Below are 211,696 nucleotides of genomic sequence, written 5' to 3'. Positions count from 1 at the left end.
TGAGCCTAAGGGCGGATACAGCATCCAGTTACCCGGTCTTGATATGCCTACCAAGAATTTTGACAGCGGTTAATGTTGTTCGCAACACCATCAACCGCATGAGAGGAATAATACAAGGTCGGATTAGGTCCCGGCGGGGCCGTAATCCGACAACATTGTTGGCGCCGGCATTTGTCGGATTACGCGGGGCGTCGCCCCGCTAATCCGACCTACGTGATTCAAACGAAAATTCAGACGAAAATTCAGACGAAAAAAAACCCGAGAGTCGAAACTCTCGGGTTTTTTCTACAAATTTGGTCGGAGTACAAGGATTCGAACCTTGGACCCCCTGGTCCCAAACCAGGTGCGCTACCGGGCTGCGCCACACTCCGAAGACCAAGATAATACAGACCGAATTCAGTTCGGTCAAGGGTCAGCCCGAACTTCCCGTAAATAATTTATGCCCCATGGCCTAAGCTACGATTTTCTTGCCAATAAAGTATGCGACACTGTGGCTCGGTTTTCTCTCACAGGATGCGAAAACATGACTGCACTACCGTTATCAACTTCATTGAACTACCGTGGTCCCAGGCGCCGGCGCAATGGCGTCGTGCTGGGCGTTGGCGTATCGCTGCTGCTGCACGCCGCATTGCTGTACGGCTGGCGCCACACGCGCCCGCCTGCGCTGCCCGACACCGGCCCGCGCGTGGAATCGCTGACAGTCTGGATCAGGCCGCCAGCGGTCAAGCCGCCACCGCCCGTGGCCAGCGTGCAGCCACGGCGTGTACCGAAGCCGGTACAGCCACCGCGCCTGGCACGCACACCAGTGGCACAGGCGCCGGCCAGCGCCAGCGTCGCCGACACGGCGCTACCAGCAATCACTGTGCCGGCAGCACCAGCGGCCAGCAATCCCGACGCTGGTCCGGTGCCCAAATTCGATATGGAGGCAGCGCGCAGCACGGCGCGCAAGATGGCCGGCGAACGCGATCCGGCCAAGGTCGGCACGGCAGTAGGGCAGATTCCCGACAAGCCGCTGCAAACCGAAACCGAGCTGGCGCGCAATATCGCTCAGGGCAAACGCGGCGACTGCCGCACTGCCTACGCCGGCGCCGGGCTGCTGGCGCCAGTCCTGATGCTGTTGGACAAGAAGGATAGTGGCTGTAAATGGTAAGGTTTGACTTTACCCATATTGGGTTCTATCCTACCCAATATGGGTAACTACGCAAATTCCTTGTTTTCCAAGACACAGCAACGGGTGCTGGCTTTGCTGTTTGGGCAATCGCAACGCTCTTTTTATGCCAGCGAAATCATTGCTTTCGCCGCTACGGGCTCTGGTTCCGTCCAGCGCGAACTGGCCAAACTGGTCAATGCCACGCTCATTACAGTAAAAAAAATCGGCAACCAAAAGCACTATCAGGCCAATCACAATGCACCGATTTTCGAGGAGCTGCGCAGCATCGTATTGAAAACGTTTGGTGTCGGTGATGCCTTGCGCACGGCGCTGCTGCCGCATTGGCACCATATTGAACTGGCTTTTATATATGGATCAATCGCCAGAGGCAGCGAACAGGCGCACAGTGATATAGACTTGATGATCATCGGTGACAAGCTATCGAACGCACAATTGCTGTCAGACCTGATGCCTGCGCAACAGCAACTAGGCCGCAGCATCAACCCGACGCTCTACACACGCGAAGAATTTATCGCACGTGTAGATGAACGCAAATCGTTTGTCATGCGCGTGATCGAACAGCCCAAGATCTTTATCAAAGGATCGGAGATAAGCTTGCAAAATCTGGCCAGCCAGACCCCGCCCAAATAGTTCTTACTCCTGCCCCTTCAACTGCAACGCCCGCTCATACAGCGCGTTTTTCTTGCGCCCGGTAATTTGCGCTGCCAGGCTGGCGGCCTGCTTGACGCTGCATTCGGCCAGCAGGATGTTGAGGATGCGCTCGGCTTCGACGTCCTGCGCATCCTGTTCGGCCGGGGCGCCTTCGAGCAGGATCACGAATTCGCCTTTTTCACGGTGTGCATCGGCGCGTATCCACGCTTCGGCCTCGGACAGGGGGCAGCGGTGGATTTCTTCGAACAATTTGGTCAGTTCGCGCGCAAACACCACCTGGCGGGACGGCTCGAAGACGGCAGCCAGCGCCGTGGCGCAGTCGAGGATGCGGTGCGGCGCTTCATAAAACACCATGGTGGCGGTAATACCGCTCAAGCTTTGCAGCATGGTTTCACGCTGTTTGGCCTTGGCTGGCAGGAAGCCGACAAAGTAGAACTGGTCATTGAGCAAGCCGCTGGCCGAGATGGCGGTAATGGCAGCCGACGCTCCGGGCAAGGGCAGCACGCGCAGGCCGGCGTCACGCACGGCGTCGACGATGCGTGCACCGGGATCGGAGACGGCGGGCGTACCTGCATCGGACACCAGCGCGATGCGCTCACCAGCTTGCAGGCGGGCAATCAGCGACTGCGCTACTTCACGCTCATTATGTTGATGGGCAGCAATCAATGGCTTGTTCAGGCCGAAGCGCGTCAGCAGGTGCGCGGTATTGCGCGTATCTTCACAGGCAACAGCGTCCACAATACCGAGCAAGTGCAGGGCGCGCAGGCTGATATCGGTCACATTGCCGATCGGCGTGGCCACTACATACAATGTTGCGATAGGATAGACCTGGTGCGCCGCCTCTGTCATGATAGGCAGATTGGCAATAAAACTGTTTTCTTGTACGGTCATGGAGGTTCAATGCTTGCTAATAGTGTGAAGTTACTGCTTGTTTGTGCCGCGACTGGCATGCTGAGCGCTTGCAGCACGCCTTGCGACGCGCCCGGGCAATTGTGCGCGCCTATCGAATCAAAAACAAGGGTCATGCCGCCGCCCGTGCCGGCGCCCAAGCCGGCCGCGCCTGCGCCGACCGCACCCGAACCGGTAACGTTTGCCGTGGCCGTGCCCGATATTACCTCGTATGACGACGGCGGCGCCCCCAAAGTAGCGCCGAGCGCCGGCAAGCCGGCTACCGGTACCGCGCAGGACATGCCGGCCGCCACCGCGCCGGCGCCGTCGGACGGCAAACAGCATCATATCGGCCTGCTGCTGCCGCTGCGCTCGAGCACGCTGGGACCGGCGGCCGAACTGCTGCGCGCCGGCTTTATGGCCGCCTATGAACGCGACCGCAGCGGCTTTGAAGTGACCGTGATCGATACCGGCGACGGCAATGCCGATGTGCTCAATAAATTTGCCCAGGCCCAGCAGGAGCAGGATATCGTGGTCGGTCCGCTGACGCGCTCTGGCGTGACGGCGGTGGCCAACAGCGACCTGGTGCGTAAGCCGACCATCGCCCTCAATCATCCCGATAGCCGCGAGACTGCGCGCTTGCCGGAAAAAATGCTGGTGATGGGCCTGTCGATCGAAGCCGAAGCGCGCCAGGTTGCCGCCTGGGCCGCCAGCGAACAGCCGCGCGCCAGCGCCCTGATCCTGTCGGCCGGCGCACCATCGCAGCGCCGCATCAGCAGCGCCTTCCGCCAGGAATGGCTGCGCCAGGGCGGCACGGTCGACCAGATGGACCTGACCGCCACCAATGGCTACCTGAGCGACGCCGAGCTGGTCCAGGTACGCGCACGCCTGAACAATACGCCGCCCGGCCTGGTGTTTGCCGCCCTCGATGCCGACCAGGCGCGCCAGCTGCGCGTGGCGATCGGCCCCGACCTGCCGCTGTACGGCACGTCCTCGATCAACCCGGGCATGGGCCGCGGCGCCAGCGGCCCCGAACTCGATGGCGCGCGCCTGCTCGACCTGCCATGGCAAGTGCAGCGCGACCATCCGCAGGTCATGATTTATCCACAGCCGCCGCAGCCCATGGATGGCCGCCTGACCGCCGACATGGAACGCCTGTATGCGCTCGGTATCGACGCTTTCCGCGTAGCGCGCGAAGTGGCGTTGAAACCGCAGTCGCCGTTTGTGCTCGATGGCGTGACGGGCCGCCTGTCGGTCAGCTACGACAATGGCCAGGCTCGCTTCGAGCGTACCGAACAGGCGGCCAGCTACCAGCAGGGCGTGGTGGGCGCCTGGCCGCCGGCGCCACTGCCTGCGCCGGCAATCGCGCCGCCCCAATAAGACCATGCGCCATGCCCGCCCCACGCGACAAGCTGCCGACTGACAAGCAGATCCGGGGCAGGCTGGCCGAAGATACGGCGCTGGCCTATTTGCAGCAGCACGGCCTGCAGCTGGTGCAACGCAATTTTTTGTGCAAGGGCGGCGAACTCGACCTGATCATGCGCGATGGCAGCGGCCTGGTCTTCGTGGAAGTGCGCCAGCGTAGCAGCGCCAGCTTTGGCGGGGCGCTGGCCAGCATCACGCCGGCCAAGCAGCGGCGCATGGTGCTGGCGGCGCAGATGTTTCTGCAGCGCCAGCAGAAGCTGCCAGCCTGCCGTTTTGACGCCGTGGCCATCGAGGGTACGCGCATCGACTGGCTGAAAAACATCCTCGATATGTAAGCATTTTTTACGGCGCTTGTCCGCCCGGCCGCGCGCCTGCACTATAATCGGCAGACTATGAATAATCAACGCATCCTCTCGCACTTCCACGAAAGTGCCGAACTCAAGATCCAGGCCGCTACGGTACTGGCACAACCGATTGCACAGGCGATCGAGCTGATGTTTGCTGCATTGTCCAATGGCAATAAGATTCTGGCCTGCGGCAATGGCGGCTCGGCCGCCGACTGCCAGCACTTTGCTGCCGAGCTGGTCGGCCGCTTCGAGCGCGAGCGTTTCCCGCTGCCGGCGCTGGCGTTGACCACCGATACGTCGATTCTGACGGCAGTGGCCAACGACTACAGCTACCGCGATATTTTCTCGAAGCAGGTGCAGGCGTTCGGCCAGGCCGGCGATATCCTGCTGGCCATTTCCACTTCGGGCAACTCGGCCAACGTGATGACGGCGGTGGAAGCGGCGCTTGAGCGCGAAATGCGCGTGGTGGCCCTGACCGGCAAGGACGGCGGCGCCATCGGCAAGATGCTGACCGACGCCGACGTGCATATCTGCGTGCCGGCCTCGCGCACGGCGCGCATCCAGGAAGTGCATCTGACGACCATACATTGTATTTGCGACGGCATCGACGTCGCGCTATTCGGAGGAGACGTGAATGACTAAATTCGGTACTGGCCCAGGCTGGAAACGCGTACAACGCCCGCTGGCCACTGCACTGCTGTGCGGCGCCATGCTCACTTCGCTGACCGGCTGCATCGAGCTGATGGTCGGTGGCGCGGTGATGGGCGGCGTCGCCGCGGCAGACCGCCGCACCCTGGGCGCCCAGACCGAAGACAAGACCATCGCTGTCAAGGGCGAGGCCAAGCTGCCTGGCCTGGTCGGCGATGCAGGCCATGTCAATGTCAACAGTTTCAACCGCAACGTGCTGCTGACGGGCGAAGTGCGCGACGAAGCGATGCGCCAGTCGGTCGAGCGCGAAATACGCGCTATTCCCGGCGTGGAAGGCGTGACCAATGAAATGGTGATTGCCGGCCCGGCCAGCTATACCTCGCGCTCGAACGACGCGCTGATCACCACCAAGGTCAAGGCCAGCCTGGTCGACATGAAGACCATCTCGGCCGCTTCGTTCAAGGTGGTGACCGAAAACGGCACCGTCTACCTGATGGGCCGCGTGACCCAGCGCGAAGGCACGGTTGCCGCCGATGTGGCGCGCAGCGTGAGCGGCGTGCAGAAAGTGGTCAAGCTGTTCGACTACATCACCGAAGCCGAACTGAAGCAACTGCAGCCGGACCCGGCGCCGGCGCGCAGCAGCAATCCCTGATAGGCCATCGGGCCTACAGCAACCATCAGGCGATGCGGCTATAATGGCCGCATCGCCTTGCTTTGGGCTTTGCTTCGGATGTGATCTCATGACAACTTCGCCCTCCGCCACCAAGTCCTGGCTCAAGCCAGCCGTGATCGCCATCGTGGCGGCCGGCATTGCGGCAGGCGCCTATCTGTCGCTGAACAACAAGCAAAGCGCACCCGATGTGACCTTCCACAGCATCGACGGCGAAAAGATTTCCTCAAGCAGCCTGCGCGGCAAAGTGGTGATGGTCAATTTCTGGGCCACCTCTTGCACGACCTGCGTGGCCGAAATGCCGGAGATGGTCGACACCTACAACAAGTACAAGGCCAAGGGGCTCGAATTCGTGGCCGTGGCCATGCAGTACGACCCGGCCAACTATGTGCTGAACTTTGCCCAGACGCGCCAGCTGCCGTTCAAGGTGGCGCTCGACGTTAACGGCGAGGCCGCCAAGGCCTATGGCGACGTGGCCATGACGCCCACCACCTTCGTGCTCGACAAACAGGGCAAAATCCTCAAGCGCTATGTCGGCAAGCCGGAGTTTGCCGAACTGCACAAGCTGCTCGACAACGCCATCGCCGGCTAAATCGCTTGCAACAGAATACTGTTGCAAACCATTGCATTCTTGCTATAACCTGCACATTCGTGACGTTTGTTACTTTGTGAAGGCCAGCCGTGTCCCCTGATGCTCAAACGCTCGACCCGCAACAGCTGAAAACCTGGTTGCTTGCTGCCGGCAAGCGTGATGCTGTTGCATTTCGCCAACTCTATAACGCTACTTCCTCGAAACTGTTTGGCTTCGCGCTGCGTATATTGCACAAGCAGGAGCTCGCTGAAGAGGCCCTGCAAGAGGGTTTCGTCGCCATCTGGAACAATGCCGCCACGTATCAAAGTCATCTGGCGGCGCCCATGACCTGGATGGCCACCATCGTGCGCAACAAGGCGTTCGATGTGCTGCGGCGTAGCGACGACACGGTGGAAATCGATGCTGAACAGTTTGATGGCGAAGTCATGAACGCACTGAAAGATCCGCAGGCCACGCCGATCGAAGCGCTGCAGATGAGCGGCGACGCCAAGGCGCTGGCCTATTGCATGTCGGCCCTGGAAGGCTTGCACCGCCAGGTGATTGCACTGGCGTATTACCATGACCTGTCGCACAGCGAAGTGGCGCAGCAGATGGCGCTGCCTATCGGCACCGTGAAAACCTGGATACGGCGCAGCCTGGAACGCCTGCGCACCTGCCTGGCCAAACGGGAGGCGCCATGAATATCCGCGGCAACGATGTACTGCGCCAGAAGCTGGCGTCCGAATACGTGCTCGGTACGCTCAAGGGTGGCGCACGCAGGCGCTTCGAAGGCTGGCTGCACAACGACGCTGACCTGCGCCATATCACGGCCGAGTGGCGCCAGCGCCTGGAACCGATGGCTGAATTTGCCAAACCGGTCACGCCGCCGCGGCGCGTATGGCAGCAGATCGAACAGCGCCTGCATTTGTCACCGCAGGGTGGCTGGTCGCTGTGGCGCGATTCACTGTCGTTCTGGCGTTCGCTGGGCATGGCTTCCAGCGCCATCGCCGCACTGCTGGTGGTGGTGATGGCCATGCGTTTGTTCGACGCGCCGCAGATTGCCTATGTTGCCAGCCTGACGGACGAAAAATCGCAGGCTGTCATGCTGGCCACGGCCGACAGCCGCCACGGCGCGCTGGAAGTACGTATGGTCGGCAACGCACCAGTACCAAGCGACCGCGACCTGGAACTGTGGGCCGTGCCGAAAAGCGGCAACCCGCGCTCGCTGGGCCTGCTGGCCGACAAGGGCAGCGTGAAACTGGCGCTGAACGAGCGCGCACTGGGCAGCGACGTGGCGCTGCTGGCCGTGACGCTTGAACCGAAGGGCGGCTCGCCTGATCCGAACGGACCGACCGGGCCGGTGCTGTACAAGGGTAGTTGGGTGAGGCTGTAGGTCGGATTAGGCCCCTGCGGGGCCGTAATCCGACATCACCGCAGGCGCCAACAATGTCGTCGGATTACGGCCCAAAGGGCCTACGCGGCGCGGCCTAATCCGACCTACTTCGGATACAAAATCATCTGCGTGCAGCGAAACAGCGCAATTGTCTTGCCGGTTTCCTTGCTTTTCACCACCGCGTCCCAGACCTGCGTATTGCGCCCCTTGTGCTCGACGCGGGCGGTGCAGGTAATGGTGCCGTCGCGCGCCGTGCCCAGGTGATTCGATTTAAGCTCGATGGTGGTGAAGTTGCTGGCCCCTTCCGGCAGGTTGGCGATGCAGCCGTAGCCGGAAGCGGTATCAGCCAGCGTCACCACGCTGCCGGCATGCAGATAGCCGTTGGGCGCCAGCAGATGCGACAGCACCGGCAGCTCGGCTGTCAGCTGGCCGTCGCCGATATCGGTGACAACAATGCCCAGGTGGCCGGGCAGGCGGCCGACGCCGCGCTGGTTGAATAATTCCAGGGTAATCTCGGGTTTGCTCATGGTCTCGCTTGATCCTTGTTATTAATACGACAGAACACGACAGCACGATCATAGCAACTTTTACGGTCACCCCCGGCCAGGCTATAAAGCAAATCAATTGCAACTGGCTGACAGCACCACCATTTTCTTGTTACTATTCGCCCATGTCATCACGCCAGCACATCAACCAGCCAGCACGTCACCAGGTTCACACCCTGGCGCGTTCGCCATGGCAGTTGTGCGTCGCGCTGTTCAGCGCGCTGGCGCTGGTGTTGCTGCTGTCGACTGCCGCGTCGCATCTGCACAAGACCAGTCTCGATGCGGAAGAGTGCGCGCTGTGCATGACCGCCATCGACAAGGTGGCCGACCTGGCCGTACCACCGGTGCTGGTGGAACCGCCCGCGCTATTGCTGCCATACCGCCTGCTGACGGCTGCGCCACCAGCACTGGCGCCCGTATTTGCCATCCTGCTGCCGCCCGTACGTGGCCCGCCGCCAACCTCGCTGTAGTTCCCACGCTGTTTTTCTTTTTTTCAGGCATTGCCACACTGCGCCAAGGCGCGTGGCTGCCTGGCGTTGACTATTTTCGAGGTTTTCATGCAACACACTCCACGCCTGAGCGCGCTGTCGCTCGCCATTGCCAGCCTGTTTGCTGTCCCAGCCTTTGCCGCTGACGCTACCCCTGACACGACCGCCCCTGACGCTGCACCAGCCGACATGCAAAAAGTCGAGGTCACCTCGGCCCACCTGCGCAGCGCCCGCATCGAACTGTCGCCCAAGGTCGGCACCACCATCTACAGCATCGACAGCCATATGGTCGACATGCTGGGCCAGGGCGACAATACGCCGTTCAATGAAGTGCTGCTGCGCCTGCCTGGCGTATCGCAGGACTCGAAAGGCTCGGGCGCGCTGCATGTCCGCGACGACCATGCCAACGTGCAGTACCGCATCAATGGTGTGCAGCTGCCGGAAAGCATCAGCGGCTTCGGCCAGTCGATCGACACGCGCCTGATCGACAAGACCGACTTCATTACCGGCGCCTTGCCGGCCCAGTTCGGCCTGCGCACGGCGGGCATTGTCGATATTGAAACCAAGGAAGGCGGCATGACCCCGGGTGGGCGCATCGGCATCATGGTCGGCAGCCACGACCATGTCGAACCGAGTGCCGAATTTTTTGGCAGTGTCGGCAAATTCAATTATTACCTGTCCGGCAGCTACCTGGGCAATGCGCTGGGCGTGGAAAACCCACAGCCGACCCGCAACGCGCTGCACGACAAGACGCGCCAGAACAAGTCGTTCGGCAATCTGTCGTATTTCCTCGACGACAATACCCGACTGGGCGCCATGTTCGGCACCTACAACGGCCGCTTCCAGATTCCCAACAACCCTGACCAGGCGCCAGCGTTCAGCCTGGCTGGCCGCAGCGATGCCGCCGCCGGCACCTCAACGCTGCCATCGTCGCAGCTCGATGAAAACCAGCGCGAAGTGAACCGCTTCCTGGTGCTGTCGCTGCAAAAGAGCATGGGCGACCTGAACTACCAGGTGTCGGCCTTCCACCAGTATTCGCAGCTGCATTTCACGCCCGACCCGGTTGGCGACCTGATCTATAACGGCGTGGCCTCCGATTCGCGCCGTTCCAACAGCGCCTCGGGCGCCCAGTTCGACATCAGCTACAAGCTGCACCAGGACCATACGCTGCGCGCCGGCCTGGCCTATACGCGCCAGAAAACCACCAGCGACAATACGGTCGGCGTGTTCCCGACCGATGACAATGGCCAGCAAAGTTCGACCACGCCGATTTCGGTGCAGGACAACAGCGGCAAGACCGGCACCCTGGCCAGCTTCTACCTGCAGGACGAATGGCATATCAGCAAGCCGCTGACGCTGAACTACGGCGCACGTTTCGACAAGGTCAACGCCTATACCAGCGAGCAACAGTGGAGCCCGCGCGTCAACCTGGCCTACCAACTGGCGCCAGGCACCGCCGTGCACGCCGGCTATTCGCGCTACTTCACGCCGCCGCCGCAGGAACTGGCTGCGCAAAAAAGCATCGACCTGTATGCCAACACCACCAATGCACCGGAAATCGCCACCTCGGACAACGTCAAGGCCGAGCGCACGCATTACTACGATATCGGCATCAGCCACCAGCTGACATCCAAGCTGACCGTCACGGCCGATGCCTACTACAAGAAAATCAGCAACCTGTTGGATGAAGGCCAGTTCGGCCAGGCGCTGATCCTGAGCCCGTTCAACTACGCACAGGGCTATGCCAAGGGCCTGGAACTGTCGGCCATCTACAGTGAAAAAGACTGGGGCCTGTTCATGAACGCCAGCACCCAGAAGGCGCAGGGCCGCAATATCGTGTCCGGCCAGTCGCTGTTCGGTGCCGATGAGCTGAACTATATCCGCAACAACTATGTCTACCTCGATCACGACCAGACGATGACACTGTCCGGTGGCGGCCACTATCACTTTGGCGATTCACAAGTGAGCGCTGACTTCCTGTATGGCAGCGGTCTGCGCATGACACCCGATGGCGGCGCACCGAACTCGGGCCATCTGCCGCGCTACTTCACGGTCAATACGGCCGTGACGCATACGTGGAAAAACACGCCGGTCGGCAAGGTGGAAGGACGCCTGGCGCTGATCAATCTGTTCGACAAGTCCTACCTGCTGCGCGACGGTTCCGGTGTCGGCGTGGGCGCGCCGCAGTACGGCGCCCGCCGCAGCATTTATGCAGGGCTGTCGACGAGTTTTTAAGCACGTAACGCGTCCGTGGTGGTGTCGGATTACGCGCTCTGCGCTAATCCGACCTACGCGTTTTTTACCCTGACGTAGGTCGGATTAGCCGCGCAGCGGCGTAATCCGACAACAACGTTGGCTTAAGCCCACACGATGGGCGCCTGGCCATTGGCCTGCAGATAGGCATTGGCCTGGCTGAACGGTTTGCTGTCAAAGAAACCGCGGTGCGCCGATAGCGGGGACGGATGCGGCGCTGTCAGAATCAGATGCTTGCCCGCATCGATCAGCGCGCGCTTGGCAATCGCATACGATCCCCACAGGATGAAGACCACGCCTTCACGCTCGGCCGACAGGCGGGCAATGGCGCTGTCGGTCAGCTTTTCCCAGCCTTTGCCGGCATGCGAGCCGGCCTCGCCCGAGCGCACCGTCAGCACGCTGTTAAGCAAAAACACGCCCTGTTCGGCCCAGTCGGTCAGGTCGGTATGAGTGCGCTGCACGCCCACGTCGCTGGCCAGCTCCTTGATAATATTGCGCAGGCTAGGCTGCGGCCGGGTGCCATCGGGTATCGAGAAGCACAGTCCCATGGCCGCGCCCGGCGTGTGATACGGATCCTGACCCAGGATCACCACCTTGACCTGGTCGAACGGCGTCAGGTCAAACGCGCGAAAAATGTTTTTACCGGCAGGAAAACACGGTCCGGCCGCATATTCCTCCTTCACAAACGCTGCCAGGCTGTCCCACCACGGCTGCTCGAACTGCTGCTGCAACTGCTGTTTCCACGATGCTTCAATGCGCACATCCATGCCCACTCCTTCCGTTGATCCGATTGTGCGAGTATAAACATTGCGCCTTGCTGGCGGTTCACGTTTCACACAGGCAAAAAAAACCGCCCGGCAATGCGGGCGGTGATGATGAAGCAGCTTGCGAGGCTCTTAGGCGTTCAGCGCCGATTCCACGCCAGCCAGATGCGCCTGCTCGTCTGCATGGTAGGAACTGCGCACCATGGCGCCCACGGCAGCGTGGGTAAAGCCCATCTTGTAGGCTTCGGCTTCGAACATCTTGAACACGTCCGGGTGCACGTAGCGGCGTACCGGCAGATGGCTGTCTGATGGCGCCAGGTACTGGCCGATGGTCAGCATGTCGATATCGTGCTCGCGCATGTCGCGCATGACCTGCAGGATTTCCTCGTCGGTCTCGCCGAGGCCGACCATGATGCCGGACTTGGTCTTGACGTCAGGGTACATGGCCTTGAAGTCTTTCAGCAGTTTCAACGAATGCATGTAGTCCGAACCCGGGCGCGCTTCCTTGTACAGGCGCGGCGCCGTTTCCAGGTTGTGGTTCATGACGTCCGGCAGGCCGTCCTTGAACAGCAGCAGGGCTTTTTCCAGGCGGCCACGGAAGTCCGGCACCAGCACTTCGATGCGGGTGTTCGGCGACAGCGCGCGCGTCTGCTGGATGCACTCGACAAAATGGCCGGCGCCGCCGTCGCGCAGGTCGTCGCGGTCGACCGAGGTGATCACCACGTAGTTCAGGCGCAGCTTGGCGATGGTTTTCGACAGGTTGGCCGGCTCTTCCTTGTCCAGCGGGTCAGGACGGCCATGGCCGACGTCGCAGAACGGGCAGCGGCGCGTGCACTTGTCGCCCATGATCATGAAAGTGGCGGTACCTTTGCCGAAGCATTCGCCGATATTCGGGCAGCTTGCTTCTTCGCACACGGTGACCAGCTTGTTTTCGCGCAGCGTATCCTTGATTTCATAGAAACGGGTCGAGGCCGAAGCGGCCTTGACGCGGATCCAGTCCGGCTTTTTCAGGCGCTCGACTTGCTCGATTGGAATAATCTTGATCGGAATACGCGAAGTCTTGCTGGCGCCTTTTTGCTTTTCGCTCGGGTTGTACACGGGCGTGGCGGCGGCTGCGGGGGCGGTACTGGAAACGGTTTCAGAAGTCATGGCTGCTGGCCCTTGACGGGCATGTTGGTTTGTTTGCTCAGGCAGCTGCTGCCTGAGATGCGCCTGCGGCGCTCTGCTGTACATCGAGTAATACGGTCAGTTCACGGGCCAGCGCACGCTGCACGTCGAGCAGCGGCACGTCCACGCCCTGGCTGCGCATGTCCACCGTTTTCAGGCCGGAATAGCCGCAGGGGTTAATCCAGGAAAACGGCGACAGGTCCATCGCCACATTGAGCGACAGGCCGTGGTAGGTGCAGCCGTTGCCGCGCACCTTGAGGCCCAGCGCGGCGATCTTGGCGCCTTTGTCGGGTCCGCCGGCCAGGTAAATACCAGGCGCGCCCTCGATGCGCTCACCCGCGAGATTATACGCCGCCAGCACATTGATGATGGCCTGCTCGATTTTATGCACGAACTGGCGCGCATAGAGCTTGCCGCCAGGCTTGTTGCGGCGCAGATCCATCAGCAGGTAAATCACCACCTGGCCAGGGCCGTGAAACGTGACTTCGCCGCCACGGTCGGTCTGCACCACGGGGATCGCCTGTTCTTCGATCAGGCTGCCGGCCAGCAGATGGCCGCGGTCGGCGGCCAGGCCCAGCGTAAACACGGGCGGATGCTCGACGATCCACAATTCATCGCGCGTTTCAGTGCTGCGCGCATCGGTAAAGGCGCGCATGGCGGCAAAGGTCGGCTCGTAGTCGACGCGACCGAGCTCGCGGATCAGTGCCGCTTCAGTGACGTTGGTGGTCATGACAGATTCGGTGGTGGTGCGGTGTACCCATGATTATAAGCCAGGCCGGCTTTTCAGTCAGCCTGGCCAGGCAGCACCGCCCGCATTACATGACGATCTTGACCATCGGATGGGCCGACAGCGCCGTATAGAGGGCGTCGAGCTGTTCACGGCTGACGGCGCGCACGGTCACGGTCAGGCCGGTGTAGTTGCCTTTGCCGGAAGGACGCGCTTCCAGGCGGCCAGCGTGGAAGGTCGGGTCATGGCTGATGATCAGCTCGGTAATGGTCGGTGCGAAATCGACATGGGTCGGTCCCATCACCTTGATGGGAAAGTCGCTGGGATACTCGATCAGCGATTCGCTGGGGGGAATGTTTTGCATGGTAAATCCAATCGATGCGGAAAGTGCGGTGAACGTTGCTTTAGGCAAGCTATATGCCGACATTGTAGCCAAAATCAAGCGCAAGGCCCGACAGGGCCTGACTTTCACCGGTGAAAATGCACGCGCCCAAAAAAAAGCCAGCCCAAGGGCTGGCTAAAACTATTTCAAATCGGAAAAAAGGAAATAGCGGTAAAGCACGGTCTGGTCTCGACGCGCCCGCCGCGCCAGCTTGCTAGCTGGTCGGGGCGGCAGTTGCGCCGCTGCGTTTTGCAGTAAGGCCAGATTAGCGAAAACCGCTTGCCGTTGCCAGCGACATGTGACGGATGGCAGAAATATCGGCCTGAATGGCCGGAACAAAGGGGCAGAATGCACGCCAGGAATGCGCAACACTCAAGGCTCCACTTGCCGCATCCGGTTATTTTGCGGGCGCTGCTGTTCGCGGTTTTCCCTCGCTTCGCGCTGTTCCCGCACGCGCTCGGGACGCGGGTCGGGCCTTTCAGCTCTTGGCGCTGGCCTTGGCTCGGTCCTCACTTCAGGTCGCGGCTCGGAGCGCGGGTCAGGCCGTTCGGCACGCGGTTCGCGGCGCTCGGGCCGTATCTGCTCCGATGGCGCAAACACGGGCCGTCCTTCGCGGCCTTCGCGCTCCGACCGCCAGGGCCGCACTTGATCCTGTACCGGCGGCAAAGCCGGTACGACCGGCATGGCTGGTGCGGGCGGTGCTGCCGGCGTGGGTGGTGCGGCCGGCATGACCGGCGCGGCGGGCGCCGTCACGATGGGCGGGCGCGCCTGCGGCGGACGCGGCGCCGCCGGATTGAACACCGGCGCCTGGCCGCCCGGTGGATTGCGCCAGCCAGGGCGGTCGTCTTCGCGCACGGTGCGCATATTGTGCACGTTGTTCACGTCAGGCGAATCGGTCTGCAGGCGGCCCGGACGATTGATCCATGCCGGGCGCGGCGCCGTGTCGCGGCGCTCGCCTTGCGGACGCTGCCACTGCGGCTGGCCTGGCGGCGGCGCCGTGGTGAGCGGCATATTGGTCAGTTGCGGCGCCGGCAGTGTCACGCGGCTGCCACGCGGCACATCGACCATGCGGCGCGGGCCGAACGGCTGGCCCGGCAGCATGGTCAGGCCTTCACGGCGCTCGCGCTCGCCAGGCAGCTGGCGGCGTCCTTCGGCTATACGGTTGACGCGCCAGGCATAATCGGGCCTGACGCGGTAGCCGGGCACATAATGGTCGCGCGGCGACAGCGGGAACCAGCCCACGCCTGGGCCGGCGTGCTGGCCGGGGCGCGCCGGATGGTTGCCGCCGACCCAGCCCACCAGCGCCGGCGCCCAGGCGCCGCGCACCCGTTCGCGCCCGGGCGCCCAGCCCCAGCGCTTGCCGACCAGCACCCAGCGGCCGTAATGCGACGGCGCATAACCCCACGGCGCATTGTCGATCCAGGTCCAGCCCCACGGCGCAATCCAGCTCCAGCGGCCGTCGCTGTACGGCGCCCAGCCGGCCGGCACCGTACGCGGCAGCCACAGCGGCCCATAATCGGTATTGTCCTGCCAGGCGCCATAGCGGTCCAGTTCTTCGTAACCGGTCATGTCCTGCGTCACATAGCGCAAGGCGGGCGCGGCCGAGGGCAGGCTTTCCGGCCAGTCATCGAACGCAATACGCTGCAGCGGCCCCGTGTTCAGGCCGTCATTGCTCAATTCAACCCGTTTGCCCGCCTGCACGGTAATGCTGGCCATGCTGCCATCGACGTCGGCCTGGCCATCGAGCACGCTGATGATACTGACGCCAGCCGGACGCCCGGCGTCAACGCGCACCCAGCCCGGCTCGCGCAGGCTGACCCGCGCCTGGGCCGTGGTCAGCTCGAAACCGCGCAGCGCCTCAGCGTCGCGCACCCGCACGCTGACGCTGCCATAGCTCAGGTGCAGCCTGAAGCTGTCGTCGTCCAGCTGGCTCACTTCCAGTTCCGAATCGGCATCCAGGCGTACGGCGACAGTGCCAACGCGCAACTCGGCCAGGCCGTTGCGCTCGGTAGTAATGCGGTTGTCGGAGGTAATCGGCCAGTTCAGCAGGGCCGTTTGCGCCTCGCCGTCGCCGGCGCGCAGCAGCACCGGCCCGGCCAGCGTGGAAATGCGGCCGACGCGCTCGGGCGCCTCGACATCATCATCAGCAACAGCGATTGAAAAGGCCGAGGTCAGCACCACGGCGCACAGGGTATGCAGGAAATTCGGACGCATGGCAGCGCTCCAGGCAGGACAGCAAAAGAAGGGATAGCCTATTACAGCGCGCCTGCCGCACGGCGACAAGCGCGCTTACAAATGATTGCACCTCGAACAGTACGATATAACCGTACGATACTTCAGCCGGCGTGCGCACCGCGCTTGACGAAGAACAGCGCCGCGCCAACCGCCATCAGCAGGCCACCAAAGAAGCGGTTCTGCTTTTTGACGGCGCGCGCATCGCGGAAAAACCGCTGCATCGACGAGGCCAGAAAGGCATAGCTGTGCATGACGATCAGATCGATGGTGCACATGGTCACGGCCAGGATCAGCAGTTGCGGCAGCACGGGAGCGCCAGCGCTGATAAATTGCGGCAATACCGCCACCATGAAAATAATGCCCTTGGGATTGGTGACATTGGTCAGAAAACCGGTCAGCACGCGCCTGCGCATCGATGGCAGCACGCTGGCCGCATGCAGGTCGTCCGCCACCGCCACCCTGGCGCGCCACTGCGACAGGCCCAGGTAGATCAGGTACAGCGCGCCGACCGTCTTGACGATATTGAACGCCACTTCGGAGGCCAGCAGCAGCGAGCCGACGCCGGCGCCGGCAATGAACAGCACCACCAGCAGCCCCAGCTGCAAGCCCAGGATGGTGGCGCTGGTCTTTTTCACACCATACGACAGGCCGTGCGACATCGACAGCACGGCGCCGGAACCGGGCGAAACAGCAATAATCGAGGCGGCAATCACAAACGTGATCCAGGTGGCAAAACTCATCTTGCATCCAGAGATAGGGGAAACGGCCATTTTACCGCGCTGCGTGCGGCGCTGCCGGACGCGCTGGGGTAAGATCATGCTCATTCCACCTTGCTACCCTGCCAATAACAACATCATGAAAAATACACCAGTTTTTTGCTCATCCTTGCCTGCAGCAGGAGGACGCTGATATGGCCGGCTCCAGCCTGTTTGCCCTGCTCGACGATATTGCCAGCATCCTCGACGACGTTTCGCTGATGACCAAGGTGGCGGCCAAGAAAACGGCCGGCGTACTCGGTGACGACCTGGCTCTGAACGCCCAGCAGGTGTCGGGCGTGCGCGCCGAACGCGAACTGCCGGTGGTGTGGGCGGTGGCCGTCGGTTCGCTGAAGAACAAAGCCATCCTGGTGCCGGCCGCGCTGGCCATCAGCGCCTTTGCGCCGTGGGCCATTACGCCGCTGCTGATGGTGGGCGGCGCCTATCTGTGCTTTGAAGGTTTCGAGAAGATCGCCCATCCGTTTTTGCACCCCGATGACAGCCACAAGGCCGAGCTGGCTGAAGCGCTGCGCAATCCGCAGGTCGATCTGATGGCGCTGGAAAAAGACAAGATCAAGGGTGCCATCCGCACCGACTTTATCCTGTCGGCCGAGATTATCGTGATTGCCCTGGGTACGGTCGCCACCGCCACCTTTGCCGAGCAGGTAGCGGTAGTGGCCGGCATTGCCGTCATCATGACCGTCGGCGTATATGGCCTGGTAGCGGGCATCGTCAAGCTCGACGATGCCGGCTTCTACCTGGCGGCGCGCCGTGGCACGGGCAAGCTGATGGACGGCGTGCGCGCGCTGGGCCGCATGCTGGTATCGGCCGCACCAAAGCTGATGAAGTTCCTGTCGATCGTCGGCACGCTGGCCATGTTCATGGTCGGCGGCGGCATCCTGACGCACGGCTGGCCGTGGGCCAGCGAGCTGCTGCACCAGGTCGAGCATGCGGTGGCTGGCGTGGCCGGCATCGGCCCGGTGCTGGCGGCGGTGCTGCCCAGCGTGATCAACGCCGTGGTCGGCGTGATTGCCGGCGCCGTGGTGCTGGCCGTGGTCAAGGGTGCGCAGGCTTTGTTGCGCCTGGTCAAACCCGGCAAGTAGGCTGTGCTGCGCCGATAAGGCGGTGTGGCAAAACGTGCGCGACCTGGCCTGCGTCGGCCTTGATGCATCAGAAAACACGCCAGGCAGTCCGGCCAAGTCCTAAGCGACAGCGGGAACCAAAGTCCCGCCAGCCCATCTATTAGACAGATGGCAACGCAGATGGACAACGGCGGGAGAACGCAATGGGCGATTTGCAACAACGTCTACAGATGGCCCTGGACGCCGCGCACATGGCAATCTGGGATTCGCGCCTCGTCAACGGCCAGGCCATCGAGGGCACGGTGTACTGGTCAGCCGGCGGCGCCGCACTGCTGGGCTTGCCAGCACGCGCGCTGAGCCAGTCCTTCCGCGACTTTCTCGGCCATGTGCACGACGAGGACCGTGCGACGCTGCTGGCCATCATGCAGGCCGGCATCGACCAGCGCACCGGCTACGAACTGCAATACCGCGTGCTCTGGCCCGATGGCGACACTCACTGGCTCGACGCCAGGGCGCAGGTATTGAGCGACCGGCAGGGGCGGCCAATGCGCACGCTGGGCATGATCCGCGACATCACCGAACAGCGCCAGCAGATGATCGCCATTGCCGAACGCCAAGAGTTGGCCGAAGTAACGCTCAACTCGATCGGCGACGGCGTGATGACCACCGACCCGCAGGGCAAGACCCGCTACCTGAACCGGATGGCCGAACAGCTGACCGGCTGGAGCAATGCGCTGGCGCACGGCCGCGATATCCGGGAAACCTTGCAACTGGTCGATGAAAGCAGCGGCCAGCCGCTCGAACATGTGGCCGTCAAATGCCTGCAGCAGCGCCAGGCCATCGGGCTGTCGAGCCATGCGCAGTTGCTCACGCGCGACGGGCACAGCATCGCCATTGCCGACTCGGCCGCACCGATCTGGTCGCGCGACGGCGTTATTCTCGGTGCGGTGGTGGTGTTTCGCGACGTCAGCCACGAACGCAAGCTGAGCCAGCAACTGTCGTGGCAGGCCACCCACGATACGCTCACCGGACTGGTCAACCGGCGCGAATTCGAGCACCTGGTGGCCAGCGCCCTGCACACCGCCAAGGAAGAAGGCCATACCCATGCGCTGCTGTACCTGGACCTCGACCAGTTCAAGGTCATCAACGATACCTGCGGCCATGGCGCCGGTGACGTGCTGCTGCAGTTGCTGGCCAAGCTGCTGCAGGCGCAGATGCGCGACAGCGACATCCTGGCGCGCCTGGGCGGCGATGAACTGGGCGTGCTGCTGCCGCATTGCCCGCTCGACCATGCGCGCCTGGTCGGCGAACAGCTGCGCCAGTCGATCCGCGACTTCCGTTTTGCCTGGGATACCCGTACTTTCGAGCTGGGGGTGAGCATCGGCATGGTGGAAATCACCCAGGACAGCAAATCGACCAGCGAACTGCTGGTCGCGGCCGACCAGGCCTGCTACCTGGCCAAGGAGCAAGGGCGCAACCGCATCCATGTGTATCAGGAGTCGGACGTCATGCTGGCCCAGCGGCATGGCGAAATGCTGTGGATATCGCGCCTGAACGAAGCGTTCGAGCGCGACTACTTTCGCCTGTACGCAATGCCCATCGTGCATCTGCATGCAGGCCAGGAAAGCCATAACGAAGTGCTGATCCGCATCCGCAACAGCCATGGCGAACTGATACTGCCCGGCGCCTTTATCCCGGCAGCCGAGCGCTACGACATGATGGGCTCGATCGACCGCTGGGTTATCCGCGCCGTCTGCCACCACATCATGAGCGTGCGCGACAGCCTGCCGCCACTCGACGCGCTGGCTGAAAGCTGCCGCCGCACACCGGCGCTGTACTCGATCAACCTGTCGGGTATGTCGCTGGCCGACACCAGCTTGCAACACTATATTACCGGCCAGTTCGTGCAATTCGAGATTGCGCCCGAACAGATCTGCTTTGAAATCACGGAAACGGCGGTGATTGCCAACCTGCCCAAGGCGCAAGTGTTCATGCACCAGCTCAAGACGCTGGGCTGCCGCTTTTCGCTCGATGACTTCGGCAGCGGCTTTTCTTCTTTCGGCTACCTGAAGGCCCTGCCGGTCGACTACCTGAAAATCGACGGCCTGTTCGTACGCGACATCGCCAGCAACGCCATCAACCGCGCCATGGTCAAGGCCATCAATGAAGTGGGCCATGTGATGGGCATCAAGACGGTGGCCGAATACGTGGAAAACAGCGCCACCCTGGCCGTGATACGCGAACTGGGCGTCGATTACGCCCAGGGCCATGCAGTGGGTAACGTGCGCCCTTTGACTGCCGGCCTGGACTGACGGCGCAAATACCTGAGCCAAGTTTGATGATTTTGATCTACATCAATAAATTTGCCGTGGTGAATCCTTACACTGACCCACGTTCTTGCAATCATGCAAGTTGTACTTAATAAAAGCGTCTGACAGCGGTCCGGCGCACTGTCCGGGAAACCCCATGCGCCAGAATCTGCCAGTTACCAATCGCGAAATCCTTGTTCTGGACGACCAGGCCATCGTGTCGAAGACGGACATGAACGGCAATATCGTTTATGTGAATCCCTACTTCAGCCAGGTTTCCGGTTTCAGCGAAGCCGAACTGCTGGGCGCGCCGCAAAATATCGTGCGCCATCCGGACATGCCGGCCGAGGCCTTTGCCGACCTGTGGTCGTCGGTACAGGCCGGCACGCCCTGGACCGGGCTGGTGAAAAACCGCTGCAAGAGCGGCGACTTTTACTGGGTGCGCGCCAACGTCACGCCGATCCGCGAAGCGGGCAAGACGGTCGGTTATATGTCGGTGCGCGTCAAGCCCGACCGCGACCAGGTCAAGGCTGCCGAAGAAGCTTATGCCGCCATCCGCAATCAGGAAGGCGGCAATATCCGTATCAAGAACGGCCAGATCATCCGCCCGGGCATCGCGCATGTGCTGCACAAACTGACGCATATGTCGCTCGGTCTGCGCATCTGGGCGGCTACCTCGATCGTCAACTGCCTGCAGGTGCTGGTGTGCGCCATCAGCCTGTTTGCCAACGGCGGCCAGGTCACCAACTACGCCATCTTCGGCGCCACCCTGTTCGGCCTGCTGATCAATGTATTCCTGTGGTACACGCTGCGCATGTCGGTGCTGCAGCCGCTGGGCAAAGCGCTCAACGGCGCGCGCGCGATTGCCGCCGGCGACCTGTCGGGCAGCTTTGAAACCGACAGCACCGACGAGATGGGCCAGTTGCTGCGCGCACTGCAGCAGATGAACAGCAACCTGATCGCCACCATCCGCGATGTGCGCATCAACGTGGAAACCATGGCGGTGGCCACCAAGCAGATCGCCGTCGGCAATATGGACCTGTCGGGCCGTACCGAATCGCAGGCCGCCAGCCTGGAAGAAACCGCCTCGAGCATCGAAGAATTTTCATCGACCGTGAAACAGAATGCCGACAACTCGGTGCAGGCCAACGAGCTGGCGCTGGCGGCCTCGAAAGTGGCGGTGCAGGGCGGCGAAATCGTGGCCGATGTGATCACCACCATGGACGACATCAATACCTCGTCGAAGAAAATCGTCGACATTATCGGCCTGATCGAAGGGATTGCCTTCCAGACCAATATCCTGGCCCTGAACGCGGCGGTGGAAGCGGCGCGCGCTGGCGAACAGGGCAAGGGCTTTGCGGTAGTGGCAGGCGAAGTGCGCAACCTGGCACAGCGCTCCTCGCTGGCCGCCAAGGACATCAAGCAGCTGATTGAAATTTCGGTCGGCAAGGTGGGGGCGGGCATGGTGCAGGTTAATCGCGCCGGCACCACCATGGAACAGGTCGTCAGTTCGGTACAGCAGGTAACAGCCATCATGCAGGAAATCTCGATTGCCTCGCGCGAGCAAAGCATCGGTGTCGACCAGGTCAACCAGGCGATTGCCCATATGGACCAGGTCACGCAGCAAAACGCGGCGCTGGTCGAAGAAGCGGCAGCTGCGGCCACCCGCCTGTCGGAAGAGGCGGCCAGCCTGTCGCAAGCGGTCAGCCTGTTTAACTTCGGCAAGATGCCCACGCCGCGCCGCGTGGCGCATGCCAATAACCGGGGCGGCGCCGCCAATACCGGCAAGCCGGCCGGCCTGAAACGCCTGGCCGCCTGATCATTCAAGCGTCATCACGAACCACCACGAACCAAGAAACAAGACACATCATGCCTACACTACTGAGCAACGCTTCCGCCGAACTGGATGCGGTGGTTGAATTCGATCCCGCCATTATCGGCAAGATGAGCCAGTCCGGCCCCCGCTACACCTCGTATCCGACCGCCGACCGCTTCAACGGCGAATTTGGCTACGGTAATTTCCTCGAAGCGCTGGCTGCACTGCGCATGCGCGGCGGGCGACGTCCGCTGTCGCTGTACGTGCACGTGCCGTTCTGCGACACGCTGTGCTACTACTGCGCCTGCAACAAGATCATCACAAAAGACCGCAGCAAGGCTGCCACCTACCTCAGCTACCTGAAACAGGAAATTGCCATGCAGGGCAAGCTGTTTGCCGGCATGAACCAGGTTGAACAGCTGCACTTCGGCGGCGGCACGCCCACCTATTTCAGTGAAAAGCAGATGGACGAGCTGATGAGCCATCTGCGCCTGCACTTCGATTTTGCGTCCGACGCCGATGGCGAATATTCGATCGAGATCGATCCGCGCACGGTCTCGCGCGAGCGCGTGTTTTCGCTGCGCAAGCAGGGCTTCAACCGCATCAGCCTGGGCGTGCAGGACTTCGACGAAAACGTGCAGAAAGCCGTCAATCGCATTCAGCCCGAAGCCGAAACGCTGGCCGTGATGCAGGCGGCGCGCGACGCCGGTTTTCGCTCGATCAGCATCGACCTGATCTACGGCCTGCCCAAGCAGAGCCTGGACACCATGACCGAGACGCTGCGCAAGGTGATTTCGGCCAGCCCCGACCGCATCGCGCTGTACCACTACGCGCATATGCCACACCTGTTCAAGCCGCAGCGCCGCATCCTCGATGAAGACATGCCCGACAGCAATACCAAGCTGGCCATGCTGGGCCTGTGCATCGCACGCCTGACGGCGGCCGGCTATGTCTATATCGGCATGGACCACTTTGCCAAGCCGACCGACGACCTGGCGGTGGCGCAGCGCCAGGGCCGCTTGCACCGCAATTTCCAAGGCTATTCGACGCGCGCCGAGGCCGACCTGATCGCCTGCGGCGTGTCGGCCATCAGCTCGGTTGGCGCGGTCTACAGCCAGAATGAGAAGACGCTTGACGCCTACTATGAAAAGCTCGACGGCGGCGTGCTGCCGATCGCGCGCGGCCTCAAGCTCGATACCGACGATTTGCTGCGCCGTATCATTATCCAGATGCTGATGTGCAATTTCGAACTGTCGATCGCCACCATCGAGCAGGCCCATCCGGTCAAGTTCCGCAGCTACTTCGCCACCGAGCTGGACAAACTACGCGAATTTGCGCGCGACGGCCTCTTGGTGATCGAAGAAGACTGGCTGACCGTCACGCCCAAGGGACGCTTGCTGATCCGCAATATCTGCATGGTGTTCGACCGCCACCTGACGCTGGCGCGCGCCAGCGCCGCTCCCGACGCCCCGCAACCGCTGCGCTACTCGAAAACCGTATAAGCGGCGCCATGGACGTGTCCAGTCTCTTGCCGCTGCTGCTGGTCGGCCTGGCCGGCAGCGTGCACTGCATCGGCATGTGCGGCGGCATCGTCGGCGCGCTGTCGATCGGCAGCGGTGCCGCCAGGCCGACAGGCCCGGTGATTGCAATTGCCGTGGTGCGGCCGCAGGGCAACCTGCTGCGCGTGCTGGCCTATAACGGCGGGCGCATCGGCAGCTATATGCTCGCTGGCGGCGTCGCCGGTGGCCTGGCCGGCGCCGGCATGCTGCGCCTGGCCAGCCTGCAGGTGGCCGGCTACTGGCTGGCCAACCTGATGCTGGTGGCACTGGGCCTGTATCTGATGGACGCCTGGCGCGGCCTGGCGCGCCTGGAAGCGGCCGGCAACGGCCTGTGGCGCCACCTGCGACCGCTGTTGAAACCGCTGCTGCCGATGGATACGCCGTTGAAAGCGCTGGCCGTCGGCGGCCTGTGGGGCTGGGTGCCGTGTGGCATGGTCTACAGCGCCTTGCTGACCGCCATGATGCAGGGCTCGGCCATCGGCGGCGCGGCCGCCATGGCCGCCTTTGGCCTGGGCACGCTGCCGACCCTGCTCGGCATGGGCCTGTTGGGCGCGCGCCTGCGCCAGCAATTGCAGCGTCGGCCCGTGCGCATTGCCGGCGGCCTGCTGGTGCTCGGCTTTGGCCTGCTGGGGCTGCTGCGCGCCGCCAACGGCGTCTCGCTGGGCTGGCTCGACGCCCTGTGCGTCACGCCCCATCCTTGAAAAGAATTCCATGAACGCTGTACTTTCACCCGAGCTTGATACCGCCTGCTTTCACTGCGGCCTGCCGGTGCCGTCCGATTCAAACTGGCTTGTGACCATCGACGACGTCGCGCGCGCCATGTGCTGCCCTGGCTGCGAGGCGGTGGCGCAAACCATCGTTGAAATCGGCCAGAGCGCCTACTACCGCGAACGCGACGCCTATGCCGCCAATGCCGCCGACGCCAGCCTGGTGCCGCCCGAACTGCGCCTGTACAGCAATGACGATGCACAGTTCGCGCGCGACGCCAGCAGCTGCGAAGCCACGCTGTCGGTCGAGGGCATACGCTGCGCCGCCTGCGTCTGGCTGATCGAGCGCCAGCTGGGCCGCCTGCCCGGCGTGCAGGTGGCCAGCCTGAACGTGGCCACCGAACGGCTGTACGTGCGCTGGAACCGCGCCCAGTGCGAGCCCGGCGATATCCTGCAGGCGGTGCGCCAGGTCGGCTATACGGCTTACCCCTACGATGCGGTGCGCCACGGCGAACGCCTGCAACAAGCCAGCAAGACGCTGGGCCGCCAGCTGTTCGTGGCCGGCCTGTCGATGATGCAGGTGATGATGTATGTGGCGCCGTCTTACCTGGCGGCCGAGGACGGCACGCTGGACAACAATATGGCCAGCCTGATGCGCTGGGCCAGCCTGCTGCTGACCTTGCCTGCCATCTGCTATTCGGCGCTGCCGTTCTTCCAGGGCGCCTGGTCCAGCCTGCGCGCACGCACGCTTGGCATGGATGTGCCTGTCACGCTGGGCATCCTGGCCGCTTTCTTTGGCAGCCTGGTCGCCACCTTCACCGGCCGCGGCGAGGTGTACTTCGACTCGGCCACCATGTTCATTTTCCTGCTGCTGTGCAGCCGCTATTTCGAGCTGCAGGCGCGCCGCAAGGCGGCCTCGGCGCTGGAGCGGCTGCAGCATGCCTTGCCGGCTTCGGCCACGCTGATGGCCGGCTTCCCCGACAACCGCGCCACCATGCTGGTGCCGGCCGGCGCGCTGGCCATCGACGACCATATCCTGGTCAAGCCGGGCGAGGCAATCGCCGCCGACAGCGTGATCGTCGAGGGCGAGAGCGCGCTCGACCTGTCGCTGCTGACCGGCGAAAGCGCGGCGCAGCGGCGCCGTGTGGGCGAGCGCGTGCCCGGCGGCGCCATCAACGCCAGCGCCGCATTGATCCTGCGCGTGCTCAAACCTGCGCGCGACAGCACCCTGTCGGACCTGCTGAAGCTGATCGAGCGCGCCGGCAGCGGCAAGCCGCAGATCGCGCAGTGGGCCGACAAGGTGGCCGCCTGGTTCGTGCTGGGCCTGCTGCTGTTTGCCGTCGCCGTATTTGCCTTCTGGAGCTGGCATGACCCGGCGCAGGCCTGGCCGGTGGCCATTGCCGTGCTGGTGGTATCGTGCCCGTGCGCGCTGTCGCTGGCCACGCCGACCGCACTGGCCGCCGCCACCGACAGCCTGCTGCGGCGCGGCGTGCTGATCGTGCAGCCGCATGTACTGGAAACGCTGCACCGCGCCACCCACATCGTGTTCGACAAGACCGGCACGCTGACGCTGGGCCGCCCGGTGCTGCAGCAGACCGACATGCTAGGCAGCCTCGATGAAAAAGCTTGCCTGCGCCTGGCTGCTGCCCTGGAAGCAAACAGCGCCCATCCGCTGGCGCACGCCATGCTGGAAGCGGCTGGCAACGCCGCTACCGCCCATGCGCAGCAGGTACAGGAAGTGCAGGGCCAGGGCCTGGAAGGGGTGGTGGACGGCGTGCGCTACCGGCTCGGCAATGCCGCCTTCGTGGCCGCGCTGGCCGGCGCACCGCTGGGCGATACAGCCGTCGGCATGCAGGGCATGACGCCGCTGTACCTGGGCATGCAAGGGCGCTGGCTGACGCGCTTTCTGCTCAGCGACGCCTTGCGCCCGGAAGCGCGCGCCGTCATCGATTATTTCCACCAGCGCGGCAAGCAGGTGGTGCTGCTGAGCGGCGACCAGGAAGCGCTGACGCAAAGCGTGGCGCAGCAACTGGGCATCGCTACCGCCTGCGGCGAATGCCTGCCCGATGAAAAGCTCGACTTCGTGCAGCAATTGCAGGCCACCGGTGCGGTGGTGGCGATGGTCGGCGACGGCATCAATGACGCCGCCGTGCTGAGCGCGGCCGATGTCTCGTTTGCCATGGGTTCGGGCGCCGCGCTGGCGCAGGCGCATGCCGACACGGTGCTGCTGTCGTCGCAGTTGCAGTCGGTGCGCGATACCGCCAGCACGGCCGCGCGCAGCATGCGCATCATCCGTGAAAACCTGGGCTGGGCCACGCTGTACAATCTGACCGCCATCCCGGCCGCCGCGCTGGGTTTTCTCAATCCCTGGCTGTCCGGCGTAGGCATGGCGGCCAGTTCGGCGGTGGTCATTGCCAACGCCTTGCGCCTGCGGAGAAACTGATGGAATCGCTGTACCTGTTGATACCCCTGAGCGTGGTGGTGGTGTTTGGCGCCCTGTGGCTGTTCTTCAATGCCTCCGACGGCGGCCAGTTCGACGACCTGGTCGGCCCCGGCCTGCGCGTGCTGCAGGATGACGACACCACGCCGGAAAAACCGGCTGGCACCGAACCCGAATAAGATAACAAACCAGCCTGCGCATCGGGGCGCAGGCATGACTCCCATCACACACCTTTTCCCACGCAATCAACCGCATTGCGGCAGGCTTCCTGCACGCTTTTTTTTGCCTGGATCATCAATTATTTTGATGCCAGTTCGCTACCCCTATTTCATCTGGTTAATTTTGATCCACATCAAAGTTTTTTAGCGATCAAACACTTACGCTCTGGCCACCATCATAAATAGTAATTCCAGGGAGAGTCTTTGTGGATCAATCGCTGAACTATAACTACAAGATCGTGAAGCAATTCGCGGTCGCCACTGTAGTATGGGGCGTCATCGGCATGCTGGTAGGCGTGATTATCGCCGCCCAGCTGGCCTGGCCTGCCCTCAATCTAGACATACCATGGCTGACCTATGGCCGCCTGCGGCCATTGCACACCAATGCCGTCATTTTTGCCTTCGGCATCTGCGGCCTGTTCGCCACTTCGTACTACGTGGTGCAACGCACCTGCCAGGTACGCCTGTTTTCCGACAAGCTGGCCGCCTTCACCTTCTGGGGCTGGCAGGCAGTCATCCTGTGCGCCGTCGTTTCGCTGCCCATGGGTTTCACCCGCGGCAAGGAATACGCCGAACTGGAGTGGCCGATCAGCATTCTGATCGCCGTGGTCTGGATTTCCTACGCGATCGTGTTCTTCGGCACCATCGTCAAGCGCAAGGTCAAGCACATCTATGTGGCCAACTGGTTCTTCGGCGGCTATATCCTGGCCGTGACGATCCTGCACGTGGTGCAAGGCGCCGTGATGCCGGCCTCGTTTACCAAATCGTACTCGGCCTACACCGGCGTGCAGGACGCCATGATTCAATGGTGGTACGGCCATAACGCGGTGGGCTTCATCCTGACTGCCGGCTACCTGGGCATGGTCTACTACTTCATTCCGAAACAGGCCGAGCGCCCTGTGTACTCGTATCGTTTGTCGATCGTCCACTTCTGGGCGCTGATCTTCACCTACATGTGGGCCGGCCCGCATCACCTGCACTACACGGCACTGCCTGACTGGACCCAATCGATCGGCATGGTGTTTTCCTTGGTGCTGCTGGCGCCGAGCTGGGGCGGCATGATCAACGGCATCATGACTCTGTCGGGCGCCTGGCACAAGCTGCGCACCGACCCGATCCTGAAGTTCATGATCGTCTCGCTGTCGTTCTACGGCATCGCCACCTTCGAAGGCCCGATGATGTCGATCAAGACCATCAACTCGCTGTCGCACTACACCGACTGGACCGTGGCGCACGTGCATGCCGGTGCACTGGGCTGGGTGGGCTTCATCACCATGGGTTCGATCTACTACATCCTGCCGCGCATTGCCGGCCAGACCAAGATGTACAGCACGCGCCTGGTCGACGTGCACTTCTGGGTCGCCACCATCGGCGTGGTGCTGTATATCGCCGCAATGTGGATCGCCGGTGTGATGCAGGGCCTGATGTGGCGCGCAGTCAATCCGGACGGCACGCTGACCTATACCTTCGTTGAAGGCGTGAAGGCAACCTATCCGTACTACGTGGTGCGCGTGGGCGGCGGCCTGCTGTATCTGGCCGGCATGTGCGTGATGGCCTACAACACCTACATGACCGTGCGCGGCACCAAAGTGCCCGTGGCACGCATCCCGGAACTGAACGCGGCGCACGCCTGACAGGAGCAAAAGCAAAATGAAATTTTCACATGCATGGATTGAAAGAAACCCCTGGCTGCTGATCGGCCTGATCACGCTGGTGGTCAGCGTCGGCGGCGCCGTCGAGATCATTCCGCTGTTCTTCCAGAAGAGCACCACGGAGCCGATCGCCGGCCTCAAGCCCTACTCGGCGCTGCGCCTGGCCGGCCGCGACATTTATGTGCGCGAAGGCTGCTACAACTGCCACTCGCAGATGATCCGTCCGCTGCGCGCCGAGACCGAACGCTATGGCCACTATTCGGTGGCCGGCGAGTTCGTCTACGACCGTCCGTTCCAGTGGGGTTCCAAGCGTACCGGTCCCGACCTGGCACGCGTGGGCGCCCGCTACAGCGATGAATGGCATCGCACGCACTTGAACAACCCGCGCGACGTGGTGCCGGAATCGAACATGCCGGCCTACCCCTGGTTGGCCAAGACCAAACTGGTACCGGAAGAGATCGTGCCGAAAATGCGCGCCCTGAAACGCCTTGGCGACCCGTACAGCGAAGAAGAGATCGCCGCCGGCCCGGCCGAGCTGCAGGACAAGACGGAAGAAGACGCCCTGGTTGCCTATCTGCAAGGCCTGGGCACATTAATCAAAACGAGGAATTAGCATGGCAATCGACAATCTGTTCGACAGCGCCAGCAGCGTCATGACGGTGGTTTCCTTTACGACGTTCCTGGGCATCCTGTGGTGGACTTTCAGCCGCAGCAACAAGGACTTCGACGCAGCGGCGCACCTGCCGTTCGACGACGAAGCGCTTGACACTCCGGCCGCGCCGGCACCAGTAAAAGAGGAGCGCGCTCATGTCTGACTTCACCAGCGGTTTCTGGAATATCTATATCGTCGTGCTGTCGCTGCTGGGCATTATCGGCTGCGGCGTGCTGCTCTATTCGCAGTCGAAGGTGAAGGTCGAGCCGGGCGCACCGGCTGACGGCACCACCGGCCACGTCTGGGACGAAGACCTGACGGAGCTCAACACACCGATGCCGCGCTGGTGGATGTGGCTGTTCTACATCACCATCGTGTTTGCACTGGCCTACCTGTTCCTGTATCCGGGCCTGGGCACCTACCAGGGCAAGCTGGGCTGGAAATCGACCGGCCAGTACGAGGAAGAACTGAAGAAAGCGGAAGCCGATTACGGTCCGCTGTTCAACAAGTATCTGAGCCAGGACATCAAGACGGTCGCTGCCGATCCACAGGCCAACGCCATCGGCCAGCGCCTGTTCCTGACCTACTGCGCGCAGTGCCATGGTTCCGACGCCCGCGGCAACAAGGGCTTCCCGAACCTGACCGACAAGGACTGGCTGTATGGCGGCGATCCCGACATCATCAAGACCACCATCATGCACGGTCGCAACGGCATCATGCCGCCGATGGGTGCCGCAGTCGGTTCGGAAAAGGATATCGAGAACGTGGCGCACTACGTGCTGAGCCTGTCGGGTTCGACTTCCGATCCGGTCAAGTCGGTACTGGGCAAAGCCAAGTTCGGTGCCTGCATGGCCTGTCACGGCGCCGATGCCAAAGGCAACCAGCAGCTGGGCGCACCTAACCTGACCGACAAGATATGGCTGTACGGCGGCAGCGCCGATACCATCATGGAAACCATCCGCAAGGGCCGCAACAACACCATGCCCGCGTTCGGTGATTTCCTGGGCGAGTCGAAAGTGCATGTGCTGTCGGCCTATATCTGGAGCCTGTCCAATCCACAACCGCAGGCGCCAGTGAAGTAATGTCGGAACCTCAAGTCATCAAGATGTATGCGGCCCGCGAGCAAATCTACCCTCGCGAGGCCAAAGGACGCTATGCAACATGGCGCTGGGTGTGCGTATGGCTGACCCAGCTGGCGTTCTACGGCTTGCCCTGGCTCAACTGGAACGGTAGGCAAGCCCTGCTGTTCGATTTGACCACGCGCAAGTTCTACATTTTCGGCGTGGTACTGTGGCCGCAAGATTTCATCTATCTGGCGGCCCTGCTGATCATTGCGGCCTATCTGCTGTTCCTTGTCACTGCCATTGCCGGACGGGTGTGGTGCGGGTTCTCCTGTCCGCAAACGGTGTATACCGAGATTTTCCTGTGGGTCGAACGCAAGATCGAGGGCCCGCGCAGTGCCCGCATTGCGCTGGACCGCCAGGGACCGTCGGTACGCAAGGCAGCCAAGAAAACCGCAAAACATCTGGCTTGGGGTGCAATTGCACTGTGGACCGGTTTTACCTTCGTTGGCTATTTCACGCCCATCCACGAGCTGGCGCGTGAAGTGCAGACGTTCAACTTCGGCCCATGGGAATGGTTCTGGGTGCTGTTCTATGCGCTGGCCACCTACGGCAACGCGGGCTGGCTGCGCGAACAGGTGTGCAAATACATGTGCCCGTACGCGCGCTTCCAGAGCGCCATGTTCGACCAGGACACGCTGATCATCACCTACGACGCCAAGCGCGGCGAGCCACGCGGCGTGGCCAACAAGAAGGCGGCGCAACCGGCCAAGCCGCTGGGCGACTGCATCGACTGCACCATGTGCGTACAGGTCTGTCCGACCGGCATCGATATCCGCAACGGCCTGCAGTATGAATGCATCGGCTGCGCGGCCTGCGTCGATGCCTGCAACAGCGTGATGGACAAGATCGAACGCCCGCGCGGACTGATACGCTACAGTACCGACCATGCGATGGAAAACAACTTCGACTCGAAGCAGATCCGCCAGCGCGCCATGCGCCCGCGCGTGCTGATCTATAGTTCCATCCTGGCGCTGATCATTATCGGTGTCTGTACCTCGCTGTTCCTGCGCACGCCGCTGAAGATGGATGTGATCCGCGACCGTGGCTCGATGGGCCGCGAAGTGGAAGACGGCATGATAGAAAACGTCTACCGCCTGCAGATCATGAACACCTCCGAACAGCAGCAACACTTCAAGATCAGCGCGAGCGGCTTGTCCGGCCTTGAACTGATTTCGCGCGACGAAGTGACCTTGCAGCCGACCGAAACGCTGGGCTGGCCGATCCGCCTGCGCGTGCCGCACGGTGTGGGCGAGAAAGGCTCGAACAAGATTCATATCGAGCTGCAGTCGGTCGAGGACCCGTCGCTGCATGTGCGCGAGAGCGCGGTGTTTATCGTACCGAGATAAAAGGAGAAAACAATGTCCGATACAGTCAAACTGCAGCCCCCCGTCGACCCCTGGTACAAGCATCGCTGGCCGTGGCTGCTGATGATCGGCCCGGGCCTGTCGGTGGTGGTAGGCAGCTTCATGGGCTATATCGCCTTTACCCAGCCTGACGCGGTGGTGGTGGGCGATTACTACAAGAAGGGCAAGGCCATCAACCAGGACCTGCGCCGCGATACCGTGGCCAGCGATATGGGCATGGACACCAGTCTTGCTTATGACGTGGCGCAAGGGCGCCTGACCGGCTCGGTGCACAGCTTCAACAAGCCGTACACGGCGCCGCTGCAGCTGCACCTGGCGCACGCCACGCTGCCGGAAAAGGACATCAAGCTGCTGGTCAAACCCGATGCCGATGGCAATTTCTCGGTATCGCTGCCGATGCTCGAGCGCAGCCGCTGGCAGGTGCTGGTGGAAAACGACAAGCGTGAATGGCGTTTGTCGGGCATCTGGACCTGGCCGGTGCAGCGCAGCCTGGCGCTGCATGCCGACGAGGAGTTATAAGACCACGACGCCCGCTTTATTTGCAGGTATCGGTACCGGCCGTAATGGCCTTCAGTTTGGCTGGTTGCAAAATCTCGATCTCGCGGTTCGAGACGCGCAGCCAGCCTTCTTTTTTGAACTTCGACAACAGGCGGCTGACGCTTTCGATCGTCAGTCCCAGGTAATTGCCGATTTCCTCGCGCGACATGCGCAGCTGGAAGTTGTTGCCCGAGTAGCCGCGCGCCTCGTAGCGCGACGCCAGGTTGACGATAAAGGCGGCAAAGCGCTGCGTGGCCTGCATATTGCCGAGCAACAGCATGACGCTTTGCTCACGCGTGATTTCCTGGCTCATCATGCGGTGGAAATGGCGCAGCAGGGTCGGCATATTACCGAGCAGCTGCTCCAGGCTGGCAAACGGAATCTCGCACACTTCGCTGTCTTCCAGCGCCACCGCATTGCAATGGTGGCGGTCGGCGCTGATGGCGTCCATGCCCAGCAGCTCGCCGGCCATCTGGAAACCCGTCACCTGTTCTTCGCCGCCCGGATTGATCTGGTAGGTCTTGAAGTGGCCCAGGCGTATCGCATACAGGTTCTGGAACGAGTCGCCGATACGAAACAGCGACGCCCCGCGCGCGACCTTGCGGCGGCGGCCGATAATCTGGTCGAGCCTGTCCATATCGCCCACATCGAGTCCCATGGGCAGGCACAGCTGGTGCATGCTGCAGGTCGAACAGCGCGCGCGCAGCGCCTCCACGTTCAGGGTGGGCGGGGTTGGGGACAGTAACTCTGGTGTCATGGCAGTACCTTTAAGAAAATACAACAATGAGTTTACTGCAAAGTACGCTTGCTTGTGCCTATTTGATCTCAATTCCTGGCAATAAAGCTGTATTTCATTTATTTCTATGGCAACATCACCACTGGCGCGACACGCCAGGCGCCTGAACTTGCCAAGCTGCTGCAATGATAGGAAAATTCCTGGCAGCATTATCTGCAGCCGTGCCGCTCGCTTTTGAAAAGGAAAATATGAAGCCTCTCGGCATTAAAGTCAAAGTCGCGCTGGCTACCAGTCTGATCTCGATTGCCATGATTGCGCTGGTCACCACGATCCAGGTGCAGCGCATGCGCGACGATTTTACGCAGGTGCTGCTGAGCCAGCAAACGGCGATGATCGAACGTACGGCTGACGAGCTTGACGACAAACTGGGCATGCTGCTCGACATTATCAGCGAGACGGCGCGGCGCCAGCCGCTGGCGCTGATGGATAATCCGGCCCAGCTGCGCGAGTACTACACCCAGCGCGCCATGCTGTCGCTGTTTGACGATGTCATCGTGCTCGATGCGCAAGGCAAGGTGGTAGCCGATGTGCCCGAGGTCAAGGCGCGCAACGGTGTCGACGTGGCCGACCGGGCTTATTTCCAGACCATCATGCGCACCCGCAAGGCCATGATTACCGAACCCATCCTGGGCAAGACCAGCCACCAGCCGATCGTGCAGATGATCGCGCCCGTGCTCGATCAAGATGGTGAAGTGGCCGGCGTGGTGATCGGCGTCCTGCGCCTGTACAAGGACAATATGCTGGGCAAGCTGCGCACCGCCAAAGTGGGCAAGAACGGCTTTTACTTTATCCTCACGCGCGAAACCGAACCGCGCTACGTGCTGCACCCCGATGCCAGCCGCCTGCTCAAGCCACGTATACCCACTGCCAATATCACCACCACCCAGCTGCTCAAGGAAGACGGCGAGGGCAGCATGGTCAGCACCAACAGCCAGGGCGTTACCGGCGTCAACAGCTTCAGGCGATTGAAATCGGTCAACTGGCTGCTGGCTGCTTCCTTGCCCGTCACAGACGCTTTCGAACCGTTCAACGGCGTGCTGTACCGCCTGATACTGTGGAGTGTACTGGCCTCGCTGCTGGCGGCCGCCGTACTGGGCTGGGTCACCGTGCGGCTGCTCTCGCCGCTGGTGCGCCTGCGCGACACCCTGCTGGCCATGCGCGCCAGCGGCAGCCGCTTTACGCCGGTGCCGGTACTGCAACGCGACGAAGTAGGCCAGCTGACCGAAGCCTTCAACGGCCTGATGAGCGAGCGCGACCGCCTGCAGCAGGAAGTCGAAACACGCGCCGACGAACTGGAACTCGAACGCGACCGCGCCGAAGCAGCCAACCGCGCCAAAAGCGATTTCGTGGCCAATATGAGCCATGAGATCCGTACACCGCTGAACGCCGTGCTGGGCATGGTGTATTTGCTGGGCAATACCAGGCTCGACACCGAACAGCGCAAATACCTGACCATGGTGCGCGTGGCCGGCCAGTCGCTGCTGGGCATCCTTAACGATGTACTCGACTTTTCCAAGATCGAGGCGCGCCGCATGGACCTGTCGCCGATTGAATTCGACCTCGACGAGGTGATGAATACACTGGCCACCACCATGACCATGAACGCCGGTGAAAAGGAACTGGAACTGGCCATTGCGGTCGAACCGAATGTACCGCGTCGCCTGCTTGGCGACGCCCAGCGCCTGCAGCAGATCCTGGTCAACCTGGCCGGCAACGCCATCAAATTTACCGAAAGCGGCGAAGTGGTGGTGGCTGTCAGCGTGGAAGACAGCGACCAGCAGCGCACCTGGCTGCGCTTCGAAGTGCGCGACACCGGCATCGGCATGACGCTGCAGCAGCAGGAACAGTTGTTTACTGCCTTCTCGCAGGGCGACCAGAGCATTACACGCCGCTTTGGCGGCACTGGCCTGGGGCTGGCTATCAGCAAGCACCTGATCCGCATGATGGGCGGCGAAATCGCCGTGGCCAGCAGCGAAGGCAAGGGCAGCCGCTTCTGGTTTGCGGTGCCGTTCGAGGTGCTGGCACAGCCGGCGGAAGAGCGGCGCAAGCCGGCGCTGGGCCAGTTGCGCCTGCTGGTGGCCGATGACAACCGCACCACGCGCGAACTGATCGTCAAGCTGATCGAGGCATGGGGCTGGAGCGCCGATGAAGTCGATTCCGGCTTTGCCGCGATTGAACTGTACCGCGAACGGCTGGCAGGACAACAGCCGTATGACGTGGTGCTGGCCGACTGGCATATGCCGGTGATGGACGGCCTGGCCACGGCCAAGGCGATCCGCCAGGCCGCCAGCGGCCAGCGCCAGCCCATCGTGGTGATGGTCAACGCGTTTGCACGCAACCACCTGGAAGAAATCTCGAGCGCTGCCGAAGCCGATGTGGTGCTGATGAAGCCGATTACCGGTTCGAGCCTGTTCGATGCGCTACACCAGGCGCTGATCGCCAAGCACGATGGCGACGGCCAGGTGCAGCACAAGCCGGCCGGCACCGAACTGGCCGGCGTGCATTTCCTGCTGGTCGAAGACAACCACCTGAACCAGGCGGTAGCGCGCGGCATCCTCGAGCACATGGGCGCCACGCTTGACGTGGTCGGCGACGGCCTGCAGGCGGTCGAACGGCTGCGCATGGAATCCTTGCGTTATGACATCGTGCTGATGGACATGCAGATGCCCATCATGGACGGCTTCAGCGCCACCCATCTGATCCGCACCGAACTGCGCCTGACCCTGCCGGTGATCGCCATGACGGCCGGCGTGCTGGCCTCCGAGCGCGAGCGCTGCATGACGGCAGGCATTACCGACTTTATCGCCAAGCCGGTGGTGGTGGAAGAGATGATGGAAGTGATCGTGCGCCACCTGCCCAGGCGCCCGCAGGCGCTGCCGGCCAAGCCTGCCGCAGTCGTCGATGAAGAGGTGTTTTCCATGGCGCCGCTGATGCGCGTGATGGGCAAGGACGCCAAGGGCAGGGGCGTACTGCGGCGCATGGTGGAAGACGCGCTGAACAAGGATATGACGCCGATGCGCGACGCTGAAACGGCGCTGCAGGCCGGGCGCCACAGCGATGTCGGGCGCATCCTGCACAGCCTGCGCGGCTCGGTCGGCACCCTGGGCACCAAGCGCCTGATCCGCACCGCCTTTGCCACCGAAGAAGCGATCGACGCCGGCCGCCTGGAAGAAGTGCCGGCGCTGCTGGCCGCCACCGAACACGAACTGCAGCAGGCGCTGGCCGCAGCGCGCGAGTGGCTGGCGCACCTCGAAGACTAGGCGGCGGGCACGCCCAGGATCACGCTCGATGCCTTGAAGATGGCCGTCACGCTGCGGCCCACTTCGATGCCCAGGTCGCTGCTGCTCTGGTTGGTGATAATGGCGGCAATCGTGCCGCCGGCTGGCAGGTCGAGCACCACTTCGGTATTGACGGCGCCGGTCTGCACGCGGGTGACCGCGCCGCTCAGCTGGTTGCGCGCCGAGAAGCGCGCGCCCTCGGTGTCGGTGACCAGGATGATCGACGACGCCTTGATCAGCGCAAACGCTTCAACGCCGGGCCCCAGGCCCAAGCTGGCGCTGCTGCCTTGCGTGACGACTGCCACGATCTGCTGGCCACCCGGCAGGGTCAGGGTGACTTCATCATTGACGGCGCCAGTGGTCAGTTGCGTGACCTTGCCCAGGAATTGATTGCGTGCGGTGGTTTTCATGGCCATTCTCCTGATCAGTAAAAGGTCGTCTGCAATGCCCTCGGCCTGGCTTTCGAGCTGCTGCAAATAACGCGCATGCTCGCGTTCGATAACCTGAAAATTGTCGACCAGTTGCCGCCCGCGCGGCGTCAGGCGCGTGCCGCCGCCGCCCTTGCCGCCGGTCAGGCGCTCGACCAGCGGCTCGCCAGCCAGATTGTTCATCGCGTCGATCGCATCCCAGGCCGCCTTGTAGCTCATCTTGACCAGCTTGGCCGCCTGCGTGATCGAGCCGCATTCACCGATGGCGCCCAGCAGCTGCACGCGGCTGGCGCCGCCCAGGTTCTCGCCGCCGACCGTCATCCATACCGAACCTTGCAGGCCGATTCCTGTCTTATCCAATTTGTTCTTCCCATGGTGTTTGTCCGCTGTCGATCTGTCCGTCGCGCAGCGTCAGTACATGTTCGCCCAGCAGGCGCACGTCTTCCGGGTCATGCGTGATCAGGATCATCGGCACGCCCAGGCGCTCTTGCCACTGGCTCAGTTCCTTGCGCATTTTGACACGCAATGCGGGATCGAGCGCGGCAAACGGCTCGTCGAGCAACAGGGCGGCCGGGTCCGACACCAGTGCCCTTGCCAGCGCCACACGCTGGCGCTGGCCTCCGGACAACTCGTCGGGATACTGGTGCGCCAGCTCCTGCAGATGAAACGCCGCCAGCCAGTGCTCGACCTTGTCATGGCGCGCCCGCGCACGCGGATTGAACCAGCCGCGCGCCAGGCCGAAGCCCACGTTCTGGCGCACCGTCAGGTGTGGAAACAGCGCGTAGTCCTGGAACAGGTAGGCGACGTTGCGCTGCTGCGGCGCCAGGTTGATGCCGGCGGCAGAATCAAACAGCGTGCGTCCGTTCAGGCGGATATGGCCGGCCTCGGGCGTAAACAGGCCGGCAATCGCTTTCAGAGTCATGCTCTTGCCGGCGCCCGAAGGGCCGAACACGGCAATGCGCTGGCTGTTCGACACGCATTGCACGCGTAGCGTGAAACTGCGTTTGCCGGAACGCAAGGTGGCGCGGATATCGAGGTCGAGTTGCATGGGCGTCATTTGTGTACGATGCGCCCGGGCGCCAGTCGGCCGGCCGCCAGCAGCACCACGATGCACACGATGGAGGTAATCAATACCAGCATATTGGCCGACTCATCCTGGCCCGCCTGCACCGCTTCATACACGGCCACCGACAGCGTCTGCGTCTTGCCCGGAATGCTGCCGGCCACCATCAGCGTTGCGCCAAACTCGCCCAGTGCGCGCACAAAACCAAGCAGCACGCCGGCCAGGATGCCGCGCCAGGCCAGGGGCAATGTGACGCGAAAAAAAATCGCCATTTCCGACACACCCAGCACGCGTGCGGCCTGTTCCAACTGGCCATCGACGGCTTCAAAGGCAGCGCGCGCCGGCTTGAACACCAGCGGAAAGGCCACCACAGTCGAGGCGATCACTGCGCCCTGCCAGGTAAAGATCAGGTTGATGCCGAAGTGTTCCTGCAGCCAGATGCCGAGCGGGCCGCGCCGGCCCAGCAGCACCAGCAGATAGTAGCCGAGCACGGTGGGCGGCATCACCATTGGCAGCGTCAGCAAAGCATCCAGCAGGTTACGTCCGGGAAAGCGCGCGCGCGCCAGCAGATAGCCGGTGCCGATGCCCAGCAGCAAATTGAGCGCCGTGGCCCAGGCCGCTACTTTGAGCGACAGGGCCAGCGCGGTCCACGCGACATCCATGCCCGCTTACGGCTTCTTGAAGCCGTATTTGGCCAGAATGGCCTGCGCCGGCACCGTTTGCAGATAGCTGATGAAGCGCTTGGCTTCAGCCGTATTGCTGTTGCCCTTGATGGCGGCGATCGGATAGAGCACCGGCGACGCCAAGGGCACCTCGTAGACCACCTTGACCTTGTCCTTCATGATGGCCGCGTCGGTGCCATACACGAAGCCGGCGTCGACTTCACCGCGCGCCACGTAGTCGAGCGACTGGCGCACGTTTTGCGTGCTGATCGCCTTGGGCTGCACGCTGTCCCACAGGTTCACTTTCTTCAGCGCGCCTTCCGAATAGCGGCCGACCGGTACGCTGGCCGGATTGGCAATCGCCACCCGCGTCACACTCTTGCCGGCCAGGTCATTGAGGTTTTTGATACCGAGCTTGCTGTCGGCCGGCACGATCAGCACCAGGCTGTTGCTCACAAAATCAAGACGGTCGGCCGGCAATATCAACCCCTGTTTCTGCGCCTGGTCCATGGTTTCCTGGTCGGCCGAGGCAAACACGTCGACCGGTGCACCCTTGACGATCTGCTGCAGCAACACGCCGGACGCAGCAAAGTTCAGCGAAACCTTGCTGCCGGGATACTGCGCTTCATAGCTTTGCGCGGCATCCCTGAAAGCATTGGTCAGGCTGGCTGCGGCCGAGACCACCACTTCGCCAGCGCTGGCGGAGGTGGCAAGCAGGGCGGCACTGAGGAAAGCGGCAAGAGGGGCGAAACGCATGATCGGTCCTTGGTGTGATGGCAGACAGGAGCGTAATATACACTTATATATAGCGTCCTGCCATGCAGCTGGTCAAGCAATACAACAATGGCTTGCACTTCCCTGATATACTGTATATAAATACAGTATCGAGGTGGCCCATGGAATTGACGGACAAACTGGAAATCCTGGCCGACGCAGCCAAGTACGACGCATCATGCGCCAGCAGCGGTGCGCCCAAGCGCAATTCCATCGGCAAGGAGGGCTTTGGCGCCAGCAGCGGCATGGGCATCTGTCACAGCTATACGCCGGACGGGCGCTGCGTCTCGCTGCTCAAGATACTGCTGACCAATTACTGCCTGTACGACTGCCAGTACTGCGTCAACCGCCGCACCTCCAATGTACCGCGGGCGCGCTTTACGGTGGCCGAAGTGGTGAAATTGACCGCCGACTTTTACCTGCGCAACTATATCGACGGCCTGTTTTTAAGCTCCGGCATTATCCAGTCGGCCGACTACACCATGGAGCAGCTGGTGCAGGTGGCGCGCGAGCTGCGCGAAGTGCACCAGTTCCGCGGCTATATCCACCTGAAAACCATCCCCGACGCCGACCCAGCCTTGATTGCGGCCGCCGGGCGCTATGCCGACCGCTTGAGCGTCAATATCGAACTGCCGACGCAGGACAGCGTACAGAAGCTGGCACCGGAAAAAAGCGTGCACACCATCAAGCTGGCGATGGGCTCGATCCGCCGCAAGCTCGATGAAAAGGCCGAGGAACCCAAGTCGCCGCGCTTTGCGCCGGCCGGCCAGAGCACGCAGATGATCGTTGGCGCCGACGCCAGCGACGACCAGCAAATTCTCAATACGGCCGAAACCCTGTACGGCAGCTACAAGCTCAAGCGCGTGTACTACTCGGCCTTCAGTCCGATTCCCCACAGCCCGAAAAGCGTGCCGCTGGCGCCGCCGCCGATGCTGCGCGAACACCGTTTGTACCAGGCTGACTTTCTGCTGCGTAGCTACGGTTTTCAGGCCAGCGAACTGCTGCCGGCCAGCGGCGGCAACCTGGCGCTCGATATCGACCCCAAGCTGGCCTGGGCGCTGGCCCACCGCGAACATTTTCCGCTCGACCTGAACCTGGCGCCGCCGCACATGATCGCGCGCGTGCCCGGCATCGGCCTGCGCAATGCGCAGCGCATTGTTGAATTGCGCCGCTTGCGCCAGGTGCGCTATGCCGACCTGTCACGCCTGCGCTGCAGCATGAAAAAAATCTCGCCCTTTATCATCACCGCCGACTACTTTCCCGCGCGCGACACTACGCCGTCCGAGCAATTGCGGCGCAGCATGGCCGAGGCGCCGCAGCAGATGAATCTGTGGCCGGAACTGCAGGCCGCATGAGTGGCTTTGACGGTCGCGTAGTACGGCTGGTGCCGTCGTTTGCCGACTGGCGCATGGCCGCGCGCGCCCTGCTGGCGCGCCAGGTGCCGCCCGAACAGATCGAATGGCAGACGCAAGCCGGCGAGGGCGACCTGTTTTCCGGCGCGCCAACCGAAGCGAACAACGACAGCTGCGCGCCGCCGCTGCACCTGCCGCGCCAGCTGGTCGAACTGCTCGAAGGCGCAGCCTGCTTCAGCGTGGCCGACCGCTGGGCCTTTTTGTACAAGGTGCTGTGGCGCTGGCAGCGTGGCGAGCACGATGTGGTGTCGCCAGCCGACGCCGATGGTGCGCGCCTGCATGGCATGGCCAAGGCGGTTCGCCGCGAAGAGCACGACATGCATGCCTATGTGCGTTTTCGCGAACGTCCGCCAGAGGCCGGCGCACCGCGCTTCGTGGCCTGGTTCGAGCCCACACACGAGGTACTGCCGCAGGTGGCGCGCCATTTTGCGCGGCGCATGGGTTCCATCAGCTGGCTGATCGCCACGCCCGATGCTTCCATGCTGTGGGACGGCCACACGCTGCATGCCGGACCGGCCCTGATGCGCGGCGCGGCAGATATCGACGACGCCGGCGAAGCGCTGTGGCTGACCTATTACCGCAGCATCTTCAATCCGGCGCGGCTGAACGCCGAGCTGTTGCGCAGCCATATTCCGTCGCGTTTCTGGAAAAACCTGCCCGAGGGCGCCATCGTGCCGGCCATGGTCAGCAGCGCCGCCAATGGCGAGCGGCGCACCGGCCAGAGCGCCACGGTCGGCCAGCGCCAGGGCGCCGCCATGATCCCGATTAGCCCCGAACGCGCCCAGCCCGCCCGCGCCAAAGCCAGCACGCTCGACCAGTGCCGCCGCTGCGACCTGTGGCAAAGCGCGACCCAGGCCGTGCCCGGCACCGGCCCACGCGATGCGCGCATCATGCTGGTGGGGGAACAGCCGGGCGACCAGGAAGACCTGGCCGGCCAGCCGTTTGTGGGGCCGGCCGGCGCGGTGCTTGAACGTGCCATGCAGGAGGCAGGCCTGGCGCGCGACAGCGTCTATCTGACTAACGCCGTCAAGCACTTCAAATGGGAACCGCGCGGCAAGCGCCGCCTGCACAAGACCCCGGCCCAGCGCGAAATTGCCGCCTGCCACGACTGGCTGGAAGAGGAACTGCACAGCGTCAAGCCGCAAGTGATCGTGGCACTGGGCAGCACCGCCTTGAAATCGATCCTGCAGGACGGCAGCGCCGCCATGACACCATTGATCGGCACGCCGCTGCAGCATGACGGCCGCTGGATCGTTACGGTCTACCACCCGTCCTATGTGCTGCGCGCACCCGAAGAAGAGAACCGGCGCCAGGCATACCGCGTGATCGTGGAAGGTTTGCAGCTGGCACGCAAGCTGCTGGCCGAAGGCACAGGCAAACAAACTCAGCAAACTCAGGGTCAGTTCCGCCAAACCGACACGAGCTGAACTGTCAGAGAAAAGTCGCCTCGAACCACCACTGTTTGGTGGCGATGCAAGGCTGAGGCCGTGTCCAGATGGCGGAACTGACCCCGAGTTGGATCAGGAGATGCGGGCTGGAGCTTCGGCAGCGTCGGTGCGGCGCGCGTAGCGCTGGGCGATCACCGCACAGATCATCAGCTGGATCTGGTGGAACAGCATCAGCGGCAGGATCACCATGCCCAGCGAACGGGTGGAAAACAGCACCTTGGCCATCGGCACGCCGCTGGCCAGGCTTTTCTTGGAGCCGCAGAAAACAATGGTGATTTCATCTTCCTTGGAAAAGCCCAGGCGGCGGCTGGCCCAGGTGCTGATCACCAACACCAGCGCCAGCAGCAATATATTGACCAGCGCCAGCGCAATCAGCGTTTCCACCGACAGCGTATGCCACAAGCCTTCGCCCACCGCTTCGCTGAACGCCGTATAGACCACCAGCAGGATCGAGCCCTGGTCGACATATTTCAGCACGGCTTTATGGCGGTCGACCCAGCGGCCAATCCAGCGGCGCAGGAACTGGCCGGCCAGGAACGGCAGCAGCAGCTGCATCACGATCGACAGCACGGCGTCGAGCGACGACTTGCTTTCCGCTCCCTTGGCCACCAGCAGGCCGACCAGGATGGGGGCAATAAAGATGCCGATAAAGTTCGAGGCCGAGGCGCTGCAGATGGCGGCAGGCACGTTGCCACGCGCCATGGCGGTCATGGCGATCGACGACTGCACGGTCGATGGCAGCGCGCACAGAAACAGGATGCCCATGTACAGCTCAGGGGTCAGGAACGTCAGCGCCAACGGGCGCATGGCCAGGCCGATCAGCGGAAACAGCACAAACGTGCTGGCCAGTACCAGCAGATGCAAGCGCCAGTGCAGCACGCCGGCCATCACGGCTTCTTTCGACAGCTTGGCGCCATGCAGGAAGAACAGCGCGCCGATCGCCACGGTGGTGATATTGCCGAATACCACGGCGGTCTGCCCGGTACAGGGCAGGAAACTGGCCAGCGCTACGGTGACCAGCAGGGCAAGGGTGAAATTGTCGGGTTTGATTTTGCTCAATAAAGAGGCGGAGGCAGTAGAAGACATGCGGTTACCTGGTAGCGGCGCAGCCTTGCAACAACATGCTGTGCCGGGATGACGGATGCGCCGGAAACGACGCCTGGGTCAGGTATTTTACCGTCAATGCCGGCAGGCTTGCCGGAGCCATGTCTGGATAGAAACAAACGCGCAAAAAAATGCCCTGTCCGCAGACAGGGCAACCCGGAGTAAAAATCAGCGCGAGCGATTAGCCGGCGGCTTTGACTTTCAGCTCATTCTTGATTTCCTTCACGCCGCTCACGGAGGCAACGATCTGGACAATGCGGTCGCCCGCTTCAGCGCTCGGTACGTCGCCCGACAGGACCACGACGCCTTGCTTGGTTGCTACGTTCACCGGTACGGTGGACGCTTGGGCATCGGCGCCCAGGGCCGCTTTGGCCGAGGAGGTGATGGTGTCGTCGGTGACTGCGGCGCCAGCGTTGGCGGCCAGGACGGTGTCAGCAGGAGCTTGTGCTTTCGGTGCGGAGTCAGCGGCATGCGAAGCGGTAATCGATGCACCCGACAGTACAACAGCAGCAACCAGGGTATTGAACAGTTTCGATGTTTGCATGGTAGTTCCTCTCAATAAGTTTAAAAGCTTCTTACTTGGTTAAAGCAACACTTTGGAGCGTCACATCTACCCATACAGCAAACACCGTGCCAGCTTTTATAATCCCTTTAAAATCAATAGCTTAAATAAAAACCGGGTTTTTCTAGCCTGGCATGGCCCGAAAAACCCGGCTTTTTGTCGCCAGATGGCGACAGCTTGTAAGCACAATATCAACGATTTTAATTAAGTCATTGAATTTAAACGATTTATTATTGTCGCTATTCGGCGACAGGGTCGCCATCGGCCCTGAAAAGCGCTGGTGTGAGCTCGTATTTCTGCAGCAAACGGTAGAACTCGGTACGGTTGCGGTCGGCCAGACGCGCCGCATCAGCCACGTTGCCATCGGTCAGGCGCAGCAGCTGGACCAGATAGTCGCGCTCGAAACGCTGCTTGGCTTCGTTGTAGCTGAGTGCTTCAAGCGACGGCACGCGCAGCGCACGCTGCACCAGGCTCAGCGGCACCAGCGGCGCGGTAGCCAGGGCGCACACCTGTTCAACCACATTGACCAGCTGGCGCACATTGCCGGGCCACGGCGCACCCACCAGCGCACTCAAGGCATCGGGGGCAAAGCCGTTGAGTTTTTTCTGATACTTGTCGGCCAGCTTGTGCAGGAAATGATTGGCCAGCAGGGCAATATCCTCGCGCCGTTCAGCCAGCGGCGGCAGCACCAGCGTCACCACGTTCAAACGGTAATACAGATCCTCACGAAATTGCCCCTCGGCCATGGCCACGTCCAGGTCGCGGTGGGTGGCCGACAGCAAGCGCACATCGACCGGTCGCGTTTCGTTGGCGCCGACCGGGCGCACGGCGCGTTCCTGCAGCACGCGCAGCAGCTTGACCTGCAGCGGCAGCGGCATGTCGCCAATCTCGTCGAGAAACAGCGTGCCGCCGTCTGCTGCCTGGAACAGGCCTTCGCGATTGGCCACCGCGCCGGTAAACGAGCCCTTTACATGGCCGAACAATTCCGATTCCAGTAACTGCTCGGGAATGGCGCCGCAGTTGACGGCAATAAATGGCGCCTTGGCGCGGCGGCTGGCGTTATGCACGGCGCGCGCCAGCAGCTCCTTGCCGGTGCCGCTGGGGCCGCGGATCAATATGCTGGCGTCGGAGCCGGCCACCAGTTTGGCTTCGGCCAGCAACTCGCTCATCTGCGTGCTGCGGCTGATCATTTCGGCGCGCCAACTATCGTCGCTCGACGCCTGCGACGGCAGCACGGTCGACAGCTTGACGGCCGACGCCACTTTTTCCATCAGCAGCTTGCCGTCGAACGGCTTGGTCAGATAGGCGAACGCGCCGCGCGCGGTGGCGTCCACCGCGTCGGGGATGGTGCCATGCGCGGTCAGCAGGATCACGGGCAGGGCGGCATGCTGACGGCGGATATCGTCAAACAGCGCCAGCCCGTCGCGTCCCGGCAATTGCACATCGGTAATGACCAGCGCCGGCAACTCGACCGCCAGACGCGCCAGCGCCGCTTCCGCGCTGCCCACTGCGATTACGCGGTAATTGCCTGCTTGCAGGCGGATGGTCAGCAGGCGCAGCAAATCGGGGTCGTCGTCGACCAGCAAAATAGTAGCCAGTTCAGCGTCACTCATTTCTGTCCTCCCGAGGCGGCGCCCGGCCGTACCGACAAGCTACGCTCGATGTTTTTCAGTCCCTCAAGTTTTTCATTGAGCAAATCATTGCGGCGCTGCGCCTCGCGCAACTGGCTGTTGAGCTTGTCGATGGTGTCGTTCTGGCGCTGCAGTTCGCCATACTGGCCGCTCAAGACCTGCGCCAGTGGCGCGAGCAGTTGCGCTTCCTTGCTACTGGCCTGGGCCACGGTATCGAGCAGCGCCTGCGCGCGCGCCAGGTCGCCCGAGGCGCGCACGCTCGCCTGCAGCATGGCGCGGCGGATGGTGTTGTGCGGAGCATGGTCGAGTTTGGCTACGTCGAGCTGGGCCTTGGTCAGTTCGGACGGTGTCATCAGGCGCAGGCTGTTCTGGTAGGCCAGCAGTTCAGCCACCTGCGGGTCGGCCACCACCACCACGCGCGGCGGCGCCTGCACCACCACCGGCTTTGTTACAACTTGCTGGGTGGCGCAGCCGCTTAGCAGCAGCAGGCCGGCGGCCAGGCTGGCCGCAGAAATTCTTGTCATCATAAGGGCAGTTCGATCTGAAAGTGAGCGCCGGCCGGGCGCGGTACAAGAGCGACGCGGCCATTGTGGGCGGCAATATATTCGTGGACGATGGACAGGCCGATGCCATTGCCATTGCGCGCGCCAGTTGCCTGGCGCACACCCTGGTAAAACGGTTCAAAGATGCGTGCAGCGTCTTCCGGCGCCACACCCAGCCCCTGGTCGATGCAATCGATGCGGGCCCGGCGGCCAGCACGCGACAAGGCAAACCTGATCGTGCCGCCCTCGGGGCTGAAGCGCACCGCATTCGACAGCAGGTTGGCCAGCACCGTGGCCAGCTTGTCGCGGTCGGCCTGCACCACCAGCGCATCATCGTCCGCCTCGACCTCGACCACCAGGCGGCGCGCCTGCCATTGCAGGCGCTGCTCGTCGACCACTGCGTGCAGCAGCGCCAGCAGGTCGACCTGGCTACAGGCCAGGCGCTGGGCGTCAAAGGCGGCGGTATTGTAGCGCAGCAAGTCTTCGATCTGGGTTTGCAGCGAGGCCGTATTGTGCTGCAGGATGCCGGTAATTTCGCGCTGGCCACTCGTCAGCTTGCCCGCCACCTCGTCTTCCAGCAGCGCCACGCCTTCACGCAGCGCCGCCAGCGGGGTTTTCAGCTCATGCGAGATATGGCGCAGGAAACGTTCCTTGTCGGCATCAAGCTCAGCCAGGCGCTGGCGCAGCCAGTCCAGCTGCTGGCCCAGCCGGCGCGTATCGGCCGGGCCGCCCACCACGATGGTCTGGTCATAGCGTTTGTCGCCGAGCCGTTCGATGGCGCGCTCGATGCGGCGCAGCGGGCGCGACAGCAAGAAACCGAAACAGATGGCCAGCACGGCCGCCAGCAGCACCGCGCCGATCACCAGCATGCCCAGCAGCTGGCGCTGGCGTTCAAGCTCATCGAGCAGCGCATCGTTGCGGCTGCCGATCTCGGTCTTGCTTTCACGCGCCAGCGTGTCATTGATCTGCGCCATGCGGGCAAAGGCGCGGTAGACCACGGCCTGGCCGTCGCGCTTGCGCTTCTTGCCAGCCTGCAGCACTTGCCAGGCAGTATCGGCCTGCGCCGTCCATTCATCGGCCAGCTGCGGCGCAAAGTGCGGCGTGGCACGGTTCAGCAGTTGCAAGGCGGCAGCAGCTTCCTCGCGCGCGCTGGCATAGCGCTCGCGAAACAGCGGGTCATCGAGCACCAGGAACTGGCGCGCGCTGCGCTCCATGGCCAGCGTGCGTTCGGACAGGCGCTGCGACTGCTCGGTCAGGGTGATGGCTTGCGCCGCCGTTTCACGGCCAAGCTGGGCCAGATGCTCGAGCGTCAGCAGCGCCTGCACGGAAGTGGCGGCCATAATGCCGGCGGTAAGGATAAAAGCAGCAAATAACAGTTGGCGAAAGGAAAGTCTGGACACAGCTGGGCCTAAGCGGAGGCGGGAAAAAGGTGCATGGTACGCCAAGGGCGCAATCGAACGCGCCAGCCTTGGGGCAGGCCCATCGGCGCGCCGCGAATAGTCCTAGTACAATAGGAAAATTCATGAAAAAAACGTCACAGAGGCATCCGAACAGCGCATCAGCTCTGGCATTGCGCGCGTTTGCCCCCATCTGAATGACAGCAATGCTTTTCAACCATCCACCGCAAAGATCCCATACCGCATGAGCACATTTGAAAAAGTTAGCAGCAACTTCATTCCAGTCTTGCAGGCCACTATCGAACAATACGTCGAGCCCGCAACGGGCATGCGCCATATCCATATGCATACCGAACAGGCTGAGATGGTGTTCCTGGTGGCCTTTCCAACGGTGCCTGAGGTAAGCGACGGTCGCGCGCATATCCTCGAGCATCTGGCCCTGTGCGGCTCGGAACGCTATCCGGTGCGCGACCCGTTCTTCTCGATGCTGCGCCGTTCGACGGCCACCTTCATGAATGCGATGACCTATCCGGATCGCACCGTGTACCCGTTCGCCAGCACCGACCGCAAGGATTTTTTCAATCTGCTCGACGTGTATCTCGATGCGGCGTTCTTCCCCAATCTCGACTACCTGAACTTCCGCCAGGAGGGCTGGCGCCACGCATTTGAAGGCGACAAGCTGGTCTACCAGGGCATCGTCTTTAATGAAATGAAGGGCGCCTTCAACAGCCCGATGCGCGCGCTCGACAGCGGCATTGCCGGCACCTTGCTCAAAGACACCACCTATGAAGTCGAGTCCGGCGGCGACCCATTGGTGATCCCGGAACTGACGCACGAGATGCTCAAGGAGTTCCACGCCAGTCACTACCATCCTTCGCAAGCGGTCATCATGACTGCCGGCAATATCGAAGCGTCGGCGGTGCAGGAACAGGTAGCCCAGCGCGTGCTGTCCAAACTCAGTGGCTTTTCGCCGCGCCGCCTGCCGCAATTGGCGCCGGCCTGGACCGCGCCCAAGGAAACCGTGGTCAAGATTCCATCGCAGGAAGCGCGCGACGATGAATTCGGCCTGCAGTTTGCCTGGCTGCTGGGCGAATCGTCCGATCCAATGGCGTTTTACCACGCCCATCTGCTGTCGGCCGGCCTGTTGGGTGAATCGTCGGCGCCGGTGATGCGCGCGATGGAATCGGCCGGTTATGGCCGTCCGTCCGACATGAACGGTCGCGACGCCGGCATCCGCCAGATGGTGTTCCATATCGGCATGGAAGGCCTGACCGAAGCGCAGATCAGCGATGCGCACCAGCGCATCTGGAACGCACTGGAACAGACGGCAGAAGAGGGCATTCCGGCCGCCGTGCTGCACGCCACCTTGCGCGACATCAAATACAGCCAGCGCGAAATCAGCAGCGGGCGCATGCCATATGGCCTGGGCCGCCTGCTGCATGCGCTGCCGCTGGCCATGTATGACGGCAACGTCATGGATGCTTTCGACAATGCCGCGATCCTGGAAACGCTGGAAAAACAGATTGAAGACCCGGAGTTTTTCAAGCAGCTGGTGCGCGACCTGATCGCCAACCCGACCCGCCTGACCACCCGCGTGGTGCCCGATAGCGCCTTCTTTACCGACCGCGCCGCACAGGAAGACGCGACTCTCGCGGCACTGCAGGCCAGCTTGACGGACGAGCAGCGCGCCCATATCGTGGCCGAGTCCGAAGCACTGGAAGCACACCAGCAACTGCCGTCGAACTCGGAAGTACTGCCGCGCATCCGTCCTGGCGACGTCAGTGCGCAGCCGCGCCCGGCGCTGCCGATACCCGAGCCGGTCAATGGCGCGATTGCCTTCTCGATTGCCTCGAACGGCATCAGCTACGCCAATGTGCTGTACGACGTGTCGCACCTGCCGGAAGCGTCGTGGCCATGGCTGCGCCTGTACACCGACCTGGCGCCGGAACTGGGCGTGGGCGAGATGTCGTTTGACGACGCCAGCGCCTGGCGCCAGAGCATGGTACCGTCGTTCCATATCGGCGTGGAAGCCATTCCGCGCGCCAACAAGGCCATGCGTGTAGAACTGTCGTTCTCGGCCAGCGGCCTGCGCGAAGAACATGCGGCGATTGCCTCGGTACTGTCGGCCTGGATCGCCAGCCCGCGCTTTGACGAAGAAGAGCGCCTGGCCTTTTTGATCGAAAGCCTGGTGCAGGACAAGCTGACCAGCCTGGCCGAGTCGGGCGGTCGCTACGCCATGCTGGCGGCCTGCGCGCCGCTGTCGGCGCAGCGCCGTTTTGACGACATTATCGGCGGGCCGACGGCGCTGGCGTTTTACCGCCGCCTGCAGCAGCTGAGCAAGACCTCGGCAGGCCTGCAGGAAATCGCACGTGAGCTCAATGCCCTGCATGCACAAATCATTGCCCAGCCAGCCACCGTGCTGTGCGCCGGCCTGGAGCAGGATGGCCTGGAACTGGCCTCGCTGCTGAAACTGCCTGCCGGCACCAATATGACGCCGGCAGCAGAGTCTGCAGTGAACGTGCCCGCAAGCATGCCGCTGGCCAATGCCGCACTGCACGCCACCAGCCAGATCAACCATTGCTACCTGGCCTGGCCGGTGCCAGGCGTACACAGCCCGGATGCGGCGGCGCTGGCGGTGGCAGCCGAGCTGATGACCAACCAGGTGCTGCATACGGCCCTGCGTGAAAAGGGCGGCGCCTATGGCGGCAACGCCAGCTATGCGGCCAGCGCCGGTACCTTTACGCTGAGCTCGTACCGCGATCCGCGCCTGGCCGGCACCTATGCCGACTTTGACGCCACGCTGACGCAGATCCTCGATGGCGATTTTTCGCAGGAACAGGTGGAAGAGGCGATCATCTGCGTGATCAAGGGTCTCGACAAGCCGCACTCACCGTATGCGGAAGCGCTGACAGCGTGGAATATGCAGCAGCGTGGCACCACCGAAGCGGTGCGCCAGCAGTTCCGCACCGGCGTGCTCAACTGCACGCTGGCGCAGATCAAGGCCGTCACGCGTACCTGGCTGAAAGACGGCCAGGCCAGCCGCGCCGCCTTTGCCGGCAACACCACGCAGGACCTGGCCGGCCTGCAGGTGGTCGACCTGCTGGCGCTGGCCAGCTAAAACGGTTCAGGCAGGCGGCGCAGTGCTCTAAGCCCCTGCCTGCCCCTGCGGCAGCATATACACCAGTTCCCACTGGTGGCCATCGAGGTCCTGGAAGCTGTGTGCGTACATGAAGCCCATGTCGGTGGCCTCGCGGTAGACGCTGCCGCCGGCCGCCACCGCCTTGGCCACCAGCTGGTCGACTTCGGCACGGCTTTCGGTCGACAGGCACAGCAGCACTTCGGTCTGGGTGCGCGTGTCGCACAGCTGCTTGGGCGTGAACTGGCGAAACTTGTCTTCGGTCAGCAGCATGACGTAGATCGTCTCGCTGACGATCATGCAGGTCGCCGTTTCATCGGTAAAGTTGGCGTTGAAACTGAAGCCGAGCTGGGTAAAGAACGCCACCGAACGGTCCAGGTCGCGCACTGGCAGATTGACAAAAATGTTGCGGGCCATCGTGTCTCCTTTGCTGGTACAAGATTCGTCGAGCTCAAAACAGATTGCTGGCAATGCTGCCGCAGCGCTATGTTGCCACTAGCTGCGCGCTTTTTTCGGCATCGGACCGCAGCGGTGAAACCCGCTTTCCGGTTTGCCGGTCTTGCGGTCGATCATACGAAAACTGGCCTTGCCGCGCAGCTGCAAAATCTGCAGCCGCGATTCGCGCACCGGCTTGTCGTTCATGTCGTAACTGGTCGAGATACTGCGCAAAGTATAGGTCTGGCCATCGGTCGAGACCGACTTGATGCTGGTCTGGACATCATGGTCGTGCGGCCCGATCAGATTCTTGCCATCGAAATACAGCGTGCCGGCATTGGGCACGTCGGCGCAGCGCTTGCCGGCGCCGTCGAGGATATACGTGCCCGCCTGCAGCGGCACGCGGTGATGCGACGGTGCGGCAAGTGCTGTGGCGCCGGCAGCCAGGCCCAGCGTCAGTAAAATAATAGAACGAAAATGCATGGTAACTCCTGAAGCAGCCGCGCAACTGCGCGGGCAAAAAAAAAGTATAGCAGCGCCCATGCCGCCGCGGCGCTTGCTTGCTTGCGCTTTCTTTTTTACGTTCTGTTACGCATGGCGCCCGACGCTCTTGGGCGCATAGCCGAAATAGCGCACGAAAGCAGCGCTGAAATTGGGCGGATGGCGATAACCGACCTGCCAGCCGGCCTGCGCCACCTGGCAGCCCGATTCAAGCAGTGCATGCGCGCGCTGCATGCGTAGCGCCAGCAGCGTGCGCCAGGGGCTGTCGTGATAGCGGTAGCGCCACAGCTGCTTGAACTTGAACAGGCTCAGGCCCACTTGCAGGCATAGATACTCAAGCGTCAGTTCCTGCGCCAGCTGGTCCTGCATCAAGCCATGCGCGCGCTCGATGGCGGCAATCTGCACCGCGCTCGCGCGCGCCGGCTTTGCCTCCTCTTGAGGCAAGGGCAGCAGTCGCAGCTGCTCGCCCAGCACGCTGAGCGCGCCGATATGCACGGCCAGCGGATCGCTGGCGCGCAGCAGTGCTGCCGCCTGGGCCGCCACCGCCGGCGTGGTGGCTGCATGCATCAGCGGTGTCACGCCCTCGGGCGGCAGGCGCGCCGCCAGTGCGGGGGCGTAGCGCGCCAGCATGGCTTCGCCTACCCACACCCGTAATTGCTCAATATGCTTGCCACCGTCCAGACGCCGCTCGCCGCTGCCATGGCGCAAGACCGACACGGTCGTATGGCCAGCTTCAAAACGCAGCCGCGTGCCGTCGTTCATGTCATAGCCGGAAGCGCCTTGCAGACCGATGGTAATGATCAGTGCAGCACCTTCATCGCTGCGCGTGGCCTGCTGTACCACTGGCCGTGGCAGGTGATAATCGGAATGCGCCAGCACCAGGCCATGGTCGATCTGGCGCTGCCGGAAATGGCAGTTGTCGGGCAAGCCATCGAGCTGGCGTGGCGTCCAGCCGGATGCGGCAGGTAGCATGAACATCGAATCTCCCAGGCGCAACGGCGTGCATATGAAAATCGCCGCCGCGCATACAAATGCAAATGATAATTATTCTCATTGTTGCATACAATGGGCTGACTGTTCAACGCCAAGCGGAGCCCACCATGTCGATTTCCTCATTTACCCAACAACACGCACTGCAACCGTACTGGGACCTGGCTTATGCGCCAGTACAGGCCGATGCGATTGCGGCAGCACTGGAGCTGGGTCTGTTCGACGCGCTTGCCGACGCGCACAGCGCGGCCGAACTGGCGGCGCAATTGTCACTGCATGCGCCGCATACGGCGCTGCTGCTCGAACTGCTGTGGAGCATGCAACTGCTCGAGCGCGACCTGGGGCAGGAAGCGTCGCCACGTTACCGCTGCAGCGCTACCACGCTGCAATACTATTGCCGCTCCTCGCCTGCCTTTTGCGGCGACGCCTGGCTATACCGGCTGCATGCCATGCGCCACTTGGCACCACTGGCAAGTGAAGGAGGCTGACGGCAGGTTCAGCAGTAGGTTTAACAGTATCAGGCCAGCGATTTTCCATTGACGCCGGTACAAGTACTGGTAGCGTACAAGCCTGATCAGGCTTGCGCCAGCGCCGCAGCGAGCGCATCGAATACCAGCCGCAGCCGGGGCGCCAGCGGGCCGCGCTGCGGCCGGTAAATGTAGATATCCCATGGCACCGGATCATGCTCGTGCAGCAGCGCCACCAGGCGCCCGGTCGCCAGATGCTGATCGACCAGATAACTCGACAGCTGGCCAAAAGCCAGGCCGGCCAGCACGGCCGACAGCTCGGCTTGCGCATCATTGCAGATAAAACGGTTGCCACGCGGGTAGACTTCCTGCCCATCACCAAACAGCCAGGGCCAGGCGCGCCCCGTGCTGCGATCATGCATGGCGGTGGTCGGTAAACGGTCGAGGTCGGCAATCGCCTGCGGCGCACCATGGCGCGCGATGCAATCGGGCGTGCCCACCACCTGCAGATGCATTTTCGCCACGCGACGCACCACGAAGCGGTTATCGCGCAAGATGCCTATGCGCACGCCGATATCGATTTTTTCGCTGACCACGTCCACCAGCTCATCGCCAAGGCGCACATCGAAATCGATCTTCGGATAACGCTGCGCCAGGGCGGTCAGCGCCGGCATGACGATTGCATGCGCCAGCGCCGTGGGCGCCGCCACGCGCACCAGCCCGCCCGGCTCCTCGCCGCTGCCGGCGTCGCCATGCTCGAACAACTGGTCTACCTGCTGCACCGCCAGCTGCGCGCGCATGGCCAGCTGGGCGCCATAGGCGCTTAGTTGCACCTGGCGTGTATTGCGGTGAAACAGCACTTCTCCCTGCAGGCGTTCAAGCTCCTGCACCGCGCGCGTGACGGCCTGCGGTGAAATGGCCAGCCGGATGGCCGCCTCCTTGAAGCTGCCCAGTTCGGCAGCGGCGCAAAAGATACGCAGCATTTCAAGCCGGTTCAGCATGCGGCCGGCCCGTCCTGATCCTGATGATGCAAGGCGTCGATAATCAGTTCGGCCAGGCGTTCAACCGGCGGCGACGCCGTGGGCACTGCACGCAGCAATTCGAGCGACAGCGACGGCAAGGGCGGCAAGCCGGCCTCGCCTGCGGCCAGCGCATGCACGCCGGACGGCAGGCCATGGCCTGTGCGCACCGTGATGCCCAGACCGGCAGCGGCTGCCGCCCACAGTCCTGCCAGGCTGGGACTGGTAAAAGCCGTGCGCCAGGCGATGCCTTCACGCTCGAGCGCCTCGGTGGCACTGCGCTGGAACAGGCATTCGCGGTCGAAGGCAATCAGCGGCAGCGGCTCGCCTGAGCCTGGCTGCCAGGCCAGCTGTGGCGAGGCGATCCAGCGCATCGGCACGCTGGCAATCACCTGCCGCTGGGCCGCCGGCCAGCCCGGCGCCGGCAGGGCAGGGCAGCCCCACAGCAGCGCCAGGTCGAGCTGGCTTGACGCAAGATGCTGCAGCAAGGCCGTATTGCGCGACACATGCGCTTCAATGCGCACCTTCGGATGGGCGCGGCTGTAACGTCCCAGCACCTGCGGCAGCAGCGCTTCGCCAAAGTCCTCCTGCAAACCCAGTCTGACCCAGCCTTCGAGCGCCGGGCCGCGCAAGGCCAGTGCGGCCTCGTCATTGAGTTCGAGCAGGCGACGCGCGTAAGCGAGCAGCACTTCGCCCGCCTGCGTGAGCGCCAAACCGCGGCCTTCCTTGCGAAACAGGCTCTGGCCGGCCTGTTCCTCGAGCTTTTTCAGCTGCGCACTGACGGCCGACGTGGAGCGGCCCAGCCTGTCGGCCGCGCGCGCGAAACTGCCCAGCTCGACGCCGGCAACAAAGCTGCGCAAAAAGGCCAGATCGAAATGCAATGGTGTCATGGGAATAAACGTCCGCTTTTATCGAACGATGGCTGCAAAATTTTCTGATATTCAACATCATCATACTGCGCAACACTGGCGGGGTCAATCACGCTACGGTCTCCATCATGCCTGCATCCTGTTCCGCCACGTCCGCCACTGTTGCCGTCTTGCCTTCCAGCCACCGCTGGAAAGTGCTGGGCGTCGGCGTGGCCGCCAATGTCAGTTTTTCCGCCGCAGCCAATGGCCTGCCCACTACCGCCATCTGGCTGCGCAGCAGTTATCACCTGGGCAGCACGCAGCTGGGCGTGGCGCTGGGCGCGATGGGGCTGGGCATCGCCTGTTCCGAGCTACCTTGGGGCATGGCGACCGACCGCTTTGGCGATCGGCCCGTGTTGCTGACGGGGCTGCTTAGCAGCATGCTGGCGCTGCTGGCCATGATGCTGTGGCTGACGCCAGGGGGCAGCATCCCTTCCTTGCCCATGCTGGCAAGCGGGCTGACGCTGACCGGCCTGCTGATCGGCAGCGTCAATGGCGCCAGCGGACGCGCCGTGATGCGCTGGTTTGGCGCCGGCGAACGCGGCTTTGCCATGAGCATCCGCCAGACCGCCGTGCCGCTGGGCGGCGCCATCGGGGCGCTGCTGCTGCCGCCGCTGGCATCGCGCCTGGGCTTTGGCGCCGTATTCGGCGCACTGGCCGCCTGCTGCGCGCTGTCGGCGTTTTTCACCTGGCGCTGGATGCATGAGCCTGTTTCTGCCGGCGAGGCCGCCACGGCCCCGCAAAACGCGTCCACGGGGCCAGATACCACTCAGGCTGCTTCGCCGTTTGCCAATCGCCGGCTATGGCGCATCGTGGCGGCCATCGGCCTGTTGTGCGTGCCGCAGTTTGCCATCCTCACCTACGCTACCGTGTTTCTGCATGACCATGGCCACCTGGGACTGGCCAGCATTACTGGCGTGATGGTGGCGCTGCAGGCCGGCGCGATGATCACGCGCATCTGGAGCGGCAGATACACCGACCGCCATGCCAACCGCCCGGCCTATCTGCGCGCCTCGACGCTGATTGCGCTGGCGCTGTTTTTGCTGCTGGCCATCGTGACCTTCTGCGGCGCGCCGGACTGGCTGCTGATGAGTGCCGTGGTGCTGGCCGGCATCGGCGTGTCGGCCTGGCATGGCGTGGCCTATACGGAACTGGCAGTGCAGGCCGGCAGCAGCAGTGCCGGTACGGCGCTGGGCATGGCCAATACGGCGGTGTTTATCGGCTTCTTCTGCACGCCGGTACTGATTGCCCAATTGCTCGATGTGGGCGTCTGGTGGTGGGTATGGGCTGCGGCCGGCCTGGTGGCGCTGGCGACCCGGCCATTGTTTCCTGCGCCTCAGGACAGTGGCGAAATCCGGTAGACACAGCGCATGGCATTGCTCAGCACATGCTGCTCGCGCACGATGCGTGCGGCTGGGCCGACCACTTCCTGGAACAGCTGCAATTCGGAGCGGCAAAATCCCTGGCAGGTGCGCGCTGCCGCGCAGATCGGGCAATGGTCTTCGATCAGCAGCCAGTCTGCGCCGTCGGCCTCGACCCTGGCCATATAGCCTTCTTCATCGCGCACGCAAGCCAGCTGTGCCAGGCGCGTGGGTAAATCGGGTGCATTACAGGCCAGCGCATAAGCGGCCCGGCTTTCCTGTTCGCGCTGGCCGATCAGCTTGTCCAGTCCTGCCTCGCCAAACAGCTCGCGCACCGAACCGATCAGCTTGACGGTCAGCTGCGCATGCGTGTCGGGAAAGCGCGCATGGCCCGCCGCCGTCAGCACCCAGTTCTGGCGCGGCCGGCCGGCACCTGCCTGCGCTTCCTGCCTTCCTTCGATCAGGCCGGCCGTGACCAGCTTCTGTACCTGCTGGCGCGCCGCCTCGCTCGTCATTGCCAGCGTCCTGGCCAGCGTCGCAGTCGATACAGGCCCTTTGGTCTTGATGAAGTAGAGGATGCGCTCGTTGGTATGCGGTGCATCTTGATTATCCAAACGTTTACTTGTGTAATTCATTTTACTCAACTATGATGGCCACGTTATACAACTATTTGCTTGCATAATAGGCCGATCTCCCGATGCTGTCGAGGTTTTCGTGCCTGCCTGTACGCAAAGTCTTTGACAGGAATCATCATGCCGCTACCGCATACCATCTGGCTGTTTCAACTGATTCTGGCAATCGGACTGGCCGTCTGGCTGAGCCTGGCCACCCTCAACAATCTCCAGGGTTTTCACGGCTCGGTCTGGGCGATCGGCAATACCATGCGCATGGATTCTTTGCGCCAGGATCCGACCACCACGACGCCGCTGCTGCGCCGCGCGATCACGTCCCTTGCCGTGCACCGGCTGGCACTGCTGCTGGTGCTGGCCTTGCAGGCAGCCAGCGCGGCCTGTGCCTGGACTGGCGCTGTCATGCTGCTCGGCGGCAGTGCGGCGCAGGCGCAATCGTGGCTGAACCTGGGCTTGTGCGCGATGGCCGCCTTCCTGCTGCTGATGCATCTGGGCGGCTTGTGGTTCGCCTACTGGATCGCGCAGGAAGGGCTGCAAGGTACACACCTGGCCATGCTGTTGTGGTGCATGGCGCTGTTTTTCCTGTTCAACCTCCGCTGGGCTGCCTAGCCTCTCGTACTCAAGGAGTTCCTCATGAATCGCAAAATTGCCGGCGCCTGTGCGCTGGCCATGGCGCTCGCCGTTACCGGTGCAGTGCTGGCCACGCGCGCCCAGTCAAAAGCTGCCGCTTCCCCATCGCCTGCACCGGCAACCAAGGTGGCACTGGCGCCCGTGCTGCAAGGCGAGCAGCAACGCTACTTCAGTGCCGTGGGCGAGCTGGAGGCGGCGCGCCAGGTTCAGGTCGCTGCCGAAGCACCGGGTCGCGTGACGCGCATCGCCTTTTCTTCAGGCCAGCAGGTCGCTGCCGGTGCGCTCCTGGTGCAGCTCAACGACGCGCCTGAACAGGCCAGCCTGCTGCGCCTGCGCGCCCAGCTGAACAACGCCCAAAGCCGCCATGCGCGCACCGTGCAACTGGTGGCCGACAATGCGGCCACGCGCGAACAACTCGACAGCGCCGTGGCGCAACGCGATGCCGCGCTGGCCGAAGTACGCCAGACCGAAGCACAGATTGCGCAAAAAGCCATCCGTGCACCATTTGCCGGACAGCTGGGCATCCGCCGCGTGCATGCCGGTCAATACCTGCAGACCGCCGACGCGGTGGCCAGCCTGATCGACACCAGTGCGCTGCTGGTGAACTTCGCGCTCGATGAACACAGCAGCGCCAGCCTGGTGCCAGGCCAGGCGGTGCAGGTCCAGGTCGACGCCTTCCCGGGCCAGGTATTCGAAGCGAGCATCAATGCCATCGATCCGCTGGTGGCGCGTTCACGCATGGTGCAAGTGCAGGCAACGCTGCGCATGCAAAAAGCGCAGCAGGCACGCCTGATGCCGGGCATGTATGCCAGCGTGAAGGTGGCGCGTCCGCCGGGCCAGCAACTGACGGTACCGGAAACGGCCATCACCTACAGCGCTTATGGCGATACGGTATTCGTGGCGCAACAGACCGGCCCGGGCCTGACCGCCAGGCGCGTGGCGGTCGAACTGGGAGAACGGCTCGACGGCCGCGTGGCCATCGTCAAAGGACTCACGGCGGGCCAGCGCGTAGTAGTGTCGGGCCAGCTGAAGCTGGCCGATGGCATGGCGCTGCAAGCCGTACCGGATACCCTGAGCCAGGAGCGCTGGCCATGAAGCTGACCGACCTGTTCGTGCGCCGCCCGGTGCTGGCGCTGGTGCTCAGCACCCTGATCCTGATGCTCGGACTGCTGGCCATCAAGCAGCTGCCGATCCGCCAGTACCCGCAGCTTGAATCGTCGACCATTACCGTCACCACGTCCTATCCGGGCGCCTCGGCCGACCTGATGCAGGGCTTTGTCACGCAGCCGATCGCCCAGGCTGTGTCTTCGGTGGAGGGCATCGATTACCTGAGCTCGTCCTCGGTACAGGGCCGCAGCCTGGTCACCGTCAGGATGGCGCTCAACCGCGATTCCACGCAGGCGCTGACGGAAGTGATGGCCAAGGTCAGCCAGGTGCGCTACAAGCTGCCCCAGGGCGCCTTCGACCCGGTCATCGAGCGCTCGGCCGGCGAGTCGACAGCGGTCGCTTATGTCGGCTTTGCCAGCGACAGCGTCTCGGCGCCAGCGATGACCGACTACCTGGCGCGCGTGGTGCAGCCCATGTTTGCCACCATCGACGGCGTGGCCAAGGTCGAGCAATATGGCGGCCAGCAACTGGCGATGCGCCTGTGGATCGATCCGGCCAGGCTTGCTGCACGCGGCCTGACCGCTGCCGACGTGGCTGACAGCGTACGGCGCAACAACTACCAGGCGGCGCCAGGCAAGGTCAAAGGCCAGTTCGTCGTCTCCAACCTCAGCGTCAATACCGACCTGACCAGCGTGGCGCAGTTTCGCGAGATGGTCATCAGCCGCGCCGGCACAGCCGGCCAGCACGCTGGCGAACTGGTACGGCTGAAAGACGTCGGCACGGTGGAGCTGGGCGCCGCCGCGCAGGAAAGCAGCGGCATCATGGACGGCGTACCGGCCGTGTACCTGGGCCTGCTGCCCACGCCCGGCGGCAATCCGCTGGTAATCGTCGACGGCATCAGGCGGCTGCTGCCCGAGATCGCAAAAACCCTGCCGCCAGGTGTCAGAGTCGAGCTGGCGTTCGAGACGGCGCGCTTTATCGAGGCGTCGATCGACGAAGTGGCAAAGACCCTGCTTGAAGCGCTGGTGATCGTGGTGCTGGTGATTTACCTGTGCATGGGATCGCTGCGTTCGGTGCTGATCCCGGTGGTGACCATCCCGCTGTCGATGCTGGGCGCAGCGGCGCTGATGCTGGCTTTCGGCTTCAGCATCAACCTGCTGACCCTGCTGGCCATGGTGCTGGCGGTCGGCCTGGTGGTCGATGACGCCATCGTGGTGGTGGAAAACGTGCATCGCCATATCGAGCAGGGCAAGTCGCCGGTCGCAGCTGCGCTGGTTGGCGCGCGCGAAGTGGCCGGCCCCGTCATTGCCATGACCATGACGCTCGCTGCCGTCTATGCGCCGATCGGCATGATGGGCGGCCTGACCGGTGCGCTGTTCAAGGAGTTTGCACTGACACTGGCTGGCGCCGTGGTGGTCTCGGGCGTGGTGGCGCTCACGCTCTCGCCGGTGATGAGTTCCTTCCTGCTGCAACCGAAGCAGGGCGAAGGGCGCATGGCGCGTGCAGCCGAACATTTCTTCGGTGCACTGGCGGCCCGCTATACGCGCCTGCTCGACCTGTCGCTGCGCCACCGCGCCATCGGCACCGGCTTTGCCGTGCTGGTGATGGCCAGCCTGCCATGGCTGTATCTGCTGCCGCAGCGCGAACTGGCGCCGCCCGAAGACCAGGCCAGCGTGCTGACAGCCATCAAGGCGCCGCAGCAGGCCAGCCTGGACTATGTCGAACGGTTTTCCTACAAGCTCGATGCGCTGTACCAGCGCGTGCCCGAAACGGCTTCGCGCTGGATCATCAACGGCAGCGACAACTCCAGCGTCGGCGGCATCAACCTGACGCCCTGGGGCGAGCGCCAGCGCAACGCCGCGGTGATCCAGGCCGAGCTGCAGCAGGCGGCAGGCGATGTCGAAGGCACCAGCATCTTTGCCTTCCAGCTGGCGCCGCTGCCAGGCTCGAGCGGCGGCCTGCCGGTCCAGATGGTGCTGCGCAGCGCGCACGACCATGCCAGCGTGTACCGCAGCATGGAAGAGATCAAGCAGCGCGCGCGCGACAGCGGCCTGTTTGCCGTCGTCGACAGCGACCTCGATTACAACAACCCGGTGGTCAAGGTGCAGGTCGACCGCTCGAAGGCCAACAGCCTGGGCATCGGCATGCAGGATATCGGCGAGTCGCTGGCAGTCCTGGTGGGCGAGAACTACCTGAACCGCTTTGCCCTCGATGGCCGCGCCTACGACGTGATCGCGCAAAGCCCGCGCGAGCAAAGGCTGACGGCGCAGGCGCTGACGCAGCAGTATGTGCGCACCAGCGACGCCAGCCTGCTGCCGCTGTCGGCCGTGGTCTCGCTGCACGAACAGATCGAGCCGAACATGCTGACCCAGTTCAACCAGCAGAACGCCGCCACCTTCCAGGGCGTGCCGGCGCCAGGCGTCACGCTGGGCGACGCGGTGGCGTTCCTGGAAGGCGCGGCTGCGACGCTGCCACCCGGCTACAGCATCGACTGGCAATCGGATGCGCGCCAGTTTGCCAGCGAAGGCAACGCGCTGCTACTGGCCTTCCTGGCAGCGGTGGTGGTGATCTACCTGGTGCTGGCAGCGCAGTACGAAAGCCTGAGCGATCCCCTGATCATCCTCATCACGGTACCACTGTCGATCTGCGGCGCGCTCATTCCGCTGGCACTCGGCTTTGCCACCATCAATATCTACACGCAGATCGGCCTGGTAACCCTGATCGGCCTGATCAGCAAACACGGCATCCTGATGGTGGAGTTCGCCAACGAACTGCAGGTGCATGAGGGACTGGCCCGGCTTGACGCCATCCGCAAGGCCGCACAGATCCGTCTGCGCCCCATCCTGATGACCACGGCCGCCATGGTGGTGGGCCTGGTGCCGCTGCTGTTTGCCTCGGGCGCCGGCGCCAACAGCCGCTTCGGGCTGGGCGTGGTAATCGTCTCGGGCATGCTGGTCGGCACCTTGTTCACGCTGTTCGTGCTGCCCACCATCTACACCCTGCTGGCGCGCCGCCACGCCGGCGACCATGCCACGCCACGCGCACGCGACCTGTCGCAGGCGCTGGCCGATACTCCGTAAAGGACTCCCATGCACAAACCCTTGTCCATCCTGGCCGCGGCGCTGCTGGCCGGCTGCAGCATCACGCCGGCGCACGTCACGCCGCAAGTACCGGCCATTACCCTGGCCAGCGCCCAGCAAAGCGCATTTGCCACCAGCCCCGCTGCGGCTAGCCAGGCCCCGTGGTGGGAATTTTTCGACGATGCGCGCCTGGCGCAGCTGATCCACAGCGCGCTGGCGCACAATCTCGACATCGCCCAGGCCCAGGCCAGTTTGCAGGCGGCGCGCGCGGTGCTTGACGAGCGGCAGCTCGACCAGTTGCCTGGCGTGACCGGGCAGGCCGGCTGGCAGCGCACACTGCAACAGGATACGCCGGCCACGCGCAGCGCCAGCACCAGCAGCCGCATCGGTTTCGATGCGCAGTGGGAGCTCGATCTGTTCGGCCGCCTGGCCCACCTGAGCCGCGCGGCAGCCGCACGCAGTGTGGCGGTGCAGGCGGACCTGCACCAGCTGCAGCTGACGATCGCCGCCGAGGTTGTGCGCGCACCTACTTCGAGGCTCTGGGCACGCAGCAGGCGCTGGCACTGACGCAGGCGGACATCGACAGCTGGCGCGCCACGCTGGCGCTGGTCGACGCGCGCCTGCGCTCCGGCAGCGGCCTGCCCGAGGAACGCCACAACGTCCAGGCCAACCTGGCGCGCAGCGAAGCAGCGCTGCCCCCGCTGCAGGCGGCGCTGGCGCAGGCCCGCTACCGGCTCGACGTGCTGTGCGCGCAGCCGCCTGGCACCATGGCGCTGGCCAGCCTGGCGCCGCAACCGGCGCCGCTGGCCGGACGTCTGCCGCTGGGCGATGTCGGCCAGCTGATCCTGCAGCGGCCCGACGTGGTGCGCGCCGAACGCCTGCTGGCAGCCTCCGGGGAGGAAGTGGGTGCGGCCAGGGCTGAGCTGTATCCACGCCTGAGCCTGGGCGGCTTCGTGGGCTTTTTTGCGCTGCGCGGCAGCAGCGTGTTCGATGGCGGAGCACGCGCATTCGAGCTGGCGCCCGGTATCAGCCATCCGGCCTTCCGGCTCGGCAGCGCCAGGGCGCGTGTGCGCGGCAGCGTCGCGCTGGCGCAGGGCGCGCTGGCCGGCTACGAACAGGCGATCCTGCTGGCCCGCGAGGAGGTGGAAAACGCTGTCACGCAACTGGTGGAAAACCAGCGCCGGCTGGCGGTGCTGATGCAGTCGGCGCAGCATGGCAGCGCCGCGCTCGATATCGCCCGCACGCGCTACCAGCGCGGCGCCGGCAGCTACCAGGCTGTGCTGGAAAACCAGCGCGCGCTGCTCGAGATACGGCACGCTGCACTACAGGCTGAAACAGCGTCCTATGTAAACGCCATCACCCTGTACAAGGCGCTGGGCTGGGGCCATGCCATCTAGTGTTTTCGCGCTGACTGTACAGGCAGGCCGGTTCGGTGCACACTGGCCAGCCACCCATGTTGAAAGGCGCGCAATGTTCGCACAAGGCAGCTGGCTCAATCCACCGCAAGACCATGTCATCGGTGAGACGCAACTGCGCATGGTGACCGACGCCGGCACCGACTTCTGGCGCAAGACGGCGTATGGCTTTATCCGCGATAACGGCCATTTTTTCGCCTTTCACAGCGCTGGTGACTTCACCGCCCAGCTGCATGTGGCAGCCGAGTTTTCAGCGCTGTACGACCAGGCCGGCCTGATGGTGCGCATCGACGAGCAGAACTGGCTCAAATGCGGTGTCGAGTTTTCCGATGGCCAGTATTTGCTGAGCACGGTGCTGACGGTCGGCCAGTCCGACTGGGCCGTCAGCACGGCGCCACCGATGCCCGATGGTTTCTGGCTGCGCGTGACGGTGGCGGCAGGCGTCATTCGCGTCCAGTATTCGGTCGACGGCCGGCACTGGCCGCTGCTGCGCCTGGCGCCATTTCCGCAAGCGGAAAACTACCTGGTCGGCCCCATGAGCTGCACGCCCGAGCGGGCCGGGCTGGCCGTGACCTTCAGCCAGTTTGCGCTGACGGCGCCGCTGCAAAAAGACCTGCACGATTTGAGCTGAAAAGTCTGAGCTGAAAAGGTAGTGAGGACAGTGCCGTAGCGGCCGGCGCCTTTTGGCATTGCTACTCGTGCTGGTTGATCGAGCGATGGATATCTTTCGATTCATTGCGCCCGGGCCGGTCATCGGCCAGCTTGCCCGCTTCGCTTTGCGGCTGGTTGCCCGAGCCCTTGACGTTGGCATGGCTGTCCGGCTGGCCCAGCGTGTGCATGTTTTCCTGCTCCACCGGATCGGGCCCCCCCTGCGGCGTGATGACGTCGTTGGCCCAGTGGCCGCTGTTGACATTGCCGCTGGCCAGCTTGCCACCGCCCTGGTTGGCGTACGGGTCGCCGGCAGCCTTGTCGGCATCGGTCTTGTCGATCCGCGTATTGCGGCCCTGCTCGGTAGGATGCTCGGGAATATGCGGTTCGGTATCAGTGATCTGCTTTTGCATGCTGTGCTCCGTCGATGATGATGTCGAATATCGATATTAGGAGCTTGTCACCGCCAGCGAGATAGGCGGCTGCCGTCTTGTGATGTAGGAAAATGCCTTACTGAGTGACTCTCTGACGGACAAAGAGGACCGCGCTGAGCTATATCCACCCAACTTGCATGCGCCGGAAAAAGTGCGGATTTTTATTAATTTCTTGCGCGATTTTTTCGATGCGTCTGTGTGATGTTTCACGTTAAAAGCAGCTGAAAAAGCCGAAAATACAGAAACAATTTCTCAGGGCAAACGAACGGCGCTCATGCGTTTCTCGTCCTAGACTATTGCCATGTCCACAGCTTATCGCTGGCCTGCAGCAGCACGCAGACGGCCGGGCTGTGGTGTGAAGCGACTGATGTTTTACCTCAATCACCCCTTTGACCGGAGACCATCATGACACAGACTTTGGCAGCAGTATTCGACCGCCGCGACGTGGCCGAACAGGCGCGGCAAAAACTCATCACTGCAGGCTTTGGCAGCGAGCGTATCCGTCTTAACGATACCGCCAGCGACTACAGCGGCCGGCCGGCCACCCCGACCGGCACCATCAGCGCGGCCGAGGCGGCGCGCGATGATGAAGGCTTTGTCGCCAGTATCAAGCATTTCTTTGCCGACCTGTTCGGCAGCCACGATGACCGCTATGTGTACGCCGAAGCCGTTTCGCGCGGCCACGTGGTGCTGACGCTCGAAGGCGCCAGCGATGCGGAAATCGACCGCGCCAGCGATATCGTGGAAGACTTCGGTCCTCTCAATATCGAAGAGCACAGCGAACAGTGGCGTGCCGGCGGCTGGAGCCGCGATGACGGTAACTTCACCACCGCCACCAATCAAAGCGGCGTGGCCAGTGTCGGCAACCTGAGCGGCGCCAGCCTGCAGGCAATGACCCCGCCAACGGGCATGGGCGGTGAACTGGGCATCGGCGGCGCTACCGGCAACCTCGCTGGCAACCTCGGCGGCAGCTCGCAGGATCTGTCGACGGCCTCGCAGCAGTTCGCCACCGAAGAAGCCATCCCTGGCGGCTTTGCCGGCGTAGGCGATACCGGCCGCTCGGCCAGCATTGCCCGCAATGTGCGCAGCTATCCGCGTACCGACAGCCTGCAGAACCTCGCTTCGGACGACGACCAGTACTATCGCAGCCACTGGGACCGTACCTATCTGTCGACCGGCGCGCGCTATGAAGACTACGATCCGGCCTACCGCTATGGCCGCTCGATGGCCGACAGCGACACCTATCGCGGCCGACCATGGGATGAGGTGGAACCTGACCTGCGCAGCAACTGGGAACATACGTATCCACAGTCAACCTGGGAAAACTTCAAGGCTGCCGTACGTCACGGCTGGGATCGCCTGACCTCGTAAGCCTTTATACTGACGCTGTGACGCTGGCGCCGCCTGGCGTCAGCGTTGTTCCTGCGTCAGTTTCAGGAAGTGATTGAGGATATGAAAATGATCCTCGAAGAACTGCTCTTCCATCCCCGCCAATGCGGCCAGCGGCAACCACTGCGCCAGCGCCGCATCATCGGCCGCTGCCACTTCCGGCAGCTGGCTGGTTTTCAGATCGAAATGATGGGCGTGCGTAATGGTGCGTCCGCGCTGGCTGCGGTCGGGATGGTCGAACACGGCCACGCCCACCAGCGCCTCGGCCAGTGTGGGTGCCAGCACGCCCAGCTGCGTTTCTTCAGCCAGTTCGCGGATGGCACCCTGCAGCAACCGTTCGCGCGGCTCCAGAAAGCCGCCCGGCAGCGCCCATAGCCCTTTGCCCGGATAGCCGCCACGGCGCACCAGCAGCACATGGCCGCCGGTCTGCACCAGCGCGTCGACGGTGCAGAAAATCGGTGCATAGGGCGCCGCGCGCCAGCGCGCCTTGTACGCTTCGATGGCGCGGTGTTCCTGCACCAGCGGCCCATACCACGGCAGCAGCGTCCAGGCCTTCAGATACTGGCTGACCGCCAGCGGCAGCAGCTGCGCCACCGCACTGAGCGATACATCGATCTGTTCGGCTTCAAACAGCACATTGCGTATGGCGGTCGCGCCGATGGGCGCGGCATCGTCGATCTGCTGGTTCAGCAGCTGCCACTGCGGGAAGTGATGCAGATAGTAGCTGGTGGCGTCCTTGAAGCAGGCCACCAGCGCATGGCGCTGCGCGCGCGGCACGGCGCCAGCCACGGCGGCACGTACGGCGTCGGCCCACAGGCCATCGTCATAGTAATCGCGCACCGGCACGTAATGCACGCGCTCGCGCTGCGCTTCGGGCAGCGTGGCCGCGATCATGGCGGCGCGCTCCTGCCACGTGAACGGGTTTTTCGGACTGCGCGCATGGAACGCCGAGCCGAGCACTACCACCACCTGCGCGCCGGCGGCCAGCGCCGCCTGCAGCAGGCCGGCATGGCCATTGTGAAACGGCTGGAAGCGTCCGATCAGGATCGCCACATCATGTTGAAACGCTGCTTTCATGCACAAGCTCCGGTCGGGTAACGGGCGGCGATCGGCAATTGCCGGCCACTGCCAAAAGCGCGTGCGCGCACGCGGATAATCGGTGCGGCCTGGCGCCGCTTGTATTCATTGCGCGCCACCATGCCCAGGATACGCGTGATCAGGCGGCAACCGTCATCGGTCTCGCGCAGCCTGGCCACGAAAGCCTGCGCCTGCGCGCTTTCCTCGGCCGGCAGGCGCACGCCTTCGATATGCCATTTGAGGATTTCATCGAGCACGGGGTAGGGCGGCAGGCTGTCGGTATCGCGCTGGCCTGGCGCCAGTTCGGCCGACGGCGGCTTTTCCAGCACGGCCACCGGAATGATCTCGCGCCCGGCACTGTCGTTCAGATGGCGCGACAGCGCAAATACCTCAGTCTTGTACAGGTCGCCGATCAGGCCCAGGCCGCCATTGGTGTCGCCATACAGCGTGCAGTAACCGACCGAGATTTCACTCTTGTTGCCGGTCGTGAGCAGCAGGGCGCCAAAGGCGTTCGAATACTCCATCAGAATGGTGCCGCGCACGCGCGCCTGCAGGTTTTCCAGCGGCAGGCCTTGCAGCACGCCGTCAAATGCGTGCGCATAGCCGGTTTCATACTGCGCCACGATGTCGCGAATCGGATGGGTATGGAGCACGATGCCCAAGTTGTTGCACAAGGCCATCGAGTCGGTCACCGAGCCAGCACTGGAAAACACCGACGGCATGGTGATGGCCACCACATTGGCCGCTCCCAGCGCTTCGACCGCCAGCGCCAGGGTCAGCGCCGAATCGATGCCGCCCGAGCAGCCCACCACGACCTTGGCAAAGCCGCAGCGGCGCGCATAGTCGCGCAGGCCCAGCACGATCTGGCGGCGCGCAAATTCGACGGCCGCGATACCCTGTGGCTCGGGCACGGGAAACGGCGCGCCATCGATCTGCACGAACTGGCCTTGGTTGAAATGCAGCAGTTGCACGTCTTCGGTAAAGCGCTCCGCCTCGAACTGCAGCTGGCCGCTGGACGACATGGCAAACGAGGCGCCGTCGAACACCAGCTGGTCATGACCGCCGATCTGGTTGACGAACAGCAGCGGCAGCTGCTGGCGCGCGCAGGCGGCGCCAAACACGGCATGGCGCCGCGCGCGCTTGCCGATATCTGACGGGCTGGCGTTGATGCTGACGATCAGGTCGGGCCGCGCCGCACCGAGCGCATCGAACGGGTTGATGGCGTAATCGCGGCCATCGTCATTCCAGCCGTCTTCGCAAATCATGAAGCCGACCTTGTGCTCGCCCACCTGCAGCGTGCAGGCGCCAGCCGGGCCCGGTTCAAAATGCCGGCCTTCGTCAAAGATGCCGTAGGTGGGCAGCAGCTGCTTGTAGTATTCGGCCACGATCTGGCCATTGCAAATTGCCAGCAGGCTGTTGTGGAGTGGCTTGCCCGGGCCGCGATTGCGGCGCGCCGTGCCCAGTACGGTCACCAGCTGCGGCCAGCGGGTGGACGCCTGCAGCATGTCTTCCAGGCCGCGTTCGAGCTGCTGCAAAAATTCGCTGTCTTCAAACAGGTCGCCAGGATAATAGGCACATAGCGACAGTTCGGAAAAGACCAGCAGTTGCGCGCCCTGTTCGCTGGCGCGCTGCATTTGCGCCTGCATGGCGCGGGCATTGCCGTCGATATCGCCGACGGTGAAATCAAGCTGGGCAAGAGCCAGTGCAAGCATGTGATGTCCCATAAATGGTTGCATTGAAAAATGCTATCGTGCCTGAAAACCGCCAATCCGTACTGATGCAATCGTGCAGGCTACGTCAAAGTGCGCTGCCACGCGCGCAATCGCTTGCAGGCGTTGGCATAGGGCGACGACGTATTGAACTGGATCATGCGGCCCATGGTGTACTGCCGATACCAGTTCGTGCCATACAGTTCGGCATCGTCATGCTCGTTGACCAGCGCCAGAAGCCCATCCTTGGCGCGCGCCAGGCGCTCGCGCAAGGCATCAAAGCCTGTGGCGGCATGGTCAGCATAGAACTGCTGCGCCAGTTTGCCCAGAGCGTTCCACGTGAAACCTTCGGCCGGAAAAGCAATCTCATCGATGGATTTGCCGGCGCGCAGCTGGGCATGCCAATCCAGCACCAGCTCATTCCAGCCCACCAGATAGGCAAGCAGATCGCATACGCTCATGCGCGTGCCAGCCACTTGCCCCTCCAGCACGGCCTCGCGCGCCAGGGCTGGCGGCACCTGCGCCAGCGCCTGATCCAGTTTCGCATAGTTGCTGGTGATAGCGTCGATCAGCTCCTGCTTGCTTGTTGGCACCGCCATCGATTCTCCTTGCTGTGAAACTTATGACGTCACGCTCTGTCAGGCGCCGCTCAGCGGCGGCGTTGGTGCAGGTGCAGCAGACGCCGTCATGGCCGGAGCCACCGGCCCCGCCACCGCCGGCACCTCGACAGCGCCCGGCATCGGCATCGGGCTCAGCACCATGGTACTGGGCTTGGAGATCGAAATATCGGCTTCCTTGAGGCGCTTGAGCAGCTCGAACAGCAGCGCGCTGCGAATGCCGCCGGTCAACCGTGGCGACGAGGCAAAGCCGGTGGCGTTAAACATCAGGTTGCCGTTGTCGATCGAATCGAGCTGCACATTGGGCGCTGGCGTCTCGAGCACATCGTGATTGTCGATAAAGGTCTGCAGGATCAGCGCGCGCGCCTGCTCGGCATCGGTGCCCAGCGGCAACGGCAGCTTGACCTGCACCAGGCCCAGCGGGCTGGCCAGGGTGACGTTGCGCACGGTCTTGGTAATGAATTCCGAGTTCGGCACGATCACGGTGGAACGGTCGCCCATCTGGATTTCGGTAGCGCGCACGTTGATGCGGCGAATATCGCCTTCCACCCCGCCCAGCGAGACCCAGTCGCCGACCTTGACCGGGCGCTCGGCCAGCAAAATCAGGCCCGACACAAAGTTCTGCACCACCGCCTGCAAACCGAAACCGATACCGACCGACAGCGCCGAGGCCACCCATGCAATGCGTTCCAGCCCGATGCCGGCAGCCGACAGCGCCAGCGCCACGGCCGTCACGCCACCGATATAGCCAAACAGGGTCAGGAACGACACCTGCATGCCCGAATCCAGGCTGGTAGTCGGCAGATAGCTGTTCTGCAGCCAGCGCTTGAAGACGCCCACGCCGATATAGCCGACCAGCAGCACCAGCAAAGCCTGGAACACCGCGCCAGGGCGGATCGCCACTTCACCGATGGCCAGCCCGTCCTGCAATTTGCCAAGGCGCTGGAACAGCTCAGCCGGACCTTCGCCAAACGGCGCCAGCAACAGCATCAGCATCAGCATGACGATCAGCGCGCGGCCCAGGCCCGACAGCAGCACCGCTGCCTGGTCGCGCGCCTTGGGCGTGGCCAGCACCGGATTGGCGGCGTCCGGCGGCGGTGGCGTCGAGGCCAGCAGCATGCACACATCGTCGACCAGCACCGTCAGCAGATAGGTGGCGCACAGCACCACCACGATCCAGGTAATTTGCTTGGTGACGAAACTGCCGAATGCCACATAGCCGATCAGCAGGCTGACCAGGCTGGTGGCCAATGCCAGCCACAGCAGCACCACCACGCAGCGCAGCCACAGCGGCGTTACCGGCGAGTTCGGTTCGGCCGCGCGCACCAGGCGCCAGCAGCGCTCGGCGCGCAGCAAGCCGTAGGCCACCGTGATGCTGAGCACCAGCGCGACGATGCAGTTGACCGCCACCGCTGTCGACAAACCGGTATTGATCACCACCGACACCCGCTCGGCCGCCCACACCAGCACCATCACCAGCGCAAATACGGTCGGGTAACGCCCCATGCGCGTAGCCAGTGCATCGGACAACGGCAGCAAACGCCACGAGGCGCGGTTGGGCGACAGCAGCGCGTGGCCCAGGCCTGCAGTAAAACCGGCAAAGCAGATCACGCCAACCAGGCTGCTCAGGAACAGATTGGTCTTGTCGGACAGGCCGCCACTCCAGCGCAGGCCGAACGCCAGCAGTTCGGCCACCAGGCCCGGCGTGGCCAGCGCCAGCACCAGCACGGCCAGCGCATGCAGCGAGCGGCGCAGGCGGCCATGCGGCACGCGCGTCGAAGTCAGCAGCAGCAGGCGGCGCGAGATCCACAGGCTGGCCAGCAGCACCGCCACGATGCCAGCAAAAATTGCCGCCCATACCGTTACCGGCGTGCTGCGCGCAGCGTCAACCAGTTCCTGGCCGAGGTTTTGCAGGCGCAGCACCGTCTGCGGCCATTCGGCATGCAGCTGCTTCCAGAAGCCACCGGCCAGAATCGAGGAAGTGCGCTGGCCCAGCCGTGCCTGCAACTGCGCACGACGCACCGAAGTGACCTGCTCGGAAGCCTGGGTCGCTTCGACCGACAGCAACCGCGCCAGCTTGACCTGCGAATCGAGCGCGCTGCTGTTGCGGTTCAGTGTGCTGCGCTGCGCTGCCACATCGGGTGCGTCCTTGGTGCCGGCCGCCGGCGTGCCGAGTTCGGCCAGGCGCGCCTGCACGCCGGCCAGCACGGGCTCAATCGAGGCGGCCACCTTGTCGGCCTCGGCACTGGCCGCCAGCGCGTCCGATTTCATCTGCGACAGCGAGGCGTCGGGCACGTCTTCGTCGCCATCGAGCGTTTTCTGAATCGACGTGATCTGCTTGCGCAGGGTGTCGAGGCGCTGCTCGGCGGTCGCGGCATCGTCGCCATCGGACTGGGCATGCGCCGGGCTGCCGATCAGGCAGAAGGAAAACAACAGCGCCCACAGCAAGGGCAAGAGTCGGAAATTACGATAAGCAATCATGCGAACCTGATCAGTAAAGTGGAATAGCGTCGAGATGCCTGATCAGCGCAATGCCATCACGCCGGGTCTCGACCATGGACATGCCAATATAGCGGAAAAGCCTGCAGAAACACGCTCATTTGCGCCGTATGCCAGCGCCTGCCCAAATTTTATGCAAGCAACAAGGTTGCTATTCCACCTACTCACATTTCCATATGGAAATGCTTTCTGAACAAGTCTAGGATGGAGTTCCGCTCGGCCGTACGCGTTTACCTGCTTCGCCGCTTATTCCCTCATCACAGCGAGCTCTCCATGAAGTTTCTCTCCCATCTCAACATCGGCAAACGCCTGGCATTGGGCTTCGGCCTGATCGCCATCATGCTGATCGTCATCTCCCTGCTCGGCATCAGCATGCTGGGCAAAATCAACGGCGGTACCGACCGCATCGTCAAGGACAGCATGCCCAAGATTGCCATCGCCAATGCCCTGTCCGACAACGTCAATCGCATGGCCATCGCCTTGCGCAATAGCATGCTCAGCGACGACAGCGCGGATCAGCAAAAACAGCAAGCCATCGTGCTGGCGGCGCGCAAAGAGGCCAACGACAATCTGGAGCGCCTGCGCACCGTGGTGCAGTCGGAAAGGGAGCGCGAAATGCTCACGCAATTGCAGGCGACCAACAGCCGTTATGCGCAAGGCTGCGATACCTTGCTTGCACTGATACGCAGCGGCACGCGCGAAGAACGCCGCACCTATCTGTACGGCCAACTGCGCCCGGTACTGGCCGTCTATGAAAAGCAGCTGGCAGACCAGGTCGCGTTTCAAAACAGCCTGGCCGAGGCCGATGGCGCCAACGCCAACCAGACTTTCCACGACACCCGCAACTGGCTGTTCGCCCTGGCCGCCGCCGCGCTGGTGCTGGCGGGTGTGCTGGCGGCAATCATTACGCAATCGGTAACGCGGCCGGTGGCCAGCGCGCTCAAGGTGGCCAATACGGTAGCCGCAGGCGACCTGAGCAGCACTATTGAAATCAGCTCGCACGACGAAATGGGACAACTGCTGCAGGCGCTCAAGCGCATGAACGACAGCCTGGCTGCCACCGTCGGCACGGTGCGCAGCGGCACCGAAACCATCGCCACGGCGTCGACCCAGGTGGCGGCCGGTAACCTCGACCTGTCTGCACGCACCGAGCAACAGGCCAGCTCGCTGGAAGAAACCGCGTCCTCCATGGAAGAGCTGACCTCGACCGTGCGTCAGAATGCCGACAACGCACGCCAGGCCCATGTGCTGGCCGACACGGCCTCCGGCGTGGCCCGCCGCGGCGGCGACGTCATCGCCCAGGTGGTGCAGACCATGCAGCAGATCGATGCATCGTCGAGCAAGATTGCCGACATTATCGGCGTCATCGACGGCATCGCTTTCCAGACCAATATCCTGGCGCTGAACGCGGCGGTGGAAGCGGCGCGCGCCGGTGAGCAGGGGCGCGGCTTTGCCGTGGTCGCCACCGAAGTGCGCAGCCTGGCGCAACGCTCGGCCGCTGCCGCGCGCGAGATCAAGACCCTGATCGCTGATTCGACCAGCACGGTCGCCAGCGGCAGCGCGCTGGTGCAACAGGCCGGCGCCACCATGGATGAACTGGTGGGCAGCGTACGCCGCGTTACCGATATCATGGAAGAGATCACTGCGGCCAGCGCGGAACAAAGTGCCGGCATCGAACAAATCAACCACGCCATCAGCGAAATGGACCATGTCACCCAGCAAAACGCGGCGCTGGTGGAACAATCGGCAGCGGCCGCTGCCGCCATGCAGGAGCAGGCCGCCACGCTGGCGCAGGTGGTCAGCGTCTTCAGGCTGGACAACAATGGCCGGCAGGAACCGCGCGGGCAAGTAGCAAGACTGGCGTGGGACGCCGCCTGACAGCACTGATGTTGCCATTGCATACTTTTACGCGATTGCAACTTTGTTTGATTCAGGACAATGACAAGAATCCATGTGTATTGCACTATCGCTATCCCTTGCTGGTACGGTGAGCAGGGGATTTCCTCACGTTGCGGCCAGTTTGCCGGCAGGTGCAGCGCAGGCTCTTCCATTCTCGCTATCGGACTCAGTCATGAAGTTTATTTCCAATATCAATATCGGCAAGCGCCTCGCGCTGGGCTTTGGCGCCATCAGCGCCATGCTGATCGTCATTTCCTTCCTGAGCTTGAGCATGCTGGGCAAGATCAATCAGGGCACCGACCATATCGTCAAGGACAGCATGCCCAAGATCGCCATCGCCAATGCGCTGGCGGACCATGTCAACGAAGTGGCTATTTCACTGCGCAACAATATGCTGACCACCGATCCGCTGGACCGGCAAAAGCAGCGCGCCGCCGTGCTGTCGGCGCGTGCAGCCGCTGCTGCCGACATCGACCGGCTGGAAAATCTGGCCCGCCTGGCCGGCGAACGCGAGCTGGTGGCGCAGCTGCGCGCCGCCCACCTGCGCTATGCGCAAGGCCAGGACAAACTGCTCGAGCTGGTCAGCAACAGCACGCTGGAGGAAAGCCGCACCTATATGTACAACGAAGTGCGCGCCATGCTCGACGACTACAAGCGCCTGATCACCCAGGAAAACACCCTGCAGAACCAGGAAGCCAACGCCAACGCAGCCAGCGCCCATGACAGCTATCTGGCCACGCGCACGCTGCTGATCGGCCTGTCGCTGCTGGCGCTGCTGGCCGCGGCGCTGCTGTCCTGGCTGATTACCCATTCCGTTACGCGTCCTCTGCGCCAGGCCTTGAAAGTGGCCCATACGGTGGCCGACGGCGACCTCACCAGCACCATCATGGTCGAGTCGAACGATGAAATGGGCGAGCTGCTGCAGGCGCTGAAAGTCATGAACGACAGCCTGGCGCGCACGGTCGGCACGGTACGTGCCGGTACCGATACCATCGCGGCCGCTTCTGCGCAGGTAGCGGCCGGCAGCCTGGACTTGTCCTCGCGCACCGAGCACGAAGCCAGTTCGCTGGAAGAAACCGCCTCGACGATGGAAGAGCTGACCTCGACCGTCAAGCAGAACGCCGACAATGCGCGCCAGGCCCATGTGCTGGCCGACACCGCGTCCGGCGCAGCCCAGCGCGGCGGTGAAGTGATCGCCCAGGTGGTGGCCACCATGGACCAGATCAGTCAGTCATCGAGCAAGATCACCGATATTATCGGCGTCATCGACGGCATTGCCTTCCAGACCAATATCCTGGCCCTCAATGCGGCGGTGGAAGCGGCGCGCGCCGGCGAGCAGGGCCGTGGCTTTGCGGTGGTCGCCACCGAAGTGCGCAACCTGGCGCAGCGCTCGGCCGCCGCCGCCAAGGAGATCAAGAGCCTGATCGACGCCTCGACCGACTCGGTGGCCAGCGGCAGCGCGCTGGTGCACCAGGCCGGCGCCAGCATGACCGGCCTGGTCGACAGCGTACGCCGCGTCACCGATATCATGGGCGAAATCACCTCGGCCAGCAACGAACAGACGTCCGGCATCGAACAAATCAACCGCGCCATCAGCGAGATGGATAGCGACACCCAGGAAAACGCCGCACTGGTCGAGGAATCGGCCGCTGCTGCCGCCGCCCTGCGCGAACAGGCCGCCAGCCTGGCGCAAGTGGTGAGCGTTTTCAAGCTGGGTGACCAGCCCGCCATCACCATCGAGAAAACCATGATCAGCGTACCGACCTTCGGCAGCAGGGTCGTCCCGGTTGCAGCCGCCAAGCCGGCGGCCAGGCCGGCCGCGCGCACCGAGGCTGAACTGTCGGAGTGGGAAGAGTTTTAAGCCTGCAGGCTGGCCTGAAGCCGATTACACTGGCAGCTTTGCAGCCAGCCTTGTCTCCGCCATGCCAGCCAGATCCCATACCCTGCGCCTGATCCTGGGCGACCAGCTCAATTTGCAGCACCGCTGGTTTCGCGAAGTCGACCCGCACACCACTTACCTGATGATGGAAGTGCGCCAGGAAACCGACTACGTGCTGCATCACGCGCAGAAAATCCTCGCCATCTTTGCCGCCATGCGCGAGCTGGCGCGCCAGCTGCATGCGCTTGGCCACCGCATCCACTACATCACCATCGACGAGCCGGAAGCGCGCCGGCCGCTGCTCGACAATATCGACACACTGATCGCTCACTACGGCGCCACCGCCTTTGAATACCAGGCGCCTGACGAATGGCGCCTCGACGAGCAGTTGTACCGGCATGGCCGCCAGTCGAAAGTAGCGTGGCTGATGGTCGACAGCGAGCATTTCTATACCACCCGCAACGAGGCAGCCGATATTTTCAGGAACCGCAAGCAGTGGCTGATGGAGTTCTTCTACCGCCAGATGCGCGTCACCCACCAGGTGCTGATGGTCGACGCCAAAAAGCCGGTCGGAGAACAGTGGAATTTCGACCACGACAACCGCAAGCCATGGCGCGGCACGCCGCCCGAACCGCCTGATGCGCGCACGCTGCATGATCACAGCGCGCTGTGGCAAACCATCGTTGAGGCTGGCGTAAAGAGCTTTGGCGAGCCGCAGGCCAGCGAGTTCCCGTGGCCGCTGCATCGCGCCGAAGCACTGCAGCAGCTCGACGCCTTTATTACCGGTGCGCTGCCGCATTTCGGCGACTTCCAGGACGCCATGAGCAGTAAGGCCTGGCGTTTGTTCCATTCGCTACTGTCGTTTGCGCTGAACGTGAAAATGCTCAATCCGCGCGAAGTGGTGGCCCGGGCCGAGGCGGCCTATCACGCCGGCCAGGCGCCGCTGGCGGCGGTGGAAGGCTTTATCCGGCAGATCCTCGGCTGGCGCGAATATGTGCGCGGCGTGTACTGGGCGCAGATGCCGGGCTACGCCGAAAAAAACTATTTCCACCACCAGCGCGACCTGCCGCGCTGGTTCTGGGATGGCAAAACGAAGATGCATTGCGTGTCACAGGCCATTACCCAGTCGCTACAGCAGGCGCACGCCCACCATATCCAGCGCCTGATGGTGATCGGTAACTTCGCGCTGCTGGCCGGCCTCGATCCGGCCCAGGTACACCGCTGGTACTTGGGCATCTATATCGATGCCTTCGAGTGGGTCGAGCTGCCCAATACGCTCGGCATGAGCCAGTTCGCCGACGGCGGCATGCTGGCCACCAAGCCTTACGTATCGAGCGCCGCCTATATCGACCGCATGAGCGACTACTGCAAGGGCTGCCACTACGATAAAAAAGCGCGCACCGGCGAGCTGGCCTGTCCCTTCAACGCGCTGTACTGGGATTTTTTCGACCGCAATACCGACCTCCTGGCGCGCAACCCGCGCATCGGCATGGCTTACCGGCAGCTGGGAAAAATGGATGCAGCGGCGATTGCCGGCTTCAGGCAGCACGCTGGCAGGCTGCTGGAAAAGCTCGATGACCTGTAAGGGGTGAACATAAAACTCGATTTAACAGCATTAAATTCAATTTTATGTTCACGGCTTATCAGCCCATCAGCCGCCCCAGCAGGCCGGTAGCTGCCACGCCGATAAATACCGTCGGCAGCAGCGACAGGCGCGTGGCGGCCAGTACGGTAATGGCCAGCGCCAGCAGCTTGGCCGGCTGGTCCGAGACAAAGGCCGGTGCGATTACGGAGATCAGCACGCAGCCCGGCACGTTCTCCATCACCGCCAGCATGCGCGGACTCAGGGTGCGGTTGCGCAGCAGCAGAAAGCCCATGATGCGCGTCAGATAGGTGGCCGTGGCCATCAGCACGATCACCAGCAAGGTTGTTAGATCATGCATGGCCATCCTCCAGCAGCACGGCGGCAACTAGGCCGGCTACGGCGCCCAGCGCCACATGCCAGGCGCCTGGCAGCAGCAGATAGGCGCCGGCCGAAACGACCAGGCTGACCAGCCAGGGCCGGCTGGCGCGCACGCCCTTCCACATGCCGCGCAGCAGCACCAGAAACACCGCCGTAAACGCCATCTCGAAGCCGAACTGCTCCAGGTCGCCCATGCGCGGGCCGATCGCCGCGCCCAGCGCCGTAAACGCCACCCAGCTTGCATACAGGCCGCCAGCCACGCCCAGGTAGTACGGCATGCTCAGGCGCGTCGCGCCGCGCGCCCTGGCGTCGGCTAGCGCCAGCGCCCAGGTTTCATCGCACATCAGGAACAGCGCCGGCAGCGCCTGGCGCCGCTTCAGATGGCGCATATAAGGCACCAGCGCGGCACCCATCAGGATATGGCGGCAATTGACCAGCAAAGTCATGCCGACGATCAGCAGCAGATGCGGTGGCGACGTCCATAGCCGCACGGCGGCAAACTCGGAGCCGCCGGCAAAATTGAGACCGGTCATCAGGGCCAGTTCGGCCACCGACAGGCCTTTTTGCGCAGCCTGCGCGCCCAGCACCAGCGCAAACGGCACAAAGCCCAGCATGACCGGCAGCGATGCCGTCAAGCCGCGCAGCGCTTCGCGCGCCTTGCCGGTTTGCGGCATGCCGTCGGCGGCCGGGTCAAGAACAGGTACAGCGGGGGAGGGAGAAGTATGCATGACGATCCTTTCCCCTCCATTTTCGGCCAGATCGGCTGGAATCGGATTGCGTTGTTGCCACGATTACGCAGCCAATTGGCAGTAGAATCTATTTTTAGCCGTGATACTGGAATTGATCGCCATGAAGCTCGACGCCATCGACCGCCGCATCCTCGGCGCGCTGCAGCGCGACGGCCGCCTGCAAAATATCGAACTGGCCAGGGAAGTGGGCCTGTCGCCTTCGCCCTGCCTGCGCCGCGTGCGCCTGCTGGAAGAAGCTGGCGTGATCGAACGCTATATGGCGGTAGTCAATCCGGCCAAGGTCGGCCGCGGTTTTACCGTCTTTGCGCGCGTCTGGCTGACCGGCCAGGACACCAAAACGGTACGCCATTTCACGACCGCCATCAGCCAGTTGCCCGAGGTGGTGGAATGCCACCTGATGGCCGGCGACTGCGACTTCCTGCTGCGCGTGGTGGCCGCGGATCTCGATGGCTACTACCAGTTCCAGATCCGCTACCTGACCACCATCAAGGGCGTGCAAAGCGTGAAGACCGATATCCCGATGCAAAATATCAAGCAGACCGCAGCCATACCGGTGTAGGCGCTAGTCGGCGCCGGTCACCAGCACGATCTTGCCGACATTCAGACCGTCTTCCATGCGTTTTTGCGCAGCGCCCGCTTCGGCCAGCGGATAGACGCTGTCGATCACAGGGCTCAGGCCGTCCTGCACAAAGTGCGCCAGCCAGCGTTCCCTGAAGCGGCGCGACATGGCGTGCTTGACTTCCTGGGTGCGCGATTTCATCACCGTGCCGACAATCTGCAGATGGCGATACAGCACGCGGTCGAGCGGAATTTTGGCGTTTTCCACGCCGCCCATGATGCCGATCTGCACCAGCCGGCCGCCGAAGTTGAGCGAGTTGACGTTGCGCTCGAAATAGGGCGCACCGATGAAGTCGAGGATCACGTCCACGCCACGGTTATCGGTGCGCTGGGCCACCACTTCGGCAAAGTCCTGTGTCTCGTAATCGATGGCATGGTCGGCGCCCAGCTTGTGCACGATAGCGTGGGCGCTGGCCTTGGCAGTGGTCAGCACAGTAGCGCCCGAGGCATGCGCCAGCTGCACGGCAGCGCCGCCTACGCCACCGGCGCCGGCATGGATCAGCACCGTTTCGCCCGGCTGCAATTTACCGAGGTGTATCAGCGCTTCATGTGCGGTGACGAAAACTTCGGTAATAGCAGCTGCCTGGATATAGTCGAGGCCTGCCGGTATCGGCATGGCCATGCGGTAGTCGATGCGCGAGACTTCGGCGTAAGCGCCGCCGCCAACGATGCCCATCACGCGGTCGCCCACGGCATAACCTTCGACCTGCTCGCCGACGGCAATCACGTCGCCGGCAATTTCCAGTCCCATGATGGTGGAGTCGCCGAAATCGGGCCAGCCGTAGCCGCCGCGGCGGTGCGTCAGGTCGGCGCGATTGACGCCAGCGGCGCGGGTGCGCACCATCAGGTCGTGCGGCCGCAATACGGGTTCAGGGACTTCGCCGATTTTCAGAACGTCGGTCGAACCGAATTGGTCAAAGGTGATAGCTTTCATGTTTGCTCCTGGTTGTATCTGGGGGCCATGCTGCCGTTCAGGCGGCGTCCTGGCTGAAGGTGGCGTTGGCGCAGGCCGAGGCGCTGATCGCCGCCGGAAAGCCGGCATAGAACGCCAGGTGCGTAATGGCGGCAGCGAGTTCGGTCTTGCTCAAGCCGTTCTGCATCCCGCGCAGCAGGTGCGCCGGCAGTTCGTCGGTATGCCCGAGGGCGATCAGGCTGGCGATGGTAATCAGGCTGCGGTCACGCGGCGACAGGTCAGGGTCGCTCCACACCGACGAATACAGCGGATGCTCGACCAGTTCGGACAACCTGGGCGTAAAGGCGCGGGCGGCCGCGCGTGGACTGGTGAAATCAGTTTTGCTCATGGTGTGCTCCTTGCAGTTCAAGCCTGGCTGATGAATTTGTTGGTCAGGTAGTAGCCGATGCCTTCGGTGCCCCCTTCGGCCCCGTGACCGCTTTCCTTCATGCCGCCAAACGGCAGTTCGGTAGCGATGATGCGGTACTGGTTGATGCCGATCATGCCGGCCTCCAGACCATCACCGACGTCGATGGCGGTGCGCGCATCGCGGGTAAAGGCATACGCCGACAGCGCGTAGGGCAGGCGGTTGGCCTCTGCCAGACCGTCCTGCAGATTGTCGAACGGGCGCAGTACGGCGATCGGGCCGAACGGCTCTTCATGCATGATGCGCGCCGTCATCGGCACCTCGGCCAGCACGGTCGGCTCGAAAAAATAGCCGGGACCGTCGATGCGTTTGCCGCCGGTCAGCACGGTGGCGCCCTGTTCGACCGCGTCGGCCACCAGCGCTTCCATCTTGGCCAGCTGGCGTGGATTGGCCAGCGGGCCGACCTGGGTGCCGGCAGCCAGGCCGTCGCCGATCACCAGCTTGCGCGTGGCGGCAACAAAGCGTTCGACGAAACGGTCGTAGGCGCCGCGCTGGATCAGGAAACGCGTCGATGAAATGCAGACCTGGCCGGTGCCGCGAAAGCGGTTGGCAGCGCCGTCATCGGCGGCAGCGTCGATATCGGCGTCCTCGAACACCAGCACTGGGCCATGGCCGCCCAGTTCCAGCGTGATCGGCTTGACGCCGGCGGCGGCGCGTTCGGACAGCAAACGGCCCACCGGCACCGAGCCGGTGAAGGTCACCTTGCGGATAATGGGCGAAGCGATCAGCTGCGCCGACACCATATCGGGCACGCCGAAAACGATCTGCAGCACGCCCTTGGGCAGGCCGGCGTCATCGAGGCAGCGCGCCAGCGCCAGCGCCGTCGACGGGCTTTCCTCGCCCGGCTTGAGGATCACGCTGCAGCCGGCCGCCAGCGCCGCCGACAGCTTGCGCGCCGGGGTAATGGCCGGGAAATTCCACGGCGTGAAAGCGGCCACCGGACCGATCGCCTGGCGCTTGACCAGTTGCTGCACGCCAGGACGATTGGCCGGCACCACGCGCCCGTCGATGCGGCGCGCCTCTTCGGCAAACCATTCGAAGTAGTCGGCCGCGCGCAGCACTTCATCGCGGCTTTCGGCCAGCGGCTTGCCTTCTTCAAGCGTCATCTGGGTGGCAATATGTTCGCTGCGTTCGCGCATCAGTCCCGCCGCTGCACGCAGGATGCGTGCACGCTCGGCCGGCACGGTGCGGCGCCAGACCTGGAACGCATCAAAGCTGGCCTGCAGGGCCAGGTGGAGGTCGGCGGCAGTGGCCAGCGGCAGGCGGCCCAGCGCCGCGCCGGTGGCAGGATTGACGACGGCGGCGGTATCGCGGCCGGCCGCTGCCAGCCAGGCGCCATTGATGAACAGGTAAAGCGGATCGTAGGTGGTCGTTTGCATGATGGTCTTCCCAGGTGAAGTTCAGTGGTGGCCCGGGCCTGGAATCTGCCAGGCCCGCCATGGGAAGAAGATTAAAACCGTACGGGCCTGTTGATAAGACCCTGTTTTTCCACAATGGCTATGCACAAAACGCACAGATGGCGCAGTGCGCTGCCAGCGGCAACAGGCCTACGGATGGCGTTTTTGATTCATGTGATAATCGCCAGGAATCTCCAAGCCATTGCAGACGCATCCATGCTGACTGACCGTTTTGCCGAATACCTGGGCATCTTTGCCGACGTCGCCCGCGAGGGCAGTTTTTCCGGCGCTGCGCGCCGCCGCGGCATCACGCCGTCGTCGGTGGCGCGCCAGATCGACGCACTCGAAGCCCATCTCGACAGCGCGCTGTTCCTGCGCTCGACACGCATGCTGACGCTGACCGAATCGGGCCAGGCCCTGCTGGTGCGTGCGCGCCGCGTGCTCGATGAACTCGACGACGCGCAGCAGGAAATCGCCTCCATGAAAGGCGAAGTGCAGGGCGTGCTGCGCATCGCCTGCTTCCCGACTTTTGGCCGGCGCTACGTGATCCCGGTCGTGGCCAGCATGGCCGTGCGGTACCCGGCGCTGCGGGTCGAACTGGACCTGACGGAACGGCTGGCCGACCCGGTAGCTGAACGGCTCGACGCCGTGATCCGCATCGGCAGCCTGGCCGACAGCACCCTGATCGCCACGCGCATCGCCACGCAAACGCGCACGCTGTGCGCCAGCCCCGCCTACCTGGCCCGCAGCGGCGCAGCGCTAACCACGGTGGAACAATTGCAGCAGCACTGCCTGATCGACAAACTGCACGGCAACGACCTGCTGGGCTGGCGCGATCTGCTCTGTCAACCGCTGGGCAATGGCCAGCCGGTATTTCGCTGCGACGATTTCGAGGCGATGTTCCAGGCCGTCTGCGCCGGCATGGGCATCGGCTGGCTGCCCGACTGGGTGGTGGGACCGGCCATCAAGAGCGGCCAGCTGCTGCAACTGATGCCGGCGCTATCCGCCGCACCCTGCATGCGCACCGATATCCACGTACTACGCGCACTGGCGCAGCCGTCCGCCAAGCTGCGTACTTTTATCGATGAACTGAAAAGCCATATCGGCATGCCGGAACGCTGGTTGTTGCCATGATCGGCTGATGCGCGCTAGAGCCAGATCCTATAGATCCAGTAGCTCTCGTCGCCGGAGGCGAGCAGCCGCAGGAATCTGCCGGGGCTGTGGCCGGTAATGCTGCGCACGTCGCGGCTCAGGTGGGGCTGAGGATGCGCAAACGCGAGGCGTAGGGCGGCGGTGCGCCGGCTCAGGCGCCGATGCGTTCAAGCCGGTATTGCATTTCACTGGCAATGCCGACATTTTCAGACGCCGCAAATTTCCGGATCAGCGCGATGGCCTCCGGTGTGCCTATGCTCGCCAGCGCGTGACTGAACCACTTGGCGATGACCTCGTCTTCCGAACACGTGTACTGCAAATAATCGAAGCCGCCTTCAAGCACGGCCTCAATGACAGGCACGCTGGACGCACTTTTCAGCTGCTGGATTTCCATCGTTACCTGCTGATGCAGTTCATGGCCGGGCATGGCAAGCAGGCCATTGAGCATCGCTGCCTTGAGGTCGACATCGTCGATGCCACAGGCGAGATCGACCACCGCCTCTTTGGCATCCCAGTCCGCAGCGGCAATAGCGGCCGCCATCTGCTCGAGGATGTGGTTGTTGATTGTTGGTGGCATAAATCCTGACAGTTAAGGCTCAAACGTAAAAATGGCGCTGCCGTTATCGCGCAGCGCCATGGTGCATGACTTAAAAGTTTCAAGTCACAAGCATCAAATCCTTACTCCACCGTCACCGACTTGGCCAGATTGCGTGGTTTGTCCACATCCGTACCACGCGCCAATGCCGTGTGATACGCCAGCAGTTGCAGCGCGCACACATGCAGGATCGGGGACAGCACGCCGTAGTGTTCCGGCAGGCGGATCACGTGCAGGCCTTCACCCGAACTGATGTGCGAGTCGACGTCGGCAAACACATACAGCTGGCCGCCGCGGGCGCGTACTTCCTGCATGTTCGACTTGAGCTTTTCGATCAGCGCATCGTTAGGCGCAATGGTGACCACCGGCATTTCGTTGGTGACCAGCGCCAGCGGACCGTGCTTCAGTTCGCCTGCCGGGTAGGCTTCGGCATGGATATACGAAATTTCCTTGAGCTTCAACGCGCCTTCCAAGGCGATCGGGTAGTGCATGCCGCGGCCCAGGAAGAGGGCGTTTTCCTTGCGGGCAAATTCTTCCGACCAGGCGATGATTTGCGGTTCCAGCGCCAGCACCGAGGCAATCGCTACTGGCAGGTGGCGCATGGCTTTCAGGTGGCCGGCTTCGTCTTCTTCGCTCAGGTGGCCATTCACTTGCGCCAGGCACAAGGTCAGCAGGAACAGTCCAGCCAACTGGGTGGTGAACGCCTTGGTCGAGGCGACGCCCACTTCCACGCCGGCGCGCGTGATATAGGCCAGCTTGCACTCGCGTACCATGGCGCTGGTCGGAACGTTGCAGATGGTCAGGGTGTGTTCCATGCCCAGGCTGCGTGCATGTTTCAGGGCTGCCAGGGTATCGGCCGTCTCGCCGCTTTGCGAGATGGTCACCACCAGCGTGTTCGGGTTGGGCACGCTGTCGCGGTAGCGATATTCGCTGGCCACTTCCACGCTGACAGGAATCTTGGCAATCGACTCGATCCAGTACTTGGCCGTCATGCCGGCGTAGGAGCTGGTGCCGCAGGCCAGGATCAGCACGCGGTCGACCTGCTTGAAGATATTGTAGGCATTGTCGCCGAACAGTTCCGGCGTAATGCTGACGACGCCTTCGAGCGTGTCGCCAATCGCGCGTGGCTGCTCGAAAATTTCTTTCTGCATATAGTGACGGTATGGGCCCAGTTCGGCCGCGCCAGTGTGCGCGTGCACGGTTTTCACTTCGCGCTCGACCGGTTTGCCTTCCACGTCAACGATCCACACGCGCGACAATTGCAGATCGACCACATCGCCTTCTTCCAGATAGATGATCTGGTCGGTAATGCCGGCCAGCGCCATGGCATCGGAAGCAACAAAGTTCTCGCCCTGACCGACGCCGACGATCAGTGGCGAACCTTGGCGGGCAGCCACTACGCGATGTGGCTCTTCCCGCGAAAAAACGGCAATCGCGTAGGCACCATCAAGGCGTTTGACGGCTCGCTGCACGGTTTCAAACAGGTCGCCGTTGTACAGATGCTCAACCAGATGGGCGATCACTTCGGTGTCGGTCTGGCTCTGGAAGACATAGCCGAGGGCCGTCAGTTCGGCGCGCAGCTCGTCGTGGTTTTCAATAATGCCGTTATGCACCAGCGCCACGCGGGCGTTTTCTTCGGTTGGCGAGAAGTGCGGGTGGGCATTGAAGGTCACCGGTGCGCCATGGGTGGCCCAGCGGGTATGGGCAATGCCGGTAAAGCCGGAAAGACCTTCTTCGGCGATCTGCTTTTCCAGTTCGGCCACGCGCGAGGTGGAACGCGAGCGCTGTGGACGGCCGTCAGCGTAGACAGCCACGCCGCACGAATCGTAGCCACGGTATTCAAGACGCTTCAGGCCTTCGACCAGGATAGGGGTGATATTACGTTGCGCTACTGCGCCGACGATGCCGCACATGGAAACCTCTGTTTAAAATTTAATCAATGCCGGCATGCTAAAGCAAACTGATTGAAATATGCTTTCTGAATCCATCTATTTTTGATTGAAAATTTCATGCATAATTCCTATTGAAATATTCTTTCATATAACTTGGATTTTTTTCTCAATGAGCGACACGCCTGTTACATTTGATGAGATTGATCGCCGTATCCTCAATGCCCTGCAAACAGATGCATCGCAAAACAACAGCGAGCTGGCGCAAAACGTCCATGTTTCGGCTCCGACGTGCCTGCGGCGCGTCAAACACTTGACGCAAAGTGGCGTGATTGAACGGCAGGTAGCAATCGTGGCCCCACATCTGGTCGGTGCACGCCTGACGGCGATTGTGGAAATAACGCTCGATGTGCAGGCAGCCGAACGCATGGCCGAGTTCGAGCAGGTGGTGGCCAGCGAGGCCGCCGTGCTGCAATGCTACCGCGTCTCGCCCGGGCCGGACTTTGTATTGATCGTGCAGGTGGCCGATATGCCGGCCTACCATGCGCTGGCGCATCGGCTGTTTACCAGCCTTGCCAATGTTCGCAATGTAAAAAGTTACTTTTCCACTTTCCGTAGCAAATTTGAAACGCGTATCGCCGTGTAAACGCTGGGCCTGACAAGTTATCCCGACTTACTATTCTGCTTATCCACATGGTTATCCACATTTTCATGACAATGGTTGGGCAGCATGGCCGGCAAGCTCAGCAATGCCACAACTGACAAAGACTGCTGACAAGTCAATACAGCGATACTTGTCCCAGCTTATTCACCGCTTTTCCACCAGCTGTCCACTGCTTATACCTGACTTGCCAAACACTTGCCTACAAGCTTGTACACAGAACTATCCACAGCAAGCATCTCAAAATTGAGATAAAAAAATCATTTGAATCAAAGGCTTGCAAGTTATTCTGTGATTGTCCCACGATTACTCACAGACTTGACCACAATTTGCAGCCGTCTTGCCAGGGCTTGCTTGAATCAGCCTCCGGTGCATCATCTGTTGAAAACTGGTTCAATACCAGAATGAACAAACGTACCCAGCTTTCCTCACAGGTTTTACTGTGCTTATACCTGGCTTATACCGCACTTATTCAGTACTTTTAAGCCAGCTTGCCCACATCCTTATCCACACCAGGCGTCAATCTCAGCAAGGAAATGTGAAGGCAAGCTAACTTATTCCGACTTTTCAAGCTGCTACCCACAGGCTTATCCACAGCCCGGGCAAAAAAAATACCGCCGGCCCGGGCAGGCTGGCGGTATCGCTTTCAGACAGGCTCTGAAAGTTATTTGGGCTTCTTGGCAGGGCGGATCCAGCCCTCGACTGTCATTTGCCTGGTGCGCGAAATGGTCAGCTTGCCTGGCGGCGCGTCTTTCGACAGCGTGGTGCCGGCGCCCAGGGTGGCGCCCTTGCCGACCGTGACGGGCGCGATCAACTGGCTGTCGCTGCCGATAAAGACATCATCCTCGATCACGGTGCGCGACTTGTTCACACCGTCGTAATTGCAGGTAATCATGCCGGCGCCGATATTGACGCGCGAACCAATGGTGGCGTCGCCGATGTAGGCCAGGTGATTGGCCTTGCTGTTAGCAGCGATCTGGCTGTTCTTGATCTCAACAAAGTTACCGATATGCACGCCTTCATCGAGCACAGTCCCGGGGCGCAGACGCGCGTAAGGACCGATCACCGACGCGGCACCCACCACCGCGTCTTCGATATGGCAGAACGGTTTGATGTATGCACCAGCGGCAACCTTGGCGTTGACCAGTACATTGTTGGCGCCGATGCGCACGCCATCGGCAAGTTCCACCACGCCTTCGAAGACGCAGCCGACATCAATGGTGACATCGCGGCCGCAAATGAGTTCGCCGCGCACATCGAGGCGGGCCGGATCGAGCAGCGTCACGCCACGCTCGAGCAAGGCCTGGGCAATATTGTTCTGGTGAATGCGTTCCAGCTGAGCCAATTGCACCTTGCTGTTGACGCCAGCGACTTCCCACTCGGCGCCAGGCTGGGCCGAAGTGACGGTCACGCCATCGCGCACGGCCTGGGCCACGATATCGGTCAGATAGTATTCACCCTGCGCATTATTGTTCGACAGGGACGACAGCCATTGTTTCAGATGCGCGGTCGGTGCGACCATGATGCCGCTGTTGATTTCACGGATGGCGCGCTCGGCTGGTGTGGCATCCTTTTCTTCGACGATACGCACGATGGCGCCGTTCTCGCGCACGATGCGGCCAAGACCAAACGGATCGTTCTGTTCCACCGTCAGGATGGCCAGCTTGTCATTGCCGGCAGCCTCGACCAGGCTGCGCAGGGAGCTAGCGGCCGTCAGCGGCACATCGCCATACAGGATCAGGGTCGGCACGCTGTCGTCGAGCTGCGGCAGCGCCTGCTGCACGGCGTGACCGGTGCCCAGCTGCTGCGCTTGCTCAGCAGCGGCGATCGGTAATTCCAGGCTGGCGTTATAGCCGTCGAGCAACTTGAGCACGGCTGCGCCCCCATGTCCGTAAATCACGCATAATTTAGACGGCGACAAGGTGCGCGCCGTGTCGATCACATGCGACAGCAGCGGCTTGCCCGCCAGCGGATGCAAGACCTTGGGCAGGGCCGACTGCATGCGTTTGCCCATACCGGCGGCAAGAATGACAACGTTCATGGTTCTGGTTACTTTATAAGTTAAGAGTTGAAAATATGGAAAATTTTAACACGCACGCCGCTTTTTTACGCCGGTTTACCGCCACCCTCTTGACCCTGATGCTGGTCTTGGCGGCAGGCTGCAGCAGCCTGCGCCTGGCCTATAACAATGGCGACACGGTGTTGTACTGGTGGCTCAATGCCTATGTCGACCTTGATCGCGACCAGAAAGGCTGGGTACGCGAAGATATCGACCAGCTGTTCGACTGGCACCGCAAGACGCAGCTGCGCGACTATGTGGAAATTCTGCGCAAGGGACAGCGCCAGTTGCAGGGCAACGTGACGAAAGAGGATCTGCTGGCCGACTATGACGAAGTCAAACACCGCACGCAGACCTTGCTGCTGAAGGCGGCGCCGGAACTGGCCGACCTGGCCCGCTCACTCAAGCCGGAACAGATTGCGCAGATGGAAAAAAAGTTCAAGTCCAATAACGACGATTACCGCAAGAAATACCTGTCGGGCGACCAGGAAAAGCGCCAGCAGTTGCGCTATAAAAAATCGATGGAGCAGTTCGAACTGTGGTTCGGCAGCTTCAGCAGCGAGCAGGAAGCGGCGATCCGCAAGGCTTCCGATGCGCGTCCGCTCGACAACGAAATCTGGCTCGACGAGCGCCAGCGGCGCCAGCGCAATGTGCTCAACCTGGTACAAAAAGTGCAGCGCGAAAAACTCGACAAGGACGCCACCGTGGCACTGATCAACGCCCTGATCAAGGACAGCTTTGCGCGTCTCGACCAGTCCGAGCGCAAGGCCTTCTTCGATTCCTTTGAGGAAAGCACGGCCAATCTGGTGCTGACCGTCATCAAGCTTGCCACGCCGACGCAAAAAGCACACGCCGTCAAGCGCATGCAGGGCTGGATCGACGACTTCAATTCGCTGGCCGCACAGCCCCAGTAAGCAGGGGCTGGCGGCAGTCACTGGCGGGCCATATGCTATAGTGGCCGCCAGTAAAATCGAAGAACTGCCATGCAAAAGAACACCAAGAAACCCGCCAAAGTCCCGGTTCATCACGCGCCGCCACCGAACCAGGTGCGCATTATCGGCGGGCAATGGAAGCGTTCCGTACTACCCGTGCTGCAGGCGCTGGGCCTGCGTCCGACGCCGGACCGTGTGCGTGAAACCGTGTTTAACTGGATCAACCATCTGCGCGACGGCGACTGGTCCAAGGCCCAGGTGCTGGATCTGTTTGCCGGCAGCGGCGCACTCGGTTTCGAGGCCGCCAGCCGCGGCGCGGCGTCCGTCACCATGGTCGACACGCATACGCCGGTAGTGCGCCAGCTGGAAGCAAACAAGGCCAAGCTGCACGCCGACAATATCCACCTGCTGCGCGGCGATGCCATGCTGGTGGCGCAAAGCCTGGCGGCGCGCGGCCAGCGTTTCGACCTGATCTTTCTCGACCCACCGTATCAGCAGGATTTTCTGGCAAAAACCTTGCCGCTGTGCGCCAGGCTGCTCGCCGAAGGCGGCATCATCTACGCCGAATCGGGTCTGTCGCTGGTGTTCGATGAGCACAGCGAACAGGACAAGCCGGAATGGATGGCGCCATGGGAAGTGATTCGCGCCGACAAGGCAGGCACGGTCTACTATCATTTGCTAACGTACAACAAAGTGCCGGCAACTGCGTGAATCTGCTTATAATTTAGGCATAAATGCCCCCAAGCCCCGGGTGAAGCACCATTTTCAGGCATAATGCCCGTCTATATTGGTGCATAGTCAGGAGCCGCAATGGTTGTAGCTGTTTATCCGGGGACGTTCGATCCGCTCACGCGCGGTCATGAAGATCTGGTGCGTCGCGCATCGGGCCTGTTTGACAAGCTGATCGTGGGCGTGGCCGACAGCAAGAACAAGAAGCCCTTTTTCTCGCTCGATGAACGCCTGGAAATCGCCAATGAAGTGCTGGGCCATTATCCGAATGTACAGGTGGAAAGCTTTTCCGGCCTGCTCAAGGATTTCGTGCGCACGCACGATGCACGCGTGATCGTGCGCGGCCTGCGCGCCGTGTCCGACTTTGAATATGAATTCCAGATGGCCGGCATGAACCGTTATTTGCTGCCTGATGTGGAAACCATGTTCCTGACGCCGTCAGATCAGTATCAGTTTATTTCGGGCACCATCGTGCGTGAAATCGCGGCGCTGGGCGGCGACGTATCCAAGTTTGTTTTTCCGTCGGTTAACCGCTGGCTGCAGAAAAAGATTGCCGCCAACGCGCTGGCCGAACAAAGTTAAAAGAACCGAGTTAGAGCACATCATGGCATTACTGATTACCGAAGAATGCATCAACTGCGACATCTGCGAGCCCGAGTGTCCCAACGATGCCATCTATATGGGTGCGGAAATCTACGAGATCGACCCGAACAAATGCACCGAATGCGTGGGCCACTTCGACGAGCCGCAATGCCAGCAGGTGTGTCCGGTCAGCTGCATTCCGCTCAATTTCGCCTGTGTTGAAACACCGGCCCAGCTGATGGCCAAGTTTGAAAAACTGCAGGCCGAAAAAGCCTGAGCACTGCTTACCCTCCGCCATCTTGTGCAGCGCGGCGATCTTTTGCCAACTGTTCTACACTGTAAAAAACTGTTCTATCGCGCATGGTTTATTTACGGAGGCAAAAGATGCACAGCATGGTGTCCCGGTATTGCCGCTTTCTCGCCGCACTCAGCCTTGGAGCGGCCCTGAGTACGCCCGCCTGGGCGCTCGACGTTGGCGGCATCAAGCTCGATGAGACAGTACAACTGGCCAGCCAGGAATTAAAGCTCAACGGCGCCGGCGTGCGCTACAAGTTCGTCTTCAAGGTCTACGCCATCGGGCTGTATTTGCCGGAAAAGAAAAACCAGCTCGACGCGGTACTGGCGCTGCCGGGTCCGCGCCGGCTGGAAATCGTCATGCTGCGCGACGTCTCATCCGAGGATCTGGGCAAATCGTTTATGGAAGGCCTGAACCGTAGTTCCGAGCCGGCCGACCGCACGCGCCTGCTGAGCCAGACCATGCAATTTGGCAGCATGTTTGCGATGGTGCCAAGCTTGCATACCGGCGATATCCTGACGGTGGACTGGCTGCCCGGCGAAGGCACTTTGTGCAAGCTGAATGGCAAACAGCTGGGCGAGCGGGTGCCGGACCTGGCTTTTTATAACGCCCTGCTGAAAATCTGGATCGGCGCGCATCCGGCCGACACGCAGTTGCGCGCCCACTTGCTGGGCGAAGTGACGTAATGGCGACGTAAAAAAAGCCGGTGCAGGCACCGGCTCGTCTGGCAATCTGATCGTTTATGCCTGCTGGCGTAGCTTGAGCGCCTGCTCTTCGCGCAGCTGCTGGCGTGCCAGGCGCTGCTCACGGCTCAGTTTTGGACGCACCACCAGCACCATCGCGCGTGCGATACCGACCAGCAAGGGCTTGAACAACAGGGCAAATGCGCTCACTGCCACCAGGATCAGGGAAACTTGCACCACTGCCAACAGCGAAATGTCGAAAGTCGGTACGGATACTGCGTAGAGGGCGCTGGCGAAGGTAGACATGATTTTCTGTGCATTATAGAATTTGACGCTACTATAGTGCGGTGCAACATATAAATCTAATTTCAGTTTCTGATACCGACTATACGAATTGTGAATGGAAAGTGTAATATTCTTTAACGAGTGAAAAGATTTCAGCTCAAGCCGGTTTACACTCAACAACAATTTATTTCATTTCAACTTCTAATCCCGGACTTTCCATGAGTTTTCTGACGCTCGATCTGAACCTGCTGCGTGTTTTTGACGCCGTCATGACGGAACAAAACCTGACGCGCGCGGCCGGCCATCTGGCGATGACCCAGCCGGCTGTGTCCAACGCCATCAAGCGGCTGCGCGAAAGCCTGGGTGACGAGTTGTTGATCCGCACGGCCTATGGCGTCAAACCCACGCCGCGCGCCGAAGCGCTGTGGCCGTCTGTACGTTCGGCGCTGGCCAGCCTGGAAGCGGCGGTCACGCCAGAAACTTTCGATGTCTCGAAAACCCACGCCACCTTCCGCATGGCCATGGCCGACGCCACGGCCGCGTTCTGGCTGCCATCGCTGATGCGTTCGATCGAACGCGAAGCGCCTGGCGTGAATGTGCGCATGATGCCGCTGACGACGCGCGAGCCGCGGCCGATGCTGCTGCGCGGCGACATCGACCTGGCCGTCGGCTTCTTTCCTGGCGTGGCGGCGCAGCTGTCGAGCGAAACCGGTTCGCCGATCCGCCATGAACGTCTCTATTCGGGTAAATATGTGTGCGTGATGCGCCGCGGCCACCCGCTGGCCAAGGTGGAACTGACGCTCGACAACTATTGCGCCGCCAACCATCTGCTGGTGAGCTTTTCCGGCCGCGCCCACGGTCTGATCGACGAAGCGTTGTCGCAGATGGGCCGTGAGCGGCGTATTTTGCTGACAGTCAACCAGTTCTTTACGGCCGGTCGCGTGGTGGCCAATTCGGACCTGATCACGGTGCTGCCGCGCCACCTGATCGCCTCGACCGGCATGACCGAATCCTTGCTGTACAAGGACCTGCCATTGACCCTGCCGGCCGTGCATCTGGACATGCTGTGGCACGAACGCGACGCCCGCAGCCCTGCCCACAAATGGCTGCGCAGCCACCTGGAAAGCATGAATACGCCAACATTGCGCACCGCCACCGCTGCCGGCGGCGGGGTGACGGCCAAGCCGTACGCTGATTGAGCCGATACGGTACATACGTCGGATTGGGCCCTGCGGGCTGTAATCCGACGACATTGTTGGCGCCTGCGGTGTTGTCGGATTACGCGGGGCCTTGCCCCGCTAATCCGACGTACGGGCCTGCTACAACAACCAGATAATGCGTAGGTCGGATTAGGCCGCAGGCCGTAATCCGACATCACCACGGTCACTGCCAACAATGTTGTCGGATTACGGCCCCCACGGGGCCTAATCCGACCTACCCGACCCACCGTCCGACAGCAATGCGGCAATTCATCAGGCGTTGCTGCTGCGATACCCCACCCTAAAACCACCCCAGTGCTTGCCATCGACATAGATCGGCGCCGACAGGTCATGCATGACTTCGCCCGTATCGCGCTTGTAGGTCTGTAGCAGGAATGGCCGCGTATTGCTGCCGCAGCGCGTGCCGGTGCGGTCGCTGAAGATGCGCTTGGTGCGGTTATGAATAATGTCGTGATCGTAATTGCCCGTCAGCGGTTGCGAAAACTTCTTGTTATGGGTTGGAAAATAGCCATTGTTGTCGACTGCACCGGCATAAGCAAGCTGGGGCAGGGCGGCCAGCAGCGCTTCCTGTAGCTCCGGCAAGACTTTGTCGGTAAAACCATCGAACTGGGTATGGTGCTTGGGCGGATTGGTATTGGGAATCGGCCGGTACTGGCGATCAAACAGCGCCTGGCGCGTAATGCGTCCGCTGGCAATGGCCTGCTCGAACAGCTTGCCCACCTCGCGTGCGGCGCGCTGGGCCGCCTCGCGGATCTGGTCATGCGGCGTGGCCACGCTTGATTCTCCAAGTGCGCTGGCAATCAGTTCGGCCCGTTCGGCCAGCGCCATCGCCGACTGCGTAGCGCGTGGCAACTCGGTATTGGTCGACAGCATGCTGTTGCGAATTTGCATGATCGCATCGGCAATCACCTGCGTGGTGTCGACATGCTCGCGCGAGGCGCGCGCAATCTGGCCGATTTCATCTTGCGACTCGCCCGACGACTGCTCGATATGGCTGAGTGAGCCATGCACGCTTTCCACATTGCGCGCCGCTTCGGTCACGCTGGAAGCGAGCGATTGCATGCCGCGCGCCGCTTTTTCCGATTGCTCATTGATGTCGCGCACCATCCGGCTGATTTCATCGCTGGCTTCCTTGGTGCGCTGCGCCAGTTGCCGCACTTCGCCGGCCACCACCGCAAAGCCGCGGCCGTGTTCGCCGGCGCGTGCCGCCTCGATGGCGGCGTTCAGCGCCAGCAGGTTGGTGCGTGCGGAAATATCGGAAATGGCTTCCGTAAAGCCGGTGATGCGGCGCGACTTGTCTTGCAGGCTCAGCATGGAAGTCGACGCCAGCTGCGCGTCTTCACGCGCGCTGCGGATGCGCTGCAGGCCCTGGTCGACCTCGGCCCGCGCGGCCACGCTTTCCTCGCGCACGCCAGCGGCCACGCGGGCGGCGCGCTCGGCATTGGCGGCGATCTTTTCCGTGGTCAGCGCATTCTGGCCGGAGCTGTCGGCAATATCGCTGGCCGTCTGCACGTCCTGCTCGACCTTTTTCTTGACCGAGTCGACGAAATACGAGGTCTCGGCCGCGCCGATCATGATGTCGTCGATTGCCTTGCCGACCGTGTCGGCAAACTGATGCTGGCCGTCACCGCCTTGCTTGCGACTGGCGGCAGCCATGCTCACCGCGCCCAGCAACGCAGCGAGCACGGCAATCAAATATGGAGATAGGCTGCCGCTGCCGGCCCATTGCAACACAAACACCAGGCCACAGGCAGCCAGCATGGCCACCGCGGTCAAACCAAGGAAACGCACCAGCTGATGCTGCAACTGCTTCATTTGTCCCCCGCTGCGACAGTCCGTGCATCAGTCCGGGGTGGACCGCAATGCCGTAGCCGATGCAACGGGCCTGCACAATTGCAGGCGCAACGCACCCTGACCGACGTCTGCGCGGCGTGTCAGGCAGCTACCGGAAGGCAGAATAGTAGTTCTACCCTACAACATTTGATCGCTGAGCTCAATCGGAATGTAGCGGCCGCTACCCGATTACTTGATCGGCAGCTTGGTGGTGTTTTTGACTTCTTCCATGACGGCATAGGTGTGGGTTTCGCGCACGCCTTTTTGCAGCAGGGTTTTGCCCAGGAACTCGCGGTAAGCCGCCATGTCTTTCACGCGCGCCTTGACCAGATAATCAAAGCCGCCAGCCACCATATGACATTCCAGTACCTCTGGAATGATTTGTACGCTATGCTTGAAGGCGTCGAATACTTCCGGTGTCGTACGGTCGAGCACCACTTCGATAAATACCAGCAATGAAACGTCGAGCAATTGCGGATTCAACTGGGCTGTATAGCCCATGATATAACCTGACTCATGCAGCTTGCGCACCCGCTCCAGGCAGGCAGCTGGCGACAGATTGACGCGCGCGGCCAGTTCCACATTGCTGATGCGTCCATCGCTTTGCAACTCCATCAAGATTTTCTTACTGATCTTATCCAGCATCCGAAGCACTCCCCTAATAAATATTATTTGGTTAAATTGTCTCACCAAAAACTATCTATTGCTAGTCCTTAGTATTACCAGAATTAATCCGCAAGAATCCACTTTACAATCGAATCATCTTATCGTTCGGCTTTCTATATTTTTTTGCACCGTAAAGGGGCAAAAAATACCGGAAGTTTCGTCATTTTCTCCTTGTAAAGAGTCTCTATGCATCCTGCTGGCCCATCGGCTTTTACCCCGGTTCCCTTCGCTGCGCTCCAGGCGGAAATCCTGCCCGAAGCATCGCCTCAACGCGCCGCCATCACCGCTGCCTATAGGCGCGACGAGGTTTCTGCCGTGCAGTGGTTGTTGCAGCAGATCCGACCCGGCAGCACCGAAACCACGGCCGAAGGCCAGGCACTGGCGCACCGTCTGGTGGCAGCCGTGCGCCAGAAACGCACACGCGCCTCCGGTGTCGATGCCTTGATGCATGAATTCTCACTGTCGTCGGAAGAGGGTGTTGCGCTGATGTGTCTGGCTGAAGCGCTGTTGCGTATACCAGACAGTCAGACCGCCGATCGGCTGATTGCCGACAAAATCAGCAAGGGCGACTGGCGCAAGCATCTTGGCGAATCGCCGTCGATGTTTGTCAACGCCGCCACCTGGGGCCTCTTGATTACCGGCAAGCTGGTGTCGACCAGCAGCGAATCGGGCCTGGGCTCGGCCATGACGCGTTTGATCGCCAAGGGCGGCGAACCGTTGATCCGCAAAGGCGTCGACCTGGCCATGCGTATGCTGGGCAACCAGTTCGTGACCGGCCAGACCATCGATGAAGCGCTGAAAAACAGCCGCGACAATGAAACACGCGGCTACCGCTATTCCTACGACATGCTGGGCGAGGCGGCGCTGACGCAAGCCGATGCCGCCAATTACTACGCCTCGTATGAAACGGCGATCCACGCCATCGGCAAGGCCTCGAACGGGCGCGGCATCAAGAACGGCCCGGGCATTTCGGTCAAGCTGTCGGCGCTGCATGCGCGCTACAGCCGCGCCCAACGCGCCCGCGTGCTGGCCGAACTGCTGCCGCGCGTCAAGGCGCTGCTGCTGCTGGCAAAAAAATACAACATCGGCTTCAATATCGATGCCGAGGAAACCGATCGCCTGGAATTGTCGCTGGACCTGATGGAAGTGTTGGCGTTCGATCCGGAGCTCGAAGGCTACGACGGCATCGGCTACGTGGTGCAGGCCTACCAGAAGCGCTGTCCGTTTGTGATCGATTACCTGATCGACCTGGCGCGCCGCAGCAACCGCAAGTTCATGGTGCGCCTGGTCAAGGGCGCGTACTGGGATGCGGAAATCAAGCGCGCCCAGGTCGATGGCCAGTCCGGCTATCCGGTCTATACGCGCAAGGTCTACACCGATGTGTCCTATCTGGCCTGCGCGCAAAAGCTGCTGGCCGCCAGCAGCCTGATCTATCCACAGTTCGCCACCCACAATGCGCAGACGCTGGCCACCATTTATACCTGGGCCAAGCGCGACGGCGTTGACGATTATGAATTCCAGTGCCTGCATGGCATGGGTGAAACCCTGTACGACCAGGTGGTGGGCGACGACAATCTGGGCAAGGCCTGCCGCATCTATGCGCCGGTCGGCTCGCATGAAACGCTGCTGGCCTACCTGGTGCGCCGACTGCTGGAAAACGGCGCCAACTCGTCGTTCGTCAACCAGATCGTCGATGAAAACGTCGCCATCGACAGCCTGATCCGCGATCCGCTGGAACAGGCGCGCCTGCAGGGCGGCCAGCCGCATCCGGCGATTGCCTTGCCAGCAGCGATGTTTGGCCAGGAACGCCGGAACTCGCAAGGCATCGACCTGTCCAATGACGATACGCTGCGCGCACTGGCGGCCGGCCTGGCGCACGAGCATGCATGGCATGCCGTGCCGCTGATCGACGGCGCCGTCAGCCTCAATGCACCAACGCAAGTAGTCAGCAATCCCGCGCACCATGAGGACTGCGTGGGCAAAGTGACCGAAGCGCTGGCGGCCGACGTGGAAACCGCACTGGCCAGCGCCAGCGCGTTTGCCATGGACTGGCAAACCACCGAGCCGTCGCTGCGCGCACAAGCACTGCTGCGCGCGGCCGACCTGTTTGAAACCCATCATGTCGAACTGATGGCGCTGGCTGTGCGCGAAGCAGGCAAGTCACTGCCGAACGCGATTGCCGAGATCCGCGAGGCGGTCGACTTCCTGCGCTACTACGCAGCCCAGGTCGAGCATGCGCCCAATACGCTGGCGCTGGGTCCCGTGACCTGCATCAGCCCGTGGAACTTCCCGCTGGCCATCTTTACCGGCCAGCTGGCCGCGGCGCTGGCCGCCGGCAACGTGGTGCTGGCCAAGCCGGCCGAGCAGACGCCGCTGATCGCCTGGCGCGCCGTGCAGCTGCTGCACGAAGCAGGCGTGCCGCGCGGTGCGCTGCAGTTCCTGCCAGGCAGCGGTGAAGTGGTGGGCGCCGCGCTGTGCAACGATGCGCGTGTCAAGGGCGTGATCTTTACCGGCTCGACGCAGGTGGCGCAGCTGATCAACCGCACGCTGGCGGCGCGCGCCGTGGCCGAATCGGTGGACATTCCCCTGATTGCTGAGACGGGCGGCCAGAATGCTCTGATCGTTGACTCGTCGGCACTGCCCGAGCAGGTGGTGCAGGATGTGATGTCGTCGGCTTTTGACAGCGCCGGCCAGCGCTGCTCGGCGCTGCGCGTTCTGTTCCTGCAGCAAGAAATTGCCGACAAGACCATCAAGATGCTCAAGGGCGCGATGCAGGAACTGCGCGTAGGCAACCCTGACCGCCTGGCCACTGATATCGGTCCCGTGATCGACGCCGAAGCGCAAGGCAATCTGTTGGCGCATATCAACAAAATGAAAACCGAAGCCGTCAGCACCTATACGCTGGACCTGCCGCCGGTGCAGGGCACGTTTGTGGCGCCCACGGTGCTGGAAATCAAGTCGCTTGACCAGCTGACGCAGGAAGTGTTCGGCCCGGTACTGCACGTGATCCGCTACAAGCGCGCCGAACTGCCGCAACTGGTGCAGTCGATCAATGCCAGCGGTTACGGCCTGACGCTGGGCATCCATACGCGCATCGATGAAACCATCGACTTCATTACCCAGCGCGCACATGTGGGCAATATCTATGTGAACCGCAATATCGTCGGCGCCGTGGTGGGTGTGCAACCGTTTGGCGGCGAGGGCAAGTCCGGCACCGGCCCGAAAGCGGGCGGTCCGCTGTACCTGAAACGCCTGCAGAAAAATGCGCCGGCCGGTGCGCAGCACCAGCGCCAGGCGGCGCCAGCGCTCGATGCGCTGATTGTCTGGGCCAAGATGCACGGCCATGACAAGCTCGTTGCGCTGGCGCAGGACTACACGCGCACGACCTTGCTGGGCAGCACCACCGTCCTGCCAGGCCCGACCGGCGAGCGCAATACGCTCAGCTTTGCCGCACGCGGCATGGTGCTGTGCGCAGCGCTCGACAGCGCCGTGCTGATGAATCAGCTCGCTGCCGTGCTGGCGACCGGCAACCAGGCGCTGGTGCTGGCGCAATCGACCGAGCTGATACCGGCCGACCTGCCGCCGGCATTGAAAGACCGTATCCAGGTCATCAGCCAGATCGAAGCGTGCGATCAACCGTTCCAGATCGCCATGATCGAGCCGGTGCTCGACAGCCAGTTGAAACCGCTGCTGGCCTCGCGTGACGGCGCCCTGGTAGGCACCATCGAGACCACGCGCGATACGGTCATCCCGCTGTGGCGCCTGGTGGCCGAACGCGCGCTGTGCGTCAACACCACTGCGGCCGGCGGCAACGCCAGCCTGATGATGCTGAGCGTGTAAGTCGAGCTTATGCAGTCACTGAAAGGCAGAACCGCTGGTTCTGCCTTTTTTACGCCTGCGCCAGGCGCAGGCACAAGTTGTGAACTACATGAAACGCATAACGCGAAGCGACTGTCTGCACAAAATGCATGAAGTCGACGGCCGCTTCCTCATTGGCGTTATCGGAAATGGTGCGCATCACGGTAAACGGCACACCGAGCTCGAAGCACACCTGGGCCACGGCGGCGCCTTCCATTTCCACCGCCAGCAGGTCGGGCAGATCCTGTTTCAGCTGCCGCAGATGCGCAGCGCTGCCGATAAACTGGTCGCCACTGGCGATCAGGCCGCGGTGCACCTGGCTATGCTGCAAAGAAAACGTCTTGATTTCCAGTGCATTGAAGACGTCATGGGCGCCTACACGCAAAAAATCGCCAGCAGCCTGCGCCAGGTGCTCGCACAGACATGCGTCGCTGGCAAAGCGCTGCAGGCCCGTTAACGGCACCTCGAAGCGGGGAAACAGCGGTCGTGCATCGAGGTCGTGTTGCAGCAGCGCTTCAGCGACCACGATATCGCCCACTTTGACGGTTTTATCCCCGCTGCCGGCCACGCCGGTAAACACGATGTGGGTAACTCCATACTTTTCCACAAGGATGGAAGCCGTCATGGCTGCTGCAACCTTGCCTATACGCGACAGAACGCACACAGCGTCGATATTCCATAGCAACCCTAGGGTGAACTCGCGCATGGCGTAGTTGTGCCTCTGAGGGCCGCTCATCGCGTCTACCAGCCCCTGCTGTTCTTCCTTTAACGCACTGATGATGCCTAAACGCATTTTTTTAGTTGATTTCATGCTTGAGCTGGTCATGCCTTGTTCTGGTAAACAAAACGGACTGTATACAGGCGTTTACGCTGTTTTTCCACGGTCCGCGTGTGTTTCTGTGTTTTAAATAAAGATGTATACATAAAAATAGTAATGATAGTAAACCACCATTTTTCTGTGGATAACTACGTATACCGTCGAAAAATCAGTAACTTGGCGACCAAAAAAGTCGCTGCATAAGCATTGTATGTATACCGGATGGCTTTGGGATAAAAATTGGGTTGTGGACAAAAGACGAGTTTTCCCACATCCCATCCTGTGGATATACAGGCGTTTATCCACAGCGTCAGCCAAAAACGGGCTTTGCTGGTGGTTTACTGTTAACCCAAACGCAAGTGCTGGGGTCGGACGGGGTCGCCGAGACCCTGAGGGTCCGACCCCGGGTTTTCGCCGTTGGGGTGAAATGACTCGTTGGTGACCTGCCAGCTTGTCGACATCAAAGTCCTGCTTTTCAACAAACCGACCCCGGTTTCAAAATTTCACCGTGGGCAGTTGCTTTGCCCATTCCTGCCAAACGCTGTTGCAATAGCACTTCGCATCGGTGTTAACGTTTTTTTTCCTGGCTCAGCCCATCTCCGCCTTCGGCGCTGTCGGTTTACAAAAGAACTATAGATAAAAATAGTAGTAATAGTAAACGCCGAAACTTCTGTGGATAAGTCGCTTTTTTTCAACAGGATCAATTGTTTACGCGCAAAAAAAATCTTGCATAAGCGTTGTATCAGCGTAGGAGCAAAATTGTATAAAATTGCGCGCTCTGCGTAACTTCCTGTTTACGCACAAGTCATCCTGTGGATATCAAAGCGGTTATCCACACGGCACCCGGATCGCTTCCGATTTTTTATATCTTGCACAACTAGAGGCTGGCAAAACAGTCTGCAGTCCGACACCTGGCCTGCCAGCGCAGCGTTAACGTTTTTTTTGCGGTTCTGCTTTTTGCTGGCCGACTGCTGCCAGGCATCCTGGAAAAATGTGCGTGCCACGGTTACGTTAACAAGTATGTATACAAACAATAGTAATAGTAGTTAACGGCGAACTGGCTTGTGGATAACTGTAGATTTATCCTTGTAAACAATCGCTTGCCTGAAGTACAAACGCTGAGTAAATGCTGTATGAAAAAAGGATGGTTTCTGGACAAAAAACCGCAGCCAGAAAAAATTTCGTTTACACACATAGTGTGCCTGTGGATATCCAAGTGCTTATCCACAGACCTGCGAGGCAAAAAACCGTCTATTTTTGCTTACAAACAAGATGCAAATTGTTAATTAGTGTCGCAGTGCTACCTTACTGGTGGTAATCTGGTTGCGACTCAATAGTCATGCATGAACACAGACTCTGGTGGGGCAGCGGTGGAAAAACACGCCGCGCACCGCGCGAACGGCACGAAACGCACACCTCAAGGAGCTTCATGGAATCGGCAGGCGAATACGACTACATCATTATTGGTGGCGGTACGGCCGGTTGCGTGCTGGCCAACCGCCTCACGCGCGATCAATCGGTGCAGGTACTGCTGATCGAAGCGGGCGGCAAAGACGATTACGTGTGGATACATATCCCCGTCGGCTATCTGCATTGCATCGGCAATCCGCGTACCGATTGGCTCTATTCCACCGAAGCGGACGCCGGCCTCGGCGGGCGCAGCCTGATTTATCCACGCGGCAAAGTGCTGGGTGGAAGCTCTTCCATCAACGGTATGATCTATATGCGCGGCCAGGCCGGCGACTATGACCATTGGGCCGATCTGTGCGATGACGCGTCCTGGCGCTGGGACAAGGTGCTGCCGCTGTTCAAGCAGAGCGAAGATTATTACGGCGGCGCGTCGGAAAACCATGGCGTGGGCGGCGAATGGCGGGTGGAGAAACAGCGCCTGTCGTGGGACATTCTCAATGCTTTTCGCGATGCCGCGCAGCAGGTCGGCATTCCCAAGACCAGCGATTTCAATGGCGGCGACAACAGCGGCAGCGCCTATTTCGACGTCAACCAGCGCCGCGGCATACGCTGGAATACCTCCAAAGCGTTTTTGAAACCGGCTGCCAGGCGCCCGAATCTGACCATCATGACCGGCTGCCACGTGGAACGGCTGTTGTTCGAGCAGACCGATGCCGGCCCGCGCTGCAGCGGCGCTGTCTTTACCGGCGGCGGCACGCAGTGGCAGGCTGCCAGCCGGCGTGAAACACTGGTGACGGCTGGCGCCATCGGTTCGCCGCAGTTGCTGCAATTGTCGGGTATCGGTCCGGCAGCGCTGTTGCGCGAACACGGGATTGAACCGGTGGTCGATCTGCCTGGCGTGGGCGGCAATCTGCAGGATCATCTCCAGCTGCGCATGGTGTTCAAGGTACAGGGCGTCAAGACGCTCAATGTGATGGCCAGCAAGTGGCTGGGCAAGATGCAGATCGGTTTGCAGTATGCGCTGTTCCAGAGCGGGCCGATGTCGATGGCGCCATCGCAGCTGGGCGTGTTTGCCAAGTCCGACCCGCAACAGGCCACGCCCAATCTGCAATACCATGTGCAGCCGCTGTCGCTCGACAAATTCGGCACGCCGCTGCATGCTTTTCCCGCATTTACTGCCAGTGTCTGCAATTTGCGGCCAACCTCGCGCGGCCATGTGCATATAGCTTCCGGCGACAGCTACCAGGCACCGCACATCGTGCCCAATTACCTGAGCACGGAGGAAGACCGCAAGGTAGCGGCCGACGCCCTGCGCCTGACGCGCACTATCGCTGCAGCGCCCGCCTTGGGCAAATTTGCACCGGAGGAATACAAGCCGGGCGTGCAGTATCAAAGCGAAGCCGAACTGGCGCAGGCCGCCAGCGAAATCGGCACCACCATTTTTCATCCGGTCGGCACCTGCCGCATGGGCATGGCCAGCGATCCGCTGACGGTGGTCGACAGCGAACTGCGCGTCATGGGTGTGCAGGGACTGCGCGTGGTTGATGCGTCCATCATGCCGTATATCACCTCGGGCAATACCAATTCGCCAACCGTCATGATCGCCGAAAAAGCTGCGCAAATGATCGTAGCGGCTTGGGCTGCACAGCCTTGAAAAGAGGGCAAAGTCCCCGTAGTTATACTGTATTGTGCGCCAAAATCAAGTTGTGTAAGATTGAAAAAAAGACTAAGTAGTACAAAAAGTACAACTAGGAGACACGATGTCAAACGTAATCTTGGAAACAAGAAATTTGACCAAGGAATTCAAGGGTTTCACGGCCGTCAGCGACGTGAACCTGAAGGTAGAGCGCGGCCATATCCACGCCTTGATCGGTCCTAATGGCGCCGGCAAGACCACGTGTTTCAACTTGCTGACCAAGTTCCTGGTTCCCACTTCCGGACAGATCCTGTTCAACGGAAAAGATATCACCAGCGCCAGGCCGGCCCAGATCGCCCGCATGGGCGTGATCCGCTCGTTTCAGATATCGGCCGTTTTTCCCCATCTTTCAGTGCTGCAAAATGTGCGCATCGGGCTGCAGCGCCAGCTCGGCACCTCGTTTCATTTCTGGCAGAGCGAACGGGCGTTGAATCAGTTGAATGATCGCGCCATGGCGTTGCTGGCCGAAGTCGACCTGACCGAATTTGCCGACACCATTACGGTCGATATGCCCTATGGCCGCAAGCGCGCGCTCGAGATTGCCACCACGCTGGCGATGGAGCCGGAAATGATGCTGCTCGATGAGCCAACGCAAGGCATGGGCCATGAAGACGTGCACCGGGTGACCGAACTGATCAAGAAGGTATCGGCCGGCCGTACCATCCTGATGGTGGAACACAATATGAATGTGGTGTCCGGTATCTGCGACAAGATTTCCGTATTGCAGCGTGGCGCCATGCTGGCCGAAGGCACGTATGCGGAAGTGTCGCGCAATGCACAAGTGATGGAAGCCTATATGGGCACCACCAGCGCCGAACTGGAAGGAGCACATTGATGAGTGTGGTCAACACCGGCACCGGCCGCCCCAGCGCACTGGAAATTTCTCAGCTGCATACCTGGTACGGCGAATCGCATATTTTGCATGACGTCAATCTGAAAGTGGAGCAGGGCGAGGTCGTCACTTTGCTGGGCCGCAATGGCGCCGGCCGCACCACCACGCTGCGCGCCATCATGGGCCTGACCGGCGCGCGCACCGGCTCGATCAAGGTCAATGGCGTCGAAGCGGTCGGCTTGCCGACGCACCGCATTGCCCACCTAGGCATCGGTTACTGCCCGGAAGAACGCGGCATCTTTTCTTCGCTGTCGACCGAGGAAAACCTGCTGCTACCGCCCAAACTGGCTGGCGAGAAAGGCATGTCGATCGAGGAAATCTACGCCATGTTTCCCAACCTGCAGGAGCGCCGTCACAGCCAGGGTACACGCTTGTCCGGAGGCGAGCAGCAGATGCTGGCCGTGGCGCGCATCCTGCGTACCGGCGCGCGCCTGCTGCTGCTCGATGAAATTTCGGAAGGCCTGGCGCCGGTGATCGTGCAGGGCCTGGCGCGCATGATTACCACCCTGAAAGCCAAGGGCTACACCATCGTTATGGTGGAGCAGAATTTCCGGTTTGCCGCACCGCTGGCCGACCGGTTTTATGTGATGGAGCATGGTCAGATCGTCGAGACTTTTGCTGCATCCGAACTCGACGCCAAGATGCCGGTGCTGACCGAGCTGCTCGGCGTGTAAATCGCGCAATCGCCTGGTCACAAAACATAGCCACAATTATTTCCACAACGGAGACACTATGAAACGTAACGCTATTGCCATTGCCACCGCTGCCATTTGCGCACTGGGTTTTTCTGCCGCCGCCCAAGCCCAGGTATCGGGCGACACCATCAAGATCGGCTTTATTTCCGATATGTCCGGCGTGTATTCCGACGTTGACGGCCTCGGCGGCGCCGAGGCGATCAAGATGGCGATTGCCGACGCTGGCGTGGTATTGGCCGGCAAGAAGGTGGAATTCATTTCCGCCGATCACCAGAACAAGGCTGATATCGCCGCTTCCAAGGCGCGCGAGTGGTTCGACCAGCAGGGCGTGGACATGCTGATCGGCGGCACCAATTCGGGCGCCAGCCTGGCCATGGCCAAGGTGGCGGCGGAAAAGAAAAAAGTCTTCTTTGCCATCGGCGCCGGTTCGTCGCGCCTGACCAATGAGGAGTGCACGCCGTACACCGTGCATTACGCCTATGACACAGTAGCGCTGGCACGCGGCACCGGCGGCACCATCGTCAAGCAGGGTGGCAAGAACTGGTATTTCATGACGGCCGACTATGCGTTTGGCCATTCGCTGGAAAAAGATACCGCTGACGTTGTCAAAGCGGCCGGTGGCAAGGTGCTGGGCAGCGTCAAGCATCCGCTGGGCGCCTCCGACTTTTCCTCGTTCCTGCTGCAGGCGCAGGCCGCCAAGCCGCAGATCCTCGGCCTGGCCAATGCCGGCGGCGACGCCATCAACAGTATCAAGGCCGCCAATGAGTTCGGCGTGTCGAAGACCGTCAAGCTGGCTGGCCTGTTAATCTTCATTAACGATATCCATTCGCTGGGCCTGAACCTGACACAGGGCATGTACCTGACCGATGGCTGGTACTGGGACCTGAACCAGGAAACGCGCGACTGGTCGAAACGCTACTTTGCCAAGATGAAAAAAGAGCCGTCGATGCTGCAGGCCGCCGACTATTCGGCCGCCGCCAACTACCTGAAAGCGATCAAGGCGCTGGGCACCGACGACTCCGACAAGGTCATGGCCTACCTGAAGAAAACCAAAATCAACGACATGTTCACCAAGAACGGCGAAGTGCGTCCCGATGGCCGCATGGTGCATGACATGTATCTGATGGAAGTAAAAAAACCGGCGGAGTCGAAATACCCTTGGGACTACTACAAGGTGGTGGCGACCGTGCCAGGCAAGGACGCTTATCTGACCAAGGCCGAATCGAAGTGCTCGCTGTGGAAGTAAGCTAGCTTTGCTGCCCGCCCCGCGCGGGCAGTTTTTTCTGCCGCATTTCACGCCTCGCGCCGCCTCCATGGCGGCGTGTTTCCCTGATACCACATCGTCTGCTGGCGATGCTTTTTATACTGTGATGCCATGGAAATTTTCGGCGTTCCTTTACCAGCCATGATGAGCCAGCTGCTGCTGGGCCTTGTCAATGGCTCGTTCTATGCCATGTTGTCCCTCGGTCTGGCGGTCATCTTTGGCCTGCTCAATGTGATCAATTTTTCGCACGGCGCCATGTACATGATGGGCGCCTTCCTGGCCTGGATGGGCCTGAGCTATTTCGATATCAATTACTGGGCCATGCTGGTGATTGCGCCGATTATCGTCGGCGCCTTCGGCATCCTGATTGAAAAAACCATGCTGCGCTGGCTCTACAAGCTTGACCATCTGTATGGCCTGCTGCTGACCTTCGGCATTACGCTGATCGTCGAAGGCGTGTTCCGCTCGTTCTATGGCGTCTCCGGCCAGCCGTATGCGGTACCCGAACTGCTGGCCGGCGCGACCGACCTGGGCTTCATGATCCTGCCGAACTACCGCGCCTGGGTGGTGGTGGCGTCGCTGGCGGTTTGCCTAGCGACCTGGTTCGTGATCGAGAAAACCAAGCTGGGCGCCTACCTGCGCGCCGGCACGGAAAACCCGAAACTGGTGGAAGCGTTCGGCATCAACGTGCCGCTGATGGTCACGCTGACGTTTGGTTTCGGCGTGGCGCTGGCTGGCTTTGCCGGCGTGCTCGCGGCACCGATTATCCAGGTGTCGCCACTGATGGGCTCGAACCTGATTATCGTGGTGTTTGCGGTGGTGGTGATCGGCGGCATGGGTTCCATCATGGGCTCCATCCTGACTGGCCTGGCACTGGGCGTGATCGAAGGCCTGACCCGCGTGTTCTACCCGGAGGGCTCGGCCACCGTGGTGTTCGTGGTGATGGTGATCGTGCTGCTGCTGCGTCCGGCCGGCCTGTTTGGCAAAGAGAAATAATCCTCATCAGTCATGTATTGGAGCTACCACGATGAATAAAAAAGTTGGCTACGCGATCGCTTTGGCGCTCGCCCTGGCCGCACCGTTTTACGGTTACCCGGTCTTCCTGATGAAGCTGCTGTGCTTTGCGCTGTTTGCCTGTGCCTTCAATTTGCTGATCGGCTATACCGGTTTGCTGTCGTTCGGCCATGCGGCGTTCTTTGGCGGCGCCGGCTATGTGACCGGTTATGCGCTGCGCACCTGGGGCTGGCCGACCGAACTGGGCCTGCTGGCCGGTGTCGCCACCGGCGCTTTTCTGGGACTGGTAATGGGTGGCCTGGCGATCCGCCGCCAGGGCATCTACTTCACCATGATCACGCTGGCGTTGGCGCAGATGGTGTATTTCCTGGCCTTGCGCCTGCCATTTACCGGTGGTGAAGATGGCTTGCAGGGTGTTCCACGTGGAACCTTGTTGGGCACTATCGACTTGGGCAACGACACGGTGCTGTACTACCTGGTGCTGGCCATTTTTATTGCCGGCTTTGCGCTGATCGTGCGTACCATCCATTCGCCATTTGGCCAGGTGCTGAAAGCCATCAAGGAAAACGAGCCGCGCGCCATCTCGCTGGGCTACGACGTCAACAAGTACAAGCTGATGGCCATTGTGCTGTCCGCTTCGCTGGCGGCGCTGGCCGGCGCCACCAAGACACTGGTGCTGGGTTTTGAAACCCTGACCGATGTGTACTGGGGCATGTCGGGCCTGGTGGTGCTGATGACGCTGGTTGGCGGCATGGGCACGCTGGCCGGCCCGATTATCGGCGCGGTGCTGATTATTGCGCTGGAAAACAAGCTGGGTGATGTCGGCCTGTTCCTGGCCAGCCATACCGGTGTCGAGTGGTTTGGCACGCTGGGTGAATCGGTGGGCATTGTGACCGGCATTATCTTTGTGATCTGCGTGCTGATGTTCCGGCGCGGCATTGTGGGCGAGGCCATCGCCCGCTTCGGCAACAGGGCGGCCAAGCCCACCGCCTGATGCAGCAACCAGCGCCGGACGAATCGTCCGGCGTTTTTTATTGGGCGTCCGCTTTACAACATCCGTCAGGAGGAGACCATGAGAAAACACATAATGCGTAGCGGTGCCGGTTTGAGTACCTTGCTGGCATTGGCCGGCTGCGGCAGCGACCATACGGCGGAAGACCTCAATGCCGTACCAGCCTACCTGGGCGCAATCACGCGCACCGACTACGACGGCAGGAGCAATGACCTGCTGACGGCGGGCCTGGGCAAGACGGGGCTGGCTGCGGCAGCGCCCGCTTATGCCGATCCCGGTAATCCCACGCTGGCCGAATTGCGCCGCAACGCCATCCACGCCAATTACCGCGCCGTGCTCGATATTGCTGCCAACAGCGGTTATGGCACTTTTTATGGCCCGAACGTTGATGCGGCTGGCAACGCCGGCACTGGCGAAGGCCTGGTGGCCGGCAGCGAATATAGTGCCTATGCCGACGATGGCAGCGGCAGGCAGAACGTCACGCTGATGGTGCAGGTGCCAGCAAGTTTCAATCCCGAGCGCGCCTGTATCGTGACGGGCACCTCGAGCGGCTCGCGCGGCATCTATGGCGCCATCGGCAGCGCTGGCGAGTGGGGTCTGAAAAACGGTTGCGCCGTGGCGTACGCCGACAAGGGTTCCGGCACCGGCCTGTATACGTTTGATGACGACGGCGTCAACCTGCAAAACGGCGTGCGCGCCGGACGCGTGGCCGCCGGCAGGAATGCCAGCTTTGCACCCGACCTGTCGGACGCGCAGCGCCAGGCGTATGCCAGCGCTTATCCGAACCGGCTGGCGTTCAAGCATGCCCACTCGCAGCAGAATCCCGAGAGGGAATGGGGCAAGGTAACTTTGCAGGCGGTCGAATTTGCCTACTATGTGCTCAACGAGCGCTACGGGACAACAGCGCGTGATGGCCAGTCGCACCTGGTGCGATTGACGCCAAAGAACACCATCACGATTGCGTCGAGCATTTCCAACGGCGCCGGCGCCGCCTTGCTGGCGGCTCAGCTCGATACCAAGGGCCTGATCAGCGGCGTGGCGGCCAGCGAACCGCAAATCCAGCCGTCGCCGTCGACGGCCTACAGTGTGCGCCAGGGTGGGGCTGTGGTAACTGGGGCAGGGCGTTCGCTGTTCGACTACAGCACCTATGCGGCGCTGTACCAGCCCTGCCTGGCCTCAAGTGCCGGCAATGCTGGTCGCTGCACGGCGCTGGTGGCCAAGGGCCTGCTGAACGGCAGTGATCTGGCGACGCAGCAGCAGGATGCGCTCAAGCGCTTGCAGGCGTATGGCTGGCTGCCAGCATCCGATGCGCTACAAGTTTCGCATGCGGGCACCAATATCCTGGTGGCAGTGACGTATGCCTATGCCTACGGCAAATTTTCCGTCAGCGACCGCGTCTGTGGTTTCAGCTTTGCTCAGACCGACGCCAACGGCAGTCCGGTCGCCATAAGTGCGCTGCAAAAGGCGGCCAGTTTTGCGGCGCAAAACGGCATCGTCGGCAATGTGGTGTATGAGGACGCGGTCGGCGGCGCCAAAGTCTACACCGCTGGCGTATCGCCTTCCAGCAATCTGGCTGACCAGTCGCTTGACGGTTTCCTGTGCCTGCGCAGCCTGGCCACCGGCGTCGATCCGGTAACCGGCGCCGCTTTGCAGGGGACGCTGGCGGCGCAAAGCCAGCGCGTGCGCGCCGGCGTGGCCGAGGTTCAGGCCAGCGGCAATCTGCGCGGCAAGCCGGCCATTATCGTGCAGGGTCGCAGCGATACGTTGATCCCGGTCAATCACGCCTCGCGCGCCTATCTGGGCTTGAATGCGGTGGTGGAGGGCGTTGGCAGCAAGCTGCGCTATATCGAAGTGACCAATGCCAACCACTTTGATTCGTTTGCCAGCGCCTTGCCCACGCAGGTGGTGCCGCTGCATGTCTATCTGTTCCGTGCACTCGACGCCATGTATGCACACCTGCGCACGGGCCAGGCCTTGCCGGCATCGCAGGTGGTGCGCACACAGGTACGCAGCAGCGCATCGGTACCGATCAGCAACGCCAACTTGCCGGCGATTGCAGCGACACCGATAGCTGGCAATCTCATCAGCCTCACGGGGGCAACCGTCAACGTTCCCGATTGAAACGGCAGGGCATAAAAAATGGCCACGTTTCACGTGGCCATTTTTTACGCCCAAGCGTGCTCGGGTATCTGCCCCAGTCCCTGGAATACCGGTTTGCTGAACCAGTAGCCCTGCATCAGCGAAATGCCGCAGCTGGCCAGGAAATCGCGTTCGCCGGCAGTTTCGATGCCTTCGGCCAGCACACGGATATTGAGTTCCGCGCACATGGCCGTAATGGCGCGCACGATGGCCTGGCGCGGGGCATGGGTGTCGATCTGGCGCACCAGGTCCATATCGATCTTGATAATGTCCGGCTGGTATTCGGACAGCAGATTCAAGCCGGCATAACCGGCGCCAAAATCGTCGATGGCGGTCTGGAAGCCGAAGCGCCGGTATTCGCGGAAGATATTGACCAGGTGTGGCCGGTCCATCACGCGCTCGCCTTCCGTCACTTCAAAGATGATTTTCTCGGTGGGAAAACCATATTGGCGTGCAGCTTCGAAGGTGCTGCGGATGCATACTTCAGGCCGGTAGACGGCATTGGGCAGGAAGTTGATCGACAGATAGCCCTGCATGCCCAGCCTGGCCGCACCGGCAACGGCCTTGACGCGACAGGCCTGGTCAAAGCGGTAGCGGTTGGCATCCGTCACCTGTGCCAGCACGCTGGCGGCACTTTCTCCATTCGGGCCGCGCACCAGCGCTTCATGGCCGTAGATACTGCGCATGGCCAGGTCGACGATGGGTTGGTAGGCATACTCGAACTCGAACGCCAGCGGCGCACTGTCGTGGCAGCCGGCGCAGCCCGAGTATGGAAATACCGTGGCGTCGGGGTGGATGGGAATCATGGACTCTGTCATGCAGTCAGTTTAACAGGCAGTGAACACCATTCGGTTAGCCGGTTCACAAAGCAGCCAGATAAATCGCAAAGGCGTCCTCGCGCGCAACAGGTCGCGGGTTATTGCCAAGCAAGCGCGTCTGCAGCATGGCGGCTTTGGCCAGTGCATCGAGGTCGGCAGCGACAATCCCGACCTCACCCAGTGTGCGTGCAATGCCGGTTGCATCGGCAAGTTCTTCCAGCGTGGCTACCAGTGCCTGCGCGCGGGCTTCGTTGCTGCCGGTGGCCAGCGGCGCGACTACGCTGGCCAGTTGTGCATATTGTTCGGTAGCGTGGCGCAGGTTAAAGCGCAGCACATGCGGCAGCACCAGTGCGTTCGATAAACCATGTGGCACGTGGAACTGGCCGCCGATCGGATAGGCCAGCGCATGCACAGCTGCCACCGGTGCATTGGAAAACGCCTGGCCCGCCAGCGTTGCACCAAGCAGCATGGCCTGGCGTGCTGCCATGTTCTGACCATCGCGGCAGGCGGGCAGCAGGTTCTCAGATAGTAGTGACAGCGCTTGCAAGGCCAGCATATCGGACAGCGGATTTTTCAGATGGCGACTGGTATAGGCTTCAATAGCATGCACCATCGCATCGATGCCGGTGGCGGCCGTCACGGCGGCGGGCAAGCCCAGCGTCAGGCTGGCGTCGAGGATGACCAGGTCGGCATACAGTTGGGGCGCCACCACGCCCATCTTGCTGGTGGCGCCGGTGGTGACTATGGAAATGTTAGTGACTTCCGATCCGGTACCCGCTGTAGTCGGTAGCTGTACCAGCGGCATACGGGAACCCTGCACATTACCGATACCGTACATGGTTGACAGTGTTTGGGTACCTGGCGCCAGCACGGCAATCAGTTTGGCGACATCCATCGAGCTGCCACCACCCAGGCCAATCACCAGTTCCACGTGAAACAATCTGGCCGTTTCCACGGCGGACAGCACGACGGCCTCAGGCGGGTCTGCCTGTACATCCGAATAGATCTGCACTTCGAGTCCTGCATCGCGCAGGCTTTGCATGGGTTGCTCCACCAGTCCGGTGCGCAGGAAGCCCGCATCGGTTACCAGCAGCACCCGTCGGACGCTGGGGAAGTGTTGCGCGATCAGCTCGCCCAGTCGGTTGGCCGCACCGACTTCGTTAATCAGGATAGGAACAGTACGGAACTGGAAATTGGACATCATCGCTCCTGCAAATGGACAACCTAGCTTACTCCCGTTTCCACGCTATCGCATGGTTCCACGTGAAACCATCCATGATAAAGATAACGATAGCGTCGACAGATAAACTGCTGTTTCACGTGGAGCGTTGATCCAGCCAATACATGGCTGAGTAAAAATTAAGCAAATAATTGGCTGCCCAAGGTTACGACGGCAAAAAGACTCTATAATCGAACCCTATCCCCGCATTTTTCACCCGCATTGTTACTGTGCACTTTTGATGGCGCACTTTTACTGCGCACTTTACTGATTACTTATGTTATTTCCTTCTGAATTCGACGTTATCGTTGTCGGTGGTGGTCACGCCGGTACCGAGGCGGCCCTCGCGTCAGCCCGCATGGGACAAAAGACGCTGTTACTTACCCATAATATCGAGACCCTGGGCCAGATGTCGTGCAACCCGTCCATCGGTGGTATCGGCAAAGGCCATCTGGTCAAGGAAGTCGACGCCATGGGCGGCGCCATGGCGATTGCTACCGATGAATCGGGCATTCAGTTTCGTATCCTCAACTCTTCCAAAGGCCCTGCCGTGCGCGCCACGCGCGCCCAGGCCGACCGCATCCTGTACAAGGCCGCCATCCGCGAGCGCCTGGAAAACCAGCCCAACCTGTGGCTGTTCCAGCAGGCTGTTGACGACCTGATGGTTGAGGGCGACCGCGTGGTCGGCGCCGTGACGCAGATCGGCCTGAAGTTCCTGGCGCGCGCCGTGGTGCTGACGGCCGGGACCTTCCTCGATGGCAAGATCCACGTGGGCCTCAATAACTACGCTGCCGGCCGTGCCGGTGATCCACCAGCGATCTCGTTGTCGAGCCGCCTGAAGGAACTCAAGCTGCCGCAAGGGCGCCTGAAAACCGGTACGCCGCCACGCATTGATGGCCGCAGCATCGATTTTTCGGTGATGCAGGAGCAGCCCGGTGACCTCGATCCGGTGCCGGTGTTTTCCGTCATGGGCAATACCGCGATGCATCCGCGCCAGGTACCTTGCTGGGTCACGCATACCAACAGCCAGACGCACGACATCATTCGCGCCGGCCTCGACCGCAGCCCGATGTATACAGGCGTCATCGAAGGTGTCGGCCCACGCTATTGCCCGTCGATCGAAGACAAAATCCATCGCTTTTCAAGCAAGGAATCGCACCAGATTTTCCTCGAGCCCGAAGGCTTGAGCACGCACGAGTTCTACCCGAACGGCATCTCCACCAGCTTGCCGTTTGACGTGCAAATTGCGCTGGTACAGTCGATGAAGGGCATGGAAAACGCGCATATCTTGCGCCCGGGCTATGCCATCGAATACGATTATTTCGATCCGCGCGGCCTGAAGGCGTCGCTGGAAACCAAGGCGATCTCGGGTCTGTTCTTTGCCGGCCAGCTCAACGGCACCACCGGCTACGAGGAAGCGGCAGCGCAGGGCATGTTGGCCGGCATCAATGCGGCGTTGCTGACGCAAGGCAAGGACTCGTGGACGCCTGCCCGCTCCGAAGCCTATCTGGGCGTGCTGGTCGATGACCTGATCACGCAAGGCGTGCAGGAACCATACCGCATGTTTACCAGCCGCGCCGAATACCGCTTGAGCCTGCGTGAAGACAATGCCGACATGCGCCTGACCGAAATCGGTCGCGCCCTGGGCTGCGTGGGCGATGCACAGTGGGAAGCGTTCGAGCGCAAGCGCGAAGCCGTGGCGGTGGAGCTGGAGCGCCTGCGTTCCACGTGGGTCAATCCGCGCATCCTGGCCGCGGCCGAGTCCGAGCGCATCGTGGGCCAGGCGATCGAGCGCGAATACTCGCTGGCCGACCTGCTGCGCCGTCCGAACGTGGCGTACGACACCCTGATGAGCATGACGGGTATGGAAGGCCAGTCGCTGGCCGGCCCTGGCGTGGATGACGCCGCCGTGCGCGAACAGGTGGAAATCCAGCTCAAGTATGCCGGCTATATCGAGCGCCAGAGCAAGGAAATCGAGCGTCACGAGCACTATGAAAACCTGGCCTTGCCGGAAGGGTTCAACTATCTCGATATCAGTGCGCTGTCGGTGGAAGTACGCCAGAAACTCGACAAGCAGCGCCCTGAAACGCTGGGCCAGGCTTCGCGCATTTCCGGCGTCACGCCGGCAGCCATTTCGCTGCTGCTGGTCCACCTGAAAAAGCGTGGTTTCGGCGCCGCACAAACACAAATCAAGGATGAGGTTGTTGAATGAAGCAGTTTGACCGGGCCGCACTGGCCCCGATTTTGAATGACGGCATCAAGGAACTGGGCCTGGCATTGACGCCGGAACAGGTGGAAAAGCTGCTCGACTACCTGGCCCTGCTGGCCAAGTGGAACAGTGTTTATAACCTGACCTCGGTCCGTGATCCGCTGCAGATGCTGACCCTGCATGTGCTCGATTCGCTGGCTGCCGTGCCGGCGTTTGCCGATGCCAAGCATGTACTGGACGTAGGCGCCGGCGGCGGCTTGCCTGGCATGGTCTTGGCCATTACCCGGCCCGACGTCAAGGTATCGATGATCGACACGGTCCACAAGAAAACCGCGTTTCTGACGCAAGTGAAGGCTGAACTGGGGTTGGCTAACGTTACGGTGTACACCAAGCGCGTCGAGCAGCTGGAAGTGAAGCAAAAGTTCGATGTGATCACCTCGCGCGCTTTTGCCGACCTGTCCGACTTCGTCAACTGGTCGGGCCATGTGCTGGAAGAGGGCGGCCAATTCATTGCCCTGAAAGGGGTGGCGCCGCCAGACGAGCGCGAGCGACTGCCAGCAGAGTGGAAAGTCACAGAGCTACGCCAGATCACGGTGCCAGGGCTGAATGCAGAGCGTCATCTGGTCTTTATTGCAAGAGTTTGAAATAACTATATAAATCATATAAATCGTTTATACGGTATAAACCATATAAATAGTATTAACCGTATAAATAGTATAAATGATTTATTCAGTATAAATAGTATACATCGTTTCGGTGGAGATGCCGGGCGAATCGAATTTGTTGGTGTTTATTAAAAAATAGAAGATACATGGCCAAAATTTTTTGTGTAGCAAATCAAAAGGGTGGTGTTGGTAAAACCACAACGAGCGTCAATCTGTCGGCCGGACTGGCCAAACTGAACCAGCGCGTGCTGCTGGTTGACCTCGACCCGCAGGGTAATGCCACCATGGGCGCCGGCATCAACAAGGCTGGTCTGGAAGCATCGACCTATGAAGTGATGTTGGGCGAGTCCGATGTCAAGACGGCACGCCAGCGTTCGGAAGCAGGGCGCTTCGATGTGCTGCCGTCGAACCGCGAACTGGCCGGCGCCGAAGTGGAGATGGTCGAACTCGATAACCGCGAGCGTCGCCTGAAGGATGCGCTGGCCGAAGTCGACGCCGACTACGACTTCATCCTGATCGACTGTCCGCCGGCATTGTCGATGCTGACCCTGAACGGCCTGTGCGCTGCGCATGGCGTGATCATTCCGATGCAGTGCGAGTACTATGCGCTCGAAGGCTTGTCCGACCTGGTCAACACTATCAAGAAGGTGCATGCCAACCTGAATCAGGAATTGAAGATCATCGGTCTGCTGCGCGTGATGTTCGATCCGCGCATGACATTATCACAACAAGTGTCGGCCCAGCTGGAACAGCACTTCGGCGACAAGGTCTTCAAGACCATCATCCCGCGCAACGTGCGCCTGGCCGAAGCGCCATCGTATGGCGTGCCCGGCGTGACGTTCGATCCGAGCTCGAAAGGCGCGCAGGCGTATATCGCGTTTGGCGCAGAGATGGTTGAACGTATCAAACATATGTAAAGAGATAGCATGGCAACCAAAAAATTAAAAGGCCTTGGCCGTGGGCTCGACGCCCTCTTGGGCGGCGGCGACATGGCTGCGCCCGAACAGAACCAACCGAGCAACTTGCCGGTATCACAAATGCAAGCCGGCAAATACCAGCCGCGCACGCGTATGGACGAAGGCGCGCTGAACGAACTGGCCGCCTCGATCAAGGCGCAGGGCTTGATGCAGCCGATCCTGGTGCGCCCGATCGGCCAGGACACCCTGAGCGGTGTTATTAAATATGAAATCATCGCTGGCGAGCGCCGTTTCCGCGCTTCGCAGATTGCCGGCCTGACCGAAGTACCGGTACTGGTACGCGATGTTGATGATCTGGCTGCCGCCGCCATGGCGCTGATTGAAAATATCCAGCGCGAAGACCTGAACCCGCTGGAAGAGGCGCAAGGCATCCACCGCTTGATTTCCGACTTCAGTTTCACGCATGAGCAAGCGGCCACTGCGCTGGGACGCTCGCGCAGTGCTGTGTCGAACCTGTTGCGGCTGATGAACCTGGCGATGCCAGTGCAAACCATGCTGATGGCCGGCGATATCGACATGGGCCATGCACGCGCCCTGCTGGCAGTCGATGCTGCCACCCAAATCACGCTGGCCAACCAGGTGGTGGCCAAACGCCTGTCGGTGCGGGAAACGGAAAAACTGGTGAACCGGACGCAGGAAGAAGCGTCTAATCCCGTCGAACCGCGTGTAAAAGAAAAGTCGGGCGATATCGCGCGCCTGGAAGAAGAGCTGTCTGACACCCTGGCAACGCCGGTGGTCTTCAAGATGGGCAGCAAGGGGCGCGGTCAGCTGGTGATCGATTTTGCCGATCTTGACGTACTGGATGGCGTGCTCAGTCGCTTACGTGCTTAAATACATGCTTAAGCACGTGCTTGAATAGCCAGTTGATAACATGAGGCAAAGCCGCTGGACAAGCGGCTTTGCCATATGTTGGTGCAAAGCGCAGTGAAGTGTCGGTAAAGCGTCTGTTTCATGCAGCAAACGCGCTGCAGCGGTGCGTGAGCGTTTGACTCTGTATATCAAAGCCAACTATAATCCCGTGTCTTTGCGTGTGTAGCTTTTTCCTGGGAACTGGTAATTGAGTGATTCTAAGCAAAACATTGCCAAACCAGTCTACAAAGTAGTTGCCTTGCAGCTAGCAATTGCCATCAGTTTTGCCACTGTTACCCTGTTTTTCGGCGGCAGTGTCAAAGGCTGGTCCGCAGCATGCGGCGGCGGCATCGCCGTCATCGGCAGCCTGGTCTACGCCATGCTGGTCGTCAGCGGGTCAAGCGACGCCAAAAAGGCATTTCGCGCGCACGTTCGCGCGGAGATGGTGAAAATATTTATCACAGCGGTGCTGTTTATATTGGCACTGGTGTTGTTTCAGTCGGCCGCCTGGTTATGGCTGATCTTGGGTTTCGCGGTGGCAACCTTAGCATACTGGTTTTCATTGCTCGCTGTTTAATCATTGGTTTTGGGGCCAGTTTTGCCTTGAAACGACAAATCTAAATTCATTATGACCACAGAACACGCTATTGAAGCGGGCCATGCTGCCCCGGCTAACGCCACAGAATACATCAGCCACCATCTGGCCCACCTGAAAAGCGCCGACGGCGCCTTCAACCTCGACACTTTCTGGGTGTCGGCGATTCTGGGCTTTGTTTTCCTGGCCGTTTTCTATATGGCGTCGCGCCGCGCAACCGCTGGTGTTCCTGGCAAGCTGCAAAACTTCGTTGAAATGATCATGGAAATGGTCAATGAGACCATTCATGGCGCTTTTCACGCCAAAAGCAAGATCATCGCGCCACTGGCCATCACGATTTTCGTGTGGGTCTGGTTGTTGAACGCAATGGACTTCCTGCCGGTTGACCTGTTGCCAAAAGTATTGAGCTGGTTCGGTGTACACAAGCTGCGCGTGGTGCCAACGGCCGACGTGAACCACACTTTTGCAATGTCGTTCTCGGTAGTTCTGTGCATTATCGCGTTTTCGGTCAAGGCCAAGGGCCTGGGCGGCTGGATCAAGGAGCTGTTCACGGCACCGTTCCATGCAAGCGGCATCATCGGTACGATCCTGTTGGCACCAGTTAATTTCTTGCTGCAAATGGTTGAGTTGGTTGCAAAACTGATCTCCCTGTCGCTGCGACTGTTCGGCAATATGTATGCCGGCGAGCTGATTTTCATCTTGATCGCGTTGTTGCCTTGGTGGGCACAGTGGGCGTTGGGTGGTCCATGGGCAATTTTCCATATCTTGATTGTAACTTTGCAAGCTTTTGTGTTTATGGCGTTGACGGTTGTGTATCTGAGCCTTGCGGTTGAGAAGCATTAATCAGCAACTTTATATTTTGTTTTTTTAGTACCTTTCGTTTTTAAATTTAGGAGAATTTTATGCAAGCTCTGATCGCACAAGTACAAAGCATGACCGTTCTGGCAGCAGCAATCATCATCGGCCTGGCCGCAATCGGTACCGCTTTGGGCTTCGCTATCTTGGGTGGCAAGTTCCTGGAAGCTTCGGCACGTCAACCAGAACTGATGCCACAACTGCAAACCAAACTGTTCGTTATCGCTGGTCTGCTCGATGCTATCTCGATGATCGGTGTTGGTATCGCTCTGCTGTACACGTTCGCTAACCCGTTCCTGTCGGCTCTGACCGCTGTTGCTCAGTAATTCGCTCCAACCCTAGGAGAAACTTTTAGTCAGGAGCAAAGGTATGGACATCAATATGTCGCTCATCGGCCAGATGATCACCTTCGCGGTGTTGGTCTGGTTCTCGATGAAGTTCGTATTTCCAGCGCTGAACACGGCGCTGGATGAGCGTGCCAAACGAATCGCGGATGGATTGGCTGCGGCCGATCAAGGTCAGGCTTCGATGGCAGTCGCTGAAAAGCGTGCGCAAGAGGCATTGAACGGTGCACGTGAAGAAGCTTCGCAACGCGTTGCGGACGCTGAAAAGCGCGCGCAGCTGGTTGCTGAAGAGATCAAGCAAAATGCACAAGCTGAAGCTGCGCGTATCATTGCGCAAGCCCAGTCGGACGCCGAGCAGCAACTGTCGAAAGCACGCGAACAATTGCGCGCTCAGGTGGCTGACCTGGCGATCAAGGGTGCTGAGCAGATCTTGAAGCGCGAAGTAAATCAAGCGGCTCACGCCGAAATGTTGCAGCGTCTTGCTGTCGAGCTGTAATCATGGCAGAACTCGCAACCGTCGCCCGTCCCTACGCGGAAGCTTTGTTCCGCGTAGCCCAAGCAGGTAAGGAGTCCAGCAGCCTCGCGGCATGGTCCGAACTGGTGTCCGAATTGGCCCAGATCGGTAGCCATCCCGAGGTGCAAGCGTACGCGCGCAATCCGAAAGTTTCGGAAAGCGACGTTACCACCACTATCCTGTCGTTGTTGAAATCGCCGCTCAATGAAGAAGTGAAAAACTTCGTCACGATGTTGATCGAAAATGGCCGCATCAGCCTGCTGCCGGAAATCGGCGCGCAATTCCATGCACTGAAAAACAGTGTGGAAGGTGCGGCTGACGCCGAGATCACGAGCGCTTTCGATCTGAGCGAAGGCCAAACGGCCGAGCTGGTCGCAACGCTGGAAAAGAAATTCAGTCGTAAGCTCAACCCTGCCGTCACAGTGGATCCATCGCTGCTCGGCGGCGTGCGCGTGGTTGTTGGCGACCAGGTGCTCGATACTTCGGTGCGCGCCAAATTGCAGCAACTGCACGCTGCACTGGTGTCGTAAAACGCCTCGTGAAACGTGTCGCAAGACGCGCGCTTCGGCAGGCCAGCTTAGACAGACCCTTACCCCTCGCGCAAGCTGAGAGAAACAATTTTAGGAGTTAGTATGCAACTCAACCCATCTGAAATCAGCGAGTTGATCAAGAGCCGGATCCAAGGTCTTGACGGCGGCGCTGAAGTGCGTAACCAAGGCACGGTTATTTCCGTGGCCGACGGTATCTGCCGCATCCACGGTCTGTCGGACGTAATGCAAGGCGAGATGCTGGAATTCCCGGGCAACACCTTTGGCCTGGCCATGAATCTGGAGCGCGACTCCGTTGGTGCCGTGATTCTGGGTGCTTACGAGCACATCTCCGAAGGCGACACGGTCAAGTGCACCGGCCGCATTCTGGAAGTACCAGTTGGTCCTGCCCTGCTGGGCCGCGTCGTCAACGCACTGGGCCAGCCAATCGACGGCAAAGGCGCCATCGAAACGACGATGACGGCCGCGATTGAAAAAATCGCACCGGGCGTGATCGCCCGTGAGTCCGTTTCGCAACCAATGCAAACCGGCCTGAAGTCGATCGATGCGATGGTTCCAGTTGGCCGCGGCCAGCGCGAACTGATCATTGGTGACCGTCAAACCGGTAAATCGGCTGTGGCGATTGATGCGATCATCAATCAAAAAGGCCAGGGCATGAAATGTATCTACGTCGCGATTGGCCAAAAAGCCTCGTCGATCAAGAACATCGTGCGCTCGCTGGAACAACACGGCGCGATGGAATACACCATCGTTGTTGCTGCTTCCGCTTCGGAATCGGCCGCCATGCAATACATCTCGCCGTACTCGGGTTGCGCCATGGGCGAATACTTCCGTGACCGCGGTGAAGATGCACTGATCGTGTATGACGATCTGTCGAAACAAGCTGTTGCTTACCGTCAAATCTCGCTGCTGCTGCGCCGTCCACCAGGTCGCGAAGCGTACCCAGGTGACGTGTTCTACCTGCACAGCCGCCTGCTCGAACGCGCAGCACGCGTGAATGCTGACTACGTGTCGGCCTTCACCAATGGCGAAGTCACCGGCAAAACTGGTTCGCTGACGGCACTGCCGATCATTGAAACCCAGGCTGGCGACGTTTCGGCATTCGTTCCAACCAACGTGATTTCGATTACCGACGGTCAGATCTTCCTGGAAACCTCGCTGTTCAACGCCGGTATCCGTCCTGCAATTAACGCCGGTATTTCCGTATCGCGCGTCGGTGGCGCCGCCCAGACCAAGGTCATCAAAAACCTGTCCGGCGGTATCCGTACCGACCTGGCGCAATACCGTGAGCTGGCTGCATTTGCACAGTTCGCATCGGACCTGGACGAATCGACCCGCAAGCAGCTCGACCGTGGTGCACGCGTAACGGAATTGCTCAAGCAAGCCCAATACTCGCCACTGTCGATCTCGCTGATGGCCGTATCGCTGTTCTCGGTGAACAAGGGCTTCATGGACGACGTGCCAGTCAAGCAAGTGCTGTCGTTTGAAGCTGGCGTTCATGCTTACATGAAGACCAAGCAAGCTGCTCTGCTGGCCAAGATCGAAGAAACCAAGCAACTCGACAAAGACAGCGAAGCAACTCTGTCGGCGGCCATTGCTGATTTCAAGAAATCCGGCGCATATTAAGCGGCCAGGCGGCGCCCACCTTTGAGTGAGGCGCCGCCCTACGCGCAGAAGGAGTAAGGACTCATGGCATCAAGCAAAGAGATACGAGGCAAGATCAAGAGCGTAGAGAATACGAAGAAGATCACCAAGGCGATGGAAATGGTTGCCGCATCGAAAATGCGCAAAGCGCAGGATCGTATGCGCGCCGCCCGTCCCTACAGTGACAAGATTCGTAATATCGCCGCCAATCTGGCGAACGCCAATCCGGAATACACGCACCCGTTCCTGGCAGCTGCCCAGGGTACGGAAGCAAAAGCTGTGGGTTTCATCGTTGTCACGACCGACAAGGGTCTGTGCGGCGGCATGAACACCAACATCTTGCGCCAGGTGACGTCCAAGTCGCGCGAGCTCGAAGCCGCCGGCAACAAGATTGAAGCGGTCGCCATCGGTAACAAGGGTCTGGGTTTTCTGAATCGCATCGGCGTCAAGATCGTCGCCTCTGCCATTCAAACCGGTGATACGCCCCATCTGGACAAATTGATCGGACCTGTCAAGGTCATGCTCGAAGAGTTCCAGGCGGGCAAGCTCGATGCAGTGTACCTGTGCTACACCAAGTTCATCAACACGATGAAGCAGGAACCAGTGGTCGAACAGCTGCTGCCATTGACGGCCGACAAAATGGTCGCCGACAAGAGCGCACACTCGTGGGATTACATCTACGAGCCGGATGCACAAAGCATCATCGACGAATTGCTGGAGCGCTATGTAGAAGCGCTGGTGTACCAGGCAGTCGCAGAAAATCTGGCGTCCGAGCAATCGGCACGGATGGTTGCGATGAAAGCTGCAAGCGACAACGCGGGTAGTGTGATCGGCGAACTGAAGCTGGTCTACAACAAAACCCGTCAAGCCGCGATTACCAAAGAACTCTCCGAAATCGTTGCCGGTGCGGCTGCGGTTTAAACGAATTTAACTATATTGAAGGAACGAACATGGCTGATGGCAAAATCGTTCAGTGTATCGGCGCTGTGGTGGACGTTGAGTTTCCACGCAACGCGATGCCCAAGGTATTCGATGCCTTGAAAATGGAAGGCTCCGAGCTGACCCTGGAAGTACAACAACAGCTGGGTGACGGCATTGTCCGTACCATTGCTCTGGGTTCGTCCGACGGCCTGCGCCGCGGCATGATGATCCAGAACACCGGCAAACCTATCATGGTGCCAGTCGGTAAAGCAACCCTGGGTCGCATCATGGATGTGCTGGGTAACCCGATCGACGAATGCGGTCCTGTATCGCACGAACAGATCGCTTCGATCCACCGCACCGCTCCTGCGTACGACGAACTGTCGCCATCGCAAGAACTGCTGGAAACCGGCATCAAGGTGATCGACCTGGTTTGCCCGTTTGCAAAAGGCGGTAAAGTTGGTCTGTTCGGCGGCGCTGGCGTAGGCAAGACCGTGAACATGATGGAACTGATTAACAACATCGCCAAGGCACACAGCGGCGTGTCCGTGTTTGCCGGCGTGGGTGAGCGTACTCGTGAGGGTAACGACTTCTACCACGAGATGGCTGACGCCAAAGTGGTTGACCTGGAAAATCCAGAGAACTCCAAAGTGGCGATGGTTTACGGTCAGATGAATGAACCGCCAGGTAACCGTCTGCGCGTTGCGCTGACCGGCCTGACGATCGCTGAATCGTTCCGTGACGAAGGTAAAGACGTTCTGTTCTTCGTCGACAACATCTACCGCTTTACGCTGGCCGGTACCGAAGTGTCGGCACTGCTGGGTCGTATGCCGTCGGCTGTGGGTTACCAACCAACCCTGGCTGAAGAAATGGGCCGTCTGCAAGAGCGTATCACGTCGACCAAAACCGGCTCGATTACCTCGATCCAGGCCGTCTACGTTCCAGCCGATGATTACACCGATCCGTCGCCTGCTACCACCTTTGCTCACTTGGATTCGACCGTTGCACTGTCGCGTGACATCGCTTCGCTGGGTATCTACCCTGCAGTGGACCCACTGGACTCGACCTCGCGCCAGCTGGACCCGCTGATCGTTGGTCAAGAGCACTATGACACCGCGCGCGCCGTGCAAACGACGCTGCAGCGCTACAAGGAATTGCGTGACATTATCGCGATTCTGGGCATGGACGAGCTGGCACCGGAAGACAAACTGCTGGTTGCCCGTGCACGTAAGATGCAGCGTTTCCTGTCGCAGCCTTTCCACGTTGCTGAAGTGTTTACCGGTTCGCCAGGTAAATACGTTTCGCTCAAAGACACGATCAAGGGCTTCAAAATGATCGCTTCGGGCGAACTCGATCACCTGCCGGAACAAGCGTTCTACATGGTCGGCACGATCGACGAAGCAATCGAAAAAGCCAAGAAACTTAACTAATATTAAGTTTGGGCCTAACCCCGCCTCCGGGCGGGGTTCTTCAACCCGATAGGACACACATGGCACACACAATTCACGTTGACGTGGTTTCCGCTGAAGAACTGATTTTTTCAGGTGAAGCAGAATTCGTCGCGTTGCCGGGTGAACAGGGCGAGCTGGGTATCTACCCACGCCATACGCCTTTGATTACCCGCATCCGTCCGGGCGCGGTCCGCATCAAGGTAGTCGGCCAGGCTGAAGAAGAGTTCGTCTTCGTTGCCGGCGGTCTGCTCGAAGTGCAACCGGATACCGTGACCGTCCTGGCCGATACCGCGATCCGCGGTCACGACCTCGACGAAGCGAAAGCGCTGGAAGCGAAGAAGCTGGCAGAAGAAAATATCCACAACAAGGATTCGGGCATCGACTACGCGCAAGCGCAAGCCGAGCTGGCCAGCGCGATTGCGCAACTGGCCGCGATCCAGAAGCTGCGCAAGCATTAATTTGCAGTGCAGTTTAAAAAAGCAGCCTTCGGGCTGCTTTTTTTTTGCTGGTGGCGGTGTCTGGTGGCGGTGTGGTGGTGTCGGGTTACGCCGTTCCGGCTAACCCGACCTACGATGCTGTTTAATGTCGGTGGTATTGATTATGTATCATGCGTAGTCGCGTAGGTCGGATTAGGCGGGGCCGCCGAGGCCGCAGGCCGTAATCCGACAACATCGTTGGCGCGGCTGATAAGCTACCGGCACATCCCATATGCCTTGCGCTCGTCAAAGTAGCGATACGTAAACGTGCGCACCGGATAGCGCTTGCCGGCCACCAGCATGTCGGGCATCGACAGGTCAAAGCGTGGTGGCAGCTGGCGCGGCAGCTGCAGGCGCAAACGCCATTGGGTTTCGGTGCTGTTGCCAACGGCCGAGAACATGATCGGCAGCTGCTCGATCACGTCGACGATTTCCGCCTTCTGGTTCATGCCGCGCTGGTAGATGGTGGTCACTTTGGCGGCGGCAAACGGCTCCTTCTTTGGTTCTTCCAGCAGGAACGACAAGCGCGTAAAGCTGGCCTGGGTGCCGATCGGCAGCGTAAAGATCAGCGCCAGTTCGGTGCCGCCATCTTTCAGTGTGGTGGGCGGCGTGGCATAGATGCTGATACCGCGCGGCAGCTCGAAGCGCGAGCCGTCGATCCACGTTTTGCACTCGGGCGTGGCGTCATACAGGCTGGGCGCCGTATAGTCGCTGCAGGCGGTGGCCAGCAACAGCATAGGCAGCAGGGGCAGGGCAAATAGAGTACGGCGCATGGCGGCTGACGGTAGACGGTGAGGCGACAGTGTAAGCGATCGGGCGCCAGTCAGCCAGCGGGCGCGCGCCGCACGTTTTGCACGGCGCAGCCGGTAGCCTGCAGCGCATCGATAATGATGTCGAGCGCGCGCTGCGGCTGGGCCGCGCCGCACATGAAGATATCGATGGCGGCAAAGCCGTGCTCGGGCCAGGTATGCAGCGAAATATGCGACTCGGCCAGCAGCAGCACGCCGGTCACGCCCATGCCAGGGCCAAAGCTGTGAAAGTGGCCATGCAGTACCTGCGCACCGGCCGCCTGCGCCGCCTCGCGCAGCAGCTGTTCGATCTGGCTGCAGTCGACCAGGCGCGCAGGCGCCACGCCCGACAGGTCGGCCAGCAGATGGGTGCCCAAAGGCAGATGCGGCGTGGCGGTCATGCTTATTTGTGGCTGCCGCCGCTCGAGCCGCCGCCATAGCTGCCGCCGCCACTGCCGGTGCGCGAACTCCAGCTGGAGCCGCCGCTGCTGCCGCTGCCGGCCACCTTGAACATGCGCACCCAGTTGGCGGCCGTAACGGAAAACGTCACCATCAGCGCGTAGATCACATATTTACTCATGGCTTTTCATTTTTATCGAGGAACAGGGCCGGCAGGAACAGCGCCAGGCAGCCGATCAGGCTCCACAGCATGGTGCTGGAAAACGACACGAACAGCGGAATGGCGTTCAGTACCAGCGTGATGATGATAAAGATCTTGGCCACGCCCAGATGACTGAGCTTGACCGGCGTGCCGGCGCCGCTGCCGCCCGAAAACGCAGCGCCGAACCACGCTGCCAGCTGATCGTAGGCAACCGGTATCGAGCGTGACCAGGTCATCTCTTCGCTGGTGATTTCCGCGGCCAGGCGGGTCTGGCCCTGCTCGAATTCATACACGTGGGTGCTGTCGCCGACCGCCACTTTCCAGTTGAAGGCGCCGGCCGCATAAGTGACCTTCGAGCCATAGTCGTACAGCTTGGCGAAGGTGGCGCCATCGAGCGTGCAGCGCTCGGCGGAAGTGGACTCCCAGGTGGGCCAGTTGGGCAGTACGGTCGAGCGCGACCAGCCGTCATCGGTTTCCACCAGCCAGAAAAAGCCGGCCTGCGCGCCATACAGCAGATACTCGTTCCACTCGGTGCCCTCATCGTCTTCGCGGCGCATCATGCCGATTACCGTGAAGACGACATTGTCGATCTTTGCCGTGGCACCGAGTTCCAGGCTGCTGTCTGCTTCATCTTCCGCCTGCTGGCCCTTGGCCAGTACCTGCGCCTGCGGGCCTGTGGCGTCGAGCTGAGCGTGGCAGGCAGGGCAGATCAGCTGTGCGGCCGCACCCGGCACATATTTGATGCCGCTGCCGCACGATGGGCAATCGAGTGCATCGAGCTTGCCGCGATATTTGCCGCTGCTCGCGGCAATCGCATCGGGGTCGCGCAGCAGCTGGCATTGCATGCCGTCGAGCGTCACGGCCACGCCCTGGTACACCAACGGCTGTGGACCGTCGGTATAGTCGAGCGTGAGGAAGCTGGCGTAATTTCGGAAATCGGCAACCTGGATGCGCCAGCCGCTGCCCACCTTGAACGGCAGCTCGCCTTGGCCGGCGATGCACTCGCCGCTGCGCACTTCGGCGGCCGTATAGGGCTCGCCGTTGATGTTGTAGCGCTGGCCCGCCACCAGCTCGGCAAAGGCGGGCAGGGCGCCGGTTGCCTTGCGTTCGCGCGTCATGGTGTACAGGCCGGACGAGTCGCCCAGCCAGGCCGTGCTGGCGTCGTCAAACAGTACGTACCACTCGTTCCAGGTACCGGCCGCATAGCGCTGCTGGATGCGCCCGACCACGGTGAAATGGACGCCATCGAACACGCCGGCCGTGCCGACCTGGATCGGCGTGTAGTCTTCCAGCACGGCCGACATGGTGCCGAGATTCTTGACCGATTCAGCGTCTTTGAGCAGGGTGCTGTGGCAGTACTCGCAGACGGCGAGCACGGAAGCGTGCGAGCGGAAATGGACTTCCGCACCGCAGCTGGGACAGGAAACAGTTTGCATGCGGTGGCGCTTAACCGATCAGTTTTTTCAGCAGTTCAGCTTTGGCGCCATCGTAGTCGGCCGCTGAAATCAGGCCCTTGTCGAGCAGGCCCTTGAGCTTTTCCAGGCGCGCTTCGATCGGTTCCTCGGCTGGTGCCGGTGGCGCCGCCGGGGCCGGCTGCTGCGCAGGATTACCGATGCCTTGCGCCATGCCCTGCGCCATCACCTGGCCGATGGTCAATCCGGCACCCATGCCGGCGCCGATGCCGGCCATGCCGCCTTCGTTCTGCGCTGCCAGCGGGATCGCGTCGGCCGTCTGGAAGCGCGTGTAGCCACTCAACTTGTCTGCCCCCAGGCTGCCTTTCATGCCGGCCGAGATGCGTGCGTCCAGCGCTGCCTGCAGCTCTTCGGGCAGGCTGATGCTGGCCACATTGAATTCGTCGAGGCCCACGCCATAGCGGGCAAACGCCTGCGCCAGGTCGCCCTTGACCTGCTGCGCCATCAGCGTCTGGTTGGCTGCCATGTCGAGGAAGGGCAGGTTGGCGCTGCCGAGCGAACTGGCCATGCTGGCCATCAGGATGCCGCGCAGCTGGTCTTCGACTTCATCGCGCGTATAGACTTCGCGCGTGCCGGAAATTTCGGTGAAAAAGGTGCGCGGGTCGGCAATGCGGTACGAATACATGCCGAAGGCACGTACCCGTATCATGTCGAAATCCTTGTCGCGGATGGTGATCGGCTGCGGCGTGCCCCATTTGCGGCCGGTCTGCACGCGGGTGCTGAAGTAATACACGTCCGACTTGAAAGGCGACTCGAACAGCTTGTCCCAGTTTTTCAGGTTGGTCAGCAGCGGCAGTGTTTGCGTGGTCAGCTTGTGGGTGCCGGGGCCGAACACGTCGGCGATCTTGCCTTCGTTGACGAACACCGCCACCTGCGACTCGCGCACGTTCAGGATGGCGCCGTTCTGGATCTCGAAGTCCTGCATCGGAAAGCGCCAGGCCAGTACGCCGTCGACCTCTTCGTTCCATTGCAATACATCGATAAACTGCTTCTTGATAAAGCTGCCGAGGCTCATGATGGTAGTCCTTGCAAGTATGGGGTCAGGAAATGCAGGCGGCGTTGATGGCGCCGATCGACAGCGAAATGGCTGCCAGCAGGCCGCCAAAGGCGCTGTTGTTCGATTCGATCTGGTCTTTGGACATGCGCAGCAAACGCGTGGCCACCATATAGGCCAGCAGCTGCACCACCATCGCACCGAAAGCCCAGGCAAAAAACTGCTGGTAATCGGCCGTATGCATCAGGGACGAGGCGATGGTGGCGGAAAAGCCCAGCATGGCGCCGCCCAGCGACAGCGCTGCGGCCTGGTTGCCCTGGCGGATCAGCAGTACTTCGTTATACGGCGTGAAGCGCGTATAGATCACAAAAAAGATCACCAGCAGCACCGCAGCCAGAAAAAGGTGGATCAGATAGTTTAGGATGTCGTGCACGGCATTCCTCGATTGAGAACTTGATAACGTTTAAGCATATTAGAACAAAAAAAGCCCACATGAACAAAAAGATTCTGATTCTGTCCGTCTTCGTGGTCGCTTCCTGCGGCCTGGCTTATGAACTGATCGCCGGCGCCATGTCGAGCTACCTGCTCGGCGACTCCATCCTGCAGTTTTCCACGATTATCGGCTGCTACCTGTTTGCCATGGGTGTAGGCGCTCACTTTTCAAAGTATGTCAAAGACGACGATGTGCTGTCGCGCTTTGTCGATATCGAACTGGCTGTCGGCCTGATCGGCGGCCTGTCCGCTGCCATCCTGTTCATGACCTTTTCCTGGATGGCGGCGCCGTTCCGCACCTTATTGTATGTGATGGTGTTTCTGATCGGCGCGCTGGTTGGCATGGAAGTGCCGCTGGTGATGCGCGCCTTGAATTCGCGCCAGACCGAATTTTCCGAACTGGTCAGCCGCGTGCTGACGTTCGACTACCTGGGCGCACTGGCCGTCTCCGTACTGTTCCCGCTGGTGCTGGCGCCGCATCTGGGACTGGTGCGCACCGGCTTTTTGTTCGGCATGCTCAATGTCGGTGTGGGCCTGTGGACCATCTGGGTGTTTCGCGCCGAACTGAAAAACCTGGCCGGGCGCCTGCTGCGCGCCTGCGCCGTCCTGCTGCTGCTGGTGGCCGGCTTCGCAATGTCGGACCGCATGGTGGCGTGGGGCGAGCATGGCCTGTTCGGCGACCAGATCATCTATTCCACTACCACCCCGTATCAACGGCTGGTGATCACGCGCTGGAAGGACGATACGCGTCTGTACATCAACGGCAACCTGCAGTTTTCCTCGCGCGACGAGTACCGCTACCATGAGGCGCTGGTGCATCCGGTGCTCGAAGCGTTGCCGTGGGCGCGTCGCGTGCTGGTACTGGGCGGCGGCGATGGCCTGGCGCTGCGCGAGATTTTGCGCTATCCGAATATCGAACACGTGACCGTAGTCGACCTGGACCCGGCCATGACAGGCGCTTTTACCACCCGCCCCGAGCTGGCTGCCCTGAATCACAAATCGTTCTCGGACAAACGCGTGACCGTCATCAACGCCGACGCCGCCGTCTGGCTGCGTGGCAGCAGCGAGATGTTCGACGCGGCCATTGTCGACTTCCCCGACCCATCGAGCTTCGCGCTGGGCAAGCTGTATTCGGTGCCGTTCTATGACCTGGTGAAAAAACACCTGGCCGCCAAGGGCCTGATGGTGGTGCAATCGACTTCGCCTTTCTTTGCACCGCACGCCTACTGGACCATCGACGCCACGCTGCGCGAAGTGGGCATGCGCACCTGGCCGTATCATGCCTATGTGCCCTCGTTCGGCGAATGGGGCTTTATTCTCGCCTCGCCGCAGGCTGACTACACGCCACCCACCCGTTACCGGCTGACTATGCGCTATCTGAACGCCGACACCACGCGCGAAATGTTCAGTTTCCCGCCCGACATGAAGAAGCTGCCGATGGCGCCGAACCGACTCAACACGCAGTCGCTGGTGCATGAATTCGAGCAGGACTGGAACCGGGTGATACGCTGATGCAGCGCCGCTCTTTTTTGTTATGGTCTGCCGGCGGTGCGGCCGCCGTGGCAGCGGGCGCCGGCAGTATCGCAGCCTACCTGCGCTGGCAGGAAATCACGCCGCGCGTGCTCTATCCCGGCCGCGAGGAGGGCCACGCGCTGCGCAAGCTGCTGCGTGAGCATACTGCCTTGCCGCCGCCATCCGAAACGTTGGTGACCGATGTGGCCATACTCGGCTCGGGCATGGCCGGCTTGACTGCCGCCTGGCAGCTGAAAAAGCTCGGCCACCACGATAGCCTGATGATCGACGGCCCGCAGCCTTATGGCAATGCGGCAGGCGGCCAGTTCGGCGAGCTGGCCTATCCGACCGGCGGCCATTACCTGCCGCTGCCATCGCCCGAGTCCACCCATGTGCGCGATATCCTGTTTGACCTCGGCTATATCCTGCGCGACCCGCAGGCCGAAAAGCCGTACTACGATGAGCGCTACGTGCTGCACGCGCCCGAAGAGCGGCTGCTGTTCAACGGCCAGTGGCAGGACGGCTTTATTCCCACCGAAGGCGTATCGCACGAGGAACTGGCGCAGCATGAACGCTTCTTTGCCGAAGTGCGGCGCTTGCGCCAGGCGCGCGGCAACGACGGCAAGCGTGTGTTCGTGTTCCCGACCGTCGAATCGTCGCAGGACCCGGCCTGGCAGGCGCTCGACCGCATCACGCTGAAAGCCTGGCTTGAGCAGCAGGGCTACACCTCGCCCACGCTGCACTGGTATCTGAACTACTGCTGCCGCGACGACTACGGCACGCGCTATGACCAGGTTTCGGCCTGGGCCGGCCTGCATTACTACTGCAGCCGCTGGGGCCAGGCTGCCAATGCCGGCAACGGCGCCTGGCTGACCTGGCCCGGCGGCATGCAGCCGGTGGCCAGCGCACTGGAGCAAAGCTCCGGCATCCGGCGCCGCGCCGGCACGGTGGTCTCCGTCACCACCACTGCTGAAGGCGTCGAAGCGCTGTGCATGGAGCTGATCGACGGCCAGCCGCGCACGTATCTGGTCAAGGCCCGCAAGGCCATCTGCGCCATGCCCTTGTATGTAGCCGCGCGCGTGGTGAAAGACATCGCCAGCTACGGCTTTGACATCAAACGCCATGTACCCGCGTATGCGCCATGGATGGTGGCCAACTTCCTGCTCAAGCGCTTTCCCGACGAACTGCCGCATGCTCCCCTGTGCTGGGACAACGTGGTGTACCAGGAGCCTGGCCTCGGCTACGTGGTCTCGACCCACCAGGACATCCGCGTGCGCCCGCCCGAAAAAACCGTTTTCAGCGCCTATGTCGCGCTGTCGGACCGCACGCCGGAACAGGCGCGCAAGTGGCTCGATACGGCAACGCCGGAAGAACTGCTGGCGCTGGCCAGCGTCGACCTGCACAGCGCCTACGGCCGCCAGTTCGCCAGCTGCGTCGAGCGCGTCGACATCACCGTGCGCGGCCACGCCATGGCCGCCCCGCTGCCGGGCTTTCGCAGCAATGCCGGCTTCAAAGCGCTGCGCGAACACGACGGCGCCATCCTGTTTGCGCATGCCGACCTGTCGGGTTTTTCCGTATTCGAGGAAGCGGCGTGGTGGGGTTGCAGGGCGGCGCGGTTGGCTGCTGGATGACTTTAGATACGGGTGACCATATCCTCCGTTCGCAGCCTGCTATTTTTTCAGAGCCAGACTGCTTTGAATATGCCGTGCAACCTTGCCAGCCAATCGCCAGCGCCATGAGCCAAGCTCTTCATAGATAAGCCCGCACCGCCAATCACGTACTTATCGAAATTCCAGACGAGTCTCAATGCCATTACCTGTTTATGGCCATTGGTCGTGCTACGCGCTGCATTTTCATGGAAATCCATGCTGACCAATCCGATAGCAGCACGATCTACTTTCCCATCAAGGTCAACAAGTGAATGATTCGCCAGATGCGCATATGCCAGCTGAAGCCTTGACAACTACGCCAGGTGCGAGACTGGCTGAATTATCTTTAACGATACGATTGAAACTGAGATTACAGTCCTGTAATTAAATTATAATTTCTTGTTGGAAATTTTAAAATATGGTGATATATTAAAAAATTTCTAATAAATATATTCTATATTTATTTGATGATATTCAGTTCTGAGTCGAAATTTATATTCAGTATATTATTTTAGGATATAAATTACTTCTTTCTTTGTAAAATTATTTAATTTAATTTTTGCTTTTATGAAAAAATACTTTTTCTTGTTGGTTTTTTGCATTTTTTCATATGCCACATACATAAAAATTTATCTTAAAAAATTAAATGAAAATCATTTTTTATTATTATTTTTCCTGATTTTCTTTTTGTTTTTCTTTTGCTATTTTTGGTATTTTAAAGAAAACAAAAGAGAAACTGAATTCTTTAATAAGAGTCAACCTTTTCGAGAATTAATGGTAGGATGGATTTATGGATCAATTGCCGTTATTTCATCAATTTTCTTATATTGGGTTGCTGAGGATGTTACGTTTATTTCTGCCAGATTAAATCTTCAACTTATCCTGTATGCACTTGTTTTTTCATTTGGTGCGGGTGTAATGGAAGAAATTTTATTTAGAGGTTTATTACAAGGATTTTTGAGAAGATCTTTTGTAAAGCCAATATACGCACCCCTTGTGATTTTCCCTGCTGCTTGCGCTTTTGCTTATGTACACAAAGGGAGTTTGCCGGATTTATACCAGTCGAGAATTTTGCTTGTTTTAATGGCTGGAATACTACTGGGGATGATGGCTTATATCACAGATGCTTTGTGGCTTTCCATAGGCGCTCATTTTTCATGGAATTTTTTTCAAACAATTTTTTTTGGTTACGAACAAAAGCTGTTTGGGATGAAATTTGGTGTGGCAAGTTCAATAGAAAGTTCGCGAACATATTCTATAATTATTATAGGAACTATTTTAGTTTTTTGGTTTGTGCTTATAAGTAAAGGCTTTTTTGTAAATAATTTGAAAAACAAGAATAAATTATTTATTTGATAGGTTGAGTGTAGCAATATCAATTGCGTGAGCAGTCTGGTACCCCGGCATCGTCAGACATACAATCTCAAGCTATTGCGTTGTCATGTACTGCACAGCTTGGCTGAATAAAAATGCATACCAGGCGATATCAATCAAAGGAAATCCCATGCGCCATGCCCTGATCGTTATCGACTTCCAGAACGCCGTATTGAGCGAGCGGCCAGCCTGGCAGGCTGAGGTGATGCTCGAGCGCATTGCCGGCCTGATTGCCCGGGCGCGTGGTGCCGGTGTGCCGGTGATCTATGTGCAGCACGATACTGCCGGGTCGAGCTGGGAAGCGGGCACGCATGGCTGGCAGTTTCCGGCCCTGATTGCGCCACAGCCGCAAGACCATGTCAGCGCCAAGCAGTCCTGCGATGCGTTTCGCCATACCGGCCTGCAGCAGCATCTGGAACAGGCGGGCATCGACACGATCTATGTCTGTGGCTACGCAACCGAATTTTGCATCGACACCAGCGTGCGCCGGGCAGCGAGCCTGGAACTGGCGACGGTGGTGATCAGCGACGCGCACACCACGCGCGATCGGCCGCACCTGGCCGCGCCCGCCATTGTTGCGCACCATAACAATTGCGCCATTCTTGAAAACCTTTCAAAAATGTAATAAAAATAATATTGTGAATTATTGACAGTAAAAATTTCTGAGTGTAAATTAATAAAGGAATTTTTTAAAAATAACGGAATTTAAAAAAATGTTTTTTATAAAATTGAATTAATTGAAAATAAAATTTTAACTTGGAAAATAATTATATTTCTCAAGTATGTCTTGAGAGACGTTTACCTCATCCGGTATTTTGGCTCATTTGCCACGCCCCTTTAAATTTTTAAATGCATCATTTGGTTTAAAAATGTGAAAAATTTTTCAGTTGATTCATTGTTTGAGGGGTAAGTTTTAGAGTTTTTTCGTCACGATAAATAAAAAATAAATTCTTTGCGTTTTTGAAAATAGGTTGACTTCACAATGTAATGAGTTTTAATGTGGCATTTCGGTTTCAAGGCGAAGCCGAAACTTTATGGAGGCATAATGCAAGAGTTAAAATTTATGAAATTGATGCGATCAGTTGCACATTGAAACTATCCAAAGGTTTAGGGCTCAGGGGCAATTCTCTGATCCAAATTCCTTCTTGTAAATTTTTTACTAATTTGTAAAGTTAAGATATGATTTTGCTTTCGTCTGACAATCAGGTAGGGATCAACCCGTTCTTTCCAATTTTTGTAACGAAAAGATATAAAAAAATTCCTGCGGTAGAGTGGAAGCAATATCAAAAACTCTTGCCTTTTTTTATATTTATAAATAGTTTTTTTTCTACCTCTTTTGCTTACCTTCATCAAATTAATTCTGCTGATTATGCTGAATTGGTATACTCTGTATTAAATTCCTGCGTACTTTTTTATGTTTTTATTCGGTTGCGATATGGCAAGCGAATGGTGATCATAAACACTGGTGAAAAAATGAAGACCATTGTGGCTCCAATGGTTGTATGGTTGGATTATATATCGATTGGATTAATGTTTTTCCTTTTGGCAAGTGTAGGTCTTGCTCGTACAGATTCAAATCTAATGTATTTTATCTTTACGGTAATGAGGGTTTTTTTCCTGGCATATTCTTTTCTGCCAATACTGAATTATATTAAATACAAAAATATAGAAAATGAGATATGAAAACCAGTCATCCTTTCATATTCTTTAAATCGTAAAGTTAAATATTTTGCGTGACCAACCCGGTGCTCTGGCGTCGCCAGCAACCCGCCCTCAAGCTGCTCAGCCGCTGTTCCGCCAGCAAACCCTTGAGCACCTGAGCACTCGGCAATATGGCACGGTTATATTGGCGCGACCTGTCAGCCATCTGCTACTGACTCTGCTGTTCCTGGCTATCACGCTGGGCATCATCGCTTTTTTCATTTTCTTCAGCACCACCCGCAAGGCACAATCGCAAGGCGTACTGCTGCCCACCAGCGCCGCATCACCTTGGCCGAGCAATCGTATAAGCGCTCGACGTATGGAACGAGCAGGTGGTCATGGCGTGTGCATTGCCATGTAGCGCACAGCTTGGCTGAATAAAAATGCATACTAGGGAATATCAAACAAAGGAAATCCCATGCGCCATGCCCTGATCGTTATCGACTTCCAGAACGCCGTATTGAGCGAGCCGCCAGCCTGGCAGGCTGAGGTGATGCTCGAGCGCATTGCCGGCCTGATTGCCCGGGCGCGTGGTGCCGGTGTGCCGGTGATCTATGTGCAGCACGACACTGCAGGGTCGAGCTGGGAAGCGGGCACGCATGGCTGGCAGTTTCCCGCCCTGATTGCGCCACAGCCGCAAGACCATGTCAGCGCCAAGCAGTCCTGCGATGCGTTTCGCCATACCGGCCTGCAGCAGCATCTGGAGCAGGCGGGCATCGACACGATCTATGTCTGTGGCTACGCAACCGAATTTTGCATCGACACCAGCGTGCGCCGGGCAGCGAGCCTGGAACTGGCGACGGTGGTGATCAGCGACGCGCACACCACGCGCGATCGGCCGCACCTGGTCGCGCCCGCCATCGTTGCGCACCATAACTGGGTCTGGTCGCAGCTGATCAATCCGGGCAATGCCATCAGGCTGTGTACGGCCGATGGCGTCACGTTCTAGTGCCTCAGCAAGACGCACATAAAAAAAGCCGGTGCAAGCACCGGCTTCCGGCCCCCTAAGGCCTGAACTGTTACGACTGCGATCTTACGATTTGTTCTTGTTGACCACGTCCACGAACACGGCGGCCAGCAGTACCAGGCCCTTGATCACTTGCTGGTAATCGATGCCGATGCCCATGATGGACATGCCGTTGTTCATTACGCCCATGATAAAGGCGCCGATCACCGCACCCATCACTTTGCCCACGCCGCCGGAAGCCGAAGCGCCGCCGATAAAGCACGCTGCAATTACGTCGAGCTCGAAGCCGGTACCGGCTTTCGGCGTGGCGGTGTTCAGGCGGGCTGCGAAGATCAGGCCGGCCAGTGCAGCTAACATGCCCATGTTGACGAAGGTGTAGAAGCTCACGCGTTCGGTCTTGATGCCCGACAGGCGTGCCGCTTTTTCATTGCCGCCGACGGCGTACACGCGGCGGCCCATGACGGTACGGTTGGCAATAAAGGTATAAGCCACGATCAGGACCGACATCACCGCCAGCACGTTCGGGAAACCGCGGTACGACGCCAGCAGATAGCTGAAGTAGACCATCACGGCAGCAAAGATGCCGTTCTTGAGCAGGAAGAAAGCACGCGGCTCGTTTTCCATACCGTGCTTCAGTTGCTTGGCGCGGCTGCGCAGCGACGTGATGATCAAAGCGGCGGCAGCGATCACGCCCAGCAGCAGCGAGAAGCCGCGCAGGTTATCGCCTTGGAACGGATCAGGCAGGAAGCCCGAGCTCAGCATCTGGAAGCCTTCCGGGAAAGGACCGACCGATTGACCGGCCAGCAGCGCCAGGGTCAGGCCCTTGAACACCAGCATGCCGGCCAGCGTCACGATAAACGATGGAATCTTGAAAAAGGCCACAAAATAGCCTTGCGCGCCGCCGATCACGGCGCCGGCCAGCAGGCACAGAATACTCGCTGCAATGAAGTTCATCTCGTAATTGACGATCAGTACGGCCGCCAGTGCGCCGACGAAACCGACCACCGAGCCGACCGACAGGTCGATATGGCCGGCCACGATGACCATCAGCATGCCCAGCGCCATGATGACGATATAGCTGTTTTGCAGTACCAGGTTGGTCAGGTTCAGCGGCTCCATCAGCGTGCCGTTCGTCATGTACTGGAAAAAGCCCATGATGACGATCAGCGACAGCAGCATGCCGTAGTCGCGCATATTGTTTTTCAAGAAGCCGGCGTAGCTTTTGGCTTCCGGTGCCGCGTTGCCGGTGCCTGCGGCGGCTGTCGTTTTATTGCTCATTGCTTTCTCCGTGTTTGACGATCGCGCGCATGATCCGTTCCTGCGACGCTTCTGCTGCGCTTAGTTCCGCCGCAAAGCGGCCTTCGTTCATGACATAAATCCGATCGCACATGCCCAAGAGTTCAGGCATTTCCGACGAAATCATGATGATGCATTTGCCCTCTGCGGCCAGCTCGTTGATGATGCTGTAGATCTCGTACTTGGCGCCCACGTCGATGCCGCGGCTCGGTTCGTCGAGTATCAGTACATCGGGGCGTGAAAACAGCCACTTTGCAATCACCACTTTTTGCTGGTTGCCGCCAGAGAGGTTGACGACTTTTTGCAAGATGCTCGAGCAGCGGATCTTCAGCTTGCGGCGATAGTCGTCGGCCACGTTGAATTCACGCGCCTCGTCGATCACCGAATTGCTCGACACCGCCGCCAGATTGGCCAGGCTGGTGTTTTTCTTGATGTCTTCTTCCAGGATCAGGCCCAGACCCTTGCGGTCTTCCGTCACATACGCCAGGCCGTGCTCGATGGCCTTGCCGATGGTGCTGACGTCGATTTCCTTGCCGTCCTTGAGTACCGTGCCGCTGATGCGCTGGCCGTAGGCGCGGCCGAAAATACTCATCGCCAGTTCGGTGCGGCCCGAACCCATCAGGCCGGCGATACCGATGATCTCGCCCTTTTTGGCATGCATGTTGATGCCCTTGATGACGGCGCGATCAGCATGCTCAGGGTGAAATACGCGCCAGTCGCGTACTTCGAAAATGGTCTCGCCGATGTGCGAGGTGCGCGGCGGATAGCGGTCGGCCATCTCGCGTCCCACCATCTTGGCGATAATGCGATCTTCGCTGACCGGTTCGACGCGGCAGTCGAAGCTGTCAACGGTGTTACCGTCGCGCAGCACCGTGATGGCGTCGGCAACGCGCGAAATTTCGTTGAGCTTGTGCGAAATGAGGATCGACGAAATGCCCTGGTTTTTCAGTTCCAGCAGCAGGTCGAGCAGGGCCGCGCTGTCGCTTTCGTTCAGGCTGGCGGTCGGCTCGTCGAGGATCAGCAGCTTGACGTCCTTGCACAGCGCCTTGGCGATTTCGATCAGCTGCTGCTTGCCCACGCCCAGATTGGTGATCAGTGCATCGGGCGACTCTTTCAGGCCGACCATCTGCAGCAGTTCACGGGTTTTTTTCTGCGTGTATTCCCAGTCGATGACGCCCATCTGTGCCGGCTCGTTACCGAGAAAGATGTTCTCGGCAATCGACAGCAGCGGCACCAGCGCCAGCTCCTGATGGATAATGATGATGCCGATTTCTTCGCTGTCCTTGATGCCGCGAAATTGGCGCACCTGGCCCTGATACTCGATATCGCCCGAGTAGCTGCCGTGGCCATACACGCCACTCAGTACTTTCATCAGGGTTGATTTTCCGGCGCCGTTTTCACCCACGATGGCGTGAATTTCGCCGCTGCGCACGCGCAGATTGACATTGTCGAGCGCGACTACGCCCGGGAACGTCTTGCGTATCCCGCGCATTTCCAGGATAGTGTTCGTCATATAACCTCTCTGGCACGACAGATCGCCATGGCCAAGCCATGTGCGCCGGCCGTGCGGCAGTCCATTCTTGATATTCTGTGACGCGAAAGGCCCGGCGTGGCCGGGCCTGCATTACGGTGTACGAAACTTATTTCACTTGTGCTTCGGTGTAGTAGCCGCTGCCGGTAACCAGTACTTGCTTCCAGTTCGCCTTGTCGACGATGACTGGTTTGAGCAGGAACGATGGCACCACTTTCACGCCGTTGTTGTAGGTCTTGGTGTCGTTGACGGTAGGCTGTTTGCCGTTCATCATCGCGTCAACCATGTTGGCGGTGACTTTGGCCAGTTCGCGCGTGTCCTTGAACACGGTCGAAGCCTGTTCGCCGCGGATGATCGATTTGACCGACGGGATTTCAGCATCCTGGCCTGTTACGACCGGGAATGGCTGTTTCGGCGTACCGTAGCCGACGCCTTTCAGCGACGACAGGATACCGATGCTCAGGCCATCATATGGCGACAGCACGGCGTCCACGCGGGCGTTGCCGTAGTAGGCGCTCAGCAGGTTGTCCATACGGGCTTGCGCTACCGAGCCATCCCAGCGCAGCGTGGCCACTTTTTCCATGCCCATCTGTTTCGAGCGCACCACCAGCTTGCCGCTGTCGATGTATGGCTTCAGTACCGACATCGCGCCGTTGTAGAAGAAGTGAGCGTTGTTGTCGTCAGCCGAACCGCCGAACAGTTCGATATTGAACGGACCCTTGCCTTGTTTCAGGCCCAGCGCGTTTTCGATGTAGGCTGCCTGCAGCACGCCAACCTGGAAGTTGTCGAACGTGGCGTAGTAATCGATGTTCTTGGTGCCGCGGATCAGGCGGTCATACGAGATGACCTTGATGCCCTTGTCGGCTGCTTTTTGCAGCACATTGGTCAGGGTGGTGCCGTCGATCGCAGCAATCACCAGCACCTTGGCGCCTTTGGTGATCATGTTTTCCACTTGCGCCAGCTGGTTCGGAATATCGTCGTCAGCAAATTGCAGGTCGGTCTTGTAGCCGCGTTCCTTGAACACTTTGACCATGTTGTCGCCGTCGGCGATCCAGCGCATCGACGATTTGGTTGGCATCGAGATACCTACGGCGCCTTTGTCGGCAGCGCCGGCAACCGGCATCACGGACATGCCGCACATGGCCAGGGTCAGGCTCGCGGCCAGCATTTTCATTGTTGTTTTCATTTCCAGGTCTCCATCGTCTTCGATAGTTGAATGTGCCAGCATCGCGGTCTGTCCAGGCCGCCTTTTACTGGGGGCCAATGCAGGCCACGGCTGATACTAATTTGTCCACCGCAACCTCACCAATCAATTTTTTCGCATATCTGATACTCAAATAGATATGACTTGCTCAAATGCTGCATCGCATCATATATCTCGCCTATTTGCTTTTTCCTTAACTTATGCGCTTGGAAGCGGCTTGCAGACACGGTTTTTGGTGCGTCGCAATACCAATAATCATCATGCAAATTGGTGATTTTCGTAATTGCAGCCGGATGGCAGGGCGCGCAGAATCGTTGCCAATTCGTGTCTTTTATTTCCCTGTCATCTCTGCCTTAGCGTCTTTTGAAAGCTGTCATGCTGCCCATTTCCATTGCTTCCCTGCTGCCTTCCGACCTTTCCCGCGCCACCCTGATCGGCCGTATCTGGCGCGATGGCCCCTGCGTGGTGGCCGTGCGCGGCGGTGAAGTGATCGATATCACGGCGGTGGCGCCCACCGTTTCGGCGCTGCTGGAACACGATGATGCGCTCGGCGTGGCGCGCCATGCGGCCGGCCATTCGCTGGGTACGGTGGAAGAACTGCTGGAGCAGGCCATGCAGGCGCCTGCCGGCCAGCCGCTGCTGCTGGCGCCATGCGACCTGCAAGCGGTCAAGGCCTGCGGCGTGACGTTTGCCGTCAGCCTGCTCGAACGCGTGATCGAAGAGCAGGCCGGCGGCAACGCCGAACGCGCGGCCAGCCTGCGCGCGGCCCTGCAGCAGACGCTGGGCAGCGACCTGTCGGCCCTCAAACCGGGATCGGAAGCGGCCCAGCGCCTGAAACAGCAGCTGCAGGAGCGCGGCGCCTGGTCGCAATATATGGAAGTCGGTATCGGTCCCGATGCCGAAGTGTTTACCAAAGGCCAGCCGCTGTCGTCGGTCGGCTGCGGCGCCCAGGTCGGCCTGCTGCCCGCTTCGGCCTGGAACAATCCGGAGCCGGAAATCGTCCTGGCCGTCAACAGCCGCGGCGAGGTGCAGGGCGCCACGCTGGGCAACGATGTCAACCTGCGCGATATCGAAGGACGCAGTGCATTGCTGCTGGGCAAGGCCAAGGACAACAACGGCTCCTGCGCCATCGGCCCGTTTATCCGCCTGTTTGACGAGCATTTCACCATCGACACCGTGCGCGAAGCGGAAGTGTCGCTGCTGATCGAAGGCGCTGACGACGGCTTTGTGCTCGAAGGCGCCAGCTTCATGCGTGAAATCAGCCGCGACCCGCTCGACCTGGTGCGCCAGACGGCTGGCCAGTACCACCAGTACCCGGACGGCTTCATGCTGTTCCTGGGCACCATGTTCTCGCCGGTCAAAGACCGTGGTGCCCCAGGCGGCGGCTTTACTCACCACCTGGGCGACCGCGTCACCATCGCCAGCCCGGCGCTGGGCGCACTGGTCAACGAAGTGCAGCACTGCGATGCGATTGCACCGTGGACTTTCGGCGTGCGCGCGCTGTACGCCAGCCTGGCAAAACGCGGCCTGATCTGAACACCAACCAATATAAAAGAAAGAGACACCATGCAGCACGCAACCTACCCCAGCCTGGCCGGCAAGCGCGTCATCATTACCGGTGGCGGCACCGGCATCGGCGTGGCCATCGTCGAAGCATTTGCACGCCAGGGCGCGCAGGTCACCTTCCTCGATATCGCCACCGAGCCGTCGCGCGAACTGGAAGCGAAGTTGGCAGACCTGCCGCAGCCACCGAAATTTCGTCATTGCGACCTGACCGACCTGGCTGCGCTGGCTGCCACCTTTGCCGAAATCGAAGCCGATGCGGGCGCCGCCGACATCCTGATCAACAACGCTGCCAACGACGACCGCCACCAGATCGAGAACGTCACCCCGGCCTACTGGGAGCAGCGCATTGCCGTCAACCTGCGCCACCAGTATTTCTGTGCACAGGCGGTAGCGCCAGCCATGCGCGCCAGGAAAAGCGGCGTGATCCTGAATCTCGGTTCCATCTCCTGGCACCTGGCGCAGTCGGACCTGTCGATCTATATGACGGCCAAGGCAGGTATCGAAGGCCTGTCGCGTGGCCTGGCGCGCGACCTGGGCGTCGATGGCGTGCGCGTCAACTGCATTATTCCCGGCGCCGTGCGTACCCCGCGCCAGGAGCGCCTGTGGCATACGCCGGAAGCCGAAGCGCTGATCCTCAAGGGTCAATGCCTGAAGCTGCGCGTGGAGCCGGACGATGTGGCCGCGCTGGCGCTGTTCCTGGCGTCCGACAATGCCGCCAAGTGCGCCGGCCGTGAATACTATGTCGATGCAGGCTGGTACGGCGCATGAGCGAGCTGAAAAACGCGCCATCGGGCGCACCGCGCCGCTTCCGCTCGCAGGACTGGTTCGATAATCCCGACCATATCGACATGACGGCGCTGTACCTCGAGCGCTTCATGAACTACGGCATTACGGCTGAAGAACTGCGTTCGGGCCGGCCGATTATCGGCATCGCCCAGAGCGGCAGCGATATCAGCCCGTGCAACCGCATCCATCTGGAACTGGCCAAGCGCGTGCGCGACGGCATCCGCGATGCCGGCGGCATTCCGATGGAGTTTCCGCTCCATCCGATCTTTGAAAACTGCCGCCGCCCGACCGCTGCGCTGGACCGCAACCTGGCCTACCTGGGCCTGGTGGAAATCCTGCACGGCTACCCGATCGACGCGGTAGTGCTCACTACCGGCTGCGACAAGACCACCCCGGCCCAACTGATGGCCGCTGCCACGGTCGATATTCCGGCCATCGTGCTGTCGGGTGGACCGATGCTGGACGGCTGGCTCGATGGCGAACTGGTCGGCTCGGGCGCTGCCATCTGGAAGGGCCGCCGCCAGCTCGCTGCCGGCGCCATCGACAATGAGAAATTCCTGCAGATCGCTGCCGCGTCGGCGCCCTCGTCGGGCCACTGCAACACCATGGGCACCGCATCGACCATGAATGCGCTGGCCGAAGTGCTGGGCATGTCGCTGACCGGCTGCTCGGCCATTCCTGCGCCTTACCGCGAACGCGGCCAGATCGCCTATGAAACCGGGCGCCGCATCGTCGGCATGGCCTATGAAGACGTGCGGCCATCGAGCATCCTGACGCGCGAAGCGTTTCTTGATGCGATTATCGTCAACGCCGCCATCGGCGGCTCGACCAATGCCCAGCCGCACCTGATGGCGATGGCGCGCCACGCCGGCGTTGAACTCCATTCCAGCGACTGGATGGAACATGGCTACGACGTGCCGCTGCTGCTCAATATGCAGCCGGCCGGCAAATACCTGGGCGAGCGCTTCCACCGCGCCGGCGGCGTGCCGGCCATTATGTGGGAACTGGAACAGGCCGGCCTGCTGCATACGCAGCGCCTGACCGTCACCGGCACCAGCATGGCGACCAACCTGGTGGGCCGTGCCAGTGGGGACCGCGAGATGATCCGTCCGTTTGCCCAGCCATTGAAGGAAAAAGCCGGCTTTATGGCGCTACAGGGCAATCTGTTCGACTTTGCCATCATGAAGACCAGCGTCATTTCCGAGCAGTTCCGTAGCCGCTATCTGTCGCGTCCCGGCAGCGAAGGCGTGTTCGAAGTGCGCGCCATCGTGTTTGACGGCTCGGCCGACTACCATGCGCGCATCAACGACCCGGCCCTGAAAATCGACGACAGCTGCATGCTGGTGATGCGCGGCGCCGGTCCCGTGGGCTGGCCCGGTTCGGCCGAAGTGGTCAATATGCAGCCGCCCGATGCGCTGGTAAAAGCCGGCATCCTGAACCTGCCGACGCTGGGCGACGGCCGCCAGTCGGGTACTTCCGATAGCCCGTCGATCCTGAACGCCTCGCCGGAAAGCGCCGTCGGCGGCGGCCTGGCGCTGCTGCGCACCGGCGACATGATCCGCGTCGACCTGACTGCCGGGCGCTGCGACATGCTGGTCAGCGAAGAAGAGCTGGCGCACCGCGCACGCGAATTGCCGCCACCGGTACCCGATACGGCCACGCCATGGCAGGAAATCTACCGCGCCAGCGTGGGCCAGCTCGAAACCGGCGCCTGCATGGAGCTGGCGCTGAAATACCGCGCCGTGGGCCAGACCCTGCCACGGCATAACCATTAACAGCAGCATTGGATAGGGTAGGTCGGATTAGCGCTCCGCGCGTAATCCGACAACACCCAGGAGTCACGTAGGTCGGATTAGCGCCCCGCGCGTAATCCGACAACACCCCGGAGCCACCAAAGTTTCAGCACCACCGCAGTTCAAACGCAGTCCGAATGTAGTTCAAACGTAGTTAATAAAATCCACCAAGGAGACACACCATGAACAAGATCATCAGCGCCGCCATCATGACCGCCATGCTGGCTTTGAGCAGCAGCGCCGCCATGGCCGATGCGAAAAACCCGAAAATCGGCTTCTCCATCGACGACCTGCGCGTTGAACGCTGGACGCGTGACCGCGACTTCTTTATCGCTGCCGCCGAAAAGCAGGGCGCCAAGGTATTCGTGCAATCGGCTGACGCCAGCGAACAGCGCCAGATTTCGCAGATTGAAAACCTGATCTCGCGCGGCGTGGACGTGCTGGTGATCGTGCCGTTCAATGCCACGGTACTGAACAACACCGTCAAGGAAGCCAAGAAAGCCGGTATCAAGGTGCTGTCGTACGACCGTCTGATCCTGAACGCCGACATCGACGCCTACATCTCGTTCGACAATGAAAAAGTCGGCGAAATGCAGGCTGAAGTGGTCTCCAAGCTGCAGCCTAAAGGCAATTACTACCTGCTGGGCGGCTCGCCGACCGACAACAACGCCAAGATGCTGCGCGAAGGCCAGATGAAGGTCCTGAAGCCGCTGATCGACAAGGGCGACATCAAGGTGGTGGGCCAGCAATGGGTCAAGGACTGGAGCGCTACCGAAGCGTTGTCCATCGTGGAAAATGCACTGACGGCCAACAACAACAAGATCGACGCCATCGTGGCCTCGAACGACGGCACCGCCGGCGGCGCCATCCAGGCGCTGGCAGCGCAGAAACTGGCCGGCAAGGTACCGGTGTCGGGTCAGGACGCCGACCTGGCCGCAGTCAAGCGCGTGATCGCCGGCACCCAGGCCATGACCGTCTACAAGCCACTCAAAACCATTGCAGCCGAAGCGGCCAAACTGGCCGTGCAACTGGCCCGCAACGAAAAACCGGCCTACAACTCGAGCTACGACAACGGCCTGAAAAAAGTCAGCACCGTGCTGCTCAAACCAACGCCGCTGACCAAGGCCAATGTCAATATCCTGGTTGACGACGGCTTCTACACCAAGGCGCAGCTGGGTAACTGATTGCGGGTGCAAAGAACGCCGGTGATGCCGGTGGTGATGTCGGGTTACGCGCTGCGCGCTAACCCGACCTACGCCGACCGTGCATTGGCAAAATACGCCGACCATGCATCGGTGCAATACGCCGACCGTGCATCGGTGCGTAGGTCGGATTAGCTGCGCCCTTGGGCGTAGCGTAATCCGACAACCGCCACCGCCAAAATCCGGCAACCGCCTTCCCTGGTCAATGAATGTGAGCTCAGATGTCTGAATATCTGCTTGAAATGAAAGGCATCGTCAAACAGTTTGGCGGTGTCCGCGCGCTCGATGGCATCGACCTGCAGGTCAGGGCCGGCGAGTGCATCGGCCTGTGCGGCGAGAATGGCGCCGGCAAGTCGACCCTGATGAAGGTGCTGTCGGGCGTGTACCCGCATGGCACCTGGGATGGCGAAATCCTGTGGGACGGCCAGCCGCTGCGCGCCCAGTCGATCCGCGATACCGAAGACGCCGGCATCATCATCATCCACCAGGAGCTGATGCTGGTGCCGCAGCTGTCGGTGGCCGAGAATATCTTTATGGGCCGCGAACTGACGCTGCCGGGTGGGCGCATGAACTACGGCGCCATGTACAAGCGCGCCGATGAACTGCTGCGCGAACTGAAGATCCCCGAATTGAATGTGGCGCTGCCGGTGATGAATTACGGCGGCGGCCATCAGCAGCTGGTGGAAATTGCCAAGGCGCTCAACAAGAATGCGCGTTTGCTGATTCTGGACGAACCGTCGTCGTCGCTGACGGCGTCCGAAATCGCGGTGCTGCTCGATATTATCCGCGCGCTCAAAGCCAAGGGTGTGACCTGCATCTATATCTCGCACAAGCTCGATGAAGTGGCCGCCATCTGCGACACCATCGTGGTGATCCGCGACGGCAAGCATATCGCCACCACGCCGATGGCGCAGATGAACGTGGAAAGCATTATTGCGCAGATGGTCGGGCGCGAAATGAACCAGCTGTATCCGCCGCGCGCCAAGCCGGCGGCTATCGGCGAGGTGGTGTTCGAGGCGCGCAATGTGACCTGTATCGATGCCGACAATGCGCAGCGCAAGCGGGTCGACAATGTCTCGTTCAAGCTGCACAAGGGCGAGATCCTCGGCATCGCCGGGCTGGTGGGCGCCGGGCGCACCGAGCTGGTGTCGGCGCTGTTCGGCGCCTACCAGGGACCTTGCCAGGCCGAAGTCTGGCTCGACGGCAAACAGATCGATACCACCACGCCGGTCAAGGCCATTGCGCATGGCCTGGCGATGGTGCCGGAAGACCGCAAGCACCACGGCATCGTGCCGGACCTCGACGTGGGCCAGAACATCACCCTGTCGGTGCTCGACCAGTTCGTGCGCGCCACCCGCATCGATGGCCAGGCCGAAATGAAGACGGTGCGCGACGAGATCGCCAAGCTGGAACTGAAGACAGCCAGCCCGTCGCTGCCGATTACCAGCCTGTCGGGCGGCAACCAGCAAAAGGCCGTGCTGGCCAAGATGCTGCTGACGCTGCCGCGCGTGCTGATCCTGGACGAGCCGACGCGCGGCGTGGACGTGGGCGCCAAGTATGAAATCTACAAGCTGATGATCGCGCTGGCCGAGCAGGGCGTGTCGATCATCATGGTGTCGTCGGAACTGGCCGAGGTACTGGGCGTGTCGGATCGCGTGCTGGTGATGGGCGAAGGCCGCCTGCGCGGCAACTTCATCAACGATGGCCTGAGCCAGGAAACCGTGCTGGCGGCAGCGCTCGACCAGCATCCGGCATCTAACGTCAATACTGAACACAAGGATAGCGCGGCATGAATACGCATAGCATCAAACAGCTTTTCACCCAGTACAAGATGCTGGCCCTGCTTATTGCAGTGGCGCTGATCTGGGCTTTCTTCTCGTGGAAGACCGAAGGCAGCTTCGTGACGCCGCGCAATCTGTCGAACCTGCTGCGCCAGATGTCGGTCACCGGCATTCTGGCCTGCGGCATGGTGCTGGTGATTATCGCCGGCGAGATCGACCTGTCGATCGGCTCCCTGTTGGGCTTATTGGGTGGCATCGCCGCCGTGCTTGACGTCACGCAGCACTGGCCGCTGGCGCTCAATCTGATGGCGGTACTGGGCTGCGGCCTGGTGATCGGCCTGCTCAACGGCTATCTGACCGCGTACCGGGGCATCCCGTCCTTTATTGTGGGCCTGGGTGGCATGCTGGCCTACCGCGGCATTTTGCTCGGCATTACCGGCGGCATTACGGTGGCGCCGGTGTCCGAGCCGATGGTCTACCTGGGCCAGGGCTACCTGCCGGCCGGTCCCGGCACCGTGCTGGGCATCGGCCTGTTCGTGCTGGCCGCTTTCCTGACCTGGCGTGCGCGCGCCAGCCGCACCGAGCATGGCCTGCCGCAAACGGCGCTGTGGCTCGATGTGCTGCGCGTGGCCGTGATCGGCGCGGTGCTGTTTGCGTTTGTACAGACGCTCAACGGCTATGAAGGCATTCCGTTGCCGGTGCTGCTGCTGCTGGCGCTCTTGGGCCTGTTCAGCTATATCACCAACCAGACCGTGTTCGGCCGCCGCATCTACGCCGTGGGCAGCAATATGGAAGCGACGCGTCTGTCGGGCATCAACGTCAAGGCTGTCAAGATGTGGATTTTCGGCATCATGGGCCTGATGTGCGCACTGGCTGGCCTGATCAACACCGGCCGCCTGGCCGCCGGCTCGCCATCGGCCGGCACCTTCAGCGAACTCGATGCGATCGCCGCCTGCTTTATCGGCGGCACCTCGATGCGCGGCGGCTCGGGCACCGTCTACGGCGCGCTGATCGGCGCGCTGGTGATGGCCAGCCTGGACAACGGCATGTCGATGCTCGACGTCGACACGTACTGGCAGATGATCGTAAAAGGCAGTATCCTGACCCTCGCCGTCTGGGTCGATGTCAGCACCCGGAGCGGTCGCCGGTAAGCCCGGCGCCTGACCAGCAGCCAGGGACGAAGATACGTCCCGGCTGCAATCTCTGGAGGAGACACCAGCATGAAGATGCCCACCGCGCACCGTATCGCGCTGCTTTTTAATGGCAACAAGATCTATGACCGCGACATCATTGCCGGCATAGCCGCCTATCTCAATACCACCCGCGTGTCGTGGGACCTGTTCCTGGAAGAAGACTTCCGCTGCCGCCTGTCGGGCATCGAGCACTGGCAGGGCGACGGCATCATTGCCGATTTTGACGACCCGGCCGTGTGCAGCGCGCTGGCGCACAGCCATGTGCCGGTGGTGGCAGTCGGCGGCTCGTATGCGCGCGAGGAAGACTACCCGGCCGGCATACCCTATGTCGCGACCGACAATTTCAAGATCGTCAAACTGGCCTACGACCACCTGGTCGAAGCGGGCCTGAGCCGCTTTGCCTGTTTCAGCCTGCCCGAGGCGGATGTGAACCGCTGGGCACAGGAGCGCGAGACGGCGTTCTGCACGCTGATGCAGCGCGACCATATGCAGGCCGACGTGTATCGCGGCGTGGCTACCAGCGCGCCGTCGTGGAGCGATGCGGTCGAGCAGCAGATCGCCTGGCTCAACAGCCTGGAAAAGCCGGTCGGCATTATCGCCGTCAGTGATGCGCGTGCGCGCCAGTTGCTGCAGGCCTGCATGCATGCCGGGATCGCCGTGCCCGAGCAGGTGGCGCTGATCGGCATCGACAACGACCCGCTGGCGCGCATGCTGACACGTATTCCCTTGAGTTCGGTGATCCAGGGCGCCGAAGAAATGGGCCGCACGGCGGCGCACCTGCTGCATCAGATGTTGAATGGCGCGCCACTGGCCGGCACCCGCATCCTGGTGCCGCCGGCCGGCCTGAACGTGCTGGCGTCGACCCGCCACCAGCCGTTCCAGCACCCGCAGGTGATGCAGGCGCGCCATTTCATCCGACAGTATGCGTGCCAGGGCATCAAGACCGAGCAGGTGGCCGATTACGTGGGCGTGTCGCGCTCGTCGCTCGAAGCGTATTTCCGCCATGAGCTGGGGCGCAGCGTGCATGACGAAATCCTGCACTTCAAGCTCGATGCGGCCAAGACGCTGCTGGCGCATGCGCCCGGGCCGGTGGCCGATGTGGCCGTGCGCTGCGGCTTTACCACGGTGCAGTACATGCACGCCGTCTTCAAGCGCGAACTGGGCTGCACGCCGCGCGAATACCAGTTGCGCAGCCGCCAGGTGCATGCCGACGCCATGGCGCCACCGCCATGATGCCATCGCCTGGTTGCCATGTGCTGCGCAATGCGCGCGGCATGCGCGTGATGGTCAACGCCGTGGACGCCAGCCTGGCGGCATGGTGGGCGCCGGACCGCTATGGCCGCCAGGCCGATGTGCTCGCTACGCTGGCTGCTGCACCGGCACCGGCTGCCAGCCCTGTCTCCTGGCAATGCGAGGCTGCCGGCGAGGCCACGCTGGCGCTGCGCCTGGCGCGCGACGGCCTGTGCGTGCGCCTGCGCTACCGGCTGGAAGAAGACGGCGCGCTGCGTATCGACTGTGAAGCGGTGGCCATTGCGCCGGCGCGCTTAAACCTGGCTGCACCGAGCTTCAACCTGCATGGCGGCGGCGGCGTGGACGACCATGTGCTGCGCCTGGCGGCCGACCGCTACCTGCCGCCGGCCGGTGCCAGCGTGGCCGCCGAAGTTGCCGGTAGCGCGTTTGACTTCCGCCAAGCCGCCCCGCTCGGTGCGCGCCTGGCCTGGCCTGGCGTGCGCGTGGCTGGTGCGCAGGGCTTCGATCATGGATTTTGCCTGCGCGGCGACGGCCTGCTGCACGAGGCGGCGCGCGTGGCCGATCCGGCGTCAGGGCGCGAATTGCGCTTTTTTACCACCCAGCCGCAGCTGCATTTGCAATCGGACGCCAGGCGCTTTTGCCTGGCCAGCCAGATGCTGGAAGTGCCGGCCGGTGCGGCGGCGCGCCATACGGTGGTGTACCGTCTGGGACTGCAGGATATCGAATCTTTTGAGATACCAAAAAAAGTATCAATGTTGTGAAATAAGTGATTGGTCAGATATGCACCGCAGTTCTAACATGAGGTAGTTTTTACGCCCATTTTACGGATGCTGCAAATCTTCCCATGAATATAATTACCATCGATGCCGGCACCACCAATACCCGCACCTTTCTATGGCGCGACGGCAGTGTCATTGCCACCGCTTCGCAGGAAATCGGCGTGCGCAATACCGCCATCGATGGCCATAACGGCGCGCTGAAACAGGCGCTGCGCGACAGCATCGCCAGCGTACAGGCCCAGGCGGGCCTGAGCAGCAGCCAGGTCGACTTGGTGCTCGCTTCGGGCATGATCACCTCGCCGATGGGCGTGCAGGAAGTGCCGCATCTGCCGGCGCCGGCCGGCGTGGCGCAACTGGCGCACGGCATGCAGGCCGTGGCCCTGCCCGATGTGCTCGACCAGCCGCTGTGGCTGATTCCGGGCGTGCGCAACCAGCATGGCGCCATCGGGTTGCACAATGCCGAAGCGATGGACATGATGCGCGGCGAGGAGACCGAAGTGATCGGCCTGCTCGACCGCCTGCAACTGGGCCAGGCAGCCACCCTGATCATGCCCGGCTCGCATACCAAGCTGGTCAGCGTGGACGAAGACGGCCGCATCCTCGGCTGCGCCACCACCATTGCCGGCGAACTGCTGCAGGCCATCACCCAAAACACCCTGATACGCCAGTCGGTCGACGGCGAATTTGCCGACTCGCTGGTACCGAAAATGCTGCTGGCCGGCGCTGCCGCCGCGCAGAAAACGGGCCTCGCGCGCGCCTGCTTCAGCGTGCGCACACTGGGTCAGTTCGGCGCCGTCGAGCGTAATGAACGCGCCAATTTCCTGATGGGCGCCGTCCTGAGCGGCGACCTGCTGGCGCTGCGCAACAGCAGCGCCATCAAAATGCGGCCCGATACGGCGCTGGTCATTACCGGCAAGCTGATGCTGCGCCAGGCGCTGGCGCTGCTGATCGAAGAACACGGATTTTTTTATGGCAAGCGCATCGTCGTCGACGATGCCCAACAAGCCAATCTGGCGGGCCATGGTGCCCTTTTAATTGCCGCTGAACGCGGCTTGATTTCACAGCAGGAGGCCGCATGAGCGAGCAAAAAAAACAAGGCGTATTACGCTCACAATCATGGTTTGGCGGCGACGACAAGGATAGCTTTATCCACCGTAGCTGGATGAAGAACCAGGGTTACCCCAGCGATGCATTCGACGGCCGTCCGGTCATCGGCATCTGCAACACCTGGTCCGAACTGACCCCATGTAACGCCCACTTCCGCGACCTGGCCGAGATGGTCAAGCGCGGCGTACTGGAAGCGGGCGGCTTTCCGGTAGAGTTTCCGGTCATGTCGCTGGGTGAGACCAATCTGCGTCCGACCGCCATGTTGTTCCGCAACCTGGCCAGCATGGACGTGGAAGAATCGATCCGCGCCAATCCGATCGACGGCGTGGTGCTGCTGACCGGCTGCGACAAGACCACGCCGGCACTGCTGATGGGCGCGGCCAGCGTCGACCTGCCGACCATCGTGCTGTCGGGCGGCCCGATGTTGAACGGTAACTACCGCGGCAAGCCGATCGGTTCCGGCACCGACGTCTGGAAATTCTCGGAAGACGTGCGCGCCGGCCGCATGACATCGGCGGAATTCAAGCAGGCCGAATCGTGCATGTCGCGCTCTTCCGGCCACTGCATGACCATGGGCACCGCATCGACCATGGCCAGCATGGTCGAGTCGCTGGGCGTGACGTTGCCGGGCAACGCCGCCATTCCGGCGGTGGACGCGCGCCGCAAGCTGCAGGCGCAGCTGACCGGCCGGCGCATCGTCGACATGGTCAAGGAAGACCTGAAACTGTCGAAAGTCCTGACGCGCGAAGCGTTTGAAAACGCCATCATGGTCAACGGCGCCATCGGCGGCTCGACCAACGCGGTGATTCACCTGCTGGCCATTGCCGGGCGCATTGGCGTCGACATGCGCCTGTCGGACTGGGACCGCCTGGGCCGCGACATTCCGTGCCTCTTGAACCTGATGCCATCGGGCCAGTACCTGATGGAAGACTTCTACTACGCCGGCGGCCTGCCGGTGATTATCCGTGACCTGCTGGGCAAGATCCACGGCGACGTGCTGACCGTGACCGGCGCCACCATGGCGGTCAACGTGGCCGAAGCGGAAAACTTCAATACCGAAGTCATTACGCCGCTGGCGCAGCCATTCAAGGAAGAAGGCGGCATCGCCGTCCTGCATGGCAATCTGTCGCCACGCGGCGCCGTCATCAAGCCGTCGGCAGCTTCCCCTGAACTGATGCAGCACCGCGGCCGCGCCGTGGTGTTCAACAGCATCGAGCACTACAAGGAGCGCGTGGATGATCCGGCGCTCGATATCGATGCCAGCTGCATCATGGTGCTGCAGAACTGCGGCCCGCAAGGCTATCCGGGCATGGCGGAAGTAGGCAATATGGGCCTGCCGAAAAAACTGCTGGAGCAGGGCGTGCGCGACATGGTGCGCATTTCGGATGCGCGCATGAGCGGCACCGCCTACGGCACCGTGGTGCTGCACGTGGCCCCTGAAGCGGCTGCCGGCGGTCCGCTGGCGCTGGTGCGCGATGGCGACTTCATCGAACTCGACGTCGAAGGCCGCCGCCTGCACCTGGAAGTGTCCGACGAGGAACTGGAACGCCGCCGCGCCGAATGGAAAGCACCGGTACAGACCATGGTCGGCGGCTACCAGTCGATGTATATCAAGCACGTGATGCAGGCCGATGAAGGCGCTGACCTGGACTTCCTGGTCGGTTGCCGCGGTTCGGCCGTGCCGCGCGAGTCGCATTAAGCAATCCGGGCATTGAGCCTGGATCGTAGGTCGGATTAGCGGGGCAAAGCCCCGCGTAATCCGACAACATTGTTGGCGTCAGCGGTGTTGTCGGATTACGGCCCGAAGGGCCTAATCCGACCTACGCACCGAAAAAAAGGAAAAAAATCATGGAGACAAAAGCCGACCTGCTGGTCGATACACAGGATTTCCTGGGTGAGGGCGTGCGCTGGTGCGAGCAGAGCGGGCGCGTGTTCTGGACCAATATCGAAGGCGCCAAGCTGCATGCCTTGACGCTGGCCACCGGCGTGCGCGAGACCTGGATCATGCCCGAGCGCCTGGCCTGCTTTGCCTTGACCGCCGATGAACACATCCTGCTGCTGGGCCTGGCCTCGCGCCTGGCCTGGTACGATCTGCGCAGCGGCGCCGTCACCACCTTGCACGAGGTGGAAGCTGACCTGCCGATGACGCGCCTGAACGACGGCCGCTGCGACCGTCAGGGCCGCTTTGTGTTCGGCACGCTCGACGAGCGTCCATGCCGCGAAAGCATCGGCAGCTTTTATCGCCTCAATCTGGATCTGAGCCTGGAGCGCCTGCCGCTGCCAGGTATCGCCATTTCCAACAGCATCAGCTTCAGCGTCGATGGCCAGGCCATGTATTTCTGCGACTCGATGAAGCCGGTGATCCATCGCTGGGACGACTATCTGGGCGGCGACGCCAGTACCGTACGCGTATTTGCCCACCTGCCTGAAGGCCCCGGCGCTGCCGATGGCGCCACCATCGATGCCGACGACCACCTGTGGAGCGCGCAGTGGGGCGCCGGCGCCGTGCTGCGCTTTGCACCGGACGGCAGCGTGCAGCAGCGCGTGACGCTGCCGGTGTCGCAGCCGAGCTGCGTGAGCCTCGGCGGCCCCGCTTACGACGAATTGTTCATTACCACCGCGCAGGAAAACCTGACGCCCGAGCAGCTTGCTGCCGAACCGCTGGCCGGTGGCCTGTTCCATGTGCGCCTGCAGGGCGTGCGCGGCTTGCCGGAAATGCGCTTTGGTGCAACCCCGGCGTAACCATTAAAGGAAAAACTATGTTGAAGCAAAACCTGTTTCAGGCCATCGTTGAACGCGGCATGGTCGGCATCGTGCGTGCCGATTCGCCGGAGGCTGCCGTTGCCATCGCCGAGGCCTGCATCGCCGGCGGCGTGACCGCGCTGGAAGTGGCCTTTACCACGCCCGACACGCTGGGCGTGCTGCGCACCTTGCGCGAGCGTCATGGCAAGGATGTCCTGCTGGGCGCCGGCACGGTGCTGGACCCGGAAACGGCGCGCGCGGCGATTCTGGCCGGCGCCCAGTTCATTATTTCGCCAGGCGTCAATGTCGCCACCATCGAAGTGTGCCAGCGCTACCAGGTACTGGCCATGCCGGGCGCCATGACGCCGACCGAAATCGTTACCGCCTTGCAAGCCGGCGCCGACATCGTCAAGGTATTCCCGGCCGAGATGTTTGGCCCGTCCTATATCAAGGCGCTGCGCGCGCCGCTGCCACAGGCGCCGTTGATGCCGACCGGTGGCGTGACGGTCGACAATCTCGGTGAATGGTTTGCCGCCGGCGCGCTGGCCGTGGGTATCGGCAGCAGCTTGAGTGGCCCCGGCGCCAAAGGCGACTATGCGGCCGTGACGGCGCGCGCCAAAGAGTTCGTGGCGCAGATGCAGAAGGTGCGCGGCGTTTGACGCTGTATCTATCCTGTCAGCCATCTGGCTAGCTCCGGTATTGGACGCAATCTGCTACGCTAGGCCTGCAATGTTGCACGCTTAACTCTGCTTACCATGTCCAATATCGCCCAACTGCTGCAAGAGAGCCGCATTATCGCCATCGTCGGCCTGTCCGACAAACCCGAACGCGCCAGCAATGAGGTTGCCGCCTACCTGCTGGCCTGCGGCTACCGTATCCTGCCCGTCAATCCTGCCCTGGCCGGGCGTGAAGTGCTGGGCCAGCGCGCCTACGCCAGCCTGCAAGAGGCGGCCGACGCCGTCGCACCCGAACGCATCGATATCGTCGACTGCTTCCGCCGCTCCGAAGAGATCGTGCCGATTGCGCATGACGCCATCGCCGTGCAGGCGCGCTGCCTGTGGATGCAGCTCGAAGTGGTCAACGAGGAGGCGGCGCAGCTGGCGCGCGCGGCCGGGCTGGACGTGGTGATGAACCACTGCCTGAAAATCGAGCATCGCAAACTGGAGGCGGCAGCATGAAAGTGCGCACCCAATTTCGCGCCGGCAGCGACTTCAAGATCGACGAGGACTATGCCGGCAAGCGCCTGCTGGGCGCCGCCACCAAGTCCGCCAACAAGAAACTGACGCACGCCCAGTGCAAGGCGCTCGACCGCGAGGAAACCGTGGCGCTGGCCGCGCAGATTGCCGAGTGCCAGAGCATGCTGTATGCGCAGCACCAGAAAAAAGTGCTGCTGGTGCTGCAGGGCATGGACACCTCGGGCAAGGACGGCACCGTCAAGGCGATTTTCTCGAACATCAACCCGATGGGCATCCGCGCGGTGGCCTTCAAGGGCCCGACCGATATCGAGCTGGCGCACGACTATCTGTGGCGCGTGCACCAGCATGTGCCGGTCAAGGGCGAGATCGCCATCTTCAACCGCAGCCATTACGAAGATGTGCTGATCACGCGCGTGCAGAACATGATCGACAAGGCCGAATGCCAGCGCCGCTACGCGCATATTCGCGACTTCGAGCGCATGCTGAGCGAAACGGGGACGGTAATACTGAAGGTGTTCCTGCATATCTCCAAGGACGAGCAGCGCAGCCGCCTGCAGGAACGCCTCGACGATCCCGACCGCCAGTGGAAGTTCGACCCGAACGATATCGCCCAGCGCAAGAAATGGGACGACTACCAGCGCGCCTATGAAACGGCGATCCGCGAGACCGACACCGACCATGCGCCGTGGTACGTGGTACCGGCCAACTCCAAGACCCAGCGCAACCTGATCATCGCTTCGCTGCTGCTGGAAACGCTGCAGTCCATGAAGCTGCATTACCCCGAACCGGACGCCAAGCTCTCGTCGTTCAAGGTGGTGTAAGGGCAGTGCGGCTCAGCGCGTGCCGCGGCGCGCGCCGAGCCGGTCCAGCATGGCCTTGACGGCCGCCATCTGGGTGCCGTCCTTGCGATAAAAATCGGGCGCCAGTGGGTTGATGCTGGTATAGCCCCAGAAGTCCCAGCAGCCCTTGGGGTTGTACGGATAGACCGGACTCGGCTCGGCCTGCGGATAGAGCACGATAATGCGGTTGCTGTCGGCGATCTGGTTGTAGCCGGTGCCGGTCACAAAACGCATGCCGATGGCCTGCGTGGTTTGCAGGCAACCGTGAAACGCCACATGCACGCGGCAGCTTTCGCGGTTGCATGCGTCGGGCACATAGGCGTAGCCGGTATTGCTCATGCTGGAATACGAACTCCTGATGAAATTGCGCTGGTTAAAGGCGATCAGCTTGCCGCCCAGCGCCGCCGCTGGCGGCTTTAGCTCCGGGTAAAGATGCTGCAGCAGCGCCTGCGACTGCATGAAGCCGCAGTTGTTGATAAACGGCGACTGCGTCTGGTCGCAGGCTGCATCCTCGCGGCTGTCGGTCACAATCGCATGGCCTGCCGCCACGTTGTCGACCAGGCGCACCTGCGCCGCCGGCGTGCCGGCCAGTTGGTAAAACCGCGCCACCTGCTCGACCACCGCTCGCGTGACGGTGCGGTCGCGCGTGCCGCTGAACAGATAGATGCGCTGGCGCTGCAGGTTGGCGGTGTCGTCGATCAGCTTGTCACGCGCAAAGTCGTGCGCGGCTTTCAGCAGCTCGCTGGCGACCGGCGGCGCCACCTGCGCCTCGGCCGGATTCATGCAGGTGGTCAGTGCATTGTTCAGATAAGCGATAAACGGAAAGCGCCCGGGCTGGCTGGCGCAGTAGAACGGCCCGCCGGCAACAATCCCGGCACCGCTGACGGTGGCCGAATAGGCAACGGCAAACTGCGCCGCCATAAAGGCACCCGACGACAGGCCGGACACCGTGGTTTGCTGCAGATCGGCCTGCAGGGCGGGTAGGGCAGCGACCTGCGCGCCGGGTGCGGCCAGCGCCAGGCTGCCGGCCAGCAGCATGCCGGCGGCGCTTACAAGACGGGAAGAAGACATGGCGAACTCCTTGCGGACAATGGCAGGAAAGCCGAGCATAGGCAGAAAAAATATCTGATAGGAAAGTATCGCCTGATTTTTGCGCTGGCTCAAGCATGGGCGCGCCATGGGTGCGCATGGGTGCACGATACGCCGCTGTGGTGTTTGGCATAGAATGCTTTTTTACCCATTTACCTGGTGCTCCCATGTCCAAGACCCTTGCTCACCTGTTTGCCCTGACCGCCGTCAGCGCCGGCGCCATGCTGGCTGCGCCGGCCTTTGCCGCGCAACCGGCCGCCGCTGCTGTCACCACCGCTGCGGCGCCTGTCGCCTGCCCTGCGATCCTCAAGCAATCTTTCAACCGCCTGCAGGATGAAGCGCCGCAGAACTTGTGCCAGTACGCGGGCAAGGTAATCCTGGTGGTCAATACGGCCAGTTACTGCGGCTTTACCAAGCAGTATGAAGGCCTTGAAGCGCTGTATGGCAAATACGGCAGCAAGGGCCTGGTGGTGCTGGGCTTCCCGTCGAACGACTTCGGCAACCAGGAGCCGGGCAACAGCAAGGAAATTTCCGACCTGTGCTACAACACCTATGGCGTGAAATTCCCGATGTTTGCCAAGTCGGTGGTATCGGGTTCCACCCCCAATCCCTTCTACGCAGAGCTGATCAAGCAGACCGGCAAGACCCCGGCCTGGAACTTCCACAAATACCTGATCGACCGCAACGGCAAGGTGATCGAGAGCTTCCCGAGCAAGGTCACGCCGGAAGACAAGCGACTGGTCGGCGCGGTGGAAAAAGCGCTGGCATCGTAATTCATCGCTTGTCGCCGTGCCATCGCTGTTCTAAGCTGGGTGCTGGGTTCCACTTCTGAATAACCAGGAGGACAGCATGGCGTATGTCGATGGATTTGTGGTGCCGGTGCCGGTACACCGTCTCGATGATTATCTGGCGATGTCGCGCATCTGCGGTGCCGTCTGGCGCGAATACGGCGCGCTCGAGTTCCGTGAATGCGTGGCCGACGAAGTCAGTCCCGGCAAACTGACCTCCTTTCCGCAGGCGGTCGACCTGCAGGAAGGCGAACTGGTGGTGTTTTCCTGGATCGTCTATCAATCGCGCGCCCACCGCGATGAAATCAAGGACAAGGTCATGCAGGACCCGCGCCTGGCCGGCATGATGGATGCGGCCACGCTGCCGTTTGACGGCAAGCGCATGATCTATGGCGGGTATGAGATGCGTGTCGATCTTTGAGCGGTTGGTCAGGCGATGCGGCATCAGGGACAGTTGCGTAGGTCGGATTAGCGGGGCGAAGCCCCGCGTAATCCGACAACATTGTTGGCGTCTGCGATGTTGTCGGATTACGGCCCGAAGGGCCTAATCCGACCTACCGTGTCAAGACCAGCTCGGCTGTCAGCGCCCCGCGCAGCGCATTGCACACCACGATCTGCTGCGCCTGCGCCAGCATGGCGCGGGTGATCACGCTTTCCTGTGCATCCCAGGCCGGGTCGGCCAGCATGGCGGCGCGCTGCACGCCGGGCAGCAGGCCGCACGACAGCGGCGGCGTGTGCCAGCGGCCCTCAAGCCTGACAAACACATTGCTGCGCCCGCCCTCGGTCAGCTCATCGCGCTCGTTAAAGAACAGCATGTCGAAGCAGCCTTGCGCTTCGGCGGCGCGCCAGGCGGCGTCGTAGCGCGCACGCACGCTGCTTTTATGGCGCAGGAACAGGTTGGCTGAATCGGTCGCCTCGGGCGCCAGCATGACCCTGAGCGTGGCCGGCAAGGGCGCCAGCGCACCGCTTTGCAGATGCAGGCTGCCATCCTGGCGCAGCGCCAGGCGCAACCGGAACGGCGCGTCGTCCTCGTGCGCGGCGCAGGCCGCGTGCAGCGCCGCGCTGGCCTCTTGCGCATCCCAGGCAAAGCCGAAGTAGCCAGCCGATGCGGCCAGTCGCGCCAGATGGCGCTCTGCGTGGCGGCAGCCTTCCTGGCGGCTCGCATGGAGGGTTTCAAACAGCTCGAAGTCGTGGCCCAGGCCCGTCAGGAAGCGCGCCTTCAACTGGCATTCGGCAAATTCGTCGGCAGCGACGCTGTCGAGCACGATGCCGGCGCCGACGCCCATTTCGCCGCGTCGCATGCCATCATGTACGTCGTCGGTTGGTGGCTGCAGGCTCAGCGTACGGATCGGTACCGACAGGCAGAAGTCGCCGATGGCCTGCGCGCTGTCCGCGGGCAGCGGGTCGAACCAGCCGATCGCGCCGGTATAGATGCCGCGCGGCGCCGGTTCGAGTTCGGCGATAATTTCCATGGTGCGCCGCTTGGGCGCGCCGGTAATCGAGCCGCACGGGTACAGCGCCCGGAACAGCTCGGCCAGGCTGGTATCGCGTCGCAGGCGCGCCTGCACGGTGGACGTCATCTGCAGCACGCTGCTGTAACGCTGCACCTCGAACAGCGCCGGTACGGTGACCGAGCCGGTTTCGGCGATGCGGCCGATATCGTTGCGCAGCAGGTCGACGATCATCAGGTTTTCAGCGCGGTTTTTCGGGTCAGCCGCCAGCGCCTGTGCGAGCTGCGCATTTTCCTGCATCTCGCTGGCCGGCGCAGCCGGTGCCGTGCCCTTCATCGGCCGCGCCGTCAGCTCGCCCTGCGCATGGCGCACGAACAGTTCGGGCGACAGCGACAGCACGGCTCCGCCATCGGGCAGCATGATCAGCGCGCCATACGGCACCGGCTGGCGGGCACGCAGGCGCGCGTACAGCGCGGCGGGCGCACCAAAGGCGTCAAAGCGCAGGCGGTAGGTGTAATTGACCTGGTAGGTGTCGCCGGCCACGATATAGTCGTGGATGCGATCGAGCGCCTGCGTGAAGTCGGCCTCGCTGACATTGGCGCTGATGTTGGCGATACCGGCCGGCTGGGCATCGGTGGCCGCCTGCTGCGCCAGCCACTGCGCCACCTCGATCGCGTTCAGATGGCGGCACTCGCGAAACAGCAGCACCTGCGCCAGCGGCGGGCTATTGCTGGCAGGCGGGTGCGTCGGCATGGCCAGCAGATGCGCGCCCAGTTCATAGCTGCAGACGGTGACCGCATGCAGGCCCTGGCGCAAAGCTGCCTGCAGATCGTCCAGCAGCGCCGGCCATTCGTGCGCCTGCCTGCACTGCAGGCTGCCCGCCAGCTGCGTGTACAGGCGCGAGGCGGCGCCTGGCGCAGCGGCGTCGTCAAGCAGCGCGTAGCAGGGCGTCACGATATGGCCAGGTCAGCCCAGCAGCATGGCGATTTGCAGCGCCGCGTCCTGGGACGGGTTGATCTTGAAGCCGCTCTTGGCATAGCGGTGCCAGCGGCCGATCACGAAGCTGACCAGCATGGTGGCGCGCGGTCCGACTTCGTTTTCCTTGCCATGGCCTTCAGATACGGCCACGCGCAAAGACTGCTTGAGCGCCAGTTCCACGCGGTCGTAGAACTGGTTCATGCGTACTTGCAGTCGCTCGTCTTCATTGACCAGCGCGTCACCGATCAGCACGCGCGTCATGCCCGGATTGCTGATGGCGAAGTTGAGCAGCATGCCGACAATGTCGCGTGTTTGCGACAGTCCGTCATCGTGTTTTTCCGTAATCTGGTTAATCAGCCCGAACACACTCGACTCGATGAACTCGATCAGCCCTTCGAACATTTGCGCCTTGCTGGCGAAATGGCGGTACAGGGCCGCTTCGGAGACCGTCAGTCTGGCGGCCAGTGCGGCGGTGGTGATTTTTTCGCCTTTCGGCTGTTCCAGCATTGCGGCGAGGGCCTGAAGAATCTGTAGCCTGCGTTGGCCCGGCGGTGTGCTTGCCATATTTTCTCTTGTAGTTAAAAAAAATGCTGCCTTGTTGCGGGTTCACAACCGCCGCTAGCGGTCTGCCGCCGGGGTTCAACCGGTGGCCATGAAGTCCGCTTCAGCGCAGGCGGTGAAGGCGGCGTGCCAAATGCCGGACAGATTTTACTTTGACATCGACGTAAGCGGGGCGATTTAACGCTTTTGGCAAGCGCGCCGCACCGATCGGATCGGCCATTTTCAGGTATTGCGTGACCCACGCCGTGCGCAGACCGAGTTTTTTGGCTCCCTTCAGATTGGCCAACGTATCTTCCACCAGAATGCACTGACTGGGCCGCAAGCGGTGCTTGCGCATCAGCTTGCGCAGCATCAGCGTCGACGGCTTGGGCCGCAGCTGGCGGTGCACGTGCATCGATTCGATGGCCACATGCTGGTCAAAATGGCGGCGCAGGCGCAAGTGGCGCATCACGTCGCTCGAATAGCGCAGCGGCGCATTGGTCAGCAAGATCTTGCGTCCGGGCAGGCGGCGCAGCAGCGCGTTCAGTCCGCGTTCGGCCTGGATCATCGACGTCAGGTCGTCAAACGCATGCGTCTCGCTGAGAAAGTGTGCGGCCTGCACCTGGTGGTGCCGCACCATGCCCAGCAGGGTCGCACCATAGCGGCGCCAGTAATGCTTGCGCGCCGCGTTGACGATATCGTCGCTGGCCGGCGTGACGCCGTCACCGAGCACACGCGCAATATAGATGTTCATATTGGCGGTGATGAGCGGGAAGATGGCGTGCGAGGCGTTGTGCAGCGTGTTATCGAGGTCGAACAACCAGACTGGCGACGAGCGGTTAAGATGGGGCACGAGAGTCTTTAGCTAGCAATATGAAAAATTCAACGATCAAAAAAACCATGCGACGCCAGATTATAGTGATGTTCTGCGGATTATTCTTGCTGCCCTTGCAGCATGCTGTTGCCGAGGCGCCGCCGGCAGCCGTCAACCGCGGCGCACTGTTCAAGGTGCAGCAGGCCAATCACACCCTGTATCTGTTTGGCACCATTCACGTGGGTGCGCCCGATTTTTATCCGCTCGAGCCGACCGTCACGCGCGCCTTGCGCGAAGCTGGTGCGCTGGCGCTGGAGGTCGATCCGCTCGGCGACCAGCGCGCCGGCCTAGCCGCCGTGCTGAAATATGGCATCGATGCGCCCGGTGCCAAAGTAGCGCCGGACTGCCGCCAGACGCTGGCGCCGCGCCTGGCCCCGCTGTTGCAGAAATACGGCTTGCAGCCCACAGCAACGGCGCTGATGAAGCCGTGGATGCTGGCCAGCGTGCTGGCCATCGGCGAATTTTCCACGCTGGGTTACAGCCCCACGCTGGCGGTCGACAGCTATCTGTCGAAACAGGCCAAGGCGCATCGGATCCCCATCGTGGAGCTTGAATCGATGGACAGCCAGATGGCGCTGTTTGGCGCCATGACTACTACCGACCAGTGCCGCTTCCTTGAGGACGGCCTCGATTCGATCGAAGCGCAGCACCAGAGCGACGAAGCGCGCGAAATCGCCCAGGCCTGGCGCACCGCCGACCAGGGTGCCCTGGAGCGCATTGCCGCCACCGCCGAACAGGACCCGTCCTACGCCGCCCAGTTCGTGCAAAAAGTCCTGCTCGACGGTCGCAATCCCGCCCTGGCCGACGGCATCGCCCGCCTCTTGTCGCGCGAAACACACAGCCTTGCCGCCATCGGCGTCTTGCACCTGGTTGGCAATAATAGCGTCCCTAAGCTGCTGCAGCAAAAGGGATTGAAGGTAGAGCGGGTTTATTGATTTATTGAGAAGCACTAAAAACAGCGGGCCGGAGACGCGAGCCTGACAAAATGCCGATGGCGGCGTTGCAGCTCCTCGCCGTACTGGCGTACTGTCTTCGTCGCTGCGCCTTGCCCTCGACATTTTTCAGGCCCGCTTGGCCCGGTATGCCTGTGCCAACGACTGGTGTTCTATAGGTTTCGCGGGTGTGCCTAGGGTGCCGGGCGCTAACTCAAGTGGCAAAGTAGATGAAAAACTGTTCAGTGCAAGGCGCATTGTCGAAGACAGTACGAATGTACGGCGAGACAATGCAACGCAGTCATGGACGATTTTCAGATACGGACCGAAGTCACTGGTGCCCTTGACGTGGATTGAACACGTGGCCTCTCCCTTACCAAGGGAGTGCTCTACCACTGAGCTACAAGGGCAAACAAAAGCGGCGCCTGTGGAGTGCGCCGCTGATTCAATCGCAACGATTTGCGATGAATTATTTTTAGTGCGAACGGATCATAGTACCAAAAGCCTGCTCGGTCAACACTTCCAGCAACAAAGAGTGCTCGATGCGGCCATCGATGATGTGTACCGTGTTCACGCCGGACTTGGCGGCGTCGAGTGCGGACGAGATTTTTGGCAGCATGCCGCCCGAAATCGTGCCGTCGGCGAACATCTCGTCGATCTCGCGCGCCGACAGATCGGTCACCAGATTGCCCTGCTTATCCTGCACGCCGGCGATATTGGTCATCATGATCAGCTTTTCGGCTTTCAGGATTTCCGCGATCTTGCCTGCTACCACGTCGGCATTGATGTTGTAGGCCTGGCCGTCCTGGCCAAAGCCGATCGGCGAGATAATCGGAATAAAAGCGTCGTCCTGCAGCGCCTTGACCACGGCCGGATTGATGGCGTCGATCTCGCCGACAAAACCGATGTCGAGGAATTGGCCCGGTTTTTCACGGTCCGGCATCTGCATGCGGCGCGCGCGGATCAAGCCGCCATCCTTGCCGGTCAGGCCCACTGCCTGGCCGCCGTAGTGGTTGATCAGCATGACGATATCCTGCTGCACTTCGCCGCCCAGCACCCACTCGACCACTTCCATGGTTTCTTCGTCGGTAATGCGCATGCCCTGCACGAAGGTGCCTTGCTTGCCGATTTTTTTCAGCGCATTGTCGATCTGCGGTCCGCCGCCATGCACCACCACCGGGTTCATGCCGACCAGTTTCAACAGGATCACGTCGCGCGCGAAACCGTGCTTGAGGCGCTCGTCGGTCATGGCGTTGCCACCGTATTTGATGACGATGGTCTTGCCGTGGAAATTGCGGATATAAGGCAGGGCCTCGGCCAGAATCTGCGCCTTGATTTGTGGCGACACCGCCGTCAAGTCGTCATCGTTCATGCCCAGGTTCAAATTAGCTAGTTGATTCATGGCGAGTCCGGAAAAAAGATAGATGCGATTTTACAGCGAAGAGGAAAACCACGGAGGCATTATAGGCCGTTCCTGTTGTATTTTCCCCGGCGTTCCTATAGTCTGGCCCGATATGCGCATCAACCAGCCTTTTTACCGCCAGTTACATCTGCATCGCAGGGCCAGTGGCGGCGATGCATTGTCGTTTGAAACGTGCCAGGCATGAGCCAGTGCAGCCGTTGCGGCGCCGCCTTTCAATGCGGCCAGACCGATCCGCAAGCGACACAAGCCTGTTGGTGCATGGCCTTGCCGCCAGCTGTGCCCGTGCCGGTGCCGGCATCGGTAACTGCCGGTTGCTGGTGCCCGGCCTGCCTGCATGCGCATATCGCCAGTCTGGCCGACAAGGCGCCGCCATCGCCGGCGTAACTCTCCACGCACGACCTGCAACAGCGGTTTTCCTTGCGTTTCTTTATGCATGTCATTGCGCGCAGCAGGGCAGGGCAGTCAGACTTCGCTTTCAAAAGTTACCGCAAGGAAATAAATATGATGCGTTTCACGGATATCCGGATTGGTGTGCGCATCAACGCCGGCTACGCCATTCTGATTGTGCTGATGCTGGTGGTGATTGCCCTTGCCGGCAGCCGCATTTATGAGATCCGCGCTGAAACCGACGATATCCTGCAGCGCGAATGGGTAGCGGCCAAGGCCACCAGCAAAATCCATTCGATGTCGCGCGAGGCGGCCACGCGTATCGTCAACCTGCCGCTCAAGCAGAGTACGCCGCTGCAGCAGGAAAACCAGGCGCGCCTGGAAAAGATCAAGCTGGGCATCGACGCCCAGATGCGTATCCTCGAAGGGTTGGCCACGCGGGCCGAAGAACGCCGCCTGCTGCTGCAGATACAGCGCGCGCGCGCCGATTATTTCGTTTCGCTCAAGCAGGTTTTTGCCCTGGTGGCGCGCGGTGAACATGCCGCAGCCGAACAGGCCATGCGCCGTATCGCGCTGCCGGTGCTGGAACAGGTGCTGCTGTATGTCGGCCAGCTGGACGTCTTGCAGCAGCAGCAGATTACCGACAGCGCAGCGAAGATCCGCAGCGATATCGATACGTCCTTGCTGCTGATGGGCGGCATCGGCCTGGCCGCATTGCTGGTGGGCCTGGCGTTTGCCTGGTCGGCCCGTTCCATTACGCGTCCGCTGGGGCAGGCGGTGGCGATTGCCACGCGCGTGGCCAATGGCGACCTGACTTCTGTCATCGAGGTCAATTCGCGCGACGAAACCGGCGAATTGATGCAGGCGCTGAAAAACATGAGCACCAGCCTGGCCGTCGAGCAGGACCTGCGCCATGCGGTCGAGGTGGCCGAAGACGCCACCAAGATGAAGTCCGACTTCCTGGCCAATATGTCGCATGAAATCCGCACGCCGATGAACGGCATTATCGGCATGACCCACCTGGCGCTGCAGACCGAGTTGACGCCGACCCAGCGCAACTATCTCGACAAGGTGGAGTCGGCGTCGAAAAACCTGTTGGCCATCATCGACGACATCCTCGATTTTTCCAAGATCGAGGCCGGCAAGATGACCTTCGAGCGGGTCGATTTTTTTCTGGAAGACGTACTGGCGCAGATTGCCGACCTGTCCGTCATGCGGGCCCAGGACAAGGGCCTCGAACTGCTGTTCGACGTGGCGGCCGACGTGCCGCACGCCTTGCAGGGCGATCCGCTGCGCTTCGGCCAGGTGCTGATCAACCTGACCAACAACGCCATCAAATTTACCGACAAGGGCGAGATCGTGGTCACCATCCGCCTGCAGCAGCTCGAACAATCGGCGGCCCTGCTACGGGTCGATGTGCGCGATACCGGCATTGGCTTGACGCCGTCCCAGCGCAGCAAATTGTTCCAGGCCTTTACGCAGGCCGACACTTCGACCACGCGTCACCACGGCGGCACCGGCCTGGGCCTGACCATCAGCAAGCGGCTGGTGGAAATGATGGAGGGCGACATCGGCCTGGAAAGCGAAGCGGGCGTGGGCAGCACCTTCTTTTTCACGGCACGCTTCGGCCTGGCCGCCGTGCGCCGCGACGCCTTGCCCGTGCCCGGACAGTTCAAGGGCCAGCGGGTGCTGGTGGTGGACGACAACGCCAGCGCGCGCGACATTTTTGTCAGCATGCTGGCCGCGCTGGGCTTCGAGGCGCGCGCGGTGGCCAGCGGCGCGCTTGCCGTGCAGGCGGTGGCGCAGGCGCGCAGTGAAAGCCGGCCGTTCGGCCTGTTGCTGATGGACTGGAAAATGCCCGGCCTGAACGGCCTCGATACGCTGGCCGCCATCCGCCGCGAGGCGCCCGGCATCGACGCCACGCCGGCCTGCATCATGGTCACCGCCTTTCACCGCGACGCCTTGCTGGAGGCAGCGCACCAGCGCGAGTTGCCGCTCGACGGCGTATTGAACAAGCCGGTCAGCGCCTCGACCTTGCTCGACCAGATCGCCTTCGTGTTTTGCGGCGTGAAGGGTGACAGCCGCCAGACGCAGCGCCAGAGCAGCTACAAGGAAGACGAACGCGCCCTGCGCGGTGCCTGGCTGCTGCTGGTGGAAGACAACGAAGTGAACCAGGAAGTGGCGCAGCAGATCCTGAGCGACGCCGGCATCCGTGTGGATATCGCCGGCAACGGCGCCATCGCACTGGCGAAAATCGCCGAGAATGACTATGACGGCGTGCTGATGGACTGCCAGATGCCGGTGATGGACGGCTACCAGGCCACGCGCAAGCTGCGCCAGGATGCGCGCCATTCAAGCCTGCCGGTGATTGCCATGACGGCCAACGCCATGGTCGGCGACAAGGAAAAATGCCTCGACGCCGGCATGAACGACTTTATCGCCAAGCCGATCGACGTGGCGCAGCTGTTTGGCACGCTGGCGCGCTGGATTGCGCCGGCTGCGCCGCAGGAAGCGGCGGCTGCCGTGGCGCAGCCGGAGGAGCAACTGCCCGTCATTGCGGGCCTGAAGCTGAACGAAGCGCTGCGCCGCGTGGGCGGCAATGCCGGATTGATGCGAAAATTGCTTGATCGTTTTGTGGCAACGCAGTTCGACGCCATGCTGCGCATCGCGGCGGCGATTGAAAACAACCAGCTGGAAACGGCGATTCGCGAAGCCCACACCCTCAAGGGACTGGCCGGCAATATCGGCGCCAGCGGCCTGGCCGACAGCGCAGCACGGATCGAGCACCTGCTCAGCCTGGGCTCGCATGACGGCCTGCGCCAGGCGCTCGACGCCTGCGCGCTGGCGTTGGACGAACTGGTGCCGAAGATTGCGCTGGCGCTGCAGGGACAGGCGCAGGCGCGCCAGGTGCAGCCGGAAGCCGTGGCGCCAGGCGGCACGCTTGACCGGGTGCAGCTGATCGAGGGCCTGCGCGAGTTGTTCCAGCTGCTGCAGCAGGACGATGCGCAGGCGATCAGGCATCTTGAGCGCCTCGGTCCGCAACTGGTAGCCGCCGGCCTGGGCGAACATGCGCGGCAATTGAAGCGCATGCTGGGACAATATGATTTTGAAGGCGCCCTGGCGCAGCTGGCCGAGGTGGCCGCCGCGCTGGACGTCACACTGTGACGTTCGCAGGCGAGAACAGACATGAACAGCAAAGGAGCGGCATGAACATGCTGACCGAAAAGCCCGTCGGCAAGAGCACCATCCTGGTGGTCGACGATACGCCTGACAATATCGATCTGCTGCGCGCCGTGCTCGAAGACGAGTACCGCACCAAGATCGCAGTCAACGGCGAGCGTGCTTTGAGAATCGCTGCCGGCAGCGACCAGCCCGACCTGATCCTGCTCGACATCATGATGCCGGGCATGAGCGGCTATGACGTGTGCCGTGCGCTCAAGGCCGATCCGCATACGGCCGGCATTCCGGTCATTTTCGTCACCGCCATGGGTGAAGTAGCGGACGAACAGCTGGGACTGGCGCTGGGCGCCGTCGACTACATTACCAAGCCGATCTCGGCGCCACTGGTGCTGGCGCGCATCAAGACCCAGCTGGGCATGAAGCGCATGCAGGACTTCCTGCGCGATCAGAACCAGTACCTGGAAAGCGAAGTGGAGCGGCGGGTACAGGAAGTGGCGGCGCTGCAGGATGTGACGATCCACGTGATGGCCTCGCTGGCCGAAACGCGCGACACCGAAACGGGCAACCATAGCCGCCGTACCGCGTACTACCTGCGCGCGCTGGCACAGCAGGTACGCCATTTGCCGCGCTTTCGCGACTTTTTGACCGATAAAAATATCGACATGCTGTTCAAGACGGCGCCGTTGCACGATATCGGCAAGGTCGGCATTCCCGACCATATCCTGTTGAAGCCCGGCCGCTACGAACCGCATGAAATGGAGATCATGAAGACCCATACCACGCGCGGGCGCGACGCCATCGAGGCGGCTGAACGCGAGCTGGGCATCGAGGTCGATTTCCTGCGCCACGCCAAGCAGATCGCCTACAGCCACCATGAAAAATGGGACGGCAGCGGCTATCCGCAAGGGCTGGCTGGCGAGGCCATTCCGATTTCCGCGCGTCTGATGGCGCTGGCCGATGTGTATGACGCTTTGATCAGCCGGCGCATCTACAAGGACGGTATCAGCCACCAGGAGGCGGTGCGCATGATCGTGGAGGGGCGCGGCACGCATTTCGACGCCGAGATCGTCGACGCCTTTTTGCAGATACAGGACCAGTTTGTTGCGATTGCCGAACGCTATGCCGATGGCGCCAGCGAAATCCATGACAAGCAGCGCCGGATCGCGCCGTTTGCCGGCCAGACTACTACCCTCAGCTGACGGTGCTGAAAAAGCGCATCATTTCGCGGCTGGCGTCCGGTCCCTTGCCATCGGTATAGCTGCCGGCGTCGCTGCCGCCGGACCAGGCGTGGCCGGCGCCGTGGATGACCCAGTATTCGCCCAGCGGCGAGCCGTCGGCCTGGCGCTGCGTGGTGCGCGTATAGCGGTAGCCGTTGGGCACGCTGCCGTCCACCGACGCTGCGCTGGCCTGGCCGCTGCCGTCCTGGCTGCGCACGCCCTGGGCAAACACTTCATCGCCATTGCGCAGGTTGACGGTGTTGTCGCGGTCGCCGTGAAACACGATGATCGGCACGCCGCCGGCCGGCGCCTGGCGGCCAGCTTTGGGCATGGCGCCGCCCTTCATCGCCGACAGCGCCGACGGCAGGTCCTGCGCCGAGGCGAACGGCAACCCCGAATGCACGCCAACGGCGGCAAACAGCTCCGGATACAGCGTGCCGACAATCACCGCCATGGCGCCGCCAGCCGACAGGCCGGCGATAAATACTTCACGCTCGTTGACCGGATACTGTTCGATGATCTGCTGCGCGATGCCGGCAATGATCGACGGCTCGCCCTGGCCGCGCTGCTGGTCAATCGCGTTGAACCAGTTCCAGCAGCGCGAACTGTTGGCGCCCTGGGTTTGCGCTGGATAGACCACAAAACACTGCTGCTCTTCGGCCACCGCGTTCATCTGCGTGCCGGCGGCAAAGTCGTCGGGGTTTTGCGTGCAGCCATGCAGCATCACCAGCAGCGGCATGGCCTGGCCGTGGTAGCTGCTGGGGATATACAGCTTGTAGCTGCGCGTGCCGGCATGGTTGCTGAACTGGCCGTCGATAAATTGCGCGCCTTCAGGCAGTGGTGCGGCAGGCGTGGCGCTGCCAAAACCGGGCGCCTGGAAGCTGGGCATCTCGAACGGCTGCTTGCCCAGGCGCGACATGAAGTCCTGGGCAAATGCCTGCGCTGCCTGGGCCGGCGTGGCGGCTTGTGCCGGTGCTTCATCCACCGCAGGTTTGTCTGAAGCGCCCGCTGGCGGCGGATTGATATCGCGCATCTGCGGCTGTGCCGTGGAAGAGCCCGGCGATGGTGTGGCGGCAGGTGCCGGCATCAGCCCTGCAGCAGACAGTGCCTGCTGGATCGCTTCGGTGGCGCTACCTGCGCCCTGGTTCATCAGCTTGCTGGTGGCGGCGCGCATTTGCGCCATCATGTCATGCATATTGTGCGGTTGTTTCATGGCCGTCCTTAACGGTTGCGCAGCAGGTTGCCTTGGCCTCACCTGCTGCTAGTGTATGCGCCCTGCCAGGGCTGTCTTGAGCACGCTGCTCGCTTGCAGCGCGCCCAATACGAAAATCGATTCGATGGTGGCCAGCGCCAGTTCCACCGACACATCGCTGGCAATACTGGCCATGCCCAGCACCTGGATCTGCAGGCGCTGGCCAGCCGCCTGGATCGCCTCCAGGTCGGCGCGTGAATAGTGCTGCATGCCCAGCACCAGACTGCGCCGCGCCACGGTCTGCTTGACCACCTCGGCATGGTTAGCGAGCTGGTTGCGGATGGCCGTGCGAATCAGATCGCTGCGGTTCGAATAAAACCCTTCCTGCACCAGCAGATCGATCTGCCCCAGGTCGATCAGACCCAGGTTGATGGTGATTTTTTCCGATTCGGCGATCTTCGGCTTGGTCTCGGCGATGCTGTTTTGCTTGCTCATGGTGCTCCTGATAATCCATGTGGCATCCAATTGCCATCTGTATGGATGGTATTTTAGTCCTGAAATATTAAGAGTCAAGCCGTTTCTGTAGGTGTTCAGGCCGTCTGCGCGTCATCTTGCAGCGCGTAAAGATAAGGGGAGTGGATGGCCAGGTGCGCAGCTGTCGTACAAACGCCACAGCTGCAGGCATGGCTTATGCGCTGGCGCGCACGATCAGTTCATAGGCCAGCGGCGCCGGCTGGGCCGTCGCCTGGTCGGCCGGCAATTCGCCCAGCCGCTGCAGGATGGCCAGCGCCGCCAAGCGACCGATTTCATAGCGCGGAACGCGGATGGTGGTCAGCCCCGGCGTGATCTTTTCCGAGGCGGGGAAGTCGCCAAAGCCGGCAATGGCGCAGTCTTCGGGCACGCGGATGCCCATGCGGGCAGCCTGGTAGATGGCGCCGGCAGCCATATTGTCGTTGGCAAAAAACAGCGCGTCTGGCCGTTCTGCGCGCGCCATCTGCTCGCTGAACGCCTGTTCGCCGGCGTCGAGCGGCGCGCCCTGCAGCGACTGCACGATTTGCGGCGCCAGGCCCAGTTCGCGCATCGATTCCTCATAGCCCTGGGCGCGCTGGCGCGCGCGAAAGTCGCTGCTGATACTGCTGGCGACGTAGACGATGCGGCGGTAGCCTTGCGCGTACAGGTATTGCGTCATCTCGCGCCCGGTGGCGATATGCGAAAAGCCGATTTGCGGATAGGGACGGTCGGCCTGGATATCCCAGGTTTCAATCACCGGTATCTTCAGTCCGGCCAGCAGCGCTTCGGTGGCCGGGCTATGGGTGGCCCCGGTCAGTACCAGCGCGCGCGGCAGCCAGCCGAGAAAGGCCTTGACGATTTTTTCCTCGGTCTCGCTGGAGTAGTCGTGCGTGGCCAGCAGCAGCTGGTAGTTGTGCTGCGAGAGGGTGGTCGACAGGCCCTGGATGGTTTCTGCAAAAATCGAGTTCGAGACGCTGGGCACGATGGCGCCAACGATGCGGCCCTGCGTCGATGCCAGGCCGCCGGCCGCCTCATTGCGGATATAACCCAGTTCATCGATGGCCTTCCTGATGCGCTCGCGCACTTCCTGCGATACGCGCTCGGGCTGCTTGAAATAGCGCGAGATGGTAATGGCCGACGTTTCTGCCAGCTTGGCCACGTCAAACACGGTACTGCGGCCAAGGCCGCGCCGCTTGCGTGCGGTTTCAGTCATGAGTGCTGCTTTCGTAAAAATCGGACCAGCACCGCGCTGGCGAGGCTGGTCGTTGGAAATTCCAGCCGGAAATTATCTCATTTGTAATCATGCAGGAAGTGTACTTCGAACAGCGAAAACCGGTCATTTGCTCGCAATTTTTATCTGCATCAAATTGATTGACAAGCCGGATCGATTCAATTTATATTTCGCTGTCGCCACAATGTTAGCGCTAACAAGCGCTAGCGACAAGACCCGAGACAGTGCTAACGCCCAGCCATACGCAGTTGGCCGCGCACACGATAAAAGGAATTATTTTGAGCTCAACTTCCCGCCGCACGCTCGAATCGCTGCGCAGCCAACGCTGGCTGGCGCCTGACGACATGCGTTCGTTCGCTCACCGCCAGCGTCTGCAGCAGATGGGCTTGCGCCGCGATGAGTTCCTGAACCGGCCTGTGATTGCCATCATCAATACCTGGAGCGACCTGTCGCCGTGCCATGCGCATTTGCGCGAGCGGGCCGAGTCGGTCAAGCGCGGCATTCTGCTCGCCGGCGGTTTCCCGGTCGAACTGCCGGCACTGTCACTGGGCGAGGTCATGGTCAAGCCCACCACCATGATCTACCGCAATTTCCTGGCGATGGAAGTGGAGGAACTGCTGCGTTCGCTGCCGATCGACGGCGCGGTGCTGCTGGGCGGCTGTGACAAGACCACGCCGGGCATGCTGATGGGCGCCATCAGCATGGATATTCCCGCCATTTTCTGCCCGGCCGGCCCCATGCTCAACGACCGCTATCGCGGCCAGAGCGTGGGCGCTGGCACGCATACCAAGAAATTCTGGGACGACTACGTGGCCGGCGATATCGCCAAGCCCGAGTGGATCAAGCTCGAAGCGAAGATGACGCGCTCGCCCGGCACCTGCAACACCATGGGCACGGCCAGCACCATGACCTCGATCGTCGAGGCGATGGGCTTTACCTTGCCTGGCGCGACCAGCATTCCGGCCATGGACTCGAACCATGTGCGCATGGCCTCGCAGTGCGGCGAACGCATTGTCGAGATGGTGTGGGAAGACCTGAAGCCGTCGCGCTTTTTCAACCACGCCTCGCTCAACAACGGCGTGGCGGCGTATATGGCGCTGGGCGGCTCGACCAATGCCGCGATCCACCTGATCGCCATCGCCGGACGCGCCGGCATGACGCTGTCGCTCGATGAAATGGATGCGATGGCGCAGAAGGTGCCGGTGATCGCCAACCTGTTCCCATCGGGCGACAAGCTGATGGAAGACTTCTTCTTTGCTGGTGGCATGCCGGCACTGCTCAAGGAAATCACGCCGCTGCTCGATTTGACGGCGCTGACAATCACTGGCCGCAGCCTGGGCGAAAATATCGCCGACGCCGTCTGCCAGGATGACAATGTGATCCGCAACGTGTCGCAACCGGTGGCTGATGGCGCCGCGCTGGCGGTCCTGCGCGGCAATCTGTGCCCGGCCGGTGCCGTCATCAAGCCGTCGGCTGCCAATCCGAAGTACTTCAAGCATCGCGGCCCGGCGTTGGTGTTCGATTCGAATACCGAGATGCTGGCGCAGATCCATGCGCCTGACCTCGAGGTCGATGAGAACACGGTGCTGATCCTGCGCAACGGCGGCCCGATTGGCGCGCCCGGCATGCCCGAATGGGGCAACCTGCCGGTGCCGAAAAAGCTGCTGCAGCAGGGCATCCGCGACATGGTACGCATATCCGATGCGCGCATGAGCGGCACCCATTACGGCACCTGCGTGCTGCACGTGACGCCCGAAGCGGCGGTTGGCGGGCCGCTGGCACTGGTACGCAACGGCGACATGATCGAACTCGATATCGCTGCCCGCACGCTCAACATGGACGTGTCGGACGAGGAACTTGCGCGCCGCCGCGCCGAGTGGCAGGCGCCCAAGCAGAAATATGCGCGCGGCTACACCAAGCTGTACCTGGAGCACGTGACGCAGGCCGACCAGGGCTGCGACCTGGACTTCCTGCTTGGCAATGCCGAAACACCCGAACCGCCGATCTTTTGAAGCGCGCCGCAGCTCGCGGCCGACCAGACTTACTGACAACAGGAACAGCATGGATATCTTGACCAATCCTTTCCGCACCCAACTGGCCGAGCAGGCCGTGCCGCTGGGCAGCTGGCTGATGGCCGGCACCCCCGTCACTGCCGAAGCCATGGGCTGCGCCGGCTTCGACTGGCTGGTGCTGGACATGGAACACGTACCGATCGACTACCAGGATGCCTACCATATCCTGCAGGCGCTGGGCGGTACGCCGGCCGCGCCGGTGCTGCGCCTGGCCTGGAACGATCTGGTGCAGGTCAAGCGCGCGCTCGATATCGGCGCGCAGACATTGATGTTCCCGTTCGTGGAAAATGCCGACGAAGCGCGCCGCGCCGTCGCTTCGACCCGCTATCCGCAGCCGGGCCAGGCGATTGCCGGCACGCGCGGCTTCGCCGCCATGCACCGCGCCAGCCGCTATGGCACGCTGGCCGACTACACCGGGCGCGCCAACAGCGCCGTATTTTCGATTATCCAGCTTGAAACGCCGGCCGCGCTGGCGCAATTGGAAGAGATTGCCGCCGTCGACGGCGTCGATGCCCTGTTTGTCGGCCCTGGCGACCTGTCGGCCGCACTGGGCCACCTGGGCAATATCGCCCATCCGGAAGTGCAGGCAGCGATTGCCGACGCGGCGCGCCGTGCGCGCGCGCTCGGCAAGCCGATCGGCATCGTCGGCCCCAACCCGGAAATGGTGCAGACCTTTATCGGCTATGGTTACGATTTCGTCGCCATCGCTTCCGACATGGGCATGATGATGCGCCAGGCGAATGCCTTTATCTCCGCCCTGAAGCCGGCACTGGCCAGGAGCATCGATACGGGCGTGTATTAATCAGCTTAGCGCGTTGTACTAAACAGCAGTAGCAGGCAGCAAGGCCAAGGCGCGACGACGTCGCGCCTGCAGAACATAATGGAGACAAGCATGTCAGGTGTAAAACTGGAAAAAGTCGTCAAGCGGTACGACAACGGCGTCGAAGTCATTCACGGCATCGACCTGGAAATCAGGAAGGGCGAATTCGTCGTCTTCGTGGGCCCGTCCGGCTGCGGCAAGTCGACCTTGATGCGCATGGTAGCCGGCCTGGAGTCGATCACCGGCGGCACTATCTCGATCGAAGGCCAGGTAGTCAACGACCTGCCGCCGCGCGAGCGCGATATCGCCATGGTGTTCCAGGATTACGCGCTGTATCCGCACAAGACCGTTTTCGACAACCTGGGTTTCGGCCTCAAGCTGCGCAAGTTCCCGAAGGCGGAAATCGAGCAGCGCGTGCGCGCTGCTGCCGCTATCCTGAAGATCGAGCACCTGCTTGAACGCAAGCCACGTGCCCTGTCGGGCGGCCAGCGCCAGCGCGTGGCCATGGGCCGCGCCATCGTGCGCCAGGCCAGGCTGTTCCTGTTCGACGAACCGCTGTCGAACCTGGACGCGCTGCTGCGCTCGGAAATGCGCACCGAGATCAAGAAGCTGCACCAGCGCATCGGCGCCACCACCATCTACGTCACGCATGACCAGGTCGAGGCGATGACGCTGGCCGAGCGCATCGTGGTGCTCTCGGGCGGCAATATCATGCAGGTTGGCACGCCTGATGAAATCTACAACCAGCCGGTGTCGAAATTCGTGGCCGGCTTTACCGGCTCGCCACCGATGAACTTCCTGGCCGCCACCATCGGCAGCAACGCCGGCCAGGCAGAGATTGTGCTGGGCAAGGCGCGCCTGGCGCTGCCGGCTGCTTCGCAGGCAGCCTGCAGCAAGCTGGCCGGGCGCAGCGTGGAATTCGGCATCCGTCCGGAGGACATTTCGCTCGAAGCCATGGGCGCGTCCGATGCCGAACTGGCCGCCACGGTGGTGGTGGTCGAGCCACTGGGCGCCGAAACGCTGGTGATCTTCCAGTGCGAAGGCGGCGAAATGACGGCGCGCCTGCCGCCGACCTTTGCCTTGAAGCCGGGGCAGCAGGTCACGGTGCGTCTGGACATGGAAAAGTTCCACCTGTTCGACCCGCAGGGCGGCGCGGCGCTGCCATCCAAATAAGCCAGGCCACAGGCCGGCACCATTCCAATCAGGAGACAACACGATGCGTATCAAACCCTTCATGCTGGCGCTGGGCGCCACCTTCGCATTGGCTGCCGGCGCCCAGGCGCAGACAGTCAAGGTCTTTGTCGGCGGCCAGGAGCGCCCCGAAGTCATGCGCGAACTGTTCGCCAAATATATGGCGGCCAACCCGGGCGTCAAGATCGACCTCGAGACCGGCGGCGCGACCTCCGAACTGCAGCAGAAATACCTGAACACCGTGCTGTCGGCCGGCGACACCACGCTCGACGTGTTCCTGATCGATATCATCCGCCCGGCCCAGTACGCCACGGCCGGCTGGATCGAGCCGCTCGACAAATACCTGGGCGCTGAGCGCGACAAGGTGATGGCGCAATACCTGCCGGCTTACAAGCAGGCCAATACGGTGGGCAAGAACGTGGTGGCCCTGCCGGCCTTTGCCGATGCGATGTTCCTGTACTACCGCAAGGACCTGCTGGCCAAGTACAAGCTGGCGCCGCCGAAAACCTGGGACGAACTGGCGACCGTGGCGCGCACCGTCCAGGCTGGCGAAAAGAATCCTGAACTGCAGGGCATCAGCTTTCAGGGCAAGGCCATCGAAGGCGCCGTCTGCACCTTCCTGCTGCCGTACTGGAGCCAGGGCGCCGAGATGATCACCAACGGCAAGCTGTCGCTCGACAAACCGAAGGCCGAAGCTGGCCTGGCCATGTGGCGTAACCTGGTGCAGCAGGGCGTGGCGAAGAAAAACATCGCCGAAGTGGCCACTGACGATACGCGCAAGGAATTCCAGGCCGGCAATGTGCTGTTTGCCGTCAACTGGGGCTATGCCTGGAACCACTTCCAGGATGGCGCCGACAGCAGCGTGAAGGACAAGGTCGGTGTGGTCAGCCTGCCGGCCATGAAGGGCGGCCAACCGGCATCGTGCATCGGCGGCTGGCAGTGGGCCGTGTCGTCGTACTCGAAAAACAAGGAAGCGTCGGCCAGACTGGTGCGCTGGCTGTCGAGCCCTGAAGTATCCAAGCAACTGGCCATCAAGGCGTCGAATCTGCCGGTCTATCCGGCCGTCTACCAGGACAAGGAAGTACTGGGCGTGAATGCCTGGTTTGCCGACGCCCTGCCGGTGGTGCAAAGCGCCCGTTCGCGCCCGGTCACGCCGCGTTACAGCGAAGTGTCCGAAGCGGTGCGGGTCAACACCAACGCCGTGATGGCCGGCGTGAAAACACCGGCAGCGGCTGTCGATGAGATTGAAAACCGGGTCAAGCGCATTCTGCGCTGATCGAAGGGCGAAGCGTGCCGCTGCGGCTGCACGCTTCGCCGTGCACCGCACCGTAGCAACAAAGCCAGGCAAGAGACGAGGAAAACATGAGGCAACGCACACTGAAAAGCCGCATCACGGACCCCAGCGAAACCACGCTGGCATGGGTCCTGCTGACGCCAGCGATTCTATTTTTGATCCTGATCGTGGCGTACCCGGTCAGCAAACTAATCTACAACAGTTTTTTTGATATCCGCCTCTCCGGCGGCGGCGTGCCTGCGTTTGTCGGCCTGGAAAACTACAAGATGGCGCTCGAAGACAGCCTGTTCTGGAAGTCGCTGAAAAACACCGTCATCATCACCGTGGTCACCGTACCCGGTTCGCTGGTGGCTGGCCTGGGCCTGGCGCTGCTGGCCAACATGCCGTTCAAGTACCGCTGGCCGGTGCGCCTGGCGCTGCTGCTGCCGTGGGCGCTGCCACTGGCTTTTGTCGGCCTGATCTTCGCCTGGTTCTTCCACAGCGAATATGGCCTGGTCAATGACCTGATCCGCCGCATCGACCTGCTGTTCCCGGCGCTGGGCTGGCAGCCACAGATCTGGTTCAATTCGCCAGTGCTGACCATGGCGGCGATCTGCATCACCACCATCTGGAAGACGTCGTCGTTCATGGCGCTGATCCTGTTGGCCGGCCTGCAGACTATTCCGGCCTCGTTGTATGAGGCGGCCGAGGTCGATGGCGCCAGCAAGTGGAAGCAATTTACCGAAGTGACGCTACCGCTTCTGGTGCCGTCGATGCTGGTGGCGCTGATCTTCCGCACCCTGACCGCGATCCAGTCGTTTGATATTCCCTACAACATGCCTGGCCCTGGCGATGAAACCAAGACCCTGGCGATGTATATCCAGTCGAACACGGTCGATTATCTCGACGTCGGCTACGGCTCGACGCTGGCGGTATTCATGTTCCTGCTGTCGATGGCCACCACGTTTGTGTATCTGAAGTATGTAAGGGGAGACAAGGAATGAACGGTTTGTTTTCATCGAAGCGGCTGCGCTGGTTTGCCGCCGCCATCGTTATCGTCAATGGCGTCTTTCCTGCCCTGTGGATCCTGTTCACATCGCTCAAGACGGAAAGCGAGCTGACACAAAAGCCGATCACCTACTGGCCGCATGATGCGACGGTTGCCAACTTCGTCTCGGCCTTCCAGGACCAGCCGCTGCTGACGTTCCTGACCAACAGCCTGATCGTGGCCGGCCTGTCGACCCTGCTCAGCCTGTTTGTCAGCGCGCTGGCCGCGTATGCGATTGCCCGCTTGCGCCTGCGCTTTCGCGGCGTGATCCTGACCGCCATCATCGGCGTGTCGATGTTCCCGCTGGTGACGCTGATGGTGCCGCTGTTCGAGATCATGCGCAGCCTGAACCTGCTCAATTCCTACTGGGCGCTGGTGTTGCCATACACAGTGCTGAACCTGCCGATCTGCACCCTGATGATGGTCAGCTTTTTCCAGGATATCCCGCGCGATATCGAGAACGCGGCCATGCTCGACGGCTGCACCCGCCTGAGCGCGCTGTGGCGCATCGTGCTGCCGCTGGCCGCGCCGGGCGTGGCCACGGCTGCCATCCTGGCCTTCGTCAATTCGTGGGACGAATTTTTGCTGGCGCTGTCGATGAATTCGGCGGTTGCCTACCGTACGCTGCCGGTCGGCATCCAGCTGTATCAGGGTGAGTTTGCCTTCCCATGGCCGATCATTTCGGCGGCGCTGGTGGTGGCCATCGTGCCGATCGTGGTGCTGATCGTGATTTTCCAGGAAAAGGTCGTCTCCGGCCTGACCTCGGGCGGCCTGAAAGGCTGATGCCATGCACACGCACGCCATCGTGCATCTGGTCCACGGCGACAGCGTGGCGCTGGTCTGCCCCGCCATCGGCGGCGCGCTGGCCGCGCTGCGCTGGCGCGGTATCGACATACTGCGTCCGGCCAGCGACGAGGCCATCAAGTCCGGCCTGGTGCGGCAGATGGCCTGTTATCCGCTGGTGCCGTATTCGAACCGCATCGGCGACGCGCAGCTGCAAGCCGAGGGCCAGCATTACACGCTGCGCGCCAACTTTCCGCCCGAGCCGCACAGTATCCACGGCATGGGCTGGCAGCGCGCCTGGACGGTCGAGGAGCAGGAGGACAACCGCGTGGTGCTTTCGCTGCAGCACCAGCCGGACGCCGACTGGCCGTTTGCCTGCACTGCGCGGCAGACCATCACGCTTGACGCGCAAGGCCTGCACATGGCCTTGTCGATAACCAACCGCGACACGCGCGCCATGCCGGCCGGACTGGGTTTTCATCCGTATTTTCCGCTGACCCCCGGCGTGCGCCTGCAGGCCCACTGGAGCGGCGTGTGGCGCATGGGTGCCGATCAACTGCCGTGCGGCAGCGCGCCGGAAGCGCAGGCGGCGCCGTTCGCTCAACCGCAGTTGGTGGCCGGCTGGCGCAGCGACCACTGCTACAGCGGTTGGGATGGCGTAGCGACGCTTTCGTATGCGCAGCATGCGGTGCGCCTGACGGCCAGCGAGGACTGCCGCCAGCTGGTGTGTTTCGCCCCTGGCGACGAGCGTGCCTTTATCGCGCTCGAGCCGGTCAGCAATGTCAACAATGCGTTTGCCCTGGCTGCACGCGGTGTGGCCTATACCGGCATGCGCCTGCTGGCGCCGCAGCAAAGCATGGAAATTTCCGCCAGCATCGGCGTCGGGGAGAGTGTGCATGCATGAATGGCAGGCTGAACTGGTGCTGGACGCGCGCGCCGAACTGGGCGAATGCCCGCTGTGGAGCGTCGACGAACAGTGCCTGTACTGGATCGATATCGCCGGACGCCGGCTTCACCGTTATGCGCCCCAGTCCGGGGGCGTGCAGCACTGGCCGATGCCGTGCGAGCCGGGCTGCATTGGGCTGGCCGAAGGCGGCGGCCTGGTGGCGGCGCTGCGCGATGGCTTTTACCGTTTCGACACGGCCACGGGCCAGCTGCGCAAGCTGGCCGATGCACCCTATGACAGCAGCACCATGCGCTTCAATGACGGTCGCTGCGACGCGGCAGGGCGCTTCTGGGCCGGCGCCATGTACCAGCCGCGCACGGCCGAACTGGCCGCCGTATTCTGCCTCGAACGCGGCCAGGTGCGCCCTGGCTGGGGGCCGCAGCAGGCGCTGGGCGTGAAGGTCAGTAACGGCATGGCGTTCGCCGCCGATGGCCGTGCGCTGTTCCAGTCCGACACGCCCAATCATGTGATCTACCGTTTCGACTATGACCTGGAGCATGGCGCGATCGGCCAGCGCCAGGTGTTTGCGCGCGCGCCAACGCGCGGCGAAGAAGCGCAGTACGGCGGTCGTCCCGATGGCGCAGCGCTCGACGTTGAAGGCAACTACTGGAGCGCGCAGTACGAAGGGGGTAGGGTGCTGCGCTATTCGCCGCAAGGCGTGGTGACCGACATCGTGCACCTGCCCGTCACGCGCCCGACCATGGTGGCCTTTGGCGGCGCCGATTTGCGCACGCTCTACATCACCAGCGCGCGCGAAGGTGCCGGGCCCGAGGAACTGGCGCGCCAGCCGCAGGCAGGCGGGCTGTTTGCCGTGCAGCTCGAGGTGGGCGGGCGTGCCGAACCGCTTTACCGCGACTGAAGCTGAAATTGATACGCAACTGATTGATACGCAACCGACTGATTCGCAACCAAATTTTACGAGTTTGAAATGAGTGATTCCCTTACCTTGTATCCCAGCCTGAAGAACCGCGTGGTGTTCGTCTCCGGTGGCGGTTCCGGCATCGGCGCAGCGCTGGTCGAGCACTTTGCGCTGCAGGGCGCGATCGTGGCCTTCTGCGATATCGACTGCGAGGTCAGCACCGCGCTGGTGGCCAACCTGACGCCGCGCTGCGCGCATGCGCCGGTGTTCGCGTATGCCGATATCCGCGATATCGGCGCCTACCAGCAGGTGCTGGCCGACGTCGAGGCCAGCCTGGGCGCCGTGCGCGTGCTGGTCAACAATGCCGGCCGCGACGACCGCCATACGCTGGCCGAACTGACTCCCGAATACTGGGACAACTGCCTGGCGCTGAACCTCAAGCACCATGTGTTTGCGATCCAGCAGGTGGCGCCCGGCATGGCCGCTGCCGGCGGCGGCAGCATTATCAACCTGGGCTCGATTTCGTGGATGCGTGGTCGCCCGAACCTGGTCGGCTACACCACCTCGAAAGCCGGTATCGCCGGCCTGGCGCGCACGCTGGCGCGCGAACTGGGCGAAAGCAATATCCGTGTCAATGCGCTGGCGCCCGGCGCCATCGTCACCGAGCGCCAGGCTGCGCTGTGGCGCGACCCGCAGGAGGATCAGAAATTCATCGACCTGCAATGCCTGAAATACAGGCTCGACCCCGGCCACGTGGCGCGCACGGCGCTGTTCCTGGCAGCCGATGATTCAAACGGCATCACCGGCCAGAACATTATTGTCGACGCCGGCCTGGCGCAAGTATCCGTGGCTGGTTAAGCCATCCCATCATTCTAGGAGAGATTCATGCTGAACCTGCAAGACGCAAGCCTGTTGAAACAGCAGTGCCTGATCGACGGCGCCTGGTGCGACGCCGATGATGGTGCCACCATTGCCGTCACCAATCCGGCCACCGGCGAGCAGATCGCCACCGTGCCGCGCATGGGCACGACCGAGACGCGCCGCGCGATTGCCGGCGCGCAGGCAGCTTTCAAGCTGTGGCGCAAGAAAACCGCCAAGGAGCGCAGCGCCGTGCTGCGCCAGTGGCATGCGCTGATCCTTGCCAATGCCGACGACCTGGCGCTGATCCTGACAAGCGAGCAGGGCAAGTCGCTGGCCGAGGCGCGCGGCGAAGTCATCTCCAATGCCGCCTACCTGGAATGGTTTGCCGAGGAAGGCAAGCGCGCTTATGGCGACGTGATTGCGCCGCCGTCGAACGACAAGCGCATCGTCGTCATCAAGCAACCGGTCGGCGTCTGCGCCGCCATTACGCCGTGGAATTTCCCGAACGGCATGATCACCCGCAAGGCCGGCCCGGCGCTGGCTGCCGGCTGCGCCATGGTATTGAAGCCTGCCTCGCAAACGCCGCTGTCGGCGCTGGCGCTGGCCGAACTGGCGCTGCGCGCCGGCGTGCCTGCCGGCGTATTCAATGTGGTGACGGGGGCGGCGCAGGCAATCGGCACCGAGCTGTGCCATAACAACCTGGTGCGCAAGATCAGCTTTACCGGTTCGACCGAAGTGGGCGCCTGGCTGTCGCGCGAGGCGGCCGGCACCATCAAGAAGCTGTCGCTGGAACTGGGCGGCAATGCGCCATTCATCGTGTTTGACGACGCCGATATCGATGCGGCGGTCGAAGGCGTGCTGATGTCGAAATACCGCAACAGCGGCCAGACCTGCGTGTGCGCCAACCGCATCTACGTGCAGGACGCGATCTATGACGATTTCGCGGCGCGCCTGGTGGCCAAGGTGGCGCAGCTCAAGCTGGGCGCTGGCACCGAGGCAGGCGTGACGCAAGGTCCGCTGATCGATGAAAACGCCGTGCGCAAAATCGAAGAGCATATCGCCGACGCGCTGGCCAAGGGTGGGCAACTGGCCATCGGCGGCAAGCGCCATGCGCTGGGCGGCACCTTCTTCGAACCCAGCGTGGTCACCGGTGCCACCCAGGACATGCTGGTGGCGCGCGAGGAAACCTTTGCGCCGCTGGCGCCGCTGTTCCGCTTCAGCAGCGAGGAGGAAGTCATCGAGATGGCCAATGCCACCGATTTCGGCCTGGCTGGCTACTTCTACAGCCGCGACCTGGGCCGCGTCTGGCGCGTGGCCGAAGAACTCGAAGTGGGCATGGTCGGCATCAATACCGGCATGATCGCCAACGAGATGGCGCCGTTCGGCGGCGTCAAGCATTCGGGCATGGGCCGCGAAGGCTCGCACTACGGCATGGACGATTACCTCGATATCAAGTATCTGTGCATGGGTATTTAAACGGCACAGCAGCCGGCCATGCGCCCCGCATGGCCGGTTCAAGCGCAGCATCACGGGGCAATGCAGACCAACACGATCATACAAAACTATCGATAAAAATAACGGAGACGCTATGACCCATTCCACCTTGCGCCAGTCGATGCTGGCCACCGCCGTCAGCCTGGCTTTTTTTCCGCTGACATTTGTTAGCGCTAACGCGCATGCCGATGAACTGAGCGACATGAAAGCCATGCTGGCCCAATTGCAGCAGCGTGTGGCACAAATGGAGGCCAATTCGGCAGCCCAGGCGGCTGCACCTGCACCGGCGCCGGCCTTGGCGGCAGCACCCGTGCCCGCAGCAGCACCTGCCGAGATCAAGCCGGCCACCGGTTTCAACTGGAAGCTGTATGGCCGCGGCGATATCGGCTACACGGTCTCGAAGGGCAAGGACGCCAGCGGGCGCGTACTGACCAACCGCCGCCTGAACCAGGGTGAGATGGTCAGCCGCCTGGGCCTGGCCGGCTCCTGGGTCTTCAGCGAAGAATACAAGGCCATCTTCGGCGCCGAAACGGGCATCAATCTGTTCAACGGCAATGCCGGGGGCGGCACGCAGAACAACACCAGCTCGTCGGTGCTGTTCAACCGTGGCGCAGCCGTCGGCTTTGCCTCGAAAACCTGGGGCTCGATCGAGGGCGGCACCATGTACATGGCGCCGTTCTGGGTCTCGCTGGGCGCCGACCTGGCTTCGGCCCACAACTACGGCGCCAATGACTTCAGTGCACTGTTTTCGCTGACGCGGCCCGAGTCGCTGGGCCGCTATCTGAAGGATCCGGTTGCGGGCAACGTCAGCAAGACCAGCAGCCTGGCCGGCAACAACTCGGGTACCGCGCTCTTCTACGGTAACGCGCTGCGCTACCGCAGCCCGACGTATAACAACTTCTCGGCCGAGGTGTCGTATTCGGCCGGCCAGCAGGCCTCCAGCGCCACCGACCTGAAAGACGACGGCCGCAGCTGGGCTGCCAACGTGCTCTACAAGAAGGGCGACCTGTTCCTCGGCTATGCGCACATGGACTACCAGCAGAGCAACGACGTCAGCGTGACGGGCGCTTCGAGCTTTATCAAGCGCAACCAGGTGACCGACATCGTGGGCGCGCGCTACAAGTGGTACGACTTCACGCTGGGTGGTTCCTACACTTCGTACCGCGTGTCCAATTCGGGCGGCTATGCGGCCGACGCGTTTGGCGTCTCGGGTTCCTACGATATCGGCAAGCACCGCATCGAAGGCAGCCTGGCGCAGATCAGCTATGACGGCGCCAATGCCAGCGGCGTGTACGGCAAGAATACCGGCGACGGCGTGGGCAAGCCCAAGTCGACCGCCTATTCGCTGGGCTATCTTTACAACTTCCAGCCGACGCTGTCGTTCTATGCCTACGCCACCAAAATCAATAACAATGCACACGCCAAGCTGGGCGTGCTGCAATTCCGGGGCGACAATAATTATTTCGGCTACAGCCCGGTCGAGCTGACCGCCGGCATGTTCCTCGTTTTCTAAAAGCTGTTCTTACCGGCCTGCCGGCGCTTGGTGCGCAGCAGGCCGGCTTTACCAGGAGTTGATCGTCATGCAGTTCACACTACACCAGGAAAATGACACGTTCTCGCTGCTGTGCGGCGCCACCGTGCTGCTGCGCCACAGCGCGCAGGCGCCATGCTGCTTCGTTGGCCACGGCCAGGAAAGCATGCAGATGTATCGCGGCAATTTCGATATCGAGGACTATGTCGACGAGCGCAGCGCGCTGCGCGAACTGGTGCTGGAACAGGATGCGCAGGGTGCGCGCCTGAGCTTTGCGCGCCACGCGGGCGAGGCGCCGCAGCTGGTCTTCGAGGTGCATGCCCGGCCGCATGGCGTACACCTGCAGCTGGCGTTTGCCGCGCCGCAGTGGAACCGCCTGTGGCTGCGCCTGCCGGCGGAAAAGCACGAACATGTGTGGGGCTGCGGCGAGCAGATGTCGTATTTCAACCTGCGCGGGCGCCACTTCCCGCTGTGGACTTCCGAACCCGGCGTGGGCCGCGACAAGTCGACCCACCTGACCTGGCAGGCCGACGTGACGGCCCGCTCCGGCGGCGACTACTATCACACCAATTATCCGCAGCCGAGCTTTATCTCCTCGCAGCGCTATTGCCTGCATGCCGAAACCACCGCGTATGCCGACTTTGATTTCCGCCACGACGACTTCCATGAGCTGCAGTTCTGGGCCATGCCCGAGAGCTTCGAGTTCATGCTGGCAGACAGCTTCATCGAGCTGGTCGGCGTGGTGTCCGAGCGCTTCGGCCGCCAGCCTTCGCTGCCGGCCTGGCTGCAAAATGGCGCCATGCTGGGCCTGAAGGGCGGCGAAGCGCATGCGCGCACCATCCTGGCGCGCGCAAAAGAACATGGCCTGGCGGTCAGCGCGCTGTGGTGCGAGGACTGGGTCGGCCTGCGCCAGACCTCGTTCGGCAAGCGCCTGTTCTGGGACTGGCGCTGGCAGCCAGAGCGCTATCCTGACCTCAAGGCCTGGATACCCGAACTGGCGGCCGACCATATCCGCTTCCTCGGTTACGTCAATCCCTATCTGTGCAATGACGGTGCGCTGTACCAGGAAGCGCTGCAGCACGGTTACCTGGCCACGGCCCTTGATGGCGGCGAGTACCTGGTCGACTTTGGCGAATTCGATTGCGGCGTGGTCGACTTTACCAATCCGGCCGCCGCGCACTGGTTCGAGGAGCGCATCCTGCGCCAGGAAATGCTGGACTTCGGCCTGTCGGGCTGGATGGCCGACTTTGGCGAATACCTGCCGATCGACCTGCGCCTGGCCAATGGCGTCGACGCACGCCTGATGCACAACGCCTGGCCCACCATGTGGGCCGAGGTCAATGCGCGCGCCATCGAGCGCGCCGGCAAGACCGGCGACGCCACCTTCTTCATGCGCGCCGGCTACAGTGGCGTGCAGCGTCACTGCCCGCTGCTGTGGGCCGGTGACCAGTCGGTCGACTTCAGCCGCCACGACGGCCTGCAGACGGTTATCTGCGGCGCGCTCTCGTCTGGCCTGTTGGGCAACGCCTACCACCACAGCGATATCGGCGGCTACACCAGCCTGTTTGGCAACGTGCGCACGCCCGAGCTGTTCCAGCGCTGGGCCGAAATGGCGGCCTTTACCTCGATGATGCGCACGCATGAAGGCAACCGTCCGGACGAGAACTTCCAGTTCTATCAGGACGAAGGCGTGTTTGCCCACTTTGCTCGCATGACCCGCCTGCACGTGGCGCTGGCGCCGGTGATCCGCAGCCTGGCCGAAGACGCCGTGGCGCGCGGCTTGCCGCTACAGCGCCCGCTGTTCCTGCATTACGAACACGACCACAATACCTACGCTATCCAGGACCAGTACCTGTTCGGTCCCGACCTGCTGGTGGCGCCCGTGCATGCGGCCGGCGCCACCGACTGGAGCGCCTATCTGCCGGCGGGCGACGCCTGGCTTCACCTGTGGAGCGGCGTGCGCCACGAAGGTGGCCAGCGCGTGACGGTGGCTGCGCCGCTGGGCCAGCCGCCGGTGTTCGTGCGGGCCGGCTGCGCGCAGCAGGACTTCCTGCTGGGCCTGGCGGCGTAACGGACCATGAGCGTAACGGTGCATCTGGCGTTCCTGGCTTGCGTGGCGCTGGCCAGCTATGCGCAGAACCTGACCGGTTTTGCATTCGGCCTGATCCTGCTGGGGCTGGTGGCGCTGTTGCACCTGGCCAGCCTGCCCGATACGGCCAATGTGGTCAGCGTGCTGGTGCTGGTCAATGCGGCCATCACCTTCGGGCGCCGCCGTCCGCAGCTCGAATGGAAAGTGTTTACACCGGCGCTGCTGGCCAGCCAGGCCGGCGTGGCTGCCGGCGTGGCGCTGCTGGCCTGGTTCAGCGTGCAGCAGGTGGCGCTGCTGCGTTTTCTGCTCGGCTGCGCCATCGTGGTCTGCGCCTTTTTGCTGGTGCTGCGCGCGCGCGCCGCCAGCGCCACTTCGGGTCTGCCCTCCTTTTTGCTGTTTGGCGGCCTGTCCGGCGTGATGGGCGGCCTGTTTGCCAGTGCCGGCCCGCCGATGGTGTACCACCTGTACCGCCAGCCATGGAAGCCGGAGCTGATCCGCAATTCGCTGATTGTGCTGTTTGCCGCCAACGCCGTGCTGCGCCTGGTACTGGTGCTGTGGCATGGCCAGTTCAGCGTCAACGCACTGCTGCTGACGGCCGAAGCGCTGCCGGTGGTGATGCTGCTGACATGGCTGGCGCGCCGCTACCCTTCGCGCCTGCCGATCAACCAGGTGCGCCGCGCCGTGTTCGTGCTGCTGCTGATTGCCGGCCTGAGCCTGGTGCTGCCGCCGCTGCTGGCGCTTTTCTGATTTCACCGTAACGAGTTTTCCATGTCTACTACCCGATCTTCCGATTTGCCTGATTGCGACCTGCTGGTGGTCGGCGGCGGCATCAATGGCGCCGGCATTGCGCGCGATGCAGCCGGTCGTGGCCTGCGCGTAGTGCTGTGCGAGCAGCACGACCTGGCGCAGCACACGTCGTCCGCCAGTACCAAGCTGATCCACGGCGGCCTGCGCTACCTGGAATACTATGAATTCAAGCTGGTGCGCAAGGCGCTGCAGGAGCGCGAGCTGCTGCTGCGCTCCGCGCCCCACATCATGTGGCCGATGCGTTTCGTGATGCCGCATGACGCCAGCCAGCGCCCGGCCTGGCTGATCCGCGCCGGCCTGTTCCTGTACGACCACCTGGCCCGGCGCGCCTTTCTGCCCGCTTCCGTAGCCATTGCGCTGGACCGCCATGCCGCCGGCGCGCCGCTCAAGGGCAGCTACCGCAAGGGCTTTGTGTATTCAGACGGCTGGGTCGACGATGCGCGCCTGGTCGCGCTCAATGCGCTCGATGCGGCCGAACGTGGCGCCACCATTCTTACGCGCACGGCCTGCATCAGTGCGCAGCGCGAGGGCGGCCAGTGGCAGGCCGTGCTGGAAGGGCAGGGCGGCGTGCAGCGTCGCGTGCGCGCCCGCGCCATCGTCAATGCGGCCGGGCCGTGGACGGCGCAGTTTGCCGGCCAGGCCGGCGGCGCCAGGACACAGGGGCTGCGCCTGATCAAGGGCAGCCATATCATCGTGCCGCGCCTGTTCGAGCACCCGAACGCGTATATTTTCCAGAATCCCGACAAGCGCATCATCTTTGCCATTCCCTACCAGGATGACTACACGCTGATCGGCACCACCGACGAGGAGTACAAGGGCGACGTGAGCCAGGTGAAGATCAGTGCGGCGGAAACCGACTATCTGTGCCAGGCGGCCAACCGCTACTTCAAGCGCCAGATTGCGCCGTCCGACGTCATCTGGACCTATTCGGGCGTGCGCCCGCTGCTCGACGACAGTGCGGCCAATGCCTCGGCCATCACGCGCGACTATCTGCTGGAAACCGTGGGCGTTGCGGGCGAGGCGCCACTGCTCAATATCTGGGGCGGCAAGATCACCACCTACCGCAAGCTGGCCGAAGAAGCACTGGCCAAGCTGGCGCCGCTGCTGGCCAGCACGGCCCCGGCCTGGACCGATGGCGCGCCGCTGCCTGGCGGCGACCTGGAGCAGCCCGGCGTGCTGGCGCAGGGCCATGTGTTCGAAGCCTTCGTGGCGCGCTTCCTGGCCGACTATCCATGGCTGCCGGCGCCGCTGGGCCGGCGCTATGCGCGTGCCTATGGCAGCCGCGCACGCGTGATGCTGGGTAGCGCGCAGTCGCTGGCGCAGCTCGGCGAGGAACTGGTGCCGGGGCTGCATGAAGCCGAAGCGCGCTATCTGGTTGCGGTCGAATGGGCGCGCAGCGCCGAAGACCTGCTCTGGCGGCGCAGCAAACTTGGCCTGCGCTGCGCGCCGGCCGACGTGGCGCGCCTGTCGCAGTGGTTGGAACAGCGCCTGGCCGGCGAGGTGGCGGCATGAGCTATTTGCTGGCAATCGACCAGGGCACCTCGAGCTCGCGCAGCATGGTGTTTGATGAAAATGGCGTGATCTTCGCTGCGGCGCAGCGCGAGTTTCGCCAGATTTTCCCGCAGCCGGGCTGGATCGAGCACGATCCGCTGGAAATCTGGGACAGCCAGATCGCCACCTGCCGCGAAGTGATGGCCAAGGCCGGGTTGGCCGCCAGCGCCCTGGCCGCGCTGGGCATGACCAACCAGCGCGAAACCACGGTGGTGTGGGATCGCGCTACGGGCGAGCCGGTCTACAACGCCATCGTCTGGCAGGACCGGCGCACCGAACCGCTGTGCAGCGCGCTGCGCGAGCAGGGCCTGGCGCCGGCCATCGCATCCAAAACAGGGCTGGTGCTCGACCCGTATTTTTCCGGCACCAAGCTGCGCTGGATACTCGACAACGTGGCCGGCGTGCGTGCGCGCGCCGAACGCGCCGAGCTTGCCTTCGGCACCATCGACAGCTGGCTGGCCTGGAAGCTGACCGGCGGGCGTCTGCATGTCACCGATGTCAGCAATGCCTCGCGCACCATGCTGTGGAATATCCACCAGGGCTGCTGGGATGCGCAGCTGCTCGACTGGCTGCAGATTCCGGCCAGCCTGCTGCCGCAGGTGCATCCATCGAGCCACGTGTATGGCGAGACGGATGCTGAATGGCTGGGTGGGCCGGTGATCATCGGCGGCATTGCCGGCGACCAGCAGGCTGCCTTGTTCGGGCAGACCTGCTTTGCGCCGGGCATGGCCAAGAATACCTATGGCACCGGCTGCTTCCTGCTGCTCAATACCGGCGCACAAGCCGTGCAGTCGCAAAATGGCCTGATCAGCACCGCCGCCTGCCAAGTCGGCGCGACGCCTCAATATGCGCTCGAAGGCAGTGTGTTTATCGGCGGCGCCGTGGTGCAGTGGCTGCGCGACGGCCTGGGCGCCATCGGCCACGCCGGCGAGGCCGAGGGACTGGCCGCCTCGGTGCCCGATTCGGGCGGCGTGGTGTTCGTGCCCTCCTTTACGGGCCTGGGCGCCCCATACTGGGTACCGTCCGCCAAGGGCGCCATCCTGGGCCTGAGCCGCGGCAGCACGGTCGGCCATATCGCGCGCGCTGCGCTCGAGGCGATCGCCTTCCAGAGTGCCGCGCTGCTGGGCGCCATGACGCGCGACGCGGCTGCACCGATCATCGAGCTGCGCGTCGATGGCGGCGCCTGCGCCAACAACCTGCTGCTGCAGTTCCAGGCTGACCTGCTGGGCATTCCGGTGGTGCGCCCGCACGTGATTGAAACCACGGCGCTGGGCGCTGCCTACCTGGCCGGGCTGGCCGTCGGCCATTACCGCGACCAGTCGGAACTGGCATCGCAATGGCGCGCCGAGCGCGTATTTACGCCGTCGATCAGCCGCGACCAGGCCGATGGGCTGATGCACCAGTGGGAGCAGGCGGTGCGCAAGTTCGCCAGCAGTTAGACATGGTACCTGGTAGCGTTCTGAAACCAGCAGCTTGAAATATTTGTATGGGATTGATTTCATGTACAGAAATACGTACAATGATGCGAGATGCAAATCTGTTCCAGATTGTTGTAAAGCCACCTGCAGGTTTCCCATGCAGAGATGCCCCCCTGCAGGCTCAATGCAGAGATAAAGGTTGAAAAAATGAATATCCTAACTTTTAGCGAGGCACGCGCCGGACTGAAAGCTGTTATGGATGATGTATGCACGGATCACAGCCCGACAGTTATTACCCGGCAAAGCGGGGAAGCTGTCGTGATGCTGTCACTGGCTGATTTCAACAGCATTGAGGAAACCCTGTATCTCCTCAGCTCACCGAAAAACGCCAATCGGCTGCTGACATCGCTGGAACAGCTGAAAGCCGGAAAAGCCCGAATCCGGGAGCTGGACCGTAATGAAGAACCAAAAATCAAGTAACAAGGCGCAGGCGCGCCAGTCATCTGTGGCCTTTACCGACAATGGCTGGGAAGATTACCAGTACTGGCAGCAGGAAGACGCCAGGCAACGTGTGAGAATCAACGATTTGATCGATGCCTGCATGGCCGACCCGTTCAAGGGTATCGGCAAGCCCGAACCGCTCAAGGGCAGTCTGACTGGATTCTGGTCGCGTCGAATTGATCGAAAGCACCGGCTGGTCTATACGGTCGAGAACGGCATGATTCATATCGTGGCTTGCCGCTACCATTACTGACGATGGACTGACTGTCTGCCGAGACGCGACAAACGCATGGTGACGAACGAGACTGGCCGATTCGCGTCATAATGGGCCAGATTTCAACTTCAGCTACCGCCATGTCCGTCTCAGCCGCCATCACTTCCTTGCCACTGCCTTCGTCGGTGCCGTCACCCTGTGTCAGCCTGTGCAAGATGAACCGCGACAGCGGCTTGTGCGAAGGCTGCCTGCGCACGCTCGACGAGATTATTGCGTGGGGAAAGGCCGATGACGATTTCAAGCGCGCCGTGTGGGCCGAACTGCCGGGGCGCGAGTCGCTGCTGGTGTTCGATCCGGATTTCTGAGGCTGCCATGACGCTGCTGCCCGCATCGGTCCAGGTATTCGAGCGCGGCTGGCTGTCGTCCAATAATATTCTGTTGATCGACGCCGACGGCGGCGCGCTGATCGACAGCGGCTACGCCACGCACGCGCCGCAGACGCTGGCGCTGGTGCGCCATGGCCTGCAGGAGCGGCCTCTGACGCGTTTGTTCAATACGCATCTGCACTCGGACCACTGCGGCGGCAACGCGCTGCTGCAGGCCCATTACGGCTGCCACACAAGCATTCCTGCTGCCGAGGCAGACAAAGTGCGTCACTGGGATACCGAGGCGCTCAGTTTCAGGGCAACTGGCCAGCAGTGCGAGCGCTTCGGCTTTGACGCGACCATCGCGCCTGGTGATGTCCTGACGCTGGGCGGGCTGGAGTGGCAGGTGCTGGGTGCGCCCGGCCACCATGCGCATGCATTGATTTTTTATTGTCCGTCAGAGCGCATCCTGATCTCGGCCGACGCATTGTGGGAAAACGGCTTTGGCGTGATCTTTCCCGAGCTCGAAGGCGAATCGGGTTTCCTGGAAGCGCACGCGACGCTCGAACTGATCGCCACGCTCGACGTCGCGCTGGTGATCCCCGGCCACGGCGCGCCGTTTGGCGACGTCGATGGCGCCCTCAAGCGCGCTTTTTCACGGCTCGACTACCTGCAGGCCGACCCGCTGCGCAATGCGCAGAACGCGCTCAAGGTGCTGCTCAAATTTTTGCTGCTCGAACGCCAGCGGCTTGACCTGGCTGACATCCCGCTGCTGCTGGCGGCCATGCCGGTGCTGCAGGAATCGAACCGGCGCTATCTGCGCCAGCCGATGGAGCAGCTGGCGCAGTGGGCGGTGGCGCAGTTGGTCAGGGCCGGCGCAGCGCGTATCGATGGCGATGCATTGCTCAATTCGTAGTCAACTGAATGCAACCTCTAGCGCGCTTAAAATTACGCACGCTCGTACTTTTTTCGTCTTATAATCGTTCGACGTTTTTCCCAACAATTAACCTGGAGCGAGCCCCCCATGGCATTGCCTGCTGCGTTGCAAAACCTGTCCCTTCCCGTTATTGCGTCGCCGATGTTTATCGCCAGCGGCCCGGCCCTCGTCGCGGCGCAGTGCAAGGCCGGCATCGTCGGCTCGTTCCCGGCCCTGAACGCGCGGCCGGCCGAACTGCTCGACACCTGGCTGACCGATCTGCAGGCCGAACTGGCTGATTTCCAGCTGGCCAATCCCGATAAAAAAGTCGGCCCGATTGCCGTCAACCAGATCGTGCACCAGTCGAACGACCGCCTCGCGCATGACGTGGAGGTGTGCGTCAAGCACCGCGTGCCCATCATTATTTCCTCGCTGCGCGCGCCGCCAAAGGAAATGCTCGACGCCATCCACAGCTATGGCGGCATTGTGCTGCATGACGTGATTTCGATCCGCCACGCGGAAAAGGCGCTGGAAGCGGGCGTCGATGGCCTGATCCTGGTGGCAGCCGGCGCTGGCGGCCATGCCGGCACCCTGTCGCCATTCGCGCTGGTGGGCGAAGTGCGCAAGTTCTTCCAGGGTCCGATTGCGCTGTCAGGCTCGATTGCCACCGGCGACGCGGTACTGGCGGCGCAGGCCATGGGCGCCGATTTTGCGTATATCGGTTCGCGCTGGCTTGCTACCAAGGAGTCGAATGTCAGCGACGGCTACCGCGAGGCGATTGTCGACTCGAGCGCGGCCGACGTCATCTACACCAATCTGTTTACCGGCGTGCACGGCAACTACCTGAAAAAGTCGATCGTGGCGGCTGGCCTCGATCCGGACGCGCTGCCGGTGGCCGACAAGACGGCCATGAACTTCGGTTCGGGCAGCGCCAAGGCCTGGCGCGATATCTGGGGCGCAGGCCAGGGCGTGGGCCTGATGGACGATGTGCCGACGGTGGCCGAGATGGTGACGCGCCTCAAAGCCGAATATGATGCGGCGCGGGCGCGGTTGACGTTGTAATTTTTGTGGCGGTGGTGGTGGCGTCGGATTACGCGCTTGCGCGCTAATCCGACCTACGATCCGCGCGTAGAGCGTAGGTTGGATTAGCCGAAGGCGTAATCCGACAATATTTCCACCATCACTCCTGCTTCAGATCCTCAGGCTTGATCGCCCACAGCCCCGGCAGATTGCGCCAGTAGCCGTACGCATCCATGCCGAAGCCGACCACGAAGCGATTGGGGATCACCAGGCCGACGATGTCGGCGGCAACCGGTTTGCTCTTGCCGATGGCCTTGTCGGCAAACACGGCCAGGATCACTTCGGCGGCGCCCATGTCGAGCAGACGCTGCTTGACGTGCGCCAGCGTTTCGCCTTCGTCGAGGATATCGTCCAGCACGATGACGGTGCGGCCGGCCACGTTCGAGCGCGGAATGACTTTCCAGACCACTTCGCCGCCTTTGTCGTCGTCGCCGTAGCGGCTCACATGAATGTAGTCGAACTCGAGCGGGAAGCTCAGTTGCGGCAGCAGGTTGCCGGTAAACACCACGGCGCCGCCCATCACGCCCAGCACCAGCGGGAACTCTTTCGAGTCTTCGGCATTGAAGCGCGCGTTGAGCACATCGGCCATGCGCGTGATCGACGCCTGCACGGCGTCACGGTCGAACAGCAGCTCCGCGTTCTGGAACAATTCACGGGCACGGTTATGATGAAATTCTTGCAGGGACTCTTGCATGGCGATGATCTGTGCTGATGGTTAATGGCGATATTATCCCGCAATTTTCCATCAGCGTGCAGTCGCAGCACAGCTAACTGACGCACATAGTGCCGCCATGTCAGCTGTAATCGCGCATATCGGCAATGATTTTGCCGTCCTGCGCCAGCGAGCCGATGGGCACCAGCTGCACGCTGCCACGCAGCTTGGTCAGCTCGCGGATGCTGGCGATGATCGCTTCCACGCCGCTGTCGTCGAGCGGATCGGCCACTTCGCAGTGCAACGTCATCTCGTCGTTGGCCATGCGGCCCGACACCACCAGCCGCGCCTTTCTGATTTCAGGATGGCGTTTTGCGATCTCATGCACCTGAGACGGATGCACGAACATGGCGCGCACCTTGGTGGTCTGGTCGGCACGGCCCAGCCAGCCTTTGATGCGCGTATTGGTGCGTCCGCTGGTGGTCGCCGGCGTGTCCGTCAGCACGGCCGACATGTCGCCGGTGGCAAAGCGGATCAGCGGATAATCGGCATTGAAAACCGTTACCACCACTTCGCCCACTTCGCCTGGCGCGACCGGCGTGCCGCTGCCCGGATGGACGATTTCCAGCAGCACGTTCTCATCGAGCACCATGCCGGCATCGAGCTGGCCGGCACTGGCCGTTTCATAGGCAATGCTGCCGATATCGGCCGACGCATAGGTCTGGAACACGTGCGGCACGCCATTGGCGGCAAACCAGCTGCGCAAGGACTCAGGCAGCGCTTCGGCGCCCATCACGGCGCGCTTGACGCTGCTGATATCGGCACCCATCTCGCGCGCTTTTTCAATGATCAGTTTCAAAAACGAGGGCGTGCCGATATAGGTGTCCGGTTTCAGGTCCACCATCGCCTGCACCTGCATTTCGGTCTGGCCGCTGCCAGCCGGGATCACCGTGCAGCCGATGCGCGCCGCACCCCCTTCGACCATAAAGGCGGCCGGCGTAAAGTGGTAGGAAAAGCAGTTCTGCAACAGGCCGCCGGCGCGCACGCCGGCCGCATACATGGGCCGCGCAAAGCGCCACCAGTCGGCGCCTTTTCCTTCAGGATCAAAGATCGGACCGGGCGAGACAAACACGCGCGACAGTGCCTGCGCCGGCGTGGTATTGAGGCCACCGAAGGGCAGTGCGCCCTGCTGCAGCAGCTTCAAGTCGGATTTGCGCGTGACTGGCAACTGCGCCAGCGCGGCGCGGCTGTCGATGGTCGCCGCGTCGACGCCTGCGAGTATGCGCGCCCAGCCTGGTGCGCCCTGTGCGCGTGCGATCAGACCGGGCAGGGCGGCCATCAGCTCGCGTTCGCGCTGCTCCGGCGCGCGCGCTTCCAGACTATCGAGGGTATCGCTCATGGTGCGGCTTCTCCAATATCAACGGCAGTGTTTGGCCAGCCGGCAGGCTTGCCGGCGGCGTGACAACAGTAGAAATGAACTCAGGCCAGCCAGCGCTTGCGGCGGCGGTAGAACTTCATGTCGCGGAAACTCTTGCGCCCGGCGCCGGACACGCCCAGGTAGAATTCCTTGACGTCTTCATTGCTGGCCAGCTCCTGCGCCTGGCCCTCCATCACCACGCGGCCGTTTTCCAGGATGTAGCCGAAGTCGGCATAGCGCAACGCGACGTTGGTGTTCTGCTCGGCCAGCAAAAACGATACGTTTTCCTTGTGGTTCAGGTCCTTGACGATGCCGAAGATCTCTTCGACGATCTGCGGCGCAATGCCCATCGACGGTTCATCGAGCAGTATCATCGACGGCTTGGCCATCAGCGCGCGGCCGATGGCGCACATCTGCTGCTCGCCGCCCGAGGTATAGCCGGCCTGGCTGGTGCGCCGCGTTTTCAGGCGCGGAAAATAGTGGTAGACCTTTTCCAGCGCGTCTTTCTGTTCGCTGCGCGACAGGCTGCGCGTATAGGCGCCGGTCAGCAGGTTTTCCTCGATGGTCAGGTGGCCGAAGCAGTGGCGCCCTTCCATTACCTGCGACAGGCCGCGCTTGACCAGTTCATTGGGCGTCAACTGATCGACGCGCTCGCCCTTGAATTGCACCTCGCCCTTGGTGACGTCGCCGCGCTCGCCGCGCAGCAGGGTCGAGATGGTTTTCAGCGTGGTCGACTTGCCGGCGCCATTGGCGCCCAGCAGCGCCACGATCTTGCCCTGCGGGACCTGCAGCGACACGCCTTTCAGGACCAGGATCACATGGTCGTAAATGACTTCGATATTGTTGACCGACAGGTATGGTGGCGGCGTTTCAGTGGCTGTGGGTGTCATGGCTGCTTTGTTTTCATGGTGGTGGCTGGTTTGTCGGATTACGCCGTGCCGGCTGATCCGACCTACGGTCTGCGGCGGTGGTGCTTGTCGGATTACGCCTTCGGCCTCGGCGGCGCCGCTAATCCGACCTACGGTCCCACGGTCCGGCGCATTTGCGTAGGTCGGATTAGCGCAAAGCGCGTAATCCGACATGCAGGCTCATGCTCAATTCATGCAAGCCGGCGTAATCTTCTTCTCGGCCGCGTACTTGCCAGAGGACTCCTCGACCAACTGGCGCACCAGCGCCTTGTCGCCGATGATCCATTTCGGCGTGATGGCGTTCCACTTCTTGCCATCCCACTGCTGTACCTTGACGGCGCCCGAACCTTCATGGTCGTCGCAGCTGGTCTTCACGGTCGGGAACATGCCCAGCGCGCCGACGGCTTTCTGGCGCGCGTCGTCGACGTTGAGGTTTTCCAGGCCCCAGCGCAGTTGTTCGCCCGTGACCGGCTTGCCCTTGCCGTATTTTTCCTGCGCCACGCGGATCGCTTCGACCCACAGGATGGCAGCCGTCACGCCGCGCATGTGGTACACCGAGCCGATGCGCGACTGGTCGGACAGATTGCCCTTGCCGCTGGCATAGAGTTTTTTGCGGATATCGTCGAGTACCGGGTAATTGCCAGGCGTATTGAAGCTCATCGCCGTATAGCCCTTGGCCGCGTCGCCCGACGGGATCGTGTCTTCCTCGGAGCCAGCCCACCAGACACCGAGCATTTTTTCACGCGGAAAACCGTTGCGCTGCGCCGTCTTGATGGCCACCGAATTCATCACGCCCCAGCCCCACAGGATCACATGGTCCGGTTTGGCCTGGCGTATCTGCAGCCATTGCGACTGCTGCTCGCTGCCTGGTGGCGCTACCGGGATTTTTACCAGTTCAAAACCGTACTGCTTGGCCAGTGCTTCGAGCACCGGCAGCGGCTCCTTGCCAAAGGCCGAGTCGTGGTACAGGTGGACGATTTTCTTGCCTTTCAGCTTGGCCATGCCGCCTTCCTTGTCGCCCAAGTATTTGATCATGGCGGCAGCCTGGCTCCAGTAGCTCGAGATCAGCGGGTACACGTAGGGGAAGACCTTGCCGTTGGCTGCGTCCGAGCGGCCGTAGCCGATCATGGTCATCGGGATTTTGTCCTGCGCCACCCGGTCGAGGATGCCGTAGGCGATACCGGTCGACAGCGTTTCGACCAGGGTGGCGCCGCCCTGCTTGGTTTTCAGGCGCTCATAGCACTCCACGCCGCGTGACGGGTTGTATTCGGTCTCGCACTCTTCCCAGCTGATCTTCACGCCATTGACGCCACCGGCCTGGTTGACCAGGTTGAAGTAATCGATGATGCCGCCGTAAAAGCCCGAGCCGCCGGCCGCATACGGGCCGACGCGGTACGACGGCAGGGCAATATACTGTTCCTTGTCCTGTGCCTGCGCCGGGCCGGCCATGGTCAGGGCGGCGCTGGCGATGGCGGCAGCGAGCAGCAGCGATTTGAATTGTTTCATGTTGTCTCCTCTTGTTTTATTGGAATGACAGGCAAAAAAATCCTAGTGCGGGAAGGGCCACAGCCGCAGTTTTTCCTTGGCGATCTGCCACAGGCGCGCCAGGCCATGCGGTTCGACGATCAGGAAAAAGATGATCAGCGCGCCGAACACCATCAGCTCGAGATTCGAGGCCACGCTGGTGGGCAGCGCCAGGCTATGCGCGAAGACGTTGAGGAACACCGGCAGCAGCACGATAAAGGCTGCACCGAGGAAGGAGCCGAGGATCGAACCGACGCCGCCGATAATGATCATGAACAGGATGCGGAACGACAGGTCGAGGTTATAGGCTTCCGGCTCGACCGTGCCCAGATAGGCGTACGCATACAGCGCACCGGCCACGCCGCAGTAGAACGAGCTGATGGCAAAGGCCAGCAGCTTGGTGCGCATCAGCCGGAAACCGATCACTTCGGCCGCCATGTCCATGTCGCGCACCGCCATCCATGAGCGGCCCACGTTGGAGCGCACCATGTTCTTGGCCAACAGCGCCATGCCGGCCACGATGGCCAGCACCAGCAGGTATTTGCTTTGCGGCGTATCGAACTGGTAGCCCAGGATGCTCATTTTCTGCACCGTGATCACGCCCGACGAACTGTAGTTGGTCAGGTAGGGAATCTTGGTCAGGCACCAGACCACGAAGAACTGCGTGGCCAGCGTGGAGGCGGCCAGGTAGAAGCCACGGATGCGCAGCGACGGCAGGCCGAAGGCAATGCCCACCATGGCCGCGCACAGTCCGCCGAGGATAAACGACACCAGTAGCGGCAGCCCGGGCAGGCGCGCCATGAAGTTGTAGGCGCCGAATGCGCCGACAGCCATAAAGGCGGCCGTGCCCAGCGACAGCTGGCCGGCGTAGCCGGTCAGGATGTTCAGGCCCAGCGCGGCCAGTGCAAAGATCAGGAACGGAATCAAAATCGCCGACAGCATGTAGGGCGACGCAAAATACGGCACCACCAGCACGGCGGCGAGCAGCGTGACGCCGAGCGCTATGCGATCCTGGCGGATCGGGAAAATCTGGTTGTCAGCCTGGTAGCTGGTCTTGAATTGTCCGGCTTCGCGGTAGATCATGGTGTGTCCTTTGTGGCTGTGGGGGCTGTTGTCGGATTACGGCCTGCGGCCTAATCCGACCTACGATGCTGCTTCTGGATTTTGGTGCACACATCAACCCGACCCCGGAATTTGCTTTTTGGGTGAAAATTTCATTCAACACCCGTCTCAGATGCGCCGGATAATGCGTTCGCCAAACAGCCCTTCCGGGCGCACCAGCAGGAACAGAAGTGCCAGCACATACGGGAACCAGCCTTCGATGCCGCCGCCGACCATCGGTCCCAGGTACACTTCGGCCAGCTTTTCCGACGCACCGATAATCAGGCCGCCGACAATCGCGCCCGGCACTGAGGTAAAGCCGCCGAGGATCAGCACCGGCAGCGCTTTCAAGGCGATAAAGGTCAGTGCGAACTGGACGCCGTTCCTGGCGCCCCACAGCAGGCCTGCCACCAGCGCCACCAGTCCGGCTACACCCCATACCACGGCCCAGATGCGCTGCAGCGGGATGCCCACGGCCAGTGCCGCCTGATGGTCGTCGGCCACCGCGCGCAGGGCGCGGCCAACCTTGGTTTTCGAGAACAGCAGCGCCAGGCAGATCACCAGCAGCGCGCAGATGCCGGCGGCCACGATATCGAACTGCGAAACGATAATATTGAAGTGGTCCATCAGGAATTGCATCGGCACGTCCTCGATCGGCAGTTCGAGCTTGTGCACCTGCGAACCCCACATCAGCTGCGCCAGGCCTTCGATAAAAAACGTCAGGCCGATGGTGGCCATGAACAGCGTGATTTCAGGCTGGTTGACCAGCGGGCGCAGCACCACGCGCTCGATGGCCATGCCCAGGGCGATCATGGCGAGCATGGTCAGCGGAATGGCCAGCCACAGCGACAGGCCGAACTTGTCCATAATGCCCACGCAGGTCAGCGCGGCAAAGAACACCATCGCGCCTTGGGCAAAGTTGAACACGCCCGAGGCCTTGTAGATCAGCACGAAGCCGATCGCCACCAGCGCATACATCACGCCCGAGAGCAGGCCGCCGATCAGCACTTCAAAGAAAAAATTGATATTCATGGACATTCCCGGGGCTAATGGCTGGTGCCAAGGTAGGCGTTGATCACATCCTGGTTGCTGCGCACCTGGTCGGGCGTGCCGTCGCCGATTTTCTTGCCGTAGTCGAGCACCACCACGCGGTCGGAAATATCCATCACCACGCCCATGTCATGCTCGATCAGCACGATGGTGGTGCCCAGTTGGTCGTTGACGTCGAGGATAAAGCGGCACATATCCTGTTTTTCTTCCACGTTCATGCCGGCCATCGGTTCGTCGAGCAGCAGGATTTCCGGTTCGGCTGCCAGCGCGCGGCCCAGCTCCACCCGCTTTTGCAGGCCGTAGGGCAGGCGGCCCACCGGCGTCTTGCGGATCGCCTGGATTTCCAGGAAGTCGATGATTTCCTCGGCCTTCTTGCGGTGTTCGATTTCTTCGCGCCGCGCCGGCCCCCAGTGCAGCGCCTGCAGCAGGAAGTTCGACTTCATTTTCAGGTTACGCCCGGTCATGATGTTGTCGAGTACTGTCATGCCCTTGAACAGCGCGATATTCTGGAACGTGCGCGCGATGCCCGACTTGGCGGCGCTGTAGCAGTCCATGCCGCGCCGGTGCTCGCCGCGGTAGATGATCTCGCCCTGCTGCGGGCGGTACACGCCGTTGATCACGTTGAGCATCGAGCTTTTGCCGGCGCCATTGGGGCCGATAATGGCGCGGATCTCATGCTGCTTCACGTCAAACGAGATATCGGTCAGCGCCTTGACGCCGCCAAACGACAGCGAGATGTTTTTCAGGTCCAGGATCACCGGGCCGGTCTTGCGCGCGGCGCCGAAATGGACTTCGGGTTCGTTCATTTGCATGGTGCCGTGCTCCATCATGCTGCCAGGCCGACGGCCGGCCAGGTTTTGCTGGTCCAGATTTGCAGGTCGGCGCTGGTGGTACCCGTGCGGCCGTCCTCGAACTTCACCTGGGTCTCGATAAACTGCGAGGTCTTGCCCTCGTACAGGGCGGCAATGAGCACCGCATATTTTTCAGCGATGAACTTGCGCCGTACCTTGCGCGTGCGCGTCAGCTCGTCGTCATCGGGATCGAGTTCCTTGTGCAGCACCAGGAAGCGGTGGATCTGGGTGCGGTCCATCAGCGGATCGGCCGCCAGTTCGGCATTGACCTGCTCGATGCAGTCGCGCACCAGGCCATAGGTTTCTTCGCGTGCGGCCAGGTCGGTATAGCCGGCGTAAGCAATGCCGCGCCGCTCGGCCCAGTTGCCCACGGCCTCGATATCGATATTGATAAAGGCGCACACCTCGCCGCGGCCATGGCCGAACGCCACCACTTCCTTGATGAAGGGGAAGAACTTGAGCTTGTTTTCGATATAGTTGGGCGCAAAGATGGCGCCGCAGGTCAGCTTGCCCACGTCGGCCGCGCGGTCGATGATTTTCAGGTGGCCTTCGCTGTCGAACACGCCGGCGTCGCCGGTATGGAAGTAGCCGTCGGCGTCGATCACTTCGGCGGTGGCGTCAGGACGGTGGTAGTAGCCGCTCATGGTGGCCTTGGACTTGACCAGCACTTCGCCGTTGGCCGCCAGCTTGACTTCCACGCCGGGCGCCGGCAGGCCCACGCTGTCGAACTTGATATTGCCGTCCGGTTGCAGGCACACGTAAGCGCAGGTCTCGGTCGAGCCATACAGCTGCTTGAGGTTGACGCCGATCGAGCGGTAGAAGCGGAACAGGTCCGGCCCGATGGCCGCGCCGGCGGTATAGGCCACGCGCACGCGCGACAGTCCCAGCACGTTTTTCAAGGGGCCGTAGACCAGCGCATTGCCGAGCTTGTAGCTGAGCCGGTCGAACAGCGACACCGGCTTGCCATCGAGGATATGCGCGCCGCAGCGCTTGGCCACATCCATGAAATGGCTGAACATGCGCCGCTTGATGCTGCTGGCGTCTTCCATGCGTATCATCACGCTGGTGAGCATGTTTTCAAACACGCGCGGCGGCGCAAAATAGCAGGTCGGGCCGATTTCGCGCATGTCGATCATCACCGTGTCGCCGGACTCGGGGCAGTTGACGGTAAAGCCGGCCACCATCGCCTGCGCCAGCGAAAACAGGCAGTCGCCGACCCAGGCCATCGGCAGGTAGGACAGGATGTCTTCGGCGTCGGTCAGGTGGTCAAACGCCACGCCGCCTTCGCCGGCCGCCAGCAGTGCCGTGTGGCTCTGGCAGACGCCCTTGGGTTTACCGGTGGTGCCCGAGGTGTACAGGATCACGGCCGAGTCCAGGCCACGCCCCGCTTCGACAGCAGCTTCAAAAAAACCCGGATGGGCGCGGTCGTATTCACGGCCCAGCGCCTGCAAACCGGCAAAGGAGATCAGTTCGTTCTGGTGATAGTGGCGCATGCCGCGCTCGTCGTCAAAGGCGATATGCTTGATGCCGCCATAAAGGCTTTGCAGTTCGAGCAGCTTGTCGACCTGTTCCTGGTCTTCGACGATCGCGTACTCGATATGCGCGTCCTGCAGCACATAAGCCATATCAAGCGCCGGCGCGTCCTGGTACAGCGGCACCGGTACGCCGCCCAGGCTTTGCGCGGCCAGCATGGCCCAGTACAGGCGTGGGCGGTTGTCACCAATAATCGCCAGGTTCATCCCACGGCCGAAGCCCAGCGCGGCCAGGCCGCAGGCCAGCGCGCGCACTTCGTCGTTGACTTCACCCCAGGTCCAGCTTTGCCAGATGCCCAGGTATTTTTCGCGGAAGGCGGGTTTGTCGGATCGGACCTTTCCGTGCTCGAGCAAGCGGCGCGGAAAGGTCGGCATCGCTGCCGGGTTTGTTGTTTGCACCAGTGTCTCCTGTTGCGTTTGTTATTTTCCTCGGGCGCCACCTCATGGTGTGGCGCTCCGTGTTTTTATGTGCAGCGCGTTTGTGCAATGATAGTAGCTTGCAGGGAGCAGGCGAGTTGTCTTTTTGGGGACATTTACCCACTTTTCGATGGTGCATCGCACAATGATCACAGCAGATATCAGTCTTAAAGATGCCGTGCGCGCGGCCAACTGGGCGCAGTTGCTTGACGCTGCCCAACTGGCGCGCGTCGAGGCCGACGTGTTTGAAACCTTTACGCCGAAAGGCGGCTTTATCTGCCGCAAGGGCGAACCGATCGAGAACTGGATCGGCGTGATCAGCGGCATGGTCAAGATGAACAATTTTTCGGCCTCCGGCAAGGCCATGACGTTTACCGGCATGCCGCCCGGTAGCTGGTTTGGCGAAGGCTCGCTGCTCAAGCGCGAGACGCGCAAGTACGACACGATAGCCGTGCGCGATACACGCGTGGCGCGCCTGCCGGCGTCCACCTTTCACTGGCTGCTCGACACCAGCCTGCCATTCACGCGCTTTCTGCTGATGCAGCTCAATGAACGCCTGGGCCAGTTTATCGGCATGGTGGAAAACGACCGCCTGCTCGACATCAACACGCGCGTGGCGCGCTGCCTGGCTTCGATGTTCAACTCGCACCTGTATCCGGGCGTGGAGCGGCTGGTGCAGCTGTCGCAGGAAGAAGTTGGCCTCTTGTCGGGCACCTCGCGCCAGCGCGCCAACCAGGCCTTGCAGGTGCTGGAAAAACAGGGCTTGCTGCTGCTCGATTACGGGGGCATCCGCATACTCGACCTGGACGGCCTGCGCCGCTACGAGGGCAGCGATGAAGCCTGACGGTCAAACCAGCGCCCGCGCCAGCGCACTGCGTGCACGCCTCGACGGCGAGCCGGTCGATCATGCGCGCTTTACCGGCCCGCCGGTCGATATCGCTGACTGGACGCCGGAAGAACTGGGCACGGTCTGGGGCGCGCTGCACCGCGCTGCCCGCTTCGGCCATGACGATGTGGCGCGGCGCACCATGGCCGCCAGCCTGCTGGCGCAGATTGAACGGGCAGGCCTGGCGCCGGTACTGGAAGGCGAGACGCTGCTTGGTGCGCTTGAGGCGCTCGATGCCGCCGGCGAGCACAAGATGGAGTGGGACTATGCGATCGGCTGCCTGGCCTGCCTGCAAGGGGCGCTGCCCGACAGCGCGGCTGCGCAGGCGCGGCGCATACTGGGCGAGCCGTCCGGCTGGGCCGAGCAGCCGTACCAGGCGTATTTCCTGGCGCGCCTGGCCGGCGGTGACGCGCCCGCCCGGTTTGAGCAGCAGATGGCAGAGCGCCACCTGCGCTATCCGATGCCCGTCACGCTGGAGGAATTTGAACGGCTGGCGCAGGTGCGCGCTGATGGCCTGCTGGCGCTGGCCGGCTCGCGCCACAGCAGTTTCTGGAACCGCGACAGCATCGGCGAGCCCGATCCGGCCGAGGTGCTCGCTGGCGACGCTGCCTATATCGACTTTGCCCGCAGCGTGCTCGAACGCGCGGCAGGCGAGCTGGCGGCGATTCATGACGGCAGCGTGCCCTATGCGGCTGACGCGGCTTTTTCCACCCACGATACGCCGGTGCTGGCGCGCGCCGCACGCGTGGCCGCCTACCGCGATGAAGCCTGGTTTGGCCCGCTGATTGCCGCGCTGCTGCCGCAGGCCAGCGTGGCGCCCGGCACGGCCAAGAGCGCGCCATCGCAGTCGCTGGCGATGGCGCTGGGCCATGCAGTGGAAACCATCCCCACGCCCGAGAGCCTGCAGGCCTTGCGCACGGCGCTGGCCGAGGTGCGCCATGCTGGCATCCGCAAAAAGCTCGAACGCAACCTGAAGCCGGCAGAGCGGGCGCTGGCTGCCCGTTCGGATATCGCCTGGCGCCTCGGACTGCCCGGTGCGCCGGGCAAGCGCCGCCAGGCCATGCTGGCGCGCACGCTGGAAGCGGGGCTGGCAAACGAGGTGCGCTGGCCGGTCGAACACTGGCGCGCACTGTACGGCGGCGACAAGGATGCCGCTACCGTAGTGCGCGCGCTGATCTGGCGCCTCGACGACGGGCGCGCATGCATGCCGCAAGGCGAGGGCGCCATCGACGCCTGGGGCCAGCAGCTGGCGCTGCCGGTGGACGGCGAGATCAGCCTGTGGCATCCGCTGCATGGCAGCGTGGAAGAGCGCGCCGCCTGGCAGGCGCTGGTTACGCAGCGCCGGCTGCTTCAGCCGGTACGCCAGGCTTACCGCGAAGTGTACGTACCGCCTGATGATGGCAGCGTGCCGTTTGCCGGCCATCTGCTGTCGGTGCGCACGCTGCTAGGGCTGGCGCGCCGTGAAGGCTGGCGGCTCGATCACGACGAAGGCCTGTCGCGCCCGTTCGGCGACTGGCGCGTGTCGCTGCGCCTCGAAGGGCGCATCTATCCGGGAGCGCAGGGTGCCTGTACCGCAAACGGCCTGTCGCTGGAGCGGCGCGTGGGCAGCCGCTGGCAGGCGCTCGATGCCTCGCAGCTGCAGCAGATGTCGGCCGTGGCGTATTCGGAAGCATGCCGCGCGGTGGACCTGTTGGTCAGCGTCAGCGCGTTTGCGCTGGCCGAGGCGGAACCGGATGCCCGGCGCAGTGCACGCCTGGCCTACCTGGCAACACTGGAAAGCGGCCCGATGGCCGCCATGCGGCGCAGCGTGCTGCAGCAGGTATTTGCCGGACAGATTGCACAGGGGCGCATGCAGATAGAAGCGCGCCATCTGACCGTGGGCCGCCATGCGGTGCATTTGTCGACCGCCCGCGTGACTTGCGATGGTGCCGAAGTGGCCATCGACATGCCTGGCGACGCGGCAACCCGCGGCGCCAGGCTGGGCGCCGTGCCCTGGCTGCCCTACGATGAGGCGCTGCTGGAAAAAATCGCCGTGATCGCCGGCCAGTTGCTCGCCGCTGCAGAACCATGATACGCGTGATCATTCTCGCTGCCGGCAGCGCCGGTGACGTCTATCCGTTTATCGTGATCGGCCAGGCGCTGCGCGCACGCGGCCATGCCGTCACGCTGGTGGCCAGCGCCAACTTCCAGGCGCGCGTGGAGCAGGCCGGCTTGCGCTTTGTCTCGGGCCTGAGCCAGGAGGACCTTGACGCCAGCGTGGCCGACCCTGACCTGTGGCACCCCATCAAGGGCTTTGCCACCATCTGGAAGCATATGGCGCGCCATTTGCCGCAGGCCTACACGCAGCAGCTGGCACTGCTGAAAGCAGAACAGCAGCAGGGGCCAACGGTGATTGTGGCCAGCACGCTGGGCCTGACCGGACGGCTGCTGCAGGAAACGCAGGGCGTGCCACTGGCTACCTTGCACCTGGCGCCATCGTGCTTTCTGGGCGCCCGGGACGCCTCGGTGCGGCGCGGCCTGAACTGGCCGCGTGCCCTGCCGCAGCCCGTGATCCGCTTGAGCATGGCGCTGGTCGAACGGCTGATGCTCGACCCCATCGTGCGGCCCGCCATCAACCGCCTGCGCGCCTCCTTGGGGCTGGCGCCGGTGCGGCGCGTGATGAGCCACTGGCTGCATTCGCCGCAGCGCGTGATCTGTGCGTTTCCCGCCTGGTTTGCCGCGCCGCAGCCGGACTGGCCGCCCCATACGGTGTGCACCGCTTTTCCGCGCATGCCGCCCTCAAGCCAGCAGCTGGCGCCCGACCTGCAGCGCTTTCTCGACGCCGGCACAGCGCCCATCGTGGTCACGCCTGGCTCGGCGATGGCGCATGGCCGCCACTTTCTGGCACGCGCGCTCGATGCTGCCGGCGAGCTGGGCCTGCGGGTGGTGGTCGTCACGCCCTACCGCTCACAATTGCCGGCCACGCTGCCGGCGTCGGTGCTGTATGTGGCGTATGCGCCGTTCGACCTGCTGAGCCGCCGGGCCGCCGCCTTTGTACACCATGGCGGCATCGGCACCAGCGCTACCGTGCTGGCGGCCGGCAAGCCGCAGCTGGTGGTGCCGTTTGCGTTTGACCAGCCGGACAATGCGGCGCGCCTGCGTCGCCTGGGCGTGGCCGCCACGGTGCTGCCCGATGCGCCGCCGCGTGCCTGGCGCGCGGCGTTGGCCGGCTTGCTGGGCGACCCTGCCGTGGCGACTGCCTGTGCGGAGATAGCGGTCAGGATGGCGCAGGCAGTGCCGGCGGAACAGCAGATTGCCGACCTGGTGACCGGGCTGGTGGAGAGCTCACGCCCCTGATACTGCATCGCCGCCATTCGGAGTATCATGGGTTCTTCACCGCACCACACGAATTCACACCATGCATACACCGAATCTGAGTTCCCCCGCCCACCGTTTGGCCCAGCTGCGCGCCGCCATGCGCGAGCAGGGCGTCGACGCCGTGATCATCCCTTCGGCCGACCCGCACCTGTCCGAATACTTGCCGGCGCACTGGCAGGGCCGTGAATGGGTTTCCGGTTTTACCGGCTCGGTCGGTACGCTGATTGTCACCCAAGAGGAAGCGGGCGTGTGGACCGATGGCCGCTACTGGGAACAGGCTGAAACGGAGCTGGCCGGCAGCGACATCGTACTGAAAAAAATTCCGTCCGGCGCCAGCGTGCTGTATCTCGACTGGCTGGGCCAGACCATGCAGCCGGGGCAGGTGGTGGCCGTCGACGGCGCCGTGCTGGGTCTGGCCAATGCGCGCTTGCTGCGCCAGGCGCTGGGTAGCCAGGTGACGCTGCGCACCGATATCGATCTGCTCGACCTGGTGTGGGCCGAGCGCCCGGCCAAGCCGGTTGCCGCCGTGTTCGAGCACGGCGCGCCGTACCCGGCACTGCCGCGCAGCGACAAACTGGCCGCACTGCGCGCCGCCATGGCGGCGCATGGCGCCAGCCATCATGTGATCTCCACGCTCGACGATATCGCCTGGCTGTTCAACCTGCGCGGCGCCGATGTGCATTACAACCCGGTGTTTGTGTCGCACGCGCTGGTCGGGCCGCAGCGTGCCACGCTGTTCGTGGCCGACGGCAAGGTGGCGCCAGAATTGCACGCCACGCTTGAAGCGCACGGCGTCGATGTGGCGCCGTACGAGCGCTTTACCAGCGCGTTGGCGGCCTTGCCGGCCGATGCCAGCTTGCTGCTCGATCCGCGCCGCCTGACCCACGGCACGCGCGAGGCCGTGCCAGGCGTGGTGCGCGTGATCGAGGCAATCAATCCGACCACGCTGGCCAAGTCGCGCAAGAGCGACAGCGAAGCGGCCCATGTACGCGCCGTGATGGAACAGGACGGTGCAGCCCTGTGCGAATTTTTCAGCTGGCTCGACGCTACCCTGGCCGATCCGCAGCGCGCACCGTTGACCGAACTCGGTGTCGATACACAGCTGACTGCCTGCCGCGCGCGGCGCGCCAATTTTGTCAGCCCCAGCTTTGGCACCATCGCCGGCTATAACGCGCATGGCGCCATCATGCACTACCACGCCCAGGCCGGCAGCGAAGCGACCATCGAAGGCGACGGCCTGCTGCTGATCGACTCGGGCGGCCAGTACTTGGGCGGCACCACCGATATCACGCGCGTGGTACCGGTGGGCCAGCTCACCGCTGCGCACAAGCGCGACTTTACGCTGGTCTTGCGCAGCATGATCGCGCTGTCGCGCGCGCAGTTCCCGCGCACCGTCAAGTCGCCGATGCTCGACGCGATTGCGCGCGCGCCGCTGTGGGCCGAGGGTATCGACTTTGGCCACGGCACCGGCCACGGCGTGGGCTTTTTCCTCAACGTGCATGAGGGGCCGCAGTCGATTTCGCAATCGACCATGCCCGAGCCGCATACGGCCATGGAGCCGGGCATGATCACCTCGATCGAGCCGGGCATCTATCGTCCGGGCCAGTGGGGCATCCGCATTGAAAACCTGGTGTTGAACGTGCCAGCGGCCAGCACCCAGTTCGGCGAATTTTTGAAATTTGAAACGCTCACGCTGTGCCCGATCGACACGCGCTGCGTCGAGCGCGCGCTGCTGCGCGACGACGAAGCGGCCTGGCTCAACGACTACCACGCCACGGTGCGCGCGCGCCTGGAGCCGCACCTCGATGGCGCAGCATTGGCCTGGCTGCAAGAACGCACGGAGGCCATCTGATGCGATCGACACGCGCTACCGCCGCCATCGAGCGGCTCAAGGAACGCAGCGGCAACCGCCTGTACAGCATGGCGCGCACCGGCGATGAGCTGTTCTTCCTGACCGAAGGGCCGGGCCAGCCACCGCTGTGTCCACCGCTGGAACTGGACGCCTTCGTGGCCTTTGTCAATGGACTGGGGCCGCAGAAGGCGCGCCGCGTCAGCAAGCTCGATGTGGCGTTTGAAAAGCAGCTGACCAAAAAGCCGTAAGCGCGATGCCGACCATCGACTTCCTGCGCGCCTATTGGTCGCCGGCCGAGCTGGCGACCAATGGCGTGATCCTGATGAATCTGATCGGCGCGCTGCTGCTCGGTTTGCTGGTCGGCTACGAGCGCTCGTATCACGGGCGCGCCGCCGGCATGCGCACCTACAGCCTGGTGTGCATGGCGTCGGCCGCGCTGACGGTGCTGGGCGGCTATCCCGAATTCTGGTACGGCGGCCATGGCAGCATCGTCGGCAGCGACCCGACCCGCGTGATCCAGGGCATCGTGACCGGCGTGGGCTTCCTGGGCGCCGGCGTGATCATGCGTGAAGGCTTCAATATCAGCGGCCTGACCACCGCCGCTTCGATCTGGGCCTCGTCGGTGATCGGCGTGATGGTCGGTATCGGTTTTTATCTGTCGGCCATGGGGCTGGCCTTCCTGTGCGCGATGGCGATGATTTTTCTGTCAAAATTGGAGAATCTGCTGCCGTCGCGCCATGCCGTGGCCATTACCATGCGCTTCAAGCGCGACTTCGTGCCGCGCGAGGATGCGCTACGGCGCATGGCCGCCAAGCGCGGCTACGACATCGCGGGCGGCACGCTCACGATCGGCAGCAACGACGGCATGCAGGAGTGGCGCTTTGTCGCCATCGCCCATGGCAGGAACACGGGCGCCAGCCTGTCTGCCATGTCGGCCGAACTGGCCGCCTTCGAGGGCATTGCCGGCTTCCAGCTGTCGCATGCCCGTAACTGAACACGCTGACGAACCTGCTGATGAATCTGCTGACAAGGATAAACCATGGATGGACAAGCAATGGCAGTACTCGACTTCTGGTTTCTGCCGCCCGATAACCCCGGCCATGGCCAGGCGCGTCCGGAGTGGTTTCGCAAGGATGACGCGTTCGACGCACAGATCCGCAGCCGCTTCGGCAGCCTGATCGACAGCGCCATCGACGGCGGCCTGCGCGACTGGGAAGCGACACCACGCGGCGGGCTGGCGCGCATCCTGGTGCTCGATCAGTTCACGCGCAATGTCCATCGCGGCACGCCGCGCGCGTTTGCCGGCGACGCCCAGGCACTGGCGCTGGCCATGACGATGACCGAACAGGGCGCCGATCAGCAGCTCGATCCGATGCTGCGCGCCTTTGTCTACCTGCCGTTCGAGCATGCCGAAGACCTGGCCATGCAGGCGCATGCGGTGGAACTGTTCCAGCAGCTGTCGCAGGCGCATGACGGCTTTGAAAGCATGCTCGACTTCGCCCAGCGCCACCAGGAAGTGATTGCCCGCTTTGGCCGCTTCCCGCACCGTAACGCCATCCTCGGACGCGTCTCGACGCCGGAAGAGGCAGCCTATCTGCAGCAGCCCGGATCGGGATTCTAGTCTGTGAATGGCATGACGTTAAATGTGATCGGCGCCGGTCATGTGGGCCGTGTGCTGGGGCGCCTGTTTGCCGGCGTGGACGGCGTGACAGTGCAGGATGTGCTGACGCGCTCGATGGCGTCGGCGCGCGATGCGGTGGCCTTTATCGGCGCCGGCACACCGGTCGACAGCCATGGCGCGCTGCGCCGCGCCGACGTGACCATGCTGGCCGTCTCTGACGACCAGATCGGCCCGGCCTGCGCGGCGCTGGCGGCGCAGGGACAGCTGGCCGGCGCCACCGTGTTTCACTGCAGCGGTGCGCTGGCGTCCACCGCGCTGCAAGCGGCCGTCGACGCCGGTGCCACGGTGGCCAGCGTGCATCCGATCCGCAGCTTTGCCGATCCGGCCCAGGTGGCGGCCGGCTTTGACGGCACTTACTGCGGCGTGGAAGGCGATGCGCAGGCGCTGGCAGCCTTGACGCCGCTGCTGCTGGCCATCGGCGCGCGGCCTGTACCGATCGACGCCGCCGCCAAGACCGTGTATCACGCCGCTGCCGTGTTTGCCAGCAATTATCTGGTGACCGTGCTTGACGCCGCGCTACGCGCTTACCAGGCAGCCGGCATCCCCGAGGCGGTGGCGCGCGAACTGGCCAGACCGCTGGCCGCCGAAGCGATGGCCAATGTCTTCCGGTTGGGTGCCGCGCCAGCGCTCTCCGGTCCGATAGCGCGCGGCGACATGGCCACCGTAGCGCGCCAGCAGCAGGCGGTGCAGCAGTGGGACGCGCCCACGGGCGCCCTGTATGCGAATCTGGTGGCGCCCACGGCCCGGCTGGCCGGGCGCAAGCGCCAGCAGCGCTAGACAGGGGCTGGTAGCTAAGTAGGTCGGATTAGCCGCGTAGCGGCGTAATCCGACAACATTGTTGGCCGCTGTGGGATTGTCGGATTACGCCTGGCTACGCCAGGCTAATCCGACCTTGTATTATTCCTCTCATGCGGTTGATGGTGTTGCGAACAACATTAACCGCTGTCAAAATTCTTGGTAGGCATATCAAGACCGGGTAACTGGATGCTGTATCCGCCCTTAGGCT

196 protein-coding genes and 2 tRNA genes are annotated in these 211,696 nt (G+C 61.8%); 127 read left to right on the top strand and 71 right to left on the bottom strand.

Annotated features, from left to right (window positions below; all coding sequences use genetic code 11):
* Positions 1-294: 294 nt before the first annotated feature.
* Positions 295-371 (bottom strand) — tRNA-Pro (locus GCM43_RS21840).
* 152 nt (positions 372-523) lie between these two features.
* On the opposite strand from GCM43_RS21840, the gene GCM43_RS21835 reads away from it, so the two are divergent.
* Positions 524-1,150 carry a hypothetical protein gene (locus GCM43_RS21835; RefSeq protein WP_152247993.1) on the top strand — a complete coding sequence of 209 codons (627 nt, stop codon included), beginning with the start codon at positions 524-526 and terminating at the stop codon, positions 1,148-1,150.
* Positions 1,151-1,210: 60 nt separating this feature from the next.
* Positions 1,211-1,801 carry a nucleotidyltransferase domain-containing protein gene (locus GCM43_RS21830; protein ID WP_226929606.1) on the top strand — a complete coding sequence of 197 codons (591 nt, stop codon included), beginning with the start codon at positions 1,211-1,213 and terminating at the stop codon, positions 1,799-1,801.
* 3 nt (positions 1,802-1,804) lie between these two features.
* Here the strand turns inward: GCM43_RS21830 and rsmI are convergent, their stop codons facing one another.
* On the bottom strand, positions 1,805-2,713 hold the full coding sequence (rsmI, locus tag GCM43_RS21825) for a 16S rRNA (cytidine(1402)-2'-O)-methyltransferase (protein ID WP_152247991.1): 909 nt from the start codon (positions 2,711-2,713) through the stop codon (positions 1,805-1,807).
* Positions 2,714-2,845: 132 nt separating this feature from the next.
* Here rsmI and GCM43_RS21820 point away from each other — a divergent pair, with 132 nt between their 5' ends.
* The 7 genes from GCM43_RS21820 (at position 2,846) to GCM43_RS21790 (ending at position 7,764) form a co-directional block, all read left to right on the top strand.
* The gene (locus GCM43_RS21820) at positions 2,846-4,090 is read left to right on the top strand and encodes a penicillin-binding protein activator (RefSeq protein ID WP_152247990.1); all 1,245 of its coding nucleotides are present in this window, start codon (positions 2,846-2,848) and stop codon (positions 4,088-4,090) included.
* An 11-nt stretch (positions 4,091-4,101) separates the two neighbouring features.
* A complete protein-coding gene (locus tag GCM43_RS21815) occupies positions 4,102-4,470 on the top strand; it encodes a YraN family protein (protein ID WP_152247989.1) in 369 nt (122 codons plus the stop codon).
* Between the two features lie 57 nt (positions 4,471-4,527).
* On the top strand, positions 4,528-5,124 hold the full coding sequence (locus tag GCM43_RS21810; RefSeq protein ID WP_152247988.1) for a phosphoheptose isomerase: 597 nt from the start codon (positions 4,528-4,530) through the stop codon (positions 5,122-5,124).
* The gene (locus GCM43_RS21805; protein ID WP_152247987.1) at positions 5,117-5,782 is read left to right on the top strand and encodes a BON domain-containing protein; all 666 of its coding nucleotides are present in this window, start codon (positions 5,117-5,119) and stop codon (positions 5,780-5,782) included. The genes GCM43_RS21810 and GCM43_RS21805 overlap by 8 nt, the downstream gene beginning before the upstream one ends.
* An 88-nt stretch (positions 5,783-5,870) precedes the next feature.
* Complete coding sequence (locus GCM43_RS21800; protein WP_152247986.1) at positions 5,871-6,392, top strand: peroxiredoxin family protein; 522 nt, start codon at positions 5,871-5,873, stop codon at positions 6,390-6,392.
* Between the two features lie 89 nt (positions 6,393-6,481).
* Positions 6,482-7,072, top strand: a complete 591-nt coding sequence (locus GCM43_RS21795) for a sigma-70 family RNA polymerase sigma factor (protein ID WP_152247985.1) — start codon at positions 6,482-6,484, stop codon at positions 7,070-7,072.
* Positions 7,069-7,764 carry an anti-sigma factor gene (locus GCM43_RS21790; protein WP_152247984.1) on the top strand — a complete coding sequence of 232 codons (696 nt, stop codon included), beginning with the start codon at positions 7,069-7,071 and terminating at the stop codon, positions 7,762-7,764. The genes GCM43_RS21795 and GCM43_RS21790 overlap by 4 nt, the downstream gene beginning before the upstream one ends.
* A gap of 104 nt (positions 7,765-7,868) precedes the next feature.
* Here GCM43_RS21790 and GCM43_RS21785 read toward each other — a convergent pair whose 3' ends face one another.
* Positions 7,869-8,291, bottom strand: coding sequence for a PaaI family thioesterase (locus GCM43_RS21785; RefSeq protein WP_152247983.1), 423 nt, complete (start codon positions 8,289-8,291; stop codon positions 7,869-7,871).
* Positions 8,292-8,434: 143 nt separating this feature from the next.
* Between GCM43_RS21785 and GCM43_RS21780 the strand changes: the two genes are divergently transcribed.
* Both GCM43_RS21780 and GCM43_RS21775 read left to right on the top strand, forming a co-directional pair.
* On the top strand, positions 8,435-8,779 hold the full coding sequence (locus tag GCM43_RS21780; protein WP_152247982.1) for a hypothetical protein: 345 nt from the start codon (positions 8,435-8,437) through the stop codon (positions 8,777-8,779).
* 87 nt (positions 8,780-8,866) lie between these two features.
* A complete protein-coding gene (locus GCM43_RS21775; protein WP_152247981.1) occupies positions 8,867-11,032 on the top strand; it encodes a TonB-dependent receptor in 2,166 nt (721 codons plus the stop codon).
* Between the two features lie 122 nt (positions 11,033-11,154).
* On the opposite strand, the gene GCM43_RS21770 is transcribed toward GCM43_RS21775, so the two are convergent.
* From GCM43_RS21770 to GCM43_RS21755, 4 genes are all read right to left on the bottom strand, one after another.
* A complete protein-coding gene (locus GCM43_RS21770; protein ID WP_152247980.1) occupies positions 11,155-11,817 on the bottom strand; it encodes a uracil-DNA glycosylase in 663 nt (220 codons plus the stop codon).
* 129 nt (positions 11,818-11,946) lie between these two features.
* Complete coding sequence (lipA, locus tag GCM43_RS21765; RefSeq protein ID WP_152247979.1) at positions 11,947-12,963, bottom strand: lipoyl synthase; 1,017 nt, start codon at positions 12,961-12,963, stop codon at positions 11,947-11,949.
* A gap of 37 nt (positions 12,964-13,000) precedes the next feature.
* Positions 13,001-13,711: a lipoyl(octanoyl) transferase LipB gene (gene lipB / locus GCM43_RS21760; RefSeq protein ID WP_152247978.1), complete on the bottom strand. Its 711-nt coding sequence runs from the start codon at positions 13,709-13,711 to the stop codon at positions 13,001-13,003.
* Positions 13,712-13,796: 85 nt separating this feature from the next.
* Positions 13,797-14,072, bottom strand: coding sequence for a DUF493 family protein (locus GCM43_RS21755; RefSeq protein WP_152247977.1), 276 nt, complete (start codon positions 14,070-14,072; stop codon positions 13,797-13,799).
* Here GCM43_RS21755 and GCM43_RS25880 point away from each other — a divergent pair.
* A complete protein-coding gene (locus GCM43_RS25880) occupies positions 14,071-14,229 on the top strand; it encodes a hypothetical protein (protein WP_193315697.1) in 159 nt (52 codons plus the stop codon). The genes GCM43_RS21755 and GCM43_RS25880 overlap by 2 nt on opposite strands.
* Before the next feature lie 233 nt (positions 14,230-14,462).
* Here GCM43_RS25880 and GCM43_RS21750 read toward each other — a convergent pair whose 3' ends face one another.
* Together GCM43_RS21750 and GCM43_RS21745 are read right to left on the bottom strand one after the other, a co-directional pair.
* Positions 14,463-16,304, bottom strand: coding sequence for a DUF6600 domain-containing protein (locus tag GCM43_RS21750; RefSeq protein WP_152247976.1), 1,842 nt, complete (start codon positions 16,302-16,304; stop codon positions 14,463-14,465).
* A gap of 122 nt (positions 16,305-16,426) precedes the next feature.
* Positions 16,427-17,065, bottom strand: coding sequence for a LysE family transporter (locus tag GCM43_RS21745; RefSeq protein ID WP_152247975.1), 639 nt, complete (start codon positions 17,063-17,065; stop codon positions 16,427-16,429).
* Positions 17,066-17,235: 170 nt separating this feature from the next.
* Between GCM43_RS21745 and GCM43_RS21740 the strand changes: the two genes are divergently transcribed.
* The 13 genes from GCM43_RS21740 (at position 17,236) to GCM43_RS21680 (ending at position 32,522) form a co-directional block, all read left to right on the top strand.
* On the top strand, positions 17,236-18,183 hold the full coding sequence (locus GCM43_RS21740; protein ID WP_152247974.1) for a DUF808 domain-containing protein: 948 nt from the start codon (positions 17,236-17,238) through the stop codon (positions 18,181-18,183).
* 230 nt (positions 18,184-18,413) lie between these two features.
* Positions 18,414-20,474 carry an EAL domain-containing protein gene (locus tag GCM43_RS21735; RefSeq protein ID WP_226929605.1) on the top strand — a complete coding sequence of 687 codons (2,061 nt, stop codon included), beginning with the start codon at positions 18,414-18,416 and terminating at the stop codon, positions 20,472-20,474.
* Positions 20,475-20,628: 154 nt separating this feature from the next.
* Positions 20,629-22,290 carry a methyl-accepting chemotaxis protein gene (locus GCM43_RS21730; RefSeq protein ID WP_152247972.1) on the top strand — a complete coding sequence of 554 codons (1,662 nt, stop codon included), beginning with the start codon at positions 20,629-20,631 and terminating at the stop codon, positions 22,288-22,290.
* A 50-nt stretch (positions 22,291-22,340) separates the two neighbouring features.
* The gene (hemN, locus tag GCM43_RS21725; protein WP_152247971.1) at positions 22,341-23,789 is read left to right on the top strand and encodes an oxygen-independent coproporphyrinogen III oxidase; all 1,449 of its coding nucleotides are present in this window, start codon (positions 22,341-22,343) and stop codon (positions 23,787-23,789) included.
* An 8-nt stretch (positions 23,790-23,797) separates the two neighbouring features.
* Positions 23,798-24,547, top strand: coding sequence for a sulfite exporter TauE/SafE family protein (locus GCM43_RS21720; protein WP_152247970.1), 750 nt, complete (start codon positions 23,798-23,800; stop codon positions 24,545-24,547).
* 10 nt (positions 24,548-24,557) lie between these two features.
* A complete protein-coding gene (locus GCM43_RS21715; RefSeq protein ID WP_152247969.1) occupies positions 24,558-26,996 on the top strand; it encodes a heavy metal translocating P-type ATPase in 2,439 nt (812 codons plus the stop codon).
* Positions 26,996-27,172, top strand: coding sequence for a cbb3-type cytochrome oxidase assembly protein CcoS (gene ccoS, locus GCM43_RS21710; RefSeq protein WP_152247968.1), 177 nt, complete (start codon positions 26,996-26,998; stop codon positions 27,170-27,172). Before GCM43_RS21715 ends, ccoS begins: the two co-directional genes overlap by 1 nt.
* Before the next feature lie 245 nt (positions 27,173-27,417).
* Complete coding sequence (ccoN, locus tag GCM43_RS21705) at positions 27,418-28,845, top strand: cytochrome-c oxidase, cbb3-type subunit I (RefSeq protein WP_152247967.1); 1,428 nt, start codon at positions 27,418-27,420, stop codon at positions 28,843-28,845.
* Positions 28,846-28,861: 16 nt separating this feature from the next.
* Positions 28,862-29,476, top strand: a complete 615-nt coding sequence (ccoO, locus tag GCM43_RS21700) for a cytochrome-c oxidase, cbb3-type subunit II (protein WP_152247966.1) — start codon at positions 28,862-28,864, stop codon at positions 29,474-29,476.
* A gap of 1 nt (position 29,477) precedes the next feature.
* Complete coding sequence (locus tag GCM43_RS21695) at positions 29,478-29,678, top strand: cbb3-type cytochrome oxidase subunit 3 (protein ID WP_152247965.1); 201 nt, start codon at positions 29,478-29,480, stop codon at positions 29,676-29,678.
* Positions 29,671-30,597, top strand: coding sequence for a cytochrome-c oxidase, cbb3-type subunit III (ccoP, locus tag GCM43_RS21690; protein ID WP_152247964.1), 927 nt, complete (start codon positions 29,671-29,673; stop codon positions 30,595-30,597). Before GCM43_RS21695 ends, ccoP begins: the two co-directional genes overlap by 8 nt.
* Positions 30,597-31,985 (top strand): cytochrome c oxidase accessory protein CcoG, encoded by a 1,389-nt coding sequence (gene ccoG, locus GCM43_RS21685; RefSeq protein ID WP_152247963.1) that lies wholly within the window; start codon positions 30,597-30,599, stop codon positions 31,983-31,985. Before ccoP ends, ccoG begins: the two co-directional genes overlap by 1 nt.
* Before the next feature lie 12 nt (positions 31,986-31,997).
* Positions 31,998-32,522, top strand: a complete 525-nt coding sequence (locus tag GCM43_RS21680) for a FixH family protein (protein ID WP_152247962.1) — start codon at positions 31,998-32,000, stop codon at positions 32,520-32,522.
* Positions 32,523-32,538: 16 nt separating this feature from the next.
* Here GCM43_RS21680 and fnr read toward each other — a convergent pair whose 3' ends face one another.
* Positions 32,539-33,297, bottom strand: coding sequence for a fumarate/nitrate reduction transcriptional regulator Fnr (gene fnr, locus GCM43_RS21675; protein WP_152247961.1), 759 nt, complete (start codon positions 33,295-33,297; stop codon positions 32,539-32,541).
* Positions 33,298-33,524: 227 nt separating this feature from the next.
* On the opposite strand from fnr, the gene GCM43_RS21670 reads away from it, so the two are divergent.
* Positions 33,525-36,596: a HAMP domain-containing sensor histidine kinase gene (locus GCM43_RS21670; protein WP_152247960.1), complete on the top strand. Its 3,072-nt coding sequence runs from the start codon at positions 33,525-33,527 to the stop codon at positions 36,594-36,596.
* Here the strand turns inward: GCM43_RS21670 and GCM43_RS21665 are convergent.
* The 4 genes from GCM43_RS21665 to modA are packed head-to-tail and all read right to left on the bottom strand — an operon-like array spanning position 36,593 to position 39,523.
* Entirely contained in the window at positions 36,593-37,363 is a 771-nt protein-coding gene (locus GCM43_RS21665; protein ID WP_152248006.1) for a TOBE domain-containing protein, read from the bottom strand. The genes GCM43_RS21670 and GCM43_RS21665 overlap by 4 nt on opposite strands.
* Positions 37,364-37,394: 31 nt before the next feature.
* Positions 37,395-38,090 carry a sulfate/molybdate ABC transporter ATP-binding protein gene (locus GCM43_RS21660; RefSeq protein ID WP_152248005.1) on the bottom strand — a complete coding sequence of 232 codons (696 nt, stop codon included), beginning with the start codon at positions 38,088-38,090 and terminating at the stop codon, positions 37,395-37,397.
* Positions 38,091-38,095: 5 nt separating this feature from the next.
* Positions 38,096-38,767, bottom strand: coding sequence for a molybdate ABC transporter permease subunit (gene modB / locus GCM43_RS21655; protein WP_152247959.1), 672 nt, complete (start codon positions 38,765-38,767; stop codon positions 38,096-38,098).
* 6 nt (positions 38,768-38,773) lie between these two features.
* Entirely contained in the window at positions 38,774-39,523 is a 750-nt protein-coding gene (gene modA, locus GCM43_RS21650) for a molybdate ABC transporter substrate-binding protein (RefSeq protein ID WP_152247958.1), read from the bottom strand.
* Between the two features lie 140 nt (positions 39,524-39,663).
* On the opposite strand from modA, the gene GCM43_RS21645 reads away from it, so the two are divergent.
* Both GCM43_RS21645 and GCM43_RS21640 read left to right on the top strand, forming a co-directional pair.
* Positions 39,664-40,896 (top strand): putative DNA modification/repair radical SAM protein, encoded by a 1,233-nt coding sequence (locus tag GCM43_RS21645; RefSeq protein ID WP_152247957.1) that lies wholly within the window; start codon positions 39,664-39,666, stop codon positions 40,894-40,896.
* Positions 40,893-42,380, top strand: coding sequence for a UdgX family uracil-DNA binding protein (locus GCM43_RS21640; RefSeq protein WP_152247956.1), 1,488 nt, complete (start codon positions 40,893-40,895; stop codon positions 42,378-42,380). The genes GCM43_RS21645 and GCM43_RS21640 overlap by 4 nt, the downstream gene beginning before the upstream one ends.
* Before the next feature lie 93 nt (positions 42,381-42,473).
* Here the strand turns inward: GCM43_RS21640 and GCM43_RS21635 are convergent, their stop codons facing one another.
* The 5 genes from GCM43_RS21635 to GCM43_RS21615 form a co-directional block, all read right to left on the bottom strand.
* Positions 42,474-43,487 carry a bile acid:sodium symporter family protein gene (locus tag GCM43_RS21635; RefSeq protein ID WP_152247955.1) on the bottom strand — a complete coding sequence of 338 codons (1,014 nt, stop codon included), beginning with the start codon at positions 43,485-43,487 and terminating at the stop codon, positions 42,474-42,476.
* A gap of 199 nt (positions 43,488-43,686) precedes the next feature.
* Positions 43,687-44,049 carry a BON domain-containing protein gene (locus GCM43_RS21630; RefSeq protein ID WP_152247954.1) on the bottom strand — a complete coding sequence of 121 codons (363 nt, stop codon included), beginning with the start codon at positions 44,047-44,049 and terminating at the stop codon, positions 43,687-43,689.
* A 257-nt stretch (positions 44,050-44,306) separates the two neighbouring features.
* Positions 44,307-45,680 (bottom strand): sigma 54-interacting transcriptional regulator, encoded by a 1,374-nt coding sequence (locus GCM43_RS21625; RefSeq protein ID WP_152247953.1) that lies wholly within the window; start codon positions 45,678-45,680, stop codon positions 44,307-44,309.
* Positions 45,677-46,225 carry a hypothetical protein gene (locus GCM43_RS21620; RefSeq protein WP_226929603.1) on the bottom strand — a complete coding sequence of 183 codons (549 nt, stop codon included), beginning with the start codon at positions 46,223-46,225 and terminating at the stop codon, positions 45,677-45,679. The genes GCM43_RS21625 and GCM43_RS21620 overlap by 4 nt, the downstream gene beginning before the upstream one ends.
* Positions 46,222-47,640 (bottom strand): sensor histidine kinase, encoded by a 1,419-nt coding sequence (locus tag GCM43_RS21615; RefSeq protein ID WP_413770976.1) that lies wholly within the window; start codon positions 47,638-47,640, stop codon positions 46,222-46,224. Before GCM43_RS21615 ends, GCM43_RS21620 begins: the two co-directional genes overlap by 4 nt.
* A 241-nt stretch (positions 47,641-47,881) precedes the next feature.
* On the opposite strand from GCM43_RS21615, the gene GCM43_RS21610 reads away from it, so the two are divergent.
* Positions 47,882-50,755: an insulinase family protein gene (locus GCM43_RS21610; protein WP_152247951.1), complete on the top strand. Its 2,874-nt coding sequence runs from the start codon at positions 47,882-47,884 to the stop codon at positions 50,753-50,755.
* A 27-nt stretch (positions 50,756-50,782) separates the two neighbouring features.
* On the opposite strand, the gene GCM43_RS21605 is transcribed toward GCM43_RS21610, so the two are convergent.
* The 3 genes from GCM43_RS21605 to GCM43_RS21595 all read right to left on the bottom strand — a co-directional run bounded on the left by GCM43_RS21605 (position 50,783) and on the right by GCM43_RS21595 (position 52,687).
* Positions 50,783-51,190 carry a VOC family protein gene (locus GCM43_RS21605; protein ID WP_152247950.1) on the bottom strand — a complete coding sequence of 136 codons (408 nt, stop codon included), beginning with the start codon at positions 51,188-51,190 and terminating at the stop codon, positions 50,783-50,785.
* Positions 51,191-51,268: 78 nt separating this feature from the next.
* Positions 51,269-51,691, bottom strand: a complete 423-nt coding sequence (locus GCM43_RS21600) for a hypothetical protein (RefSeq protein ID WP_152247949.1) — start codon at positions 51,689-51,691, stop codon at positions 51,269-51,271.
* A 105-nt stretch (positions 51,692-51,796) separates the two neighbouring features.
* Positions 51,797-52,687 carry a helix-turn-helix transcriptional regulator gene (locus GCM43_RS21595; protein ID WP_152247948.1) on the bottom strand — a complete coding sequence of 297 codons (891 nt, stop codon included), beginning with the start codon at positions 52,685-52,687 and terminating at the stop codon, positions 51,797-51,799.
* Between the two features lie 122 nt (positions 52,688-52,809).
* Here GCM43_RS21595 and GCM43_RS21590 point away from each other — a divergent pair, with 122 nt between their 5' ends.
* Positions 52,810-53,187, top strand: a complete 378-nt coding sequence (locus GCM43_RS21590) for a methyltransferase family protein (RefSeq protein WP_193315696.1) — start codon at positions 52,810-52,812, stop codon at positions 53,185-53,187.
* Between the two features lie 86 nt (positions 53,188-53,273).
* On the opposite strand, the gene GCM43_RS21585 is transcribed toward GCM43_RS21590, so the two are convergent.
* Together GCM43_RS21585 and GCM43_RS21580 are read right to left on the bottom strand one after the other, a co-directional pair.
* Entirely contained in the window at positions 53,274-54,167 is an 894-nt protein-coding gene (locus GCM43_RS21585; RefSeq protein ID WP_152247946.1) for a LysR family transcriptional regulator, read from the bottom strand.
* Positions 54,161-55,075, bottom strand: coding sequence for a LysR substrate-binding domain-containing protein (locus tag GCM43_RS21580; protein ID WP_152247945.1), 915 nt, complete (start codon positions 55,073-55,075; stop codon positions 54,161-54,163). Before GCM43_RS21580 ends, GCM43_RS21585 begins: the two co-directional genes overlap by 7 nt.
* A gap of 107 nt (positions 55,076-55,182) precedes the next feature.
* Here GCM43_RS21580 and GCM43_RS21575 point away from each other — a divergent pair, with 107 nt between their 5' ends.
* Positions 55,183-56,454, top strand: a complete 1,272-nt coding sequence (locus GCM43_RS21575; protein ID WP_152247944.1) for an MFS transporter — start codon at positions 55,183-55,185, stop codon at positions 56,452-56,454.
* Here GCM43_RS21575 and GCM43_RS21570 read toward each other — a convergent pair.
* The gene (locus GCM43_RS21570) at positions 56,430-57,089 is read right to left on the bottom strand and encodes a helix-turn-helix transcriptional regulator (protein WP_152247943.1); all 660 of its coding nucleotides are present in this window, start codon (positions 57,087-57,089) and stop codon (positions 56,430-56,432) included. The genes GCM43_RS21575 and GCM43_RS21570 overlap by 25 nt on opposite strands.
* Before the next feature lie 117 nt (positions 57,090-57,206).
* Here GCM43_RS21570 and GCM43_RS21565 point away from each other — a divergent pair, with 117 nt between their 5' ends.
* The 6 genes from GCM43_RS21565 to GCM43_RS21545 all read left to right on the top strand — a co-directional run bounded on the left by GCM43_RS21565 (position 57,207) and on the right by GCM43_RS21545 (position 63,946).
* On the top strand, positions 57,207-57,692 hold the full coding sequence (locus tag GCM43_RS21565) for a DUF2165 family protein (protein WP_152247942.1): 486 nt from the start codon (positions 57,207-57,209) through the stop codon (positions 57,690-57,692).
* Between the two features lie 24 nt (positions 57,693-57,716).
* Entirely contained in the window at positions 57,717-58,808 is a 1,092-nt protein-coding gene (locus tag GCM43_RS21560; RefSeq protein WP_152247941.1) for an efflux RND transporter periplasmic adaptor subunit, read from the top strand.
* A complete protein-coding gene (locus GCM43_RS21555) occupies positions 58,805-61,900 on the top strand; it encodes a MexW/MexI family multidrug efflux RND transporter permease subunit (RefSeq protein WP_152247940.1) in 3,096 nt (1,031 codons plus the stop codon). The genes GCM43_RS21560 and GCM43_RS21555 overlap by 4 nt, the downstream gene beginning before the upstream one ends.
* Positions 61,901-61,909: 9 nt before the next feature.
* On the top strand, positions 61,910-62,467 hold the full coding sequence (locus tag GCM43_RS26270) for a TolC family protein (RefSeq protein WP_264372666.1): 558 nt from the start codon (positions 61,910-61,912) through the stop codon (positions 62,465-62,467).
* Positions 62,468-62,667: 200 nt separating this feature from the next.
* Entirely contained in the window at positions 62,668-63,297 is a 630-nt protein-coding gene (locus GCM43_RS26265; protein WP_226929609.1) for a TolC family protein, read from the top strand.
* A 73-nt stretch (positions 63,298-63,370) separates the two neighbouring features.
* On the top strand, positions 63,371-63,946 hold the full coding sequence (locus GCM43_RS21545; protein WP_152247939.1) for a DUF1349 domain-containing protein: 576 nt from the start codon (positions 63,371-63,373) through the stop codon (positions 63,944-63,946).
* A gap of 61 nt (positions 63,947-64,007) precedes the next feature.
* On the opposite strand, the gene GCM43_RS21540 is transcribed toward GCM43_RS21545, so the two are convergent.
* Complete coding sequence (locus GCM43_RS21540; RefSeq protein WP_152247938.1) at positions 64,008-64,376, bottom strand: hypothetical protein; 369 nt, start codon at positions 64,374-64,376, stop codon at positions 64,008-64,010.
* Positions 64,377-64,802: 426 nt separating this feature from the next.
* Between GCM43_RS21540 and GCM43_RS21535 the strand changes: the two genes are divergently transcribed.
* Entirely contained in the window at positions 64,803-65,768 is a 966-nt protein-coding gene (locus GCM43_RS21535) for a hypothetical protein (protein ID WP_152247937.1), read from the top strand.
* A 39-nt stretch (positions 65,769-65,807) separates the two neighbouring features.
* Here GCM43_RS21535 and GCM43_RS21530 read toward each other — a convergent pair whose 3' ends face one another.
* The 4 genes from GCM43_RS21530 to GCM43_RS21515 all read right to left on the bottom strand — a co-directional run bounded on the left by GCM43_RS21530 (position 65,808) and on the right by GCM43_RS21515 (position 71,670).
* Positions 65,808-66,863 carry an NUDIX domain-containing protein gene (locus GCM43_RS21530; protein WP_152247936.1) on the bottom strand — a complete coding sequence of 352 codons (1,056 nt, stop codon included), beginning with the start codon at positions 66,861-66,863 and terminating at the stop codon, positions 65,808-65,810.
* Entirely contained in the window at positions 66,860-68,575 is a 1,716-nt protein-coding gene (locus tag GCM43_RS21525) for an NAD+ synthase (RefSeq protein WP_152247935.1), read from the bottom strand. Before GCM43_RS21525 ends, GCM43_RS21530 begins: the two co-directional genes overlap by 4 nt.
* A gap of 80 nt (positions 68,576-68,655) precedes the next feature.
* On the bottom strand, positions 68,656-69,171 hold the full coding sequence (locus tag GCM43_RS21520) for a ClbS/DfsB family four-helix bundle protein (protein ID WP_152247934.1): 516 nt from the start codon (positions 69,169-69,171) through the stop codon (positions 68,656-68,658).
* Positions 69,172-69,210: 39 nt separating this feature from the next.
* Positions 69,211-71,670, bottom strand: a complete 2,460-nt coding sequence (locus tag GCM43_RS21515) for a DUF3772 domain-containing protein (protein ID WP_152247933.1) — start codon at positions 71,668-71,670, stop codon at positions 69,211-69,213.
* 291 nt (positions 71,671-71,961) lie between these two features.
* Here GCM43_RS21515 and GCM43_RS26520 point away from each other — a divergent pair, with 291 nt between their 5' ends.
* The 3 genes from GCM43_RS26520 (at position 71,962) to GCM43_RS21500 (ending at position 77,051) form a co-directional block, all read left to right on the top strand.
* Positions 71,962-73,566, top strand: coding sequence for a methyl-accepting chemotaxis protein (locus tag GCM43_RS26520; protein WP_152247932.1), 1,605 nt, complete (start codon positions 71,962-71,964; stop codon positions 73,564-73,566).
* A gap of 193 nt (positions 73,567-73,759) precedes the next feature.
* The gene (locus GCM43_RS21505) at positions 73,760-75,448 is read left to right on the top strand and encodes a methyl-accepting chemotaxis protein (RefSeq protein ID WP_152247931.1); all 1,689 of its coding nucleotides are present in this window, start codon (positions 73,760-73,762) and stop codon (positions 75,446-75,448) included.
* A 61-nt stretch (positions 75,449-75,509) separates the two neighbouring features.
* On the top strand, positions 75,510-77,051 hold the full coding sequence (locus GCM43_RS21500; protein WP_152247930.1) for a cryptochrome/photolyase family protein: 1,542 nt from the start codon (positions 75,510-75,512) through the stop codon (positions 77,049-77,051).
* A gap of 58 nt (positions 77,052-77,109) precedes the next feature.
* On the opposite strand, the gene GCM43_RS21495 is transcribed toward GCM43_RS21500, so the two are convergent.
* Complete coding sequence (locus GCM43_RS21495) at positions 77,110-77,409, bottom strand: AzlD family protein (RefSeq protein WP_152247929.1); 300 nt, start codon at positions 77,407-77,409, stop codon at positions 77,110-77,112.
* Positions 77,402-78,103 carry an AzlC family ABC transporter permease gene (locus GCM43_RS21490; RefSeq protein WP_226929607.1) on the bottom strand — a complete coding sequence of 234 codons (702 nt, stop codon included), beginning with the start codon at positions 78,101-78,103 and terminating at the stop codon, positions 77,402-77,404. The genes GCM43_RS21495 and GCM43_RS21490 overlap by 8 nt, the downstream gene beginning before the upstream one ends.
* A 175-nt stretch (positions 78,104-78,278) precedes the next feature.
* On the opposite strand from GCM43_RS21490, the gene GCM43_RS21485 reads away from it, so the two are divergent.
* The gene (locus tag GCM43_RS21485; RefSeq protein WP_152247927.1) at positions 78,279-78,737 is read left to right on the top strand and encodes an Lrp/AsnC family transcriptional regulator; all 459 of its coding nucleotides are present in this window, start codon (positions 78,279-78,281) and stop codon (positions 78,735-78,737) included.
* 3 nt (positions 78,738-78,740) lie between these two features.
* Here GCM43_RS21485 and GCM43_RS21480 read toward each other — a convergent pair whose 3' ends face one another.
* Genes GCM43_RS21480 through GCM43_RS21470 form a run of 3 tightly spaced genes read right to left on the bottom strand, consistent with a single transcriptional unit; the run spans position 78,741 to position 81,554 of the window.
* Positions 78,741-79,730, bottom strand: a complete 990-nt coding sequence (locus tag GCM43_RS21480; RefSeq protein WP_152247926.1) for an NAD(P)H-quinone oxidoreductase — start codon at positions 79,728-79,730, stop codon at positions 78,741-78,743.
* Between the two features lie 37 nt (positions 79,731-79,767).
* A complete protein-coding gene (locus tag GCM43_RS21475) occupies positions 79,768-80,097 on the bottom strand; it encodes a carboxymuconolactone decarboxylase family protein (protein ID WP_152247925.1) in 330 nt (109 codons plus the stop codon).
* A gap of 17 nt (positions 80,098-80,114) precedes the next feature.
* A complete protein-coding gene (locus GCM43_RS21470; RefSeq protein ID WP_152247924.1) occupies positions 80,115-81,554 on the bottom strand; it encodes an NAD-dependent succinate-semialdehyde dehydrogenase in 1,440 nt (479 codons plus the stop codon).
* 234 nt (positions 81,555-81,788) lie between these two features.
* Here GCM43_RS21470 and GCM43_RS21465 point away from each other — a divergent pair, with 234 nt between their 5' ends.
* Positions 81,789-82,706, top strand: coding sequence for a LysR family transcriptional regulator (locus tag GCM43_RS21465; protein WP_152247923.1), 918 nt, complete (start codon positions 81,789-81,791; stop codon positions 82,704-82,706).
* 169 nt (positions 82,707-82,875) lie between these two features.
* Here GCM43_RS21465 and GCM43_RS21460 read toward each other — a convergent pair whose 3' ends face one another.
* Both GCM43_RS21460 and glmS read right to left on the bottom strand, forming a co-directional pair.
* On the bottom strand, positions 82,876-83,301 hold the full coding sequence (locus GCM43_RS21460) for a hypothetical protein (protein WP_152247922.1): 426 nt from the start codon (positions 83,299-83,301) through the stop codon (positions 82,876-82,878).
* Between the two features lie 101 nt (positions 83,302-83,402).
* Positions 83,403-85,232, bottom strand: coding sequence for a glutamine--fructose-6-phosphate transaminase (isomerizing) (gene glmS, locus GCM43_RS21455; protein ID WP_152247921.1), 1,830 nt, complete (start codon positions 85,230-85,232; stop codon positions 83,403-83,405).
* A 148-nt stretch (positions 85,233-85,380) separates the two neighbouring features.
* Here glmS and GCM43_RS21450 point away from each other — a divergent pair, with 148 nt between their 5' ends.
* The gene (locus GCM43_RS21450; RefSeq protein ID WP_152247920.1) at positions 85,381-85,854 is read left to right on the top strand and encodes an Lrp/AsnC family transcriptional regulator; all 474 of its coding nucleotides are present in this window, start codon (positions 85,381-85,383) and stop codon (positions 85,852-85,854) included.
* Between the two features lie 679 nt (positions 85,855-86,533).
* Here the strand turns inward: GCM43_RS21450 and glmU are convergent.
* Positions 86,534-87,910 (bottom strand): bifunctional UDP-N-acetylglucosamine diphosphorylase/glucosamine-1-phosphate N-acetyltransferase GlmU, encoded by a 1,377-nt coding sequence (gene glmU / locus GCM43_RS21445; protein ID WP_152247919.1) that lies wholly within the window; start codon positions 87,908-87,910, stop codon positions 86,534-86,536.
* Between the two features lie 35 nt (positions 87,911-87,945).
* Here glmU and GCM43_RS21440 point away from each other — a divergent pair, with 35 nt between their 5' ends.
* The 5 genes from GCM43_RS21440 to GCM43_RS21420 all read left to right on the top strand — a co-directional run bounded on the left by GCM43_RS21440 (position 87,946) and on the right by GCM43_RS21420 (position 91,152).
* Positions 87,946-88,842 carry a DUF6279 family lipoprotein gene (locus GCM43_RS21440; RefSeq protein ID WP_152247918.1) on the top strand — a complete coding sequence of 299 codons (897 nt, stop codon included), beginning with the start codon at positions 87,946-87,948 and terminating at the stop codon, positions 88,840-88,842.
* Positions 88,843-88,911: 69 nt separating this feature from the next.
* Complete coding sequence (gene rsmD / locus GCM43_RS21435; RefSeq protein ID WP_152247917.1) at positions 88,912-89,571, top strand: 16S rRNA (guanine(966)-N(2))-methyltransferase RsmD; 660 nt, start codon at positions 88,912-88,914, stop codon at positions 89,569-89,571.
* Between the two features lie 99 nt (positions 89,572-89,670).
* Positions 89,671-90,171, top strand: a complete 501-nt coding sequence (gene coaD / locus GCM43_RS21430; RefSeq protein WP_152247916.1) for a pantetheine-phosphate adenylyltransferase — start codon at positions 89,671-89,673, stop codon at positions 90,169-90,171.
* Between the two features lie 22 nt (positions 90,172-90,193).
* Positions 90,194-90,448 (top strand): YfhL family 4Fe-4S dicluster ferredoxin, encoded by a 255-nt coding sequence (locus tag GCM43_RS21425; protein WP_152247915.1) that lies wholly within the window; start codon positions 90,194-90,196, stop codon positions 90,446-90,448.
* 107 nt (positions 90,449-90,555) lie between these two features.
* On the top strand, positions 90,556-91,152 hold the full coding sequence (locus GCM43_RS21420) for a chalcone isomerase family protein (RefSeq protein WP_226929602.1): 597 nt from the start codon (positions 90,556-90,558) through the stop codon (positions 91,150-91,152).
* A 54-nt stretch (positions 91,153-91,206) separates the two neighbouring features.
* Here GCM43_RS21420 and GCM43_RS21415 read toward each other — a convergent pair whose 3' ends face one another.
* Complete coding sequence (locus tag GCM43_RS21415; RefSeq protein ID WP_152247914.1) at positions 91,207-91,455, bottom strand: hypothetical protein; 249 nt, start codon at positions 91,453-91,455, stop codon at positions 91,207-91,209.
* 197 nt (positions 91,456-91,652) lie between these two features.
* On the opposite strand from GCM43_RS21415, the gene GCM43_RS21410 reads away from it, so the two are divergent.
* A complete protein-coding gene (locus tag GCM43_RS21410) occupies positions 91,653-92,633 on the top strand; it encodes a LysR family transcriptional regulator (RefSeq protein ID WP_152247913.1) in 981 nt (326 codons plus the stop codon).
* A 273-nt stretch (positions 92,634-92,906) separates the two neighbouring features.
* Here GCM43_RS21410 and GCM43_RS21405 read toward each other — a convergent pair whose 3' ends face one another.
* Together GCM43_RS21405 and GCM43_RS21400 are read right to left on the bottom strand one after the other, a co-directional pair.
* Complete coding sequence (locus tag GCM43_RS21405; protein ID WP_152247912.1) at positions 92,907-94,469, bottom strand: methyl-accepting chemotaxis protein; 1,563 nt, start codon at positions 94,467-94,469, stop codon at positions 92,907-92,909.
* A gap of 207 nt (positions 94,470-94,676) precedes the next feature.
* Positions 94,677-95,132 (bottom strand): Lrp/AsnC ligand binding domain-containing protein, encoded by a 456-nt coding sequence (locus GCM43_RS21400; protein ID WP_010393827.1) that lies wholly within the window; start codon positions 95,130-95,132, stop codon positions 94,677-94,679.
* A 207-nt stretch (positions 95,133-95,339) separates the two neighbouring features.
* Here GCM43_RS21400 and putA point away from each other — a divergent pair, with 207 nt between their 5' ends.
* A complete protein-coding gene (gene putA, locus GCM43_RS21395; RefSeq protein WP_152247911.1) occupies positions 95,340-98,993 on the top strand; it encodes a trifunctional transcriptional regulator/proline dehydrogenase/L-glutamate gamma-semialdehyde dehydrogenase in 3,654 nt (1,217 codons plus the stop codon).
* 49 nt (positions 98,994-99,042) lie between these two features.
* Here putA and GCM43_RS21390 read toward each other — a convergent pair whose 3' ends face one another.
* A complete protein-coding gene (locus GCM43_RS21390; protein WP_461653583.1) occupies positions 99,043-99,747 on the bottom strand; it encodes a 5'-methylthioadenosine/adenosylhomocysteine nucleosidase in 705 nt (234 codons plus the stop codon).
* A 1,510-nt stretch (positions 99,748-101,257) separates the two neighbouring features.
* Here GCM43_RS21390 and GCM43_RS21385 point away from each other — a divergent pair.
* From GCM43_RS21385 to GCM43_RS21355, 7 genes are all read left to right on the top strand, one after another.
* A complete protein-coding gene (locus GCM43_RS21385) occupies positions 101,258-102,892 on the top strand; it encodes a GMC family oxidoreductase (protein WP_152247909.1) in 1,635 nt (544 codons plus the stop codon).
* A gap of 106 nt (positions 102,893-102,998) precedes the next feature.
* A complete protein-coding gene (locus GCM43_RS21380) occupies positions 102,999-103,769 on the top strand; it encodes an ABC transporter ATP-binding protein (RefSeq protein WP_152247908.1) in 771 nt (256 codons plus the stop codon).
* The gene (locus GCM43_RS21375; protein WP_152247907.1) at positions 103,769-104,500 is read left to right on the top strand and encodes an ABC transporter ATP-binding protein; all 732 of its coding nucleotides are present in this window, start codon (positions 103,769-103,771) and stop codon (positions 104,498-104,500) included. Before GCM43_RS21380 ends, GCM43_RS21375 begins: the two co-directional genes overlap by 1 nt.
* Before the next feature lie 58 nt (positions 104,501-104,558).
* The gene (locus GCM43_RS21370) at positions 104,559-105,767 is read left to right on the top strand and encodes an ABC transporter substrate-binding protein (protein WP_152247906.1); all 1,209 of its coding nucleotides are present in this window, start codon (positions 104,559-104,561) and stop codon (positions 105,765-105,767) included.
* Between the two features lie 129 nt (positions 105,768-105,896).
* The gene (locus GCM43_RS21365; protein ID WP_152247905.1) at positions 105,897-106,781 is read left to right on the top strand and encodes a branched-chain amino acid ABC transporter permease; all 885 of its coding nucleotides are present in this window, start codon (positions 105,897-105,899) and stop codon (positions 106,779-106,781) included.
* Between the two features lie 31 nt (positions 106,782-106,812).
* Positions 106,813-107,793, top strand: coding sequence for a branched-chain amino acid ABC transporter permease (locus GCM43_RS21360; protein WP_152247904.1), 981 nt, complete (start codon positions 106,813-106,815; stop codon positions 107,791-107,793).
* A gap of 78 nt (positions 107,794-107,871) precedes the next feature.
* On the top strand, positions 107,872-109,932 hold the full coding sequence (locus tag GCM43_RS21355; protein WP_152247903.1) for a 3-hydroxybutyrate oligomer hydrolase family protein: 2,061 nt from the start codon (positions 107,872-107,874) through the stop codon (positions 109,930-109,932).
* 44 nt (positions 109,933-109,976) lie between these two features.
* Here GCM43_RS21355 and GCM43_RS21350 read toward each other — a convergent pair whose 3' ends face one another.
* Both GCM43_RS21350 and GCM43_RS21345 read right to left on the bottom strand, forming a co-directional pair.
* Complete coding sequence (locus GCM43_RS21350) at positions 109,977-110,768, bottom strand: EAL domain-containing protein (protein ID WP_226929601.1); 792 nt, start codon at positions 110,766-110,768, stop codon at positions 109,977-109,979.
* 43 nt (positions 110,769-110,811) lie between these two features.
* Positions 110,812-111,969 carry an iron-containing alcohol dehydrogenase gene (locus tag GCM43_RS21345; RefSeq protein ID WP_152248001.1) on the bottom strand — a complete coding sequence of 386 codons (1,158 nt, stop codon included), beginning with the start codon at positions 111,967-111,969 and terminating at the stop codon, positions 110,812-110,814.
* 295 nt (positions 111,970-112,264) lie between these two features.
* On the opposite strand from GCM43_RS21345, the gene mnmG reads away from it, so the two are divergent.
* From mnmG to GCM43_RS21280, 13 genes are all read left to right on the top strand, one after another.
* Positions 112,265-114,199 (top strand): tRNA uridine-5-carboxymethylaminomethyl(34) synthesis enzyme MnmG, encoded by a 1,935-nt coding sequence (gene mnmG / locus GCM43_RS21340; protein ID WP_152247902.1) that lies wholly within the window; start codon positions 112,265-112,267, stop codon positions 114,197-114,199.
* Entirely contained in the window at positions 114,196-114,840 is a 645-nt protein-coding gene (rsmG, locus tag GCM43_RS21335) for a 16S rRNA (guanine(527)-N(7))-methyltransferase RsmG (RefSeq protein WP_152247901.1), read from the top strand. Before mnmG ends, rsmG begins: the two co-directional genes overlap by 4 nt.
* 167 nt (positions 114,841-115,007) lie before the next feature.
* Complete coding sequence (locus GCM43_RS21330; protein WP_152247900.1) at positions 115,008-115,778, top strand: ParA family protein; 771 nt, start codon at positions 115,008-115,010, stop codon at positions 115,776-115,778.
* A gap of 9 nt (positions 115,779-115,787) precedes the next feature.
* Positions 115,788-116,669 carry a ParB/RepB/Spo0J family partition protein gene (locus tag GCM43_RS21325; RefSeq protein ID WP_152247899.1) on the top strand — a complete coding sequence of 294 codons (882 nt, stop codon included), beginning with the start codon at positions 115,788-115,790 and terminating at the stop codon, positions 116,667-116,669.
* Positions 116,670-116,895: 226 nt separating this feature from the next.
* Positions 116,896-117,264 (top strand): ATP synthase subunit I, encoded by a 369-nt coding sequence (locus GCM43_RS21320; protein ID WP_152247898.1) that lies wholly within the window; start codon positions 116,896-116,898, stop codon positions 117,262-117,264.
* Positions 117,265-117,315: 51 nt separating this feature from the next.
* Positions 117,316-118,125: a F0F1 ATP synthase subunit A gene (atpB, locus tag GCM43_RS21315; RefSeq protein ID WP_152247897.1), complete on the top strand. Its 810-nt coding sequence runs from the start codon at positions 117,316-117,318 to the stop codon at positions 118,123-118,125.
* A gap of 59 nt (positions 118,126-118,184) precedes the next feature.
* Positions 118,185-118,463 carry a F0F1 ATP synthase subunit C gene (gene atpE / locus GCM43_RS21310; protein WP_071080009.1) on the top strand — a complete coding sequence of 93 codons (279 nt, stop codon included), beginning with the start codon at positions 118,185-118,187 and terminating at the stop codon, positions 118,461-118,463.
* 43 nt (positions 118,464-118,506) lie between these two features.
* Positions 118,507-118,977, top strand: a complete 471-nt coding sequence (locus GCM43_RS21305) for a F0F1 ATP synthase subunit B (RefSeq protein WP_152247896.1) — start codon at positions 118,507-118,509, stop codon at positions 118,975-118,977.
* A gap of 2 nt (positions 118,978-118,979) precedes the next feature.
* Positions 118,980-119,525 (top strand): F0F1 ATP synthase subunit delta, encoded by a 546-nt coding sequence (locus GCM43_RS21300; protein ID WP_152247895.1) that lies wholly within the window; start codon positions 118,980-118,982, stop codon positions 119,523-119,525.
* A gap of 102 nt (positions 119,526-119,627) precedes the next feature.
* A complete protein-coding gene (atpA, locus tag GCM43_RS21295) occupies positions 119,628-121,169 on the top strand; it encodes a F0F1 ATP synthase subunit alpha (RefSeq protein ID WP_152247894.1) in 1,542 nt (513 codons plus the stop codon).
* Positions 121,170-121,232: 63 nt separating this feature from the next.
* Positions 121,233-122,108 carry a F0F1 ATP synthase subunit gamma gene (atpG, locus tag GCM43_RS21290; protein ID WP_152247893.1) on the top strand — a complete coding sequence of 292 codons (876 nt, stop codon included), beginning with the start codon at positions 121,233-121,235 and terminating at the stop codon, positions 122,106-122,108.
* A 29-nt stretch (positions 122,109-122,137) separates the two neighbouring features.
* Entirely contained in the window at positions 122,138-123,538 is a 1,401-nt protein-coding gene (atpD, locus tag GCM43_RS21285; RefSeq protein ID WP_152247892.1) for a F0F1 ATP synthase subunit beta, read from the top strand.
* 59 nt (positions 123,539-123,597) lie between these two features.
* Entirely contained in the window at positions 123,598-124,017 is a 420-nt protein-coding gene (locus tag GCM43_RS21280) for a F0F1 ATP synthase subunit epsilon (protein ID WP_065307860.1), read from the top strand.
* 233 nt (positions 124,018-124,250) lie between these two features.
* Here GCM43_RS21280 and GCM43_RS21275 read toward each other — a convergent pair whose 3' ends face one another.
* Genes GCM43_RS21275 through GCM43_RS21255 form a run of 6 tightly spaced genes read right to left on the bottom strand, consistent with a single transcriptional unit; the run spans position 124,251 to position 128,323 of the window.
* A complete protein-coding gene (locus tag GCM43_RS21275) occupies positions 124,251-124,808 on the bottom strand; it encodes a hypothetical protein (protein WP_152247891.1) in 558 nt (185 codons plus the stop codon).
* A gap of 50 nt (positions 124,809-124,858) precedes the next feature.
* The gene (gene speD / locus GCM43_RS21270) at positions 124,859-125,224 is read right to left on the bottom strand and encodes an adenosylmethionine decarboxylase (protein ID WP_152247890.1); all 366 of its coding nucleotides are present in this window, start codon (positions 125,222-125,224) and stop codon (positions 124,859-124,861) included.
* 2 nt (positions 125,225-125,226) lie between these two features.
* Positions 125,227-125,403, bottom strand: a complete 177-nt coding sequence (locus GCM43_RS25875) for a hypothetical protein (RefSeq protein ID WP_175539277.1) — start codon at positions 125,401-125,403, stop codon at positions 125,227-125,229.
* Positions 125,400-126,860 (bottom strand): DUF4178 domain-containing protein, encoded by a 1,461-nt coding sequence (locus GCM43_RS21265; RefSeq protein ID WP_152247889.1) that lies wholly within the window; start codon positions 126,858-126,860, stop codon positions 125,400-125,402. The genes GCM43_RS25875 and GCM43_RS21265 overlap by 4 nt, the downstream gene beginning before the upstream one ends.
* A gap of 10 nt (positions 126,861-126,870) precedes the next feature.
* Positions 126,871-127,911: an SPFH domain-containing protein gene (locus tag GCM43_RS21260; RefSeq protein WP_152247888.1), complete on the bottom strand. Its 1,041-nt coding sequence runs from the start codon at positions 127,909-127,911 to the stop codon at positions 126,871-126,873.
* A gap of 25 nt (positions 127,912-127,936) precedes the next feature.
* Positions 127,937-128,323, bottom strand: coding sequence for a DUF350 domain-containing protein (locus tag GCM43_RS21255; protein WP_152247887.1), 387 nt, complete (start codon positions 128,321-128,323; stop codon positions 127,937-127,939).
* A 59-nt stretch (positions 128,324-128,382) separates the two neighbouring features.
* On the opposite strand from GCM43_RS21255, the gene GCM43_RS21250 reads away from it, so the two are divergent.
* Both GCM43_RS21250 and GCM43_RS21245 read left to right on the top strand, forming a co-directional pair.
* Complete coding sequence (locus tag GCM43_RS21250; protein ID WP_152247886.1) at positions 128,383-129,894, top strand: polyamine aminopropyltransferase; 1,512 nt, start codon at positions 128,383-128,385, stop codon at positions 129,892-129,894.
* Positions 129,894-131,525: an NAD(P)-binding protein gene (locus GCM43_RS21245; RefSeq protein WP_152247885.1), complete on the top strand. Its 1,632-nt coding sequence runs from the start codon at positions 129,894-129,896 to the stop codon at positions 131,523-131,525. Before GCM43_RS21250 ends, GCM43_RS21245 begins: the two co-directional genes overlap by 1 nt.
* A gap of 47 nt (positions 131,526-131,572) precedes the next feature.
* Here the strand turns inward: GCM43_RS21245 and GCM43_RS21240 are convergent, their stop codons facing one another.
* Positions 131,573-131,761: a hypothetical protein gene (locus tag GCM43_RS21240; protein ID WP_152247884.1), complete on the bottom strand. Its 189-nt coding sequence runs from the start codon at positions 131,759-131,761 to the stop codon at positions 131,573-131,575.
* A 349-nt stretch (positions 131,762-132,110) separates the two neighbouring features.
* Between GCM43_RS21240 and GCM43_RS21235 the strand changes: the two genes are divergently transcribed.
* The 5 genes from GCM43_RS21235 to GCM43_RS21215 all read left to right on the top strand — a co-directional run bounded on the left by GCM43_RS21235 (position 132,111) and on the right by GCM43_RS21215 (position 135,567).
* Positions 132,111-132,899, top strand: coding sequence for a CPBP family intramembrane glutamic endopeptidase (locus tag GCM43_RS21235; protein WP_152247883.1), 789 nt, complete (start codon positions 132,111-132,113; stop codon positions 132,897-132,899).
* Positions 132,900-133,047: 148 nt separating this feature from the next.
* Positions 133,048-133,542 (top strand): cysteine hydrolase family protein, encoded by a 495-nt coding sequence (locus GCM43_RS21230; RefSeq protein ID WP_193315695.1) that lies wholly within the window; start codon positions 133,048-133,050, stop codon positions 133,540-133,542.
* Positions 133,543-134,096: 554 nt separating this feature from the next.
* Complete coding sequence (locus tag GCM43_RS21225; RefSeq protein WP_152247881.1) at positions 134,097-134,600, top strand: hypothetical protein; 504 nt, start codon at positions 134,097-134,099, stop codon at positions 134,598-134,600.
* Positions 134,601-134,646: 46 nt separating this feature from the next.
* Complete coding sequence (locus GCM43_RS21220) at positions 134,647-134,979, top strand: hypothetical protein (protein WP_193315694.1); 333 nt, start codon at positions 134,647-134,649, stop codon at positions 134,977-134,979.
* 57 nt (positions 134,980-135,036) lie between these two features.
* Positions 135,037-135,567: a cysteine hydrolase family protein gene (locus tag GCM43_RS21215; protein ID WP_152247880.1), complete on the top strand. Its 531-nt coding sequence runs from the start codon at positions 135,037-135,039 to the stop codon at positions 135,565-135,567.
* An 84-nt stretch (positions 135,568-135,651) separates the two neighbouring features.
* Here the strand turns inward: GCM43_RS21215 and mmsB are convergent, their stop codons facing one another.
* From mmsB to chvE, 3 genes are all read right to left on the bottom strand, one after another.
* Complete coding sequence (gene mmsB, locus GCM43_RS21210) at positions 135,652-136,863, bottom strand: multiple monosaccharide ABC transporter permease (RefSeq protein ID WP_152247879.1); 1,212 nt, start codon at positions 136,861-136,863, stop codon at positions 135,652-135,654.
* Positions 136,853-138,394 (bottom strand): multiple monosaccharide ABC transporter ATP-binding protein, encoded by a 1,542-nt coding sequence (mmsA, locus tag GCM43_RS21205; RefSeq protein ID WP_152247878.1) that lies wholly within the window; start codon positions 138,392-138,394, stop codon positions 136,853-136,855. The genes mmsB and mmsA overlap by 11 nt, the downstream gene beginning before the upstream one ends.
* Before the next feature lie 127 nt (positions 138,395-138,521).
* The gene (gene chvE / locus GCM43_RS21200) at positions 138,522-139,553 is read right to left on the bottom strand and encodes a multiple monosaccharide ABC transporter substrate-binding protein (RefSeq protein WP_413770978.1); all 1,032 of its coding nucleotides are present in this window, start codon (positions 139,551-139,553) and stop codon (positions 138,522-138,524) included.
* Between the two features lie 438 nt (positions 139,554-139,991).
* Here chvE and GCM43_RS21195 point away from each other — a divergent pair, with 438 nt between their 5' ends.
* From GCM43_RS21195 to GCM43_RS21130, 15 genes are all read left to right on the top strand, one after another.
* Positions 139,992-141,152 carry a fumarylacetoacetate hydrolase family protein gene (locus GCM43_RS21195; protein ID WP_152247876.1) on the top strand — a complete coding sequence of 387 codons (1,161 nt, stop codon included), beginning with the start codon at positions 139,992-139,994 and terminating at the stop codon, positions 141,150-141,152.
* 30 nt (positions 141,153-141,182) lie between these two features.
* Positions 141,183-141,950: an SDR family NAD(P)-dependent oxidoreductase gene (locus GCM43_RS21190; protein ID WP_152247875.1), complete on the top strand. Its 768-nt coding sequence runs from the start codon at positions 141,183-141,185 to the stop codon at positions 141,948-141,950.
* Positions 141,947-143,743 (top strand): IlvD/Edd family dehydratase, encoded by a 1,797-nt coding sequence (locus GCM43_RS21185; protein ID WP_152247874.1) that lies wholly within the window; start codon positions 141,947-141,949, stop codon positions 143,741-143,743. The genes GCM43_RS21190 and GCM43_RS21185 overlap by 4 nt, the downstream gene beginning before the upstream one ends.
* A gap of 227 nt (positions 143,744-143,970) precedes the next feature.
* On the top strand, positions 143,971-144,945 hold the full coding sequence (xylF, locus tag GCM43_RS21180; RefSeq protein WP_152248000.1) for a D-xylose ABC transporter substrate-binding protein: 975 nt from the start codon (positions 143,971-143,973) through the stop codon (positions 144,943-144,945).
* A 6-nt stretch (positions 144,946-144,951) separates the two neighbouring features.
* Positions 144,952-145,098, top strand: coding sequence for a hypothetical protein (locus GCM43_RS25870; protein ID WP_193315693.1), 147 nt, complete (start codon positions 144,952-144,954; stop codon positions 145,096-145,098).
* An 86-nt stretch (positions 145,099-145,184) separates the two neighbouring features.
* The gene (gene xylG / locus GCM43_RS21175; protein WP_152247873.1) at positions 145,185-146,756 is read left to right on the top strand and encodes a D-xylose ABC transporter ATP-binding protein; all 1,572 of its coding nucleotides are present in this window, start codon (positions 145,185-145,187) and stop codon (positions 146,754-146,756) included.
* Entirely contained in the window at positions 146,753-147,895 is a 1,143-nt protein-coding gene (locus tag GCM43_RS21170) for a sugar ABC transporter permease (protein ID WP_152247872.1), read from the top strand. Before xylG ends, GCM43_RS21170 begins: the two co-directional genes overlap by 4 nt.
* Before the next feature lie 69 nt (positions 147,896-147,964).
* A complete protein-coding gene (locus GCM43_RS21165) occupies positions 147,965-149,170 on the top strand; it encodes a XylR family transcriptional regulator (RefSeq protein WP_152247871.1) in 1,206 nt (401 codons plus the stop codon).
* Positions 149,167-149,949 carry an aldose epimerase family protein gene (locus GCM43_RS21160; protein ID WP_152247870.1) on the top strand — a complete coding sequence of 261 codons (783 nt, stop codon included), beginning with the start codon at positions 149,167-149,169 and terminating at the stop codon, positions 149,947-149,949. The genes GCM43_RS21165 and GCM43_RS21160 overlap by 4 nt, the downstream gene beginning before the upstream one ends.
* A gap of 83 nt (positions 149,950-150,032) precedes the next feature.
* Complete coding sequence (locus GCM43_RS21155; protein WP_152247869.1) at positions 150,033-151,046, top strand: 2-dehydro-3-deoxygalactonokinase; 1,014 nt, start codon at positions 150,033-150,035, stop codon at positions 151,044-151,046.
* A complete protein-coding gene (gene araD, locus GCM43_RS21150) occupies positions 151,043-152,773 on the top strand; it encodes an L-arabinonate dehydratase (RefSeq protein WP_152247868.1) in 1,731 nt (576 codons plus the stop codon). The genes GCM43_RS21155 and araD (GCM43_RS21150) overlap by 4 nt, the downstream gene beginning before the upstream one ends.
* A 149-nt stretch (positions 152,774-152,922) precedes the next feature.
* A complete protein-coding gene (locus GCM43_RS21145; protein ID WP_152247867.1) occupies positions 152,923-153,816 on the top strand; it encodes an SMP-30/gluconolactonase/LRE family protein in 894 nt (297 codons plus the stop codon).
* A gap of 17 nt (positions 153,817-153,833) precedes the next feature.
* Positions 153,834-154,475, top strand: coding sequence for a bifunctional 2-keto-4-hydroxyglutarate aldolase/2-keto-3-deoxy-6-phosphogluconate aldolase (locus GCM43_RS21140; RefSeq protein WP_152247866.1), 642 nt, complete (start codon positions 153,834-153,836; stop codon positions 154,473-154,475).
* Between the two features lie 96 nt (positions 154,476-154,571).
* A complete protein-coding gene (locus GCM43_RS21135) occupies positions 154,572-154,994 on the top strand; it encodes a CoA-binding protein (RefSeq protein ID WP_152247865.1) in 423 nt (140 codons plus the stop codon).
* On the top strand, positions 154,991-155,833 hold the full coding sequence (locus GCM43_RS21130) for a PPK2 family polyphosphate kinase (protein ID WP_152247864.1): 843 nt from the start codon (positions 154,991-154,993) through the stop codon (positions 155,831-155,833). The genes GCM43_RS21135 and GCM43_RS21130 overlap by 4 nt, the downstream gene beginning before the upstream one ends.
* Before the next feature lie 12 nt (positions 155,834-155,845).
* Here the strand turns inward: GCM43_RS21130 and GCM43_RS21125 are convergent, their stop codons facing one another.
* Complete coding sequence (locus GCM43_RS21125) at positions 155,846-156,922, bottom strand: extracellular catalytic domain type 2 short-chain-length polyhydroxyalkanoate depolymerase (protein ID WP_152247863.1); 1,077 nt, start codon at positions 156,920-156,922, stop codon at positions 155,846-155,848.
* Between the two features lie 185 nt (positions 156,923-157,107).
* Between GCM43_RS21125 and GCM43_RS21120 the strand changes: the two genes are divergently transcribed.
* Complete coding sequence (locus tag GCM43_RS21120) at positions 157,108-157,713, top strand: glutathione peroxidase (RefSeq protein ID WP_152247862.1); 606 nt, start codon at positions 157,108-157,110, stop codon at positions 157,711-157,713.
* A gap of 76 nt (positions 157,714-157,789) precedes the next feature.
* Positions 157,790-158,149 carry a DUF1428 domain-containing protein gene (locus GCM43_RS21115; protein ID WP_152247861.1) on the top strand — a complete coding sequence of 120 codons (360 nt, stop codon included), beginning with the start codon at positions 157,790-157,792 and terminating at the stop codon, positions 158,147-158,149.
* A gap of 133 nt (positions 158,150-158,282) precedes the next feature.
* On the opposite strand, the gene pabB is transcribed toward GCM43_RS21115, so the two are convergent.
* From pabB to GCM43_RS21100, 3 genes are all read right to left on the bottom strand, one after another.
* Positions 158,283-160,133, bottom strand: coding sequence for an aminodeoxychorismate synthase component I (gene pabB, locus GCM43_RS21110; RefSeq protein WP_413770975.1), 1,851 nt, complete (start codon positions 160,131-160,133; stop codon positions 158,283-158,285).
* 12 nt (positions 160,134-160,145) lie between these two features.
* The gene (gene slmA, locus GCM43_RS21105; RefSeq protein WP_152247859.1) at positions 160,146-160,721 is read right to left on the bottom strand and encodes a nucleoid occlusion factor SlmA; all 576 of its coding nucleotides are present in this window, start codon (positions 160,719-160,721) and stop codon (positions 160,146-160,148) included.
* Between the two features lie 100 nt (positions 160,722-160,821).
* Positions 160,822-161,550: a pyrimidine 5'-nucleotidase gene (locus GCM43_RS21100; RefSeq protein ID WP_152247858.1), complete on the bottom strand. Its 729-nt coding sequence runs from the start codon at positions 161,548-161,550 to the stop codon at positions 160,822-160,824.
* 86 nt (positions 161,551-161,636) lie between these two features.
* Here GCM43_RS21100 and GCM43_RS21095 point away from each other — a divergent pair, with 86 nt between their 5' ends.
* Positions 161,637-162,506, top strand: coding sequence for a TraB/GumN family protein (locus GCM43_RS21095; RefSeq protein ID WP_226929599.1), 870 nt, complete (start codon positions 161,637-161,639; stop codon positions 162,504-162,506).
* 332 nt (positions 162,507-162,838) lie between these two features.
* Here GCM43_RS21095 and GCM43_RS21090 read toward each other — a convergent pair.
* Together GCM43_RS21090 and argB are read right to left on the bottom strand one after the other, a co-directional pair.
* Positions 162,839-162,913 (bottom strand) — tRNA-Thr (locus GCM43_RS21090).
* A 65-nt stretch (positions 162,914-162,978) separates the two neighbouring features.
* Positions 162,979-163,875 (bottom strand): acetylglutamate kinase, encoded by an 897-nt coding sequence (gene argB, locus GCM43_RS21085; RefSeq protein ID WP_152247999.1) that lies wholly within the window; start codon positions 163,873-163,875, stop codon positions 162,979-162,981.
* A gap of 231 nt (positions 163,876-164,106) precedes the next feature.
* Between argB and GCM43_RS21080 the strand changes: the two genes are divergently transcribed.
* The 3 genes from GCM43_RS21080 to GCM43_RS21070 all read left to right on the top strand — a co-directional run bounded on the left by GCM43_RS21080 (position 164,107) and on the right by GCM43_RS21070 (position 168,692).
* Positions 164,107-164,310 (top strand): cysteine-rich CWC family protein, encoded by a 204-nt coding sequence (locus GCM43_RS21080; RefSeq protein WP_152247856.1) that lies wholly within the window; start codon positions 164,107-164,109, stop codon positions 164,308-164,310.
* A 117-nt stretch (positions 164,311-164,427) separates the two neighbouring features.
* On the top strand, positions 164,428-167,478 hold the full coding sequence (locus GCM43_RS21075) for a response regulator (RefSeq protein WP_226929598.1): 3,051 nt from the start codon (positions 164,428-164,430) through the stop codon (positions 167,476-167,478).
* Positions 167,479-167,519: 41 nt separating this feature from the next.
* Positions 167,520-168,692, top strand: coding sequence for an HD-GYP domain-containing protein (locus tag GCM43_RS21070; protein WP_226929597.1), 1,173 nt, complete (start codon positions 167,520-167,522; stop codon positions 168,690-168,692).
* On the opposite strand, the gene GCM43_RS21065 is transcribed toward GCM43_RS21070, so the two are convergent.
* The 3 genes from GCM43_RS21065 to GCM43_RS21055 all read right to left on the bottom strand — a co-directional run bounded on the left by GCM43_RS21065 (position 168,685) and on the right by GCM43_RS21055 (position 171,625).
* Positions 168,685-169,923 (bottom strand): extracellular catalytic domain type 1 short-chain-length polyhydroxyalkanoate depolymerase, encoded by a 1,239-nt coding sequence (locus tag GCM43_RS21065; protein ID WP_226929596.1) that lies wholly within the window; start codon positions 169,921-169,923, stop codon positions 168,685-168,687. The genes GCM43_RS21070 and GCM43_RS21065 overlap by 8 nt on opposite strands.
* Positions 169,924-169,971: 48 nt before the next feature.
* On the bottom strand, positions 169,972-170,397 hold the full coding sequence (locus GCM43_RS21060) for a CopG family transcriptional regulator (protein WP_152247855.1): 426 nt from the start codon (positions 170,395-170,397) through the stop codon (positions 169,972-169,974).
* 193 nt (positions 170,398-170,590) lie between these two features.
* A complete protein-coding gene (locus tag GCM43_RS21055; protein WP_152247854.1) occupies positions 170,591-171,625 on the bottom strand; it encodes a LacI family DNA-binding transcriptional regulator in 1,035 nt (344 codons plus the stop codon).
* A 362-nt stretch (positions 171,626-171,987) separates the two neighbouring features.
* Here GCM43_RS21055 and araD (GCM43_RS21050) point away from each other — a divergent pair, with 362 nt between their 5' ends.
* The 20 genes from araD (GCM43_RS21050) (at position 171,988) to GCM43_RS20955 (ending at position 193,444) form a co-directional block, all read left to right on the top strand.
* The gene (araD, locus tag GCM43_RS21050) at positions 171,988-173,655 is read left to right on the top strand and encodes an L-arabinonate dehydratase (protein ID WP_413770977.1); all 1,668 of its coding nucleotides are present in this window, start codon (positions 171,988-171,990) and stop codon (positions 173,653-173,655) included.
* Positions 173,656-173,704: 49 nt separating this feature from the next.
* Positions 173,705-174,517: an HpcH/HpaI aldolase family protein gene (locus GCM43_RS21045; RefSeq protein WP_152247852.1), complete on the top strand. Its 813-nt coding sequence runs from the start codon at positions 173,705-173,707 to the stop codon at positions 174,515-174,517.
* Positions 174,518-174,607: 90 nt separating this feature from the next.
* Positions 174,608-175,708, top strand: coding sequence for an ABC transporter ATP-binding protein (locus GCM43_RS21040; protein WP_152247851.1), 1,101 nt, complete (start codon positions 174,608-174,610; stop codon positions 175,706-175,708).
* 43 nt (positions 175,709-175,751) lie between these two features.
* On the top strand, positions 175,752-177,002 hold the full coding sequence (locus tag GCM43_RS21035; RefSeq protein WP_152247850.1) for an ABC transporter substrate-binding protein: 1,251 nt from the start codon (positions 175,752-175,754) through the stop codon (positions 177,000-177,002).
* 86 nt (positions 177,003-177,088) lie between these two features.
* Complete coding sequence (locus tag GCM43_RS21030; protein WP_152247849.1) at positions 177,089-178,003, top strand: carbohydrate ABC transporter permease; 915 nt, start codon at positions 177,089-177,091, stop codon at positions 178,001-178,003.
* A complete protein-coding gene (locus GCM43_RS21025) occupies positions 178,000-178,830 on the top strand; it encodes a carbohydrate ABC transporter permease (protein WP_152247848.1) in 831 nt (276 codons plus the stop codon). The genes GCM43_RS21030 and GCM43_RS21025 overlap by 4 nt, the downstream gene beginning before the upstream one ends.
* Positions 178,831-178,834: 4 nt before the next feature.
* A complete protein-coding gene (locus tag GCM43_RS21020; protein ID WP_152247847.1) occupies positions 178,835-179,734 on the top strand; it encodes an aldose 1-epimerase in 900 nt (299 codons plus the stop codon).
* A complete protein-coding gene (locus tag GCM43_RS21015) occupies positions 179,727-180,635 on the top strand; it encodes an SMP-30/gluconolactonase/LRE family protein (protein ID WP_152247846.1) in 909 nt (302 codons plus the stop codon). The genes GCM43_RS21020 and GCM43_RS21015 overlap by 8 nt, the downstream gene beginning before the upstream one ends.
* Positions 180,636-180,704: 69 nt before the next feature.
* The gene (locus GCM43_RS21010) at positions 180,705-181,493 is read left to right on the top strand and encodes an SDR family NAD(P)-dependent oxidoreductase (RefSeq protein WP_152247845.1); all 789 of its coding nucleotides are present in this window, start codon (positions 180,705-180,707) and stop codon (positions 181,491-181,493) included.
* A 27-nt stretch (positions 181,494-181,520) separates the two neighbouring features.
* A complete protein-coding gene (locus GCM43_RS21005) occupies positions 181,521-182,972 on the top strand; it encodes an NAD-dependent succinate-semialdehyde dehydrogenase (RefSeq protein ID WP_152247844.1) in 1,452 nt (483 codons plus the stop codon).
* A 112-nt stretch (positions 182,973-183,084) separates the two neighbouring features.
* Positions 183,085-184,503: a porin gene (locus GCM43_RS21000; RefSeq protein ID WP_152247843.1), complete on the top strand. Its 1,419-nt coding sequence runs from the start codon at positions 183,085-183,087 to the stop codon at positions 184,501-184,503.
* Between the two features lie 67 nt (positions 184,504-184,570).
* Positions 184,571-186,592, top strand: a complete 2,022-nt coding sequence (locus GCM43_RS20995) for an alpha-glucosidase (RefSeq protein WP_152247842.1) — start codon at positions 184,571-184,573, stop codon at positions 186,590-186,592.
* A gap of 6 nt (positions 186,593-186,598) precedes the next feature.
* On the top strand, positions 186,599-187,357 hold the full coding sequence (locus tag GCM43_RS20990; RefSeq protein ID WP_152247841.1) for a sulfite exporter TauE/SafE family protein: 759 nt from the start codon (positions 186,599-186,601) through the stop codon (positions 187,355-187,357).
* A 21-nt stretch (positions 187,358-187,378) separates the two neighbouring features.
* Complete coding sequence (glpD, locus tag GCM43_RS20985; protein ID WP_152247840.1) at positions 187,379-188,929, top strand: glycerol-3-phosphate dehydrogenase; 1,551 nt, start codon at positions 187,379-187,381, stop codon at positions 188,927-188,929.
* Complete coding sequence (gene glpK / locus GCM43_RS20980; protein ID WP_152247839.1) at positions 188,926-190,407, top strand: glycerol kinase GlpK; 1,482 nt, start codon at positions 188,926-188,928, stop codon at positions 190,405-190,407. The genes glpD and glpK overlap by 4 nt, the downstream gene beginning before the upstream one ends.
* Positions 190,408-190,593: 186 nt before the next feature.
* A complete protein-coding gene (locus GCM43_RS20975; protein WP_152247838.1) occupies positions 190,594-190,866 on the top strand; it encodes a type II toxin-antitoxin system Phd/YefM family antitoxin in 273 nt (90 codons plus the stop codon).
* Positions 190,844-191,140, top strand: coding sequence for a Txe/YoeB family addiction module toxin (locus tag GCM43_RS20970; protein WP_152247837.1), 297 nt, complete (start codon positions 190,844-190,846; stop codon positions 191,138-191,140). Before GCM43_RS20975 ends, GCM43_RS20970 begins: the two co-directional genes overlap by 23 nt.
* A 101-nt stretch (positions 191,141-191,241) precedes the next feature.
* Positions 191,242-191,466: a DUF1289 domain-containing protein gene (locus GCM43_RS20965; RefSeq protein ID WP_152247836.1), complete on the top strand. Its 225-nt coding sequence runs from the start codon at positions 191,242-191,244 to the stop codon at positions 191,464-191,466.
* A 7-nt stretch (positions 191,467-191,473) separates the two neighbouring features.
* Positions 191,474-192,382 carry an MBL fold metallo-hydrolase gene (locus GCM43_RS20960; protein WP_152247835.1) on the top strand — a complete coding sequence of 303 codons (909 nt, stop codon included), beginning with the start codon at positions 191,474-191,476 and terminating at the stop codon, positions 192,380-192,382.
* Between the two features lie 108 nt (positions 192,383-192,490).
* Positions 192,491-193,444 (top strand): NAD(P)H-dependent flavin oxidoreductase, encoded by a 954-nt coding sequence (locus tag GCM43_RS20955; RefSeq protein WP_152247834.1) that lies wholly within the window; start codon positions 192,491-192,493, stop codon positions 193,442-193,444.
* Positions 193,445-193,562: 118 nt separating this feature from the next.
* Here GCM43_RS20955 and GCM43_RS20950 read toward each other — a convergent pair whose 3' ends face one another.
* From GCM43_RS20950 to GCM43_RS20915, 8 genes are all read right to left on the bottom strand, one after another.
* Complete coding sequence (locus GCM43_RS20950) at positions 193,563-194,156, bottom strand: hypoxanthine-guanine phosphoribosyltransferase (RefSeq protein ID WP_226929595.1); 594 nt, start codon at positions 194,154-194,156, stop codon at positions 193,563-193,565.
* A gap of 100 nt (positions 194,157-194,256) precedes the next feature.
* Positions 194,257-195,513 (bottom strand): phenylacetate--CoA ligase family protein, encoded by a 1,257-nt coding sequence (locus tag GCM43_RS20945; protein WP_152247833.1) that lies wholly within the window; start codon positions 195,511-195,513, stop codon positions 194,257-194,259.
* 80 nt (positions 195,514-195,593) lie between these two features.
* Positions 195,594-196,421 carry an ABC transporter ATP-binding protein gene (locus tag GCM43_RS20940; RefSeq protein ID WP_152247832.1) on the bottom strand — a complete coding sequence of 276 codons (828 nt, stop codon included), beginning with the start codon at positions 196,419-196,421 and terminating at the stop codon, positions 195,594-195,596.
* A gap of 204 nt (positions 196,422-196,625) precedes the next feature.
* Positions 196,626-197,945, bottom strand: a complete 1,320-nt coding sequence (locus tag GCM43_RS20935) for an ABC transporter substrate-binding protein (RefSeq protein ID WP_152247831.1) — start codon at positions 197,943-197,945, stop codon at positions 196,626-196,628.
* A 42-nt stretch (positions 197,946-197,987) separates the two neighbouring features.
* Positions 197,988-199,046: a branched-chain amino acid ABC transporter permease gene (locus GCM43_RS20930; protein WP_152247830.1), complete on the bottom strand. Its 1,059-nt coding sequence runs from the start codon at positions 199,044-199,046 to the stop codon at positions 197,988-197,990.
* A 147-nt stretch (positions 199,047-199,193) separates the two neighbouring features.
* Entirely contained in the window at positions 199,194-200,090 is an 897-nt protein-coding gene (locus GCM43_RS20925; RefSeq protein WP_193315698.1) for a branched-chain amino acid ABC transporter permease, read from the bottom strand.
* 20 nt (positions 200,091-200,110) lie between these two features.
* Positions 200,111-200,926: an ABC transporter ATP-binding protein gene (locus GCM43_RS20920; protein WP_226929594.1), complete on the bottom strand. Its 816-nt coding sequence runs from the start codon at positions 200,924-200,926 to the stop codon at positions 200,111-200,113.
* A 14-nt stretch (positions 200,927-200,940) separates the two neighbouring features.
* The gene (locus tag GCM43_RS20915) at positions 200,941-202,872 is read right to left on the bottom strand and encodes an AMP-binding protein (protein WP_152247994.1); all 1,932 of its coding nucleotides are present in this window, start codon (positions 202,870-202,872) and stop codon (positions 200,941-200,943) included.
* Between the two features lie 187 nt (positions 202,873-203,059).
* Here GCM43_RS20915 and GCM43_RS20910 point away from each other — a divergent pair, with 187 nt between their 5' ends.
* From GCM43_RS20910 to GCM43_RS20875, 8 genes are all read left to right on the top strand, one after another.
* Positions 203,060-203,758: a Crp/Fnr family transcriptional regulator gene (locus tag GCM43_RS20910; RefSeq protein ID WP_152247827.1), complete on the top strand. Its 699-nt coding sequence runs from the start codon at positions 203,060-203,062 to the stop codon at positions 203,756-203,758.
* Positions 203,748-205,871 (top strand): DUF4132 domain-containing protein, encoded by a 2,124-nt coding sequence (locus tag GCM43_RS20905; protein WP_152247826.1) that lies wholly within the window; start codon positions 203,748-203,750, stop codon positions 205,869-205,871. The genes GCM43_RS20910 and GCM43_RS20905 overlap by 11 nt, the downstream gene beginning before the upstream one ends.
* Positions 205,868-207,136, top strand: a complete 1,269-nt coding sequence (locus tag GCM43_RS20900; protein WP_152247825.1) for a glycosyltransferase — start codon at positions 205,868-205,870, stop codon at positions 207,134-207,136. The genes GCM43_RS20905 and GCM43_RS20900 overlap by 4 nt, the downstream gene beginning before the upstream one ends.
* Positions 207,137-207,197: 61 nt before the next feature.
* Positions 207,198-209,009, top strand: coding sequence for an aminopeptidase P family protein (locus GCM43_RS20895; RefSeq protein ID WP_152247824.1), 1,812 nt, complete (start codon positions 207,198-207,200; stop codon positions 209,007-209,009).
* Positions 209,009-209,257, top strand: a complete 249-nt coding sequence (locus tag GCM43_RS20890; protein ID WP_152247823.1) for a hypothetical protein — start codon at positions 209,009-209,011, stop codon at positions 209,255-209,257. The genes GCM43_RS20895 and GCM43_RS20890 overlap by 1 nt, the downstream gene beginning before the upstream one ends.
* A gap of 5 nt (positions 209,258-209,262) precedes the next feature.
* Positions 209,263-210,003, top strand: coding sequence for an MgtC/SapB family protein (locus GCM43_RS20885; protein WP_152247822.1), 741 nt, complete (start codon positions 209,263-209,265; stop codon positions 210,001-210,003).
* 45 nt (positions 210,004-210,048) lie between these two features.
* Positions 210,049-210,630, top strand: coding sequence for a DUF924 family protein (locus tag GCM43_RS20880; RefSeq protein ID WP_152247821.1), 582 nt, complete (start codon positions 210,049-210,051; stop codon positions 210,628-210,630).
* A gap of 12 nt (positions 210,631-210,642) precedes the next feature.
* On the top strand, positions 210,643-211,467 hold the full coding sequence (locus GCM43_RS20875; protein WP_152247820.1) for a Rossmann-like and DUF2520 domain-containing protein: 825 nt from the start codon (positions 210,643-210,645) through the stop codon (positions 211,465-211,467).
* Positions 211,468-211,696: the final 229 nt, after the last annotated feature.

Origin of the sequence: Janthinobacterium aquaticum, assembly GCF_009208565.1 — a bacterium.
Lineage (GTDB): Bacteria > Pseudomonadota > Gammaproteobacteria > Burkholderiales > Burkholderiaceae_D > Janthinobacterium.
This window is presented reverse-complemented; position numbering and strand designations above follow the sequence as displayed.

Coding starts and splice junctions, on each gene's coding strand:
- GCM43_RS21120 (WP_152247862.1), top strand. CDS start 157,108: ATGTCCAAGACCCTTGCTCACCTGTTTGCCCTGACCGCCGTCAGCGCC.
- araD (WP_152247868.1), top strand. CDS start 151,043: ATGAGCGAGCAAAAAAAACAAGGCGTATTACGCTCACAATCATGGTTT.
- ccoO (WP_152247966.1), top strand. CDS start 28,862: ATGAAATTTTCACATGCATGGATTGAAAGAAACCCCTGGCTGCTGATC.
- GCM43_RS21080 (WP_152247856.1), top strand. CDS start 164,107: ATGAGCCAGTGCAGCCGTTGCGGCGCCGCCTTTCAATGCGGCCAGACC.
- GCM43_RS21575 (WP_152247944.1), top strand. CDS start 55,183: ATGCCTGCATCCTGTTCCGCCACGTCCGCCACTGTTGCCGTCTTGCCT.
- GCM43_RS21370 (WP_152247906.1), top strand. CDS start 104,559: ATGAAACGTAACGCTATTGCCATTGCCACCGCTGCCATTTGCGCACTG.
- GCM43_RS21595 (WP_152247948.1), bottom strand. CDS start 52,687: ATGTTCATGCTACCTGCCGCATCCGGCTGGACGCCACGCCAGCTCGAT.
- GCM43_RS21790 (WP_152247984.1), top strand. CDS start 7,069: ATGAATATCCGCGGCAACGATGTACTGCGCCAGAAGCTGGCGTCCGAA.
- GCM43_RS21470 (WP_152247924.1), bottom strand. CDS start 81,554: ATGCAAACGACCACCTACGATCCGCTTTACCTGTTCATCAATGGCGCC.
- GCM43_RS21630 (WP_152247954.1), bottom strand. CDS start 44,049: ATGCAAACATCGAAACTGTTCAATACCCTGGTTGCTGCTGTTGTACTG.
- GCM43_RS21215 (WP_152247880.1), top strand. CDS start 135,037: ATGCGCCATGCCCTGATCGTTATCGACTTCCAGAACGCCGTATTGAGC.
- GCM43_RS21040 (WP_152247851.1), top strand. CDS start 174,608: ATGTCAGGTGTAAAACTGGAAAAAGTCGTCAAGCGGTACGACAACGGC.
- glpD (WP_152247840.1), top strand. CDS start 187,379: ATGTCTACTACCCGATCTTCCGATTTGCCTGATTGCGACCTGCTGGTG.
- atpE (WP_071080009.1), top strand. CDS start 118,185: ATGCAAGCTCTGATCGCACAAGTACAAAGCATGACCGTTCTGGCAGCA.
- GCM43_RS21775 (WP_152247981.1), top strand. CDS start 8,867: ATGCAACACACTCCACGCCTGAGCGCGCTGTCGCTCGCCATTGCCAGC.
- GCM43_RS21155 (WP_152247869.1), top strand. CDS start 150,033: ATGAATATAATTACCATCGATGCCGGCACCACCAATACCCGCACCTTT.
- GCM43_RS21010 (WP_152247845.1), top strand. CDS start 180,705: ATGAGTGATTCCCTTACCTTGTATCCCAGCCTGAAGAACCGCGTGGTG.
- GCM43_RS21365 (WP_152247905.1), top strand. CDS start 105,897: ATGGAAATTTTCGGCGTTCCTTTACCAGCCATGATGAGCCAGCTGCTG.
- argB (WP_152247999.1), bottom strand. CDS start 163,875: ATGAACGATGACGACTTGACGGCGGTGTCGCCACAAATCAAGGCGCAG.
- GCM43_RS21380 (WP_152247908.1), top strand. CDS start 102,999: ATGTCAAACGTAATCTTGGAAACAAGAAATTTGACCAAGGAATTCAAG.
- GCM43_RS20990 (WP_152247841.1), top strand. CDS start 186,599: ATGAGCGTAACGGTGCATCTGGCGTTCCTGGCTTGCGTGGCGCTGGCC.
- GCM43_RS21375 (WP_152247907.1), top strand. CDS start 103,769: ATGAGTGTGGTCAACACCGGCACCGGCCGCCCCAGCGCACTGGAAATT.
- GCM43_RS21450 (WP_152247920.1), top strand. CDS start 85,381: ATGAGCGACACGCCTGTTACATTTGATGAGATTGATCGCCGTATCCTC.
- GCM43_RS21420 (WP_226929602.1), top strand. CDS start 90,556: ATGCACAGCATGGTGTCCCGGTATTGCCGCTTTCTCGCCGCACTCAGC.
- GCM43_RS21815 (WP_152247989.1), top strand. CDS start 4,102: ATGCCCGCCCCACGCGACAAGCTGCCGACTGACAAGCAGATCCGGGGC.
- GCM43_RS21275 (WP_152247891.1), bottom strand. CDS start 124,808: ATGCGCCGTACTCTATTTGCCCTGCCCCTGCTGCCTATGCTGTTGCTG.
- araD (WP_413770977.1), top strand. CDS start 171,988: ATGCGTTCGTTCGCTCACCGCCAGCGTCTGCAGCAGATGGGCTTGCGC.
- GCM43_RS21415 (WP_152247914.1), bottom strand. CDS start 91,455: ATGTCTACCTTCGCCAGCGCCCTCTACGCAGTATCCGTACCGACTTTC.
- GCM43_RS21055 (WP_152247854.1), bottom strand. CDS start 171,625: ATGACTGAAACCGCACGCAAGCGGCGCGGCCTTGGCCGCAGTACCGTG.
- GCM43_RS21545 (WP_152247939.1), top strand. CDS start 63,371: ATGTTCGCACAAGGCAGCTGGCTCAATCCACCGCAAGACCATGTCATC.
- GCM43_RS21605 (WP_152247950.1), bottom strand. CDS start 51,190: ATGGCCCGCAACATTTTTGTCAATCTGCCAGTGCGCGACCTGGACCGT.
- GCM43_RS21130 (WP_152247864.1), top strand. CDS start 154,991: ATGAAAGTGCGCACCCAATTTCGCGCCGGCAGCGACTTCAAGATCGAC.
- xylG (WP_152247873.1), top strand. CDS start 145,185: ATGTCTGAATATCTGCTTGAAATGAAAGGCATCGTCAAACAGTTTGGC.
- GCM43_RS21245 (WP_152247885.1), top strand. CDS start 129,894: ATGCAGCGCCGCTCTTTTTTGTTATGGTCTGCCGGCGGTGCGGCCGCC.
- GCM43_RS21750 (WP_152247976.1), bottom strand. CDS start 16,304: ATGCGTCCGAATTTCCTGCATACCCTGTGCGCCGTGGTGCTGACCTCG.
- GCM43_RS21515 (WP_152247933.1), bottom strand. CDS start 71,670: ATGATTGCTTATCGTAATTTCCGACTCTTGCCCTTGCTGTGGGCGCTG.
- GCM43_RS21185 (WP_152247874.1), top strand. CDS start 141,947: ATGAGCGAGCTGAAAAACGCGCCATCGGGCGCACCGCGCCGCTTCCGC.
- GCM43_RS21485 (WP_152247927.1), top strand. CDS start 78,279: ATGAAGCTCGACGCCATCGACCGCCGCATCCTCGGCGCGCTGCAGCGC.
- GCM43_RS20875 (WP_152247820.1), top strand. CDS start 210,643: ATGACGTTAAATGTGATCGGCGCCGGTCATGTGGGCCGTGTGCTGGGG.
- GCM43_RS21325 (WP_152247899.1), top strand. CDS start 115,788: ATGGCAACCAAAAAATTAAAAGGCCTTGGCCGTGGGCTCGACGCCCTC.
- GCM43_RS21300 (WP_152247895.1), top strand. CDS start 118,980: ATGGCAGAACTCGCAACCGTCGCCCGTCCCTACGCGGAAGCTTTGTTC.
- GCM43_RS21805 (WP_152247987.1), top strand. CDS start 5,117: ATGACTAAATTCGGTACTGGCCCAGGCTGGAAACGCGTACAACGCCCG.
- GCM43_RS21500 (WP_152247930.1), top strand. CDS start 75,510: ATGCCAGCCAGATCCCATACCCTGCGCCTGATCCTGGGCGACCAGCTC.
- chvE (WP_413770978.1), bottom strand. CDS start 139,553: ATGTGCGGCATGTCCGTGATGCCGGTTGCCGGCGCTGCCGACAAAGGC.
- GCM43_RS21800 (WP_152247986.1), top strand. CDS start 5,871: ATGACAACTTCGCCCTCCGCCACCAAGTCCTGGCTCAAGCCAGCCGTG.
- GCM43_RS21115 (WP_152247861.1), top strand. CDS start 157,790: ATGGCGTATGTCGATGGATTTGTGGTGCCGGTGCCGGTACACCGTCTC.
- mmsA (WP_152247878.1), bottom strand. CDS start 138,394: ATGACGAACACTATCCTGGAAATGCGCGGGATACGCAAGACGTTCCCG.
- GCM43_RS21580 (WP_152247945.1), bottom strand. CDS start 55,075: ATGACACCATTGCATTTCGATCTGGCCTTTTTGCGCAGCTTTGTTGCC.
- ccoG (WP_152247963.1), top strand. CDS start 30,597: ATGTCGGAACCTCAAGTCATCAAGATGTATGCGGCCCGCGAGCAAATC.
- GCM43_RS21785 (WP_152247983.1), bottom strand. CDS start 8,291: ATGAGCAAACCCGAGATTACCCTGGAATTATTCAACCAGCGCGGCGTC.
- fnr (WP_152247961.1), bottom strand. CDS start 33,297: ATGACACCAGAGTTACTGTCCCCAACCCCGCCCACCCTGAACGTGGAG.
- GCM43_RS21400 (WP_010393827.1), bottom strand. CDS start 95,132: ATGCTGGATAAGATCAGTAAGAAAATCTTGATGGAGTTGCAAAGCGAT.
- GCM43_RS21490 (WP_226929607.1), bottom strand. CDS start 78,103: ATGCCGCAAACCGGCAAGGCGCGCGAAGCGCTGCGCGGCTTGACGGCA.
- GCM43_RS21770 (WP_152247980.1), bottom strand. CDS start 11,817: ATGGATGTGCGCATTGAAGCATCGTGGAAACAGCAGTTGCAGCAGCAG.
- GCM43_RS20905 (WP_152247826.1), top strand. CDS start 203,748: ATGAAGCCTGACGGTCAAACCAGCGCCCGCGCCAGCGCACTGCGTGCA.
- GCM43_RS21440 (WP_152247918.1), top strand. CDS start 87,946: ATGGAAAATTTTAACACGCACGCCGCTTTTTTACGCCGGTTTACCGCC.
- GCM43_RS21070 (WP_226929597.1), top strand. CDS start 167,520: ATGAACATGCTGACCGAAAAGCCCGTCGGCAAGAGCACCATCCTGGTG.
- GCM43_RS26520 (WP_152247932.1), top strand. CDS start 71,962: ATGAAGTTTCTCTCCCATCTCAACATCGGCAAACGCCTGGCATTGGGC.
- GCM43_RS21625 (WP_152247953.1), bottom strand. CDS start 45,680: ATGAGTGACGCTGAACTGGCTACTATTTTGCTGGTCGACGACGACCCC.
- slmA (WP_152247859.1), bottom strand. CDS start 160,721: ATGGCAAGCACACCGCCGGGCCAACGCAGGCTACAGATTCTTCAGGCC.
- GCM43_RS20930 (WP_152247830.1), bottom strand. CDS start 199,046: ATGATCTACCGCGAAGCCGGACAATTCAAGACCAGCTACCAGGCTGAC.
- rsmD (WP_152247917.1), top strand. CDS start 88,912: ATGCAAAAGAACACCAAGAAACCCGCCAAAGTCCCGGTTCATCACGCG.
- GCM43_RS21505 (WP_152247931.1), top strand. CDS start 73,760: ATGAAGTTTATTTCCAATATCAATATCGGCAAGCGCCTCGCGCTGGGC.
- GCM43_RS20885 (WP_152247822.1), top strand. CDS start 209,263: ATGCCGACCATCGACTTCCTGCGCGCCTATTGGTCGCCGGCCGAGCTG.
- GCM43_RS20940 (WP_152247832.1), bottom strand. CDS start 196,421: ATGACACCCACAGCCACTGAAACGCCGCCACCATACCTGTCGGTCAAC.
- GCM43_RS20900 (WP_152247825.1), top strand. CDS start 205,868: ATGATACGCGTGATCATTCTCGCTGCCGGCAGCGCCGGTGACGTCTAT.
- GCM43_RS21190 (WP_152247875.1), top strand. CDS start 141,183: ATGCAGCACGCAACCTACCCCAGCCTGGCCGGCAAGCGCGTCATCATT.
- GCM43_RS21170 (WP_152247872.1), top strand. CDS start 146,753: ATGAATACGCATAGCATCAAACAGCTTTTCACCCAGTACAAGATGCTG.
- GCM43_RS21145 (WP_152247867.1), top strand. CDS start 152,923: ATGGAGACAAAAGCCGACCTGCTGGTCGATACACAGGATTTCCTGGGT.
- atpB (WP_152247897.1), top strand. CDS start 117,316: ATGACCACAGAACACGCTATTGAAGCGGGCCATGCTGCCCCGGCTAAC.
- modA (WP_152247958.1), bottom strand. CDS start 39,523: ATGCGTTTCGCCCCTCTTGCCGCTTTCCTCAGTGCCGCCCTGCTTGCC.
- GCM43_RS26270 (WP_264372666.1), top strand. CDS start 61,910: ATGCACAAACCCTTGTCCATCCTGGCCGCGGCGCTGCTGGCCGGCTGC.
- GCM43_RS21810 (WP_152247988.1), top strand. CDS start 4,528: ATGAATAATCAACGCATCCTCTCGCACTTCCACGAAAGTGCCGAACTC.
- GCM43_RS20950 (WP_226929595.1), bottom strand. CDS start 194,156: ATGCAAGAGTCCCTGCAAGAATTTCATCATAACCGTGCCCGTGAATTG.
- GCM43_RS21240 (WP_152247884.1), bottom strand. CDS start 131,761: ATGGATTTCCATGAAAATGCAGCGCGTAGCACGACCAATGGCCATAAA.
- atpD (WP_152247892.1), top strand. CDS start 122,138: ATGGCTGATGGCAAAATCGTTCAGTGTATCGGCGCTGTGGTGGACGTT.
- GCM43_RS21390 (WP_461653583.1), bottom strand. CDS start 99,747: ATGAGCGGCCCTCAGAGGCACAACTACGCCATGCGCGAGTTCACCCTA.
- rsmI (WP_152247991.1), bottom strand. CDS start 2,713: ATGACCGTACAAGAAAACAGTTTTATTGCCAATCTGCCTATCATGACA.
- GCM43_RS21280 (WP_065307860.1), top strand. CDS start 123,598: ATGGCACACACAATTCACGTTGACGTGGTTTCCGCTGAAGAACTGATT.
- GCM43_RS26265 (WP_226929609.1), top strand. CDS start 62,668: ATGGCGCTGGCCAGCCTGGCGCCGCAACCGGCGCCGCTGGCCGGACGT.
- GCM43_RS21745 (WP_152247975.1), bottom strand. CDS start 17,065: ATGAGTTTTGCCACCTGGATCACGTTTGTGATTGCCGCCTCGATTATT.
- modB (WP_152247959.1), bottom strand. CDS start 38,767: ATGGATGTCGCGTGGACCGCGCTGGCCCTGTCGCTCAAAGTAGCGGCC.
- GCM43_RS20945 (WP_152247833.1), bottom strand. CDS start 195,513: ATGAGCGATACCCTCGATAGTCTGGAAGCGCGCGCGCCGGAGCAGCGC.
- GCM43_RS21480 (WP_152247926.1), bottom strand. CDS start 79,730: ATGAAAGCTATCACCTTTGACCAATTCGGTTCGACCGACGTTCTGAAA.
- GCM43_RS21525 (WP_152247935.1), bottom strand. CDS start 68,575: ATGCTTGCACTGGCTCTTGCCCAGCTTGATTTCACCGTCGGCGATATC.
- GCM43_RS21305 (WP_152247896.1), top strand. CDS start 118,507: ATGGACATCAATATGTCGCTCATCGGCCAGATGATCACCTTCGCGGTG.
- GCM43_RS21195 (WP_152247876.1), top strand. CDS start 139,992: ATGCTGCCCATTTCCATTGCTTCCCTGCTGCCTTCCGACCTTTCCCGC.
- lipA (WP_152247979.1), bottom strand. CDS start 12,963: ATGACTTCTGAAACCGTTTCCAGTACCGCCCCCGCAGCCGCCGCCACG.
- GCM43_RS21535 (WP_152247937.1), top strand. CDS start 64,803: ATGACACAGACTTTGGCAGCAGTATTCGACCGCCGCGACGTGGCCGAA.
- GCM43_RS21530 (WP_152247936.1), bottom strand. CDS start 66,863: ATGAAAGCAGCGTTTCAACATGATGTGGCGATCCTGATCGGACGCTTC.
- GCM43_RS21330 (WP_152247900.1), top strand. CDS start 115,008: ATGGCCAAAATTTTTTGTGTAGCAAATCAAAAGGGTGGTGTTGGTAAA.
- GCM43_RS21235 (WP_152247883.1), top strand. CDS start 132,111: ATGAAAAAATACTTTTTCTTGTTGGTTTTTTGCATTTTTTCATATGCC.
- glmU (WP_152247919.1), bottom strand. CDS start 87,910: ATGAACGTTGTCATTCTTGCCGCCGGTATGGGCAAACGCATGCAGTCG.
- GCM43_RS21835 (WP_152247993.1), top strand. CDS start 524: ATGACTGCACTACCGTTATCAACTTCATTGAACTACCGTGGTCCCAGG.
- GCM43_RS20995 (WP_152247842.1), top strand. CDS start 184,571: ATGCAGTTCACACTACACCAGGAAAATGACACGTTCTCGCTGCTGTGC.
- GCM43_RS21260 (WP_152247888.1), bottom strand. CDS start 127,911: ATGAGCCTCGGCAGCTTTATCAAGAAGCAGTTTATCGATGTATTGCAA.
- GCM43_RS20955 (WP_152247834.1), top strand. CDS start 192,491: ATGGCATTGCCTGCTGCGTTGCAAAACCTGTCCCTTCCCGTTATTGCG.
- GCM43_RS21015 (WP_152247846.1), top strand. CDS start 179,727: ATGCATGAATGGCAGGCTGAACTGGTGCTGGACGCGCGCGCCGAACTG.
- speD (WP_152247890.1), bottom strand. CDS start 125,224: ATGACCGCCACGCCGCATCTGCCTTTGGGCACCCATCTGCTGGCCGAC.
- GCM43_RS21555 (WP_152247940.1), top strand. CDS start 58,805: ATGAAGCTGACCGACCTGTTCGTGCGCCGCCCGGTGCTGGCGCTGGTG.
- atpG (WP_152247893.1), top strand. CDS start 121,233: ATGGCATCAAGCAAAGAGATACGAGGCAAGATCAAGAGCGTAGAGAAT.
- GCM43_RS21140 (WP_152247866.1), top strand. CDS start 153,834: ATGTTGAAGCAAAACCTGTTTCAGGCCATCGTTGAACGCGGCATGGTC.
- GCM43_RS21640 (WP_152247956.1), top strand. CDS start 40,893: ATGAGTGGCTTTGACGGTCGCGTAGTACGGCTGGTGCCGTCGTTTGCC.
- GCM43_RS21695 (WP_152247965.1), top strand. CDS start 29,478: ATGGCAATCGACAATCTGTTCGACAGCGCCAGCAGCGTCATGACGGTG.
- putA (WP_152247911.1), top strand. CDS start 95,340: ATGCATCCTGCTGGCCCATCGGCTTTTACCCCGGTTCCCTTCGCTGCG.
- GCM43_RS21520 (WP_152247934.1), bottom strand. CDS start 69,171: ATGGCGGTGCCAACAAGCAAGCAGGAGCTGATCGACGCTATCACCAGC.
- GCM43_RS21755 (WP_152247977.1), bottom strand. CDS start 14,072: ATGCAAAACATTCCCCCCAGCGAATCGCTGATCGAGTATCCCAGCGAC.
- glpK (WP_152247839.1), top strand. CDS start 188,926: ATGAGCTATTTGCTGGCAATCGACCAGGGCACCTCGAGCTCGCGCAGC.
- GCM43_RS21165 (WP_152247871.1), top strand. CDS start 147,965: ATGAAGATGCCCACCGCGCACCGTATCGCGCTGCTTTTTAATGGCAAC.
- mmsB (WP_152247879.1), bottom strand. CDS start 136,863: ATGAGCAATAAAACGACAGCCGCCGCAGGCACCGGCAACGCGGCACCG.
- GCM43_RS21360 (WP_152247904.1), top strand. CDS start 106,813: ATGAATAAAAAAGTTGGCTACGCGATCGCTTTGGCGCTCGCCCTGGCC.
- GCM43_RS21635 (WP_152247955.1), bottom strand. CDS start 43,487: ATGTCTTCTACTGCCTCCGCCTCTTTATTGAGCAAAATCAAACCCGAC.
- mnmG (WP_152247902.1), top strand. CDS start 112,265: ATGTTATTTCCTTCTGAATTCGACGTTATCGTTGTCGGTGGTGGTCAC.
- GCM43_RS21225 (WP_152247881.1), top strand. CDS start 134,097: ATGATTTTGCTTTCGTCTGACAATCAGGTAGGGATCAACCCGTTCTTT.
- rsmG (WP_152247901.1), top strand. CDS start 114,196: ATGAAGCAGTTTGACCGGGCCGCACTGGCCCCGATTTTGAATGACGGC.
- GCM43_RS21585 (WP_152247946.1), bottom strand. CDS start 54,167: ATGCTGAACCGGCTTGAAATGCTGCGTATCTTTTGCGCCGCTGCCGAA.
- GCM43_RS20935 (WP_152247831.1), bottom strand. CDS start 197,945: ATGAAACAATTCAAATCGCTGCTGCTCGCTGCCGCCATCGCCAGCGCC.
- GCM43_RS21020 (WP_152247847.1), top strand. CDS start 178,835: ATGCACACGCACGCCATCGTGCATCTGGTCCACGGCGACAGCGTGGCG.
- GCM43_RS21665 (WP_152248006.1), bottom strand. CDS start 37,363: ATGACGGTCGGCGGCGAGAACCTGGGCGGCGCCAGCCGCGTGCAGCTG.
- GCM43_RS21030 (WP_152247849.1), top strand. CDS start 177,089: ATGAGGCAACGCACACTGAAAAGCCGCATCACGGACCCCAGCGAAACC.
- GCM43_RS21135 (WP_152247865.1), top strand. CDS start 154,572: ATGTCCAATATCGCCCAACTGCTGCAAGAGAGCCGCATTATCGCCATC.
- GCM43_RS21385 (WP_152247909.1), top strand. CDS start 101,258: ATGGAATCGGCAGGCGAATACGACTACATCATTATTGGTGGCGGTACG.
- GCM43_RS21350 (WP_226929601.1), bottom strand. CDS start 110,768: ATGACAGAGTCCATGATTCCCATCCACCCCGACGCCACGGTATTTCCA.
- GCM43_RS21425 (WP_152247915.1), top strand. CDS start 90,194: ATGGCATTACTGATTACCGAAGAATGCATCAACTGCGACATCTGCGAG.
- GCM43_RS21680 (WP_152247962.1), top strand. CDS start 31,998: ATGTCCGATACAGTCAAACTGCAGCCCCCCGTCGACCCCTGGTACAAG.
- GCM43_RS20880 (WP_152247821.1), top strand. CDS start 210,049: ATGGATGGACAAGCAATGGCAGTACTCGACTTCTGGTTTCTGCCGCCC.
- coaD (WP_152247916.1), top strand. CDS start 89,671: ATGGTTGTAGCTGTTTATCCGGGGACGTTCGATCCGCTCACGCGCGGT.
- GCM43_RS20910 (WP_152247827.1), top strand. CDS start 203,060: ATGATCACAGCAGATATCAGTCTTAAAGATGCCGTGCGCGCGGCCAAC.
- GCM43_RS21065 (WP_226929596.1), bottom strand. CDS start 169,923: ATGAAACAACCGCACAATATGCATGACATGATGGCGCAAATGCGCGCC.
- GCM43_RS21720 (WP_152247970.1), top strand. CDS start 23,798: ATGGACGTGTCCAGTCTCTTGCCGCTGCTGCTGGTCGGCCTGGCCGGC.
- xylF (WP_152248000.1), top strand. CDS start 143,971: ATGACCGCCATGCTGGCTTTGAGCAGCAGCGCCGCCATGGCCGATGCG.
- GCM43_RS21465 (WP_152247923.1), top strand. CDS start 81,789: ATGCTGACTGACCGTTTTGCCGAATACCTGGGCATCTTTGCCGACGTC.
- ccoS (WP_152247968.1), top strand. CDS start 26,996: ATGGAATCGCTGTACCTGTTGATACCCCTGAGCGTGGTGGTGGTGTTT.
- GCM43_RS20915 (WP_152247994.1), bottom strand. CDS start 202,872: ATGCCGACCTTTCCGCGCCGCTTGCTCGAGCACGGAAAGGTCCGATCC.
- GCM43_RS21570 (WP_152247943.1), bottom strand. CDS start 57,089: ATGAATTACACAAGTAAACGTTTGGATAATCAAGATGCACCGCATACC.
- GCM43_RS21230 (WP_193315695.1), top strand. CDS start 133,048: ATGCGCCATGCCCTGATCGTTATCGACTTCCAGAACGCCGTATTGAGC.
- GCM43_RS20960 (WP_152247835.1), top strand. CDS start 191,474: ATGACGCTGCTGCCCGCATCGGTCCAGGTATTCGAGCGCGGCTGGCTG.
- GCM43_RS21075 (WP_226929598.1), top strand. CDS start 164,428: ATGATGCGTTTCACGGATATCCGGATTGGTGTGCGCATCAACGCCGGC.
- GCM43_RS21060 (WP_152247855.1), bottom strand. CDS start 170,397: ATGAGCAAGCAAAACAGCATCGCCGAGACCAAGCCGAAGATCGCCGAA.
- GCM43_RS21645 (WP_152247957.1), top strand. CDS start 39,664: ATGGAATTGACGGACAAACTGGAAATCCTGGCCGACGCAGCCAAGTAC.
- GCM43_RS21005 (WP_152247844.1), top strand. CDS start 181,521: ATGCTGAACCTGCAAGACGCAAGCCTGTTGAAACAGCAGTGCCTGATC.
- GCM43_RS21660 (WP_152248005.1), bottom strand. CDS start 38,090: ATGCAACTCGACCTCGATATCCGCGCCACCTTGCGTTCCGGCAAACGC.
- GCM43_RS21345 (WP_152248001.1), bottom strand. CDS start 111,969: ATGTCCAATTTCCAGTTCCGTACTGTTCCTATCCTGATTAACGAAGTC.
- GCM43_RS20965 (WP_152247836.1), top strand. CDS start 191,242: ATGTCCGTCTCAGCCGCCATCACTTCCTTGCCACTGCCTTCGTCGGTG.
- lipB (WP_152247978.1), bottom strand. CDS start 13,711: ATGACCACCAACGTCACTGAAGCGGCACTGATCCGCGAGCTCGGTCGC.
- GCM43_RS21715 (WP_152247969.1), top strand. CDS start 24,558: ATGAACGCTGTACTTTCACCCGAGCTTGATACCGCCTGCTTTCACTGC.
- glmS (WP_152247921.1), bottom strand. CDS start 85,232: ATGTGCGGCATCGTCGGCGCAGTAGCGCAACGTAATATCACCCCTATC.
- GCM43_RS21000 (WP_152247843.1), top strand. CDS start 183,085: ATGACCCATTCCACCTTGCGCCAGTCGATGCTGGCCACCGCCGTCAGC.
- GCM43_RS21125 (WP_152247863.1), bottom strand. CDS start 156,922: ATGTCTTCTTCCCGTCTTGTAAGCGCCGCCGGCATGCTGCTGGCCGGC.
- GCM43_RS20975 (WP_152247838.1), top strand. CDS start 190,594: ATGAATATCCTAACTTTTAGCGAGGCACGCGCCGGACTGAAAGCTGTT.
- GCM43_RS21600 (WP_152247949.1), bottom strand. CDS start 51,691: ATGCATTTTCGTTCTATTATTTTACTGACGCTGGGCCTGGCTGCCGGC.
- hemN (WP_152247971.1), top strand. CDS start 22,341: ATGCCTACACTACTGAGCAACGCTTCCGCCGAACTGGATGCGGTGGTT.
- GCM43_RS21460 (WP_152247922.1), bottom strand. CDS start 83,301: ATGCCACCAACAATCAACAACCACATCCTCGAGCAGATGGCGGCCGCT.
- GCM43_RS21540 (WP_152247938.1), bottom strand. CDS start 64,376: ATGCAAAAGCAGATCACTGATACCGAACCGCATATTCCCGAGCATCCT.
- GCM43_RS21620 (WP_226929603.1), bottom strand. CDS start 46,225: ATGATGACAAGAATTTCTGCGGCCAGCCTGGCCGCCGGCCTGCTGCTG.
- GCM43_RS21250 (WP_152247886.1), top strand. CDS start 128,383: ATGAACAAAAAGATTCTGATTCTGTCCGTCTTCGTGGTCGCTTCCTGC.
- GCM43_RS21780 (WP_152247982.1), top strand. CDS start 8,435: ATGTCATCACGCCAGCACATCAACCAGCCAGCACGTCACCAGGTTCAC.
- GCM43_RS21355 (WP_152247903.1), top strand. CDS start 107,872: ATGAGAAAACACATAATGCGTAGCGGTGCCGGTTTGAGTACCTTGCTG.
- GCM43_RS21565 (WP_152247942.1), top strand. CDS start 57,207: ATGCCGCTACCGCATACCATCTGGCTGTTTCAACTGATTCTGGCAATC.
- GCM43_RS20970 (WP_152247837.1), top strand. CDS start 190,844: ATGAAGAACCAAAAATCAAGTAACAAGGCGCAGGCGCGCCAGTCATCT.
- GCM43_RS25875 (WP_175539277.1), bottom strand. CDS start 125,403: ATGAGTAAATATGTGATCTACGCGCTGATGGTGACGTTTTCCGTTACG.
- GCM43_RS21820 (WP_152247990.1), top strand. CDS start 2,846: ATGCCGCCGCCCGTGCCGGCGCCCAAGCCGGCCGCGCCTGCGCCGACC.
- GCM43_RS21740 (WP_152247974.1), top strand. CDS start 17,236: ATGGCCGGCTCCAGCCTGTTTGCCCTGCTCGACGATATTGCCAGCATC.
- ccoP (WP_152247964.1), top strand. CDS start 29,671: ATGTCTGACTTCACCAGCGGTTTCTGGAATATCTATATCGTCGTGCTG.
- GCM43_RS21560 (WP_152247941.1), top strand. CDS start 57,717: ATGAATCGCAAAATTGCCGGCGCCTGTGCGCTGGCCATGGCGCTCGCC.
- GCM43_RS21735 (WP_226929605.1), top strand. CDS start 18,414: ATGGCAATCTGGGATTCGCGCCTCGTCAACGGCCAGGCCATCGAGGGC.
- GCM43_RS21495 (WP_152247929.1), bottom strand. CDS start 77,409: ATGCATGATCTAACAACCTTGCTGGTGATCGTGCTGATGGCCACGGCC.
- GCM43_RS21410 (WP_152247913.1), top strand. CDS start 91,653: ATGAGTTTTCTGACGCTCGATCTGAACCTGCTGCGTGTTTTTGACGCC.
- GCM43_RS21265 (WP_152247889.1), bottom strand. CDS start 126,860: ATGCAAACTGTTTCCTGTCCCAGCTGCGGTGCGGAAGTCCATTTCCGC.
- GCM43_RS21045 (WP_152247852.1), top strand. CDS start 173,705: ATGGATATCTTGACCAATCCTTTCCGCACCCAACTGGCCGAGCAGGCC.
- GCM43_RS20895 (WP_152247824.1), top strand. CDS start 207,198: ATGCATACACCGAATCTGAGTTCCCCCGCCCACCGTTTGGCCCAGCTG.
- GCM43_RS20890 (WP_152247823.1), top strand. CDS start 209,009: ATGCGATCGACACGCGCTACCGCCGCCATCGAGCGGCTCAAGGAACGC.
- GCM43_RS21590 (WP_193315696.1), top strand. CDS start 52,810: ATGTCGATTTCCTCATTTACCCAACAACACGCACTGCAACCGTACTGG.
- GCM43_RS25880 (WP_193315697.1), top strand. CDS start 14,071: ATGGTAAATCCAATCGATGCGGAAAGTGCGGTGAACGTTGCTTTAGGC.
- GCM43_RS21025 (WP_152247848.1), top strand. CDS start 178,000: ATGAACGGTTTGTTTTCATCGAAGCGGCTGCGCTGGTTTGCCGCCGCC.
- GCM43_RS21475 (WP_152247925.1), bottom strand. CDS start 80,097: ATGAGCAAAACTGATTTCACCAGTCCACGCGCGGCCGCCCGCGCCTTT.
- GCM43_RS21035 (WP_152247850.1), top strand. CDS start 175,752: ATGCGTATCAAACCCTTCATGCTGGCGCTGGGCGCCACCTTCGCATTG.
- GCM43_RS20920 (WP_226929594.1), bottom strand. CDS start 200,926: ATGCAAATGAACGAACCCGAAGTCCATTTCGGCGCCGCGCGCAAGACC.
- GCM43_RS21730 (WP_152247972.1), top strand. CDS start 20,629: ATGCGCCAGAATCTGCCAGTTACCAATCGCGAAATCCTTGTTCTGGAC.
- GCM43_RS21670 (WP_152247960.1), top strand. CDS start 33,525: ATGAAGCCTCTCGGCATTAAAGTCAAAGTCGCGCTGGCTACCAGTCTG.
- GCM43_RS21160 (WP_152247870.1), top strand. CDS start 149,167: ATGATGCCATCGCCTGGTTGCCATGTGCTGCGCAATGCGCGCGGCATG.
- atpA (WP_152247894.1), top strand. CDS start 119,628: ATGCAACTCAACCCATCTGAAATCAGCGAGTTGATCAAGAGCCGGATC.
- GCM43_RS21610 (WP_152247951.1), top strand. CDS start 47,882: ATGAGCACATTTGAAAAAGTTAGCAGCAACTTCATTCCAGTCTTGCAG.
- GCM43_RS21405 (WP_152247912.1), bottom strand. CDS start 94,469: ATGAAGCAGTTGCAGCATCAGCTGGTGCGTTTCCTTGGTTTGACCGCG.